The organism is Arcobacter venerupis (assembly GCF_013201665.1).
GTDB lineage: Bacteria > Campylobacterota > Campylobacteria > Campylobacterales > Arcobacteraceae > Aliarcobacter > Aliarcobacter venerupis.
Genome location: NZ_CP053840.1, coordinates 1441789 through 1672474 on the forward strand (window position 1 = coordinate 1441789; position 230686 = coordinate 1672474).

Here is a 230686-nt window from a genome sequence, read left to right on the forward strand (position 1 = left end):
CAACTTCAAGACAAAAACAACTTGATAAACTTGATATTGGTTCGATTCAAGTATCAAGCAGACGTGATCCTTCAATTATATTTAAACAAAAAAGAGAAGTTGGAAAAGAGTTATTAACAGTTAAAAATATCTCTAAATCTTATGATGATAATGTAGTTTTAAATGATATTTCATTTACAATTGAAAAAGGTGATAAAATAGCTCTTATTGGAACAAATGGTATTGGTAAAACAACTCTTTGTGAAATTTTAGAGGGTAATATAATAGCTGACAGTGGCGAAATTTTATGGGGTGCAACTATTCAAAACTCTTATTTCCCACAAAATGCTACTGATATAATTGAAGGTGATGTAACTTTATACGACTGGTTGAGAAACTGCGATAGAGATGCTGATATTTCAGAAATTAGAAATTGTCTAGGACGAATGTTATTCAATGGTCAAGAGCAAGAGAAAAAAGTTAACTCTTGTTCTGGTGGGGAAAAACATAGAATGATGCTTTCTAAAATTATGTTAGAGCAAGGGAATTTCTTAGTTTTAGATGAACCTACAAACCACTTAGACTTAGAAGCAATTATTGCACTTGGTGAGGGTCTAAATGATTATCCTGGTTCTGTAATTTGTGTATCTCACGATAGGGAACTATTAGATGCTTATGCAAATAGAATTATAGAAATCCAACCTGGTGGAACTATAGTTGATTTCAAAGGAACTTATGAAGAGTATATTGAGTCTTTAGAGGCTTAATATATTTCATTGAAATTTTAAAATAAAAAAGGGGAAGATTTTGAAATCTTCCCCTTTTTTTATGGCTAAAAATGATTATTTTGAATGTCTTGAAGACATTCTGATTTCTCTTCTTTGAATAGCATCGTTATATCTTCTTTTATCATCTTCTGTAATTAAATCTAATTTTGGAACAGGTGCTGGTTTACCTGCTTCATCAACAGCAATCATTGTAAAATAACAAACATTAGTATTTTTAATTGTGTGATCTTTAATATCTTCAGAAATTACTTTAATACCAATTTCCATAGATGTTCTTCCTGTATAATTTACAGAGGCATGAAATGTAACAAGTGAACCAATTTTAATTGGATCTTTAAATAAAACCATGTCAACTGATAATGTTACTGCATACATACCTGTATATCTAGCTGCACAAGCATATGCAACATGATCTAACATTTTTAAAATTTCACCACCGTGAACATTTTTTCCAGAAAAGTTTGCTTTATCTGGTGTCATTAACATAGTCATTGTAAGAGATTTTTCTCTTTTTATTTCTTCACTCATTTTTTTACCTTATACTTATTGAAATATGTCGTATTATAAAACAAAATAGTAGTAAGCGTGTAGCAATTTATCAAAATAGGGCAATAGTTTATGAAATAATAGAAAAAAGTAACATTTTTTAACTATCTAAATTTTCATTTAGTATTTTGAAGTATTCAACTCTACTTATTTCATAAGCTCCTAAACTTGCTAGATGGTCATTATAAACTTGACAATCTATTAGTTCTATACCATTATTTTGTGCTTGTTGGCAAAGATGGTAAAAAGCAACTTTTGAAGCATCAGTTACTTTTGCAAACATACTCTCTCCACAAAAAACATTACCTATTAAAAGTCCATAGAGTCCACCAACTAATTCATCATTTAAATAACATTCGATGCTAAAAGCGATATCTAAATTATGTAAATTTATGTAAGCTTGTATAAATTCATCACTTATCCAAGTGCTGTTTTCATGTTTTCTTTTTATTTCAGAACATGCACGAATTACTGCTTCAAAATTTTCATTTGATTTTATAATAAAACCTTTGTTTTGAATTGATTTTTTAAGACTCTTTGATACTTTCATTTCATTTGGTTTTAAAACCATTCTTTTTTGTGGGCTAAACCAATGAATATAATTGTAGTCATCTATATACCAAGGAAAAATTCCATTTTCATAGGCATTTATAACTCTTTGGGGATGAAAATCTCCACCAACTGCTACTAAATCATCTTTCATCATATTAAGTTTTGGGAAATCAAAGTTATCATCGTCCAATAAATAGACGGCATATTTTTTATCAATTAGTTTCATATTTGTATTTTATATGAAAAGATGTTAATATCCAAACTAATTTAAAAAAAAAGAGATTTTAATATATGCAAAATAGTTATAAAAGAGTTGATGCACATCTATCTAGTTTGGGATATTGCACAAGAAGTGAAGCGAAAAAATTTTTAAGAATTTATGAGCTTACTGTAAATGATAAAAGAGTTTTTGACACTTCAATAAAAGCATATCATAATGATATAAAAGTAAATAATGAGCCCATTGATCCTGAAACAATTACAATCTTATTAAATAAACCCTCAGGTTTTATCTGTTCTCATAATGATGCAGGAAGTTTGATTTATGCTTTAATTCCTCAAAGATGGAATAGAAGAAATCCTAAAATTTCAACTATTGGAAGACTTGATGTTGATACAACGGGAGCTATTATTTTAACTGATGATGGAGCTTTAAATCATAAATTATCAAGTCCAAAAAGTGATGTTTCAAAAGTTTATGAAGCAACTTTAGCCGTTCCTTTAAAAGGTGATGAAAAAGAGATTTTTGCAAGTGGAGAGTTAATGTTAAATGGTGAGAAAAAACCACTGCTTCCAGCAACTTTAGAAGTTTTAGGTGAAACACATGTAAGACTAGAAATTTGTGAGGGAAAATATCATCAAGTAAAAAGAATGTTTGCAGCAGTTGGTAATAGGGTATTAACACTTCATAGGGTTAGTTTTGGTGAATATACAATTGAAGACTTAAAAGAGGGAGAGTACAAGTTTATAGAACTTTAACACTCATCTTTTTTTGTAACACTTAGACCTTTATTAGTCATTTCATCTATTTGTTTTTGGGTTAAATCTAAATACTTCATGATTTTCCCATCCCAAACAATACAAGAAAAAGTCTCTTTTTTAAATAGTTTTTTAATTTTTTCAAACATTCATAAAATCCAGCAAAATCTTATTTGAATTTATCAAATATTCTTTTTTCTAACTCTTCAATTGTTTCAATAGCACCTTTTTCATGATTTGAAAATCCCCAATTTACAAGAACCGAATCAACACCTGCTTTTGTAGCAGCCATTATATCTTTGTGAGAATCTCCGATTAATTGGGCATTAAAATTTGAAATATTATGAATATCTAAAATTTTATGTACCATCTCTGGATGTGGTTTTGGATTTTTTACGCTGTCATAACCTAAAATAGTTTTAAAATGATGTCCAATTCCCACATGATTTAGCATTTTGTGGGCATATTGTGAATTTGCATTTGTAGCAACTGCTAAAACAAAATCATTTTTTAAATCATTAATTAGTTTTGAAATTCCATCATAAAGTACCAAATCACTTAAACAATGTTTATTATAATACTCTTCAAAAAGTTTTGTTTGTTGTGGTGTAAACTCTTTTGTTCCATAAAAAAATTCTGCTGAATTTATAGATGGGTCATTTACTTTTTCTAAAATATAGCTTTTTTCTAATTTCTCAAAACCTAGATTAACTCTCACATAATTTATTGTATTTGTTATAGCAAAACCGCTATCTATAAGTGTTCCATCCATATCAAACATTATTAAACGCATAAATTTGAATCCTTAATTTTATATATTAATTTGTATTATATTCTTTAAATTCTAAACTAAGATTAAAAAATTCAAAAAAGTAATTAAAGAGGATAGAATTTATCTTATTTTAATAATTGAATTGATAGAATTACTTCCATAGGATATTTATATTAAATCCTCCTACTACTAAATACATTTATTTGGTATCCTATACATTGAAATAGATTTGAATCGGGCTTCGTACTTCCCATGCGAAGCCTTTTTTTATGTTCAATAAACTGATATTTATATACAAATGATTATAATAACGATTCTATTTTGGAGTTTCAATGAAAAAAATCTTACCTTTTCTTACAATAATTGTAATAATAGCAATAATAATTATAATATTCTTATCTATGTCAAATGCAAAACAGATGGTTGTTTTAAAAGAGGGCAATATAAGTCAAACACCTCTTGAAATAATTCTTGGTAAATACCAAGATAGTGATTGTGGAATGACTATTGATAAAATGGATTATGTTTCACAAGTAGTTGCACCTGATGGAAAAACTTGGTTCTTTCATGATCATGGTGGAATGGCAAATTGGTTGAAGGATAAAACTTTTAAAGATAGTGCAAAAATTTGGGTTATGACAATCGATACAAAAAAATATATAGATGGAAGAATCGCTTGGTATTCAAGAACTGATGCTACTCCTATGGGTTATGGATTTGGTGCTTATGAAAATAAACAAGATGGATTTATTACTTTTGAAGAAATGACTTTAAAAATGTTAAGAAATGAGAGTCTTAAAAATCCTTATATTAAAAAAGAGTTGTTAGGAAATAATGGAAGCAATTAGTATAATAACAATAATATCAATAGCATTTTTGGGATCTTTTGGACACTGTGTTGGGATGTGTGGTGGAATTGTAATAGCATATTCAAGTACAAAAATTAAAAGTCATTGGACAAAACAAGTTCAAGCTCTTGCTCACTTACTTTATTCTTTTGGAAGAATTTCAACTTATATGATACTTGGGGCTTTGTTTGGCCTTGTTGGTGGTGTTGTATCTTTTGATAATACAACAAGTGGAATATTTCTGTTATTTACTGGTTTTATGATGATTTTAGTTGGACTTTCGCTTCTTGGAAAAATAAAGTTTTTAACTATATTAGAACACACTTGCTCAAAATCGCCACTTTATCAAAGTACATTTAAAGCCCTTTTAGGTTCTCAATCACTATTTAGTTTTTATTTTTTAGGAATGCTAAATGGTTTACTCCCTTGTGGTTTTGTATATGTTTTTGCAATAACAGCTGCTAGTACTGGAAGTGCCTTTTGGGGAGCTTTTGTAATGCTAATATTTGGTTTAAGTACAGTTCCTGCTCTTTTTTCTTTGGGATTTTTTGTGGGACTTTTCAAACAATCAAATCTTAGAGATTTATTTATAAAATTAGCTTCAATATTAGTAATAGCATTTGGATTTTACATGGGATATTTGGGATATGAATATTTAGTAGACCCAACAAAATCAATTTTAAGTTGTCACATTTAAATAAATCAGAAATAAAATTTTTAAGAAAGGAGAAACGATGAAAAATAAAACTAGAAGATACTTTAGTTTTTTTGGAATTTTAGCCGCAACTGTGAATAGAAAACTGCAATCTATTAACTGTGCAATTCATGCAATTTTAGTAAATACAATGCCAAAAATCAATAAATTATTACTATTAAAACAATTAAAACCAATCAATTTATATTCAACAAACAACATTTAACATAAAAATTAGGAAAATTAATAATGCAAAAAAAAATATCTACAAGCTTAGTTGCAAGCTTTCTTCTAGCAACAACAAACCTTTTTTCAGCCCAGAGTTTAGAACCAATTACAGTTACTTCATCACTTATTAAATCAGATGAAAAAAGTGCAACATTTGCCACTGAAATCTACACAAAGGAAGATATTCAAAACTCTAAATCAAAAGATGTATATGATTTTTTATCTTCTCAAACTTCAATAAATGTAAGTCCTAGTTATGGAAATACTTTTTCTCAAAAAATAGATTTAAGAGGTTATGGAATTGGTGATGGATATCAAAATATTGTAGTTTTGCTTAATGGAAGAAAATTAAATAATATTGATATGAGTTCACAACTATTAAGTTCTATTCCTTTAGAAAGTGTTTCAAAAATTGAAATTTTAAAAGGCACAGGTTCTGTTGTTTATGGTGACGGAGCAAATGCTGGAGTTATAAATATCATTACAAATGGAAAAAATGATAATTATGTAAAAGCTTATGTTGGAAATAATGGAACTAAAAATGGAACTGCAAGTTTAGGTTTTGTTCATGAAAAAATAATTGCAAATGCTTTAATTGATTATACTTCAACAGATGGAACTAGAGTTGATTTAAATGATGATAAAGATGAAAATTATAATAAAAATAAAAACTTTAATCTTATTTATTTTCCAACAGATGATTTGGAATTAAATTTAACAAGAAATTATTCTAATATGAATATCAATTATGCTGGTTCATTAACATTAGATGAATATAAAAATAATCCAAATAAAGCAAATAGTTTTACTGAACAATATTTTAGCTCTTATGTAACAACAGGTGGATTTAAATATAATTTTAACCCTAATTTATCATGGGAATCTACTTATAGTGATGAAGATAAAACAAGTAATTATATTACTTATTCATCAAAATCAGATTATGAATATAAATCTTTTTCTTCTAAATTAAATTACCAACAAGATAACTATAAGTTGTTATTGGGGATTGATGGTTTTGATGGTGATAGAATAGCAACTTCAAATATTACGAATAAAAGTAATAAAGCAGTTTTTGTTTCAGGGGAATACAATATAAGTGATGATTTAAAAGTATCATCTGGAATTAGAAGAGAAAATGTTGAATATAAATATGAACCAAATGGTTCTGATACTTTAAAAAATGATGATTATCTAAATGCTTATGATTTAGGATTAAATTATCAATTAGATGAGAATTCTTCTTTATTTGCAAATTATAATAAATCTTTTCAAGCTCCTGATATAGATAGATTTTTTGCTTCAAGTTGGGTAAATAATGGAGGTATTTGGACTTCAACAACTACATTTAATGGTTTTATTGAACCTGCAAAAGTAAATAATTATACCGTTGGATATAACAATATTCAAAAAAATAATAAATTTAAATTATCAATATTCAAAGCTGATTTAAAAAATGAAATTTATTATTATAATGTTGGATTTGTAAGTAGAAATACAAACATAGATAAATCATATAAATATGGTTTAGAAGTTTTTGATAAATATATTATAAATGATAATTTATATACTTCAGCAAATTATTCATATATTATTGCAAAAATTGATGAAGAAAATGAAGGAAATGGCTCTTACAATGGTAAAGATTTACCAGGAGTTTCAAAACATAATATCACAGTTAATTTAGGATATAACATAAATAATATAAATACAGTTTTATCACATATTTATAGAAGTAGCGCCTACGCAGCTAATGATTTTGGAAATGATTTTAATCAAAAACAAGAAGCTTATCATTCTACAGATTTAGGAACTTCTTATACTTATCAAAATCTTGAATTATTTGCAAAAATTCAAAATATTTTTGATGAAAAAAATGGTTTATGGATAAGAGACAATGCGATTTATCCAGTTAATTTTGAAAGAACATATTATGCTGGTATGAAAGTAAAGTTCTAAAATGAAAAAACTTTTATTTATACTAATTTTATGTATAAATTTGTTGGGGCAAGAGAGAATTGTAACTCTCTCTCCTTCAATAAATGAGATTGTATTTGCTTTAGGTGTTGGAAAAAATGTAGTTGCGAATACAAGTTATTGTGATTTTCCAGAAGAATCAAAGGCTATTCTAAAAATTGGTGGTTACAATAACATCTCTTTGGAAAAAATACTTGAAACAAAACCAACTGTTGTTATTGGGCAAGATTATGATGAAAAACTAAATTCAAATCTAAAAGCTTTGGGTATAAAAACTTTGAGTTATAAAACAAATACAATCTCATCAATAGAAAATACAATTAGTGAATTAGGAGACTTTTTCGATAAAAAAGAAAAAGCGAAAGAATTAATATCAAATATAGATAATGCTTTATCATCTGTAAATTCAATAGTTGAAAATAAAAAGATTTTAATAGTTATAAGTCCTAAAAAATCCCTTTCAAATCAGATTTATATAACTGGTAATTTTTTATATTTTGAAGATATTATAAAAGCAAGTGGAAATAAAAATGCTTATAACTCTTCAAACCAAGCCCAACCAGTTGTAAATACTGAAAAAATTATTGGTATGAATCCTGATATTATTGTTCTTTTAACTCCATTTTTAGATGGAAAAAAACAAGAACAACAAGAGATTATAAATGCTTGGAAACAATTACCAATAAATGCAGCAAAAGATGATAATATTTATACAGTTGATAAACTTTATGCTGGAATTCCAAGCCAAAGAGTAGAGTTTTTTATAAAAGATTTTAAAAAGATATTAGAAAATGTTAGAAATAAAAAATTACAATAGTTCTATTTTACATGAAATCTCATTTTCATTAAAAGAGAAAGAAAACTTAATAATATTGGGTGAAAATGGAGCGGGGAAATCAACTCTTGCAAAAGTTTTATCAAATCTTATTTCAAATGATAAAGTTAAACTTTTGGGTGAAAATATATCAAAAATAAGTGATTTAAAAAGAACTCAGCTGATAAATTATATACCTCCAAAACTCTCTATTTTTGATGAATATGTTACATTAAGGGAGTTTTTGGAACTCTCTTTTATTGAAAATGTAAATAATCAAAAAATAGATGAAGTTATAAAACTTTTAAATCTTAGAAAATTAGAAGATAAATATTGTAAATCATTTAGTTCGGGTGAAAAGCAACTTTTACTTCTTGCAAGTGCAATTATGCACAATGCAAAAATTACTATTTTTGATGAATTAACTGCAAATTTGGATATTAGCAGATTAAAAGAGGTTTATGATATTTTTAACTCAAATTTATTAAATCAAAAGATTGTAATTACACACAATCTTGATTTAGCCTATGCTTTAAAATACAAAGTTTTATTTTTAAGTGATGGAATTATTCAATTTTTTGGGGAACATGATGAGTTTTTTTCAAATCAAAATCTTAAAAAATTTTACAATAATACAATTATGAAATTAGATAACCATTTGGTGGTAAATTTATGAAAATATTATTGTACATAATTAGTTTTATAATATTAATAATTTCGCCATTTTTAGGAGAAATTTCTATCTCTTTAAAAGATATTTTTGAACCAGCTTCAACAACATATACTATATTTTGGGATTTAAGAGTTTCAAGGGCTGTATTAGCTTTTTTTGTTGGTGGAATTTTAGCCTTAGGAGGTTTGATTTTTCAAATTATTTTCAAAAATCAACTAATAACTCCATATACTTTAGGAATAGCAAGTGGAACTACACTTTTTACGGCTATTTCAATTGTATTTTTTCCTGCACTTAATATGAGTATTTCTTCTGTTTTTGGCTCAATTATTACTATTTTGATTTTATATTTTATTTCAAAACAGATAAATAAAAGCGCAATATCAGTCTCAACAAACTCAATTTTACTTATTGGAATTGCCTTATCCTATTTTTATAGTTCAGCTTTGATGTTGGTATTTTATATGAGTAATTTACAAGAAAACTATTCAATAGTTAGATTTACCCTTGGAAGTTTAGATACAGTTGGATTTTCAAATGGTTTTATTGTTATGCTCGTGAGTGTTATTTTTTATTTTGTGGTGAGTTTAAATAAAGATAAAATCAAACTCTTACTTATTTGTAATGATACAGCATTTCTAAAAGGACTAAATGTAAATAAGATAAGTTTACTTCTTTTGATTGTAGTATCTTTAAGTGTTGGAATTAGTATTAGTTTTGTAGGACCAATAGGGTTTATAGGCCTTGTTATCCCTCATATTATCAAACTAATCTACAAACAAAGTGCTGATAAACTGTTTTTCCCTGTGTTTTTTTTTGGGGGAATATTTTTGGTATTTTCAGATTTAATTTCAAGAAATCTAAACACAGATTCAAGTTTGCCAATAGGTGTTGTAACTGCGTTTATTGGAGCACCATTTTTTGTTTATTTATTGATTAGAAGAAATAAAAAAGTATAATTTATTTATACTTTTTTGGATATTTAAAAGAGATTAATTTTGAGTTTTCTTTTGAAATATTACTCCAAGAGTTAGTGTTAAAATCTATTTCCACAATTCCACAAGTTGGGATATTTTCAAATGATTCTTCGCATAAAAAGTTCGCTAAATCACAAAGTCCAGGATTGTGACCAACTAAAAACAAAATATCAAATTGTTCATTTACATTATTTATAACTTTCTTTAAATTCAAATAGGGTGCTTCATAGATACTTTTATCATAAATAATTTCATTTTTATAGTCTATTTTTTCAAGTAAAAGTTCCAGAGTAAGTTTTGTTCGAAGAGCTGGTGAACTTATTATTAAATCAGGAATAATATGTTTATCTTTTAAAAGTTTAGACATAAAAGGTGCATCTTTTAAACCTCTATTATTTAAACCTCTATCAAAATCATCAAGTAAAGGATTACTCCAATCAGATTTGGCATGTCTTATTAAAAATAGTTTTTTCATTTTATTTATTCCTTGTATGGTAAATATTTTACTACAGAACTTCTTAATTAAAATATTTACAGAAGTAAAACTAGGATAAAATCACAAAAATAAAACATCATAAAAGGATTCAAGATAAAAGCTATATGTATAAGTGCAATTGCATCAAATCAAGGAAAAACAACTTTAACTACAGCGCTTTTGTATCATTATAAAAAATCTGTTCGACCATTTAAAATAGGACCTGATTTTATAGATCCACTTTTTCATCAAAAAATCTGCCAAACTCCTAGTATAAATCTTGATACTTGTATTATGAATGAAAGCCAAGTTAAATGGCTTTTTAATAAATATAGTGATAAAAATATCTCTATTCTTGAAGGAGTTATGGGTTTTTATGATGGTATGGATAAAAATGCTTCTGCTTATGATGTTACTAAACTTTTAAATATTCCCACAATTATCATTTTAGATGGAAAAGGTTCATATATTACTTTGAGTGCTGTGATAAAAGGTCTTAAAACTTATCAAGAGGGAAATACTATAAAAGCGGTAGTTTTTAATCATATTTCATCTCCTAGCCATTTTGAATTAATCAAAAATCAAGTTGAAAAAGATTTTGATGATGTTGTGGTTTTAGGTTGGATTCAAAATAGACTGGATACTTTAGATTCAACTTATCTTGGACTTGATTTAAAAGATAATAAAATAGAAAAACTAGAACTAATGTCAAAAGAAGTTCTTAAACATATAGATTTAGAAAAATTAGAATCAATTGCAAACTTTAAAGCCCAAGAAGTAGAAGATTATCCCTTTGAAAAAGTAGAAAGTTATGATAAACATATCGCTTTAGTTAATGATGATAATTTCTCTTTTTTATACCATGATAATTTAGAGTTTTTAAAAGAGAGTTTTTCAAAAGTAACCGTTGTAAATGCTATTAATAATGAAATTATTCCATTGGATGCTGATATTGTTTTTATTGTTGGTGGATATATAGAAACAAAAGAGGCTTATGAAAAAATAGAGAACTCTAATGATTTTAAGAACTCTTTATTAACCCATGCAGAAGAAAAAAAAGCAATTTATGGCGAGTGTGCTGGATTATTATTTTTATCAAATAGAGTTGATGATAAAAAAATGATGGGATTATTACCTTTAGATTTTACTTTAGGAAAAAGATTTTATCGAATGGGATATTATGAAAATGATTTAGGAATAACTGGACATGCTTTTCATTATACAAGATTAATAGATGAAGAAAAAGTAGGGGAGTATAAACTTTATAAAAAAAACAGCAGTGATGGAACTTATGCTGCTTTTAAAAATGAAAATATTTTTGGAACATATTTGCACACAATGTTAAGAAATAATTTTAATAAAATAAAAAAGTATCTATTATAATTTCCAATGTTTTATTTTATTTTCATCTAAATCACTTTTTATTTTTGTAGTTAGTTGTGGAAAAAATTCTAAAAAATCTTTTTCAAGTTCATCTATATTTTTCACAACACTATCAAAATAACTAAGAGCTGTTTCCCTTTGTTTAAGTCTTGGAGATAATCTTCTATCCATTCTTTCAAAGGAAGTTTTTAGTTGTTCTAAATTGTGATATTTATTTAACAAATCTCGCTCAATCATATTATAAATTGGAATATTTGCATGATTTGGTAAAACTTGAGTTCGCTGATTTGCTTCGTGATAAAAAACTTTTGAAAACTCTTTTATTGGCATATGGCAAAAATCATCCCAATTTTTTGTTAAAAAGTAGTCATAAGTTAAGTCAATAATAACAGGTTTTAGTAAACCTTTTTCTCTTAACCTTCTTTTGCTACAACTTACAATTTCGTGGGAATCTGTATATGAATCTATGATTTTATGGGTAAACATACCTTTTTTCATATCAATAGTTGCATCTTCCCATAATCGACCCTTTAAAGGGTCTGCTAGAAAATTTCCTATTTGGAAATCTATTTTTTGCTCAGATAAGAACACATGCGCTAACCAGTTCATTTATTGTCCTATCTTATTTTGCAATTTCTTATTATTTTTTATTTTTTTTCTTTGCAGCTTTAGCTAGTTTTGCATTTTTTTTTCTTTTTTCTTTTTGAGCTTCTAAATTTGCAGCTTTTCTTGCATTTATTACTTGTTCTTTTTTATCAGCTGCATCTGGAGCAAAACCTGCTTTTAGAACATTTCTTTTTTCATTCATTTTCTTAGCTAATCTATCGCCTTTTGTTGTGTCAACACTTGAGTTATTTGCTCTTCCCATTATTTACCTTATTTGTTTTGATTTCGTATTGTATTGTATTTTCAATAAAGAAGGTATTACAGAAAAATATAGATAAGTTGAGAAAGAAATTTTATTATTATTTTTATAGAAATAAAAATCTTTCTATTTGTATTTTTGAAATTTTTGAATAGATATATTTCATTTTCTAAAGTAATCATTAAAGCATTTAAGAAACTTCCTTTATAAGCATAATAAAATAAAGGTTCAATAGCTCTAATAACTATAATTTTATTTAAGTACATCTTTTAAGATTCTATCTCTGCTTCTATATCAAAATTTCTTTGACACGGAATATTTAACGATCTCTAATATCATTTTGAAAATACAAATAAACTTCATCTTATTTTTGAAGTTTATTGAGCAAGTATAAAATCTTTATATTGTTTAGCAGTGTTATAACTAATTGCAGCTGTTTTAGCAACACTATAAACTGTAATATCTCTATCTTCAAATCTTAACATATTAACAGCATTTGTTATTGCATTTCTACTTTTTCTTCTTTTTGCTATATTTGCTTTATTTGTTGCTTTAATTTTCTTTGGTGTACACGATAAAATCGACTTCTTAAATTCTTCATTAAATCTATTATATAACGACATGTCATTTTGAACTAAAATTTTTTGTATTTCATTAAATTCTTCGTTTGATATTGTTATTCTCATATGTTTCCTGTTTATTTTTTTGGGTTGGAATTATACAAAAATAAGCTTAAAATTATCTCAATATGTTATAACAATTTGAAACTTTTATAATGAAATTACAAATTTTTATACCCTTTTAGATATACTTCCGCCATGCAAAATATATTAAAAAAACTAGACTTAATCGACTACATAGATGCATTCTCAAAACTTATGGCTAGAGAAAAATCTATTATCTTAGAAGGTGATATAAACCTTCATTTTAAACTAATAAATGAATTATCAAAATTTGATATTAAAGCACCAAATAAAATTGAAAATTTGGATACACCATTGATGCATATTCAAAAGCAGGGTATTTTAAAAATTGATGATATTTTTGAATTTATTAAGATAATTAATTATTTTAGATATTTAAAAAGATTTAACTTTGATGGAAAGCTTGCTGAATGGATTGATAAGATTGTTATTCCAAATGATATTATAAAAATTTCAGATTATTTTGATGATAGAGCAAATCTAAAAGATGGAATAAACGAAGACTTTGACAACATAAAACATGCCATTTCAAAAAACAAAGAAGCAATAAAACAAAGTCTTTATAAAACTATAAACTCTTCAAAAATAAGAACATATTTAGTTGATTCACAAGTTCATTACATAAATGGTGAAGAGTCTTTACTTGTACGAGGTGGATTTAACCATGTATTAAATGGTTCTGTAATTGACCGTTCTAACTCTGGATTTTTTTATGTGATTCCTCATAGTATTTCTGAACTTAAGCAAAAACAGAGTGATTTAAAAAATAGACAAGAAGAGATTTTATATAAAATTTGTAAAGAGATTTCATCATTATTTGAAAAGAATCTTCTATTCTTGAAGTTTATAAATAAAGAGTTTGATAAGTTTGACCATTATCAAGCAAGATTATTTTTTGCAAAAGCAGGGGATAAAAATTTTATTCTTCCTTCAAAAAGTGGTGTTAATAAACTTATTGATTTTTGCCATCCAGCTTTACATAATCCAAAACCAATATCTATTGACTTTACAAAATCAGTTGTAATGATAACAGGAGTAAATGCAGGAGGAAAAACAATGATGTTAAAATCAATTTTATCAGCTGTTTTTCTTTCAAAATATTTACTTCCATATAAAGCCCACCATGATACGGTTGTTAGTAATTTCAAATCAATAAATGCTGTTTTAGATGACCCCCAAAGTGTAAAAAATGATATTTCTACATTTGCTGGACGTATGGTTGAGTTCTCAAAACTTTTTGCTTCTAAAAATGCAATAGTTGGAGTTGATGAAATTGAACTTGGAACTGATTCAGATGAAGCTGCAAGTTTATTTAAAGTAATAATCGAAGATTTAATCCAAAGAGATATAAAAGTAATTATTACAACTCACCATAAAAGATTAGCAGCACTTATGGCCTCAAATGATGATGTTGAGCTAATAGCTGCAATTTATGATGAAGAGAATCAAAGACCAACTTATGAGTTCTTACAAGGAACAATTGGTCGTTCTTATGCCTTTGAAACAGCTTCTAGATATGGAATTCCCCATAGTGTTGTTAAAAGAGCAAAAGAGGTTTATGGAGATGATAAAGATAAGTTAAATGAGTTGATTGAAAGAAGTAGTTCCCTAGAGAGAGAATATAGACAAAAAATTGCAAAACTAGATGAAGAAATAACTAATATGCAAAGAATTTCAGGAAATTTAAAAGACCAAAAAGAGAAATTAGATGAGCATATCTATTCTGAAAAATCAAAACTACATAAAGAGTATAGTAATGCAAGAGATGAAGCAAAAAAAGCAATAAAAGCTAAACTTGTTGGGGAATCACATCAACATCTAAACATCGCTCATAAAATTGCAACTGAAATCAAAACTGAAAAAGTTCAAGAAGTAGTTGAGTTCAAAGCAGGAGATAGAGTTAAATATAGAAATACAAAAGGAACAATTGTTTCAATAAAAGGTGCAAAAGCTTTTATAGAAAACGATATGGGAATGAAAGTTCAAGTTCTTCTTGCAGATTTAAGTAGAAGTGGAAATCCACCTCCAAAAATTCCTACTAAAAAAGCAACTATAACTATAGAAAAACCAGAAACTGGAAGTATAAAATTAGATTTACACGGACAAAGAGCTGAAGAAGCCCTAGAAAATCTTGATAAGTTTTTATCTGATGCTTTACTTGCAGGTTTTGAAGAGGTTTTAGTTTATCATGGAATTGGAACTGGAAAATTAGCATTTGCAGTTAAAGAGTACTTAAAAAAACATCCAAAAGTTAGAGGTTTTGAAGATGCTCATCCAAGTAGTGGTGGTTTTGGAGCTAAAGTTATAAAACTTTAGCTCTTAGCTTAATAAATATAAGTCTTTAATGATTTAACAAACTCTTCCATTGTTTTATTAGCAGTTTCATTTGGTGCTTCTAAAAAATTTACAACAAATGAATCTTCTGTTTCACAAACGCCAATACTTCTTGGACGAACTGCCATTACTTCAGGAGTTGGTAACTCTTTCCCAAAACAAAATACTATATTTTTTGCAGCTTTAATATTTGGATTAATTATTCCATCTTCTAAACTAGATGTATGTTTATATTGATCAAAAATTGCAATAAATGCAATAACTGGATGGGCATCAATTTTAACTTGTAGAGCTGCTATTATTTCATCTACACTTTTGTACTTTAATTCATTTTTCTTATATGTTATCTCAAATATATGATACTTATCTTTAAAAATTTTTTGTTCCATTTTTGTTCCTTTATTTAATTTTTGAGTGATATAAATGAATTAATAACACAATTCATTCTTTCTTCTACATCATTAGCATCAATATTCATATAATCAGTTTGTATTTTATACACAAGTTTATCTTCATACTTAAATTCAAATACTAAATAACCAGCATATAGTTTTGCTTTATCATTTTTTTTACCACTATCTTCTTTGTCATTTTCATAAATATAGTAGTCAATCAAAACTTTTTTATTTGTTGATAAGTCTTTATCTATATATTTTTGAATAACTTTTTTTAGAATTTCATCACTTTGTTCTTTGCTTAGAATTTCTACTAAATGACTTTTCATAAATTTTGAAAATTTTATTTCTGAAATGATTTCATAGTTATTAGATTCTAAAGATTTTATAGCATCTTTTATATTATTTTTAATAAATATTTTTTCATAGGTAGTTGTATGCGACTGGCATTCTAATCTTTTTATTTTTGAACTTTTTGTAATTTCTTTAAATATTGAATAAGAAATTACACTTAATAAAACTATTAATATAACAGGAAATATTTTATTCATTAATATCCTAAAATTTCATTTTTAGGATATTAACACATAAAAAATTATAAGTCAATATTATCTTTTAATTATAAGTAAAAATAATATTTATTTAATTTTTGAAATATCCAAATTTATTGAAGAATTATTATTTTCAATATTATTTTCTATGATGATTTGCTTAGAATTTATACCTTTTCCTTTCACTAAATATTTATTTATATTTGATACTCTTGTTTTTGCAATTTTTTCTAATTCAGATATTTTTACATTTTCTTTTGAAATTAACGCTTCAATTTCCTCTTCTTTTAAATTTCTATCATCTTGTTTTTTAGCAAGATATTTCTCTTTTTTCAAAGCATATATTTCATCATTATTGTTGTATGAAGGTATTAGTTTTATAGCTATTTCACTTTTTGATTTTAGAATCTGAGCAATTTTATCTAAAGTCTCTTTTTGAATAGGTCCAATTTCTTTTTCTAATGGAGCAAATCGTACAGTTTTTATCTCATCAGGACTAAAGTTAAATAATGCCCCAAGAAGTGAAAATGGTGCAGTTACAGCCTTTGTCATTAGATTTACAAAGGCTCTCCAAAGAATAGAACCAATTGCAAATTGTGGGTCATCTACATTTCCAGAAACTGGAAGATTTATATCAATTACACCATTTGAATCTTTTAGTAACGTAATAGCAATATCTAAAGGCAAAGAGATAGCATCTGGACTTTCTACTTTGTTTCCAAGTTCTAATTTTGTGATAACTATATTATTTTTTGCTTCAAGATTTGATTTTTCAATATTGTATTTTAAATCTAAATCTAGTTTTCCATCTTTTATTTCTCTTCCTACAAACTTACCAGAATAAGGAGTGAAGTTTTTTATAGCAATGTTATTAAAAATCAGATTTATATCTGTTAATATTTTTATATTATTTGGATGAACTAATCCTGTGATTTTAGCAACTCCATACTCATCAACTACACCTTTTACTTCAAGATTTGAAGTGCTTGATCTTCTATTTTTAAACTCAGAAATTTTCCCATTTAGTTTTGTTACAGTTGTTTTAAAAGGAAGTGGTAAATTTTTATCTTCAAAAGTAAATATGGCATTTGTAATATTCATAGGGCCAATTTCAATTTTTGTTTTTGAAGATTTATTTGTATCTTCTTTTTTATTAGTAACTTCAGTTTTTGTCGTATTTTGTGGTTTTTCTACACTTTTTGTTGTTTCTTTTTGTGAATCTTTTTTGGCCAAAATTACTGAGATATTTGGTTTATCAAGATTTGTATTTTCAATTTTAAAACCTTTTTTAGAATTTGATAGTTTTTTTATCTCTAAGTCTAAGTTTTTTGCTTCTATTTTTGTTTTATCACTTGTATTTAAAAAATTAAGATTAGCCTGTATTAGTCTAATCGAATTTATTGATAAATCATCCTTGTTATTAAGTAGATTATTAACTTGAAGTTGAATATCTTTTGCATTTAATTCTATATTATTTGTTTTATCACTCATTTTTATTGATGGTTTATCAAGTTTAATTGCTTTTATAGAAATAGTTTCATTATCAAGTAAAAAAGCGTTTACATTAACATTTATATTTGAACCATCAATTTGCATTTTTGATGTATTATCATCAAAAACTAAAGTTGAACTTTTTAAACTCATATTATCAATAGAAGTTTTGTTATTTACAATTTTTAGTTTATTTACTAAAAGATTTAGTTTATTTGAGTCCAAATCAAAATTTGATTTTTTATCATTCAAGTTAAGTTTTTCTTTTGTTATTTCAATTTTATTTATATCTAAAATAGAATCTTTAAAAGCTAAGTTATCCAAATTTATATTTGTATTTTTAGTTGAAATAAACATATTGTTTTTATTGTCACCATATGAAAAAGTTGGAGTTTTTAAAAGTAGATTATTCAAGTTTACATCTGAATCAACTATTTTTAGAGTATCTAAGCTTATATTAAAATCTTTACTTTTTACCGTGTTATTATTTACTTTATCTAAAAAGCTAAAATCACTATTATTTACCTTTATATTCGAAAAATTAACATTCCAAGGTTTTGATACCTCTTGAGTTTTAGTTGTTGGTTCTTCTTGTTTTTTTACTTCATCTGTATTTTTTGTCTCTTTGATAAGATTTGCGAAATTTATTCCATTTTTATCTGAAATCATAGTTGCTTTTAGTGAATTAAAATCAATATCATCAAGGTTTATATCTTGTTTTTGTAAGTCAAAAGTAAACTTTTTAATATCAAGTTTTTCAAGATTTGCTATTGAAGTTTTGCTTTGGTTTAAATTTATTTTATTAAGTTCAAGTTTTTCACTTCTTAGTTGTAATTCTAAATTTTCTGTAGAATCTATATTATAATTTAGTATTAAATTTAAATTTGCTTCTTCATTTAAATCAAAATTAAAAAAATCTTTTTTATAAGTTAGCAACTCTTTTAATCTCAAATCATCAATAGTGATTTTTCCATAAGCTTTAAATGGCACTAGATTAAAAGCACCAACTATTGAAATATTTGTATGTTCGTTTAATTTAAGTTCTAAATCATTTGATGAAAGAATATTTTTATAAGTTCCCAAGTCATATAAAGTGTAATTTATATTTTCTAAATTTAAAGAGTAAGGAACTTCATCTTGATTTGTATATTTAATATTTGCATTTTCGAGTACAAGTTTTGAAACTAAAAATTCAATATTTGAAGTACTACTTGATTCTTCTTTTTTATCTTCAACTGGTGAAGGTTTTACAAGTTTTGCTAAATTTATACTTCCGTCTTTTTCTTCAATAATATTTACAAAAGCATCTTTTAAAAGAATATCTTTGAAACTAATATTTAAATTATCTATTGATTTTAAAAATGCAAAATTTATAGAAAATTCTTTAAAAGATAAAGTTGTTATTTCATTTGAATCTGATAGTTTAAAATCATGAACTACTACTTTGAAAGTAAAAGGATTGAATTCTACTCTTCCTATATCTGTTTTTTGAGTTAAATTTTCATCTAAGTTTTTGATTAATTGGTCTTTTAAAATAACTGGAACAAGTTTAAATCCTATTGTAATATAAATAGCAAGAGCGAAACAAAGCCAATAAAATGATTTTTCTAGTTTTCCCATATGAGACCTTTTGTGATTAAATAATAAAAATAAATTCTTTTTAAATCTGTTTTATTATAACAAAATAAAGTTAAGTTAGCTAAAATCTGCCCCAACTAAAAGGATATATAAATGACTATTATAGAATTATTTCAAAAATTATTAAGATTCAAATCACTAACTCCAAATGATGATGGAGCATTCGATTTTATAGAAGAGTATTTAGGCGATACTTGGACTTGTATAAAAGTAGATATGGAAGGCGTAAAAAATAGATTTTATTATAAAAAATTCAATGAAAATTCTCAACATCTATGTTTTGCAGGACACATCGATGTAGTTCCAGTTGGTGAAGGTTGGACTATTGACCCATTTGCAGCAGATGTTGTTGATGGAGTAATAACAGCACGTGGTGCCCAAGATATGAAAAGTGGCGATGCAGCATTTTTATATGCTTGTAAACACGCACAAAACTTCGATGGAACATTGTCAATTCTAATGACAAGTGATGAAGAAGGTGAGGGAACTTACGGAACAATCAAAATGCTTGAACACCTAAAAGAGATAGATATGATTCCAAACTACGCAGTTGTAGCAGAACCAACTTGTGAAGAGGTATTTGGAGATGCCATAAAAGTAGGACGACGTGGAAGTATAAATGGATATTTAACAATCCAAGGAAAACAAGGACACGCAGCATATCCAGAAAAAGGAATAAATCCAGTTCACCAAATAGCTCCAATCTTAGAAAAAATTGCTGGCTTTGACCTAGACAATGGAGATGAATATTTCGCCCCAAGTAAACTGGTAATTACAGATATAAGAGCAGGAATGCAAGTAACAAATGTAACACCAAATAAACTAGATTTGATGTTCAACGTGCGAAATTCAACAAACACAAAAAAAGAAGATGTAGAAGCCTACATAGAAAAAATCTTCGGACACCTAAACTATAGTTTAAGAACAACACAAGGCTCATATCCATTTGTAACTAATAAAGAATCAAAAGTAGTACGTGCAATGGAAACTTCAATCAAAGAAGTTCTAGGAGTTACTACAAAACACTCAACTGCTGGGGGAACAAGTGACGCTAGATATTTTGGAGCATTTGGAATAGAGGCTATTGAGTTTGGTGTTATAAATGATACTATTCATAGTATTGGAGAAAGAACTACAGTTAAAGAGGTTGAGGGATTATGTGCTGTATTTGAGGATTTGATTAAAAAATTCTAATTAAAAGTTATATATAAAAGAAAAGGAATTAAATGTTTATAATAAATTTAACATACAAAGTATCTTTAGATGAAGTTGATAAATATTTACAACAACATGTAGAGTATTTAAAAGTTCAATACGACAAGAAAAACTTTATCGCTTCAGGAAGAAAAAATCCTAGAGATGGTGGTGTAATATTATCTAAATTAGATTCAAAAGATAAGTTACAAAAAGTATTAGAAAAAGACCCATTTTATATAGAAAATTTAGCAAATTATGAAATCATAGAATTCTTTCCTACAATGATAGCAAAAGAATTTGAAAATTTAAAAGAAGAGATTTGAAAATTCAAAACAATATGAAAGAAAAAGCTTTGGATTTTCGAAAGCTTTTTTTCAAATTATAATCTTTTTTATTAACACACTTTTTTCTAGCTATAATAAATAAAAAAATTATAGGTTATCTTATGTCAAATCAACATATATCACAATTTTTAGATTATTATTGTGGTGAAAAACTGCTAAATCCACAATATGCAGTTTTACTAAAGGGTAAATGGGGAAGTGGAAAAACTCATTTTATAAATGAATATAAAGAACAATTAAAGATAAATAATCAAAAATGTATTTATGTAAGTTTGTATGGTGTTACCTCTTATGATGAAATTGAAACAAAATTTTTAGAAGCTATTCATCCAACACTTTATCATAAGAACACAATTTTTATTGGAAAAATAGTTAAACAACTTTTAAAAGGTACATTAAAAATAGATTTGGATGGTGATAAACAAGAAAATGGTGAGATGGAAGTCAAAATTCCAGATTTTAGGCCTCAAGATTTGTTAAATACAAAAGGGTATATTTTAATTTTTGATGATTTAGAAAGATGTTCTATAAATATTATTAATTTATTGGGATATATTAATTTTTTTGTTGAGCATCAATCTTATAAAGTAATATTAATTGCAAATGAAGAAGAATTTAAGAAAAATAAAAAATATACTAAAATAAAAGAAAAGATTATAGGAAAAACTTTTGAGTTTAGAACAAATCCTGTGATAGCTTATGATAATTTTTTAAAAGAATTAAAAAATATAAATAAAGTTAAAGAGAATATTTTAGAAAGAGAAAAATTAAATATATTAGAACTTTTTGAAAAATCAGAGTCTAAAAATCTAAGAGTATTAAGACAAACTTTACTCGATTTTGAACGATTTTATGATGAATTTTTAATAACACATTTAGAAAAAGAACAGTTAATAAAAGATATTTTACATTGGTTTTTTCTATTTTCTTTTGAAATTAGACAAGGAAATAATGACATTTTAGACTTACCTAAACTTCTAGAAGATTATTATTTTATAATTAATGAAAATAAAGATAAATCTGAAAAGATGCGATATAAATATTTTTATAATAAATACAAGTTTATAAATAATTACTGGGATGTAGTTATTTCTTTTGATATTTGGAAAGAGATATTACTAAATTCATATATTAAAAAAGAAGAAATAAATTCTGCATTAGAAAATAGTAAATATTATGCAACTAAAAACATTAATTCTTGGAAATTACTATATAGTTATTATGATTTAGATGATGAGATTTTTAAAAAATTAATAGATGAAGTTTATTTCAAAATTTATAACTTAGAATATAAAATATTTAAAGAAGTAAAAATGATTTCATCAATATTATTAGCATTAAAAGAAAAAAAATTGATAGATAAAATAGATTTTTGTTTAGAATATGAAATTGAAAAACAAATTGATTTTTTATTTGATAATGATTTAATAGATGATGAAATAATTTTACCAACTGATATGTCTTTATATTATCAAAATGCTGATTACTATGAAAATTATGAATTTATGAAATCATGTAAAATGAATGAAATTAATAAATATATTGATGAAAAATTAAAAATTAAATTAGAAAAAAAATTAAAAGAGGATTCAAAATTAATTATTAATGCAATTTCTGAAAATAATATAAATAAACTATATCCAATATTAGTTCAATCTAACAATAACTTTGTTCCATATTATGACAAGCCAATATTAAAATATATTGATATAGATGTTTTAGTTGCCTGTTTAAAAAATTCTAATAATGAAACAATAAGAAGATTTTCATATTTATTAGAAAAAAGATATGATTATGCAATTAGTGAGCTAATTCCTGAAGAAATTTTTTTAATAAAATTAAAAGAAAAATTAGAAATTATTAAAAATGAGAGAGTCGGAAAATTAAGTGGTTATTATTTTGATATTTTTTGTAATACATTAGATAAATGTATTCAAAAAGTTGGAAGAAATAAGAAAATAACTGAATAGTAATTTCTAAAATAAATATAAATTATATTTTACAAAAATGATAAAGTTACTTTACATTTTCCCAAAATATTTCATAAATGATAAGTAACTTTATCATTTTAGACAACATAAAAGAAAAGTGGACAAGTAACTTTTACTTACAAATCTAAACAAGAAAATAAACAAGGAATTTTAAATGAAAATATCAAAATTGTATTCAAACAATGATAATTTTAAAACCATAGAATTTGATAACGGTATAAACTTTATTCTATCAGATACAAATGGTGTAGGGAAAAGTAGTCTATTTAAACTAATAGATTTTTGTTTGTTAGGTGATAAACATTTTCTTGGGAACGAGCATTTTAAAGATTATATTTTTTATATAGAACTTCAAATTGCTGCTAATAGATATATAACGATTAAAAGACCTGTAACTAACGGTAAAAATATCGAATTAAAAATCACAAAAGAAAAATCCCTGCTTTTAGATGAAAAAGATTTTAATATAAAAGGTAGTTTAGGTATTGCTAAATCTTTTTTTGAAAATAAAGTTAATTATTCTATAAATAAATTTAGAACATATATAACATATTTTTTAAGAGATGAATCCAATCAAAATGATGTATTTATATTAAATAAACACACAACTCTTCATGAAATAGAATACAAAACTGTTGTATCAAATCTTGTAGGTATTGATGGGCGAAAAATAAGAAGAAAATATGAACTTGATGAAATAATTAAAAAAGAAGGTATTGATACAACAACTTTAAAAAATGCACAAAGTGATTTAGAAAAAGTTATTGAAGAAAATAAAACATTAATTAGTAGCCGTTTTATAGATAGATTGAAATATAGTGTTGCAAAATATGGAAGAATAATATTAGGTAAAGAGGTGACTTTTTTAATTGATTTAAACAGTTCAAATGATATAGAGTTTAGTATAAATGTGAAAAATGATGAAAACTCTAATGACAATCTAAATGATGAGGCTACTATAAAAAAACTTTTATGTTTAATCTTTGCATCTGCATTAGCTGAAACATATGCACAAAAAAGACTTATCAAATTTGTTGCTTTTGATAGCCCTTTTGATGGAGATAAAAATAGTTATGAAGATGGTATTTATTCGGCAATTCATCAGTTAAACAAAATTGGAATTCAGACAATTATTACATCAAATGAAAATGCTATTCATAATCCTAAAATTTTATTAGAAATAAAAAATGAATATATGACTGATTATTTTAGTGATAAGGATAAATTAATGGGTGATTTTTAAAGCTATAACTTATAATTTTCTTTAAAAAGTCCACCTTTAAATTCTACATTTTCTTTTAAGTTTAGTTGAAACATAACATTAGGATTAGTGTTTATATCTTTTTTCTTTATATAATATTGACAATCAACATTTGTCATACTTACTAAATATTTAGTTCCGATATTAAAATCTGATAATCTTGAATTAGTAGTTAATAAATATTTGTTATCGGTTTTTTTTATTTGGTAGTCTTTAGTTATCTCGTCCAATTGCGTTTTAAAATCTATTATGTCTTTACCAGGAATTTGTGTATCGCCAGTTTTTTTTCTTCTAAATACTAGGCTAATATCAAAGTAATTTTCTATCTCTTTTATTGGAATGAAAAGTAAATCTTTTAAAGTTAATTTATTAAACTTATTTGAAGATATAATCCATTCAACATTTTTTTCGCTATAAATTGTTTTTACCCAATTAAATAATGTAACATCAGAAATATCAACATGAATAGATGCTGTATTTGTACCTTTAAATGATGAATAATTTGAATTTAAATATTTTATTATCTCATCTGTGTATTTATTTGATTCATTTTTACTTTTATCGCAAAATCTAAACTTGCCATCAACTGGTTCTAATACTATTTGTCCAGCTTGTGTTGGACCAAATTTAGCTTCAACAGTTGTTGTAAGTTGAATTCCTTTTCTTACTGTTATGTGAGATGTGGTTGCGTCAAATCCACCTTCCATTGTAAAGTCAGCATTAAAATAATTGTTTAAAAAATCTGTTGCTTCATCTTGAAATATTTCCCACTTTTGTAATGCCATAATCTTGCCTTTAGAATAAATTAAAGTATTATAGCGCATCATTAACATATAGAAAATTTTTAAATGTAGAATTAGTAGAGTCACACTTAGAAAACTAGAATGTGGAAAGTTTGGAAGTATTTTTGTTAAAACTTTGGATATTATATTCAAGGGTTTAGATAATTACGTTAAATATTATAATTAATAAAGGTAAATAACATAATGAACATAGAAAAACTAAAAGACATTGAAACTGAATTTTTTGAAGTATATCCCAAAGGTTTTGAAGACGAAAAGTTACTTCCAATGATAAAAAAGTTTAACCCTGAAAAGCTGGAATTTTATGCAAAAGATGCTTTTTTAAAACAGAACTTTTCAAATCCACATTTCATAACAGAAGCATATTTTAAAACTATTCAAAAATCAGTTATGGTATCTTTGTTTGACAAGGCAAAGCTTCGTGATATTATCAAAGCTTTGAGTTCTTATGAAAAAGATATGTTAAGTATTGAGCTTTATGAGTTATTATATGGAAATAAGAAAAATGGCTTTGAAGGGCTTGTTGAATTTTTGGCTCAGTTTGGCATGGCAAAGTGGACTTTGGTTACTTTAGTACCTTATTGTATAAATAGACAAAAAGAGTTTTTTATTAAACCAACAACAACAAAAAATATCATTAAATATTTGGAAATACCAAACTTGATATATAAATCAAAACCATCTTATGAGTTCTATAAAGAGTATTCAAAAGAATTAAATTTTATAAAGTTAAAAGTTAATAAATCACTAGGATTTGATAATGCTGCATTTACAGGATTTTTAAGAATGGGTATGGAAATTTGTAGTGAATAGGCTTTAAAAGGTAATCTAGTCTATAAAAACTAGACTCTTTTAAAGGTTTTAGATAAGTTTACTTTCGATAACATCACCATTTGAATTAATAGAAATATTAAGTTTCTTATCTTTTTGAGTATTTTCTTCATTTTTAAAAATAATAAGCCATTTTGAATCTAAATTATCTTTTTTAACTGAAACTATTGAAGCATTAATCCAACTTGTTTCTATTTCATGTTGTGCAACTTTTTTCAAAACTTCTTGAGATGCTATATGTTTTGCTTCTAATTGCTCAATTGTAATATCACTTGCTTTTAAATCATTCTTTCCCAATGTTGACAAAGAATAAAAAATTATAACTGATAATACAGGTATGATTTTTAGTAATTTATTTTTCATAAAAAACTTCTAAACATTACTATTTTTATTATCTGTAGTTGTCTCTTTTGCAACAGGAGATAAAGTTTCTTCATCCTCTTTTAATGCTTGTTTGAAATTCTTTATTCCATTTCCTAAGCCTTTTGCTAATTCAGGTATTTTTTTACCACCAAACATCAATAAAATAACTAAAACGATAATGCCTAATTCCATTCCACTTGGTACAGAAAACATGTTGGATATCCTTATAAAAATATTTTGAAATTGTATCTAATTTTTGGAAAAAAAATGTAAGAGTTTTGTAATTATTATTTTTTCATAAAATTATTATTTTTTATTTTTTTCTATAATAACCATATCAAAAGAACTATGCTGAACTACTAAAGCCTTTGTATCTGGAACAACTGAGAGATTATTTATACTTTTTATTTTTGTTTTATAAATATGAATATCATTTTCCAAAATTTTTATTTTTTGATTTAGTTGTAAAATAATATCAACACCAGCTAAATTTACACCCAGTTCTCTAGTAAGTGTTAACACATATTTTATATGGTCTATATCTTTTTGAGAATAGAGTCTTATTTTCCCATTCGTTCTAGAGGGCTTGATTAAGCCCTCTCTTTCATATTGTCTGAGTGTTTGTGGATGAATATTCAAAATCTCTGCAACAGCAGAAATAAGATATACAGGTTCAATATAGCTATTTGTTTCCATAACTGAACCTTTAATTAGAAGGAAGTTTTTCTTCTAAGATTTTTACTAAATCTTCGTCTAAATCTTCAAGTTTTGGTAAGACAATATTTGCTTTTAAATATAAATCTCCTCTAATTCCTAATTTTCTATTTAAAACTCCAAGTTCTTTTACTCTAAATCTTTGATTTTGTTTTGTATTTTGTGGAACTTTTAATGTGATGTCTTTATGAATTGTTTTAATTTCAATTTTTCCACCAAATAGGGCAGTTTTTAAAGGTAAATCAAAAGATTTAACTAAAGTATCACCAGTTCTTTCATAATCAGGACTTGTTGCAACATTAATTTTTAAAATTAAATCGCCTCTTTGTCCTTGATATGTTTTTCCTTTTCCTTTAGCTCTTATTTTTTGTCCATCTTCAATTCCTTCTGGAATTTTTACATCAAAGGAGTCATTATTTATGTTAATAAATTGTTTTCCACCAATAACTGCAATATCAAAAGGAATAGTTATTTGAGCATTTGTATCTAAGTCAGGTTCACTAAACCCTCCAAATCCACCTTGTGAGAAACCAGATCTTCCAAATCCACCTCCACCACCAAACATTTGTCTTAAAATTTCATCTAAATCAACATTTGAGCCTTGACCACGAGCAAAGTCATGAAAATTTTGTCCACCAAACATTGAGTCACCATGTTGGTCATATTGTTGTTTTTTTTCTGGGTTACTTAAAACCTCGTATGCTGCGTTAATTTCTTTGAATTTATCTTCAGCTTTTGGATCTTTATTTACATCTGGATGATATTTTCTAGCTAATTTTCTGTAGGCTTTTTTTATTTCATCTGCTGATGCATTTTCACTTATTTCAAGTGTTTCATATAAACTTTTTGCCATTTTTCAATCCTATTATTTGAATAAAATATTTTAATATTTAAAAATTTATTATATCACAAAGGTTGAGTCAATGTCAATCAAGTATTGTTTTTTAATGATATTTGGAAAAGCGCACCCTCACACTCTTGATTTTCGAAAACAAATTTTTGATTACTAACAGATATTTTACCTTTCATACTATCTTGAATTATTTTATGAGTCATATATAGTCCTAAACCTGTACCTTGGTATTTATGTTTTGTAGTGAAATAAGGTTCATATATTTTATTTATAATTTCTTTATCTATTCCACCTGCATTATCAAGTATTTCAATTAGTACACTATCTTCTAGTTGTTTTGTAGTGATTTTTATAAGTCGTAATTCATCTTGTTCTCTTTTTGATGCAATTGCATCACTTGCATTATGTAAGATATTAATTAATGCTTGACTAAATTCATTTGTAAAATTATAAATATAAATATCTTCATCTAAATCTAGCTCAATTCTAATACGATTTTCATTTAATATTGTCTCTATTAATGAAATATTATTATTAATATTTTGAGTTAAATTAAATAGTGATTTCTCTTTATCCTCTTTTAAAAAGTCTTTAAATACATCAATTGTATTTGATAAATGCTCTGTTGTTTCCGAAATTAATTTTAAAGCATCAACTAACATTTTATCTGTTAATAAACCTATCTCTTTTTTTAGTTTTGTACTTGATGATGTAATAGATATTATATTTAAAGGTTGTCTCCATTGGTGGGCAATATTTCCTATCATTTCACCCATTGCTGCCATTTTTGTTTGTTCTGCTAAGAGATTTTCTTTTCTTTTAATTTCACTTATATCAATTATTGTTAATACTTTAAAGTTTTGAGTTTTAATCGTTGTATTTTTTATATTTACAAGGGCTTTAAATGTTGTTTTATCTTCTCTTGTAATAGTAACTTCTACAGGTTTTGTATGAACTTTTTCAAGAATATTTTGGTTTAAATTTAAATCTTTAATATCTTTGTTTATAAGAGATTCTTTTGATTTATGATTACACAGTTCAATAGCTATTTGATTACAGTTAACAATTTTATTGTCTTTAAAAACAATAATTGCTTCCATTGTAGTATCAAATAAAAGTTTTAATTCTTCATTTTTTTCTTCAACTTCTTCTTTTACTTCTTTTAATTTATAATTTATTTCAGATAAAATAGTTGTATCATAAATATAAATAATAGCTAACTCTTTTTCAAGGTCATAAGGTGTAATTGTGACACTTTGCTGCATTTCATTAAAAACTTTATCTGCAACTTTTGATAGTTCAATATTTATTAAAAATTTACTACTTTGTGGAGTATAAAAAGTTGAAGAGTTTAATTTTAAAGCAGTTGTAACTTTTCTTATTAACTTTTTATCATCAATTTGAGGATAAAAATCTTTTAAATTTTTATTAATTATATTTTTTGCACTAATGCCTGTTCTAATCTCAAGCCATCTATTCCAAAATTTTACTTCTAAGTTTTTGTTGATAAGGATTATTCCATTATCAACTGTATTGCAAATTACGTCAAATTTATCTACATTTGCAATCAAAATTCATCCAATATTTTATTAAGTTTTTCTTTTATATATAAAATTGAGTTATCAGTTGTGAAAATAAAAAGTTCTGCATTTATATCTAAATCTTCAAATTTTAGGTGAGTAGAGATTATAATAACTTTTTCATATTCTGAAATAAATAGATTTTTAAGTTGATCTATTGAAGTAAGAGTTTTTATGGTTGGAGCTGAAAAAGAGACATTTGTATCAATATCTTCTGCTAATTGACTAATTGTTGATGATGATAAAATATTTGTTATTTCTAAGACAACATCAGCAATTTCTTCTTCATTTACTTCATCTTCTTCTAAACCAAATTTATAAGCAATATTTTTTGCAGATTGTTTGTCTATTACAAACATATTTTCACCACAAAGAATTCCATTTATTTGTTGTAAAGATACTAAATGAGGAACGTCTAAATTTAATTCTTTTGATAAATAAGATTTAAGTTCATCCGCATTTATTATTTGTATTTTTGGAATAGATAATTTTGCAAAAGCGTGAAGAATTTCACTAATTGCTGCTGTTGCACTTCCATAAGCCACATTCATTAATTCTTGTAAACAATCTTTTTCATCTTCATTTAATGTTATATCTGGTTTCATTAATTATCCAATTCGTTGATTCTTTTGAGTATTTGTTGCATCTTTTCTAAATCAATAGGTTTTTTTATAAAGTTAAATGCTCCTAATTGAGAAGCTTTTTCCATAGATAATTTTTGAATATCTGCCGAAACAATTATTACTTTTGCATTTTTATCAAATTTTTTTATTTTTTCTAGTGCTTCAAACCCATCCATAATAGGCATAGTTAAATCCATAAAAACTAATTTAGGTAGATGTTCTTTGTATGTATTTAAAGCTTCTTGACCATCTTGGGCTTCAAGTATTTCTACATTATCACCTATAACATCTCTTAATGTTTTAATAACCATTTTTCTTGCCATTTTTGAATCATCTGTAACTAAAATCTTCATAAATCTTCCCTATTATTCAATTGAACAAAGATTTTATCTAAAATCTAATAAAAATAACTTTTTTTTAATAGGGAATATACTAATATAATCTTTTAGTGAAAGGAAATTATTATTTATGTTTTCTAAAGATGAATGGACACAACAAGAGTTATTAAAAAATAAAAATGAGTTAGAAAAAAAAGGCATCAAAGTTATTTTGATAGACACAATTTTAAAACCTATTGAAAATGTTGAAACTATGCTATATAATCCACCTTTAATGCAGGAACTTCCAGAAAATACAGTTTTTGTATTTTATTGTGATACTGGAAAAACTACAAAAGAAAGATTAGAATATTATAAAAAGAAATTTCCTAAACATAAATGTATTAGTTTAAAAGGGGGACGTGGTTATTTCAGACCAAATCTTCAATTTTTTGAGAAATCGGATAATAATGAATAAAAAAGAGTTTGATTATGTAATTGTTGGAGCTGGAATTGCTGGCTGTTCATTGGCACATTTTTTATCAAAATATTCACAATCAGTTTTATTAATTGATAAAAATAAAGATGTAGCTTTTGGCGCAAGTGGAGCAGCAGGTGCTTTTTTATCTCCACTTTTGGGGAAAGCAAATAAATTTAAAGATTTAATAACTAAATCTTTAAACTTTTCAATGGCTTTTTATAAAGATAATTTTCAAAAAGAAATAATAAATTGCGGAACATGTAGAATTCCAAAAAATCAAGAAGATGAAGATAAATTTCAAACATATATTCCATATATGGATTTTGAGTATGAAAAATATGAACATGGATATTTTTTTCCAATAGGAACTACTGTAAAACCATATGAACTTTGTAGAAAATTATCAAATGAAACTGAAAAACTTTTTGATTATGAAGTGAAAATAATAGAAAAAGAAGAAGATTATTGGATTATAAATGATGATTTAAAAGTTAAAAATCTTTTTTTAACAACAGGAGCTGATGTTTCTTTAATAGAAGAAAAATATTTGGATATTAGAGCAGTTTGGGGTCAAAAAATAGATGTTTATACAACAACAAAAATAGATATAAATTATCATAAAGAGTGTTCATTATCTAAATCTTCAAAAGAAAATATTGTATCAATTGGAGCAACTCATAATAGATTTGATAATGATGAGATTGATAGTAGTTATAATTTAAAGTTAAAGAATATCAATGAAATGAAACATAATGAATATACTAATAATATTATTCAAAATGATATAAAAGAGCTTTTAGAAAAAGCAAATGATATAAAAACTTTAAATAATGTAAAAGTTTTGGATGTAAAAATAGGAGCAAGAGCTTCTAGTGTTGATTATTTTCCAATGATTGGAAAGCTGGTAAATTCAGCAAAGAGTTTTGAAAAATATCCTCATTTGAAAAATGGTTTTCAAATAAAAAATGAAAACTTAGAGTTAATAGATAATCTTTACATTTTAAATGGAGTAGGTGGAAGAGGTTTTGTTTTATCACCTTATTTAGCTTACAATTTAGTTGAAAGTATTTTTAATAATAAAGAATTAGAAGAAGAAATTACAAATTTTAGACTATTTAAAAGATGGGCTAAGAAACAAAAATAATAGAATTTTAGGAAAGAAATGATAAAGAATAGTTTTAAAATTGTGATATTAGGAATTATAGGATTTGCACTTTTAGTTTATTTAACAGCACCTAAAAATCCAAATAATATAGTTGTAAATGAAAACAAAAATATTTTAAATATAGATTATATTCCAAGATATTTTGAACTTGTGGGCAATAGTCCTTATGCGAAATTTGAAACACTTTTTCAAAAAGGTGTTGAGAAATATATAATAGTTTTAAATCATGATAGTTTGGCTTTATTTAAAGATTTATATAAATATACAAATAAAAATATAGTGTTAATTGCAAATATTTCAAATACTCCTTGGATTATAAAAGAACTAGCAGTTAATGAAAAACTTCAAGAGATGTATAAAGATTCAACAATTCCTTTAATAAATGATTCTAAAGGCTCTTTTGTCAATAGTTTGGCTCTAAAAGATAATACTCAAAATAAGTATTTTGTTTATAAATTAAATAGTGATGGATCTATTATTAAAGTAAATGAAGGTTTAGTTAAATTAAATATTTTACAAGATGGTATTTCTCAAGAAGAGTCTAAAAATAGTTTAGAACAATTAGTTAAGACTTTTTAATTTTTAAATGATTAGAACTCTTTTTTATATACTTTTTTCCCAATTGTTACTTGTTGGTGCAGATTTAAAAAACTACACAATAGCTGTTTGCACAACTTCTGATTTTGAAGGTGCAATGGAGTGTAAAAGAAAAATACTAAGAGATAATAATTTGGAAGTTTTTATTGTAAAAGATAAAGATAAGAAATTCAAAACATATTATGGTTCTTTTAAAAGTTATGATAAAGCCGAGAATACATTAACAAAAGCATCTTCTTTTATTAAAAATCAAAAATCTTTAGTAAAAGAACTTTCTTACGATTTAAAAAATATGAATAATAAAAATCCTTTATTTATTGATTTAAATTCACTTAATGAAAAATCAAAAAACACAAATGAAACTACCTTTGCAATGAAATACTTGGATGAGTTAAAAAGTATCAGTCTTCCTAAAATTAGTGAAAATAAGAATAAAAGAGTTACTGATAATATTCTAAAAAATGAACCAAGCCGTAATATTACTTTATATGATCAATTAATCATCGATGTTAATTCTTCAACTAATACAATGATTTTGAAAGGTAAGCTAAATAATAAAATCAGGAATCTACAAACGTATGTCGTTTCAACTGCTAAAAAAGATATAAGAAAACCAACAGGAGAGGGAAGTGTAACTGCAATAACACTAAATCCAATTTGGTATCCAACTCAAGATACAATAGAAAGTTTTAAGAAAAGAGGAATTGATTTACCTGCTGTTGTCTTTCCTGGAAATAAATACAATTATATGGGTGCTGCAAAGATAAGTCTTAGTCATATTGTAGATGGGAAAAATACTTTTAGAATACATGGAACTTTAAGTGAAAGTACAATTGGTTCAAATGAATCAAGTGGTTGTATTCGAATGAAAAATAATGAAGTAATTGAATTAGCATCATTATTAAATAAATTTAGAGATTCAAAAAATATTGATAATATAAAGGTTTATTTGAAATAATTATTCCTTTTATTTAAAAAGAGTTATAATATGCGCAATATTTTTTTGAAAAATAATTATATTTTTTAAAAAAAACTAATCAAAATCTGGGAGCATATATGCCTATTACACTTACTGATGATATCTTCAGGACAAATCTTATTGTAATTGCTATTTTAATAGCAGTAGTTCTTTTTACTTTTTCTAGGACAAAACGAATTGATTTATTTCCTATTCCTGTTACTCAAGAGTTAAAAGGTTTAGGAATCTTAACGGTTGTTTTTGCACACTTTGCTTACATGTTAGTGACAAATGCTGATTTTCTTTTCCCTCTTTCTATAATTGCAGGAGTTGGTGTAGATTTATTTTTATTTATGTCAGGATATGGTTTAACTGTTGGAATGTTAAAAAAACCACTTCCATTAATGGATTTTTATAAAAGAAGAGCTATTAAAATCTTTATTCCATTTTGGGTTGTAACAATTCTTATTTTTGCTGCAAATGCAATATTTTTAAATATTCATTATCCTGTACCTTATATGTTACAGTCTTTAATAGGTTGGTTCCCAACTGCTAGAGGTTTTGATGATGTTAACTCACCTTTTTGGTATATAACTTGGATGATGATGTTTTATATTCTTTTCCCAATTGTATTTAGTGTTAAAAAACCTTGGTTAAGTGCTTTAATTTTGGCTGTAATCGCAACTTTGATTGGTGTATATAATCCTTTAGAATTGGGAGATAATTGGCTTCATAGACTACATACGGTTGCATTTTCTTTAGGTATGGTTTTTGCTTGGATTTTATTTGAAACAAAAGATAAAGAGAATAAATTTGTTACAGCATTTAAAAAATTTAGAGATGAATCTACATTTATGTCTTATGTTGTAATACTTTTAATGCTTGTACTTGTTGTTTATATGTCTTTACATACAACAGCTAATCATTGGCCTTTATTAACTTCAATTTTAGGACAAGGGTATTTTGTTGATCAGCTTACTTCTATAGTTATAATGTTTGCATTTATTGTTATATTTATTCTTAAAAAGTTTGATAATAAATTTTTAGCAATTTATGGAATTTATTCATTTGAGGTATATTTAATTCACTGGCCATTAATATCTCGATATGATATTTATTTTGATATTTTACCTGCTTGGGCAGCAGTTACTGCTTGGATTATTACTTTTATAGTTGTTAGTTGGTTATTACAAAAAATTACTACACCACTTGGTGCATGGATAGATAATCGTTTAGCAAAATAATAAATCTTCTTTAAAATTTAAGTGTGGAAACTTTCCACACTTAAAAAATACATTATTTCTTTTCTTATAATTCATATTAATAATATATTTATATTTTTACTTAAAAAACACTTAAAAAAATATAAAAAAAATATAAAAATAGATTTTGATACAATTTGAAACAATTATTAAAAATAAAAAGTTACAAATGGATTAAATATTGACACTATGGTCTTTGCTATGTCAATATTCACAACTTTATTTTGCTTAATTTTTCTCTTAAGTATAGAGTTGATTTTATCTACAAAGTAAAATGTATTTTAAGATAACTAAACAGATATTTTTTTACTTATAACATATGAATAATAGTGAAATAAGTTTTTAAAATATAGTAAAATATTGAAAATTTTTTAGGAGAAAAAATGGATTTAATAGAAAGAATAAAACCTTTAGTAGAAGAAATCGCATTTAAACCAGTAACTAATGAAGAAGCATTATATACTTCAAATCTGATTGATAGTATGGGAACAGTTGACTTAGCAATGATGTTAGAGGAAGAATTCAATATAAAAATTGATACAAGAGATATTATTGAAAGTAATTTTGATAGTGTTGATAAATTAGTGAATTATATTAAAAGTAGAATTTAGTGAATAAACTTTTTACAAATATTTTATCTTTTATATCTGCATCTATAGTAGTTATATTAGTGATTTATTTCGGTAAAGATATTATTTTAAATTATTATGCGAAACCTTTACAAGATTCATTACAAAAAACAGTTAGTTTACAAAGCGATTTAGAAACTGGAAAAATCGTTGTATTTGGTTCCTCTGAATTGGTACTTTATCCAAATCAAAAATTTTTACCTCAAAATTTTTTTAATAATGATTTAAATTTGCCTTTAAGAGTTCAAGGAAATGAAGGGCAACAAGATTTTGTAATAATGGCACAACTTGCTGCTTGTGATAATGATATAGTAAGACAAAATGCTAGAGTTGTAGTTCTTTTATCTCCTAGTTGGTTCACAGGTAGTAATGATAATGGACTTATAATGCCAAAATTTTTGGAATACATGTATTCAGGAATGATGAATAAGCTTTATTTTCAAAGTGAAACAGATGATAAATATAGAAATTTAGTTAGTGATTATATTCAAAAAAATATATCTCTTATAAAAGATCCAAATTTTATATATAAATTTCCATTAGATATTTTAGAAAATGATTATTTAGATAATGTAATTAAAAAAAATTTAATTGAAGCTTTTGATAGTAAAGATATTAATCCACAAATTGTAACTTATATTAATCCAAAACTTGATTATGATAGTTTAAAGATTGAGGCTAATAGTGTTGCTCTTTCAACTTCAAATAATATTTATGGAATTAATAATGAATATTATACAAAATATATTGAACCTCAAATACGAAAAAGAAACTTCCCTTTCTCAATTGTTGTTCCACCAGAATTAGATAAAAACCAAGAATATCAAGATCTTTTGACATTACTTGATTTTTTTAAAAGTTATAAGATTAAACCTCTTTTTATAATGCAAAACTTAAATCCTTATGTTTTTGAAAAAAATAGAGATGAAGCAAATGAACTTATGTTGAATATAAAATCAAAAGTTTTAGAACATGGATTTGAATATTTAGATATGTGGTCATATAAAAAAGAAGACTATCAAATAGGTAGTATGACAGATATTGTTCATATGGGTGAGTTAGGTTGGATTACAGTTGATAAAAAAATTATTGATTATTTTATGACAAAAAAAGGAAATTAAATGAAATATTTTTTTAGAAATTTCTTTATATATTTGTTATTAATTATTGGATTTTCTTTTTTTATTATTGATAAAAATATTGAAGATTTAAGTGGACAAGATCCTGAATCAACTGTTGAATTTGTTTATGAGGCCTTTTAATGGAGAATATTTTACCTTTTTCGGGAATTGTCTTTTTTATTATGTTTTTTGTTTTTGTGATATTTTTATATTTATTTAAAAATATTCTAAATAAATTTATTTCTTATAGTATGGTTTTATTTATTGCAGTTATATTGTATATAATTTTTTGTATACCTCATGCAGATAAAATCTTATTTTTTCTTTTATATGTTTATGTTATTTATTGGATATTTGTATCAAATAAGTATCAAGAAACAATATTTCCAATGATTCTTGTTGCAATACCAATGATAATACATAAGATTGATGTAGATCCTTTGTTTAAAATTCTGGGTATTTCATACATAACATTTAGAACTATTCAAGCAATAGTAGATAGTCACAATTATGGAAAATTATCTTTTGTTGAGTTTACTTCATTTTTATTATTTCCAACAACACTCTTAGCAGGTCCAATTGATAGATCATATAGATTTCAAGAAGATTTACAAAAAGGTTATGAAAACTTAACTTTAAGTAATATTGGAAAAGGTTGGGATATTTTAATAGTTGGGATTTTATTTAAGTTTATTTTTGCTGGTTTAGTTGATAACTTTTGGCTTTCAAATATTGATGAAAAAAGTACTAATTTGCTTGATATGATAAATTGTGCATACTCTTATACTGTATATTTATTTTTTGATTTTGCTGGTTATAGTGCCATGGCTGTTGGTTTAAGTATTATGATTGGAATTAATATTCCTATGAACTTTAATCATCCATATTTAGCTCCGAATCCACAAGATTTTTGGAGAAGATTTCATATTACTTTAGGTTCTTGGTTAACAGATTATTTCTTTAAACCTTTATATAAATATTTACATAATTTTAATGTTTTAAAAGGAAGAAGATTATTAATTCAAAATCTTGCAATTATAGCCACATTTTTACTTATGGGAATGTGGAATGGTTTTACTTGGTATTTTATTTTTAGTGGTTTTTTATTTGGGCTTTACTCTGCAATTCATAACATATATGTAGTTTATGTAAAAAAAGGTGGATTTGATTATTTTACGGTTTTCCCAGATATTATAGCTTTAAATTTAAAACGATTTTTAATGATAAATGGTGCAGTTTTCGCACTTTACTTTTTTAGTGGGAGAGTTCCTATATGAGATTTGATTTACAATTATTAGATTTTGTTGATTGTGACAAAAATTTTGAAAAATTAGCAATATGTGCTAGTGATAAAGATTTAACTTGGCTTGAATTTAAAAGTGAAGTTGAAAAACTAAAAATTGAAATTTTAAACTATAATCTACCAAAAGGTCATCCAGTTGTTATTTATGGACATAAAGAAGCTAAGTTTATAGTAACAATGACTGCTTGTATGAGTTTAGGTTTACCATATATTCCAGTTGATACTATTTATCCAAAAGAGAGACTTCTAAAAATTGTAAATATTGTAAGTTCTGCACTTATAATAAATACTATTGATGATACTTTAGATTTTAATAAAGATAATTTAAATACTTCATATAATCTAAATGACCCAATTATATATATTATATTTACATCAGGAAGCACTGGTGAGCCAAAAGGTGTTCAAATAACACAAAATTCAATATTAGATTTTAATGAGTGGTTAGAGTCTGATTTTAAATTTTCAAAAGATAGTGTATTTATGAATCAAGCACCTTTTAGTTTTGATTTATCAGTATATGAACTTGTTGGATTTTTATCATTTGGTGGAACTATTATTTTAAATAGTAGAGAACTACTTGAAAATCATATTGAGTATTTTGAGCGATTAAAAAAATATAGTTGTAATACTTGGGTATCAACGCCTTCGTTTATTAGTAAATATTTACTTTCATCTGAATTTGTAGCTAATGAAATAAAAAGTTTACAAACTTTCCTGTTTTGTGGAGAAGTATTGCCTGCTATGACTGCAAAAAGAATTTTGAATAGTTTTCCAAACTCAAAAGTTCTTAACACTTATGGGCCAACAGAAGCTACTGTAGCTACTACTTTAGTAGATATTACACCTGCAATAATTGAGAAGTATTCAAAAAGTTTACCAGTTGGGTATGTAAAAGAAAATACAGTAATAAATTTATTAGATATTGATAGTGAAAATGTTGGAGAAATAGAAATAGTTGGTGATAATGTTTCTATTGGGTATTTTAAAAATGAAGAGTTAAATACTCAAAAATTTGAAGCAAAATATGAAAAAAGAAGTTTTAGAACTGGAGATTTTGGATATTTTGAAGATAATATGCTTTTCTTTGCAAATAGAAAAGATGAACTAATTAAACTTCATGGTTTTAGAATAGAAATAGGGGAGATTGATAAAGAGTTCACAAATAATAAAAAGATAAATGAATCAATCACAATTCCTTTAAAAAGAGGAACAGAAGTAGTAAAACTAATTACTTTTATTATCACAAATACTCAAATCGAAATAGATGAGCTAAAAAAAGAGATTTCAGAAGTATTACCATATTACATGATTCCCTCAGACATAGTAGTTCTAGATAAATTCCCATATAATACAAATCATAAAATTGATAAAACTCAATTGATTAATATTTATAGAGGTGTTTAAAAGTAATAGAACATTTTTTACAAAAAAAAGAGTTGACTTTGAAGTTAATTATTTTTTATAATAACCTACTAAAAATATTATAATAAATACAGTAATATATAATAGACTTTCAAAAAAAGTAATTTCTTCAAAGAATTTATAAACCACAGGTATAAAAAATATAGATATTAACTTTTGTAAAAATAATATTGATTTTGCATTTGATATTAATCTCATTAAATTACTGCTAACTATATATGTATAATAGAGATATAAGCCACTCAGGAAGATAGTAAAACATGTTTAGTTTAAATAGGTGGTACCGCTAGTCGGACTCGAACCGACATACCCAAAGGGCGAGGGATTTTGAATCCCTTGTGTCTACCATTTCACCATAGCGGCATTATAAAAATAAAAAAAGGAATTCATTATTAATGAATTCCTTTAAATAAGACGAGATTATTTAGCTGCTACAGCTTCTTTTAAAGCTTTACCAACTTTAAATTTCGCAACAGTTGTAGCGGCAACATTAACAGTTTTGTCAGTTCCTGGAACTTTTGCTGTTCTTGCAGCTCTTGCTGCAGTTGTAAATGTTCCAAATCCAATAAAGCTTACAGATTCATTTTTTACTAATGATTCTGTAATCGTATCTAATACAGCATCAACTGCACCTTTTGCATCTTTTTTAGATAAACCAGCTTTTGCAGCTACTGCGTCAATAAATTCTGCTTTGTTCATGGATGAACTCCTTGTATAAAATTAAATTGGGAAAACTTTATAGTATTTAAGCTTTGAAATAGCTAAAACAAGGGGATTTCTTTAATATTTCAGTTGAAAAATAATCATAATTGATATTTTTTCATTCAAAAGAGGTTTTTATGCTCAAAAGTCGACAAGAATTTTCTAGAATAGCCATTTTTTTTACAAGGGAACTTACATCTCTATCATAGACATAAGTGCCAATTCCTTTTATTATCATTAGATTATTTTTAGACTCTTTTAAGTATTTTGTGATTTCTAAAGCATTTCTTTTATACCAAGTTGAAAAATCACCTGGATCGTATATTAATATTTCTCCAAAAGTTGTTTTTCCAAAAAAATCTTCAAAAACTATTTTATCGTGTTCAAAAGTATATGCTGTAGTGTAAATTGGCATCCCAAAAGCTATATATTTGGCTTCATGGATATTTGCATATATTGTGGCGTGAATATGAGACTCTATACTTGCAATATTCCATCTGTAATCTTGCTTATTTATATTTAAAGTACAAAGTGATTTTTCATCCATTTTATCAAAAATTGCATCACCTGTATTTATTGTAAAATTGTATTGATCTAACTTTGCAGAGATTGCACCATGATAAATACCAAAAAAGTTTTTACTAAACATTGTTAGGGATAAATCTGAAAGTAACTTTACGACATCTTTATCAATCATTTTAAAAGCCTTGAATATATTTTTAGATATTATACTGCAATTTAAATAAGGACCGTTTTAATGAATATTCCACACATACCTGTTTTATATAATGAAACATTAGAAGCTTTCATAAATATAGATACTGGTTATATAATAGATTGCACAACTGGATTTGCAGGTCATAGTAGTGGATTATTAAGTTCAAACCAAAATGTAAAATTAATTTGTAATGATCAAGATGATGAAGCTTTAGAATTTAGTAAAAATAGATTAGCTCCTTTTGAAAATAGGGTGATTTTTAATAAAGGAAATTTTGAACATGTTATTGATACTTTTAAAGATTATGAAATAAGAGGTGTTTTAGCTGATATTGGAGTTTCTTCTTTGCAACTTGATAAACTTGAGCGAGGTTTTGGGTTTGATAGTCTTACTTTAGATATGAGAATGAATCAAAATCAAGCTTTAGATGCGGCAACTGTAGTAAATACATATTCTACAAGTGAACTTGAAAGAGTTTTCAAAGAGTGTGGAGAAGTGAGAGAATATAAAAAAGTTGCCTCATTAATTGTAAATAATAGACCTTTTTCTAGTGCAAAAGAGATTTCAGAACTTTTATTAAAAAAGATGTCAAAAGGAAAAATTCATCCAGCAACTCTTCCTTTTCAAGGAATTAGAATCGAAGTAAATGATGAGCTAGGAGTTTTAGAGCGACTCTTTGATTCATTAGAAAATGCAAAATTTAAAAACTGTATAGTGGCTATCATCTCTTTTCACTCTTTAGAAGATAGAATTGTGAAAAATTACTTTAAAAAATGGACAAAATCATGTATTTGTCCAGAGGGTGTTTTTAGATGTGAATGTGGAAATAATCACGCTTTAGGGAAAATTATTACAAAAAAACCTATAATTCCAACTGCCCTTGAGATTAAACAAAATCCAAGAAGTAGAAGTTCTAAATTAAGGATTTTTAAATTTGACTAAGTTAAATTCTCGTAATTCATTAATAATGGTTTTTTCTCTGTTATTTATTGCATTATTTTTATATTTCCCAAAGATATATTTAAGAAATAATATTTATTACACAAGTAAAGATATAAATAAATTATATGCTCATTATATATCGTTACAAGAAGAAAATACATTTTTATCTCAACAACTTGAAGATATGAAGTTCAAAAATCAGATTATTGACTCTTTGTTATTTAATCCATTGGATCAGAAGAAATGATAAAAACTCTTATTGAATTTTCATTAAGAAAACCTCTTTTAAATCATTTTATTCTGTTTTTTATCTGTTTACTTGCTTTTTTCTCTTATTTTAAAATCCCAAAAGAAATTTTTCCTCCCTCAGCTTTAGATGCGGTTGTTATAAATGGTCATTATAGTGGAGCTAGTTCGGAGTTACTTGATAAAATTGCTGTTTCAGATATTGAGGATGAATTACTTGGTTTAAGTAGTGCAGATAAAATATCTTCAACCATAAAAAATGGTAGTTTTTCAATAAATGTGGATTTAAAAGATACTTATAAAGCAAAAGATATTTTAGACGATGTAAAAGATATTATTACAAAAATTAAAACAAATCTTCCCTCAGATATGGATGAACCAACTGTAAAAGCTGTTGAACATGCTTTTCCTTTAATTACAGTTGCTGTTTATTCTAAAAATAATGATTCAAAAGAGTATTTAATTGATATTGCAAAAGAGGTAAAATCAAAGGTAATGCAATTAAAAGATTTATCACAAGTTTCAGTTTTAGGAGAAAGTGATAAAGAGTTGTTAATGAGTTTTGATGATGAAAAAATAAATGCTTATGGCTTAACTAAAATCTCTGTTATTAATGCTATTTCAAATTTAAGTTCTATTTTTCCAATTGGAATGATAAAAGATACTTCAAAACACTATTATCTTTCAACTTTTAATGGTGAAAAAGATATAGAAAAAATTAAAAATACAATGATAAAAATAGATGGTAAAACCATATATTTAAAAGATGTTGCAAATATAAAATATACTTTAGGAGATGTATCAAATATTTCTCACTTTAATGGGAATACAAATATTGCTGTTGGAATAAATAAAGGTTTACAAGGCGATGCAATTGAGCTTGTAAAACAAATAAAACAAATCACAAAAGATTTTGAAGCTAAATATACAAATCTTGAATTTGATACATATATTGATACTTCTATTTGGATTAAAAATAGGCTAAATACTGTTGTTTCAAATATATTATTTGGGCTTATTTTACTTTTTATTGCTTTATATTTTTTCATAAATTTAAGAATTGCAATAGTTGTTGCAGTTGGAATTCCAACTTCTTTTATGATTGGACTTATAAGTGCTGAATATTTAGGATATAGTTTAAATATGCTCTCACTTTTAGGAGCTTTAATTGCTTTAGGAATGTTAGTTGATGAAGCTATTGTTGTGGGAGAGAATATTTATAGACATTTAGAAATGGGAAAAGATAGATTCACAGCAGCAAGGGATGGTGCTATTGAGATGTATCCAGCTGTATTAACAGCAACTGCTACAACAATATTTGCATTTTTACCAATACTTTTAATGACAGGAGAAGTTGGAAAATTTATGCAAATACTTCCAATAATGATAAGTATTTTACTTTTAAGTTCTCTATTTGAAGCTTTTTTCTTTTTACCTTTACATGCAAAAGAAATTTTAAGAGTAAATAAAGTTGAGCGAAAATCCCATAAAGTTTGGGAGTTTAATTATAATCTTTATGGAAATATTTTGGCTTTTTTATTAAAAGGGAAATATATTGCAGTTTTTTTAATGATAGGTTTAATTATAGTTTTTTCTGTAATAGTTTTTAAAACACAAAAATTTAAATTTATGCCAGCTTTTGATTCAACTCAAGTATATATAACAGGTTCTGTTGGTGTTGGTAAAAAAATAGAACAAACAGAATCTTTAGTTTTAGAACTTGAAAAAAAGATGTTAAACTCTTTGGATTTTAAAAATAGTATAAGCTCAATTAGTTCTGTGATTGGTATGAAATTAGATGGACAAAATCAACCTCATTATGAGGAGTTTTATTTTCATGTTTTTGTAAATTTAAATGAAAGAGCGGCTGATAATTTTTTTGATAAATACATAAACCCATATTTATCTCCAAAATATGATGATTCTAATATGATTAGAACTGCAAGTGCCCAGCAAATAGAAGAGGAGTTAAAAAAACTTTTAGATTCTGATATAAAATCAAATAAATTTGAAGAGTTAAAAGTGTTTGTTCCTCAAGCTGGAATTGTAAAAAATGATGTTGAAATAGCAATTTCTGGTAAAAAAGAAGAAATTTTAAATGCAGTTAAAGAGTTAAAAATTAGTCTTTCAAAAATTGAAGGTGTTTCAAATATAGCTGATGATTTAATAATTGGAAATTATGAATTAAAATTTAAAGTTAACTCATATGGAAATAATTTAGGAGTTTCTGAAGAGACAATTTTAAACCAATTAAGGCCTTTTTATTTAAAAGGAACTTATTCAAAAATGTTTGATGATAAAGGAATAGTTGATGTTATTTTTGAAAGTGCTCACAAAGATGTGATAAATAGTTTAGATACTTTTTCTATAACAACACCATCTAATCAAAAGGTATTGCTAAAAGATGTTGTAGAATTTATACAAACTCCATCTTATTCTCAGATTTTTAAAGAAAATAATGAACAAATTGTAAGTGTAACAGCCTCTTTAAATAAAATAACTTCAACAGAACTATTTGAAAAAATAAATGATGAGATTATGCAATTAAGAAAAAAAGTAACTTTAGATATAAAAGGTGAACAAAAAGAGAATGAAAAAGTTCAAAGAGAGATGGGACAAGCAGCATTAATTGCAATAGTGTTAATATTTATGGCTCTTATTTGGATGTTTGATTCTATTGTTAAACCTTTAATTATTCTAAGTACTATTCCTTTGTCGATTCTGGGCGTTTTAATAGGTCATATAGTAATGGGAATTAATATTTCAATGCCAAGTTTAATTGGAATGGTTGGGCTTGCAGGGGTTATTGTAAATGATGGAATTATTATGATGGATTTCATTAAAAAAGCAAAAAACATAAAAGAGTTACTAGAATATGCAAAAATGAGATTAAGACCAATTGTATTAACTTCAATCACAACAATTTTAGGACTTTTTACTTTGATATTTTTTGCTTCAGGTCAGGCTTTAATCCTTCAGCCAATGGCAGTTTCTTTAGGATTTGGAATTTTATGGGCTACAGTTTTAAATCTATATTTTGTTCCAATGGTTTATAGAATTATATATTTAAGAAAAGCTATAGATTAGTTATAAGCTTTAGAGTATTTAAAACTCTAAAGTTTATAAAACAACTATTCCTAAAATTTTATTTAAAATATTACTTTCTTCTGTGTAATCTTTCATACCAATTCCTGGTTCTAAAGTTGTAACAGATGTTTTTCCAATAATATGTCTATATTTTCGTCCATCACTATCTTTTAATCTCACACTCCACATATCATGTAAAACTAAAGGTTCATTTTCTTTAAGTCCAATATAAAGCATAATATGACCTTTTAAATATACTAAAGTTGAGAAAGGAACACCATTTTTTCTAATAAACTCTTTCTTCTCATCATTTGTTAATTTTGACATATCAAGATATTTTCCATTTGATATTTGTGATTTTGAGTTTCTATGTAAAAATTTCCCAAATGTTGCAAAATAATCTTGTGTGAAACTTGAACAATCTCTATTATTTAATAATCCACCCCATCCATAAGGCTCATTTATTAATTGTTCTGCAATTTTAATTCTATTTTGAGTATTAAAAGTAAGTGGCATTGCTTCAACTTCATCTGCATTTAAATCTATATATGAAATAAGAGCATTTTGATTATCATCTTTTTTTGCAATTATATATTTATTATTTTCTTTTGGGAAAATAGTAGCAACTTTTACATATTCTCTAAAAATTGGGTCATAAATTGGGAATTTCTCTTTTACAGATACAAAATAATTTGAATTTTTAAACTCTTTTATAAATTTATCATCAACAAAAGCAATACTATTTATTTCAACCCAACCTCCAACTGCACTTGATTCCATATAAGCCCAAGCTCTATCTTTTGAAAGGTGCGAAACTATTATTGGTGTATTGATTTTAATTAAAGAGTTTTGATTGTAATCAAAGGGAAAACCTTCCCCTGGTTTTGTTGGGTCATAAAACATTGGAGAGTTTGTAGGAAGAACTCTTATATTTGCATTTTTTAACATGATTGCTTTTTTAGGTGCAATATTATATTGATCAAAATTTGAATTAGCAATTTGTTTATCAAACCATTCAGGTGTTGCAATTCTGTGATTTTCTAAATATACAGTTTTGTTTTTATATGATTGTCCCCAGATAGCTTCAAGTTTAGAGTATGAAACTTTTGACGCATTCCATGGTTTGAAATATTTACTGAAATAATCATTAGCAGCTTTATTTTGATCCATAAAATCATCTTTAGCTTGTTTTGCTAAATTATTAATATCATTATTATTTGCTTGAATAATTGGCTCTTTTATTGAACAAGCAGTAAATAATATAATTGAAGCCAAAAGAAGTAGTAATTGTTTATATTTAATAATCATTTTAATCCTATAAATAAATTTTTTTGTGATTGTACCATTTTATGGGTAAAGATTTTATTCTAAAGATTATAGAACCTTTTTTTTAGTAATTTATAGTTATAGTAAATAAATTATTTAGAGGAAAATTATGTATAAACTCTCAATTAATAAAGATTTATTTGAAAATATTTTATTAAAAAAAATTAATATTTTAGAAAAAGAGAATAATAATTATTGGAAAAAAGAGCTTCTTGAACCAAAAATAATAGATGATAAATTGACATATACAATCAAACAGATAAAAAAACTTCTTATTGCAAATGGCTTAGGAAGTGATAAACCTCAAATAATAGTTGAGTGTCTAAAAGTTGATTATTCTATTGAAAAAAATGTTTTTGAGTTTTATATAGGAAAAATACTTGAACAAAAAAATATAGATATTAATGAAAATCAAAAAGATAAAATGATTGAACAGTTATTAAAAGAGAAAGAAGAGTTAGAAAATATATTAATAGAGATAAAAAATAGCAATATTTTTAATAACTAGAGGTGTCTCTAGTTATTATTTGGATTATTTAATGATTAAATCAGCAATCTCATTCATTGTAGCTTCATCCATTCCTTTTACTTGAGCAGCCATTAAACCTTTTGTAGCTCCACCGTAAGTTCCAGCTTGATAACCTTTTAATGCAGCAACAAAGTCAGCCTTTGTCATATCTTTGATAACTTTTGATTTTCCCATAGCAGCTTTTTCTCCATTTGCACCATGACAAACAACACATTTATCATAAGATCCAGCAAAAGCAACACATGCAGTTAATAACGAAGCAGCAATAACAATTTTTTTCATAGACAATCCTTTTTATTTTGTTGTTTTAATTATAATCTAAATTAGATTAGATTCTATTGACTTGTATCAATAAATTTAAAAAAAATAAGAGAAAATAATCTTTTCTCTATTTCCCCTTATTTTAAGATAAGCTCTTTTTTTAGCTCTTCTTTATTAATTCTATTTTTATCTGAAGGAATTAAAGGTAAAGATTTTTTATAAATAATTTTAGCAGGTATCATATATGAAGCTAAATGATTTTTTAATTCAAATAAAATTTCACTTGAATTTAACTCATTCTTTCCAGAATAAACTAAAACTATCTCTTCTTCAATTTCATCATTTTCTATTGAAAAAACTGCACATTTTTCTATTTCTTTAATTTCTCGCTCAACTACAGATTCTATTTCAAAAGGATTTACTCTAAAACCTCTAGTTTTAATCATATCATCATGTCTTGATACAAAATAAAAATATCCTTCTTCATCTTTATAAACATAATCTCCAGTTTTTACGACAATTTCATCGTTTAATTGACCTTCAAGATTAATTACATTTTTTAAAATATCAATAGATTTAAATCTTTGCTCAGTTACAAGTGGAGCATTCCAAAAACCTTTGTAAATATATCCACCTCTATGAATTAACTCTCCCACAACTCTTGGTGCACACTCATTTCCATTTGCATCAATAACATATAATTCAACATCAGGAATTGCTTTTCCAATAGATTCAGGTCTTATTTTTAATTGACTTGGATCTAAATAAGTTGATCTAAATGCTTCTGTTAATCCATGCATTGAGAAAAATTTAGCATTTGCAAAATATTTTTCAACATCAGCTATCATTTTAGCCGTTACATTTCCACCAGATGAAGTGATAATTCTTACATTTTTTAATAACTCTGCACTTGGAAGTCTCTCTTCATCAAACATCTCTGTAATATTTATAGGCATTAAAGGAAGAACCGTAACTTTGTCATTAATAATATGATTAAAAAAATCATTTGGTAAAACAAATCTGTGAAGTGCTATTGTTGCTCTTTTATAAAGTGAACAGAAAATTTGATTTAATCCATAATCAAGATTAAATACTAAAAGTCCAGAAAGAACATCACTCTCTTCTAATTTTAAATATTGAGATACAACACGTGCTGAATCAATTAAGTTTCTATGTGAAATAACAATACCATTTGGTTTTCCAGAAAGTCCAAAAGAGTAAGTAATAACTGCATTATCATGTCCATTTACATCACAAGAATATGGTTTATTATAATATTTATAAATCTCTTCAAATGATGGTAACTCTTTATGAGTAGTTTCATAAGAGATAATATGTCCATCAAATTTAATCTCTTCAATTGATTCAATTTTGATTTTATCAGTAATTATACATTTTATATCGCAATCACCAATTATATATTCAACTTGTTCTGGTTTAAGTAATTTTGTTAATGGAACCAATACATACTGTGTTGACAAAATTGCTAAAATAGCTACAACTTGGTCTATTCCTTTATTTGAATAAACTCCAATTCTACTACCTTTTGGTAAATCTAATTCACTTAAATAATAAGCAATTTGATTTACTTTAGTAAAAAGTTCACTGTAAGTTAATTTTTCATTTCCAAAAACTAATGCATTTTTATTTGGGTTTGAGATATTTGCATCTTCTATTAATGTTCTAATACAATTTATTGACATTGTTTTCCCCTTATTGTTGTGTAATACCAAGTGTCCAAATATCATAATTTGAATCCAAGATAATAGATGGATGAATATCTGAAGTTAAAATCTTTTTATAAAAAAATGAAATAATATCCTCAGCTTCTTCAAAACTTAATACTTTTGTAATTCCACCTGTTAATACAATTGATTTTAGTAGATTTAACTTTAATTTTATATATAAAGGATGAGCTTCACTAACTTTATATAAAACTAAGAAAATTGCTAATTGCATTAAAATTCGTAAACTTTTTGGTGAATCTTCATTGAAAATATTTTCTGTTACTTTTAAATGAGCTAATAATTCATAAACAAATTCATTGTTTTTAGCTGCAAATATTAAAGACTCTTTAGATTTAAAAACTCCAAGTTTTTTGAAAACTAATCTATCATATTCATTTTCAGTAACCATATTATCATAAGATAAATCTTTAGAGTAGTGAATATCAGTTGTTGCTCCTCCAATATCTATTAGAATAAATGGATTTACAACCGCAAATTTACTATCTATAAAAGATAGAGTTTTATTTACAATATATGGAGTTGAAAATATTTGATTTGAAGTTAAATCATATAAATGTTTTATATCTTCTTTTCCTTCAATATCAGCTTGGTAAAGGTTTGTTAAATATTGTTTTAAAGGTTCTTCAACAACATGAAGTTTATTGTTTATGATATTTTCTACAACTACTAAATTTTGGATATTACCACTTAAATACTCAGCATCTTTAGTTGTTCCTGCAAATACAATATTTGAAAATCTTAAATTTCCTAAATAGTTAAATAATTTATCATCAAAAACATTATCAACACTATTAATTCCACCAACAACAATTACCACATCAATTAAATCACTAGGAATTGAAGTGGTTTCAATATCTTGGTATAAAACTGTATTAATAATATTAATCCCAGAGTTATAAGCAATATTTGTAGCAAATTTTAGTGAAAAAGAGTTTGTGATTCCAATAATTAAAGTTGTTAATCCACCATTTGCAGATGAACAGATAAATACTTCATCTTTTTTAAATTTAGAAATCGTATCAGAACATTTTGATAATAAATCATCATAAATATCTTTATTAAAATCCCTAAAATGTTGTTCAACTTGGTTGTTTGCACAAACTTTGAAATATGTACTTCCAACATCTATTAATAATTTATTTTGGCTCATTGCATAATTCCTATATCATGGATAATATCATTTACTATTGATGAAGCATCTTTGTTTAAGTCACATTGAGCTTTTTCATATTCAAAACATCTATCAGAAATTGGAAGATTTCCTTTTTTAATGATTCTAATATTTTTGTTTTTATCTCTTACAGTTACTACTTCATTGTGGTTAATAATATGTGGAGAGTATGGAACATCGATAATTCCTGATTTTATAGAGTTAAATACTTTTCTCCATAAAGTGTCAGCTTTGTCATTAAATACAGCTTCCATAATAGACATTACTTCACTTGTTACTATCTCTTCTTCTTGTTCATCTGAGATATTTGGAATACCTTGTAACATTCTTAGTGTATATTGTGTATTTGCAACAGTTTTTGCATTTGATTCACGAGTAGGAATACCAAATGCTTCATCTCTTGTTTTTGTAATGATTTTATCAGCTCGCACCATTGAAGCAATAACAGTTGAAGTATTGATTAGTGATTCTGAGAAATCTTTATTTGATGGAAATGCGCCCATCCATTGATGATAAACAAGATTTATCATAGCATCACCACATCCAATTTGTTCAGCATAATGTTTTGCCATTTTTCTTAAAACATTTGCAGTTACAATATCTTGAATCATAGAACCTGTTTGAGAAAATGAAACAGAGAAAGATTTTACGCCTTCTTCAAGTGATAAAAGCATTTCGCAAATTTGAATAACAATAGTAATACAAGGTGGCACTAATGTTGCTGTTAATGGGCCAAATGATTCTCTATTGATTGGTTCATTTAGTTTTGAGTAGTTAGCACAAATTCTTTCTACATACTTCCAATACATAAATGCTTTATCTAATGGAAAGTTTTTAGAGTAGGGTAAAAGGTAAGTAATTGGCCCACCTTCGATTTCAAAAATACCAGAAGCCAATGCCGTTTCAATTAAAAGTCTAGCATCTGGAGTTCCATGTCTTAATGAAATTGGTTTATCAAAATGAGTCATCATTTTTCTAGATGTTCTATAACCATGATTTACAAGTGGGTAACCATTTAACATATCAACTTCATTTTCTTCTGAAAGTTTTAACATTTTTGCACTTGTTGCATAGTCATTTAATCTTGTATTTGAATCAATTGTACATGGTAGTACATCAACATTTGCATCTACGAAAAACTCATAAAGTGAAAACATTTTTTTATAAGTTGGAAATCCACCACGTGGCTGAACTAACATCTTCTTTTTGTTTTTAAAATGGTGTGAAATAAATAGATTTTTTGAAGCGCCTTTTATAAACTCTTCAATCTCTGCAAAATCAAAATTATCTGCGTATTTATTTTGAACGATTATGTTTCTTTCTTCTTGAAGTAAACTCATTTTCTCTCTCTTAAATATTTTTCTAATTCATCAAGACCAGTATTTAAGTCAACTTGGTGGAATACTAAATCAAAACCGTAGTTTTTGAATTTTGGAACAAGTACACTTGCATCTCCCTCTCCAACAGCTAAGTTTCCACCAATCATAAATACAACATCTTTTAAATTCTTATATTTTGATTTTAAAATAGCAAGCTCTCTACACCAACCCTCTGCTTCACCATTTAGTGAAGATATAAGTAATACATCAGCATTTGTTTCAATTACTGCATCAATAAACTCTTCAAGGTATGTATTAACACCAAGATTAAATACTTCAAAGCCTCTTGCTTGTAGTGATATATCAATAAGTCTATTTGCAACTACATGTATATCATTCCCAACTACGCCTGTAACTACTTTCATATTTTCAACCTAATTACTAGTTTTTATTTGCTTTCATAAAGGGCAATATTCTATCTAAAGAAGTGTTATAAATTGTTTAGGTAAATGAGTGTGATTTTTTATTTATGTTGTATTTAAAATAGATTTTTGAATTTAGAAGAAAAAGGAGTAAAAGAGAAGAAGAATCTTCTCTTTTACAGTTTGTAATTATTATCCAATAATAGCATTTAATGTAGCACTTGGTCTCATCGCAGCTGAAGTTTTAGCTTCATCTGGTAAATAATATCCACCCATATCTACAGCTTTTCCATGACCAGCAACCAATTCTGACATAATTTTATCTTCATTTTCAGTCATTGCTTTTGCAATTGGAGCAAATTCAGCAGCTAAATCAGCATCAGTTGTTTGTGCAGCTAATTTTTGTGCCCAATACATAGCTAAATAAAAGTGAGAACCTCTATTATCAACTCCACCTAATTTTCTTGATGGTGATTTGTCATTGATTAAGAAAGTTCCAGTTGCTTTATCTAAAGTATCAGCTAAAACTTTTGCTTTTGCATTATTTTGAGTATTTCCTAAGTGTTCAAATGAAGCAGCAAGTGCCATAAATTCACCTAAAGAATCCCATCTTAAATAATCTTCTTCTTGGAATTGTTGAACGTGTTTTGGAGCAGATCCACCAGCACCAGTTTCAAATAATCCTCCACCTTGCATTAATGGAACAATTGATAACATTTTTGCTGAAGTTCCTAATTCTAAAATTGGGAATAAGTCAGTGTTATAATCTCTTAAGATATTTCCAGTTACTGAAATAGTATCTTCACCTTTTCTCATTCTTTCTAAAGATTTTAAAGTTGCGTCAACAGGAGACATAATTGTAATATCTAAACCAGATGTATCATGAGTTGGTAAGTATTTATTCACTTTTGCAATCATTTGAGCATCGTGAGCTCTATTTTTATCTAACCAGAAAATAGCAGGAGTATTAGATAATTTTGATCTTGATACTGCTAATTTAATCCAGTCTTGGATTGGAGCATCTTTAGTTTGACACATTCTGAAAATATCACCATTTTCAACATCAAAAGTAAATACAGCATTTCCATCTTTATCAATAACTTTGATTTGACCATCAGCTTTAGCTTGGAAAGTTTTGTCATGTGAACCATACTCTTCAGCTTTTTGAGCCATTAAACCAACATTAGGAACTGTTCCCATTGTTTTAACATCTAATGCTCCATTTTCTTTGCAATCATCAATTACAGCTTTGAAACTAGCTGCATATGCTCTATCTGGAATCATTGCAATTGTATCTTCTTCTTTATCTTCAGCATTCCACATTTTCCCACCACCTTTAATCATAGCAGGCATAGAAGCATCAATAATAACATCTGAAGGAACATGTAAGTTTGTAATTCCTTTAGCAGAATTTACCATTGCAAGTCTTGGTTGTTTTGCATAAACTGCAGCAATATCAGCTTCAATTTCAGCTTTTACGCTTGCATTAACTTTGTCTAATTTAGAGTATAAATCACCTAAACCATTGTTAAAGTTAACACCTAATTCATCAAATAAAGCAGCATGTTTTGCAATTAAATCTTTGAAATACACTTTTACTGCAAATCCAAACATAATAGGATCAGAAACTTTCATCATTGTTGCTTTTAAGTGTAAAGATAATAATACATCTTCTTTTTTAGCTCTTTCAATAACTTGTGCATAAAATTCTTGTAATGCTTTTGCATTCATAACCGTTGCGTCAATAATTTCACCAGCAAGTACTTTTGTAGATGCTTTTAATACAGTTTCAGCACCTTTTGTATCAAAGAAAGAGATTTTTAAATCATTTGCTTCATCAAAAGTTTTTGATACTTCAGAACCATAGAAATCTCCTGAAGTCATACAAGCTACGTCAGTTTTAGAATCTTTTGCCCATTTACCCATTCTGTGAGGATTAGCTCTTGCGTAGTTTTTAACAGCACTAGGAGCACGTCTGTCTGAATTTCCTTCTCTTAATACAGGATTAACTGCTGAACCAGTAATTTTTGAATATCTAGCAGTAATTTCTTCGCTAGCATCATAATTTGGTATGTTATAACCTTTTGATTGTAATTCTGCAATTGCTGCTTTTAATTGAGGAACAGAAGCAGATACATTAGGTAATTTAACAATGTTAGCTTCTGGATCTTGAGTTAAAGCTCCAAGTTCTGCTAAATCATCACTGATTTTTTGGTCTTCTTTTAAGTTTTCAGGGAAGTTAGCTAAAATTCTTCCAGCTAATGAAATATCTTTTGTAACCATTTCTATACCAGAACTTTTTGTGAAAGCTTTGATAATTGGTAAAAAAGAGTATGTTGCTAAAGCTGGTGCTTCATCAACTTTCGTGTAAATGATTTTTGACATATTGTTTCCTAAATTTGAATTTAATGTTAGCAACATGATAGCCAGATTTGAATTTAAGGGAATTGAAAGTTCGATATATTTGGAATGTGAAAATTTGACTGTTTCAAATTTTCACAAGTTTACTAATTTACATTGTTAAATAAATCTTTGATTGATGTTGGTTTTTGTTTTGTTACATCTGTTTTCATAATTGTTTCGGCTTCAGCGTCAATTAAAGTTTCATCAGTTTTAACTTTTGTGTAAGTTTTAGCAACGCCAACATTTGCGCTAATATTTACTTGATGCTCTTCAAATGTGCTTGCAAATTTATGAAGACCAGTTCTATTGTCTCTTACAAAATAAATATAATCGCTTTTTACAGGGAAAATTGCTGCTTTAATTGCATCTAAACTTACAGCACAAATAGGATCACTAGGAAGTCCTACTACTTTATAAGTGTTATATGTAGTATTGTCATCTCTAATTCTATCAGCTGTAATTACAGTATTTGAATATATACCATAATTTAAAGTTCCATCCATTTGAAGTTTCATACCCTTTTTTAGTCTATTATGAACTACACTTGCAACAATTGGCATCTCATTTGTTGTTGCTGCTTCTTTTTGTATAACAGAGGCTAAACTTAAATAATGAAACCACTTTCTTTTGTCATAATAACCAAATATCTTTTTTGAGAACTCTTCATATTTTTTATTTGTTTGTGAAAAAAGATAAAAAATCATATAGTCTTCTTTCATTCCAAGTGGTAATGAATAAGTATCTGCTAAAATATTTCCATCTAATTTATATGAATATTGATTATATAGTTGAGTTAACTTCTCTTCTGAAAGATTAAACTCAGTAGCTAATTTTTTCAAAAAGACATATGAAGTTTCTCCAGGAATCAAAGTTATATTTTTAAGAGCAGCTTTTGATGTTATTAATTTATAAATAAAATCCATTCTTGTTAATCTATTTTGATTTATGTCAATCCAACCACTTTGTACATAACCAAATGTTTTAATAACAAATTCATCAACAACATTCATATCAAAACCATTTTTATTTAAGTATGATATAATATAACTAGTACTGCCCTTTGGAATATATAATACTTTTGTAGAATTTATTGGCATAGTTACATAAAACAATACAACAATCACACAAACAAGGACAAAATTTATAATGTTAAAAACGATTAAATTCGCTTTCCTCTTCTTTCTTTTATTAATAATATCATTATTTTCGTTTCTGTATTCTGGCATAAAAATAGACTCTTTTTCTTTTTCAAATATTTTAGTTTCGCAATTCTATATTAAAATGGATAAAAAACTTATTTTGAATGTTGAAAATATCGAATATAAATCAAATAAAGTAGAAAAAAGTAATTCTTTTTCAGAGTTAAAAAAGAATATTGAACTTCTTCCTCAGGTCTTGAAATTTTTTGAAAAAATAAAAATTGATAAATTAAAAATAGGAGATAATGAATTTGAAATAGTTTTAAATGATGAAATTTTTTATTTAGATAATAAGTATATTAATCTTGCCTCAAAAATTGACACAATCTCGAATCAAGTGGTGTTTGAACTATATTCTTTGTATTTAAAAGATGCTGATGTGATGTTTGATGGAAAAATAAAAGTCGATTATTTTAATGAAAAATTAAATTATTATGGAAAAGTATATTACCAAGATCTGCAAAGTAATATTAATGTTGAAATGACAAAAGATTTAGCAAAAATTTATTTAGTAAGTGAGCCTTTTAAAAATATAAAATTTCTAAAAAATATTATTGATTTACCTCCTATTGCTGAATCTTGGATGTATGATAATGTTGAGGGTGACTTCAAAATTCAAGAATTATATGCTGAATATGATTTGAAAAATAATGAAGTTATTGAAGATTCAATTAAAGGTAAAGCACAAATTAAAGGTGCAAAAATTCGATTTCATAAAGATCTTGATGTAATTAATACAAAAAGTTTAGATGTCTCTTTTAAAAATAATAAATTAGATTTAAATTTAATTCAACCTATATATAAAAATAAAAAACTTGATGGTAGTTATGTAAGTATTAATAATTTAACAAGTGCTGCTAATGGACAAGTTGATGTATTTATAAATGCAAATAGTAAATTGGATAAAGATATTTTAGATATTTTGAAAGCATATAAAATAAATCTTCCTTTAGTTCAAAAAACAGGAACTACTCAAGCCTCTTTATTAATGAAATTTCCATATGAAGATTCAAAAGATATGTCAATTCATGGTGATTTTTTTGTAGATGATGCTCAAATTTCTATTAATAACTTTTCTTTTTATAGTAAAAAAGCTGAAGTCATTTTAGATGATTCACTTATTAAAATAAAAGATAGTAATTTTAAGTACAAAGAGATGATAGATTCAGTTGTAAATTTGGATCTTGATACAAAAACTTTAAAATCTCAAGGTGAAGCAAATATTAAATCTTTTTTAATTAAAGAGGGAAAAGATACTGATATTTTAGATATAAAAAATAAAAAAACTGCTATTACTTTAGATTTTAATAAAGAGGTGAATATTTCATTAAAAGATTTAGCGACAAATATAAAAGTTTCTGATTTAGTACACGTAAATATTGATGATTTATCAAAAATATATCCTTATTCAAAACTTTTAAAAGATATTTCAATTAATGAAGGAAATATTAATTTACAAATTAAAGATGATAATAATTTAAGTTTTGATGCTTTTATAAAAGGCTTTAATTTTCCAATTCAGAAAAATAATAAAAATATAGATTCTCTTGATATTACGGGAAAAATTGAAAATGAAAAAGTAACTATATCTTCAAAAGATGAAGATTTGAAAATTCAAATAGATAATAAATTAAGTATATTTTTAAAAAATATTGATGTTATTTTAGATCAAAAAATAAAAGAGGCGGGACTAAATAGAGATATGAATATTAATCTTACTAATAGTAGATTAAAAATTGATAGTGATATTTATCATTTAAAAAGTGCAAAAGTGCAAATTGATAATAAAGTTATAACTTTTGAAGCAGATGTAAGAAATCTAGATTTACCAATTAGAAAAAACAATGATAAGGTTGAGAACTTAAGTCTAATTGGAAATATAAAAAATAATATCACATCAATCCAAACAAAAGAAAAAGATTTAATCTTAGAGTTAAAAAAAGACTCTATCTCCTTGGATGTTGATGGATATAATATATTTTATTCTAAAACTGATAATAACAATAGTCAAAGCCAATATAAAGATATAGACCTTAAAGGTAAAAATTCAAATATTATTTTGAATGAAAAATATAAATTTTTAGCTGATAATTTTGAAATAAAAGTTAGACCAGATAGTAAATTCATAAGTTTAAACCACAAACAAACAAATTTTACTTTTAAAGAATCAAAAGATAAAAAAATAGATATTTTTTCAAATAATATGAATGATGAATTTATAAATAGTATTTTTGATAAACAAGTGTTCAAAGGTGGTAATGTTCTTCTACATGCAAGTGGTGATATAAATAATCTAAAGGGTAAAATTATAATTACAGATGCAAATATTAGTGATTTAGCTATTTTAAATAACCTTTTATTGTTTATTCAAACATCTCCTGCACTTATAAATCCATTTCTAGCTATTCCTTCAGTTGTAGGAATGGCTACAAATTCAGGATTTAATCTATTAGCTTATAAAATTGTAAATGGAAATATCGAATTTAATTATAGTAAAGAAAAGGCTTTATTAAATATCGAAAAATTTGTTACAGTTGGAAATGGTATTGATTTTGATGGAAGTGGACAAATTGATTTAAATACTTTAGAAATAAATTCAAATATTAAACTTATATTTTTAAAAGATTATTCAAAAATTGTTGGAATGATTCCTGTTTTAAATTATGTTTTATTAGGTGACAACAACAGAGTTGAAACAGAAGTTAATTTAAAAGGAACATTGGATAACCCAGAAATATCAACAAATCTTACAAAAGATACAATTAGCGTACCTATGAATATAGGAAAAAGAATATTAACTTCACCTGCTAAACTTTTGGATTTTATAACTGGTGATTCAAAAGAAGAAGAAAAAACAAAAGGAAATGAAACAAATAAGCCTTTAAAATAAAAGCTTATTCATTTCTTAAAACATCTATCACATCAATGTGCGTAGCTTTAGAAGCTGGATAATATGATGAAACAAGTACTATTATAATAGCACCAATTACAATAGAAACAAAATCACTCATTGCTAAATCAAGTGGTAATTTTGAGCTTCCATAAACATCAGCTGGAAGTGTTACAATATCAAAATTATTTAATAACCAAAATCCGAAAAACCCTAAAATAATTCCTGTTAGAATTCCTGAAAAACCAATAATTGTTCCAACTCTTAGGAATATTGATTTTATTTCTTTACTTGTAGCACCCATTGATAAAAGTAGGGCGATTTCTTTTCTTCTACTCATTACAGTCATTAATAATGATGAAATAATGTTTAATGAAGCAACTAAAATAATTAGCATTAATACTATAAATAAAGCAGTTTTTTCCATTTTCATAGCAGCAAAAAAGTTACCATTTTGTTGCCACCATCCAATTATAGAAAATTTATTCCCAATATAAGATTTCAATTTTTCTATATCTACAAAGGCATCTTCAGAATAAACATGAATACCATCGTATGCTGTATCTTCTTTTTTTAATAAAGTTTGTAAGGCTTCTAATGAAGTATACATATAAGCTTTATCATAAGCATTAAGTCCTGAAGTAAAAGAACTTGCATAAGTAAATCTTTTCATTTTTGGCATCATAGAAAAACCAGTTGGATTAAGTTCCGTAAAATATAAAGTAGCTTTAGTCCCTGGATTTAAGAATAATTTATCAGATATTCCAGAACCAGTAATAACATCATACTTATCTAGTTTTAGATTTCCTAATGCCTCTTTATAAATAGGATTAATTTGTGCTTCTTTTTCAGGAATAATTCCGAAAATCATACCTCCACTCATTGTTTCACCATTTTGAATAATTGCTTGTGATGAAATAAACGGAGAGAATTTTAGATGAGTAAATTTCTTTTGAAGTTCTTCTAAGGTATTTTCATCTAAAGGAACACTACTGAATTTTGGCAAAATTGTTAATGGGTAATTCATAGTAAAAAGTTTTTTTTCAAACTCTTTTGCTGTTCCATTCATAATAGACATAGATAGTATTAATACCATAACCCCAATAGAAACACCTATAAATGCCAAAATAGCACTTATAGATATAAAAGGATTTTTTTTATCAAATCTTAAATATTTTTTTACAATAAAATTTACTAATTTTTTATTCAAATTAGTTTCCTGCAGCTAGACCAATTTTTGGACCACTTTTCCCACAACAATGCTTGTATTTTAATCCGCTTCCACAAGGACAATCTTCGTTTCTAGCAATTTTTCTATCACTATTTCTTACAGCTTCTTGGGCAACATTTGTTGTGATATGTTCTGTCGCTTCTTCCATTTGTTCTTTCATTCTAGCAATTACTTCTTGCTCTTTTTGTTTATCTTCATTGCTTTGTAATTGAATTGTAAATAAGATTTTAATGATTTCATTTTTGATATTTGCAATTAGTTCAATAAACATATTATAAGACTCTTTTTTATACTCAACTAAAGGATCTTTTTGGTTATACCCTCTAAGACCAATTCCAGCTTTTAATGTATCCATTGAGTATAAATGTTCTCTCCATGCATTATCTAAAATTTGTAAGTATAGGATTCTTTCAATCTCATTTTTTTGTTCAGTTGCAGCCATTTCCATTTTTCTAGTATAAACATTTTTTAAAAATGTATTTAAATTTGTTTCAAACTCTTCATAAGAATCACATTTCATATCTTCAATATCAACAAGTAATCTTAACTCTTCTTCAAGTTTAATTTTCACAAATTCATAATCAAAATCTTCACTTGGCATTCCATTTATGATATTTGCATTTGATAATAAATTTTGTACATATTCAAGTCTATTTTCATCAAGTTTTGAATCAATGTCAAAATCAGGTTTTAGTAAATCATTTCTAAATGAATAAATTACTTTTCTTTGTTGATTTGCAACATCATCATACTCTAATAGATGTTTTCTTGATTCAAAGTGCATTGATTCTACTTTTTTCTGAGCATTTTCAACAGCACGTGTTACCATCCTAGATTCGATATGTTCACCTTCTTCAATACCAAGTCTTTCCATGATTCCTTTGATTTTATCACTTCCAAAAATTCTTAAAAGATTATCTTCAAGAGATAAATAAAATTGAGAAACACCAACATCACCTTGACGACCAGCTCTTCCTCTTAATTGGTTGTCAATTCTTCTTGATTCATGTCTTTCAGTTCCTATGATTGCTAATCCACCAAGGTCAAGAATTTCTTGAGTAAGCTTAATATCAACTCCACGCCCAGCCATATTTGTAGCAATTGTAACTGCACCTTTTTGACCAGCATCTGCGATGATTTTTCCCTCTTTTTCATGTTGTTTTGCATTTAAAACTGTATGAGGGATTTTCTTTTGAACTAAAATTTCATGTAATTTTTCAGATTTTTCAATAGAAGCAGTTCCAACAAGAACAGGTTGACCTTTTTCATGGAATTGTTTGATTTTATTACAAACAGCTTCAAATTTCTCTTTTTCACTTTTGTAAATTAAGTCATTTTTATCAATTCTTTGAACTGGCACATTTGTAGGAATAGATACAACATCTAAGTTATAAATTTCAGCAAATTCTGTTGCTTCTGTTTGAGCAGTTCCTGTCATTCCAGCTAATTTTTTGTACATTCTAAAATAATTTTGGAAAGTAATATCTGCTAATGTTTGTGATTCATCTTGAATAGAAACACCTTCTTTAGCTTCTAAAGCTTGGTGTAACCCCTCACTAAATCTTCTTCCCTCACTAAGTCTTCCTGTAAATTCATCAACAATAACAACCGTGTTATCTTTTACAACATAATCTACGTCTTTTTCAAAAATGAAGTTTGCTTTTAAAGCTTGGTCTAAACTATGTGAAAGCATTGCATTTTCAATAGAATAAAGATTATCTACACCAAATAAATTTTCAGCATTTACATGACCTTGTTCTGTTAAAACTACAGCTTTATTTTTTTCATCAACAATAAAATCACCTGTAGTTGTAGGTTTTTCACTAGAGTTTTTTGGTTCAATTAATTGACCTCTTTCTAATTTTAAAGCAATTTCATTTGCTCTTACATAATTAGAATTTTTATGATTTGTAGGTCCTGAAATAATTAAAGGAGTTCTTGCTTCATCAATTAAAATAGAGTCAACTTCATCTACAATTACGAAATTGTGTTCTCTTTGAACTTTTTCATTAATATCATAATTCATATTATCTCTTAGGAAGTCAAATCCAAATTCATTATTTGTTCCATAAGTAATATCGCAAGCATAATGAGCTCGTCTCTCTTCATCATTTCTTAATCCACCAACAACAGCTCCCACACTAAAACCTAAAAAGTTATATAAAGGTTTTAATTCATTAGCATCTCTACTTGCAAGGTAGTCATTTACTGTTACAACATGTACACCTTTTCCACTTAAAGCATTTAAAGCAACTGCTAATGATCCAACTAATGTTTTACCTTCACCAGTTTTCATTTCTGCGATTCTTCCTTCATGTAGAACCATTGCTCCAATAAGCTGTACATCATAAGGTCTCATATTTAAAACTCTTTTACTAGCCTCTCTAGTAATTGCAAAAGACTCCATTAATACATCATTTAATGATTTTTCTTCTTTTTGTACAAGTTCTTTTAACTTGTTAAATTCATTTTGTAACTCTTCATCACTCAAATTTTCATATTTACTTTCAAGAGCCGTTATCTCTTGAACTTTTTTTCTATATTGTTTTACTTCTCTATCGTTTCTCGTACCAAAAATTTTTGAAAAAACATTTAACATAAAATTAGTTCCTTTTCGTTATAATCGCTAAGATTATATAAAAAAAAAGGTTAAAATATGTTTTATAAATTAATAATTGCTTCAACACTATTTTGTATTTCATGTATTGCATCAAATGACATTAGAGATTTAGATAGTTTTAAGGCAAGTTTTACTCAAGTTATTACTTCAAATTCTGAAAATAAAATTGAGTATAAAGGTGAAGTATTTATTAAAAAAAGTGGCAAAATTCTATGGAAATATAAAACACCAGTAGAAAAAAATGTGTATATAAATGATGACTTTGCTATTGTTGATGAACCAGAATTGGAACAAGCAATTTTCACTCAACTAGAAAGTGAAATAAATATTATTAAACTTTTAAATAGTTCAAAAAAGATCAATGATAATAGTTATGTTACAAAAATTGAAGATGTTGATTATTTAATTAAAACTTCAAAAGATGATGATAAAATTAATTATATAAAATATAAAGACAAACTTGAAAATGATGTTGAAATTAAATTTTCAAATGTAGTTCAAAATGGTGAAATTTCAGATACTATCTTTAAATTTACAGTACCTAGTAATTATGATGTTATAAGAAAATAGATTTTAAGAATATAAAGATATAATACGCACTAGGTAAACCAGACAATAGCTTGAGTAAAATCAAGAGGAAAGTCCGGGCTGCTGTGAAGTGTGGTTCCATTTAAATAATGGCTAGGGTAACCTAAGGGATAGTGCAACAGAGAATAGACAGCCGATTTTTCGGTGATGGTGAAACGGTAGGGTAAGAGCCTACCAGGCTTTTGAGTAATCTTAAGTGCTTTGTAAACCCAACCTGCAGCAAGAAGACTAGGTATTTACTTCACATTTTGGTCTTCGCAAGACTACTAAAGTAATTTAGTAGCTAGATAAATTATTGTCTTAAAAACAAAACGCGGCTTATTGGTTTACCTACTAACTACGCAAACACTTACAAACCCCCGCAAACAAAGCATTTGTTAACAAAAAACATTGTATAATTACGCATTAAAACACATACAATCACATATTAAACAGTATTAAAACTGTGTTATTTTTAATTAATACGTGATTTTTAACACGGTGGTAAAAATGGCATTAAATAAAACACGATATGAGGGATTATACTATAGAGTTGATAAGTATAATAGAAAAGTATATGTTGCTAGAATTTACAAAGATGGCAAAGACACTACTAAGACCTTAGGTAGAGAACCTGATATAACTCTTAAAATTGCAAATAAAATGAGATTAGATTTATTAGATAATTTGGGAAGAGGGTACTCTCTTAAAAGTATAAATAAAAAAATAGATGATCTATTTGTTGAATATTTAGATTTAAGAAGAAATAGCCTATCAAAGACTTATTTATATGCTTGTGAAAAAAACTATAATAAATATTTAAAAGAAGTTATAGGAAATTTTCATCCTAATGATATTACTACTTCAAGAGTTCAAAAAATTATAAACAATATTTTAGATAGTGGAAAAGCTCCACAAACTGCAAAACAAATAAAAGAAATAGTTACAGCTCTATATAAATTTTTACCTGAACTAGGAATACACAATATTGATAATATTGGAAAATTAATAAAAATACCTAAATTTGATAATAGTAGAAAAATTGAATTAACAGATGATGAAATGAATAAACTATTTAATGCAATATTTAATTATCCTGATATAAAAATTAGAACGATATTTATTTGGTTATTGCACGGAAGAAGAAAAGGAGAAGTATTGACTATTAAATGGGAAGATATAGACTTTTCAAATAATATCTATACTATTAAAAGTGAAAATTCAAAAATTAGTAAATCTTTAGTTTTTGCATTAACTGATACATTGATAAAAGCATTAACAGAATATGGAATTAAAAATGAGGGTTTAGTTTTTGAAAGTAATATAAATGAAAATCAAACTATTGGTAAAACTGGAATGGATTATCATTGGAAAAATATCAGAATTGAAACGGGATTGAAAAATTTAAATATGCACGATTTAAGGCACGTAGTAGGGGGATTTGGTATAAATAATGGATTCTCTTTAGAAGTAGTTGGAAAAACTCTAGGGCATACCACAGCTAACATTACACAAAGATATGCAAAAGTTCAAAGAGAGAGTGTAAAAAATGTAATAGATAGTTTATTTGAGGCTTTTAAGCCTAAAGATTAGGTATTGCCTCAATTGAATTATCTTCTAAATATTTAAGTAAGCTGCTATATTTATATTTAAAAGATTTACCGACTTTAGTGTAAGTAATTTTTCTATTTGCTCTTAATTCATCTAAAGTTCTAGAACTGCAATCTAAAAAAACTAATGTTTCCTCTTTTGATAAATATTCTTTTTTAGGTTCAATAGATTGTTTTATATAATTAAATAGTTTTGCTTCAAATTTTTTTAAATCTTCAACTGTTAAAATATTTGTAACCACATTTATCCTTTCTAATAATTAATTTTTCTTAAAATAAAGTTTGAATCATTTTCATTTTTAATTAAATCTTTTGAATGAACATTATCATCATAATAAATGATTTTTGGAGTTGATATTTGATAATCTGAAATAGGTAATATTTCGCCTTTAATCTGTTTTCTTTTTATAAGTTCATTTTTTACCAATCCATAATGTAATAAGTTAATACTATCTACATCTTTATTTTCCATAGAGATATAATCTCTATATAATTCAATATTTGAAGTATAAATAATAGGTTTTTTCTGATAAGCTGGTTCAAGAAGAGCAAATTTATTAATAGGTATTAATTCATTATAAATCAGTTTAAATGGTTTACCATCTATTATGATTTTAGGATCTTTGATTTTCTTTTTGTATTTAAGATTTATAGTTGCATTAACATCCACGGGTTTATCTTCTTTTAGAGTTCCAAACTCTTTAATAATTCTATCTTTATAATATAATTTGTATATCCCTTTTTGATATTCTAAAGTTCTGTTATATTCATCCTCTAATCTTATATAATCATCTTCCTTTGACCATTCAGAAATAAAATTAATTTTAATATCTGTTAAATAATGCCAATCTTTTTCTAATGGTGCGATTTTTCTATAAACCCATGCAGGAACTAAAGAATGACTTGTTACAACTCTTAAAATTCTATGTTTGATATACCAAGCTTGAAGATAATCTAATTCATTTTCATTTTGAACATTTAGGAATGATTTAAAAATATATTTAAGTATATATGCAGGAGCTGATTTAATTTCCCATTGAAAACCTTTTAATTGTCCATCATCTAAATTTTTATCAAGTGGTTTAACATTTTGAGGAGCAGGAAAGTATATTTTATAAAATTCTTTTAGTGTTTCTAGGTATCTAGTAGGAACATAAAGCATTAAATGTAAATGCGGAACACCATCTTTCTTATGTGGTTCACAAACTCTTATATAATGTGCTTTATATCCATCTTTTTTAATTTTTTTAAAAATGTTTGATTTTTGGAATCGGTTTAATTGAAAATTTAAAACATTGTATAAATCTTTAATAGTAAATTTTTCTTTATTAGTGATTTTATCTCTTAAAAAACCAAATCTTTCATTGTTTGGAATATCTGCTTTGTGTTTACTTTCATCGTATCTTAAAAATTTACCTTTTAAAAAATCTCTAAAAAAACCATCTAAAGTTATAGTTATAAAAATAGATTGATATTGAGTTTCTTCTGTTGCAATAATGTCATTAATAGTATTTATTTTATTAATTATTTCAGAATAGTATCTTTTAGAATGATTAGCACTAAATGAAACATCCAATAAACTTTTAACTTGACCTGTTGCAGTTGTAAAATTATGATTATCTAAATAATCTCTTTGAATCTCATGTTTCTTTTGAATTTCTTTTAAATCTTTTTCTTTTAAACCGTACATTTTTACCCCTTGTGTATAGCTCGAACAACTTTTGTTAATTTGACAAGAACTTTTTGACAATTGCTCCGCTGACGCTACGCAATTCAGTCAAAAAGTTTTTTTTAAATTCCTTATTTACCTTTTAAATTTAGAATATGTAATAAACATGATAATTCATTTTCTTTAAGTCTTAAACTACATAACATCATTTCTTTAACCATCCAATGAACAAATAATTTTTGATTAGGCAAAACAACACCACAAGAAAATAACTTATGTTTATTAGAAAAATCGATTATTTGTTTCTTTAAATCAACAATTTCTTTTGTTAAAATAGCAGCTCTTTTATAATCAATATTCATTATTTAACTCCTAGTAATGCATTAACTCTTTTTTTATGCTCTAGTGATTGATTTTGTTTTATATTATCAACTGGAACAACAACATTAAAATCATTATTTGAATAATCATCTTCACTTACTAGCTCTAATAAAATTGTTAAATTTGATGTTGTTGAATCATTAGAATCAGTTTTAAATAGCCACCCTAGAACAGGAATATCACTTAAAAAAGGTGTAGTCTGTAAATCATTATATTTTTGTGTTTGATTGATACCTGTAAGAACAAATAATTTATTTTTACTCAAAGAAAATTTTTGTTTAATAAATGATTTAGAAGTTCTTGGAGTATTTGAATTATCTAAAATAGATTCATTAGTTAAATCCAAATTTATATCAACATAATCTGCAAAGATAATAGGAGTAATTAAAATTTTTAAACCTATGTCTTTATAAGTATAAGAATTAGTTGTTTTAGTATTATTATCTTCTACTGTTGTATTTCCCGCAAGATAAGGAATATTTTTTACTAAATTAAAAGTAACTGGTTCATTATCAAATAATGTTAAAGTTGGACTAGCAACAAGCTCAGTAACTTTATTTTGATTAAGTAATTTTATAAAAGATGTAAAGCTATCTTTTTGTTTAGGATTTATATCACTTGCAACTTGAAAAGGATAAGCTAAAAGATTAAAAAAGAAATTTGATGATTGATTTATATTGCCTGTTAATTCAGTACCATAATCTTTGATTTTATTTAAATTTGTATCAAGAATAGTGATTTTTATTTTTAATTGATTTGGAACTTTATCAATATTTGATATAACAGTTTTTATTTTATTAAATTCTTCTATAGTTGATTTAATAAGTATTAATTTAGATGATGCAATATAATTAAATTCAATATCTTTATAAATACTAAAAAGGCCTTTTACATATTCAAAATCAATATGATGTAATTGAATTGTATTTACAACTAAATCCTTTTTTTCTTCTACTTTCTTTCTAACTAAATAAAATTTATCAGTTTTAACTAATTCATAGTTTTTCATTTTGACAGTATTTGTAAAAGCTTCAAGAGTAAAAGAATTATCATTACCGATTAAGATTATGTTTTCATCTTTTAAAGCATCATCAACAATTATTTCAACATCATTAATTTGACTTACAAAAGTTGCAAATTCAGCCATATTTATTTCAAGGTTTTCTGCATTTATACTATTTTGAAAGCCCAACATTAGGAAAAGAAAAAACATTATTTTGTTTATCATTTTCATTTTTTACCCCTTTATCTAAAAAATTAAATTTATTCTCATTTACAAGAACATAGATAACTAATCTATTGTGTTTTATTTCAGTAAATTTTTTATCTATATCAATGTTTAACAAATAAGTTTTTAATATATTTGATGGAATTTCAACAGTATTTTTTTTATCTAGTTTGTAATAACAAAACTTTTCAAAGCAATTAAATTTAAATAATTTCAAATTATCTTCTAATGGATCAACTGATATTGAATTATTAACTTGACTATGTAAATTAATCGGAGTTTGTTGAGTTTGATTTTCTAAAAAAGTCGCGTTTTTTGTATTATTTTGAGTTTGATTAAGTGGAACGGAATTATTTTTATTGTCCTGTTGCGTCACACTATTTGAAAAATATAATTTATAAACAAAATAAGAAAATACACAAATAAAAAACAATACAAAAAAGAAAAATAAAATAATGTATTTAATACCAACTCTTTTTTGATTAGAAGTATTTCCACTTTTATATAAATCAAAATAAGATTTATTAATAGTAATTTCAGTAGTTGAAAATTTTTGAGTCATTCTATATTCTGTATAATTAAAATATCTTAATACATTTTTAGAAATTGCTTTACTTCTTGGTTGAGCTTTTATAAATATTTCTGGAATGTTTCTATATTGAGTATTAATCAAAGATTTATTAACAGTAATTAAAAGTATTTCATGATTTAAATGTCTATGATAAGTTAGCCACCACATTTTAACTTTATCTTGATTATCAAAGAAGTTGTTAGCTTCATCAATAATGAAATAAGCATTTAAAAGGTTGTGTTGTTTACAGTAAGCTTGTAAAATATCATCTAAATTGTCTTCATCTTCATTTTGTAAAAAAAGAGCAAATAAAGATTTAAGATGAGTATAAAAATTATCAAATATAAATCTATCAAATACAACTTTATTATCTTGAAATTTATTAAAATTGAAACCTGAGATATTAGTATAAACATACTGTATTTTTTTAAATTCATCAGCTTCATTATTTGCAATTTTTATAATTTTATCAACTGCATAAAGTGTTTTACCTCCACCTGGAGGACCTACTAATAAACAAAGCATTATGCAGACCTAAAATAAGCTATAACTTGATTAGCTACATAAGAAGCAACAGAAATTGAGATTAAAACTTGTATAGCTTGAAGTACCCCAAGATAAGAGAATAAGTCAATAAATGGAATATTCAAATTAGTTTGTATAATTCCTACAAAGTAATCTAAAACTAAATATAATAAAGCTAAGAAAACTGCAAAAAGTGCAATTTTAACTATAAGATTTAAAGCCGTCATTATCGCGAACTCCTTAATAGATTCATAAATCCATAAAGATATGAAAGAGTAAGGAAAAGGCTTCTTATAACATCAACATAAGGGTTTAATATAGAAAAATCAATCAAAATATATTCATGTTCAAACAAAGTTAAAGTTATGTTATCAGGAGCACTAGCATAAGAAGAACCAAACCCTAAAACATTAGAATATTTTGAAAAAGTAGAACTAAGAGTATTTGTAACTTTTGAATTAATTTGATTAGAATAAGAGTTTTTATCTTCATCCGTTGTGGGAGTAGTTAAACTTTTTACAAAATCTGTAATAGTACCTAAATAACTTTTTCCCTCTTCATCTTGGGTATTATTTACAAGTTTATTTAAATCCTCAGTCATAACTTTATTGTAAAGCTCTGTAGCATTTGCACTATCATTAATTTTGTTTAAAGTTGTATTAGCTTCAGTTTGCTTATTAAGTTGATTTTGTGAAAGAGTCTTAATACTATCAAGTGATGTATTTGTAGCTTTAATATTTGTATTTAAAGCTGTATTATCAGTTTGATTACTTGTTTTTAAATCTTTTAAAAGTTGATTAAGAGAATTTTCAGGGGCATTTTCTGAGTTTTGTTTTTTCATCCCTGCGTTAAGTTCGCAAAGCATTTTTTCTTGTAAAGTTAAATTTGAATCATTACAGCTATTTGCTACGGGAGTATTGTCAATTGGTGTATCTATTGGGGGAGTTGTATTATTTTCGTTTGTTGTATTTCCAGAGTTACCACCTGAAGTTCCAGAACCACCACCAGTAGAACCAGTTCCACCAGTTGAAGAACCACCGTTAGAAAAATCAACTTGTTGAACTGAACTTGTACCATCAGGATAAGTTGTTGTTAATATACCGTCTGAAGTTAAACTATAATTATTGCCCCCAACTGTAAAGTTTTGAGTGCCATTATTTGATACTGAATAAGTACCATTAGCTTTAGATTCGTCTAAAGCTTTTTGCCAAGTGTTGTTTGGATTTGTATCAACACCACCAGTATTATTACCACTAGAAGGCTCACAAGTATTATTATCATTATTCTTAGCGTAACCCTCATTACATTGTAAATCATCATTGTCATCCCAAGTTCCATTTTCAGGGTTTGGCATACATGCAGGAATACCAGCACCCATACCCGTAAGAGAATGTCCAGAATTACATCTAATTCCATCATCATCAAAAGAACCATTTTCTAAAGAATTAATACAAGTAACATTATCGCCATCATTTGAATAACAAAAACTATCATTTGCAACATTAGGATAAATAGGAGAATTAGGGCATGTTAATCCATCATATTCATATTGAAGAATAGAAGTTTTATTTGAAACATAATAATGATAATTTACGTTAGTTGTTCTGCATGTAGTAGGTTCTGGAACACCTGAACGCTGTTCTAATTGTGCACAACTAAAAGAATCAACAGGACTATTACGAATAACTTTTCTTTCACATGTAATTGTGGCAAAAGAATGAGTAATAAAAATTAACAAAAATAGAAATAGAATTTTTTTCATCTAAACATCCTAATAACAGCCATTACACCTATTAAAGCAACTGTAATAATTAAAGATGTTTCCATTACAAAATTAAAGAAATACATTAGAAAGCCTTAATTAAACCATAAGAGATTAAAGAAGATAAGAAGATTCCATAAACAGCCATTAAGTAGTTAAATTCATCATAAGTTAAACCTAATAAATTAACTCTATCCATATAACAAACACCATTTGAATATGTATAACCTTGTTCTAAATTAATTGTTTGATAATCAAAGGTATTTAAAGAGTGTGAAACATTTTCTAAGTCAATATAATTAATTTGATTTTGAGAGTAAGAATAATCTTTTATGCAAGAAATCAAAGTTCCATTATTATTATTTTGTTCTAAAGTCATTAAGTATTCAGAGTTAGAAAAAGAAAAGAAAAATAATAAGAAAAAAACTGTTTTCATAATAATTAAAATATCTCTTCATCATCTTCATCATAAAAATCAAAATTAAAATTAAAAGATTCACCGTCAAAAAATTCTCTTGATTCTATTGTATTAGTATCAAAATCATCTTCATCAGAAAAGTCTTCATAATCAGGAGAAATATAATTATCGTCATAAGCTAAATAATGATTAGCCATTCTAACAATTTCATCAGATACAGAATTATCTTCATCATATAATGAGTTTAAATAATCTTCATCATTTAAAATCATTACTCCATCTACTTCATGATGAGTATTAGGATAATTATCAATAATATCTTGACTTAGTAGAGGTGAACCCCAACCATCATTTGGTCTAGCCATTTTTCACTCCTTTAGTTTCATAAATTATTCTTCCATCAATAACAGAAATAAAAATAGGTAACTCAATTTCTTCATCATGTTTTAAATTAGTTTTATCTTTTGAATAAACATTAACAATCGAATAAAATCCATCTATACTTAAAACTTGAAATTGATAAACATAGAAAGATTTTGTTTGTGATTGTTTAAAATTACTATGTAATATTTTTCCTTTAATAAAAAAAGAAGCCATGATAAAAACCTTTATTAAAAAAAATCCCTATCAAATTAATGAAAGGGATTTGTATTAAACTTTTGGATTATCTTCCAAAGAAACCGATGATTTTTCTCCAACCAAAAGAAACTAAACTAACTCCTAAAACTGCTGCACCTGCTAAAGCGATATTTGCAATAACTGTTGTTGTTGCAAAGTCTGTTGCTGCTAATTCTGCCATTTTGAACTCCTTTCATAATAAATTTGTATAGAACACGGAAGAGTGTGCTATATCAATTTATCTATGTTTTTTGCTTCGATTCGTTTTTTTATCTGTCTAATGTGCAAAGTTTTCTTTTGTTCTTAGGTATCATTTACAGCCTAACGCACTTCGTTTGTTCACACATTTTAAAAAAGTACAGTCAAACATATCAATCGAGCTTATATATCTTCTGTATTTTTTAAAATCGTGTTCTTAGTACTAGAAGCCTTATTTAACTGGAGTTTTAATCTCTTTTTCTTTATTAATATTTTCTGTTTTCATTAAATCGTGATATTTTTGCATTAATTGTTCAGGTGTATTTAAAACAGTTACTTTTAAAAATTCTGAATTATCATTTTTATTTGGTAAGTTACCATCAAGATTGATAACTACACCGTTATCTTTTAAATTTCTAAATAGTTTATTTAATTCTGCAACTTGAGCATTAGAATCACAAGGAATTCTAAATTCAACAAGTTCTTCTTTATCCACTTGTCCAAACTCTTCATTTTCATCACTAAATAGATTACTAGCTCTAAATTTTAAAGAGGCAGTATATGGACGACCTGAAAACTCACCCGCACCACCTGGCTTAATAAATCCAACTTGAAAAACCTCATATTTAACAACAAAACCTTTTTCTATAATTTCCATAATAACCCCTTTTTAAGTTTAATTTTTTTACATACCCCTTTAAACTAACGATAACAGCGGGGTAAAAGTGCTGTTACCGAGTGAGCTAACCCACTATTAAACATATTTAGTTTATATGCTTAATAGAGAGCTATTAGGCAACTTTAATTAGTCTTTCTTTTTCCCATACTAGAAGATTTAAAACTCTTTGTTTTAAGTCAATTTTATTTATGATTGAAAGTAATATTTGTCTATATTTATAGAAAGATTTTTTATTTGATTTTTTTTGTAAAAGTGTTGAGAAAGAGTTTAATTTTGTTAATCTATTAATTTGTGTTTGAGTAGCTTGAATTTGATTATCTATTGTTTGTATTTCATTTTCAATTTGTGGAGTAACTTTTATGTTTTCTAATTCATTTAATTTTGCTTTTAAAGATTGAATATGTTTAATAATTAAAGAAATTAACCTTTGATTACTTGCAATCATTAAATTATTTTCATAAGTAAATTTATTTTCATATTTTTCAATAAGAACTTTGATAAAGTTTATTTGTGTTTGATTTTGATAAAATGATGAGTTAGACTGTTTGTTTGATTGCATTTTGTTACCCCAAATAATAAATGTACTCTAATTATACAGAATATCTGAATAAAAGTCAATAGGAAATACAGAAATAATGAATAACTTTGAAAAAATCATACTTAAACTTAAAGAAGCACTAAATATAAGCTCTGATAAAGAATTGTCAATAAGATTAAATATGAAAACTAATACCTTTAGCGAGAGAAAAAGAACTAATTCTATACCTCATAATGAAATATTAGATTTATGTATTACAGAAAATCTGAATTTAAATGAAATTTATACAGATAATAAAGTTCTAAAAAATGAGATAAATTTTAAAGAAGAAATCATCAACAATTTAGAGCTACTAAATGAAAATCAAATAAAATATGTTTACCATATTACAGAAGCAGAAAAAATTAAAGGAAAAATATGAAAAGAAATTTAACAAAATTATTAGTATTAACAGCACTTGCAACATCATTAAATGCAGAAGTTCAAACAGTAAAAAATGAATTTATACTATCTAAAAATGAAATCAAAGATTGTCCTGAAAAAAATTTATTTACTACAAAAAATAATGATTCATTTACAATATGTAATAAAAATGATAAATCATATGAAATAACTTTTGAAACTGCTAAGCATAATCTTCCATTTAATAGACCAGTTAATTGTAACAATAAACAAAGTGAAGGTTATAAAATTATTGAACATTCAAACCATATAGAAAATATAGATGGATATATAAAAAATATTTATTCATGTGTAAATGAAGATAAAATTTTTATTGAAATTGAAGATAATAGATTTAAAAAATAAAATTTAAAAAAAATAAAATCTAAATTATAGAAGTAGAAATATGAATATAGAACTAGATGATAATAAATTAAAATTCTTTGATGAACTTTCAAAATTAAATAATACAACTATTGAAGAAAGTATTTCAAAATTTATTGGTGACAAATTAAATAGTATTGTTCATCTTGAAAATGGTTTTTATTACGACAAAAGCTCAAAAAGACTTTTTAACTCAGATAAACAAATAATTAAACTTACAAATTATGAAGAAGAATTTTTTGATTTATTAATAGCTAATTTAAATCAATTTGTAAGTCTAAATGAAATTTATAATCATATATGGGGTGAAGAAGTTTCTATATTTACATTAAGAAATATAGTAAAAAAGATTAGAACTAAATCATATTATGAAATTATTGTTAATAAAAGTAAAATTGGTTATAAAATAGTTTCATAATATATTAAAATATTTCCAAATAAAAAGTAAAAGATTACATTATTATTAATCTTTTAGAGAAACTAAAACAATATCTTTAATATTTGAAACTATTTTAAACAAGTTAAAACCTATTACTAATAATAATAAAATATAAATCACAGAAAAAATAAAATATATAACTAATTCAAAGTTAGATAACAATTCATCTATGTGAAAAAAAGACATTGTTAAAGAATAGAAAAAAGAGATAACCAAATATCTTGATAAATCAAATATTGTTTTTATAAACAATTCTGCATTTTTATGATTTTTAAACTCTTTTATGTAAATATTATTATTTTTTAAAGTTAATATCAAAGACAATGAAGTAATTAATAATCCAATTAGCAGAAGAGGAGTAAAAATAAATGACTTCATTAAACAAAAAGTATTAAAAATAAAGAAATTTAAATCCATGTTAACTCCTTAATGAAATTCTATCAAGAATTGTATTCAAATTACTATTATAAGCATTTAAAAAAATATAATTAGCTGATTCTAAAGAATCAAATTTAAAAGAAGCAGAAAATTTAAGTAATTCACCCATACTATTTGAATCAACAAAAGATCTAGAATTAGCTTTTTTTACTTTACATTCACTAATAAAACCAGTTTCTTTTAATAAAACAAACAATTGTGAAATTTTCTCATTATTTAAGTTATGACCTTTCTCTGAATTAACAGATATTTTAACTTCATGATTACTACTTTCTTTACCAAATAATTCAAAAATTGTTTCAAGATTTCCATTAAAACCATTTTTATTTAGTAAACTTTTTTCTGTACATTTATATGTGAAATTAAATTCTTTCATATCTGAATGATTTAATATATCTGAAAAATCGTCTTCATATACAGGATAATCTTTTAATTTTATTTTTTCTTTTATTAAAATATGAGAATTTAAATATTCTAAAATTTTTTTACAATCAAATCCATCAGTATTCTGTAAAATAGATAAAATATTAGTATTTTCAAGTTTCATAAAATTAAAATAAGTTTTATCTTTTTTTAATCTATTTAAATTATTTTCATAAAAATATAAACTAAATTTACCTAATTCATCAGACTCAATATCTATCTCCTCATTTATTAATATTTTATATATTTTATATAAACTAATTTTTGTGGATTTTAATTTTGTATTTAATTTATCATAATCTTTTAAATTACTATCAAATATTTTTTTTACTATTATTTTTTCATTATTTGTATATGTTTCTAATTCGATATTTCTTTTATTTAACTCATCAAAAGTATCAATATCTTCTAAAGGATTGGAAATTATTGCACTATTAATTTTTTTATCTGTAAATTTTGAAAAATCAAAACTTATATTTGATGGAACACACTCTTCAAAATTTTCTTCATTGATAAGATAATGTGATAATAAGGCAGAACATTTTGAACCTTTACAAAATCTTTCGCTATCTTCTAGATTTTCAATATAATTTTTCAATATAATTGAAATATCTTTATCTATAATGATATTTTTTTCAATATCATAAACATCTATTCGATAAAAATTAATAATGGCCAAATTAAAATCCTTTTAAAATAATAAAAATAATATCAGAAAAATAATTAAATAAAAGTCAGAACAAAAATTTAGTTATATTATAATAATTAAATTTATAAAAAAAATAAAAATGAGTCATTTGTGAGTCATTTCGTCGATATAATATTGCATCAAAAAATGTCAAGGTAAAAGATGTTCTCAAAAATAAAAAATATATTTAATAGTAAAAATAAAGAACTTGAATTAAAAGAAAGAGAATTAGAACTCAAAGTAAAAGAAATAGCTTTAAAAGAAAAAGAATTATTTCTTAATTATGCAGAAAAAAGAAGTGATAATTATTATAAAGAAAAATTAAATGAAAATGAAAAAGTATTTAAACAAACTTTAGAAGAAAAAGAAAATGAATTCAATCAAAAATTAGATACAGTTAAAAATGAAGAACCAATAACAAAACCTAAAAAAGAATTTAGAGAATATACAGAAGAAGAAAAAAAAGCATATGCTCTAAAGATGAAAGAAAAAAAAGAAAAAGGCAAAGAGTATGAAGAATTTGTTGCAGGATATTATAAACTAAATGGATATGAAATTTATCTACATGGAATAAAAAAGGGCAAAAAAGATAAGGGTATAGATATTATTTGCAGTAAAGATGAAGAATTGATTTTAATCCAATGTAAGAACTGGAAAGAAGATAGTAAATATAAAATCAATCACGAAAAATTAAAAGCTTTTGTTGGTTGTTGCACAGAGTATGTAAATGAGAATAAACTATTTGATAAAAATATCAAATTGAAGTTTATAACATCAAATTACATTCTTGATGAATCAGGTAAAAAGTTTTTACAAGAGAGTAAGACTTTACAGTATGAGATTTTGAAGTATTAAGAAATAAAAATATAGAACTGAAATATGTAATACAAAAAAAGTTGTGTTAGATATTTCAGTTTTAAAAGTTTTAATGAATAACTTTTATAATTGTAAATATGTTGTAGTAAATTAATAGAAACAAATCTTATTTATTAGCACTTTTTATCATTTCAATCAAAGCATCTAAAGACAATGTTTTATCTTTTCTTCTATGAATAATAGAATGACAATTTGCACATAATGGAATTAAATCATTTGATGGATCTACTTTAATCTCTTCAGCATTTTCAGATAAAGGCTTAATATGATGTATATGTATATAACCTTTCCCATATTCTCCATACATTTTTTGAAAATCAAAACCACAGGCTCTACAAATAAATCCATGAATCTTAATTGCTTTTTCTCTTAATCCTGGATCTCTCTCATAGTAAGTTACATATTTTGATTTTTTCTGACCTTCTATTGAAGATTCAAATGTATTCTCAATATCATTTATATCAGTATATTTTTTAGTTATATTGTCATTGATATTTTTAATTTCGAATGTTTTATCTATTTTAGAAACAATTGATAAATATGTATTTAAATCTATTGAACGAACGCCATTCCTCCAATAATTATTTTTCTTTTCTTCTGGAATGAACTCTAAATATTGTTCATTTTGTTTGGCCAAAATAGGTTTAGAAAATGATTTATAGTTTTCAATTATTGCAAATTTATCATTTTTAGAGCTATTTGTATCATTATATATTTCTCCAATTTCTGCTGTAGCAAAATAATGTGCTTTATCTGTTAATCTTTTATCTTTATATTTTATATTTTTTAATAAACCTTTATAATATATAACTTTGGTACCAGGTAAAAGATATTTAACATAAGAATTTGGAAAATGATATAAAATTCCTGTCTGATCTTCCCATTTAGATTCATCATTTTCAACAATAATAGTATATTGAGATAGTTTATATAAATTAGTTTCAATTTTTCTGAAAAATTTATCAGAATTAAGATGCGTAGATCTTTCAACATTTTCACAATATCGTTCAATTTGATTTCTTATTACATCATTTATATTTTTTTCTTGTGCCCCAAAATCATATAAATTATTTTCAATAATAGTGTGTTTGATTTCATCAATAGTTGAATCTTTTTTTAATAAAATGAAAGCCTCAATTATTGAATCTTTTATACTTTTTTCAACAATAGTAAATCCTAATTTATTACAAAGCTTAACAACAGTATTTTTACCACCTGAAAAGTCGTCATATAGAAGATGTTGCTCTTGTGGGAATTCATATTTAAATGAAACCCCAACTATAGCTTTTGAATCATATTCTTTACCATTATAATTAATATAATATTTTTTAGATTCTTTATAACCATAGTGCTTTAAAAATTCTTTTTTACCTAACTTATCATATTCTTTAATTGCAGCTTCAATTGAAGATCTACTTATATTATTAATTGGTGACATATATAAAAATATTCCTTTAATTTCTCTAATGAAAAGTATATAATAAAAATGTCTCATAAATGACTCATTCTAATTATTAATGAAAAAAATAAGGAAAATTTTGAAATTAATTCATTAATAGCGTGTTTAAAACCGTGTGATTTAAAATTATAAACTTTAATTAATACTAAAAAATAGGGCTTATTAAGATTTTCAAATACAGCTTATTGGTTTACCTATTAACTACTCAAATCCTTACAAAACTCAACAAATAAAAAATAATTCCCTATAATTTATAGATGGCTTTAAAAGACTAATTAAATATTTCCAAAAAGTTCACTATAAAATTAAAAAGATTGAAGTACAAATAAAAATTCATAATCAAAAAGCAGTAAATTAATATTACCATCTTTAGCTATAAGAGGGAGATTGGAGTTCTTTAAAGTATTAGAAACAGTATTATTCAAATTTAGTTACCTATAAAATTTATTTAAGACTATTAATAGTCTTAAAATTATTTAAAATAAAAAGAGATTTAATCTCTTTTTATTTTATCTCTTGAGTTATTTTTTTAACAATTTTATAAACATTTTCCACTGATTTTATAGAAACTTGTTCTTTTCGTGAGTGAGGGAAATTAATTGTAGGTCCAATTGAAGCTACTTTTATCAAAGGATATTTGTCTTTAAATATTGCACATTCTAGTCCTGCGTGGATTGCTTCGAGTGAAGCTTTTTTGTTAAACTCTTTATAGATTTCTAGAACTTTTGAAGTGAATTCATTAATATCTGGTTTCCATGCTGGATATTTTCCATTTGTTGAGACTTCAAAATTATAATCTTTTAGCATTTGAATTGTTTCATCTTTTAGATTTTTTAGATCATCATTGTCCATAGAACGACCACTTAATTCTATTTTTATCTCATCTATCCCTGTTTTAATAATTGCTAGATTTATTGATGTTTGAACTACATTTAACTCTTTATTCATAGCTCTTACACCATTTTGAAAATCATAGATGAAATCGATGATTTTATCATCATAGATATTTAAGTGTTCAGATTTTGCTGCTATTTTTTCTATCTTCATATTTTCATGACTAGAAATAGGGTTTGTTGAACTCGCAATTATTGCTTTTACATTTACAGGAATTGAGTTGATTCTTTCACCTCCATTTATATCAAGAAGTTTACCATTACATTCTTTTATGGTTTTTGCTAGTAGTTTTATACCATTTGGAATATTTTTATCAATATCAACACCACTGTGTCCACCTTGAAGTTTTCCTATTGTTATTTCGTATAAATCTAGATTATCTGTATTTGGAACTATTTTTTTATTTGAATTTGTTCCAAAAATATCAACTCCACCAGCGCAACCTATACAAATCTCACCTTCTTCTTCACTATCAAGATTTAACATATATGAAGCATTTAAAGGTAAGGCTAAATTATTTGCTCCAATTAATCCAATCTCTTCATCGCTTGTAAATAAAAATTCACCATCATAACCCTCAGACATTAAAGCAATCATATATGAACAACCAATTCCATTATCACTTCCTAAAGTTGAATCTTCGGCACTTAAAATGTCGCCATTTTGAACAATTTGAGGAACACAATTATCACTTAAACAAACAATATCATAGTGAGATTGAAAAGCTAGTAGGGCAGTTGAATTCTCTTTTTTACATAAAATATTATTTGTTTCATCAACTAAACATAAATAACCAAACTGTTTTGATACTTCTTTCATGTGATTTATAAATGGTTGGTGAGTTCCTGAACATCTTGGTATTGCTGTTATTGTTTTGAAAATTTCTATTATATTAGTACTCATAAAATTCCTTTAATTTTTTGTATTATATCTAAAATAATTTTTAGCTATTAAGAGGTAGACAAATTTCAAAAGTTGCACCTTTTTTATTGTTTTTTATAGTTAAAGTACCTTTACAATGCTCATTGATGATAGTCTTACTCATATAAAGACCTATACCTATTCCTTCTTTTGATTTCTTAGTAGAGAAGTAAGGATCAAAGATTTTATTTATTATGTCAGATGATATTCCTCCACCATTATCTTTTATTTGTATAATTGCATAACTTTCTTTCTTGAAAGTATTGATTCTAATCACTTTCTTTTCAATTTCATTTTCAACAAGAATATCTTCTGCATTTTTTAAAATTATTAATAAAACTTGTTGAATTTCATTTGTATATGAAAGAATTGTATTATTAAAACAATAGTTTTTAATTAGTTTTATATTTTTTGACTCAATTGATGTTTTTATAATTGCAATTGATTTATTAATTATGTCTTCAAGATTAGCATTTGTTTTTATTTTATCTGGTCTAAAAAAATCTCTGAAATCGTCAATTGTATGAGAAAGATGCTGCGAATAATTTATAATTAATTCCAACTCTTCTTCTAAATGAGCTGGTTCAATTTTTTCATCCATTAAATTTTTTAATAATAAATTATTTGTTGTTGCGCTTATTGCTGTTAGTGGCTGTCTCCATTGATGTGCAATCATTGAAAGCATTTCACCCATTTGTGCAAGTCTTGATTGTTGGATTAACTGTTTTGTTTTTTCTTGATTTTTCTTAATCTCTTCATTGATTTTTTCTTCCAAGTTATGAGTTAAGATTTCAAGTTTTTGTTCTAGATCTTTTCTTTTATTTATATCACGAATTACAGCATGAATTACTGAATTATTATCAATTTCTATAGATGTTAATACAACTTCAATCCATAAATGCTCATTTTGTTTGTTACAATGAACCCATTCAAAGCTACTAATTCCTTTACTTAATGCTTCATCGACTTTGTTTATAGATTTTATAGTTGAACTTTCATTGTTAGGTTGAAATTCTGGAGAAATATCACAAAAGAATTTTCCAATTAATTCATTTCTTGGATATTGTAATATTTTTATACTAGCTTCATTGCAATCAACAATCTTTTTCTCTTTTATTAATAAAACACCATCAGCTGATTTACTAAAGAGTTTCTCAAAAAGTTCTTTTTGTTTAGCAATTAATTTATTTTTATTTTCAATTTCATTATTTGCATTTTTTAATTTTTTATTGTGTTTATTTAAAATTATTTGTCTATATGCTACTATACATAAAATAATAAAAACAAAAGATAGTATTTTCCAAACAGTAGTATAATCAAAAGGCTCTTTTATGGATAAATTAGTCCATTTATTAAATATTATACTATGTTCATTTGAATCAATTTCATGGATGGTTTTATTTAATATTTCTAATAAAATTTGATTATTTTTTTCTACAGCAATGTTTATCTCAAATAACATATCTGTATATCTTGAAATAAAAATATTATTTAAAGCATATCTTGACATATAATAAGCGATTATAGGAAGTGGTTCTATTGCAAAATAGACTTTATTACTATTAACGGCTTCTAAGGTTTCATAGTTATTATTTGTTTCATAGATATTTAAATTTGGGTAGTTTTTTTTAATTATATCAGTGTAGATAGAATCTTTTTTTGTAGCCATTTTTTTATCAATTATTTCTTCAATATCTTGAATTACTGGTTTACTGTTTTGGGTAATAATTGCTAATTTATAACTAAGAAGAGGTTTAGTAAATTCTATAAATTCTCTTAAATCTGTTTCTTTTGAAATAATAGGAGAAATGTCACAAGTACCATTTTTAAGATAAGATGTAAGTTCTTCTTTATTTTTTACATCTATATATTTTATTTCAATATCTAATTTTTTTGATATTAAGGTAAATAAATCAATGTTTATACCTTGGAGTTTATTATCTTCTTTAAATTGAATAGGTACTAAATTTAAAAAGTTACATATTTTAATAGTTGGTTTGGTTTTGAGATAATCTTTTTCTAAACTTGTTAAAAACTTTTTTTTGTCTATAATATCATCAATATTAAACCATTTTCTTTTTAAATTAAGTAGCTCTTCATCTGAAATTGAGGCTTGGGCTTTATTTAAGATAGAATTTAATAAAGGTTTGTCTTTAGAAGTTGCCACACTAATATGACTTACTAATCTTTCATCATCTACATAATTAGCTGGAACAACTAATGAAATGTTTTTTGTAGAAATAATATAATCAAGTACATTCTTTTTATCAATAGTCGCATCTGCTTTTCCCAATGATAATAATTTCAAAGCCTCAACAGAATCTTTTACAAGAATTTGGTTTATTTTTGGATAGTTCTTTTCTATGAATTGTTGAGCAAAAAAGCCTTTTGGCATTACAATAGTTTTACCTTCTAGTTTTTTTAAAGAGTCTAAATCTTCATTGCCTTTTTTTACATAAATCGCATTTGCAGCTGAGTGAAATACTTTTGTAAAATTAAAAAACTTTTCTCTTTCATCATTTTTAGCAATATTAATAATTGCATCTAATTGATCATTTTTTAGCATATCTAAAAATTCATTCCATGATGGACCAGAAATGTATTTAACTTGGATATTTAGTTTTTTAGCTATTAAATTCATATAATCAATAATAAAACCTTTTGGAGTTCCATTTTCATTAAAGTTATAGGGTGGCCAGTATTGTTCATTATGTAATCTAAGAGGTTGATTGTTTTGTAAAAAAGTAATTTCTTCTTTTGTTAAATTATTTGTAAATTCATCAGCATTTAAAAAGCTCAAATATAAAAAAATAAAACAAAAAAGTATAAGTTTCATATTTCTTGCTTATATTTTAAAGAGTAACCATGGGAATAAATAGTTTCAAATAAATCACAATCTAATTTAACTCTAAGTCTTGACATTAAGTTTCTTATTTTTTTCATATCATTATCATAACAATCAAATATAAATGTCTCTATCTCTTTATAATCTTTAATTAAACTATTGCTATTTATAAATAATTTAAAAAGTCGTGATTCATTTTTGGAAAGTTTGATTTGTTCATTGTTTTTGAATAGTTGATTTGTGTTTTTATTCCAAATAAAATCATATTCTAGTTCTACATTTTCTTTTAGTAAATTCTCAAAATCATACTTTTCCATAATTTTAATCAACGTTTCACTTATTTGTTTTAAAGTATAAGGCTTTAAAATATATCCATCAATTCCTGCATTTATTGTTTTTATCAAATAGTCTGTATCATCATGTGCAGAAAGAACTATTATAGGAATTTTTTTATTGGTTTTTCTTATATATTCGATTAGAGATAATCCATCAAGCATTGGCATTTTAATATCAGTAATAATTAAATGATAAGAATCATTTTTTGAAAAAAGTTCTAAACCAATTTTTCCATTATTTGCAATACAAATATCTTTAAAAAAAGATTTCAGCATTTTTACTGTTTGAGTTTGAACTTCTATATTGTCTTCTACATACAAAACATTTAAATTTTTAGTATGTTTTATGAGGTCTCGCAATTTATCAACTTGCATCAATTTCCTAGATTATTTATTAACTATTCGTTAATTATACATTAATAAAAGTTTAGAGGAATTTAAATTTGATTAAAAGAAGTGATTTTAAGGGAACTAAATATTTAGTTCCCTTGAATTTTAGATAGCATCTTTCATATTTCTATTTCTGAATGCAAGAACTATGGTAATAACAACTAATGTTACTACATAATAAACCCACATAGGAATAGGAACAGGATCACCTGTTGCATAAGAGTGCATTCCTGATAAGTAAAAGTTTACTCCAAAATAAGTCATTAATATTGAAGAGAAAGCCAATACAGAAGCTGTTGCTAATACAAAAGGTGTAGATAAGGCTTTTACAAATCTTAAGTGTAAAACTATCGCATAAACTACAATTGATACATAAGCCCAAGTCTCTTTTGGATCCCAGCCCCAATATCTTCCCCATGATTCATTTGCCCAAACACCACCAAGAAAGTTTCCAATAGTAACAGCAGATAATCCAATAATTAATGAAATTTCAGTAATAGCTACCACTGTTTTTATTGTTTCATCAATATGTGGTCTATCTTTTCTAAAAATAAACATAATTAAAGTCATAAATCCTAAAATTGCTGCAAGTCCAAAAAATCCATAAGATGCTGTCAAAATCGAAACATGTATAGTTAACCAATATGATTTTAAAACAGGAACAAGGTTCGTAATTTGAGGGTCAATTCCTGTTAAATGAGCTGTAAACATAAAGATAGCAGCAACAATAACCGCAGCACTTAAAGCAAGAAGTGATTTTCTAAAGAAAATAACACCTGCAAATACAGCTGACCAAGAGATGTATAATAATGATTCATAAGTATCAGACCATGGTGCATGTCCTGAAATAAACCATCTGAATCCCATACCAAAAGTATGAACTGCAAATAATAAAGCTAATATTGTAAAAAATATTGTTGTAGTTTTTTTAGGTTTAATTTTTGGGTTAAATACTACAATAAATGCAACAATTAACATCACTAAACCAAGTAATAAATAAGCTAATGTAACTTTAAAGAAAATATCTAATTTATTAAATAGAATTTCATTATGAATTTTTGTTTCAGAAGGAATAATTTCACTTCCTGCTTTTTCTTGATAAATAGTCATCATAGATAAATATTTATTTGCTTCAGTCCAGTTATAATCAACAATTGAATTTATAAATCCTCTTGTCATACTTTCAACTGCTGCTTGATTTTGACCTTTGAAAATTTGCATAGCATCAAGTGGGTTATACCATTTGTTGTTATCTTTATTGTCTGCAGCATTTTCTTTTACTCTAGGATAGATATTAAATAAACTTCCATTAAATACAGAATAAATTATATTTAATCTTTCATCTAATTGAATAATGTCTTTTTCATAAGTTCCTCTATCCATAGGTTTTACTTGTAGAGCAACTTCTGCTTCACCTGCAAGTAAATATTTACCATCTTTAAATACTTCTGAAAATGCAATATATTTTTCATTTTCATCAACACCTAAGAATTTTTTTAATTTTGGAGTTTTAATTTTTATTACTTTTAAATCACTCCAAATATCAGGACGTGTAAGCATTCCTAAAACTACTTGATCTGGATTCATACCAAATAGAGTTGCTTTTCCACTTAATTTTTGAACGATTTCCAAATCTAAAGAAGATAATGGTTTCATTCTTCCACCAGTACTTTGTGTTACTAATTTTGCGAAATCTTCAGATGTTGCTTTAGATTCGTCTTTAAATTTATTTAAATAATCTAATATTTGAGTAGATTTTTGAGCTGTTTCATTAATATTAGATGAATTAGCAGCTTCTTCATTTGCTTGAAGTAAATTTGCTGAAAATAAGAATGTACAGGCAATTGCAAGTGAAGCTATATTTCTTGAACTTACAAATTTTGTTAGTTTCCAAAATCTTGATTTTTTATCAAAGAAGTTTAATAATAAACCAAGTGTTAATAAAAAGTATCCTAAATAAGTAGGCCATTTACCTGGGTCATTATTTACAGATAATACAGTTCCTGTTTCGTCAGGGAAATATGAACTTTGGAAAAATAAGAAATTACCTTCATGCATAGTTCTATTCATAAAAATTCTGTAATTATAACTTTCTTTATCTTCTTTAATAACAGTAACTTCTGATGCATAAGATGAAGGAGACATACTTCCTGGGTATCTATCTAATTGGAAGTCATTTAATTTAATTGAAAAAGGTAGATCTACGATTTTAGAACCATACTCTAACATAACTGTAACATTGTCAAATGCAAGTTCTCTTGAAATTCCTTGTTGACCTCTTAGTCCTGGAAGTTTAATTTGTTCAGATTTACCATCCATAGTTGCTTCAACAGTTAAAAGCCCCATTTTTGCAGACCCTTTTTTTGCAAACATAAAATCTTTATAATGAATATTGATTTTTTTATTATCAAAAACAATGTCATGTGAAAAGTTATTCATGCTTTTAAATAATGAGGTAAATTCTTTTTGATATTCTTGATAATAAACTTTATCACCATCTTTAATAGTAACTTGTAAGTATGGCTCCAAAGATAACATTTGATTTACTATTTTACCCTCAGGTATTTGCATAATACCTTCATAACCAGCATATCTTGTTATTCCTGCACCTATTAATATAATAACAAACGACGTATGAAAAATAAATCTTGGTTTGTTTTTCCACATTTTAAATTTGAAAATAATACCTGTTAAATTTATTGTAGTTAACACAAGTATCGTTTCATACCAAAGATTGTTATAAACTAAAACCCTCGCTGTTGATGTACCAAAATCATTCTCTATAAAGGTAGCATAACCAGCACCTATTGCTAATATAGCAAGTAAAATTAATGTTGTCTTAAAAGAGAATAAGACATTTGAAAAGTTCAATAAATATCCTTTTATTTTTTTTATTCAATGAATTATATTCATAAGAAGTTAATCCTGAGTTAATGAATGGTTGTTTCTTTGTTAATTTCTGTTAATTTAAGATGAATTTTTGACTTAAATATCTATAATTGCAAAATGAATTTAGAAATATTACAAAATAAAAAAAATGAATGTAGAACATGGAAAAATGTTGAACCTTGGTATCTACAACTTCAAACCGCTTGTAAAATAGAAAAAGAGAATTTGTCTATTGATTATGGTGATTGGTTTAGTGTAGGGATTAAAGAAAATTTAACAAAAGAAGAAGAAGAGATTATATTACAAACTGCAAAATCATTAATTCCTTGGAGAAAAGGTCCTTTTAAAATCTTTGATTTAGAAATTGATAGTGAATGGCAAAGTAATATCAAATATAATCTAATTAGACCATATTTTAATTTAAAAGATAAAATAGTTGCAGATATTGGCTGTAACAACGGTTATTATATGTTTAGAATGCTTGAAGATAAACCAAAAAGATTAGTGGGATTTGATCCGTCACCTTTGACTTTACATCAATTTGAATTTATAAATCATTTTGTAAAATCAGATATTGTTTATGAAATGTTGGGTGTTGAACATTTAGAATATTATAATCATAAATTTGATTTTATTTTTATGCTTGGAGTTTTATATCATAGACCAGATCCAGTTGGAACTTTAAAATCACTAGCTCGAGGCTTAAATAGCAAAGGTGAGATTTTAATAGATACTTTTATGATAGATGGAGATGAAGAGTTATGCTTAACTCCAAATAAAAGATATTCAAAAATCCCAAATATCTATTTTATTCCTACAATTCCTGCACTCAAAAATTGGCTTGAAAGAGCAGGGTTTGAAAATATTGAAGTAATAGCAACAACTATAACTACATCAGAAGAACAAAGAAAAACACCTTGGTCATTTGATCAAAGTTTAGAAGATTTTTTAGATGAAAATGATAAAACAAAAACAGTTGAAGGTTATCCAGCTCCCAAAAGAGTTTATGTAAAAGCTAGAAAAACTTTATAAGAATACTAAGAGATACTAAAGATTAAAATAAATCTATAGTATCTTCTGCACTTAAGTCACTGAATTTAAATAGTTGACTTCTTCCTTTATTTTTTGCTTCGTAAAGTGCAATATCAGCATTTTTAATACAGTCTGTTATTGTAGTATCTGAGTTTAATCTATAAACTTCAAATCCAATACAAATAGTTTTTTTCAAAAAATGGTTTTTTTCTTCATTTATTAAAATATTAACATCTGCGAAATCAGAAATAATTTTTTTAGCAATCTCTTCTGTTTGATATTCACTTGCATTATTTAAAACAGAAACTAAAAATTCATCTCCATTTAATCTTCCAACCATATCAAACTCGTTTATATTTGAGTGAATTACTTTTGCAAGTTCAATTAATACTTTATCTGCAATATCATAATCAAATTCATCAATTACAGCTTTAAAATGATCAATTCCAACCATTAAAAAGTAGATTTCATCTCTTGTATTATTTGAAAGTCTCAAATGAGTATTTAAATTTTCTATTAAATAATTTCTATTGTATACATTTGTTACAGAATCTAACGATGATGATTCTATAAAGTTTTTCTTTAAAATTCCACTTTGAACAATCGGAGAAACTTGAAAAAAAGCAGCTTCAATTGTTTCATATTTTACTTCTAAAATTTTAAAATGAACTTTAGAAGTAGCTCGAAATGAAACAGTAGCATTTAAACTTGTATGAGTATTTATAATAAAAAAATAAGATAAATCATCGTCTAAATAAAACTCTTCGCCTTTTTTTAAAATTATTTCTTTATAATTTTTATTTACATCAAATAAAGAAAAAGTAAGATTATCAATTTTAAATTCTTTATATAGCCAATTAAATATATCTTCTGCCATTTGCTTAATATTTGTAGCATACTGTAACTGTTCATGAAGATTAAATATACTAACTAAAGAATTATAATCGTCTTGATTTGTCGCTGATGATTTGATTAACTCTAAAATCTTATTTTTCATATATCACACCTAAAAGAAATCTATTTTATTTGTATCTTCTTCACTAAACATAAAAACTTGACTTCTTCCTCTGTTTCTTGCTTCATATAGAGCAATGTCAGATTTTTTTATGATTTCATCTATCGTAGTTGCATTATCAGGATATATTGAAATACCTCCACAGATAGTTTTCATAAGTATCTGTCTTGTTTGTTCATTTATTAAAACTTCTGTTTTGCTAAAATTATTAATCAATTTTTCTGATATGAGTATAGCATTGTTTTCATTAATTATATTTTGTAATATAACTAAAAACTCATCATCAGAAATTTTAATAACTAAATCTGACTCTCTAATACTATCTTTTAATGTAGCAGCTAGTGCTTTTAAAACTTTGTCTCCAACTTCATAATCGAATTCATCAATAACAGCTTTAAATTGATCAATTCCAATTTTTATAAAAGCAATTTTCTTTTGTTCTCTATTTGAAATACTTAATAAATTCCCAGCATAATTATCTAAATAACATCGATTATATGAACCTGTTAGGTGATCAATTAAAGACATTTCATTTAATGCTCTTTCCATGAATTTATTAAATAATGATTGAGAAAATATTAATAAAGACATTTGAATATTATCAAGATGTGTCTTTACTAATTCAAAATTAATTTGATTTTGAGATAGAAAATGAAATATAATTGTAGTGTTACAATTTTGTTTGAATTCTAAAGTATTTACTAAATAATTTTCATCTTTTTGGGCATATAAAAATAGATTTTGAATATTGTCATTTTTTTTTATGTCAATTTGTAAAAAATTTATATTATGATGTAATTTTAAATATTCAAATATATTTAAACAACTCTTATCTAAATCTGTCAATTTTAATTTTTCATTTTCATTAATTATTGTTTCACAAGAAAAATTCATGAACTAAGGCCTTTATTAAATATGTTTTTCCCATTGTTTTAGTGTCTCTATCTCACTTTTCAATGTTGTTTTGTCACCATGACCTGGATAAATATGGAAATCTTCATTCCATTGTAATATTTTATTTAAACTTCGTTTCATTAGTGTAGCATTTGAGTTTGGAAAATCAAATCTTCCAATAGTTCCTTTAAAAATGAAATCACCAGTAAAAAGATATTTGTCAATTTGCAAAGCGCTACATCCTGGTGTGTGACCTGGAAAATGATGGAATTTTATTTTTATTCCTTCAATTTCAATCTCTTCATCAGGATTTACTAAAATATCTGCATATGACGGAGGCATTCCTAATCCATAGGGATCAAGTGTTAACATAAATTCATCATCTTTTGGAGTGTACAATTTTATGTTATAACTATCTTTTACTTCTTGATTAGACCAAACGTGATCAAAATGTCCGTGGGTATTTAAAACTGCAATTGGATTTTTCACATTTCTTTTAACCCAAGCATAGGCATTTACACCTGGATCTATAATTATATCTTTATTGTCAACAGTTATAATATAACAATTCGTTTGATAATCACCCATTGGTTGAACTTTTATATCCATTTTTAACCTTACTTTGCTAAAATTCTATAGATTATATCAAAAAAGAGGTTATTTATGGATTATTTTTTATTTTTAGAGGATATTTTACAAACAAGTAAGCCAAAAGAAAAAATAGAAAAGTTTGAAGTCTTTTATAATAATTTTTTGAATGGGAACTATTTTATGAGTGATTCTTATATACCCTATGAATTTACAAATCCTTCATATCATTCATTTTTAGAAATAGTTAAACCAACAGCTTTACCTGTAATAAAAAATTTTAAATCAATAGAGGGAAAAAAATATTTAGTTCACACTATTTTACATATTGAATATTCAGCGATTGATTTAGCTTTAGATGCAGCTCTTAGGTATAAAGATATGCCAAAAAAATATTATGAAGATTGGCTAGAAGTTGCTAGTGATGAAATAAGACATTTCTTAATACTTGAAGAATTATTAAGTGAAGTTGGTGGAGTTTATGGAGAATTTCCTGTTCATAAAAATCTTTTTGAAGCAATGGAGCAAACACCTGAATTTTTAAGAAGAATGGCAGCAGTTCCAAGGTATCTTGAAGCAAATGGACTTGATCAAAATCCAAAAATAATGCAGAAATTAAATTCAAATAGAGATGAGTTTAATAATAAGTTTTTAAAAGCATTGCAGATTATTTTAGATGAAGAAGTTGACCATGTAAAAAAAGGTGATACTTGGTTTAAGTATGAGTGTGATAGATTAAACTTAGAGCCAGAATCTACATATTTACAAATAATTGAAGAAGTGTTTCCTGGAAGTACAAAAAGAAAAATGGATTTAAACTTTAATGCAAGAAAAGAAGCAGGATTTTCGTGTAATGAGTTAAAATTCTTATCTAAAAAAGAGGATTGTAACTAATGATAACTTCAAATATTGACTCTATTATGGCAAAAATTTCAAGTACAAATAATACAAGTACGGGTGCAACTTCAAATGTATTTTTAAATAATTTAGTTAGCAATTCAGATGCAACTGCTACAACACGAACAAATGCTTTAACTTATGAAAATATAAAAGGTATTTCTTTAGAAGAGATAGATAGTTTATTTGTAAATGAAGATGATAAAAGTATGGCGAAAAATCTAAGACTTGCAACACTTTTTTCAAGTGATGATTATTTATCAAAAGCTTTATTTAATACGGTTTTAGGGCAACCATTTAATATAGGATACTCATATTTAACTAATAGTTATAATGATAAAAGTATGTTTTTATCTTCATCAAACAATAGTAGTTTAGCTGATTTATTATATGAATCAATAACTCAAAAAATAGCTGATCCAAATGCCAAATCAACAGATGTAATATCTCAGGATAAATTAGATGAAATATTAACTGCTGTTAACTCTTTTAACTTTATAAGTGCTTTAACAAATACCTCAAAAAAAGGTTATGATAAATATAAAGATGAAAAAAATGATTACTCATTTTTATATAATGACTACAATTTAAAATATCAAGAGTTAGTTTATAAATACCAAGAATTGGAAAATATAAACAAAACTCTAATTAAACAATTTTAGTAAATATTAATAGTAAGCATTGCTTTTAAAATAGCATCTTCTTCTATCATTTTAAGATTAGAATTTATTTTATGAGTTGATAGTTTTCCTTCAATAGTTTGAAGTATATGCCAAAATCTCTCATTAAATGGAGTATCAAGCTCTTTTATTTTGTATTTTAGGATTATTTCAACAATAGTTTCAATGCAATGAAAATAAAAGATTTTATTTTTTGCTCTTTGAGTTTTATATTTTCTCATCAATTTTAGATTCGCAATAAAAGTATCTTTTTCAATATTTGATAAAACTGCTCTATTTCTTACTTCTGCTTCTTCATCATCTAAATGTTTTGAATAAGAGTCTATCTCTTTATTCATTACATCTTCCAAATCAGGATGGAAATTCAAAAGTACATTTAAAATTTCATCAGGTGTTAGAGCTTTTTCATTTATCTGATGAGAATATTTCTTTTTTTGTTCATATGTATGGTCAATAGCATTTAATATATCAATTGCAAAAGATAAATAAATAAATTTATCTTCTTTACCATCTTTAAATGAAACACCATGTTCACTAATAACTGGTTTTAATCCTGCATACTCTAATTTCATTTCTTTCTATTCCTTATTTGTATTTAAAATTTAGCATTTGGAATAGGGTAGTTCTCTATTACAAAATCAATATCTTTATCACCACGACCACTAAGACTTACTAAAATAGTTTTATCTTTTGGAAGTGTTCGTGCTAGTTTCATAGTAAATCCAATAGCATGAGCTGACTCAAGTGCGGGAATTATTCCCTCAAGTTGTGATAATTTATAAAAAGCATCTACTGCTTCATTATCATCACAAAGTCCAACTTTACTTCTTCCAATCTCTTTTAAATAAGCGTGTTCTGGTCCAACTGATGGATAATCAATTCCGCTTCCAATTGAATAAACAGGAGCTGGATTTCCATTTTTATCTTTTAACATTATAGAGTTAAATCCATGCATGATTCCCTCTTCTCCATAAGTTAAAGTGGCACTGTGTTCACCAATTTTATCACCTTTACCCATTGGCTCAACACCATAAAGATTTACCTCTTTATCATCAATGAATCCAGAAAATAATCCCATAGCATTACTTCCACCACCAACACAAGCTACAACATTATCAGGAAGTTTATCTTCATGCTCAAAAAATTGTTCCTTTGACTCAAATCCAATTACACTTTGGAAGTCTCTTACCATCATAGGAAATGGATGTGGACCAACAACAGAACCAATACAATAAATAGAGTTTTCAGTATCAGCTAAATATGCTTCAAAAGCTGAATCAACAGCCTCTTTTAAAGTTTTAAGACCATGAGTTGCTGGTACAACTTTTGCTCCCAAGATTTTCATTCTAACAACATTTGGATGTTCTTTTTTTATATCAACTTCACCCATGTGAATTTCACACTCTAAACCAAAATAAGCAGCCGCAGTTGCTAAAGCAACACCATGTTGACCAGCTCCAGTTTCAGCAATTACTTTTTTCTTACCTAAATATTTAGCAAGAATTACTTCAGCCATACAATGATTTAATTTATGAGCACCAGTATGATTTAAGTCTTCTCTTTTTAGATAGATTTTTGCTCCACCACAAAATTGTGTAAGGTTTTTTGCAAATGAGATTGGAGTAGGTCTTCCTTGATAGTGTTTTCTAACATATTTTAACTCTTCAATAAATTTAGGAGAGTTTTTTAATTCCAAATAAGCTTGTGTAATTTCAGCAAAAGGTTTTTCTAAAACAGGAGGAATAAATGAACCTCCAAATTTACCAAAAAAACCATTAGCATCCGGATGAGATTCTAAATAAGATTCACTCATATATTAATTCCTTCCATAAAAAATAACTATAATTTAAAAATAAAAAACATTATAATCAATTGCTTTTTAATTCATTATGAAAGAGGGATAGTTATTTTAACATTTGTGCAATTATTAAAAAAAATATCATTAAATTTGTGAGAAGTATTAGTGATTTTAATTTCCCCATTCATACTTGAAGTGATAATTTTATGAGTCATATATAATCCTAATCCTGTACCTTGACTTTTATGTTTTGTAGTAAAATATGGTTCAAATATTTTATTTAAGATAGATTCTTTTATTCCACCTGCATTATCAATTATTTCAATAATAATTTTTTCAGCTTCTTTATATGATTTAATATGAATATATCTATTGGTTTTTTCTATATCTAATAGGGCATCTTTGGCATTATTTAAAATATTTAATATAGCTTGATTTAACTCATTTTCATAACTATTTATAAATAATCCCTCACTCAAGTCTAAAATTAGATTTATATCATGGTTTTTATAAGAGCCTTTTAACATACTAAGGATTTTGTCTATACTTGAATTAACATTAAACTCTTTTTTTATCTTGTCTTCTTTTAGATAATTTTGGAAATCATCAATAGTTTGTGATAAAAACATAGTTGTATTGGTTATATTGTCTATTGTTTCATTAAAGGTTTTATCATCAAGTTGGTCAAACTCTTTTTGTAGTTTCATTCCTGAAGCAGCAGTTGATATTAAACTTAGAGGTTGTCTCCATTGGTGGGCAATATTTCCCATCATTTCACCTAAACTTGCCATTTTTGATTGTTGAATTAAAAGATTTTCTCTATTTTTTATTTCACTCATATCAATAATTGATAAAATAATTGATTGTTGATTCTCAAAAATTACCTTTTTTGATTTAATAAGAATTGGAAATTTTATTTCAAAATTTCTTAAACCAAAAATTTCATAAGTTTGTGAATCGGAATTTTTTATAATATCTTCAAAATTAATAGTTTTATCTGTTTTAAATAAATTAGAAAAAGGTCTATTTAAAAGCTCTTTATTATTAAGGTTAAATATTTTTAAAATTTCAGTATTATAATAAATAATTTCATTGTCACTAACTATTATAATTCCTTCAATAGTTAAATTTACTAAACTTCTAAAAGTTTTAAGAGTATTTTCTAATTCATTTTTAGTATTTTTTAATTTCCTTTGATAAGTAATTAATTGTCTATTTTTATAAAGAACCAAAAGTATAATTAGAATTAAAGGTAAAAAATATTTCCATAATACTGAATAATCAAAAGCTTGAGTATATTCAAGTTTTAACCATTTATTATAGATTTGACTTTTATCATTTGGACTCATTCTTTCTAAAACTTTATTTATAATTGACTGTAAAACTTCATAATCATCTCTAAGCATCATTTGTAAATTAAAATCAATTCCTGTACTTCCTGAAATTTTGACATTACTATATGCGTATTTTTGAATATTATGGGTTAACACAGGTAAATTATCAATTAGTGCATATATTTCATTATTAGATAATAAGGATAAACCTTCTTCAATATTATTTACAAAAACAAAATCCATGTTAGGATACTCTTTTTGTAGTATTTGATATGCTGTGTAATTTTTGCCAACACCGACTTTTTTCCCAAGAAGATAAGAGGGATCTGGAATATAGTTTTTATCTTGTAGTGTTGCAATTCCAATTGGAGCTTTGTAATATATATCTGAAAATATTGCATATTTTTCTCTATCTAATGTTCTTGAAGTTGCGATTATGACATCGCAACTTTTGTTTTTTATACTTTCAAGTGCAATCGAAAAAGATTTTTTAGTTTTTAGATTTGTTTTTAGATTTGCTTTATCTACTATATATTGCCAAAAATCATAACCTAAACCATATGCTTTATGGTTTTCTACAAAATTTATTGGTGCCCAATTGTCAGTAAAAGCTACATTTATAACTTTGTTTTCTATAAAATCTAACTCTTTTTGTGAAAAAGATATACTTTTTTTGTCATTAGACCATTTATTATTTAGCACTTCAAGTTCAGCAGCTGAAATTTTATTAATTGCCTTATTTATAATTTTTACAAGTAATGAAAACTCTTTTTTAACTCCTATATATAATCTATCATCAAAGTTATTAATATTTATTTTTGTTAATATTTTTAATGAATCGGCATATGTTGTATTTATAAAATAGTTTGCAACCAAAGAGTTTTGAATAGTTAATTCAGTTTCATTGTTTTTAATACTTTCAAAAACTTTATCAAGATTATCAAATTCAATAATATTTATTTTTTTATAATTCTCTTTTAAAAATTTAGTTAAGTCCCAATTTTTTACCATTGCAACTTTTTTACCTGATAAATCATCTATATTTATAAAATTAAATTTATTTATTTTTGTGATAATAGAAAATTCTTGAGTGTAGTAGGGTTTTGTATAATTTAAAAAATTTTCTCTTTCTTCGTTATATTCTAAGGCTGGCAATATATCTATTTCACCTGTAGAAAGTTTTGTTATTAGATTATCCCAACTATCACTAATAAAAATAGGTGTAATATCAATTTTAGAAAAAATAAGTTTTATGTAATCAATTGTATATCCTTTTGCTTGATTATCTTCATTATAATCAAAAGGTATCCAATCGTATTCATTTGCAACAGTAATTGTTTTATGAGTATTGATAAATGCTTGTTCTTCTTGTGTAAAATCGGTATTTGTATTAATAAAATTTTGATTTGTTAAAGTATTAGTAGTGTTAGATAAAAGTAAATTATGTAAGAAAAAAAGTAATAGAAGAAATTTATACACTGTTGATTCCTATCTCAGTATTTTCTTCTTGATTATACTGAGATAAGTATTATAAAGTATTTAGCTAAACCACTTTTTAACTTTGTCAAACATATTTTCAAAGTTTTTTTCGTGAGGTTTACTCTCTATTCCAAAACTTTCTTGAAGTTTTTCTAGAAGTTCTTTTTGTTCATCATTTAATGCTTTTGGATATTCAATTTTAATTTGTACAACTAAATTTCCTTTTCCATAACCTTGAACAGATTTAACACCTTCACCTTTGAAAGTAAATTGTTGTTTATCTTTTGCATTTTTTGGAATTTCAAGTTCAACTTCACCTCTTAATGTAGGAACTTTTATTTTTCCACCTAATGCAATTTGTGTAAAGAAAATGGGTGCTTCGTAATAGATATCATCATCATGTCTTACAAAATGAGAATCTTCTTTTACTTTTACTTGTAAATATAAATCTCCTCTTGAGCCATCTGGTGCGATATTTCCTTTATGAGAAACTCGGATTCTCATTCCATCATTTACACCCTCTGGAATATCAACTTTAAAAGAATCTTTAACTTCATCATAACCACTTCCACCACATGATTTACAAGAAGCTGCTGCTGCTTGACCTGTTCCACCACATTTTGGACAAGTTTGAGCAAATGTCATAAATCCTTGTCTTGCATGAACTTGACCTTGTCCATTACAAGTTGTACAAGTTGCTAGTTTCCCATCTTTTGCACCAGTTCCAGAACAAGATTTACAAGCTGTTTTATATTTATAACTTATATCTTTTTTGCATCCAAATACAGCTTCGTTGAATTCTAGTTTTACTTCAATAGTAACATCAAGATTGTAGTTATATGTTTTTTTCTGTTTTCTTCCACGTGAACTGCCACCAAAAGCACTTCCAAACATCTCTTCAAAAACAGAACTTAAGTCATCAAAACCACCAGAGAATCCACCACCTCTTTGTCCATGACCCTCAAGTCCAGCTTTTCCATATCTGTCATAAACAGCTCTTTTTTCTTCATCACTTAATACTTGATAAGCTTCATTTATAGCTTTGAATCTCTCTTCAGCTTCATTATCACCTGGATTTTTATCAGGATGATATTTCATAGCCATTTGTCTATAAGCTTTTTTAATTGTACTTTTATCTGAACCTTTACTAACTTCTAGTAGTTCATAATAATCTATTTCAGTCAATTCTATCCCCTTAAAAAATATTTAAATTAATAAGTCGCGATTTTATCTAAAACTTGATAAATATTGATTGAATTAATAAGTGTATAGTTTTATATAATTTATTAAAAATCTTAGATATAATCCTGCCATGAATAAAGGATTAGAAAAATTTTACGAACTTGTTGAAGCATTTGAATCTTTACCTACTATTGGAAAAAAATCAGCTCTTAGACTTGCTTATCACATTGTTATGAACGACAATTATTGTGGGATTAAAATAGCTCACAGCATTGAAAGTGCACTTAAAAATATTACTAAGTGTGTTCGTTGTGGTTCTATGAGTGAGCATGAAATTTGCGAAGTTTGTTTGGATGAATCAAGGGATAGTTCAAAACTTTGTATTGTTCAAAGTGCTAAAGATATTTTTGTTATTGAAGACTCACGTCAATTTGATGGAAAATATTTTGTAATTGAAGAGTTAGACCAAGAAGTATTGGATTCTTTGCACAAATTTATAAATGATAATGAAGTAGAAAATATTTTATTTGCAATAACTCCATCAATTGCCAATGATGCATTTATCTTATTTATTGAAGATAAATTAAAAAATCACAATATAAAATTTACAAAAATTGCCCAAGGTGTACCAACGGGTGTTAGCTTAGAAAATGTTGATATTTTATCTCTTTCTAAAGCTATACAAAGTAAAGTTGAAATTTAAATTTAAAATTAGAACAAGAACATGGAAAAAAGAATAGTTTGTCAAAAGTGTGTTTATTATTTTGTAACGTGGGAAGCAGGGCAACCTCATGGGTGTAAATCTTATGGATTTAAATCAAGATATCTTCCTTCAATTGTAGTAAAAAATTCAAGTGGTCAAGCTTGTAATTTTTTTGTAGAAAAAAATAAAACAGTAGGATAAATGCAAATAAATCATTTTATTGAGAAAATAGAAAAAGACAAAATATCAATTATTAGAACATGGATAAGTTCAGATTCGGTTATTAAATTGATAAATGACTATTCTATCGATAAAGATTTACTTATTAAAAGATACGCCTTTGGCGTTATTGATCATTATATTCAAGCTGTAAAAAATAATCAAAAAATAGAACATTGTCCAGTAATTATTGATTTTATTAAATATTTAAAAAAACAAAATATCAAAGCTAGTGAACTTTTTTTATTATGGTCATCTTTTAAAAATGCTTTAATGAATTTTGCTTTTGAATTAAATATTCAATCAAAAGAGTTAATGGAGAAAATAGTTTATTATTACGAAGAGATTTTTTCTAGTATTTTAGATATTTATTCAAAATCAATTGCTCAAGTTGAGAGTGCTTTAAATAAATCTATTGATATTGTTGATAAATATGTAATTATGTCAAGAACAGATATAAATGGCATTATAATTAGTGTATCTGCTGCTTTTTGTAAAATTTCTGGTTATGAGTCATTTGAACTAATAGGAAAATCTCATAATATTTTAAGACATCCAGATATGTCAAAAAAAGTTTTTGCAGATTTATGGAATACTATAAAATCTGGGAATATGTGGCAAGGTGAGATTATAAATCGTAAAAAAAATGGCGATTCTTATTGGATAAAAACAACAATTCATCCAAATTTTGATAATAGAGGGAATGTTATTAGTTATGATGCTGTAAATGTGGATATAAGTTCTCAAATAGAACTAAAAAATCAACAAAATTTATTAGTTGAACAATCAAAATCAGCTGCAATGGGTGAGATGATAAGTATGATAGCTCACCAATGGAGACAACCTTTACAAGCAGTTTCTATTTTGATTCAAAAATTACCTTTATTAAAAATGGTGAATGGTGATATTTCAGATGAAATGCTTGATGATGTTGTAAATCAAGTTAGTTCACAACTTGATTATATGTCAAAAACAGTAGATGATTTTAGAGATTATTTTAAACCAAATAAGAGTAAAGAAGAAGTTTTTATAAAAGATGTTATTGAAAAATCTATGGATTTTTTAGCATATTTATTTAAAATAAATTCTATTGAAGTAAAATACCAAAATAGTTCAAATTCATGTTTGAAAATATATTTAAATGAAATAGTTCAAGTTTTTATAAATCTGGCAAAAAACTCATGTGATGCAATACTTGAAAAAAGTATTGAGCATGGAAAAATAGATATTCACACTTATGAAGATAAAAATAGTTTAATTATTGAATTTGAAGATAATGCAGGTGGAATAAAGAGTAATCTTTTGGATAAAATATTTGATCCATATTTCTCAACAAAAAATAATAAAAATGGAACAGGATTAGGATTATACATGAGTAAAACTATTATTGAAGAACATAGTGGTGGAAAGATAAATGTGTATAATACAGATTTTGGAACAAAATTCATAATAAAATTACCATTAAAATAGGAGTTAGCGTTGTTATATAAAGATTTTAAAGAGAGTATTAAGTCATTAGGTTTTGGAACTATTGAAGATTTTATACAATATGCAGGTGTTACATCAGATGATATTTTGAATTGGGAAGAGAAAAATGAAGTTCCTTATTTAATTTCACTTATTATTCATCTTTTAAAGGGTGAAAAAGAGTTATTAGTTACAAATTCAGCTTTAGATAATGTAATTGAAGAGTGTTTACCTCTTGCTTCACTTCTTGAAGAAGTTTCATCTTTTCCACATAAATTAGAAGAGATGTTTTTATTACAAAAGAAATTAAATGATTCTACAAATGGTAATAATTGGGAATTAGGTGTTAACAAATTTGGAAAAGAGATAAATTGGTTAAGATGTATTCATATGGAAGTTGCTGAACTTATTGAATCAACTCCTTGGAAACATTGGAAAAATATCAATGCAGATCCAGATATGAATAATATTCATGTTGAACTTGTTGATATTTGGCATTTTTTAATGTCTTATATTTTACAAGAAACAAATGTTCCAAAAGCAGTTTCATTGGTAAATACTCATTGTATTTATGAAGCATCTCAAGATGTTGATGTAAAGCTTATGGTAAAAGAAGCTGAAAAATTATCTTATATTTCATTAGCAATTGATACAGGAAATATGCCATCATTTAGTGGAATTGAAAGATTTATTGACCAATTTTTTAGATGTTGTAAAATCTCTGGTTTATCTTTTATGTGGTTACAAAAACTTTATATTGGTAAAAACTGTTTAAATCAATTTAGACAAGATAATGGTTATAAAGAAGGTCATTACATCAAAGTATGGAATGGACATGAAGATAATGTTGTGATGGTTGATTTACTTGAAAAAATGGAAGATGTAGGTTTTGATGACTTATATGGAAAATTAAAAGAAGCATACAATAAATGTAAATAGTTTTAATTTATTTTTATAGAAAATTTATCCTAGATTTTTACTAGGATAAATATATTTGAATTAAAATTTATATCCTATTCCAAAAAGAGCAAAATTACTTTTTGCATCATAGAATTCATTATTAGCATTAAGGCTTTCTTGCCCTATTGTAAAGTTAATATAAGTATCTGTAAAGTTAAAAGGTTCTTTATATTCTATTTTTGTAAGTATTTTAAAATTATTAGATTCTATTTTCTCATTAAAAATTGGATTTGTTTTATCATATTGTTTTTTTGAAATATTTGTTAAAACTGTCAAATTAGTTTTACTATTTAAATCTTTAGAAAATCCTAATTCTAAAGCTAAACTATCATAGCTACTTGCTTTTCCATCAGCACTATAATTTTCAAAAATCATATTTGTAAGTAATAGTGTCTCTTCATCTAAAATATTTAAAGATAAAGCATGATTTAATGAAAATAAATTTCTATTTCCATTTCGCTTTAAATCTTCTATTGTATTATCTATATCATATTCTCGTTTACTATATTCGTATTTTATTATTGCTGATGAATAATCTGAAGTATTAAATTCATAAGCTAAAAATAAACCATTTTCATTTATATCTGTCTCTTTTCTATCTTGATTTAATAAAAAAGGGTTTTCCCATTCTTCTTCAAGTAATTTTGATTTTACTCCAAAATAGAAGTCTCCAATAGTCGTGTTTAGTTTTGTACCAATTTTTAAATCAGTTTGTTCTAATTGGAAATAAGCTTTAATATTTTCTGAAAGGTTCTTTCCATAATATGTATTTATATTTGGTATTGCTTTATTCTCAGATTCAGAGCTAGAAAATGATGTAATTTTTTTATTACTATTTGTAGAAAAATTATCTTTTGAGTTTATATATCCTGCCCCTAATTCAAAAAAATTTTCTTCACTTGCAAAAAGAGTACAAGTTAAAATTACGGGGAGTAGTAGTTTTTTCATATGATTCCTTTTTTTTTGATGAGAAATTATAATAAAAAAAGATGTCATAAAATGGGGATTATATTTTTTATAGGATTTTAGTATATAATCAAGTATGAAAAATTTGAAAATATTATATATAGAAGATGAAGATTTTATACGAAAAAATGCAATAGAGTATTTAAATTATTTAAGTGATTTCGTTTATGAAGCAAAAGATGGCCTTGAGGGTTATGAACAGTATTTACAAATAGAACCTGATATTATAATTTGTGACATAATTATGCCTAAAATGAACGGTTTAGAATTGATTGAAAAAATAAGACTTAACGATATAAAAACGCAAATAATTGTAGCAACAGCAAGAATAGATACTGAATTTTTGATAAAAGCTGTAGAACTAAAACTTGTAAAATATCTTACCAAACCAATTTCTGAAGATACTCTTTTATTTTCTTTACAAGAGGCTATAAAGCTTTTAGAAACGAATAGTTCTAATATTATCAACTTTAATAATGAAATAAAATTTGATGTATTAAATAAAACTTTATTAAAAAGGAATGAACTTGTAAAACTTACAAATAAAGAACTTTTATTTTTAGAAATATGTTTAAAAAATACAAATCGTGCAATAACATATAAAGAATTTGAGAATTTTATATGGGAGGGAAATATGACAGAAGATGCTTTACATTCAGTTGTAAAAAGTCTTAGAAAAAAACTTCCTGATGATACTTTGATAAATATATCAAAAATAGGTTATAAATTAAATTTAAAATGAAAATAATTATATACGTCCTTTTAATTATTAATTTACTTTATGCAAAAGATATCTCATCTATTGAAATTATTGAAAATAATAATTTCAATTTTAATACAATAAAATCAGCTGAAGGTTTTCAAAAAACTACGGATTTTATTAAATTTAATTCATCAAAAGATTATTGGTTAAAAATTACTTTTAACAACAAAGGGAATGAAAATAAAGATTATATTCTTATAATAGATTCAAAACTATCTATAAATCCTATTTTATTTGATAAAAATGAATTTTTTATAGAAAATAATGCAATAGAAATTAAAAATAGAGATATTATATTCGCAAAAATTTTTACTCCAATTGAAGAAATAAATTTAAAAATATCTACAAAAGAAAAAAATAATTATTTAATTGATTTGATGAAAAAAAAAGAATTATATAACATTAGTTATGGGATTATATTTACTGCATTCCTTTATTATTTTGCTTTTTTTATTTTTAATAAAGAAAAAAGTTTTATTTACTATTCTTTAACTCAATTTTTTATTTTATTTATGATTTATTTTTCCGATAAACAGTATTGTTTATCCTATGGTTTTTATGATTTTATTGTATTTGGATTTTTAATTTCATCAAATCTTTTTACTAAAGAATTTTTAAATACAAAAAAATATACACCATTTTTAGATAAGGTTTTAACAGTTTTATTTTTTGTTGCATTTTTAAGATTAATAATTTCATTTCCTGATTCTTTATTTTTACTAATTTATATTATTTGTGCTGTTTCTATATATATAAAAACAAAAGCTAAACCTATAATTTTTTATATTATTGGGTGGACAATTATTATTTTGACCTATATTTTTGTAGAATTTTTAACTGATTTTATTAATCAAGATATTGATCCTATATTTATTATTGATTTAATACATCTATTCGCTCCTTTAGAATCATTAATTTTTGCATTTGCTCTTTCCTATAAAATGAAAATTAATGAAGATGAAAAAGAAGAGAAACAAAAATTACTTATTCATCAAAGTAGACTCTCTTCTTTGGGAGAAATGATAAGTAATATTACTCATCAATGGAGACAATCATTAACACATTTAGGGTATATATTTATAAATATTAATGGGGCTTTTAAACATAATAAATTAGATAAAATCTATTTAGAAGATAAAATAACTGAAGCAAATAATCAACTTCAGTATATGTCTGAAACATTAGAAGATTTTAAGAATTTCTATTTTCCTAAAAAAGAAAAAAATAATTTTAGTGCTTTAACCTATATTCAAAAAGCTATAAATATTTTTTCTAGTTCATTACAAGTAAATAATATAGATACAAAAATAAGTGGCGATGATTTTTATATCTACGGTCATGAAAATGAGTTCTCTCAAGTTGTATTAAATCTTTTAGTTAACGCAAAAGATGTTTTTATTGAAAGAAATATTAAAAACCCTGAAATTCAAATAATTCTTGAAAAAGATTTAATTTTAATATCAGATAATGCAGGTGGTATTGATAAAAAAATACAAGAAAAAATTTTTGAACCTTATTTTTCAACTAAATCCAATGGTAGTGGTATAGGTCTTTACATGTCAAAGATAATAATTGAAAAAGGTTTCAATGGTAAGCTTTATTTCAAAAATAGTGGAATATATAGCATTTTTTTTATTGATTTAAAATGATTATTTATTTTTCTAAGATAGTAATCTTTATAAAATCTTGATTTTTTTTATATAATTTTGATTCTGTCTTTACAAAGTTTCTAATATAATGGACAAAATATCTCATAAAGGGAATATCACATGTCCATTTCTAATATTATTATGCTAACTATTTTAGGCATATTAACTCTAATTTTATTGATTAAATTACCAAAAGCTTGATATGAAAAATTTTTTAATTAAATACAAGCAGTATAGCTATATATTAAAAGCTTTGGGAATACTATTAATAATTACATTTATTAGTCATGTTTTTAGAAGTTCTTTAGATATTATAAATATTACTTTGATACACATAATTCCAGTTATCGTTGTGGCAATTCATGGAAATATTAAGGCCACTTTAGTTATGACTTTATTAAGTGTTATTTTTCTAAATTTTTTATATATTCCTCCTCTTTACAGTTTTTCAGTTCATAATGAACTTTATGTTTGGAGTTTTTTTATATTTGGAATTGTTGGTTGGATTATTACTATTCAAGCAAAAAATTTAAATACACAAACAAAACAAAACGAACTCAGAGAGAGTTTATTACATATTATTTCTCACGATTTGAGAACTCCACTTTCTTCGATTCACGGAAGTATAAATTTAATATTATCAAATGATAATCTTGATGAAAAAAGCAAATATAATCTTTATGAAGATATAAATTATGCTTCTTTAAGAATGAAAAGACTTATTACTAATATTTTAGATAGTACAAGATTATCAAGTGGAAATATTGATTTAAAACTAGAGTGGTGTGATTTTGAAGATATAGTAGGTGTTGCATTAAATGAGTTTTCACAAAAACAAAATGATGAAGTACTTCAAATAAAAATTGACGAACTTAGTCTATTTTGGGGAGATAATACCTTACTTACCCAGTTAATTATTAATTTACTTGATAATGCTTTTAAATACTCTAAACCTGATACAAAAATATATTTCGAAATAATAAATTTTAACAATTTTATAAAAATAAAAGTTTTTAATGAAACAGAATATATTGATAAAAAGAAAATAAAAAATATTTTTGATAAGTTTTATAGATTTGAAGATACAAATGACATTTCAGGAAGTGGAATAGGTTTAGCTATTTGTAAAAGTATTGTTAAACTTCACAATGGTGATATTAAAGCAATCCCTGAACATAATGGCATTTTGATAGAAATAGAGTTACCAATTGTAAAGAGAGCAAAATTATTATGAAACAACATTTAATACATATAATAGAAGATGATTTATCAGTTAAAAAATTATTAGAAATTACTTTTAAAGAGTATGAGTTTAATTATATTTCAAGTGAAAGTAAAAAAAATGCATTAATGATGTTTTTGAGTCACAATCCTGATTTATTAATAGTAGATTTAGGTTTAAGTGATGGAGATGGAAAGGATTTAATAAAACAAATTAGAGAAATCTCAAAACTTCCAATTATCGTTTTAACAGCAAGACATGATGAAAAAGAGATAGTTGCTGCTTTAGATGCAGGGGCTGATGATTATATTACTAAACCTTTTTCTGTAAATGAGTTATTAGCAAGAATTAGAGCAAATTTAAGAAGAAAAATCAGTGATGAAACGGAACTTAATAGTAAATTTGTTTGTAATGAATTAGAACTTGATATTACTTCAAGAAATATATTATTAAAAGGTGAAAATCTAAAATTAACTCCAATAGAGTACGAATTACTAAAATATTTTATGTTACATACAAATAAAACTTTGACACATAAACAAATACTTCAAGAAGTTTGGGGAACAGGTTATCAAAATGAAATGCAATATTTAAGAACTTATGTAAATACTTTAAGAAAAAAGATTGAAGAAAATTCTACAAGACCAAAATATATAAAAACTGAATCTGGTATTGGTTATAGATTTAGTTGCAATCAAGAATTGTAGGAAATTTTATGCAACATAAATATATAAAATCAATATTTTTGGGTTATGTTTTAATTATTTTTATTGGAGCAATAATTTTATCATCACCTATTTGCCATATTGGTGAATTAAAATTTATTGACGCTCTTTTTACATCAGCCAGTGCAACTACAGTTACTGGATTAATAGTAACAAGTACTTCAGAAAATTTCACTTTTTGGGGAGAGTTTATTATTTTAGCTCTTATTCAAATGGGTGGAATTGGGTATATGACTTTGGTAATAATCTTTTTTTTATTTATTAAACAAAAATTAAATATAGATGAAAAAAGAGCAATGAAGTTATCTTTAGATTTACCAAGTCTACATGTTATTAGTTTTGTAAAAAGAATTGTATTATTCATATTATTTATAGAATTTATTGGTGCAATTATTTTAACTGTTCAATTTCTTGATAAATATGAATTTATGGATGCCCTTTGGTTTGGGATATTTCATAGTATAAGTGCTTTTAATAATGCTGGTTTTTCTCTTTTTACTGATAGTTTAATCTCATATCAAAGTGATTCTTTTTCTTTATTGACAATCTGTTTTTTAGTAATTTTGGGAGGTTTAGGATATTTTGTATTAATTGAGATTTATGAAAATAGAAAATTTTCAAAAAGATTCACTATTCATACAAGAATTATGATTTATGGAACTATTATTTTAATAGTTTCTGGTATGTTGTTATTTTTATCAATAGAGTGGAATAATCCAAAAACTTTTGGAGAATTAAGTTTTTATGACAAAATTTTAAATGCTTTCTTTTTATCAGTAAACTTTAGAACAAGTGGGTTTAATAGTATTGATTTAGCTTCATTAAAAGAATCATCATTGTTTTTTTCTACGTTATTTATGATGATAGGTGCTGGACAAGGAGGTACAGCAGGAGGTATGAAGATTACTACTGTTGCTATTTTGATAATTACAGTTATTTATATTTTAAAAGGAAGTAATCAAGAACCAAATATTTTTAAAAGAACGATTGAACAAAAAGTTATAAATAAAGCATTGGCAATTATTATTTTTTCATCTTTTCTTGTGCTTTTTACTACTTTGGTATTAGTTGAAACACAAAATTTGCCTTTTCTAAAAATTTTATTTGAAGTAGTTTCAGCATTTGGAACAGTTGGAGTTTCAACAGGTAATGGTGATATTTTAAGTTTTTCACAACAATTTGACAGTTTTGGAAAAAGTATTATGATTATTTTAATGCTTGTAGGAAGATTAGGTGTTTTTGCTTTTGGATTAATATTACTTGGAAAAGCAAAAACAAAACATTTTAAATACCCCGTTGGAAGGATTGTTATATGAAAACGATTGCAGTTATTGGTTTAGGAAGATTTGGATTTTATATTGCAAAAAGTTTATCAAGATTAGATGTAAATGTAATTGCAGTTGATAATGATGAAAAAAGAATTCAAGAAATAAGTGAATATGTTGATGATGCTTATATTGTTGATAGTATAAATAAACAAGCTTTAGAAGAGATAGGTGTTTATAATTTAGATACAGTAATTGTAAGTATTGGGGAAAATATAGAAGCTAGTATTTTAACTGTTATGGCTTTAAAAGATTTAAATAATAAAAGAATTATTGCAAAAGCTATAAACTCTACTCATGGAGAAATCCTGACAAAAATAGGGGCTTTTAAAGTTATTTATCCTGAAAAAATTGCAGGAAGAATGTTAGTCAAAAAACTTATTGATAATATGTCAGTTGAAGAAATAGATGTTAGTAATACTATAAAAATGATAAAATTAGTTGCTAACGAAAATTTTATATATAAAAAAATCTCTGAAATTGAATCAGAATTTAAAAATTTAAAAATTATATCTTATAAAACTGATGATATTTGGAGAATGGAAATTAACCCTTCACATCAAGTAAAAAAAGATGATATATTGGTTTTTTTAGGAGAATCAAAACATATCAAAGATTTTTATAAAAAAATATAAAAAATAATAGGGTTTAAAACCTATTATTAAAAAATGAATTTTATCTATAATTATTTTTATATTCTACATAATGAGCAGCATGAGCTATTAGTTTATCAACATCTTCTTGAGTTAATTGTTTAACAACTTTTGCAGGACTTCCCATAATCATACTTCTTGGTGGAAAAACCTTGCCAGATGTTACAAGTGAATTTGCCCCAACGATACTTCCCTCACCAATTACAGCATCATCTAAAATTGTAGCACTCATTCCAATTAGACAATTATCTTCTATTTTACAACCATGAAGCATAACTTTATGTCCAATAGTTACATTATCACCAATTATTGTTTTTGTGTTTGTATCTGTGTGAATACATGATAAATCTTGAATATTTGTATTCTTACCAATTCTAACTTCATTTACATCTGATCTAATTACACAACCAAACCAAACTGAAGAATCTTCACCAATTTCAATATTACCTATCAAATCAGCACTTGGTGCAACCCAAGCACTTGCATGAATATCAGGGTAAAAGTTCTTAAATTTCAAAATCATAGCTTTTCTCCTTAGCTTATTTTATTTATTATAGCAAAGGATTTTCTATTTTGGAACATATTCTAAAATCACAGCTTGGGAATAATTTGGCACATCATCATAGGTGAATATTGCATAATATTTATCTATATCAGTTGCTCCAAAATCATCAAGTGTATACTCATCAACTCCCGCATAAAGTTTTTGTCCATCTTGAGCAGATAGAGGTTTTCTAAATGGATTTTTTATTACTTTTGCACCTTTAAAATCGGGATTTTTAGGATTTGTCCAAGAGATTTTTATTTTTCCATTTTCTAGAGATAATTTTGCATTTGTAACTTTTTCAACGGAAAATCTTCTTTTTGGAATATGTTCAAGGATAAGTTTTGGACACAAAGAGTTATTTGATACTTCCCACGAAACTGTTTTATTTTTTATGATTTTTACAGCTGATGTTGGTTTTAAAACAAATGAAATATCAGACTTACTTTTTAGTTTTTCATTTAAAATTATCTCAGAAAATGTATCAAACATAAAATATTGAGTTTGATTGTTTTTTAACTCTGTGGCACTCACATCATAACCGATATTTTGAATTACTTCTCTATTTGTAATATCTTCAAAATTTTTATTGATATTTTCATCTACAAACTCCAAGTGAAATCTAATATCATCTTTTATATAGATTTTTGTAGAGTTTAACTCAAAATAGGCTTTTGTAATCATGGTGTCATTGTATGGTGGAAGAGACGATAAATTAAACTGAAAAGTTGAATATATTTTATTTCCCTCTTCATCAAAACCAGCTGTTATAACATCATCTATAACCTCAGCTTTACTAACCGTTTTAATTGATTTTGCATAAAGAGTTGTAGTTGTTGGCTCTATTGTATAAGTTAATTCTAATCTTGGTCTATACGCTAATCCAAAACCAAATGAACCATAACCAATATCCCATTGCATCATCTGTTTTGTTCTTCCAATTCTTAGCTCTTTTGGACCTTCAACCCTTAAAACTATAGTGTCATTTTTGATTGATTTTTTTAAATCATTACACTCTAAACCTGAAAGAATCCAATTTCTCCAAATTCCTTGGGTTAGTTGATGAGACTCAGTTGGACGTCCTACATATCTTATTATTTGCATATTATCTACATCATCAAAATTTGTAATATCTCCCATGGTTTCTTGGTTTACAAGTCCTATGTTCCATTCTCCATATTTTTCAATAGTTGTTGAGACTCTATTTATTGGATATAAATTAATTGAAGCTAGTTTTATTATTGCATTTGCTGGAAGTGATTTTACATTTATTGAAATGACTGCGTACGAAATTCCCTTATTATCATCAACTCCTACAAATAGTGAGTTTACTCCAAAGTGACTAGGATTATTGTTTAGATTTTCTGCCACATATCCAGTTCCTTTTGCATTTGCAAAGTAAGTTCTACTATATTCATCATATTCTATTAAAGTACGGATTTTTATTTGTGGATAAAAGGGTGATTTTTGGTTTGTTTTTTTATTTACAACTCTGATATTGTAATAATAATCTTTATTTGAACTTAGATTTATATCATTAAATTCTAAGCTTTGAGTTTTTGTGATTAAATTTGAACTATTGCAAAATTGTTTATCTTTTGTACTTCTAAAAATTTCAAAATATATATCTTCGTTTAATTCATAATCCCATTTTAGATTTACATGATTTGAGCCAATTTCTGTTGCATTAAAAGAGTTAACCCTTCTCATAACATTGTTTTTATCGTAATTATCAACTTCTTTTAGGGCATAAATAAGTGCTGGAATATGTTCTCTAATATTTTCATTCATATCTTCCATATAATCACTTATGTTTCTAGTTCCAACCTCAACAACAGATGAAATAATGCCATTTGAATAATAAAACTCTCTACCACTTCCTGAGATTAATTTTGCTGGTGGTTTACCTTGATGTATTCCATACTCTCGACCTGATATTTTTCTAATCTCTTCAGCCATATTCGCACATAGAGTGTTCATATCTGTTGTATCAATGGTATCTTCATGTCTAAAATCGTGGGCTGGGAAAAATACATTTCCTTGGCTATGATAATCTAAAGCTATTGTAATATTTGAGTGAGCTAAAACAAAATCCCTAAGAGCTTGTGTTTCAGGTTCAGAAAATGGTTCAGGTCCTCCATAAACATTTGAAGTTGTAGCAGTTGATTTTACAAAACCTATAGGAAAGTTTCTATTTAAATCAACTCCGTAAGTTCCATCAGCATTTTGTCTTCTATTTTTTCTCCAAAAAGAGAAGTGTTTTCTTGAATACTCATAACCATCAGGATTGGCACAAGGAACCATATAAACAGTACTTTCATTTAAATAGGTTTGTAAAGTAGGGTCAGTTTCAAGATTTTTTAATACATATATTGCAAACTCAATAGCTAATTCATGACCAATCCACTCTCTTGCATGAATAGTTCCTGTATAAAACAAAGCAGGTTTTGAGTCAGCTGTTTTAATATTTTTTGAAATGGTAATTAGATTTATCTCTCTCTTTTCCCAAGTATTACCTATTGATTCAATTTTGAAATAATTAGGATATTTAGCTTCCAATTCTTTAAAAATGTTCGTTGATTCACTATATGACCTATATAATCTTTTCAAGAACTTATTCTCCTATTTTTAATCGGGATTTTAATTGGGCAAATTTGTTTTTTCCAATTCCTTCTATATTTTTTAAATCCTCTATATCTTTAAAATATCCATGTTCTTCTCTATAATCAGAGATTATTTTTGCTAATTTTTTACCAATACCTTTTATTTTTTTTAAATTATCTTTATCAATTCTATTTATGTCTACTCTCATATCATCAATATTTCTATCCCAAGATTTAAGCATTTGCTCATCAATGGCTTCAAGTTCTAATAAATCAGAACTATCAGTGATTATATTGTCTTGTAGATACTCTTGAATTTGTAAAGCTAAATCCTCTTCCATTCCATAAAGAGTCATTAAATCAGTTAGTGTTGCATTATTGAAATTTATTTTATTTATTTCAAATATTTTCTCTTTTGTATAAATCTTGTTATCTTCTAATTGCATGCAATCTTCTGGTTTTTGGGGAATATCTGATTCATCTGATAAAAGTGCCAGTTCCATTTCATAGGTATCTTTTTTATCATTGATAAAATATTCTCCATCATAACTAGCTGTATATTTACTAAAGCCAATATGTCTTAGAGTTCTTAATAAATTTGAATCAATTTTTCCTAACTCTTCCCAAGAGAATAGGGGAATATGAGGTTTGCTAAATCTTCCTTTTGAAAAATCCCACATTAAATATTGACAAATCCAATCTCTAATATATGGAAATGCTGCAAAGGCAGTTGCGCACTCTAAAATATAAGCTTTTCCAGTTTTTGCACAAATAGCAATATCACAAGCCCAATATTCAGCTTTTGCAGCTTTTGAGGCTTTTACAGCTAATTCTAGAGCATTCATTGGAACATTTTCATAAGACATTGAACCGCCTTGTGAAGTGTTTGTAATCCATTGATTTTTACCTGAATATCTCCAAAAGGCACAAATTGGTTTATGACCAATAAGCATTACTCTAATATCACCAGAATCTTTTAAATCAATAGCATTTTGAGTATATATTGGATTATATTTTTTCTCATCAAGAAGTTTTTTTGCTTCTTTGAAATTGTTTGCTTTATGCACAAAATATCCACCATAATTTGATGGTCCATAAGATCTTTTGATGATTTGTGGATAAGAGGCTTTCTCTTTTAAATATTTATAACCTTTTTCTTGGTTGTAAAATATTTTTGTTTTTGGAATTGCTAAATCAAATTTTTTACAAAATAGGGTAACATTTTCTTTAGATTTATTTGAAAATTGCGTTTCAATAGATGGAACAAATCTTACATTTGGCAACTCTTTTGATATTTCTACAAAGGTTTCATAGGCAGTTGCTGGAATATTCCCAACTAGAATTTCAATTTTTTTTCTTTTTACCTCTTCAATAAATCTTTTTTTATCATTTTTCCAATGATATGTAACAGATTCTATTTTGTCAGGCCAACCTTTGAAATTAGATTTGTTAAAGAATTGTAATACAAAATCTAAATATAAAAATCCTATTTTTGGTAATTTTTTCATTTTTCATTTTCCTTTTTAATAGTTTTCCTATCTATTAAATCAACGATTAAATCTATTTTTTTATCGTTAAAATTTAAGCCCATTTTTTCTTGGTCTGGAGTTGCAAAAGCAGGAATTCCATTTACTTCTAAAACTATATATTCCTCTTTTTTTCTATCAAAAATAATATCAACACCAGCAATATCTAATCCTAAAGTTTTAGTAGCTTTAATTGCTAGATTAACTATCTCATCATTTGCTTCTCTTAAAAATACACTTCCACCACTTGTTACATTTGTTTTCCAATGTCCAGTTGCTGCTTTTCTTCCATAACAGCCAACATATTGTCCATCAACAATATCTACTCTATAATCTGTGTTATCATAATCAACATATTTTTCCACGTAAAAATGCTTAAGATTTATTTGGCTTAAAAAAGGAATTAACATATTTAATGCTTCTTCATTCTCAATCTTTGTAACTCCAATTCCTCCCCAACCATCAACAGGTTTATATACCATTTTCTCCCATTTTTTCATGATAGTATTTAATCTATGAGTATCATTGCTGTGGCAAAGTTTATAATCAGCTGTTCTTATTCCATGTTTTCGCAAATAAAATGAAGTTTGAAATTTGTCTTCACTTAACTCAAAGGCTTCATAAGAGTTTATCATTGGAATGATTCTATTTAGGGCTTTGTACAAGTAGACTTGATACGGAGTTTGTTCTCCTGCATTGTAAGAAAAAAACAGATCTAATTTATCAAGTTTTACATTTTTATCTTTCATCTCATAAATAATATGACCATTTTTTGCAATAGCATTTTTTAAATTTACATTTGCAAGAACATCAATATCTCTTTCTTTTAACAATTTAATCATTTTTTTTTGGATTTGCTCTCCACCACTATTTTGATATAACCACATACCAATATTTCTTTTTGCCACTTTGTCCCCTTTTTATGAATTTTTTTGAAAATGATTTAAGATTTTTGTCATCAGCTCTATTCTTGACTCAAAACTACTTTTTAAAGCTCTCTCTTTTATAGTGTGATCTCCATCACCAAAAGGCCCAAAACCATCAAGTGTTGTAACTCCACAACTTGCAACTATATTTGCATCACTAACACCACCTCTTTTTTCAGTTAAGATTTTAGAGTTTGTAATAGTTTCAAGTTGAGTTATGAATTCTAATTGATTTGTATTTTCTTGCATTACATCTCTTTGGATTGAGCCAGTAAGAGTTGAAATAGTTCCACTAACATAAGAAGTATTTGTGATTTTATTTAAGGCGTTTAGAACTCTTATTTTTTCGTCATTGGTGGTGTATCTGATTTCTAAAAGTAGTTCACATTTTGGAGAGATTGTATTTGCACCAATTCCACCATTTATTTTTCCAACATTAACAGTTGTTTGAAGTTCTAAATTTGTAAGTTTTACTAACTCTTGAAGTTTATAACTAGCTTCTAAATTAGCATCAATTCCTTTATCATAATGATTTCCAGCATGAGCTGCTAAGCCATCAATAGTAATTGTAAAAGTTCCAACACCTTTTCTTTGGGTTACAACTTCCATATTAGCTCCAGCTGCTTCAAAAACAAAACAGTAGTCATAATTTGATGCAAGTAAAGCTGTTATCTCTTTTGAGTCATCACTTCCTGTTTCTTCATCAGAAACCAATAAAAAATCTATATTATATATTTTATTATTTTCTTTAAAAATATTTCGAAGAGATTGAAGTGCAACAATATTTCCACCTTTCATATCACAAGCACCAGGTCCATAAACCCATTTTTCATCTTGAAAAAATCCCTCAAAACTGTTTGGTGGGAAAACAGTATCATTGTGACCTAAGAGTAAGATTTTTTTTCCAGATTTTTTAGAGGAGGAGAATAGCAGATGATTACCTATTTGCTCTTTTTCGTACGTTGTTAATTTAAAGCCTAATTCTTCTAGCCATTTAGACATTATAGAACCAACTTCATCTACACCTTGTTTGTTTTTTGTATATGAGTTGATGTTAATGATTTTTTCTAAATCGTTTAAATAATCCATGATTCATCCATTAGTAAGGTGAACAATTCTATTTATTAAAGATTACATTTAAGAGACAATTACAGTTGAGTTACAATTAAATAAGAGTGAAAATAAGGGAAGTAAAGAGGTTTTTTAATATAAGGTGGAAAATCCACCTTAATATTAGTTTCTGTTTTGGTTTTTACCAGCGATGATAAATCTTAAAGCATTTAATCTAATAAATCCTTCTGCATCTTTTTGGTTATAAACTTCATCTTTTTCAAAAGTTGAATAAGCATCATTGTATAAAGATTTTTTAGATTCTCTTCCAATAACAGTTACATTTCCTTTATAAAGTTTAATTTTTACATTTCCTTCAACATGTTTTTGAGTTGCATCAATAGCAGCTTGTAACATTTCTCGCTCAGGAGAGAACCAATAACCTTGGTAGATTAACTTAGCATATCTTGGCATTAACTCATCTTTTAAGTGAGCAGCTTCTCTATCTAGTGTAATTGATTCAATTGCTCTGTGAGCTTTTAACATGATAGTTCCACCTGGAGTTTCATAACAACCACGAGCCTTCATACCAACATATCTATTTTCAACAATATCAGCTCTACCAATACCATTTCTATTTCCATACTCATTTAATTTTGTAAGTAATGTAGCTGGTGTCATTTCAACACCATCAATAGCAACTGGGTCACCATTTTTGTATGTTATAGTTAAATATTCAGGAACATCAGGAGCTTTTTCAGGTGCTGTTGTCCATAACCACATAGACTCTTCTGGCTCATTATTTGGATTTTCTAAATGTAAACCTTCATAAGAGATATGTAAAAGGTTAGCATCCATTGAATATGGGCTGATTTTTGGATTACCATTTTCATCAACGTGTTTTTGAGCAATTTCAATTCCATTTTTTTTAGCATACTCAAGTAAGCTTTCTCTAGAATTTAATTCCCATTCTCTCCAAGGAGCAATAACTTTAATATCAGGTCTTAATGCTAATGCACCTAATTCAAATCTAACTTGGTCATTTCCTTTTCCAGTTGCTCCGTGAGAAACAGCTTCTGCTCCTGTTTGGTTTGCAATATCAATTAATTTTTTTGCAATTAAAGGACGTGCAATTGAAGTTCCAAGTAAATACTCACCCTCATAAATTGCATTTGCTCTAAACATAGGGAAAACATAATCTTTTACAAACTCTTCTTTAATATCTAAAATGAAAACATTTTCAGGTTTAATACCACAAGCTATTGCTTTAGTTCTAGCTGGTTCTACCTCTTCACCTTGACCTAAATCAGCTGTGAAAGTGATAACTTCAGCGTTATATTCATCTTGAAGCCATTTTAAAATAATTGAAGTATCAAGACCTCCACTATACGCTAAAACTACTTTTTTAATATCTTTTTTACTCATAAATCTATCCTATGGTTACATTATTTTTAAGGGTGCTATTCTAACTAATCTTTACTATAAATAAATTTAATCTATTAAATAGTAAATAGAGTTGGTTACTAATATGTAATTTTTGATATTTTTTGTTAAAAAAATCATATTGTGTTATAATTTTCACAATATTAAAAAAGGAGTATCAAGTGTCATTTAGAATTACTGGTAAAGGTAAAGTTACAGAATCACCACTTCCTACTATAGATAAAAAGACTTTAAAAAAAATGGAAAAGAAAATAATAAATTATAATCCATTACTTGTAGGAATAAAAGATAAAAAACTTTCAATTAAAGCTATATAATTGGAACTAGAATTATCACCTTATTCCTTAGATACATTAAAAACAAATAAAAAATTTCTTTCTGCTAATCCTATAGAGTTTTATGATAAAGATTTAAAAAGGGCAAAAAAAGAAAAATTACTTCTCCAATCGACTTTCAAACAAGCATTAAATAGAAATACAAAACTTTATAGAGTAAAAGATAAATCAAAAGAAGTAACAGATAATTTAGGATTTTTTGCAATTAGTGTAGGAAATATAGATGTAAATGGTAGTAAAATTCCATCCGCTATTTTAGACTACTTAATTTTAAATAATAAATTTAGAAAATATCTTTGTGAACCAAATCAATATACTTTAGGAATAGAACTATTTAGAGAAATATTAGCAATTATCAATGATTTATCTAATACTATTGGCATAAGATATATTATATTAGAGCCATTAAATCAAGAAAAAGATTTAGTTGATTTTTATACAAAATTTGGTTTTAGTTTTATTCCTCAAAAAAATTCTACTTGGATGTATTTAGATATAAAAGAGCTTAGTTGAGTAATATTAAATAAATATAATTTAGAGAGTAAAAATGGATAATAATTTAGTTGAAATATATGCTACTACGCATTATAATAAATGTAATAAACATAATGATATTTATATACGTAAAAATTTACCTTGTCCATATCCTAATTGTGAAAATGGAATAAAAGAAGATAAGTTTATTGATTTTGAATATAAAATACAAGATAAAAAAGTTACGAAAGAAATTAAACATTTATATACTCGTAAGAAATTTAAAGGTATTGAAAATGATTACAAATACATTTGGTTAAAAGAAGATGATTTATTTCCTTCTATATCAAATATAATAGTTAATGAAGTACATGTTATTAATAAATGGAATATTATTGAATCAATTTATCATTATACTAAACTTGATAATTTATATTCAATATTAAATTCAAATGAGTTATGGCTTACTGAATATACTGCACAGACTGATTCTATAGAAATTGTTCTTGGATTTGATTTATTTAGTAAATATGATAAAAATGATATTAATATCTCAAAAAAACTTTTTTCTAAAAATTTAAGTTTTTTTCTTACATGTTTTTCTTATGAATCCGAATGTAGAACTTTATTCAATCTATACTCAGACTATTCTCAAGGAGTCTCAATTGAATTTGATTCTAATTTTAACATTGATAATAATTTTTGGTATAGTGATGATCAACTACTACAATTAATGCCAGTAATTTATGATGATCAAATACAAAGGAAAATTGTCGATTATTGTATTTATCTTTTCAACGTTTCAGAAAAATGGATTGATATGAGTAAAGATACTTTTAATAATAAAAATGAGTTAATAACAAAATATAAAAGAAAAGAAGTAATAAAGATATTCTTTAAAAATAAAATGGAAGAGTTATTATCTTTTTTTAAACATTATAGTTATAAAGATGAGAGAGAAGTAAGATGGCTGTATCGAAAAGATGATGAATTTATAAATGAGTACTACGGAGAATGTTTAAATAAAAGAAGTGATGAAAGAACAAAAAAAACATATTATACTTCAACTGATATAGCAAGAAAACTTTCTCCTTCAGAAGAAAAAATCAATTTAAAATTACCGATTAAAAGTATCACTTTAGGGACAAATATTCAAGATAAAGATAAAATTATTTGTAAAATTAAAGATTTACTTAAAAATAATTGTTATGAGAATGTTGAAATTAAAGTATCAACTTTACCTTATTAATTAAGATTTTTAAATTATTTATTGAAGTATAAAATCCAATACATATAGATTTAAAACAGCTATTTATTTAATCTTAGATATAATCTATGTTATGAGAATAGATAAATTTTTAAATGCCGTTAATATTACAAAACGAAGAGCAGTAGCTGAGGATATGCTTGAGCACAAAGTTGTTTTTATAAATGACCAAGCTGTGAAAAAAGCAAAAGAAGTTAAGGTTGGAGACACAATCGAGATTAGGTATTTAGAAAAAACTGAAAAATTCAAAGTATTACAAATACCAACTAATAAGTCAACTCCAAAATCAAAAATTGATGAATATGTGCAAAGGATCGACTAAATGTTTAATGCATCCAAATTAAAATTTGATGATATATTTGAAAATAGATTATCTCAAGAAGAAATAAGAGAATATTTATTAGAACTTTACGAAAGAGGCGAAACAGCAGCTGAAATTGCAGGAGCTGCTAGTGCTATGAGAGATCATTATATCCCTCTTCCCATTCATGAAGATTTAAGAGAAAAAGCTATTGATGTTGTAGGAACTGGTGGAGATAAAAGTTATAGTTTTAATATTTCAAGTACAGTTTCTATTTTGCTTGCAGCTTGTGGTTCTTATGTTGCAAAGCATGGGAACAGAAGTGTTACAAGTAAATCAGGAAGTGCTGATATGCTTGAATCTTTAGGAATAAATCTTAATTTAGATTTACAAAGTACTGCTAAAATGCTAGAAGACACAGGTTTTGCTTTTATGTTTGCAAACAATCATCATCCAGCAATGAAATATATAACACCAGTTAGAAAAACAATTCCACATAGAACTATTATGAATATTTTAGGCCCTTTATGTAATCCAGCAGGTGTTACAAAACAAGTAATTGGAGTATTTGATAAAGATTATATAAATAGAATTGCAGCTGCTCTTGATATGCTTGATACAAAAAGAGCGATGATTCTGTCATCAAATGATGGAATGGATGAAATCTCAGTTTCAGATATAACTTATGCAACACTTTTAATAAATGGAAAAATTACAGATATTGAAATAAACCCTGAAAACTATGGTATTCCAATCGCTTCTAAAAATGATATTATTGGTGAAGGTCCTGAGTATAATGCAAAACTAACAAGAGATATTTTATCAAAAAAAATAGTTGGTGCAAAACTCGATATTGTTCTATTAAATACAGCAGCTGCTTTAATTATTGATGAAAAAGCAAGGGATTTTAAAGATGGTATTGATATGGCAAAAGAGGCAATAATCAGTGGTGCTGCAAAAGAAAAATTAGAACAAATTATAAAAGTTTCTAATCAATTAAGCTAGGAATTTTTTTGCAAAAAGAGTTTGAATTAGGATTAAATCAACTTGATATTTTAGTAAAAGAGTTGATTAATTGTATAAATAATGAAGATAGTATAATTATTTTAAGAGGTGATTTAGCAAGTGGAAAAACTACCCTTGTTAAAAATTATGTAAAAGCTTTGGGTTTAAATGACTTAGTTACATCTCCTACTTTTTCATTACAAGCTATTTATTCAAATGATATTTTTCATTATGATGTTTATAACAAAACATTAAGTGAATTTATCTCACTTGGTATGCTTGAAGAGTTTGAAAAAAAAGGTGTTCACTTTGTAGAGTGGGGTGATGAAAAACTTGAAGAAATTCTTAATGATTATGGATATAAAGTGATTTTACTTGAAATAGAAAAAAAAGATAATAAAAGGCTATATAAAATAAATGCATAAACTACATATAAAAGATATAACAAAAACTATCAAAAAAACTCAAATACTTCATGGTATTTCACTTGAAGTGAAATCAGGGGAAATAGTAGGATTATTAGGTCCAAATGGTGCAGGAAAAACAACTACATTTTATACTGTTTGTGGTTTAGTAAAACCAACAGCTGGAAATGTTTTTTTCGATGATGAAGATATTACAGCATTACCTTTACATAAAAGAGCTTTAAGGGGAATTGGTTATTTACCACAAGAATCATCTATTTTTAAAGATTTATCTGTTGAAGATAATCTAATGTTAGCGGCTCAGATTATTACAGATGATAAAGAAGAACAAATTAGAAGAGTAGAAGAGTTACTTGAACTTTTTAATATTGAGCCAATTCGTCAAAGACAAGGAGTTTCACTTTCTGGTGGAGAGAGAAGAAGAACTGAAATTGCTCGAGCATTAGTATCTCAACCAAAATTTTTACTTCTTGATGAACCATTTGCTGGAGTTGATCCAATAGCTGTAAAAGATATTCAAGAGATAATCCATCAATTAACGAAAATAAATATTGGAGTTTTAATAACAGACCATAATGTTAGAGAAACTTTACAAATCTGTGATAGAGCATATGTTATGAAATCGGGAACTTTATTGGCTAGTGGAACAAGTGAAGAGATTAGAAATGATGTTAAAGTACGAGAGCACTATTTAGGTGAAGATTTTAACTTTTAATTATAAAATAAAGTAGTTTTTACGAAACTATTTTATTTTTTCCTGTTTTTTTTGCTTCATATAAAAGCTTGTCACATTTTGAAATGAATTTAGTTTCATCATCATCTTCTAAAAATTGAGAAACTCCAAAACTAGATGTTATATTTAAATTGTGACTTGTAAAGATATATTCACTTATTGCTATTCTAATTTTTGAAGCAACTGCAATAGCACCTTCAAGATTAGTTTGAGGTAAAAGTATTAAAAACTCTTCTCCTCCCCATCTAACATTTATATCTTGTTCTCTAACATTAGCTAATGCAACTTTTGAAAGCTCTTTTAACACTTCATCTCCAGTTTGATGTCCATAGGTATCATTTACCAATTTAAAATCATCAATATCAAACATAATTATTGATAAATCATTATTATATCTTAGTGCTCGTTTTATCTCTTTTGAATAAATTTCATCAAATCTATTTCTATTAAATAAACCTGTTAATTTATCATGGCTTGCTTGATATTCTAGTAGATTAGCTTTCTCTTTTAATTTTGTTATATCAGTTAATGAAAACACATAATAATCTTCTTTATTTTCATAATAATCAACATTAATAGCAAAGATTTTTTCTTCATTCAAAGAACTTTTTATTTTTACGATTCTATCTATTTCATGCAAATTTCTTATATAGTCAATCCAAGAATCTTGTTCAATAATTTTCTCTTTTGTAATAAATCCAAACTCTTCTTCAAAGAAATCAAAAATATTTTTTTCACCATTTACAAATTTATCAAAGTCTAATATTCCGAAAAAATCAAGAAATTTTTTGTTTACATTTGTAATTCTTTCTTTGTTTGTAACAATTATAATATTATCTTGCGCATCTAATATAGATCTTACTTTTGATATTTCTTGCTCGATTTTACTTTCTAGTGATAAATTTAATTCTATTAATTTCTTTTTTAAAATAATAGGTTCCATCGCTTTTATAATACTTTCTATTAATTGATATAAATCAATAGGTTTCATAGCATATGTACTAACACCAATTTCAATTGATTTTTTAAAAAAATTAGTATCATTGTGGGCACTTGTAATAACAAGAGGTATTTCTGTGTTTATCTTTTTTATAGCTTCACACATAGATAAACCATCCATTTTGGGCATATTTATATCTGAAACAATTAAATCAATATCGTCTTTATTTTCATTAAATATTTCAAAACCTTCAAGACCATCAGAAGCAACATAAACTTTTCTTAATAATGAACTTAATAATTTAGAAGTAAATTCTCTAACATCATTTTCATCTTCTACATATAAAACAGAGATTGTTTTTAAAATTTCTTTATTCATGATTTTTATCTCCATTTTCATTATATTCCATAACATTAGGTATTGACATTGGAGCAGAGAAAAAATACCCTTGGGAATAATCAGCTCCTAATTTTCTAACAATGTTAAAAATCTCTTCATTTTCAACAAATTCTGCAATTGTTTTTAAATTTAAATTCTTTGCAAATTCTATTATGGTTTTTGTAATTTTATAAGAATTTTCATTAATTGCAATATTTTTTATTAAAGAAGCATCAATTTTTAGATAATCAATATTCATTTTTAAAAGATGCTCAAAATTAGAATATCCACTCCCAAAGTCATCAATTGCAACTTTACAGCCTAAAGATTTAACTTCATCCACAAAAGAGATTAGTAAATTGTAGTTTTTAATACTTTCATCTTCTAAAATCTCAAAAACAGCTCTGTTTTCTACATTATATTTATTTAATAATTCTTTTATAAAATCTAAAAAATCAGGATTTTCAATATCTTCATAAGAGATATTTACAGAAAATTCAAAAGGCAAATGTTCAAATTTCTGAAAAGATTTTTCTAAAACAATTTTTGTAAGTTTTGTATATTGATTAGATTTTTTTGAAATATCTAAAAAGAAATAGGGTGCTACAACTTTTCCATCTTCATCTATTAATCTTACTAAACACTCATATTTATCAACTTTTAGTGTTCTATTATTTACAAGTGGCTGAAAATATACTTCAATATTATCATTTATAAAAGCAGATTTTAATTTTTTTGTCCAAAGCATATTATTTTCATATTCTTGGAATTTGTCAAGTTCATCATAAAAAACAAGATAATCTTTGTGATCTTTTTTTGCTGATTGTAGGGCAATATCCGCTGTTATTAGTTTATTATTTTTATTTGAAAAAGAGATTCCAGCTGTTATTCTAATATCAATTTCATATAACTCAAAAATAAATACTTTTTTATAAACTGACTCAACTATATTTTTTATTAATTCTATAAAATCTTCTTGTGAATCTTTTGTATTAGTAATACAATAGTTATCAGATGGAAATTTATATAATTTTATATGATCTCCTGATTTTTTAATCTTATCATTAATTAATTTTGCAACATCAATTAGTATTGAATCACCAACTTTATGGCCAAAAAAATCATTTACCTCTTTAAATGAATTAATATTTAAAAGACAAACAGCTTCTAAAACTAAATTATTTGTTTGTAATTCTTCAATTAATTTGGCTCTATTTGGGAATTTTGTTAAGTTATCAGTGTATAAAAGTTTATATAATTCATGTTTATGTTCGATTTCATGGCTAATATCATGTAAAATCATAATAGAAGTATTATTATGTGTAAGAAGGATTTTCTGTAAAGAGAAATATTTTTTTGTATCATTGCTTTTTATACAAACTTTAATATTTTTATTTTCACACTCTTCAAATATCTTATTATCAAAATTAGTAATACAACCATCTTCCTTTTCAAAAATATCTGTAATATTTTTGTATTTATTGTTAATTTCTTCTAAAGAAAAACAATTCAAAAGTTTAAAAAAGTGATCATTTGAAAAAATTACTTTTTCATTTGCCAATGAAAAAATAGGGTAATCAATATTATTTATTATAGAGTTAGAAAACTCTTCTTCTTTTTTTAATACACTGTTTGTATCGACTAAATTTGTATAATACTTTATTTTTAATATTAATTTATCTAAATCTAAAGGTTTATATAAAATATTTTCTTCTTTAATTATTGAGTATTTTTCGAGATGTAAATCATAATCAACTAAAAAAATAGTATGAATATTTCTTTCTAAGTAGAATTCTAAGGGATTAAAATAATTATGAACATTTATATCAATTATAAGTAAATCAGTGTATTCAAGAGCATCATTAACATCTTCACACTCAAAAGAGAGTGTGATATTTATATTTTTTATTATTTTTGAAGCATATTGTTTGAAGTTTTTAAAGTGCTCTTGTTCATCACTTATTATTAGTACATCATAACGCATTAACGACCTTAATTTAGTATATTTTATCTCTTAGTTTTACATAAAATTACTTTTAAATCACTTTATTCAATATTAAACATAAAAAAATTATTTTCCAAAGATTTTAATTGCGTTATTTAAATCTGCTTGAGTATCAATACCAAAAGATTTAGAAACAACTTTTACCATAGCAATTTTATGTCCATTATCTATTGCTCTTAATTGTTCAAGTTTTTCTATATTTTCTAATTTTGATGGATTTAATTTACAAAAAGCATTTAATGATTTTTTAGTAAATCCATAAATTCCTAAATGACCGCTATAATTTGCTAATTCATGATGATCTCTGTGATATGGTACTTTTGCACGTGAAAAGTAAATAGCATTCGAGTGTTCATCTAAAACAACTTTTACATGATTTGGATCATCAGCTAATTCTGAGCTTATCTCTTTATAACATGAAGTAATCATAATATCTTCATTGTTTTCTTTTATTTGTTTTACTCTATTTATTACAGCTTCTACAACTTCAACTTCTATAAATGGTTCATCACCTTGAACATTTACAATTATCTCATCTTCACTTAAATTTAATATATTTACAGCTTCATTTATTCTATCAGTTCCACTATTGTGTGAACTTGAAGTCATAACTGCATCAAAACCATATTGTGAAGCTAAATCAATAACTTCTTGTGAATCTGTAGCAATTACTACTTTATCCAATCTACTTACTTGTTTGGCAGTTCTAATTACCATTGGTAATCCTAAAATATCAACTAAAATTTTATTTGCAAATCTACTAGAATTTAATCTTGCAGGTATAATTATCATTTATCTTCCTTTTAAAGTAAAACCTTATTTTTAGTGACATTATTATAATATAAAATCTTTAAACAGTATATGAAAGAGAAATTTATGAAAAAAACAATTACAGTAATTGATACATTTGGATTTTTATTTAGAAGTTATTTTGCCCTTCCACCACTTAGATCAAAAGAGGGTTTCCCCACAGGTTTATTAACAGGTTTTATAAATTTTATAGCAAATATTGGAAAAGATTTCCAAACAGATTATATAGTTTTTGCATTAGATGCAAAGGGAAATACTTTTAGAAATGACCTTTATGACAATTATAAAGCTCAAAGACCTGATGTTCCAGAAGATTTATTAAAACAACTTCCAATAGCTATTTCATGGATTGAATTAATGGGATTTAAAACGGCAATTAGAACAGGTTTTGAAGCAGATGATATTGTAGCATCAATTGCACATGATGCAAAACTAAAAGGTTTGGAAGTGAGAATCGTATCTCACGATAAAGATTTATATCAATTAATTGAAGATGATACAATTTATTTATTTGACCCAACAAAAAGAGTTGTTATAAATGAAGCAAAATGTTTAGAAAAATATGGAGTTCATCCATCACAATTTACAGATTATCAATCACTTTTAGGGGATAGTGCTGATAATATTCCAGGAGTAAAAGGAATTGGAGCAAAAACAGCAGAAGCTTTAATTCAACAATTTGGGACTTTAGAAAATATCTATGCAAATTTAGAAAATATTGAGAAAAAAAGATGGAAAACTTTACTTGAAGATAGTCGTGAAATGGCATTTTTATCAAAACAGCTTGTTACTTTATCAAGAGATTGCCATATAATTGATGATTTGAGTAATTTTTTATTACCTGCCGAAAATCCAATATTGAAAATAAGCGATATTTTACATCAATATGATATGGCAAAAGTTCTTGATAGAATAAACAAAAATGGTATGTCTTTTAAAACAGAAATTCCAAAAGAGATTGAAAAAAACGATAATATTGAGTATGTTTTATTAGATGATGAAAATAAATTATCCCTAGCAATAAATACAATTCCACGAGATGCAATAGTTGCCTTTGACACTGAAACCACAGATATTGATACACAAAAAGCTCAAATTGTTGGTTTTTCATTTGCCTATGAAAAGAATAAAGCTTATTATGTTCCAATTGCCCATTTTTATTTAGGAGCACCTGAGCAAATTTCAAAAGATGCAGCACGTCAAGCAATTACTCAATTAAATAGACACAAATTAGTATTACAAAATTTTAAATATGATTATGCAGTTATTAGACACAATTTTGATATTGAGTTGAAACTATACGCAGATACTATGATTTTATCTTGGCTTTTAAATACAAATGAAAAAGTTGGACTTGATTATCAAGTTGATAAATATTTTAATCATAAAATGATTTCTTTTAAAGATGTTGTAAAAAAAGGTGAAAACTTCTCAAATGTTGATGTTTATAAAGCTTGTGAATACGCAGCTGAAGATGCCTTGATGACACTAAAACTATTTAATAAACAATTAGAAATTTTCAAAGAAAAAGAAGATGCAGATTTACTAAAACTTGCCTTTGATTTAGAATTTGAGTTTATTTATGTTTTAGCTGATATGGAAAATAATGGAATAAAAGTTGATGTTAATTTACTACAAGAGTTAAAAGGTACAAACAATAAATATATTCAAGAACTTACAGCAAATATCTATAAAGTTGCAGGTGTTGAGTTTAATATTAACTCTCCAAAACAATTAGGAGTTGTTTTATTTGAAACATTAGGTCTTGCAACATCTAAAAAAACAAAAACTGGTTATAGCACAGATGAAGCTGTTTTAAGTGGTTTGGTAAACGAACATGACGTAATTCCTCTTTTATTAAACTATAGGGAAGCTTATAAGCTTCAATCAACTTATATTGAGCCATTGTTGGAACTTGGATTAAAAAATGCAGATAATAGAATTCATACTTCATTTTTACATACAGGAACAGCAACTGGAAGATTAAGTTCAAAAAATCCAAATTTACAAAATATTCCAGTTCGAGCAGGAAGTGGTTCAAAAATTAGAGAAGCATTTATCCCAAAAGATGGATATAAACTTGTGGGAATTGATTACTCTCAAATAGAACTAAGATTGCTAGCTCACTTTAGTGGTGATGAAGCCTTAGTTGATGCTTTTAGAAATGATTTAGATATTCACTACCAAACTGCGGTTAAAATTTTTGGACAAGAGCAAGCAAAAGAAAAAAGAGGAATTGCGAAATCTATAAATTTTGGATTATTATATGGAATGGGAAGTAAAAAACTTGGAGATACTTTAGGAATTCCTTCAAAAGAAGCAAAACTTTATATTGATTCATATTTTGAAGCATTTAAAAGTGTAAAAGATTATTTGAAATCAATAGAAGATTTTGCTCATGTAAATGGCTTCATAAAAACATTATTAAATAGAAAACGATTGTTTGATTTCGATTCAGCAAATGCAATGATTAAAGCTGCATATTTAAGAGAAGCAGTAAATACACTGTTTCAAGGAAGTGCAGCTGATTTAATTAAATTATCTATGGTTAAAATATATGAAAAATATAAAAATAATAATAATATGAGAATGCTATTACAAATTCATGATGAACTTATATTTGAAGTTAAGGACGAATTTGTGGAAGAAATAACTAAAGATTTAAAAGAAATAATGGAAAATGTGTATAAATTAAATATACCTTTAAAAGTATCTGTATCTATTGGAAATTCATGGCAAGAATTAAAGTAAGTTTAAATTTATAAAAATACTTAATATTTTCAAGATATGTTTTGACAAATTTTAAAATTTTAGTTATTATTATATTTTAAACCAAAATATTATTAAAGAGAATTATTATGTTAAAAACAGTAAAAAATATTAGAAAACTTTACAATGCAAAACTACTTTTTATAAGTAGTGATGAAAAAATAAATGAATCAATTGGAAATGAATTTGATGATTATTTTAAAGAATTAAAAGTTACTTCAAATTTAAAAGATGCCTTAACACTTGCGTGTTCAAATAATTATGATATGGCTATTATAGATGCAGATACAGTAGGTATCTCTTTTTCAGAACTTTGTTCAGAACTATCAGCATTAGCTCCTTCATTACCAAAAATAGTTGTTTCAGATGCTGATAATAATGAAAACATAGTTACAGCGATTAATTCAGGTGCTTATACATTTTTGTCAAAACCTTTAAGAGCAAAAGATTTAAAACTAGCTGTTATTATGTGTCTAAATCAAACAAAAAGAGGTGATAAAATAGAATTCGAAAATGGAATCTATTTTGATGAGTATAGAGATCAATTTTTTAAATCAGGTGGAATTTTAATTGATTTTACAAGATTAGAAAAATCTTTTTTAAAATTATTAATAACTAAACGAAATGATATTACAGATTATGATATAATAAAAGATGTTGTATGGAAAGGTAAAGATATGTCTATTTATACTATGCGAAATATAGTTAATAAAATTAGACAAAAAACATATTATGAAATTATCAAAAACCACTCTAACAAGGGCTATACAATAGATATTCTTAAGTCAAATTAATTGTGTTGATTTGCAAAATCTAAATAAAAAAGTTATAATATGGAAGAACTGATTGTTTCCAAAGAAGAATTAATCCAATTATTTGAGAGTCAAGTTATAGAAGATACGGGACGAGCTTGGTTAATGGATGGTAAAGTTATTGAAATAATAGCTTTACATGATATTGAACCAAGATTTCTTCAGGATGTTACTAATGCTAAGTTCTATAAACTAATAATCAAAGGTAATAAATAATGTCGCATTGCCCTTTCTGCAAAAAAAAGATTGCTATGAGTAAGGCTTTTTGCTCTAGAAGCTGTAAAGAGAATTATTTTCAATTAATAGCAATACAAGTACCAAAACCTTTTTTAAAGAGAATTTTTGTATTTTGTACACCAGAACAAAGAGATGCTGAAATAGAGAACTTTGCAAGTAGGCATGGCTGGAGATTAGATTTATTGAGAAACAAAATTGCTGAACTTGCAGTTGATGCTGGATATACAAAAGAAATAAAAATAAGTAGTTAAGCTTAACTACTTATTTTTTTATTTTTAAATAAACTACTATACAAATCCCAAAAACTATCAATGATTGTAAAATTCCCATTGTAAGCCAATTACTATAAATAAATCCTAATTGAATATCTGGTTGTCTGAAAAATTCTGCTATTATTCTAGCTGTTGAATATAACATTCCATACATTAAAGCTAATTGTCCATCAAAAGTTTTTCTTTTTCTTAAATAAACTAAGATTACAAAAACTATTAATCCCTCAAGAATTGCTTCATATATTTGAGAAGGATGTCTTAATACTTGTCCTACATAAATTCCCCAAGGAATATCTGTTGCTCGTCCAACTAATTCTTGATTAAAGAAGTTCCCAAATCTTCCAAAAACATAGGCTGCTGAAATACCAAGTACTGCAATATCTGTTATAAACCAAAAAGAGATTTTGTTCTTTCTGCAAAATAGATACGAAGCTATAATAAAACCAAAAAATGCTCCATGATAACTCATTCCTGAAATTCCTGCATAAACTCCATCAATATATGGATTGAATATTTGCCAAGGGTGAGTTAAATAGTAGCTCGTCTGAGTATCATAAAATAAAATATAACCTAATCTTGCACCTAAAATTACTCCAATTTCTGCCCACCAAATATATGAATCAAATAATTCATTAGATATTGGTAATTTGTCATGTTTTATAAACCATTTTGCTACAAATATTGCACTAATTAAAGCAAGCGCATACATTATCCCATACCAATGAACTGCAACTGGACCTAAATTAAAAGCAATAGGATTAAAATGTGAATATATATTTTGCCAATATTCCATTAGTTCTCCAATGCTTCAGCTATTAGCTCAATTGGATTTTTAAATTGAACATCAACATCTGCCAAGAATAATGAGTTTGTAATTTGCATTCTACAGGCACTACATTCAGCACTTACAATTTGAGCTTTTGTCTCTTTTATCATTGCAGCTTTTGGCGCACCTGCTGCTTTTGCAAAACTATATTTTTCTGTTTGCATAGTAACTCCACCAAATCCACAACATCTATTTGGATCACTCATTTCAGTTAATACATAATTTTGAGATAATAAACTTCTAGGTTCTTTCCAAACACCTTGCATTTTTTTTGCATGACATGGATCATGATAAGTTACTAATTGATCGAATTTTTTACCACTGTTAGCAAGTAAATTTTTTAAATTTGTACTATTTTCTAACCATTTTGTAGCCATAAATATTTTTTCAGACAATTTAGCAGCTCTTTTTTTCCATTCTGGTTGGTTATGGAAGTAATGTTCCCAATCTTGTTTTATCATCGCACTACATGTTGCTTCTGGAATAATTACAGCATCAACTTGATCAATCCATGTTTCAAAATATTCGATATTTTTTTTAGCAAGATAATCAACTGTATCAAAGTCTCCTGTAAAATATGCAGGTGCACCACAACAAAGTTGTTTTTTTGGAATCATAATATCAAGGTCGAGTTTTTTTAGAATTTTAACTAATGAATCTCCCGTGTTAGTGTAAGTATAATTACTCATACATCCTATGAAAATTGCAACTTTATTCTTTTTAGTTTCTTCTATTTTTTTATTAGTTGCAGGAATATTTGCAGGATATTTATTTAAAAAACTTCTTGAATCTGCAAATGGTAAAACTCTTCCTTTTTTTACTATTGGAAGAGAGAATCTTGGAAGCGCCGATTGTTTTTTATCATCAAGTTTTAAAGCACATGTTTGAAATACCCATCCTAATTTTGATAAAAAATCCATAGTTCTTCTATGTCTTAATAAAAAGAAAAACAGTCTTTTATACCATGTAATACCAAATTTCTTTGCAATATCGCTTCTTACTTGCTCAATTATCATATCTGTTGGCAAATCATTAGGGCATACTTCAACACAGTTTGTGCATAAAAAACATGACTCAAATATATCTTTTGCTGTTTTGTCAAGTTCTAGCTCATCTCTTTCATAAGCTCCTAATAAATCAATAAATCCTCTAGGACTGGTTGCTTCATCTTGATTTATATTAAAAATAGTACAAACGGGTTTACATTTTCCACATTTTACACAGTCATCTGAAATAGCTGTGTAATTAAATTTATTCATTGACACCTTATCTAACCTTTTAACTTTAAAAATTTTAATATTTATAATAAAAATTTAATATACAAAAATAATAGTTAAAAGTTGTTAAATAGCTATTTTATAAGCTATGGCAATTGTGATTTTGCTTTGATTTTTTCTTCTAGATTTTTACTTGTTCTGCTTATTCCAAAATTTATTAATTCTAAATATTCTGGATCTAAAGTTAATAACTTTGCTTTATTATAGAGCTGATTTGCAACTTGAAGTTGATTATATGCTTCATTTATTAATGCTAAATTGTAAATAACTTCAAAACTTTTTCCATTGAATTCATTATCAAGTTTTTCAAGTTCAATTTTTGCTAAATCGAGATTTTTTGTTAAAATTAATTCAACAACTTTTTCAAATTTTTTTTCTTGTTCTTTTGAAAAAATTAAAGTTTCTTTATTTAATTCATCAATTATTTCAATATCATAATAGACATAATGAGGTGAAATATCGTCTAAAATATCACTTGCAATATCATTTGCTATTTGACTATTTACTCTAAACTTATCACTAGTATTTGAATAAAAAGGATAAGGATGATAATCATAACACATACTGTCAAAACTTGATTTGTCATAAGTTTTTGCATAAATTAAGTTATTTGTTATTGGTTTAATTAATTTTATATTTGTTGTGACATTATATTCTCGTTTCTCGCAAGGAATAAGTCTTGTTCTATACTCAATGCACTGTTTTGACTTACTTCTTTCATCATATCTATAATATCTACATCTTGCATAATCAACCTCGGTTCTATAATAAACTTGAATATCTAAAGATGAATTTAAAACTTCACCTGTGAGAATAGCATCTGTTCCAAAATCATTGTTTTTTAATTCAAAAACTCTTTTATTATCAATAGTTTTATTTGCGATTTTATCTACTAAACTAGCCGTTTGATTAACATCATCCCTATAAAATCTATCAACTCTTATTGTATATATCTTATCTTTTTCAATTTTTGAAGGATATAAAGACTTTATGGTTAATCTTTTTGTACTACAAGCACTAAAAAATAGAGTTAAAACGACAGCTAAAAATATATTAAAAACAATTCTCATATCAATCCTTTAAAAGAGTATTATATCTTATTTGTATAAATAAGCCAGATAGAGTTTTTTCAAATAAGAATAAATTAATACTAAAATGAGATAATAATGTATTTTATAAAAGGAATTTGATAATGGGATTTTTCACAGCAGATTTATGTGATATATTTAGTAAAAAAACAGAAGTTCTAGGTCCTGATTTTAACTCTTATGGGGGAAGTAAGAAGTTTAAAGGAGAGGCAATAACAGTAAAACTTGATAAAAATAATAGAGATTTAGCAACACTTTTAAAAGAGAATAATGGTCTTGGAAAAGTTGTTATTGTTGATGTTGATATGCAATATTATGCTGTTGTTGGTGATAATTTAATGAAATTCGCATATGAAAATAAATATGAAGGAATTATTGTAAATGGTTATGTAAGAGATACTGTAACTACAAAAGAGTTTGATATAGGATTACTTGCAAAAGGTACTTGTCCTAGAAAATATATTCCTATGCAAGATGCTCAAATTAATGTTCCAGTAATCATAGATGGTGTTGAAATAAACCCAGGAGATTATGTTTACGTTGATCCTGATGGAATAGTTATTAGTAAAGAGAAATTGGTTTAATATGTATCTTTTTGGATTTGGTTCTTTAATAAACCTAACAAGTGCACAAAAATCTTTTAAAAGAGTTTTAACTCAAGATGATTTAATACCTGTAAAAATAAAAGGTTATGAGAGAGTTTGGAATGCAATAGAATCCATACAATTTGAAGAGAAGAAAGTAAATGGAGTTTTTTTAAATATTCAAAAAAATGAAAATTCTATTTTAGATGGAGTTGTAATTGAAATTTCCCAAGAAGAGTTAGATATTTTAAAATTAAGAGAAAAAAATTATTCTTGTATAACTATACAATCAAAAGATACTCTAAACAAAGATTTTAAAAGTGATTTAATTGCTTTTATGACTACAAATGAGAAGAAATTAGCAAAAGTAGGGGATTTAAATACTTTTATTCCCGCTAAATATATTCAAATTATAAAAGAGGCTTTAAAAAATTATGACGATGATTTTGTAAAAGGATTTGAAAAATCTTTAAAAAATTATCCTTTTACTTTAAAAGAAGGCTCATATATATTCACAGATCCTATACAAAATAATGTTGCAAGAGAAGGAATAAAAAAACAAGATGAATCAAAATAATTGCTTTATACATATTTCAAAATTATGTAATACAAAAAGAAAAACTGTTGATGAGAGTTGTGTTGTTAAGAAAAATAATGAGTTACATATAACATATTGCGAAAATGATACTTTTGAAAAGTTTGAAAATGATTTGAATTCTTTGGCAGGAAGTTCTTCTTTATTTTATTTTTTTAAGAAGAAATTTTCAACTATTTTTATCTCTATAATTTCTGTTTTTGTTATTTTAATAGCATTTTTATCAGTATCTATTTATGAAGACTTCTTGAAGAAAATGATTTTTGAATCGCCTTTTTCTTGGGTTTTTAATGATTATATAGCTTTTAGTTTCGTGTTTATATTTTTTCTTGGATTGTTAGTTATGCCCTCACTTTTAGATGGTGAGGGAAGTGAATTTAAGAATCTTATATCAAGTTGGTTTAATAAAGATGTTAGAAAAGTAAAGAAATTGAAATTAAGTTTATCTAATTTTGATAAAAAAACAATTGTTCATCTTTATAACTTTGATTTAGAAGATTCAAATCATTGGCTTTGGAAAATATATGTAAATGCAGTTTTAAATAGATTTAATGATGTTCATTTTTATGTTAGAAATGATAAAGTCCAAAACGTAGCTAAAAGATTAAAAAAGCTAAACATATTAGATATAGAAATAATTAAAGATGAAATTATTTCTAAAAAGTGTGATGTAGAAATTCTACTTTCTTCAAAAGAGCAAAAATTATATTCGTTATTACAACTTTGTTCAACTACTATATTAAAACAAAGGGATAAAAAGAATTTTATATCATTAGAACTTTTTGAATATTGTGGGAAGAATTTCATAAAAGAGGAACAAGATTCTAAAAATCAACTTATTTTTGGTTTCCAAAATTTTATAAATAGAAGTTTTGATGACTTTAATTTTTTAGCTCAAGAAAAATCTTTACAATTATATTTCACTTCAAATGTAACTTTTAAAGATTTAAGTGAAGAAGAAAAAAGGTTGGCATATTATCTTAGAAATCATATTGAAGAGTGTGTTTCTACTTTTGAAAATCCAATATCATTTTTGATTTTATATTATTATGTAAAAGATATAGTTTTAAATCAAAGAAGAACTATAAAAATTTTAGAGAAATTTATAAGTTCTATGAAACACAAAGAACAATATGAATTAGTAAATTTTTATTGGTTTGAAATTGCAGGTTTTATGTTTGATTTTAATGATGTAAATACTTTTGAAAGTTCAAATAACTCTTATTATAGAAAATTATCTATTGAATCTTTGAATGATTTAATCTTTTTATTTGAAAGAAATGGTCATTTTGAACAAGCAATTTTATTAACAAACTATTTATACGAAATAAATCCAAATAAATATGCTTTAAATATCTGTTCATTATATGAAAGAATGGGGCAATTTGAACTGGCATATAACAGTTTGCCAAAAACATTAGAAATAGGAAAAAATTCAAAACCTACTGATATTGAAGTTAGATATTTTCAAAGAAAAGCAGCTTGGATTATTATTAGCCAAAGAAATGAAGAGTTAAAACATGAGGGAATTAAATCTTTAAATAAATTAGAAGAGTTACTTTTCTCTCATAGTGAAGATAATAATCCTTTATGGTTATGGCACTTTTATAATATAAAAGCTAATTTGGAAGAGTGGAATGAAAACTATGATGAAGCAATAAAATATTATAAAAAATCCCTTTCAATCCCAACACTCGGTGCTTTTGAATATGGTGGGACTTTTATAAATATGTCTATTTCTTACAGATTTAAATATATTCAAGAAGTTGAGAAAAATACAAAAACTATTGACAAATCTATAAAATTAGGAAGATTAGGGCTTGTTTTAAAACAATCTGTTGGAGATAGAGATGAAATGCCAATCGTTTTACACAATTTAGCTTTAAATATTCTATATAAAATTCTATACACTTCAATGGATACAAGTTTATGTAATGAAGTTTTAGAACTTACCAAAGAGGCTTTAGAAATATTAGATAAAACAAAATCAATAAAAAGATTAGGGATGGTTTTAATAGAAAATTATATTGCAAAATCTTTATTTAAATTAAAAACTAATGATACTGTTGAAAAACTTGAAAAACATATACCACTTTTAGGTCAAAGTGAGTTGACTCAATTATTAAATATTTATCAAGAGTTTGAAAAAATAAATAAAATTAAAAAAATAGAATTTTTAGATAAATTAATTTAGAGTTATCGTATATGTGAGGTTTAAAAGCCTTTATTGAGATTTATTGATAAAGGATTGAATTAAAAAGATTAAATTTTAGATTTGACTAAAAAACTTTCAGATATTATAGATGTGTAATTTTATAAAAATATGAAATGACTTTAAATATGTACAAGTATATATTAAATATAAATAAAATAACAAGAGAAAGAATTTGAGGTAAATATGAATTATAATTGGAAAACTATAGATTTAAATAACGGAACAGTAGAAGAAAAAAGAGAAGAGATAAAACAATACTTTTTACAAACTTATGAACTAGATGAAAAACTTTTTGATTTATTAAAAGATAAAAAACACATACTAGAACAACCAAATAGATTAAGACATCCTTTGATATTTTATTTTGGACATACAGCAACATTTTTTATGAATAAACTAAATATATCAAATATTACAACTAAAAGAGTAAATAATACTTTTGAAGCTTTATTTGCAATTGGTGTAGATGAAATGAGTTGGGATGATTTAAATGATGCAAATTATCAATGGCCTAGTTTCGAAGAGACTAAAGCTTATAGAGATGAAGTAAAGGCTTTAGTATTAGAGCTTATTGATACTATTGAGTTTTCTATTCCTATTAATTGGAATTCTCCTATGTGGATTATACTTATGGGAATTGAGCATGAAAATATTCATATTGAAACATCATCTGTATTATTAAGAGAACTTGATATTAAATATTTAAATGATAAAGAACTATTTGATTACAACAATGAAAGAAGCCAAACTTATCCTCAAAATGAATTAGTTTTTGTGGAGGGTGGCGAAGTTGTTCTTGAAAAAGACCACAAAAAGCCAGAATTTTATGGTTGGGATAATGAGTTTGCTTTTCATAAGGCATTTATAAAAGATTTTAAAGCTAGTAAATATCTTGTATCAAATGGAGAGTTTTTAGAATTTGTAAAAGATGCTGGTTACAATAAATTACATTATTTTAGTAAAGATGGATTAAAGTGGTTAGACTTTACACAAACAAAAATACCAACATTTTGGATAAAAGAGGGTGATAAATACTATTTAAGAGAAATAAATAGAGTAGTAGAATTACCACTAAATTATCCTGTTGATATAAATGTTTATGAAGCTGAAGCTTTCTGTAAATATAAAAGTGAGAAATTGGGCTTTGAAGTTAGACTTCCAAGTGAAGATGAATTTTATAGACTAAATGATTATGTAAAAGCCCAAAATTATGAATCAAATATTGGATTAAAGTACTTTAATCAAACACCAGTTGACAAATATTCTATGGGTGATTTTTATGATGTTATTGGAAATGTTTGGCAATGGAGTATAACGCCAATGTATCCACTTGATGGCTTTGAAACCCATCCTATATATGATGATTTTACAACTCCTACTTTTGATGATAGACATGCACTTATAAAAGGTGGATCGTTTATAAGTTTAGGAAACGAGACTCTAAGAAGTGCAAGATATGCCTTTAGAAAACACTTTTTTCAACATGCAGGATTTAGATATGTTAAAAGTGATAATGAATATAGAACTAAACTAAATGATAATGTATATGAAACAGATGAACAAATTTCTCAATATTGTGAATTTCATTATGGTGAAGAGATTTATGGAGTTAAAAATTTTCCAAAAAATTCTGTTGAAGTTTTATCGCCGTATTTAAAAGATATTAAAAAAGAAAAAGCCTTAGATTTGGGTTGTAGTGTTGGAAGAAGTTCATTTGAATTAGGAAAAATATTCAATGAAGTATTAGGAATTGATTTTAGTGCTAATTTTATTAGTGTTGGAATAAAACTTAAAAAATATGATAGTTTAACATATAAAGTAGCAACTGAGGGTGATTTATATGAAGAAAAAACTGTTGCATTAAAAGATTTTGACCTTGAAGAAATCAAAGAAAGAGTAACTTTTATGCAAGGTGATGCTTGTAATTTAAAAGAGATGTATACAGCTTACGATTTAATTTTCTGCTCAAATTTAATTGATAGATTGTATTATCCTCAAAAGTTCTTAGATGATATCCCAAATAGAGTAAACAAAGATGGTCTTTTAGTAATATTAAGTCCATATACTTGGCTTGAAGCATATACTCCTAAAAAGAACTGGTTAGGTGGATTTGTAAGAGATAATAAAGAAGTAAAAACTTTAGATACTTTAAAAGAGAATTTAAAAGATAGATTTGAACTACTTGATACTATTGATGTTCCTTTTGTGATAAAAGAGACAGCTAGAAAACATCAACATACAATTTCACAAATGAGTATTTGGAAAAAAAAATAGAGAATTTATTCTCTATTTTTTAGATTGATTTAAAGTAAATAATAGTTTTAATTGTTCGCTAGTACTTGCAAGTAATAATTGATTTTCTTTTAGAATTGAACCATCTTTTATACTGTTTAAATTCCCTGTAGAATTACTATTTTTTAGCTTTGATTCCTGATTTGAAGTTAAAGAATTATTTACATCATCAAAACTTATATCTTGAACAGTTCTTCCTGTAGCTTCTTGTTGAGCTAATTTTAAATCTTGTTTAAGTTGGTTAATTTGGTTTTCAATATCTGAAAGAGAATTATTTCCAGAAGAATTATTCTTTCTTAAGGCTGCTAATTTTTTTAAGATTTCTTCAATATTTTTTAACTCTTCCTCTGTATATCCAGTTTTTAGAAGTGACATTAAATCTTTAACTAAGCTTTCCGTTGATTGTTTTTCAACTTCTATTGTATTTCCTTCTTTTTTTATTAAAGAGTCAAAAGAATCTTCTTCTGTGTTTTTAGTGTTTTTTGATGAAAAATTTTCATTTGTACTACTTAATAATGACGGTGATGTTGTTTCTAATATTTGCATAAATCTTCCTTTTATAAAAAAGAAAATTGTATCATATTTATGTATAATAATTAGTATGATTATTAAGATAAAATATTATAACAAACAAGTTCTCGCAATACTTTTTTTACTTTTCATTTTTCTGATAAATCTATCCATTGAATATAATAAATATTTAGATTTGATTGATGAAGAGATTTATGAAACAAAAGTAGAAGTTTTAAATATTTATGAAAAACCAACAAAAAAGGTTTTAAGATTAAAAAGTGCTAATTTTGATTTCTTTACAGATATAAAAAAAGATGAAGATATTGTTAAATCTGATTTTTTAAACATAGCAATAATTTCTTTTAACATCACTTTTTTAGACTATTTAAAAGGTTTTTATACAAAAACTATTTATTTTGATTATCTAGAAAAACCTGCAAAATTTAGCGATAAAATCATAAAAAAAATAGATTCAAATCATGAAGATAAGATAATAAAAGAGTTATTTCAAGCTTTATTTTTAGCAATTCCAATTTCAAAAGAGTTAAGAGATATTTGTACAAATTACAGTATTAGCCATTTAATAGCACTTTCTGGCTTTCATTTAGTTGTTTTATCCTTTGTAATATATTGGATGTTTTATTTTCCTTATAATTCTTTTCATCAAAAATATTTCCCTTTTCGAAACAAGAAATATGATTTACTTTTAATTTCGATATTTTTTCTCTTTTGTTATTTGCTTTTGACAAATATAGTTCCCTCACTTTTACGAGCTTTTGTAATGTTTGTATTAATGATATTTTTACTTCGCTCAAATATAAAGATAGTTTCTTTTATGACTTTGTTATTTACTTTTTTGATAGTTATTGCATTATTTCCAAAATTTTTATTTTCTTTAGGGTTTTGGTTTTCAATTATGGCAGTTTTTTATATATTTTTATTTGTAAAATATTTTGTAGATTTAAATAAATATTTACAAATTATATTTTTTAATATTTGGATGTTTTTGATTTTTAATCCAATTGTACATTTTTATTTTCCACAAACCTCTTATGAACAGTTTTTATCAATAATAATTACAATATTTTTTACTTTATTTTATCCCATTGAAATTTTTGCTCATATTTTTGATTTTGCTAGTTATTTTGATGGATTTATAAAATATTTTTTATATCATGAAATGTATGTTTATGAAGTTTTTACACCTTTTTATTTTTTTATTGTTTACCTAGGGTCTTCCCTAGGTTCAATATTTTATAAAAAGGCATTTTATTTATTAAATATTTTGATGATTATATTTAATATTTATTTGTATGTTATATAACACCTATTTGATTTAAAAATAGTACTATTATTGCTAAAGGAACAAAATATTTAATTAATGAATACCAAATATTAAATACTAATAAGTTTGTGTGTTTAGTAAATATTTTTTCTAATAATTTTTTATCAACAAAATATCCCAAGAAAATAGATATTATAAATGCAGCTAATGGCATCATAATTGAAGATGTTACATAATCCATCCAATCAAAGGCGTTTTTATTGAAGAATGTTAACTGCGCACCATATGAACTAGACATTGAAAGTAGTGCAACTATCCCTAAAATATAAAAAATAGATCCACACATAATTGTGGCTTTTTTTCTTGACATATGAAATCTTTCTATAAAAAACATTAATACAGGTTCTATCATAGAAACAGCAGATGTAATACCCGCAAAAATTAGTGCCACAAAAAATGAAACTGCAATTACATTTCCTAATGTTCCCCAATGTTCAAAAATTACTGGTAAAGATATAAATACAAGTCCTGGTCCAGCTGCACTTTTTGCGCCTGCTTCAAATAAAAATGCAAAAATTATAACACCAGCAATTAATGCAACTATAGTATCAACAAGTGCCACTAAAATAGATGATTTTATGATATTAACATCTTTTGATAATGATGCAGAATAAGTAATAATTGTTCCAATACCTAAAGAAAGTGTAAAAAATGCTTGACCAAGTGCTGCTAAAAGAGCATCGGAATTTATCTTGCTCCAATCAGCATAAAACATAAATTCAAGTGATTTAGAAAAACTATTTAATGTTAAGGCATAAATAAATAAACCAAATAATATAATGGCTAATAAGGGCATTAAAATAAGATTTAGTTTTTCAATTCCATCTTTTATACCTTTTAATACAATCCAAATAACTGTTAATGAAACAATTGTATGAAAAAATATTTGAGAAATAATATCTTTTGAAATAAGATTGTTAAAAGTATTAGCAGCAATTTCTGAACTTGCAGGAAGATCTGAAATTGAGATAAATACATACTTTAAAATCCAGCCCAATACAACAGAATAGAATGATAAGATGATTAATCCAGCAAAAACCATAAAACTTGCATATTTCCAGTTAGGATTTTTTGATTTTGAAGTAGTTACAAAAGATGTTGCAACATTTGCTTGAGAATTTTGTCCAATTAAAGACTCCGCAATAAATACAGTTAATCCAATAAATAATATAGCTAGTAAATAGATTATTACAAATGCACCACCACCATACTCTCCTGTAATATATGGAAATTTCCATATATTTCCTAAGCCAACTGCAGAACCAGCAGCAGCTAAAATAAAACCAATTCTTGAGAATCTATTCAACGTTACCCTTTGTATAAGAAATAAGTGCAAAGTATACAAAAAATAAAATTAATAAGTAATTGAGATTAAATTAATAGGTAATTTAATCTCTAATTGTTTTTTAAAGTCTTGATAATAGTTCAGATTTTTTAGTATTAAACTCATTATCTGTTAAAATTCCAGCTTTATGTAAAGAGGCAACTTGTTCAATTAGTTCAATAATTGCTTTTGATGATTCATTTGATACAGAAATTGAAGAATTATTTATTATAGGTTGTGTAATTGGTTCATTTATAGGTTCTATAAAGTTATTTTTAACTGGTTCAATAAAATTGTTTTGAGTAGTATTGTTCGTTTGATTTGCACCTGAAACAACAGGAAGAGTTGAAACTAAAATTGTTCCATATTGACTAGAAAAAGTTAAAGAATCATTTCCTCCTTGTTGTTGTGAAATACCAGATATATTATTGTCTAAAGTATCATAAACAGTTACTTGCCCATTTATATCAACTGCTAATCTATTTTGAAATATTGCATATCTTGTACTATTTTGAGCTCCACTACTAAATGGATTTCCAAGTTCTCCTGGCCACCATTGATTACTCTCTCGTGTTCCTTTTGGCGCCAGTGGAAAGATAATTGTAGTTGCTAAGGCATTTGAAATGTCATTACAAAGATTGTCAACAGTGTTTTTTAAACCATAATTAAACATGTCTCCAACCATAGTCATTCCACCTCTCATCCATTGTCCTCCACCGCCAAGTTCTGGACAATTAAATTGAGCCATTGAACCACCACCGTTATTCACTGCTCCAATCATATAAATAATAGCATTTTGACTTAAATTGTATCTATTCGAGAGGTCATTTACTATATTTTGACCCTCTGTTGTTAGTTTTTGCATATTGATTCCTTTTACAAATCTTGTAATTTATACAGTTTGTTAAAAGGTATATTTTAGAATTTTGTAGTATTTTTTGAGTTATTTTAAAACTTTATCAAGAGTATATCTTAAATCTTCATCAAGTTCCATATTACTTCTCATCCAATTTAAGTATCCTGCATCTTCCCTTGCAACGACTTCAACATCTTTTCCTTTATATTTACCAAATTTAAAAGTTTGAATAAACACAGGAGTTTTTGTTAAATCTACAAGTTTTTCTATTGGATTATAATCAGGATAGATTTCTCTACACTTTCCTACAAGTTTAGTTAAAAATAGTTTCATTACAAGCACATCACCAATAGCATCATGAGCTTTTATAGTGATATTATGTTTAGCAGCCTCAGCCTCTTCAATTTTATAAAGTTCAAGGGCGTATCTTATATATTGAAGTCTGTGGTATGGAAGTTCTGGAAATAGATGTTTTGCGCATCTTAAAGTATCAATTAATTGATATTGATTTACAAATCCTTCTTTTTTTATCATTCCCATATCAAAAGAAATATTGTGAGCTATTAGATAATTTTCAGTTGAATTTAACTCTTCAAGTTTTTTATAAAAGTTTGTTTCAACTGCTTTTGGTTTTCCTACTAATAAATCTGGTGTAATATTGTGAACTTCCATAGCTTCAAGTTTTATTTGAACATCACTTGAACATAATTCATCAAAAGCTTCAACTTTACCTTTTTGATCAACAATCATTGCTCCAAATTGGATAACTTTGTCATCTTCTTGGTTTCCAGTTGTTTCTGTATCAAATAGTACATAATATGCCATATTAATTTATTCCTTTTTTATATAATCAACATACCATCACCATAAGAGTAGAATCTGTAGTTCTCTTTTATAGCTTCATGGTAAATTTCAAGTGTTTTTTCTAATCCTACAAATGATGCAACAAGCATAATAAGCGTAGATTTTGGTAAATGAAAGTTTGTTAGTAAATAATCAACTTTTATTGGTTTATTTACTGGATTTAAAAATAGATCACATTCACCTTGGATTTTATTTGTTCTTGAATAGTATTCAACAGTTCTTGTAACCGTAGTTCCAACTGCTAGAACTTTTGGTGCATTATCCAAAGCTTTTTTAGCTTCGATGCCAATTTCAAAATATTCACTGTGCATTGGATGGTTTAAAATATCATCAACATCAACTGGTTTAAAAGTTCCAGCTCCAACATGAAGTGTTAGATAATTTACTTCATATTTAGTATTTATTTTTTCTAAAAGTTCAGGTGTAAAGTGTAATGATGCAGTTGGAGCTGCTACTGCACCATAATTTTTAGCAAATAATGTTTGATAATCTTGTTCATCTTTTTTATCATCACTTCTATTCATATATGGAGGAAGTGGTAGATGACCAATTTTATTTAAAATATCAACCAGTTCTAAAAAATCAAGTTTTTTGTCATTTTGGAAAAATTGTACAACACGACTTCCATCTTCATTTACTTCTAAAACTTCAGCATTTAGGTTTTCATCAAAAAATAATTTTGTTCCAACTCTTACTTTTCCACCTATCATTACTAAGTATCTATCCATAAACAGTGGTTTATTAAGGAGTAGTTCTATTTTTCCACCAGTGTCTTTTGTTCCAAAAATTCTAGCTTTTATAACTTTTGTATCATTTAGAAAAATTGATAATTCATTTGGTAAAAAATTCATTAGATTTTTAAAAGTTGTGTGAATTATTGAATTTGTGGCTCTATTGTAAACTAAAAGCCTAGCAGAGTCTGCTGGGCTTACGGGATGAGTTGCTATTAACTCTTTTGGTAAATCATAATCATAACTTGAAGTTTTTAGTGGGTCAAGCAATTTTACTCTTCCTCATCTTCTTCTTTTGCAGCTGGATTAAACACTTTTGCCACATAAATAGAAACCCCATAAAGTAAAATTAATGGTCCTGCCATTAAAAATTGTGTTAAAACATCAGGTGGAGTTAGTAGTGCAGCCACAATAAAAATAATTACAACAGCATATCTAAAGAAGTCTTTTAGCATTTTATCGTCAACAAGACCGATTTTCGCAAGGAAAAAAGTAATAACAGGTAACTCAAATGCAATTCCAAAACCAACTAATAATTTTGTAAAAAAGCCTACATACTTACCAATACTTGGTAATACTGTAACAACCGCTGAACCGAAATTTACAAGAAATTCAAAACCAAATGGAACAACAACATAATAAGCAAAAGAAGCTCCAATTAAAAACATTAATGTAGCAAAAAATACAAAAGGAACTACAAGTTTTTTTTCATGGTCATAAAGTCCAGGAGCTAAAAATAGCCATAATTGCCAAAATATCACAGGTAAGGATACAACAAAACCTGCAAAAAATGCAACTTTTAATGCTGTAAAAAATGTCTCTTGAATTTCAACTGCAACCATTTGAGAGTTTTTAGGTAAAACAGCCTCAATGGGAACCATCATCCAATTTAAAATAGGTTCATAAAAAGTAAAACAAACAAAAAACATAGCAACGACAGTAAGTGTTGAAATTACTAATCTTTTTCGTAAGTCAGCTATATGGGGTTTTAAATCTTCAAACATTAAATATTATCCTCTTTTTTTTCATCTAATTTAACTTTAAACTTATCCTCTTTTTTAAAAGAAACTTTCTCTTTTGGTGTTTCTTCTTCAACTTTTTCAATTTTCTTTTCTTTAGAAGAAGTTGTATTTAAATCATCATTTATAATATCTTTTAATCCCAAATCTATTTTTGTATCCATTGATAAAGAAGTTTTTGTCTCTTCAATTTGAGATTTAAATTTACTAGCTTCTGCTTTCATTTCAGAAATATTAAGTTCATTGTCTAAAGTTGATTTTGCATCTGCAAGACCATTTTTAAATTTGTTAATAAATTTAGCGATTTGTACCATTGTACCGGGTAGTTTTTCAGGCCCCAAAGCGATAACTGCTACAATTGCAATCAATAAAATTTCCGTAAAACCCATTCCAAACATTTATGACTCCAGTATATAATTAAAGACGGAAATTTTAGCTAATTAGATTAGAAATACTACTTAAAAGGAATCTTCTTTAGAATTTCAAATATTTTAATTAAAAATGAAACTCTTAATTTTAAATTTGATAGAATCCCATAAAATTGAAACTTGTATTAAAAGGGTGTAAAAATGGAATTAATAGTTTTAGTAGTTGTAGTAGTGATTTTGTTCATAATTGGGAAAAACTATAAAACAGAAGAGTTTGTAAATATAAATTTAAAAAGAAAAGATAGATTTGATGGTGATTTATTACACCATGAAGCTGGGCTTTTAGTTGCACTTATGGCAAAAGTTTCAAAAGCAGATGGAAAAGTTAGTGAACTTGAAGCTGAAGTTTTAAAACATACTTTTACAGATATTTCAAGTCATTTTGAAAATAATGAGGAAATCAGAGAAAAACTTAAAACTATTTATGAAAATGAAAAAGAGAATTTTACTAATTTAATTGATATTTCAAATAAATTATACAATTTAACAAGTAATGATTATTCTAAACGTATTAAAATTATGGAATATTTACTAAATTTAGCTTTTATTGATAAAGAGTTTTCAAATTCTGAAAAAATGATTACAGAAGATATTTCAAATGCTTTAAAAATTAAAATAGAAGATTTTAATAATTTAATTAAAACTTTTGAATCTTTTTATGCGCAACAAGCTTCGAACAAAGCAATAAGTGTAGAAAAAGCTTATGAAATTTTAGAATCAAATCCATCAGATGATGCAGCTACTTTAAAGAAAAATTATAGAACTTTAGTAAAAAAACATCATCCAGATATTATCTCAGGGCAGGGTGCTACTCAAAATATTATTGATGAAGCAACTAGAAAACTTCAAGAGATAAATGAAGCATATGAGTTAATAAAGAAAGAAAAAGGCTTATAAAATTGCTAAATTTCGAGGAAAATTATGAAGTATGTAATTGTAAAAAAGTTACAATACGAGATATTACAAATGCAATAATAAATCAAAAAGCCTCAACACTTAGGGAAATTCAAGATTTTACAAGCGCGGGAACTGAATGTAGACATTGTATTCTTTCTGAGGGTGATTTTGGAAAAATGAAAAAAAAAAATTATTGCAAAGATATTTTAAATGAAGTAAAAAAAGGATTAGAGAATGGCTAGAAATTTTCCACACTCTTTTGAAGTTTGCACTTGTAAACATGTAACATTGGGTGAAATAATTTATGCTATAAAAGAAAAAGGTGCTAAAACACTTGAAAGTTTAGGAGATTTAACAGATGCTGGAACGTGCTGTAAATCTTGTAAAAATAAAGAAAGTGATATTGGTGTAGAAAAAATGGAATTATACTTAGAAGAGATACTAAAAAAATTTAATAAAGAACAATAATGAAACAAGAAATAATAGAAAACATTAAAAAGCTTATAAAAATAAATCCCGAAGAGACAATAGAAATAAACCCAAATTATTTAGAATATTTTGATGAAGAAGAATTACTTGAGATACAAAAACAATTAGAATTCAAAAAACAAAATATTGCAAAAATTACTAATAATTATTTGGATGAGATTTATGAAAAAACAAAAAAAGATGAGATATAATTACTTAATAAAGGATTAAAAGTGACAGAATGGGGAAAAATTAAGGAAGATTTAATTTCGTTTTTAAAAACTGAAGTTGAAAAAACTGGTCTAAATAAAGTTACTGTTGGGCTTTCAGGTGGCCTTGATTCAGCGGTTGTTGCAATTTTATGTAAAGAAGCTTTTGGAGATAATTTAAATTGTGTGTTAATGCCATCACAATTTTCTTCAAAAAGTTCAACAGAGCATGCTATAGAAGTTTGTAAGAAATTTAATATTAAATATGAAATTATTTCAATTGAACCTATGGTTAGTGGTTTCATAAAAAATATGGATGATGATAAGCTTAGAATTGGAAACTTTAGTGCCAGAATGAGAATGTCAGTTTTATATGATGTATCTTCAAGAGAAAAATCATTAGTGGTAGGAACTTCAAATAAAAGTGAACTACTTTTAGGTTATGGAACAATTTTTGGTGATATTGCATGTGCAATTAATCCAATAGGTGAAATTTATAAAAGTGATGAGTTTGAATTTGCAAGAATCTTAGGTGTTCCAGAATCTATTTTAAATAAAGCACCAAGTGCAGATTTATGGGAAGGGCAAAGTGATGAAGAAGAACTTGGATACTCTTATAAACATATGGATGAAGTTTTAAAAGTAATGGTTGATCAAAATAAATCAAAAGAAGAGTTAATAAAATTAGGTTTTGAAGAAGATTTAATTAATAGATTAGATTACAGAATAAAAGCAAATGCTTTTAAAGGTAAATTACCAACAATAGCAAAAATAAGGTGGAACTAGCTTATGGCTAAAAATATTGCAATATATAAAGCATCTATAGATAATGAAGAATTAAATCAAATTAGATCAGTTTTAGAATCAAAAAATGATTTGTCAAAAGTGATAGAGTTTGAAGAGAGTATGAAAAAATTTATTGGTGCAAAATATGCAATAGCAACAGCAACTTCAACTGCTGCTATTCATTTAGCATTAAGTGCGATTAAACTCAAAAGAGGTGATAAGATTTTAATGTCTGTTAACTCTTTTGTAAATTTACCTGAAGTTGTAAGACATTTTGATGCAGAGCCAATTTTTATTGATATTAATATGGAAGATATGAATATTGATATTGATAAATTTGAAGAAGCTTTAGCCGCTAATGATTCTAAAAAATTAAGAGGAGCAATAATCACCTTTATTGGTGGCCAAGCTCCTGATTTAGATAGAATTTATGATATTGTAGAAAAATATGGAATTATTTTAATTGAAGATTGTAGAGCCTCTTTAGGTGCAACTTATAAAGGCAAAAAGATTGGAAATTTAAGAGCAGATATGACTGTATTTTCAACTAATCATTCTCCTTCAAAATATGCAATTAGTCGTTCAGGAGTAATTGTTACAAATAATGAAGAGATAGCAAATCGTGCAAAACTTTTAAGAACACATGCACTTACTACTGCGTATGATAGTTATGGAAACTTAGATTATGTATATGATGTTGTTGACATCGGGCATAAATACGATTTATCTGAACTTGATGCAGCTTATTCACTAGCGCAATTAAATAAAATAGATAAATTCATAAAAAGAAGAAAAGAAATAGCAAAATATTATGAAACTAAATTATCAAATGTAAAACATATAACAATCTTACAACACAAAGATGAGCATATTTTCACGCAATTTATCATAAAAATCTCAAGAAATAGAGATGCCTTTGCCAGAGCTTTAAAAGAAAGAGGAGTATCTACTGGACTTAACTATATTCCTTTACATCTTTTATCTTATTATAAAACAAAATATTCTATAAAAATTACTGCCTTTCCAAATGCATTAAATAACTATCAACAAATTTTATCACTTCCTATATATGCGGGACTTACTGATGAGGATGTAAATTATGTTTGTGACCAAGTTATTGATGTCGCATCACAATGGGTTTGATTTAACTTGAAACAAAAATTACACTTATGGATTGAAGATTACCTCTTCTTTCCAAATGCGCTTCAAAAAATAATCTCTTTTTTACTTCTTCCTTTAACTTTTATTTATATGTTAATTATCTTAACAAAAAGAGCAATGGCAAAACCAATTAATTTTGGAATTCCTGTTATTTCAGTTGGAAATATAATAGTTGGTGGAAGTGGAAAGACTCCAATTACAATTAAATTAGCTTCAAAATATGAAAATGCTTGCATAATTTTAAGAGGTTATGGAAGAGCTTCAAAAGGTTTATATGTAGTTTCATTAAATGGAAAAATTCTAGAAGATGTGAAAACAAGTGGAGATGAAGCTATGCTTTTGGCAAACTCTTTACCAAAAGCCACAATAATTGTAAGTGAAAATAGAGTAAAAGCTATTTTAAAAGCAAAAGAGCTTGGATGTAAAATTATATTTTTAGATGATGGTTTTTCAAAATATCAAATATCAAAATTTAATATTCTTTTACGACCAAAAGATGAACCTACAAATATTTTTTGTCTGCCAAGTGGTGGATATAGAGAACCAAAAGGTTTTTATGCCCAAGCTGACATTGAACTACTTGAAGGAAGTGATTTTAAAAGAGTTATTTCTATCAAAAAAGATGGAGTAATTAGCGAACTTCCTGCTAAAACTCTATTAATTACAGCAATTTCAAAACCAAAAAGATTATTAGAATTTTTACCAAAAAATATTAAAATGATTAGTTTCCCTGATCATTATGATTTTACAAAAGATGATATTAGTAAAATTGAAGAAGAGTATAAAGATTATTCTTTTATAACAACTGGGAAAGATTTTGTAAAATTAGAAAAGTTCAATCTAAAGAATTTGTATTTAATGGATTTAGAGATACAAATTGATGAGAAAGTAAATTTTTCTTTAATGGATGAATATATAGAAAGTTTTAAAAAAGGAGCTCAAAAATGATGGGTATTATAATGTCATCTTTTGTAATGGTATTTGTGATTTTTACATTTATTTTATATATCTATATTTTAATAGATATTTTAAAACACGAATTTACTGGTTACAACAAAATTATTTGGATTCTTGTTCTTATATTTTTCCCAGTTTTAGGAGCACTTTTATATCTAGTTTTTGGAAGGTCTCAAAGAATAAAGTAGCATTTATAGCTACTTTATTTAGATAGTTTTAGAAAATCTTCTTTTATCTTCAGGGATTTTATTTAAATATGCATCAAAAGGCATACAAATATTTCTAATAAGCATAGTTCCTGTTTGTGAGACTTTTATTTTTTCATCACTAACTTCTATTAGTTCTGCATCTTGGAACTCTTTAAGAGCCGCTAAGGCATCTGCAAAGTACTCTTTGAAGTTTATTTTAAACTCTTGCTCAACTCTTGTAATATTTAAAGAGAAATTACTCATTAATTCCATAATTACAAACTGTCTTAATTGGTCATCATCACTAAGTCTATAACCTTTAAACACTGGTAAATTTCCATTATCTAAAGCATTTTCCCAAGGTTCTAATTCTTTAAAATTTTGTGCATAATAATCAACACCATTTCCAATTGATGTAAGTCCAATTCCAATTAAATCAGCTCCACCTTTTGTTGTATAACCTTGGAAATTTCTATGTAATTCACCTTTTTCAATTGCTTTAAATAATTCATCTTCAGGTTTTGCAAAGTGATCCATTCCTACCATTTTATAGCCATTTGATGTGAAAAAATCAATAGTATCTTTTAACATCTCAAGTTTTTCTTGGGGTGCTGGAAATGTTGATTCATCAAACTTTCTCATAGTTTTCATAAGCCAAGGAACATGGGCATAATTAAAAACTGCAAATCTATCAGTATTTAATGTAAGCATTTTTTCTAAAGTTTTTTTGAAACTTTCCCTTGTTTGATGAGGAAGACCATAAATTAAATCCGTATTTACAGAGTGAATTCCAGCATCTCTCGCAATATTTATCACATTTTGTGTTAATTCAAATGGCTGAATTCTATGAATTGTTTTTTGAACCTCTTCATCTAAATCTTGAACTCCAAAACTTAATCGATTACAACCACCAGCTTTTAAAACATTCATATGTTCAACTGTAAAATATCTAGGATCAACTTCACATGAAACTTCAGCATCAGATGCAAAATTTGGAAAAATTTCTTTTACTGCACTTATAACTTCTTGCAATTGTTCAGGAGTAAAATATGTTGGAGTTCCTCCACCAAAATGCATTTGAGTTACAACTCTTGAAGTATTCAAATGATTTTTTAAAATATTTAACTCTTTTTTTAGATACTCAATATATCTTGTTTTTTTATCTTCTTTTGAAGTAAAAATTGTGTTACATCCACAAAAATAACAAGCACTTCTACAAAATGGCATGTGAATATAAAGAGATATTGCTCTATCATCACTTTGATTTTTGTAATACTCTTTTAAATCTTCTTGGGTAAATGTTTCACTAAATTCAGGAGCAGTAGGATAAGAAGTATATCGCGGACCTGGTCGTGAATACTTCTCGAATTTTTTAAAATCTATCATTTATGCTTCGTCTCTTTTTCTATCAAGCCAAACCATAACACCTTTTTGAGCATGAAGTCTATTTTCAGCTTCTTCAAAAATTAAACTTTGTTTGCTTTCCATTACTTCTTCACTTACTTCATAACCTCTATATGCAGGTAAACAGTGTAAGAAAATTGCTTTATCTTGGGCTAATTTCATCATTTCAGCATCAACCATATATCCTGCAAAATCTTTTACTCTTTTCTCTTTTTCAGATTCTTGTCCCATAGAAACCCAAGTATCAGTTGTTACTACAGTTGCACCTTTTACAGCCTCTTTAGGGTCATTTGTTATTGTGATTTTTGCACCACTTAATTTTGCCATTTCAAGAGATTTTGCTAAAATAGAAGCATCAACTTCGTAACCTTTTGGAGTTGCAATTCTAAGTTCAAAACCTAATTTTGCAGCTAAATTAAGCCATGAATGAGCCATGTTATTTCCATCACCAACATAAGCAGCAACTAAATCTTCCGTTAATCCTGCTTCTTGAATAGTCATATAATCAGCCATAAGTTGCACAGGATGATATTCAGTTGTTAAACCATTTATTACAGGAACTTTTGAATATTTTGCAAACTCTTCAATTTTACTATGTTCAAAAGTTCTAATCATCACCATATCTACCATTCTAGAAATAACTCTTGAAGTATCACTCATTGGCTCACCTCGACCTAGTTGAATGTCATTTGATGAAAGAAATAAACCAATACCACCTAACTGATAAATCCCTGTTTCAAAAGATACTCTTGTTCGTGTAGAGCTTTTCTCAAAAATCATTCCTAATGTTTTTTTAGGCATGTAATCTTTAAAGACTCTAGCTTTAGTTTCATCTTTGATTTGTTTAGCAAGTGTTAATATTTCTAAAATTTCATCTTTAGAATAATCAGCTAATGTTAAGAAATGTCTCATTTTATTTCCTCTGTAATTAATAAAAACGAACATTCTATTTAATTTAACTTTATAACTACTTAAAAGTTACAGTTTTATAATAAAAAAACTTCTAATTTTTCTAATAAATCTAAGCAGTATATTTATAAGAAGTGCCTTTTTATGACACTTTTGTGACAAAAATACTCATTACTTATTAAGAAAATCTCTCATACAATTACAAAATGTTTAAAAAGGAAATATAAATGATAGAAAATATATTAAAAAGAAATGGTACAAAACAAGAATTTGAATCTTATAAAATAGAAGATGCAATAAAAAAAGCATTTAAAAGTGTAAATATTCAATATGATATTTCTATATTTTTTAATGTTTTATTTGAAATAAAACAAAAAAGATTAGTTGCAGTTGAAGATATACAAGATATTATCGAAAAAGAGTTATTTAAAGCTAGATATTTTGATGTAATGAAATCGTTTATTTTATATAGACATTTACATAAAATTCAAAGGGAACAAATTTTACAAATTGAAAATGATACTACTTATATAAACTCAACACAAACCATTCAAGAGTATATAAATGGTAGTGATTGGAGAATAAAAGCAAATTCAAATACAGGATATTCTCACGCAGGGCTTATTAATAATAGTGCTGGAAAAGTAATTGCTAATTATTGGCTTGACAAGGTTTATTCAAAAGAAGAGGGATATGCCCATAGAAATGCTGATTATCATATACATGATTTAGATTGTTTAAGTGGATATTGTGCTGGTTGGTCTTTGAGGGTTTTACTTGATGAGGGATTTAATAAGGTGCGAGGAAGGGTGGAAAGTTCTGCACCTAATCATTTTAGAGAAGCTTTAGGGCAAATGGCAAATTTTTTGGGAATTTTGCAAAGTGAATGGGCAGGTGCTCAAGCTTTTAGTAGTTTTGATACTTATTTAGCTCCTTATGTTTTCAAAGATAATTTATCTTATAAAGAAATCAAAAAAGCTGTTAGGTCTTTTATTTACAATTTAAATGTTCCTGCACGTTGGGGACAAAGTCCTTTTACGAATATTACTATTGATTGGACAGTTCCTGCTGATTTAAAAGATCAAATTCCAACACGAAACCAAAAACATCTTTTTAAAGATTTCCACAATGATGAATTATTAGAAAAAATCAAAGAAAAAGGTTATAAATCATTTGAAGAACTTACATACAAAGATTTCCAAAAACAGATGAATCAAATCAACAAAGCTTATTATGAAATAATGACCCAAGGTGATAAAACAGGGCAACCTTTTACTTTTCCAATTCCAACTGTTAATATCACTGAAGATTTTGATTGGTATGGTGAAAATACAGATGTTTTATTTGAAAATACAGCAAAAATAGGAAGTTCATATTTTCAAAATTTTATTGGAAGTCAATATGTAAAAGATGAAAATGGCAATCTAATAGAAAATGAAAAAGCTTATAAACCAGGCCATGTGCGTTCTATGTGTTGTAGATTACAACTTGATTTAAGAGAACTTCTAAAACGAGGTGGTGGTCTTTTTGGTTCAGCTGAAATGACAGGAAGTATTGGAGTTGTAACTATTAATATGGCAAGACTTGGATATTTATATAAAAGTAACATAAATGCCTTACTTCTTAGGATTGAAGAGTTAATGGAATTAGCAAAATCAACTCTTGAAAAGAAAAGAGTATTTGTAAAAGATATGTATGATAGAGGGCTTTATCCTTATACAAAAAGGTATTTACCTAATTTTAATAACCATTTTTCTACTATTGGTGTAAATGGAATGAATGAAATGATTAAAAACTACTTTGGAGAAAATATTGATATTTCTTCAAGTATTGGTAATGAATTTTGTTTAGAAATTTTAGATTTTATGAGAGATAAAATGATTAAGTTTCAAGAAGAAACGGGAAATTTATATAATCTTGAAGCAACACCAGCAGAGGGTACAACTTATAGATTTGCTAAAGAAGATAAAAAAAGATACAAAGATATTATCCAAGGTGGAGTTGGTAAAAACGTCTATTACACCAACTCTTCACAACTTCCTGTTGATTACACAGACGATCCTTTTGAGGCATTAACACTGCAAGATGAATTACAATGTAAATATACAGGAGGAACAGTCTTGCATTTATATATGAATGAGAGAATATCATCAATAGATGCTTGTAGAAAATTTGTAAAAAATACTATCACAAACTTTAGATTGCCATATATTACTATAACACCGCTTTTTTCAGTTTGTGAAATTCATGGTTATTTAACTGGTGAGCATGAGTATTGCCCAAAATGTGATGAAGAAATCTTAAAAAAGGAGTTAGAAAATGATAAAAAAACAAGAATTGCTTGAAAAAAACAGTGAAAAAAGAAAAAAGTGTATGGTTTATACTAGGGTTATGGGTTACCATAGACCAGTTGAGAGTTTTAATATAGGAAAAAAAGGTGAACACAATCAAAGAATTAAATTCATTGAATCAAAAGATTGTATATGATTTAACTAAATTTACAACAACAGATTATGTAGGACAACTCTCTTGCATAATTTGGTTTGTTTCTTGTAATTTTAGATGTTTGTATTGCTATAATGATAATATAGTTTATACAAAAGAGGGAAAATACTCTCAAAATGATATTTTGGATTTTTTAAAAACAAGAGTTGGATTATTAGATTCTGTAGTTTTATCAGGTGGAGAAGCGACAGTTCATAATGTTATACCAATTTGCAAAGAGATAAAAAAACTTGGGTTTAAAATAAAACTTGATACCAATGCTACTAATCTAAAACAAATTAAAGAGCTGATTAATTTAAATTTATTAGATTACATAGCTATTGATTTTAAAGCACCAAAATACAAATTTAAAGAACTTACATGTGTAAGTATCTATGATAATAGTATTAAGACTATACAATATTTAATAAATATAGGTTTTAATTTTGAACTCAGATCCACTATAAACTCAGCACTTTTAGATGAAAATGATATAAATGAGATGATAAAAATTATAAAAGAGTTAAACTATAAAAATATTTACTATCTACAAAATTTTCTCGAAACACCTTCTAATATAGGGAATATTTCCAAAGCCCAAGATATAGATAAAAGTAAAATAAATTCTTTAGATTTAATCATTCAATACAGAAATTAAATATCCTTGAGAAGATATATTTTCTATTAAATCTTTCGAGGTTTTTAATCTTAATCTTTTAATAAAAGTTCTTAATCTTTCATCATTTACTTCTTCATTCCATAAAGATTTTTTGATTGCAGAGCTTGAAACTATATTGTTTTTATTTTTTATTAGAAGATGGAAAAACTCTTTTTCTCTTTTCGTAAGAGTTATTAAAATCGTTTTTTTATATAAAGACATAGAGTTGTTATCAAAAATATACTCATCTTTTAAATTAACTTTTTTTTGTTTATTTAATTTAGGAGCAATTTTATTTATGTGTTCTAGTACTTCTTCAGGATCAAAAGGCTTTATAAAATATTTACTTATACCCAAATCAATAGCTTTTAAAAGTTTTTCCTTTTCTGAGTGGGCACTTAATACTATTATTGGTATAAACTCATCCAATTCTTTTATTTTTTGCGTCATTTGCAAACCATCACAAATGGGCATCATAATATCTGTAATTATAATATCAGGTTTAAAAATTTGAAATTTTTTTAATCCCTCATTACCATCTTTTGCAATTACAACAGAAAAAAATGAGTCAGATATTGCATCTTTTAGTAGTTGTGCTAATCTTTTTTCATCTTCTACAATTAAAATTTTTAATGTTTTTAATAAATCTTTATTCATCTGTTAACCTAATAGTAATTTTATGCTGAAAATAGAACCATCATCACAATTTTCATGACTTAATTCACCTTCTAAACTTTTTTCTATAATCATTTTAGACATAAAAAGTCCAAGACCTGTACCTTGACTTTTATATTTTGTTGTAAAGTAAGGATCAAATATTTTATCAATATTCTCTTTACTTATTCCACCTGCATTATCTTTTATTTCAAGTAAGGCATATTTTTTATCTAAAATTTGCTTTTGTTTTAGTGTAATTATAATAGTTCTATTTGTTATACCATTTTGAACAAAGGCATCTTTTGAGTTTTGAATTAGGTTTATAATCACTTGAGAAAGCTCGTTTAATACGCCAATTACTTTATAATTAATTGGAACATCTATTTGAATATGAATATTTTCTGATTCTATTACTTTTCTTAAAATTACTAAAGCTTCATTTATGGCATCTTTTATTTCAAAACTCTTTTTCTCTTTTTGTGGTTTAAAAAAATTCGTAAAATCATCTATTGTTGAAGACATACTTAGGATTAAAGTTTTACTCTCTTTATATAATTCATCTACTTTTTTTTCATTATTATTTAGAAAAGCTTTTTTCATATTAAAAAGTGTGAGATTAAGTTCAGTTAATGGCTGTCTCCATTGATGTGCAATATTTGCTAACATTTGCCCAAGACTTGCCATTCTTGATTGCCAAAATAGAAGTTTTTGTTTCTCTTCATTTTTTTTAATCTCTTCAATTACTCTTTTTTCTAGGGTTTTATTTAACTCTTTTAATTGTTTTGTCTGTTCTTTTACTTTTATTTCAAGATTTAAATTTAACTGCTCAAGCTCTTTCTCTTTTAATTCAAGTCTTTTTTTGAGTTCAACTTCAGAAGTTACATCATATCTAATTGCTATAAACTCAATAATATTTCCATTTAGATCTAAAATAGGGGTTATTGTTGTATTTAAATAGACAGTTTCTTTATTTTTTGTTAGATTTTTTACAGTTGCTTTATAAGATTTTTTTTCGAGAATTGTTTCCCAAAGGGTTTCAAAGTTAGAAGTTGGTACTTCTGGATGTCTTACGATGTTGTGATTTTGACCAATCAATTCATCATAAGAGTATCCAGAGATTTTACAAAACTCATCATTTACAAAAGTAATAATTCCATTTATATCAGTTTTTGATACGATATTTGAATTTTCAATTGCTTCTTGATAAGTATTGCTCATTTTTAATATTGTTTTCTTAAAAGTTCACAAACTTCTTTTGCATGATAAGAGATGATAATATTTGCACCAGCTCTTTTAAAAGCAATCATAGTTTCCATCATAACTCTTTCATAATCAATTAATCCAGCAATTCCTGCGTGTTTAAGCATTGCATATTCACCACTTACATTATACACACATAAAGGAAGATTAGAAGCATTTCTAATATCTCTTACAATGTCTAAAAATGCAAGAGCCGGTTTTACCATTAAAATATCTGCACCTTCTTTTTCATCTTCAAGTGATTCTTCAATAGCTTCTAGTCTATTTGCTGGATTCATTTGATAAGTTCTTCTATCTCCAAAAGATGGAGTTGATTCTGCAACATCTCTAAATGGTCCATAATAGCCACTTGCAAATTTTGTAGAATAAGCCATGATAGGAAGATTTCTAAATCCATTTTCATCTAAAGCATTTCTAAGCGTTGTAATAATTCCATCCATCATTCCAGATGGTGCAATCATATCAGCTCCTGCTCTTGCGTGAACTAATGCTTGTTGTGCTGAAATTTCTAATGTTTTATCATTATCAACACTTCCAGTTTTTGGGTCTAAAATACCACAATGTCCATGGTCTGTGTATTCACAAAAGCATAAATCAGTTACGATGAACATTTGAGGAAATTTCTCTTTAATTGCTTTTATTGTTCGTGCAATTATGCTTTCATCACATAAACACTCACTTCCAACAGAATCTTTTACATCTGGAATTGCAAATAATATAATTGATTTTAAATTAATACTTACGAGATATTCACACTCTTTTAAAATTTCATCAATACTCATTTGATAAACACCTGGCATTGAAGCAACTTCCGTTTTTATACCTTTACCTTCTCTTACAAATAATGGATAGATGAAATCATCAGCACTTACTGTAGTTTCTTGAACCAAATTTCTTAAAGTCTCATTTATTCTTAGTCTTCTAAATCGTTTAAACATTCTATTTACCTCTTTTGGTTATAATCTTCGGATTTTAACAGTTTAAGGTTTAAATACAAATGAATATAATACAATCAAATATAGCCAATTTACCAACAAAATATGGAAAATTTAAAATAAAAGCTTACAAAGACGGAACTCAAGAACATTTAGCAATAATGAGTCAAAATTTTGAAAATATTGATGCTCCATATGTTAGAATTCACTCAGAGTGCCTAACAGGCGACACACTTGGCAGTTTAAAGTGTGATTGTCAAAATCAATTAGATTTATCATTAAAATTTATTGCTCGTGAGGGTGGTTTAGTAATTTACCATAGACAAGAGGGTAGAAATATCGGTTTAGTAAATAAAGTAAATGCTTACGCACTGCAAGACCAAGGTCGAAATACAATTCAAGCAAATTTAGAATTAGGTTTTAAGGAAGATGAAAGAGATTACTCTATTGTTGGACATATCTTTAAAGATTTAGGAGTGAAAAAGTTAAAATTAATAACTAATAATCCTAAAAAAATAGACTATGTTGAATCTTTAGGAATAGAGATTGTTGAAAGAATTCCAGCAATTACACAATCAAATAAATATAACGAAGGCTATTTGCAAACGAAAAAAGAGCAAATGGGACATATGCTTTAATGATTTTAGAACAATTATTAGAAGAAAACAATCTTCATTTTGATGATAAATTTTATAAAGATTGTGAAGTTTTTATAAAACTATTACAACAATGGGGAATGGTTCATAACCTTAGTGGAAGACTCACAAGAAGTGATATAGAAGAGAATATTTTGGATTCTGTATATCCTTTGAAATTTATTAAGAGTTATACAAGTTTTGCAGATATTGGAACAGGTGCTGGTTATCCTGGTTTAATTTTAGCAATGGCTTTAAAAGATGTAAAATCTTACCTAATTGAGCCTAGAATTAAAAGAGTTTCATTTTTAAATTTTGTAAAAGCAACTTTAAAATTAGATAATTTGACAGTAATTTGTAGTAGAGTAGAGCAGGTTAAAGATTTACAAGTTGAATTAATAACTTCAAGAGCTGTTACAAATACTTCATTACTTTTAGATATTACAAAAAATATCAAAAAAGAGGATAGCTCATACCTTTTTTATAAAGGCTCTGTACTTGAAAATGAAATTGAAATAGCAAACTTAAATACTTACAAAATAGTAAATAGAAAAGATAGAAACTATCTTTATATAGAAGGTAAATAATGGTTTTAAAAATTATAATAGTTGCAATACTGGCTTTTTTAGCTTATATTTTACTATTTAAAAAAAGTAGAGAAAAAGAGATTTCTTCTAAAAAAAACGAAAAAATAACAGATGAAATGGTTGAATGCCCAACATGTAAAACCTATGTTTCTCAAAAAGAAGCAATTATTAGCAATGGAAAATTTTATTGCTCGAAAGAGTGTTTAGAAAATAAAGAAGGATAAGAAAATGATAATTATCGGTGATAATTTAATTCCTTTTGAAGATTTAAAATATATTCAAAATATTGAAAATATTCAGAATACTAAAGCAAATTCAACTGTAATGTTTAATTACAATGAAGAAGTTTTAAAATATTGTTATGAAAATGAAATCTCTTCAGCTGTTATTGTAACTTCAATAAAAGAGGCTATTTATTGTAATAGTTTAAATGTTAAATATATAATTTCAGAAAAAGATCTGGCTACTCAAATACAAAAAATTGCTGATAATTATATGTATGATTCAAAAAATTTAGCAATTATAGATTCAAATGAAGAGTTTGAAAAAATGGCAAATAATGAAATTGATGGTGTTATTTATAGAAAGTTGACTAAAGAAATATGATAAAAAAGATTATATTCATTCTTTCTATTTGTATTTACTCTTTTGCTTGTAGTGGGGATTGTATGGCTTGTCATCCAGTTCTTAAAGAGTCAATAAAAGAAAAACATCATCAAGTATTAACTACGTGTATTGCATGTCATACTAAAACTCCTGCAACTATGGTTGAGTGTGGAGGAGATTGTTTTGCTTGTCACTCTCAAAACAAATTAATAGAATCAAATAGAATTGAACATCAGAATCTTGCATCTTGCAAAGAATGTCATATAAATAAAGAGGATTTATTTAAAAACTCTTCATTAAATGGTGGTTCAACTTTAATGGATTTACTAAAGAATAAGTGATTTTTGGCTAAAATTCTGGCCTTTTAATAGATAAAACTTAGGATAAATGTGAAAGATATATTAGACACAATAATACTTATTATGTTCGTTATTATGGTTGCAATGTTTATAATCAACTTTAATAGACAACAAATAAAAAAACATACAGATAAAATTGCAGAAAATGAAAATAAGAACTCTAACAAGGATAAAATAGATGAATAAACCATTATTAATTGAGATTGGTGTAGAAGAATTACCAGCGATTCCATTTTTAAATGAATTACCAAATATTGAAAAAAAATGGCAGTGTCTATTAGAAAAAAATAGATTACTTTGTGAATTTGATTTCTTTTATACACCAAGAAGATTAGTATTATGGCACAGAGAGTTTCAAGTGGCTCAAGAAGATTCAACTGTTGAACAGTTTGGTGCTCCTGTTAAAATAGCTTATAAAGATGGCGTTCCAACAGGTGCAGCTATTAGTTTTGCTGCTAAATGTGGTGTTGATGTAGCTGCTTTAGATAAAATTGATTTAGGAAAAGGTGAAGTTCTTTATTTCAAACAAGAGGTAAAAGGAAGTGAGTCTAAAACTTTATTAAATGATATGGTTAATGAATTCGTTCATTCATTAAACTTTGGAAAATCAATGAGATGGGCAAGCCGAACTGATAGTTTTATTAGACCAATTAGAAGTTTATCTATTCTTTTAGGTGAAGAAATAGTTGATGCTGAACTTTTTGGAGTTAAATCATCTAATTTTTCATTTGCTCATAGAATGGTTTCTTATGAACCATTTACTTACTCTTTTGCAGGGGATTATTTCTGCAAACTTGATAAAAGTGGAGTTATTTTATATCCAGATGAAAGAAGAGAAAGAATTCTTTTTCAAATGAAAGATATAGAACAAAGACATAATATCAAAATAGAAATTGATACTGAGCTTTTAGAAGAAGTGGTTGCAATCACAGAGTATCCAACAGCTTTAATTGGTAAATTCGATGTTGATTTCCTTGAATTACCAGAAGAAGTAATTGTAACTTCTATGAAAGAGAATCAAAGATATTTTGCAGTTTATAAAGATGGAAAATTAACAAATAATTTTATTGTTGTTTCAAATTCTAAAACTGAAGATTTTGGTTATATAATCGCTGGAAATGAAAAAGTATTAAGACCAAGACTTGCCGATGCAATGTTCTTCTATAAAAATGACATTAAAAATGGTTTATCAAATGAGGGACTTAAAAAACTTGTATTTGTTGAGGGTTTAGGATCAATGTATGAAAAATGCGAAAGAGAAGCAAAAATAGCTTCTTATTTAGCAGATATTTTTGATGTTAAAGAAAAAGAACTTTTACAAAAAGCTGTAATGTTATCAAAAGCAGATTTAATGTCAGAAATGGTTTATGAATTTACTGAACTTCAAGGTTTGATGGGATACTACTATGCAAAAATTGCTGGAGAAGATGAATTAGTTTATACAGCTTTAAAAGAACAATATTTACCAGATGGAGAAGATTCAGAACTTCCATCAAATGTATTCTCATCTATAGTTGCTTTATCAAATAAATTAGATAATCTAATGGGATTATTTAGTGCTGGAAAAATTCCAACTGGTTCAAAAGATCCATTTGGATTAAGACGAGCTGCTGCTGGAATTGTTAAAATCGCAATGGAACATAAATTAGCAATCGATTTATCTAAAATTATTGATACTTTATCTATGAACTATAAAAATTTAGATAAAAAGATATTAATAGAATTTTTTAATGAAAGATTATTTAAAATTTTTGAAGTAAACCCAACTGTATTAAAAGCTGTTCTTGCAAGTGGAGAAACAGATATTTATAAAATTTCTCAAAAAATTTGTGCATTAAATCCAATAGTTCAAAGTGATAATTTTAAAGAGTATGCTGCTACTTTTAAAAGAGTTGCAAATATTATAAAAGATGTTGATGTAAATACAAAACTTGGGATTGATGAAGACTTGTTTGAAAATGATGAAGAAAAAGAGTTGTATACTAAATATAATGAAGTTAGATTTAAATCTTATGTGACTTATGATGAAGAGTTAGAGGCATTATTTGCACTAAAACCACAATTGGATAAATTCTTTGATAATGTATTTGTAAATCATGAAAATGAGAAAATAAAAATAAATAGAAAAAATTTAATTGGATTAGTTTATCAAGGTTTTAGAAAAATTGCTGATATTAAAGAAATTACAATCTAATTGATTTTATTTTTCGGAAAAATTCCGAAAAATAAAAAACAAAGCCAATGTTCGCACGCATTAATTTTATTGTAAAATTAGTATTTTTTTGTGTTGAGAAAAAAGATTGAATTTTAGTGGAGCTGGTGAAGGGAGTCGAACCCCCGACCTGCTGATTACAAATCAGCTGCTCTAGCCAACTGAGCTACACCAGCGCTTAAAAAAAGCATTTACATTTGCTTTAAAATGGTGTCAAGAGAGGGACTCGAACCCTCGACCTCCGGCTTATGAGACCAGCGCTCTAACCAGCTGAGCTACCTTGACCTGAACCTAAGACATCATTTTAAAACAAATGTTTATAATTTGGTTGCGGGAATAGGATTTGAACCTATGACCTTCGGGTTATGAGCCCGACGAGCTACCTAGCTGCTCTATCCCGCGATTTTATATCAAAAAACTGTAGAATTATAATTCTTTTCTATTTGGTGATTAAGTGCCGGAATTATAGTCAAATAAATACCTAATGTCAAGACTTTTTATAGGATATTTTTTGATTTTTTGATATAATAATTACATAACAAACAATTAATTATAAAGAAGAACTATGAATGCAATACAAAGAGTACAAGAAGCGATAAAAGAGATTCAAAAAGGTAATATGGTAATAATGTTGGATGATGAAGACAGAGAGAATGAGGGTGATTTAGTTTATGCAGCGCCTTTAAGTAGCGCTGATAAAGTAAATTTCATGGCTACTCATGCAAAAGGTTTAATTTGTGTATCTGTAACAAAAGAGACTGCAAATAGATTACAACTAAATCCTATGGTTAGCTCAAATACTTCATCTTATGAAACTGCATTTACTGTTTCTGTAGATGCAGCTAATGCAAGTACAGGAATTAGTGCAAAAGAGAGAGATGATACTATTAAAATACTTTCTAATCCTATTTCAAATGCACTTGAACTTGTTCGGCCAGGACATATCTTCCCTTTAATTGCAAAAGATGGCGGTGTATTAGTTAGAACAGGACATACAGAGGGAAGTGTTGATTTATGCAAATTAGCAGGCCTTAATGGTGAAGCTGTAATTTGTGAAATCATGAAAGAAGATGGAACCATGGCTAGAAGAGATGATTTAGATATATTTGCTGCTAAACATGATTTGAAACAAGTGTATATATCTGATTTAGTTGAATATAGATTATCTCATGAAAAATTAGTTGAAGAAATTTCAAGTATAAATAAAAAATTTTTCTCTTCGAATGTAATTCAAAAAGAGTTTAAAGATCATTTAGGAAATATTCATACTGCTATTATTTGTGGTGATATTAATGAAATAACTCATGTGAAATTTCATACAATAACTCCAGATATTAACCTTTTTCTAAATGATGAAAAATTACATTCTATGCTTAAAACAATTAATTTTTTACAAGCAAAAAGTGGAATATTAATATTTTTAAGTGATGAAATGAGAAAAAAAGATTCACAAAAAGATTATGGAATAGGGGCTCAAATTCTAAATTCTTTAAACATAAAAAAAATAAAGCTAATGACTAGCGGAGGAAAACACTCTTTTGTTGGATTACAGGGTTTTGGTCTTGAAATTGTTGAAGAAATTCAAATAGAGTGTTAATACACTCTATTTAATTTAATAAATTCCAGCTGCTGATTTTATTACTTCCAATGTTTTTTGAGGAATTATTAAATCTTGTGATAATTTATCTTGATTTTCTTTATAGTATTTTGATTCTAATACAGTACTAATCTTATCTTCAAATTTTTGTATTACTGTCTCTTGAGTATCTTTGTCTTCAATATCTAAAAATTGTCTAGGTTCTTGGTTTACAATTCTTGCTAATCTATAATTGAATAAATAAACATTATCATATTCTTCATCAAATAGATTACACATAGTTTTATAAACATTATCTAATTCTGTTTCATACTTTTTATAAATAATTCCTGCACTATCATTTAAGGCTTTTGTAAAATTATTATAATTTATAAATAATTCTTTTAAAATATCTTCATCAACTGAGTCATTATTGACATCATATTTTTTTGATAATAAATGATTACAACAATAGTAGACAACTTCGTTTTGATTGTTTTTTATATTTGCTAGAAAATCCGATAATTTCATATATAATCTCCATAGATTTTGCAATAAAAGTACATATAATACTTTTATTGCAATTAATTTTGTAGAAAATTATATCTTATAAAACTGGTCCTGCAGCTGTGAAATCAAATTCACTTTCTAAAGTTAAGTATTTTTTAAAGTTTTTAATATACATTGAAGCTAATTTTCTTTTTGTTTCATCATAAGATTCTTTATCTTTCCATGTATTTCTTGGATTTAAGATTTCAGTATCAACACCTTTTAGTGTTTTTGGAATATTTAAATTAAATACTGATAAAAGTTCAAATTCTGATTCATTTATTGAACCATCTAAAATACTATTTATACAAGCTCTTGTATTTTTAATACTCATTCTCGAACCAAATCCATAAGCTCCACCTGTCCAACCTGTGTTTACAAGAAAAACATTTACTTTATGTTGATCGATTTTTCTACCTAATAATTCTGCATAAACTGTAGGATTTAAAGGTAAAAATGCTTCTCCAAAACATGAAGAGAAAGTAGCAACTGGTTCTGTTATTCCTCTTTCTGTTCCTGCAACTTTCGCAGTATATCCACTTAAGAAATAGTACATTGCTTGTTGTTTATCAAGCTTTGCAACAGGAGGTAATACACCAAATGCATCTGCACATAGGAATATAATATTAGTTGGATGACCACCTCTCATATCTGGAGTATGGTTTGAAATATGAGATAAAGGATAAGAAACTCTAGTATTTTCAGTTTTTGAACCATCACTATAATCAACAACACCATTTTCATCTGCAATTACATTTTCTAAAATTGCACCTTTTCTTATTGCATTAAAAATTTCAGGTTCTGAGTTTTTATCAAGATTAATAACTTTTGCATAACACCCACCTTCAAAATTAAAAATTCCTTCATCATCCCAACCATGTTCATCATCACCAATTAAAGCTCTATTTGGATCTGTTGAAAGTGTCGTTTTTCCTGTTCCTGAAAGGCCAAAAAATAGTGCAGTATCACCGTCTTTACCAATATTTGCAGAACAGTGCATTGCTAGTTTACCTTCTAATGGAAGCCAGTAATTCATCATAGAGAATACACCTTTTTTCATTTCGCCTGCATACCAAGTCCCACCAATAATAGCAATATTATCTTCTACATTAAAAATAACATAAACTTCTGAATGTAAACCATGACTAGCATATGCCATATCAACTGTTTTACAAGAGTTATATATAGTAAAATCAGGTTTGAAATTATCTAATTCTTCTTGTGTTTGAGGTAGTATAAACATATTTTGAATAAAATGTGCTTGCCATGCAACCTCAGTAATAAATCTAACAGATTTTCTTGAATCAAGTGATGCTCCACAATATACATCTGTTACATAAAGATCTTTGTTACTTAATTGTTTTTTAGAAGTTTTAAATAAATCTTCATAAACATCTTTAGATACTTTTTTATTAATATCTCCCCATGCAATATACTTATTAGAAGGATCTTGATTTACAAAAAATTTATCTTTAGGACTTCTTCCTGTAAAAATACCTGTATCAATCATTAATGCACCTGAAGAAGATATTTTTGCTCCTTCATTTTCAACAGCATCTCTTATTAATGTGTCAACATCCAAATTTCTTCTAATAATTCCAACGTTTTCTAAACCTAATGAGTCTTTAATTTCAGACATAATTTAACTTTCCTACTTGTTAATTTTAATTATTTAAATATCGATAAAAGGACACCAGCAGCAACCGCTGAACCAATTACTCCAGCCACATTAGGACCCATCGCATGCATTAATAAAATGTTCGATTTGTCATAAAGTTGACCTTCTTTACTTACAACCCTTGCTGCCATTGGCACAGCTGATACTCCTGCTGCTCCAATCAAAGGATTGATCTGATTATCTTTTGAACTAACTAAATTCATTAATTTAGCCATTATTACACCCATTGCAGTACCTGCACTAAATGCTAAAAGACCTATTGCCATAATCCCCATTGTCTCTGCAACTAAAAATTGCTCTGATGCTAGTTTTGAACCAACACCTAATCCTAAAAATATAGTTACTATATTGATTAATGCATTTTGCATTGTATCTGAAAGTCTATCAACAACTCCTGATTCTCTTGCAAAATTTCCAAGACATAACGCTCCAATAAGTGGTGCAGCATCTGGAAGTATTAAAATTGTTAATGTTAAAACAACTAAAGGAAATACTATTTTCTCTAATTTAGATACCTTTCTTGTTGCTGGCATCTTTATTTTTCTTTCTTTCATTGTTGTTAATACTCTCATAATTGGAGGTTGAATTAATGGTACTAATGCCATATATGAATATGCAGCAACAGCAATGGCTCCAAGTAATTCAGGTGCTAATTTAGAAGCAACAAATATAGACGTTGGTCCATCAGCTCCTCCAATAATTGAAATAGCTGCTGCTTGTTCTAGGGTAAAATTAATTCCTGGAACATATTGTGATAACAATACAGCACCAACAAGTGAACCAAATATACCAAATTGTGCAGCACCACCTAAAAGTGCAGTTTTTGGATTAGCTAATAATGGACCAAAATCTGTCATAGCTCCAACACCCATAAATATTAGTAATGGAAAAAATTGATTAGTAATACCCATACTATAAATAATTCCCAACATTCCGTCATGTCCTGCCATATTAGCAATTGGAATATTTGCTAATAATCCACCAAATCCAATTGGAAGTAATAATAATGGTTCAAACCCTTTTTTAATTGCTAAATAAAATAGTAAAAAACAGATTAAAATCATAATAACTCTTCCTGCACCTTGTGCAAATAGAGTCATATCTTTTCCATGAGAATCTTTTACACCAACTTGGGGTTGAAGCAATGCTTTAATCCCAGTTGTTGCGTAAAATGATTCTACTAATTCACCCATTGTTTTTGAATGGTATGGTTGTTTCTCTTGAGTACTTACTACATCTGTTCCTGCATTTGCAAAACTAGTTGTTGTAAAAAATGCGAATAAAAGAAATAAACCTACTAATATATTTTTTTTCATTAACTACTTTACAACATTAACCAATAATGGCTAATGTTTCTCCCTCATCAACAGCTTGTGTATTATTAACTAAAATTTTAGTAATAGTTCCAGCAACTGGTGCATTAATCTCTATTTCCATTTTCATAGCTTCTAAAATCATAATTTGTTGATCAGCTTCAACATAATCACCTTCTTTTACAAGAATCTTCCAAACTGCACCATTAACAGCAGCCAGAACAGGAGTTCCTCCACTTGTAGTAGCTGGAGTTGATACTGTATTATTTATTACATTAGTATTAGTAACAGGTGTTACTTGAATATCAGCATTACCCTCAGCAATTGTTACATTAAACTTTTGACCATCTACTACAACTGTATAGTTTCCACTTGCGTTATTCATCTTTTTCTCTCCTAGTTTACAATCTTTATTCTCTTCACAAACAGCATCAGTTTTTCTTACATTTAAAGGTGATTCACCTTTTAAGAAAGCAATTCCTTTTTCATCACAAGCAGCTGCGATAAAAATATTTTCTTCAGTTGTAGGAATACCTTCCATTTCTAATCTTTGTTTCCAAACAGAGATTTTTTTCTTTTCATCTCTATCTGCAATATCTAAAGGATTTTCACTAGTTGGTTGAAGTTTTAATTTAAGAGCTGCAAGTGCAATAATTTCAGGATCTGCAGGAACTGGAGTTTTACCAAAGTATCCTAATACCATTTTCCCATAACCAGGAGCTATTTGTTTCCAAGGTCCAAACATTACATTAGCATATGCTTGTTGCCAATAAAATTGAGAAACAGGAGTTACAGACGTACCATATCCACCACGTTCTACAACTTCTCTCATAGCTTTAATAACTTCAGGGAATTTATCTAAAGTTCCATTATCTCTCATCATTTGAGTATTAGCAGTTAATGCACCACCTGGCATAGGAGAAAAAGGAATTAAAGGAGAAACTTGAGTAGCTTCAGGGGGAATAAAGTAGTCTTTTAAACAATGATTTAATGTTTCTTGGTATTTTAGAATCTTTTCAATTTCTAAACCACCTAAATCATAGTTTTTACCTTTAACAGCATGAAGCATTGTAAGAATATCAGGTTGGCTAGTTCCACCAGAAACTGGCGAAGCAGCTAAATCAATCCCATCAGCACCAGCATCTAAAGCAGCTAAATAACAAGCAACTGAAACACCAGCAGTTTCATGGGTATGAAGTCTAATATGAGTATCAGTTCCAACTAGATTTCTAGCCATTTGAATTGTTTCATAGATTTTTTGAGGAGAAGAAGTTCCCGATGCATCTTTAAAACAGATTGAATCATAAGGAAGTCCACTATCAAGAATTTGTCTTAATGTTTTTTCATAGAAAGCAACATCATGAGCACCAAAGCAACCTGGAGGTAAATCCATTAAAGTGATTACTACTTCATGGTTCAAACCATATTTTTTAATACATTCAGCAGAATATTCAAGATTTTGAACATCATTTAAAGCATCAAAATTTCTGATTGTTGTTGTTCCATGTTTTGCGAACATTTTTGCATGTAAGTCGATTAGTTCTCTTGAACCCGTATCTAGCATAACTGTATTTATACCACGAGCCAAAGTTTGTAAGTTTGCATCTGGGCCAACGATTTGCCTAAATTTATCCATCATATCAAATGCATTTTCTTGAAGATAGAAGAATAAAGATTGGAATCTAGCTCCTCCACCAAACTCAAAGTGAGTTATTCCGGCTTCTTTTGCAGCAGCTACTGCTGGAAAGAAATCATTCATTAGAACTCTTCCACCAAAGACAGATTGAAATCCATCTCTAAAAGTTGTGTCCATGATATCTATATATTTTTTAGACATATATTTTAACCCTTTAGATTTTTATGATGTTGCACTGCTGCAACTATTGCGGCTATCTTTGCAGTTTCTACATTTGTATTATTCGCTTTTACTGGTGTTGTTACTACACTTACAATTTTTTCTTTTTGTGGAAAAAATCTTGTTAGTATTGCTCCTTGTGCTTTTAATACAAATATCATTATTGTTAGGAATGCAAATACTACACCCATCCCTAAAAACATGAATTTTATTGACTCTGCTACTAAGTTTATTTCCATAATACTCTCCATGGTTACCATCTGTAATTGTCAATGTAATAATATATAAAAGTTGCTTTAGTAATATTTATATTTTGATTTGATTTTTATTAAATTTATAAATTTTAATGAGTTTTAGTTATTATAATATTTTTTCTCCAAATTCATAAATTAAATTATCTAATTTGATTAATATTTTTATTATATTTACTTTAGTTTTTAGTAATTTTAATGACATTTTGAATCCTTAGTAATAAAATATTTCAAATATTATAATAATTGTCTAAAAAACTTGAAAAATATTACATTTTGTAATATAATTAGATTAATACTAAAAAAAGGAAGACTTATGTTAATAGTTGATGAAATTATTGAAAAGTTAAAAGATATTTTAAGTGCTGATGGAAGAAACGGTAAGATATTTGATAAAGATGTTGCAAATTCATTAGATTTAAGTCAAGCAAATTTTGCAACCATGAAAAATAGGGGTAAAATTCCTTTTTCAAATATCTTAAACTTCTGTGCAAAAAAGAAAATATCTATTAATTGGCTTTTATATGATCAAAATCCAGGATCATTAGTTGATACTACTGATAAATATTGGATAAAATATTATCCATCAGTTTCAGTTAGTGCAGGTGGTGGTGCTTATGAGGCAGAAGATAATTATGAATCACTACAATTACCACCTTATTTTGTAAGTATGTTGGGGGGAAAAGAGAATTTAAAAAATATTGATGCTATAAATGTTGTAGGGGATTCAATGGAACCTACATTAAATAGTGATAATATTATATTTATTGACAAAACAAAAAAAGATTTAAGTAGAGATGGAATTTATGCATTTACTACAACACATGGCTTATTTGTAAAAAGAATTCAAAGAAGAGTTGATGGGAAGTTGGACATTATTTCTGATAATAAGGATTATCCATCCCAAATTTTAAATAAAATGGAATTAGAGATATTAGGAAAAGTCATAAGCTCTTTTGGAATGGTTTACTAATTTAAAAAAGAGTTAAACTTTTTTCACTTTTTAATAGGTATTCTTGAACTTGATTGTAGTTAAAACCCATCAAATATATGGCATTAAATTTTATTTTATTTAAAATAGGTTTTAATTCATCAAGTTCTTTTATAAGAATTTGTTCATCTTCTTTTAAATATTCAGAGTAATTAGTCGTTATAAAAATAGTTTTTGCATATTTATATTTTATTTTCATATATAAAATTTCATTTGCAAATAAACTTTGTGTATCTTGGGAAATAATAAATCTATCACTTCTTCCAAATTCAATTAAATTTAAATTTCTATCTATAAAAAGTGGTTTTAGATTATTAAACATTTTTAATTTTGAAAAATCAATATTTCCACCTAAAAAAATATGAATTCTTAAAAATTGAGCTAAATATAAACTAGGAATTTTTATTTTTGAAAAATATTGATTATTAAATGAAAAAGAGGTTTCAAATAATGAATGTTCTATTAAGTTTTCTATTTCTAGTTTTTTAGTAATTTTGCTAAAATCTTTATTGTGAGGGTAGATTTTACCTAATATCTCTTCGTTTAAAGAAATAATAATATCGTTTTGTTCAATCTCATCTATATTTTTAAATAAATTTTCTAGTTTTGTTGGTATTAATTTAATAGATTTTGAAAAATGCGAAGAATAAATTTTTAATAATTGGTAAGTAATTTTATCACAAAAGTAAGCTTCTAAATTTAAAATTGAAAGTTTATATCTTATTAATTTTATAATGCAAGTGTCAATATCTTTAACTTTTATCCAAGCTATCTCATTATCAAGAATTGCTGAATTCGTATCTAAAATAATTGCAAAAGCACCATTCGTTATAGCTATATTTATATCATTCAAATCTCTAGCAATAAATAAATCACCTTCTTTTACTTTGTTTGCATTGGTTTTAATAGAGTATATAAAAGAGATTGATGGAGAGTTTAATAAACTTCCATCAACAATATCTAAAATTGATGAGATTTGCACTAGCTTATTTTTGTTCCAGATTTTTTAGGAGTTTCAGGTTTTAGTAATGATAAACCATTTTCATCTTTAGCAGCCATTAACATTCCCTCACTTAACATTCCCATCAATTTTGCTGGTTTTAAGTTTGCAACAACACATGCCTGAGTTCCTACAAGTTCTTCAGCAGAATAATACTCTTTAATTCCAGCAAGAATTTGTCTATTTCTTCCTTCCCCTAAATCAACTTGGAGTTTTAATAATTTTGAAGATTTTGGAACTTCAACAGCTTCAACAATTGTTCCAATTTTTAATGTTGTTTGGAAAAATTGATCAATTGTAATTAAATTATCATCTTCTACAATTGCAACTTCTTCTTTTTTTGTTTCACATTCAGTTTTTGAAATGTCAGAAGATGCTGGTTGTTCTAATAAAACCTCTTCAATTCTTGGAAATAATTGGTCAACTTTTGTAATAATTGTATCTTCTAATAAATTTTTATTTTTAATTAAAGAGTTATAAGTTGCTGTATCAATTTTCATTCCTAATGACTCTGCTATTTTTGCAATTTTTTCAGGCATAACAGCATCTAAAAGTAGGGCAACTTTAGCCATGATATTTGTAATTAATGCAACTAATGCCATAGCTTCATCAGCTTTTCCATCTTTCATTAAATTCCATGGTTCGTAGTCATTTATTGCTTTATTCGCAATTGTTAATACTTTCCATAAATCTTCTAAATATCTATTTATTTGCATATTAAAAATATAAGCTTCAACATTTCCTAAAATTGCATCAATTTCTGCTAATTCTTTTGCATGGAATTTTTCAACATCTTTCGAACTTACTTTAAAATCAAAATATTTTCCACTCATACCAGAAATTCTATTTAATAAATTTCCTAAATCATTTCCTAAATCAGAATTAATTCTATCGATTAAAGCTTTTTGAGAAAAATCTCCATCTTGACCAAATGGAACTTCTCTTAACATAAAATATCTGAATGCATCTAAGCCATAAGCATCAGCAACTTGTTTTGGATCTACAACATTCCCTTTTGATTTAGACATTTTTTCGCCATCTCTTGTCCACCATCCGTGAGCTGCGATGTGTTTTGGAAGAGGTAAATCTAAAGACATTAAAAATGCTGGCCAATAAATAGCATGGAACCTTAAAATATCTTTTCCAACAAGTTGTACATTTGCAGGCCAGAATTTCATGTTAGCCTCATCAGTTCCATATCCAAGTGCAGTAATATAATTTAGTAAAGCATCTAACCAAACATACATAACATGTTTTGGTTCGTTCATTGATTCTGGTAATTTCACACCCCAATCAAATGAAGTTCTTGAAATTGATAAATCTCTTAATCCACCTTTTACAAAGTTAGAAATTTCATTTTTTTTAGCTCGAGGTAAAATACAATCTTCATTCTCTTCATACCATTTAATTAGTTTATCTTCATATTTTGATAATTTAAAGAAATAACTCTCTTCTTTTACAATAGAAGTTGGTCTTCCACAATCAGGGCAAAATTGTTCATCAACTAACTGTTTTTCAGTAAAAAATGTCTCACAAGATACACAATAAAAACCTTCGTATTCACCTTTGTAAATATCACCTTTGTCAAACATAGTTTGAAAAGCTTTTTGAACTCCAAGTTTGTGTTCTTCATCTGTTGTTCTAATAAATTTATCATAAGTAATATCAAAATCATCCCATAAAGTTCTAAATTTACCAGAAATTTCATCTGCATACTCTTTAGGTGTTTTTCCTCTTAGTTCAGCACTTTGAGAGATTTTCTGTCCATGTTCATCAGTTCCTGTTAGAAGGAAAGTATTTAAACCAGTTAATCTTGAATATCTAGCTAGCATATCAGCTATAATTGTAGTATATGCATGACCAATATGAGCTACATCATTTACATAATAAATTGGTGTTGTTATATAAACATTTTTGCAAGATTCTTCCATTGTTACCTCTTTTTCTTTTTTATAATTATATTAAAATTCAAATCCACCGCCAGCACCTTTATTCATAGATTCATAAACGGCTATTACATATCTTTTTCTTAATTCACATTCAAAAAATTTATCACAATCAGAACAAGTTTTTAAACTGTTTGATTTTTGACAAGTTTTTAATTCAACTAGCATATTGTCTAGTTTTATATCCCATTCATCAATAACTATATCTTCGTGATTAGACATTTTTACTATAAACTTCTAAAACTCTTTTTATTTCACTATTTGAACCAAAAAAACATGGTGTTGTATCGTGAATATGAGTAGTTTCTACTTCTAAAACTCTTTTAAATCCATCAACTGCACCACCACCAGCTTTTTCATAAGCTAAAGCAAAAGGGAATACTTCAAACAGTTGTCTTAACTTCCCTTTTGGTCTATCTGTAGTTCCAGGATATGAGAATAATCCACCACCTTTAAGTAAAATTTGGTGTAAATCAGGAACCATACCACCTGAATATCTTAATCTATAACCATCATTAAAAATATCGTCAATTAATTGTTTGTGAAAAGGTGCCCAACAGTTTTGTGTTGAACCTGGTGCATTTAATTTACCTTTTTCATTTAGTTTAATATTTTGGATAAATTTAAATTCATTATTTAAAAGTCTATACATTTTTACATCATCAGTTGTAACAACCATTTCAACTCTTGGACCAAATACAACATAAACAGAAGCAACTATATTAGCAGCATTAAATTCATTTTCATAAATACCAAAAATAGAACCAACAGATAAATTTACATCAACTAAAGAAGAACCATCAAGTGGATCATAAGCAATTAAATATTTTCCATTTTCATTTAAATTTACAATAGCTTCTTGTTCTTCACTAACAATTGCTTTAATTGATGGAATTTTTTTAAAAATATTTTCAATAATTTCATCACTTGCAATGTCAAGTTTTAGTTGAGTATCACCAGTTGAATTCTCATGTTCACTTTTTCCTGTATCACCTGTTTGAATTAAATCTCTTATTTTAATTGCTGATTCTTCAATGGCTTTAATAATTTCTTGCATTTTATACTCTCTTTGCATTTTTATTAATCCATAAGATTATCTCTTCTGGATTATTTAAATCTAATATGTCTAAATCATTAGGAATTTCATTATTATTTATAGTTTCATCACAAGCGATTGCATTTGAAACACTAAAATAACTCTCATCTAATCTATTTCTAAAAATAGAAATTCTAGGTAAATCAAGAGTTTTTAGACCCTCAACTAATAAATAATCAAAGTCTTGAAATAGTTCAATCATTTCATCTACATTTGATGTACTTTTTTTAAATAAAGTTGTTTTATTTGGACTTACAACAGCAACATCAGCACCCGTTTGAGAGAATTTAAAAGAATCTTTTCCTTCTCTATCAAAAACTGCTTTATCTTTTGGATCATGTTTAATAATACAAACTTTAAATCCACTGTCGTTGAGAATACTTGCTACTTTTATAATAGCAGTTGTTTTACCACTATTTGACGGACCTGAAAAGGCTACTACTAATCTTTTTTTATTCATGGATTGGATTTTATCTAAATGATTGTTAAAATTGTTTTAGTTCTTTGAATTGTAATTAAAATAAATTAGGATTAGTCATTAGTAACTTGAGTTTTTCTAAAATCTGGATAGATAAATGCACTAAATGGCACAAATAAAATCAATATTAACCATAATAATTTATTACTTTTTTCTTTAAAACTACTTTTAATTATAGATATAAAAGAATAAAGCCAAATAATGATGTAGTTTATTAAAAAAATTATAATAAATAAGAATAATCCAAAATATAATCCAATAGCAAGCAAAATAAAATTTAAAAATAATTGTATTATTAAAATAGTTGGCTTATATTTTGGTTTAAATTCTAAATATGGAGATTTCATAATATTATTGACTGTAACTTCTGGTGAATTTCGTCTTAAACTACTTTTTAAATTTCCATGTATTTTAATTCGTATATTTTTATTTTGTTTCATTATTTGCCTAATCTATGATATTTTATAAATGACTAAATTCTTATAATAGCATTTTTATTTGATAACAGTAATAAAATACTAAAGAAATCCGTTATGTTGTCTTAAAGTTGAATTAATGTACAATATATTTTATTAAAATCATGGAGAATTTATGTACAAAATATTATTTCTTTTAATTGTTTCACTTTTTTTTACATCTTGTAGTAATAAAAATAATGCATTTAAATATTTTGAAAAAGATGAAATAGAAACAAAAGGTGTTCAATATACAAAAAAAACTGATATATTAAAAAACAATGAAGTAGAAGTTATATTCTGGGCTACTTACTTAAATAAAATTGATAAAAATATTTCTAATTTAAATGAAGAGTTATTTTTAGTATCTGTATATTTTACAAATAAAGAGTCTCAAGACCTTTTTGAAAATAATTATTCATTCTCATTAAATGGAATAGATTCAACTTCAACACAAAAAGTTGAAAAAGATAATGAGAATTTCAAAAGTATAATGTTAAAAAATAGTTGGGGGAATTATTATTTGGTTAAATTTGATGCACAAAATAGCTACAATTTAATTTTAAAATTAAAAAATAAAAGTGCTAGTTCGGCGCAACTAAGCTTTGAAAAATAGTAGAAAGAGTTATTTTATTTTTACTATCTAAATAATTATTATAAATGTAATAATTAGCTAAAACTTTTTTACCATAATCTCTTGTTTCTACAAATGAGATTAATTCCATACTTAAAAAAGGTTCATATTTACCTTTATTTTTAAATAAGCCTTTGTTAAGTTGACTTTTTGCATATCCAGCGCCTCCATTGTAAGCATAAGCAATAAATAATGGGTTATTATTAAATTGCTTCATTAATGAATCTAAATGAAAACTCCCATATTTTATATTTTTATTTGGAATAAATTGTTCATAAATATTATAATCTTCATTTAACTTTTTTGATATATCAGCTGATAAAAAAGGCATTATTTGCATAACTCCTTGAGCAGATGAAGATGAAATAGATGAGGGAATAAAATGGCTCTCTTGTCTTGCTATTGAGTAAATTAATACTTGTTTATTAATATCTAGATTTTGTATTATATTTCTATATGGAGTAATAAAATACTGTTTTTTATATTTATAATATCTTTCTAGAATAAATGCATGATGAGATAAAGTATTTTCATCTGAGAATAATTTCTCATATTTAAGTAGCTTTTGTTCATCAAAATTCTTTTTTGTATCTTCTAATATTTTCATCCATTCAAATGGATCAAATACATTAAATGAAGATTTTATATTTCCTAAGGGAATTTTATATTCAATATTATCAATTTTAAAATCAAGTAACTCTTTTGCATATAAAGAATATATATTATTATCCCAACTTTGTGCTAATTCTTCAAGATAGGATTGATTTTTAGTTAATAAATAGATCCAAAATAAAGACTTGTCTTTGTGAAATCTTAAATATGCTTTATTATTTGCGTCTTTGAAAAAATTTAATGCAATGGTGATATTATTGTTATTTACAGCATTTATTCCCAAAGAAAATAAATTATCTGAAGTCATGTCTTTATGATTTTTTGCCATTAGTAAAGATTTCTGTAAATTATTTAAGCCATTCTCATAAATAACATACCGAAGAAATCTCTCAAAGTTTTTATCAGTTGAAATTTTATCAACAAGTTCTTGACTTAGTGGTTTGTTAAGGAATTTTATTCTGTAGGTTTTAGACAAATTGAAAAAAAGTCTAAAAAATCTATCTAAATCAGAATTAACTAAAGATGTAAAAGGATCAGATGAAGCAATTATTTGTAAATCATTTTTTAAAGTAGGGTAAGCATCAAGTTTACTAATAAAAAAAATCAAATCACTTTTTGAGATTTCAGTTGCCTCATCTAATGATAATCCCAAAGCAATACATTTTGAATCTTCATTTTTTAATTGTGTAATACTGGCTCTATAACATTTTAAATCTTCAGGAGGTAAAGTTTTGTATTTTTTGTTATAAATTTTTTTAACACTTGAATTTATTGGATTTGCCATATCAAAAGCAGTTTTTGCATCTTCTGCTGAAATATTATCTTCATTTAAATATTGAAGAATAAAAAAATCTCTTGCATAGGATTTTGGTTTTTGTTCAAGCCAGTCTAAAGTAACTTTGAAATCTTTTTGAAACATATCTGTAGTAGAAGCACTAACAGATACATTCAATAAAAAAGCAGTACTAAATGATAATAAAAGTTTTCTCATATCTTAGAAAAATAGATTTTTCAAAAAAGTCTCTAAGAAGATTAAAGCAAAAATTAAAATTAAAGGAGCTAAATCCATTCCACCAATTACAGTTGGAATATATCTTCTTATAAATGCATAAGCTGGTTCAGTTAATCTATAAAGCATTTGAACAATTGGATTATATGGATCTGGTCTTACCCAACTTAAAAGGGCAGAAATAATAATAACCCATTTATATAAAGAAATAATAGTTAAAACTATTGTAAAAATTGAAGTTAAAAGTGCATCTGTCATTTTATAATTTCTCCCAAATAATTTTTAATTAAAGGATAAATATCTGAGATATCTGGTCCATTATCAACACCTGTTAAAAGATATCTTAACGGTTCAGAAAGATTTTTTCCATTTAAGTTTGTTTGTTCTGCAATATACTTTTTTAATTCTTCAAAATCATTAAAAAAAGGTGCTTTTTGCATACATTCTTTTAGTTTAATAAACTCTTCTTCAAAACTTTTACATTTAGTTTTAATAGTAAAAATAGAAGAAATTTTTTCTTTTATCTCTTTGATTGTACTTGTTTCTTGTAAAAAAACTTTCCCGAGTTTTCCAATATCTATATCTGCAAATCCAAGAATTTTAGAAAGTCTCATATCATCAAGAGCTTCTACGTGTTTTTTATTTATCAATTTTAATTCATCTATATCAAATTTTGCTGGAATTTTTGAAATATTTTCGATATTAAACCACTCAATTGCTTCTTCCAAACTAAAAATCTCATTTGGTGCTTCATTTCCAATTAAAACTAAATAATTTGCAATTGCGCTTGGTAAAAAACCTTCTTCAATTAAGTATTTTACTGAACTTAGATCATCTACATCTGATATTTCTTTACCTGTTTGAGCATTTAAAATAATTGGTAAATGCACATATTTTATCTCTTTATTGTAACCTAATAGTTCTCTTACATGGATTTGTTTAAGAGTATCAAAGATATGACTTTCTTCACAAATAACAACAGAAATATCCATTAACATATCATCAATTGCACATGCATAATTATATCTAGGTGTTTTATCTTGTTTTAAAATAATAAAAGAGTCAACATCAAATGGTGTATAATCAAAATCACCTTTTAATAAATCTGTAAATTTTATATTATTCTCAGGTTTTTTAATTCTTACTGTAAATGGTGCATTTATATTCAAAACTGTTTCATCTGACAAGTTTTCACAAAAACCATCATATGAAAATTCTTTTCCATCTTTTTTTGCTATTTCTTTTAATTCATCAAGTTTTTCATCACTACAAAAACAAGAAAATGCTTTTTTTTGAGTGATTAGTTGTAAAGCCATTTTTTGATGATATTTTAAATTTGCACTTTGATAAAATAAAGATTTATACTCAATAGAAAAAAGATTCAAGATTTCTAAAATTTCTTTATCTTTTCCCTCAATATTTTTTTGTGTTTCGAAATCTTCAATTCTGATAATTAAGTCTTCTTTTAATTGTTTTGACACAATGTAATTAAAAATGGCAACTCGTAAGTCGGCAATATTCATATCTCTCGTTGAACTTGGAGCAAATCTTAGCAAAACTTATTTCCTTACTATTGAAAAAGTTAGATTATTTATTTCATTATGTGATTTAATATATTTATTTAAATCATCTAATTTCAAATTCTGAATTTTTTCTAACTCTTTTTCTGAATAATCCGGTGATAATCCTCTATAATATAGAGTAAATGCTCTATTTAATCGTTGACTTAATGTTTCATTTCTAAGTGGTTCACTACCTGTTAAGAAATTTTTAGCAGCGTCTAATTCCTCTTTAGTAACACCTTTATTAACAAATTCAGCAACAATTTGTGAAACTAATTTTTCTGCTTCACTTGCAGTTTCATTTTTAGTTTGTAAATAACCATTAAAATATGAATGAGATTTATTTATTGAGATAGAACCATAAGCACTATATGCTAAACCTCTTTTTACTCTTATCTCTTCCATTAATCTTGAACCAAAACCTGAACCACCTAAAATAAATGAAGCTACTTTTGCTTTATAGTTTTCTTCATCTTTTGAATCCACATTAAAAGAACTTCCAAAATATATATAAGCTTGTTCTGTTTGTTTTATTAAAGTTTTCTCTTCTTTTTTAGAAGTAAAATTAATTTTTTCTAATTCAATCTTTTTCCCAACATTCAACGTTTCTAAAAGAGGTTTTACTAAATTTTCAAACTCTTTTAAATCAAAATCTCCACCTGCAACAATAATCAAATTTTCTAAACATACTATTTGAGATATGAAGTTTTCTATATCTTTTAACTCTATTTTTGAAATACTTTCAATTGTTCCAGATGCGGCATTTTCAAGTGCTGTTCCTCTAAATAATAGAGATTTTAATTGATTTTGTGAAACATAATCAAAATCATTCTCTTTTCTTTTTAAAGAACCTGTTTGCATTGTTTTTAATTTATCTAAAGTATTTTGTGTAAAATTTGGTGATTTTAAAAGTGAATTCAAAAGTTCTATACCTTTTTGAGATTCTTCTTTTAAACTTGATAATTCAATAACAAATGTTTCAAAACCAGTAGAAGCTGATAAAGAAATTGCATTTTCATCTAATTTTTCAGCAAATTTGGTAGCACCTAACTCTTTAGTACCTTCATTTAACAATTTTGAAGATAATGATGCTAATCCACTTTTATTTTTGTCTTGAATATATCCTGAATTTTGAAAAACTAATTGTAAATTTAATATTGGTAAACTTTTTTGTTCTTCAAAAACTACAGGTATTTGTACACCTTTTATATCAATATGCTTTATCATTGCACCCATTAAATTTCCTTGTAATATTGCTATTATGAATAAAAAATAAAATCCTATTTTTCTCAAAGCTAGAACCTTTCTAAAATCTCATAAGCTGTATTTCTTTTTGCTGGATTTTCACCTATATCTTTTATAAGTCTAATCATCTCTTCTTGATTCATTCTATTTGCTGCACCTGCTGCTTTTACAACATTTTCTTCCATCATTGTACTTCCAAGATCATTTGCACCAAATTTAAGAGCTAATTGTCCAATATATGAACCTTGAGTTACCCAAGAACTTTGCATATTTTTGAAATTATCTAAATATAATCTTGCAACTGCTAATAATCTTAAATATCTATTTGATGATTGAGGTTTTATATCTGGGATTTCAGCTTTTAACTGAGTATTAGCTCCTTGAAAAGACCACATAATAAAGGCTCTAAATCCACCTGTTTTATCCTGTAAATTTCTAAGTAATTCCCAATGTTCAATAATTTCTTCATCAGTTTCAACTGTTCCAAACATCATAGTAGCTGTTGTTTTCATGCCAATTGAGTGAGCAAGTTCATGAACTTCAATCCATTCAAGACTATCCATTTTATTTGGAGCTATTATATCCCTTACTCTATCACTTAAAATTTCAGCTCCAGCTCCTGGAATTGAGCTTAAACCTTTTACTTGAAGTCTTTTTAAAACCTCTAAAATAGAAATTTTAGATACTTTTGCAATATATTTAATTTCAATTGCAGAAAATCCATGAATAGTAATTTGAGGATATTTTGTATGAATATGATCAACCAATTCTTCATAATAATCAATTTTTAATTTTGGATGAACTCCACCTTGAAAAAGAATCTGCGTTCCACCAATTTCTAATAATTCATCAATTTTTTGATCAATTTCATCAAATTTTAAGACATAAGAGTCTTCGTCTCGTCCATGTCTATAAAAAGCACAAAACTTACAATCAACCCAACAAACATTAGTATAATTAATATTTCTATCTACTATAAAAGATGTAGTTTTACTAGGATGAAGTTGATTTTTTCTATTTGTTGCTAATTCTCCTAATTCTAATAAAGATGCATTTTTAATTAATTCTAATGCATCTTTATTTGTTAATCTTTTGTTTATATCAATTTGCATCTTTTTAACCATTAAAAACTTGAACCTAATGAGAATTCAAATGATGAAGTATCATCACCTGCTTCTGCATCAAGAGCATGAGCAAATATTAACTGTAGTGGCCCCATTGGAGAAATCCATTCTAATAATGCACCTGTTCCAGATCTTTTTACATCATTAAATGTATCTTGACCAATCATTCCATAATCATAGAATAATCCCCATCTCATTTTTGCACTTGGAATTAATGGGAAACTCATTTCAACAGAGTTTGCCCAAAGATTTTTATATGGATCTGTTTGATATCCTGTTTCATTAGATGGGAATGCATAAGATTTATATCCTCTTAAAGTTTTAGCTCCACCAAGATATAAAGAATCCCCTTGATTTATTTGTCCATTATCTACTAGAATTTTCATTTGAGTTTTAAGTCTTAAAACCCAATCAAGTTCAGTTAAATCTTCTAAAGAGTAAAAATATTTTGCATAAGTACTTGATTTAAGATATTTAGAATCTCCACCAACTCCAGCATATTCAAGTGAAGTTCCAGCTTTTATTCCTTCTCTTGGCATATAAAAATCATCTGTATTATCAAAATTTAAATAAGGAGTGATTGAACTTGAAATATAATCTTGAGAATCATATAATTTATTTTTTTCTTTAAATGCATCATCTTTTAGTTCATATTTTGTTAGAAAATCTGAGTCGTAATCATAATCTTCGCTTACGAAATCAAGTTTATATCTAGCTCCCGCATATAAATCTCTAACTATTTGTTTTCCAACAGCAACTGAAAATCCTTGTGTTTTAATTGTTGAATCATATTTATCTCTATTAATTTCAGATTCACTATTATGTATTTCAACTTCACCATTATAATCACTATCATTAATTGCAGGATTTTTTAAACTAATTTCAAATCTACTTGTTCTTGCTGATAAATCTGCACTTAAACCTAGCCCTAATCCTGAACCAAACATATTTGCTTCATTTATTGAACCATTTACCATTAATTTATCATAAGAACCATATCCACCACCAAGCATCAGTGACCCAGTAGCAGCTTCAGTAACTTTTACAACAATATCAAGTTTTTCATCACTAATTCTTTTTTCTTCAATAACAACATTTTCAAAAAATCTTGATCTTTTTAATTTATTAGTTGAATCTTTAAAATCTGTTAAATTATACAAATCTCCAGGTGCTAAATAAACATCCCTTCTTACAACTCTGTCAAGTGTTTTTGTATTTCCTGATATTTTCACATCATTAATATAAACTTTTTTACCTGGTACTACATTATAAACAACATCAACTTTTTGATTTTTTTCATCTTTTATTAAATCAAATTTAACATCAACAAAAGCATAACCTTTATCAGCTACTTGAGTTCTTATATATTCTTGGTCAGCTCTTAATTTTTTAATATTAAAAGTATTACCAACAATCAATTTAAGTTCAGGGTAAATTGTTTCAGGATCAACAATTGAAGAATCTAAATATATTTTAATATTATTAGTTGTATATTTTGTACCTTCAGTAACAAAAAAATCTAATTTAGCTTGATCTGAAGCAAAATCGATATCTAAAAATGGCTCTTTTACTTGCGCATCTAAATAACCTTTTTCAAAATACAATTCATTAATTCTTTTTGAATCATATTTTAATTGATCAATTTTTACTTCACCATCATTTTGTCCAAACCACCAAGAAGCAAACTCTTTTTCTTTATTTGCTGTAACGTGATCAAAATCATCTTGCTCTAAAGCACTAGCTCCATGATAATTTGCTTTTTTAATGATGATTTCATCACCTTTATTTACATTAAAAGTTATCTTTATAGCTTTATCATTTATATTTTCAATTTCAGTTTCTACAACTGAATTTATAAATCCTTCGCTTTCTAACATACTTAAGAGTTTTTCTTTCGCTTCTTTAACTCTTTTTTCTGTATACATAGCACCTTTTTTTAGATTTATGGCAGTTCTAACTGCATCAAGATCTTCAGCTCTTGATTTATAACCTTTTATATCAACATTTGAAATTGATGGTTTTTCTTTGAAGACAAATTTTAAAATTCCATTTTCATTTGAAACAGTTATATCATCAAAATAACCAAATTTATAAAACTTAAGTAGTGCACTATTAAGTTTTTCATTATTAAGTTCATCACCAACTTTCATTGATAATGTTTCATTTAAAATTTCTGGAGATAACTTATTTACATCTTTGTATTCTATAGATTTTATTGTATCTGCGCTTAGTGCCGCTGCACAAGCTAAAGAAAATAGTACGACTTTATTTTTCACAACTATCCTTAATTTCATTATAGGTCAATAATATACCTAAATATAGTTTATATAAATATTAAGATATAATCTTATTTCAAATTATTAGAAGGGTTATATTTTGAATATAGGTATTATTGGTTTAGGACTGATGGGTGGTTCTTTGGCAAAAGCTGTAAAAAGATATGGTATTGCAAAGAAAGTCTATGGTTTTACAAACAGTGAAAAAAATAAAAAAGATATTTTAGATTTAAATTTAGTTGATGAATTGGTTGATTTAGAAACATTAAAAAAAGTTTCAGATGTAATTATTTTGGCAATTCCAGTTGATGCAATAATTGGAATGTTTCCAAACTTTTTAGATATTGATGAAAATACAACTATAATTGATATGGGTTCTACAAAAGGGTATATTGTAAAAAATATTCCAGCAAAAATAAGAAAAAATTTTATTGCAGCTCATCCAATGACTGGAACAGAAAAATCTGGTCCAAAAGCTGCAATTGATGATTTATATGAAGGTAAAACAGTTGTTTTTTGTGATTTAGAAGATAATGGTAATTTACATGTTAATAAAGCTTTTAAAATTTTTCAAGCAATAGGTATGAGAATAGTTGTAATGGACAGTAATCAACATGATATTCATGCCTGTTTTATGTCCCATTTACCTCATATTTTATCTTTTTCTTTAGCAAATACAGTTATGAGTCATGAAGATCCAAAATCAATTATTGCTCTTGCTGCTGGTGGATTTAAAGATATGAGTAGAATAGCAAAGTCAAGTCCTAGAATGTGGGGAGATATTTTTAAACAAAATAAAAAGAATCTTTTAGCTTCTATTGATTTGTTTGAAAGTCAACTACAAAATGCAAGAAAAATGGTTGAGGAAGATAATTATGAAGATTTAGAGAAATGGATGAAAAAAGCAAATACTCTACATGAGATACTATAAATATAGTATCTCTTTTTAATTTATATTATTTATTGCTTCATAAACTTTAATTGCTTGGAAATGCTCTTTTACATCATGGCATCTAATAATTGAAGCTCCATTTCTAATTGATTCTAAATGAATAGCTAATGTTCCTGCAAGTCTATCTTCAATAGAAGCTGGAGTTATCATATTAATCATAGATTTTCTACTCGCACCAATTAAAAGTTCATATCCAAAATGAGAAAAATGTTCTAGATTTTTTAGTAATAATAAATTATGTTCTAATGTTTTTCCAAATCCAATTCCCACATCTAAAACAATATTTTTTATTCCAAAACTTTGGGCTTTTTCAATTTGATTTTTTAAATAAGAATCTATTTCTAAAATCACATTTTCATAAAAAGGTTCTTTTTGCATTAAAGTAGGGTCATTTTGCATATGCATGATAACAACTTGAGCATTGTAACTTGAAGCAATTTTGCAAACTTCATCATTTTCTAGACCTGTAATATCATTTACAATTTTAAAACCATGATTTAAAACATAATCAATTACTTTTGGAGAATAAGAATCAATTGAGAAATCAACTTTTTCATAATATTTATTTTTATAAATCGTATCAACTATGTCTTTAATTCTCAGCAATTCGACATCTTCTTCAACTGCAATACTTCCAGGTCTACTTGAAACTGCGCCAATATCAATAATATTTGCGCCATCTTTAATCATTTTCTCGATTAGAAAAGAGGCTTGTGAATTATCAAATCTACTATTTTTAAAAAATGAGTCTTCATTTGCATTTAAAACACCCATTATTTTAGTTTTAAAATCATTTTCTCTAACATAATCTTTTAATGTTTTTGCTAACTCTTTTAAACCAAAAGGCTGGGCTAGCTCTTTTTTAGATAGAGTTTCAAAATGTTTTGTAGTTCCTATTAAAACAGCATCCACATATTTGTCTTTGGCAATTATCACTCCACATGGAACGGCTAAATCAGCACCAATAGATAAGGCATCTTGTTTTAAAATATTTGCAGCACCAACATGTAAATCTTTTATATATAAAGTATGAAGTTTTGATTTTTTAGATAAAATTGAAATTCCACCGCTATCACAACCTAAATTTTTATAAAAATTTTTAGTGTCATTGATTGATATTTTATATGTTTGCATATAAAACCTTTTTAATGTTTATTTTTTTGATTAGCCAAAGATAAAAGTAGGGTAGTTAGCACATTTATTGGTCGTGAATTTAACTCTAATAGTTTTATAGCCTTTGAAAAAAACTCTAATTGATTTCTAGAAAGCTTAATTTTTTGGTTATTAACTTTTATTAAAATTGTTTCAACAATATCTTTTGCTTCATTTTTTGAAATCTTTTGATTATCTTTTAAAAAATTGTATATATCTTTTAAATCTAATTTGTTTAAATCTAATAAAGATTCAGCTTTTAAAATAGATTTTTTTAGATATTTATATGGTAATCTTGAATAAATAGTTGGTAATAATGATGATTTTGAATTTGTAATGATTATAAAAACAACATTTTTAGGTGGTTCTTCTAAAATCTTTAATAAAGAGTTTTGAGCTTCTTTTCTAAAAGTTGTTCCACATAAAAAAATATATTTTTTTTCACTTGATGCAATATATGCTTCTTTTATTGCTAAAGTTGCTTGAAGTAACAAAAATTCTTCTTTCTCTTCATTTTTAATAACTCTAACAGAATGAAGGGGATAACATGGCAATATTTCACTTAACGTTGCATCAATATCATTAACTATTAATATAGATGAATTATCAATAAAATTCATCTATTAGTTTTCAATATTTATTTCAGCAAATAGCGTAGCACTTACTGATTTATTATATAGTCTAAACATTTGTAAAAGTTTCATATCTAAAGCTTCATCATTTGATTTTAAATTAAATGCATCTTGTTTTTCTTCATCAAATAACCATAAAAAAGAGTGTTTAGATACTTTTGGAATCACAGCTCTTACATCTTGACTTCTTCCTATATACCAAAAACAGTATCCATTAGGAAAAGAGATAGTCAACATATCTTTTATATGAGAAATATCTTCATCAGATTTTACATTATCAATATATCTATAGAAAGATTTAAAATCATAATAAGGTAAAAAAGGTCTGTTTAGTTTTACTGAATTGATATTTCCTAAAATATATTCCATAAACCACTCTCGTTCTTTATCCGTAACAATAATTATAGAGAAACCTCTCTCTAACAAATTATAGATATTTTTTGAAACTAATGGAGTCCATTCATATTTTTTCTCTTCCAACCAAGGAGATATTAACCTATCTTCCCTGATTGTATCAACAGTCCAATTTAAAAATTCTTGCACTACTATTTATCCAAGTTATAAACATCGTGTAAAGCTCGAACTGCTAATTCTGCGTATTTTAAATCAACAATCATAGAAATTTTAATTTCACTTGTTGAAATAATTCTGATATTAATATTTTCATTTGCCATTGCTGTAAATGCTTTTGATGCAACACCAGTATGAGATTTCATACCAACACCAACAACTGAAACTTTACAAATAGCTTCATTGTAATCAATATTTTTAGCTTGTTCTTTAAATTTTTCCATAACTTTTTTGCAAAGTTCAAAATCTGTAGTTGGAATTGTAAAATCTAAATCAGTTGTTCCATCTAGTCCTCTTGTTTGAACTATCATATCAACATTTATATCTGCATCTGCAAGTGAAGTAAAAATCGAAGCTGCAATTCCTGGTTTATCAGTAACTCCATACATTCCTACTCTAATTTGATTTTTATCTAAAGCAATTCCACTTACAATTGGTTTTTCCATTATATTTTCTTCCTTTGTTATTAATGTACCTTCAACTTCTGGCGTAAAGCTGCTTCTTGATACTAAATTTACATCTAATTTTTTCGCCATTTCAACTGATCTATTTTGTAAAACTTTTGCACCTAATGATGCTAATTCTAACATTTCATCGTATGAAATTTTTTCTAATTTCTTTGCTTTTGGTTCTATTCTAGGATCTGTTGTGTAAATACCATCAACATCTGTATATATTTCACAAACATCTGCTTTAATTGCACCAGCAATTGCAACAGCTGTTAAATCTGAACCACCTCGACCAAGAGTTGAAACTCTTAAAGTATCTTGTACAACACCTTGAAAACCAGCTACGATAATAATATTTCCATCTTTTATAGCTTCTTTCATTTGTGTTGTATCAATAGACTCAATTCTAGCTTTCGTGTGAGCATTATCAGTAATAATTCCAGCTTGTCTTCCACTCATTGACATAGCTTTATATCCCATTTCATTTAATGCTATTGATAATAGTGCAGAAGTAACTCTTTCACCTGAACTTAAAAGCATATCAATTTCATCAACTTTTGGAGTTTTTGAATAATATTCAGCATATTCTATTAATTTATTTGTTTCTCCACTCATAGCAGAAACTACAGCAATAACATCGTGACCTTGATCTTTTATTTTTTTAATGATATTTGCAACATTTTGTATTCTATCAAGTGTGCCAACACTTGTTCCACCAAACTTAAGTACTTTTAACATCTAATTTCTTATCCTTTTTAAATATAACCTTCGGTTTTAAAATATTTTAGAACTTGTTTGTAAACAGTTCTTTTAAAAAAAGTTATATAATCATAAATATTTTTAGTAGGTACAAATTTATATTCGCTAAATTCAGGAATTTCTGTGTTAATATTTATTTTAGCGCCTTTTTTGAGTTTAACTAAATAATATTTTTGTCTTTGGCCATCATAAGGGTACATTCTTTTTGCAATTGCAGGAGGGAATTCGTAAGAAACCCAAGTTGGATATTCAGCTATTATTTCAATATCTCTTGTTCCTATTTCCTCTTCCAATTCTCTAAATAATGCTTCTTTTGATGTTTCACCATCATCAATACCACCTTGTGGAAATTGCCAAGCATTTTCCACATCAGTTCTTGAAGCTATAAATATTTCACATTTATGAGGATATTTTGCTGATAGTACAATTGCTGCTACATTAGGTCGAAATTTTTTCTTCTCATTGTTAATTGTATTTTCATTTTTATCAGTCATAAATATATTTTCCCTTATAATTAGCCAGATATTTTACAAAAACTAGGATTAAAAATTGCTTTTATATATACATATTCCCTTTTGCGACAGTAAATGTTTTTACTGCGCTTTTAATTCATACACAGATAGATTTCATTTAAAACATGAATATATGAATGCATTAAAATTACAACTAAGAAATAATTTAGATAATTATGTAATTAAACATAATAAAAAAATAGAAACTGTTTTCATAGGAGGAGGAACTCCTTCAACAATTAAGCCAGTTGAATATGAAGAAATTTTTGAAATGATTAAACCACATTTAGAAGAATTTGCAGAAATCACAACAGAAGCAAATCCTAATTCTGCTTCCTTTGAATGGCTTCAAAGTATGAAGAATTTAGGTGTTAATCGTGTAAGCTTTGGCGTACAAAGTTTTGATAATGACAAGCTAAAATTCCTAGGTCGAGCGCATAATAGTAATAGTGCTATAAAAGCTATACAAAATGCCAATAGTATAGGTTTTAAAGGTATTAACTGCGATATAATATACGGAGTACAGAATGATACGTTAGAGAGTATGAAAAAGGATTTTGACACGGCTTTTTCTTTACCAATTACGCATCTTAGTGCTTACTCTTTAACTATAGAAGAAGGAACAAAATTCTTTGATAGATCAAGTGTAAAAATTGATGATGAAGAGTTGTCATATAAAATTTTTGATTACATAAATACAAAAGGTTTTCATCAATATGAGATTTCAAATTTTGCAAAAAATAAAGAATCTGAGTCAAAACACAACTATGGTTATTGGCAACATAAAGAGTATTTAGGAGTTGGAGCAGGAGCTGTTGGATATGTGAATCAACACAGATATTATCCATCTAAAAGTTTAGAAGAATATATCAAAAATCCATTAGCTTGTGAGTTAGAAAAAATAGATGAAAATGATATAAAAACAGAGAAAATTTTACTTGGATTTAGATGTCTAAATGGTATAGAAATCTCTTTATTTAATGAGCAAGAATTGAAAAAAATTAATGATTTAGTGAACTACGACAAAGTTTATATAGAAAATGATAAGGTTTTTAATAAAAATTTTTTACTTTCAGATGAATTAGCCTTATATATTTTGGATTAATCTATTAATCAAACTTATATTATAATCCAAGCTTTTAAAAGGTAAAAACTAAATGACGATAAAAGACACAATAAGAAAATATACAAATGAACTAAAACTTGTAACTCATATTCCAGCAAAAGAAGTTGAAATATTGATGTTACATCTTTTAGAGAAAAACACTATCTGGCTACATTTAAACTACAATGTTGAGTTTGAAAAAGAGAAAGAACTTGCAATTTTGGTAAAAAAAAGAGCTACAAATTATCCACTAGAATATATTATAAATAAGGCTTCCTTTTATGGGGAAATGTTTATAGTAAAAGAAGGTGTGTTAATTCCAAGACCTGAAACAGAAATTTTAGTTGAAAATGCTGTTGAAATTCTAAAAGATAAAAAAGAGACTATAAAAGTTTTAGAAATAGGAACTGGCAGTGGAATAATATCTGTAATGCTTGCAATGTTGATTGAAAATATAAAAATTATAGCTATAGATATAAATGAAAAAGCAATAGAGCTAGCAAAACAAAATGCTATAAAACTTGGAGTTGAAAATAAAATAGAGTTTAGATTGAGTAATTTATATGAAAATATAAATGAAAATGATATTTTCATGACAATTTCAAATCCTCCATATATTGCGAATAATTATAAACTACCAACAAATGTAAAATATGAACCATCAAATGCTCTGTTTGGTGGAGATATTGGGGATGAACTTTTAAAAGATATTATAAAACAAACAAGTGAGAAAAAGATACCATATTTACTTTGTGAAATGGGATTTGATCAAAAAGCTCCTTTGGAAAACTATTTCAAAGAGTTTAAGGTAGATTCATTTAGTTTTTATAAAGATTACGAAAGTTTTGATAGAGGATTTACTCTTAAATTTAAAATATAGAAAAAGGAAATAAAAATGTTTAAAGAATTTAATTTAGAAAATTTAGAAAACTCAAAAGAGTTGTTAGAAAACATATTAGATGAAAATAGAAAAAAAATTGCTGATTTATTAAAAATAGAAAATAAAACTTACAAAAACTTTGTTTTACCATTTCAAGAAATAGGGGAGAGTATTAATGATTTTTTAACTCCAATCTTTCATATTGACTCTGTTAAAAATTCAGAAATAACTACAAAAGTTTACGAAGAGTGTATCCCTGTAATCTCAAAATATGAAACTGATGTTTCACAAAATGAAAATATTTATATAGCTTTAAAAGATATACAGTATAAAGAAAAATGTACTTTAAATGATATACAAAATAAAGTTCTAGAAAATGAAATTAGAGATTTTAAACTATCTGGTTGTCATCTTGAAACCAATAAAAAGAAAAGATTAGAAGAGATAAGTTTAAGACTTAGTGAGCTATCTCATAAGTTTTCTCAAAACATTTTAAATGCTACAAATGCGTTTGAAATGGTTATTGATAATTTTGAAGATGTAAAAGAAATCCCAAGTTCAGATTTAGAGTTAGCAAAATTTGAAGAAGATGGAATTACTAAATATAAATTTACACTTCAAATGCCATCATATTTAGCTTATATTACGTATGGTACAAATAGAGAAAAAAGAGAAGAACTTTATAAAGGTTATTGTACAAGAGCTCCTGAAAATGGAAAAATTATTGAAGAGTTATTAGCTTTAAAAAATGAAAAGGTAAAAATTCTTGGATTTGACTCTTATGCTCAATATTCACTTGCAACAAAAATGGCTTCAAAAGAAGAAGAAGTTATCTCATTTTTAGAAGAGTTAGGTCATAAAGCTAAAAAAAGAGCAAAAGAAGAACTAGAAGAGATAAAAGCAATTGCTTTAAAAGATGGAATCACTGATTTTAGATCAAGTGATATGTCATATTATTCTGAAAAGCTAAAAAAAGCTCAATATGATTTGGATGAAGAGTACTACAGACCTTACTTTGAACAACAATCAGTATTAAATGGTTTTTTTGACTTTTTACACCAAATGTTTAATATTAAATTCACAAAAGCAAATACTCCTGCTTGGGATGAAAAAGTAAAAGTTTATGATTTAAGTGAAGATGGAAAAACAATAGCTAGAATTTATATAGATTTAGAATCAAGAAAAGATAAACGTGGTGGTGCTTGGATGAATAATTGGCATTCACATTATAGAACTTCAGAAGGTGAAATAAAACTTCCAACAGCATATATTGTAGGAAACTTCCCTCAATCTACAAAAGAAACTCCATCATTATTAAGACACTCTGATGTTGTTACACTATTTCATGAAATGGGTCATGCCCTACATCATTTATTAAGTAAAATTGAAGAACCATTTGTTAGTGGGATTTCTGGAGTTGCTTGGGATACTGTAGAATTTCCATCTCAATTTTTAGAGTATTTCTCTTATGATAAAGATGTTTTAAAGCTTTTTGCAAAACATTATAAAACTCAAGAAGTGTTAGATGATGAGGCTATTGATAAAATTATAAAAGCTAAGAATTTCCAATCATCACTTGCAACTATCAGACAAGTTGAATTTGCATTGTTTGATTTTAAAGTATATCAAAAATTATACAAAACTGAAGATGAAATACAAGATTTACTAGATACAATAAGAGATGAATTTGCAGCAATGATTCCTCCAAGATACAATAAATTCCAAAATGGTTTTTCTCATATTTTCTCAGGCGGATATGCAGCAGGATATTACTCATATAAATGGGCAGAAGTACTAAGTGCAGATGCATTTTATATGTTTATAGATTCTGGAAATATTTTTAATAAAGAACTTGGAATAAAGTATAGAGATACGATTTTAAGCCAAGGTGGTTCTTATGATATGGACAAATTGTTTTTCAATTTTACGCAAAGAGAACCAAGTGTAGATTCTTTATTAAAAATTGATGGAATTATTAGCTAAATTTTGCAATAATACCACTCTTAATAACAATACCAACAAGGATTTAATAACCATGACAAATGCAGAAACAATTTTAAAACTAAATGAAGCTTTAAGTACTCTAATTAAGGCATATGAAGAACTTCAAGAAGAAAATACTGGTTTAAAAGCTAGAATCAATGAATTAGAAGATGAAGTACTTGATCTTGAATCAGCAAAAGAAGATTTAGAAAAAAATGTTGATGAATTTAAAAATCATACTGAAAAAGACAAATCAAATATTAGCTCAATGTTAGGTAAAATAGAAAGCATTTTAAATAAAAAATCTTCAAATACTTCTAGTACTTCATCAAATACACCAGCTGAAACAGCAAAAGAAAAAGTTGAAGAGAAAAAAGATGATATTTTCAGCAATCCATCAAATCCAGCTTCAAATACTTTGTTAGATAATGTAAAAAAAGAAGAAGAAAGTAATAGTAATAAAATTGATTTAAATAGAATGGCTTCATTGTTAAACGGATTTAATCACTAAAAAGAGTTAATTAAAATGATTACTCAAGTAAATAAAAATTCTTTATTTAATATGTTTGGAGTTAAAGATTTCAACCTATTAGAAAGTGCCATAGATAGTATGGCGCCTTCTTTGGTTGAATATTATTTGTCTAGTCTTACAGATGATGATGATACGTATTTTAATAAAAGAGATATTGAAGAATCTATTTCAATAGGGGATTATAACTTATACATAGATTATAGTAAAAACATCTATTTAGAGTTAACTTCCACTTTTGAAGATACTACACAATCATTTTGGTAATAAAATAGTTTTACGAATTTGATATTATCATATCTTCAATACCTGTACATTTCCCAATATGTGGTAAAAGTGTGAATTCTATTTGAGGATATAGCTTTTTGAACTTTTTTATTTCACACGGAATATCTTCTTGTACATGTTTCCCCGCTGCTAAAAAATAGGGGAATATTTTTATTTTAGTACATTCATTTGATATAGCTTTATTTATAGCCATAAAAATTGAAGGTTCAGCAAGCTCTAAAAAAGCATGAAAAACTATTAAATTTTCATCTTTTACACTATTCTCTATTTTTAAAACAATATCTACTATTTCATCATTTGAACTTTTAAGTTTACTTCCATGTGCAACGATAATCAAAGCTTCCATTTTAATCCTTTATTATATTTATTTAAATTCTAAAAAATATCAGTAGTTTTATACAATCTGTCTTTATCAAAGTGTGTATAAATTCTAGAAGTGTTAATATCTGCATGTCCAAGTGCTTCTTGAACAAGAATTAAATCATGGTGTTTGGAATAAAGTAAAGTAGCAAAACTGTGTCTTAACATATGAGCACCATTTTTTTCTTTTCTAATTCCAGCACTTATTAAGATATTTTCAACTATTCTACTAACATAAGCCTGTGTTAATCTATCAGCTTTTTGATTACAAACTAATAAATCACTATTACAAACTCTCATATCAAGCCAATTAATTAAATCATTTTCTATAATTGAACTTTTAATCATTACAACTCTTGGTTTATTCCCTTTACCTTTTATTTGTAATAAATAAACATTATCTTCTTTGAACATATCTTTTAATCTTAAATTTAATATCTCACTAACCCTTATACCTGTGTAAATGATGATTTTTAAAATAAGTCTATTTCTATAAGCTGTATTATCAGTAAATTCAAAAGTATCAATAGCTTCTAAAAATTTATCAATCTCAATTTTATTCATATAAGAGGGAAGTTTTGTGCCACTTTTTCCACTTAATCCACCCCAATTTTTTAACTCTATTTTATATAAAAAAGAAGTTCCATCATCATTTTGATTTTGTTTATCTATGTATGAAAAGAAAGAAAGCAGGGCGATTCTATGATTCTTTTTTGAAGCATCAGATAGCGCACTTGTTTGGCTTGCTAAAAAATCACTCAACATCTCTTCATCAATCTCTTTCATTGATGCTAAACCTAAATTCATGGTAAAATTGTATAGTTTAAATAGAGGATTAAAATATGTATTAACACCACTTAAACCTATATTTCTAGCTTCTTTTACAATAACACTCAATTCATCAATAGATTTTGTACCTTTGACCAATGATTGAATTATATTTGCTAATTTATTTTTATCATTAACTTGTCTATTTGAAAGAGTTGTTAATTTATTTCTAATAAATCTTTCAATCCAAAATAAAAGAGTCTTTTCAAAACTATTTATAAAATCTAACTCATAACGCATATATATTCCTAATACTTTGTATTATCTTATTATAACAGTTTTAAAATAAAGGATTATTTTGAGTATACTTGTTCAAATTTACTTATTTCCAAGATAAATAAGAAGTTTAATTTTCTTTTCACTATTTGTCTTACTTGAACTTTCATTATCATCACAAGCACTAAAGCCTAAGGCTAGTAAACTAACTAATACTATTTTTAATATATTATTTCTTATTTGCATTTTTTATCTCTTCTATTTTGTTATAATCTTCATCATTTAAAAGTTTTTCTTCTAAGTTATCTATTTCTAGACTTATCTCTACTAAAATACCACCAACCATAAATTCCCCCAATAATTACTATCCAGGTAAAAAACATTTCTTCATCTGCTGAAGTAATTGAGTTATTATATGGAGTTGAACTACGATATTGAATGTAAGTTGCTGCATTACTTAGTTCAGTTATTATAAATAGCATAGAAATAATTATAATTAATGATTTTAAATTTTTTTGTATTTTCATTATTTCACTTGAATATCTCATTTCAATTCTAAATCTCCTTTATATCTTCTTGGAAGGCCCGGCATTGTTAGTTGTAATTCATAGCCTTTTTTTATAATATCATTTGGGATTTTCCATTCTTCTTGTAATAACTTTAGGACTAGTTCTTTTGAATATCTTATATCAATTAAAGATATATAATATGCACTTGCTTTTAAATCATCTTTCAATATATTATGATACATAATTCCAATATTTTTTGTTGAATCTAAATTCTCTCTCTATAGCCTTTTTATACCAAACTTTTGCTTTTTCATAATCTTCTAAATCTTCGTATAATACTCCTAAGTTATGTGCTGCATTATTATTACCTAATAAAAATGATTTTTTGTTATAATAAATTGCATTATCATAATCTTTTATACTTTCATATGAAGAGGCTAATCCTAATAAATTATCTGCATTTTCTTTTATTGAGTTAGAATATAAATACCATTCAATAGCTTTTTTATAATCTTTAATTTTTTTATTATATATAACTCCTATATTATAAGCCGCAATCTCATCATCAGCTAAAGAATACCATTCAATTGTATTTTTATAATTAGTAAGTCTATTTTCCCACTCAGGCTTAGGAAGTCTAACTTTCTTTTCACTATTTATCTTACTTGAACTTTCATTATCATCACAAGCACTAAAGCCTAAGGCTAGTAAACTAACTAATACTATTTTTAATATATTACTTCTTATTTGCATTTTTTATCTCTTCTATTTTGTTATAATCTTCATCATTTAAAAGTTTTTCTTCTAGTTCATCTATTTCTAGATTTATTATTGGAGAAAAACCTTCTGAAGAGTACTCTTTTTTAAAATTTACTTTATATTTAATCTGTGCATGGTCATTTGAAAGTATTATATGACAATCACTTGAAGCTAATTTTTCTATTTCACTTGCACCTTTATTTTGCCAATTATAGTCCTCATATTTAGGTTTTGTGAAGTCATAAATTGTCTCTCCTTCATAAGGAGTAACATTTACTTCTTCATAATTTCCATTTTTAGAAACTAAAAGTATATAATTTGTTCCTTCTATCAGTCCTTTATCTATCTTAACAACTGTATTAAAATTACCTTTTGGTTTATACCCATTTTTTAAAGTATATAGAGGTTTTTTGATGTTTCTATATAAGTGTTCTATTTTATATCCTAGTAGGGCTATATTCATTTGATTTATGAAGCCTCAAATACCTCTTTATGTTTATTATAGTTATCTCCTATAAAGTTTTTTATCTCTTTTATACTTGAAAAGCCTTCATCATTTAAAGCTTTTAGTTCTTTTCTCTGTGAAATAGTCTCTAATAAAATCTCTGATTTAAAACTTTTACCCCAAATAGATTTATTTTTATATGATATTTCTATAAAATGAAAAAAATGAGCATATTATAAATAAATTATCAGAATTAGAATTTCAAATACAAAACAAACAAAATGATATAAATTCAAATAGTATATTTAATAAAATACAATATAGTATTATATTTTTAATAGTTATGAATTTAATTCTAACAGTCTTTTTACTTTTTTCATATTTAAACAAAAATACTGTATCTATTTCAAATGAAAATAATAATCAAACAATTACTGAGAAGGAGATTATAAAAGCTGAGCCAATTGAAATAAAGCCAATTACTAATGAAAAAGAGGTTGATGAAAATATAGTTCTTTTTAATAATCAAGAAATAGCCGAAGAAAGTTTTCAAGAAATGAAACCAATAATTAAAAAAGATACACAATATACATGTGAAGATGATAACTTTCAAACTAAATATAAAATACCATACACAGTTGAAATAAAAGGCAAATTATATTCTGATAAGTTTATGTTTATTTTACAAAATGGATTAGATAGAAAGAATTGTAAAATAGATAAAAATGATATTTAAAATATCTGTAATTTTATATTTAGTATTGAAAACCGTAATTTTCAAACTTAACTGTATAATTCTCTTATGGAAAAAGAAGAAATATTAATAAGCACTAATTACCAACATGTTTTAATTCATGCTTCTGTAGATAATAAACTAACTGCGAACCAGTTTCGTGTATTGTTTTATATCTGTACAAACATTGAAAATGTTTATATTGAAGAGATGAAAACTAAACTAAATATTAGAACTAATAATTCTATAGCTGACTGTATTAAGGTACTTATTAAAAATCAGTATATCAAAAGAGTTAAAAATAAAAGATTAATTAAAAAAGGTGTTGCTTTTTATACTTATGAGATAAATATTGAAAAACCAATATTACCTAATAATATTAATTCATTCTTTTCTAATACATACTTTAAATCTATTGATGAGATTTTTTCTTACTTCTTCGAAAAAATTCCTACAACTAAAAAAATTGATATTTCTGTTAATAGAAAACAAATTGAATTATTAATTTATAAAGATGATTATTCAATTCAAACAATTAAAGATGTTATTGATTATGTTTCTATTTCTCATAATAGAAGCATTATTACACGCCCTATTCTATTGCGTAAACATTTTAAGGCTTTGTTTAAAGAATTAAATGAGCTTTCCAATAAGTCAAAATAATATTTGATTTATTAGTGAGTTTACTCACTCGGTAAGAGCACTATTACCCCGCTCTTATCGTTAAGTTTAATGGGGTAAAACATTTAAATTAACCAAAGGGGTTTACATGAGAAATTATTTTTTAATAGGTCAAGTTATGGGGGCAAAACCAGTAACTAGAAAAGATAAAACTACTGGTATTAATCAATCTAATACAGAAGTTACAGTGCAATATATTGATTATGATAAAAATGGCGAATTAGTTATGGATGTCGATGTTGTAAGTTATGACATTAAATTTCTTGATGAATTTAAACAAAATGTTGGCAAATTTATAGCTATACCTTATTTATATTTAAATTTACCAAAAGGTACATACTTGTTTCCAGATGAAATGATGACACATCATTTTTATAGTACAAATCCATTAGTTCCAAATGTGAACAATTCAACAGATAAAAAGACAGAAACAAAAACAGCTTAATAGGATTCTTTCCTATTAGCTAATAATTAGTTGAATTAATAGAGTGTACCTGCGTTACATTCTACAAATTTAATATAAGGTCGTAAAAATGTGTATGAAACCCTCTCAAAGTATGTTTGATTTAGCAAAACATAAAACTGCTGAATTTTTAGACTCTTGCAGAAATGTAAGTAAAAAAGGTGCTGAAATTGCAAACAATGCAAAAACTTTTGCTGTAGCTACTACTGCTACTGTTTGTGCTGTTGCTTCTCAAGCTGCTGTTACATATGATGATGCAACAAAAAAATTAACTGGTGATTTCGATTTGACTACTTATGAGTCTGCTGTACCTATGGTTATAGGTGCTGTTGTTGCGATTGGTGTAGTTGGAATTGCAATTAAATTCATTAGAAGAAATGTGGGTTAATTTTTTTTCATAAGAGGGTTAATCCCCTCTTATTAATTTTTAATCAAGAAATTATCAAATTTTTTAATTAAGGCTTATAAATGTTTACTTCTTCAACTGTTTTTGTAATTAGTTCTCTTTTTGCTATTGTTATTTCTTTTCAAATTACTTCTATTGGAATTTATAAAACAATTGATTTAATTAAAAAAATGAAAGATTTATAATGAAAACAATCTTATTAATATTTATTATCTCTTTATCTTTAAAAGCTGATTATCTTGTTTATTGGTATCAATCTAGTAATAATGTAGTTCAATTTAATTCTCTTTGCGTAGAAAGTTATTCTTTAAGTGGCTCTTATTTTACGCGTACTTTGTCAGGTACAACTACAACTGCAACTGCTAATATGTCTAATGTTTCTAACTTTACTATTTTACCTGACTATGAATATAAAAATAATTCTTGTACACCTAAAACAGCTAATTACAATAATTTAGGCCTAACAGAAAATCAATTTAATTTTCTTTCTGCTCTTACTGGTCTTTTAACTTCAATACTTTTAGTATTTGTAATATTTTTAAAGGTTTAATAATGACTTTCGCAATTATTCAATTAACAGATAATCAAGCTCTTAATTATTTCTTTAGTTTTCCAATTTATACGATGTTTATCTCATTGCCATTTATTGCAATTTTACAATTAATTAAAAAGGTTTAAAATGAAAAAAATATTATTTTTATTTTTGTTAATTTTTATTACTGATTCTTTTGCCACAATTACATGTACAAAAAAAGTAATTAAAAATGGTCCGTTAGCTCCTTATAGTTGTAACGATTTTGCATTTCGTGCAGGTATTGAAATTCCAGCTAATTGTAGAACATCTAATGTTAATTATCATTATTTTGTACAAAATAAGACTTCTCTTTTAGAGTATCAATACGATGGTTTGACATGTCCAAATGTTCCTATTTATCCTAACCCTACTGATAATGGAGTTTGTAATTCTTCAGATGGTGAAAATGTTATTTGTACTAATAACCCTGACCCTTTAGGTGGTGGACAATGTCGTGATTTATTTCAAAAAAATGGCCAAGCTTATACTTGTAATCCGAATACAAATGAAGCAACCCCTATTCCTAATAGTGATGGTGTTGAAACTGACCCAGAAAAAGGCGATATTCCAAAGTGTAATGAGGGTTATGAATATACTTCTACTCCACATTTAGGTGGTGGTGATAAATATAATGATTGGGGTTGTTCTGCAAGTTCTGGAACTGGTGACGGGGGTACTGGTTCAGGTTCAGGAACTGGTGATGGGGGTTCATCTCCTACTATTACAACTAATGCTGACGGTTCTAAATCTTGGACTTTACCAAATGGAACAAATTACAATTTAACTACTAATGGAACATTAACAACAACATATCCTGATGGTTCATCATCAGTTAAACAAGTTGGTTCGGATTATGGTGCAGGTTCTTCTGGTGGTGGTTCTGGAACTTCTACGGGTGGTGGTGCAGGAAATACAACAAATGAAAATAATACAACTCCCCCAACTGATACGCCTATAGATAATACTCCTGTGTCTAACTCTTGTAATGATTCAGGCTTAACTTTACAAGAAAAAATGTTGTGTGAACTTAATGCAGGTATGAAAAAGCAAAACTCAGAAAATGCTCCTGAAAATTCATTAAATCAACTTTTAAAAGATTTAAAAACAAGTAATCAAACTGATAATACGGCTTTGAATACTAATTTAAAAGATATTAAAGCATTAAATGAAAATCAATTAAATAAACAAACTCAATCAAATTCAACTTTAGAAAAAATAAATGATAGTGCAAATGCAACTGAGCTTTATAATAAAGTTATGAATGAAACACTTAATAAAATATCTAATCAGTTGGAAGCTGACCCTAATACTCCTGATACTGGAAATGCTCTTGAGGGTGCAGGAAATATTATTGATACTCTTGCTAATGAATATACAACTTTTAAAGACAATATGATTAATCAAGGTAATACTATTGTTTCTCTTGTTGATTCTTCAAAAGAAACTATTAATCAAGGCTTTTCTTTTACACTTTCTCAATCTGACATCACTACTTGTCCTATGGATTATAATCTTGATTTATCATCAATTGGTCAAGGTTCTTTTGCTGTTAAAATTGATTTATGTAAATATACATCTATGTTAAAACCTTTTTTATATCCTTTGTTCTTAATTTCTATGACTTTAGGTCTTGTTTTTACATCTTTTAGATTGATTGGAGTACTTTTATAATGTCAGTTTTAATTTCTTTACTAACTAATCTTATTCCTACTATTGTTACATTCTTCGCTAATATGGCGAAAAAATTAACATTAACAGCAATTATTGTTCCAATTCAAATTATGCTTTTAATTTCTATCACTTTATGTCTTGTTCTTATATTTTTTAGATTGATTGGAGCATTTTTACAATGTCAGTTTTAATTTCTTTACTAACTAATCTTATTCCTACTATTGTTACATTCTTCGCTAATATGGCGAAAAAATTAACATTAACAGCAATTATTGTTCCTATACAAATTACTCTTTTAATTGCATTATATACTGCAAAATTTGCATTTATTACAACTATTATTACTCTTATTGTTTGGATTTATAATCGTGTTGTTGTTATCTTTGGTTTAATTAGTTCTATGAATAATAATGTTTCTTTTGATATACCTTTTAAGATTCTTCAATCTCTTGGAATATTTCAAGCTCTAAATGAAACCTTTGCCCTATTCTCTTATGTTTTTGTATCACTTATGATTTTATTTATTTCTAAACTTGCAATTATGTCACTTCAGTCGATAGCTGATGAATATTTTAAAATTGGTGTTTTACTTCAATTAGGTCTTAAATAATGGCTGTTTATATTTATACGGGTGTTCCTAGAAGTGGAAAAAGTTATAAAGCTGTAGCATTAATTTATAAAACTTTTGTTTCTGTAATTATTTATTTTAAATTTACTTTTTCAAAAATAAATAATAATGATGATATTCTTTTGGAAATTTATAATTTTTTATTTTTTAAAATTTATAAATTTCAAAAAAAACCAGCTTATTTAAACTGTTATACAAATATAAATCAATTTAATTTTGATATATCAGATAAAATTTTTAAATTTGATTATGATTCTATTTTTGAAAAAATAAGTGAACTATTTGCTTACTATAATGATAAAAAAGATGATGCTTTTCTAATCGAAAAAGCAAAAGAATTAAGAGTATTTAATTCTCTTTTTGTAATTGATGAAGCTCATAATTATCTAAAATCAAAAGAAAATCCTGTTATCGTTTGGTGGTTTACTTACCACGGGCATTTATACCAAGATATTATCTTGATTACACAAGATTTAAAATTAATCAATGATGAATATAAAAGAGTTGCAGAATATTTTTATAAGGCTGTTCCTCAAAGATTAAGACTTTCAAAGAATACTTTTAAATATAGACAATATAGCTCTTATAATATGTATCAAAAAGATTACATCTCTACTATTTCTGTTAAAGCTGATAAAAAAATATTTGATTTGTATGTATCAGGTGCAAAAGTTACAACAATGCCTATATTTTATAAATATGTATTTTTTATTTTTGTATTAATGTTAATTTCTTCTTATTTTATTACTAGCTTTTATAAAGATATAAATTCTAAAATTGAACCTGAACAAATTCCAGAAATTCAAAATAATCAAACTACTCAAACTATTAATAATACAAAAAATGAAACTTCAACACCTGGGCAAATTCAAAACTTAGAAACTCCACTTATTCCAGTTCCTGAAGATACAACAAATTTAAAACTATTTAAATTTAACTGCTTTGATACATTGTGTTATTTTCAATTTGAAGATAAATCAACTTTTGAGATTCCTCAAAACATTCTAAAAGTTTATTTAATGGATGTTGACTTTGACAAAAAATTCATAGAGCTAAAAAATAATAGATTATCTATTTATGTTTTAGTTCCTGAAACAAAATTTAATTTTATAAAACAAGGGGTAAAAAATGAAAACAAAAATGAAACTGGTGCTTTTAATCTTCCTATTTCTAAATAATTTAAAAGCTGAAACTTTAGAAATGAACTTAGCTACATTTGCAACGTATGCAAGTGAAGTAAACAATGTAAATATACTAATTGATGATGCTTTAAAAAATGAAAATATCATTTTTATTATAAATGATAAAGAATCTTATATGTTAGAAGCTTTTAGGAGAGCTGTTAATCTTAAAGGCTTAGAACTTGTACAAACTGAAAAGTTTTATTTTGTAACTAAAAAAGATTTATATGTTGAGGATTTAAAATATCGTTCAATTAAATTGAATTTCGTTAAATATGAAGATATACAAAACTTTCTAAAAGTTTATGAAGATAGAATTAAATTTGAATTTATATCTACTTCAAAAACTCTCCTTATTTATTCAAAAGAAAAAGAGTTTAATTCTATAAAACAAATGATTGGTTCTATTGATACACTTCCAAAACAATTAAAATTAAAAGTTACAATCCTTGAAACAAATTTAGATAAATTAAAAGAGCTAGGTAGTGATTCAAGTTCTATTAATTTACAAAATGACGGTAACTTCTTTTTTAATCTTGTTTCTTATCCTTTTTCAGTTAATAACAATGTTGATTCATCAAAAAAAGATAACTTCTATACATTCCTTAAATATTTAAATTCAACTGGAACAAGTGACATTGTATCTAATCCAGTTCTTACACTTTCAGATGAAAAAGAAATTAAATTCAATGATGTTAGGAATGTGCCATACAATATGGGAACAACAACTATTAATGATGCTAATTTAAGAACTTCAAATACTACTGAATTTCGTGATGTAGGTTTACAAATTACAATTACATCACATATTTATGAAGATAATCAAGTTTATTTAGATTTAGAATTAAGTGTTTCAAACATTCTTTCTAATACTGATAATTTGCCTATTACTTCAAAAAAATATGTTAAACAATCTTTTCAATTACCAGTTGGTAAATTATTTGTTCTTACAGGAATTAATAAAAAAGAGTTACTTACTTCTTACAATGAAATTCCAGTTTTAGCAGATATTCCGTTTATGGGGTGGTTGTTTAAATATGACTCTAAACAAGAAACAAATAATAATTTAACTGTTGTTTTTGAGTTAATAAATGAAAAAGATTTTGACACTAAAAACTTTAATGTTTTAGTTCCTAATGCTATTCATTAGGTCTTATTATGTCTATTGGTACCAAAACAAAATGCTTGATATGTGGACATACTTTTCCAAATAAATCAAAATTTCGTCCAAAAGAATATTGTTCAGATAATTGTAAAGATTTAAGTAAATTTTTACATGCATTTGAACGTAATCTTTATAAGGTTGATTTTAATGAAGATTATTCTAACAAATTAAAATCTCAATTATTTTTGATTGCTAATCAAATTAAATGTATTTCTAAAAAGGCTAAAAAATGAAAATTATATTCTATGTTTTAAATGTTTTTTTAAAATTACTTATATTTCCAATTTCATGGTTAATTGTTGGTTTTGTTCTTTATATTTATTTTCTTTTTAAATTTCAAGATTTTAAGATTAATTTTGATGTTGAACTTACTGAATTTGATTTTGAAGATTAAAACAAAACATTATAAAAGGCTAAAAATGAAAAAGATTAAACTAAATACAGAAGATACAGTAAGAGTAAAAATCAGTCCAGATGTGTTTAAAATTGTACTTGTTACACAAGTAAATCAAACTACATTTAATAGTGTTGATGTAAATGAAAAAGAAGAGGTTTTCTTTTTACATGACATCGTAAAAGTAATTACAACACAAAAAAAATTAGATTTAAAATTTGAAAATAAAATCGTTATAACTCAACCAACACTTTTTTAATATATTAGGGGTAATATGTACGGAATTACAAAACACTTAAGAGAGTATGCTCTTAAAAAAATTGATAGACAAAAAGAATTTTTATCAAATAATTCTTTTCAAGTTGGTGCAGATATAATCCCTATGATTAAACTTTTCAAGAATGCATATATCAATCCTGATAGATATATAGCTGAAGTTAATCATAGGGCTTATTCTTTAAATACTTATGCTTTAATGCATAATTTAAAACCAATTTTTGGTACTATTACCCTGCCCTCAGAATATCATAAATCTAAAACTTTAAAAAATGGAAAGATAATATCTAATCCTAGATATTGTAATAAAAATAAAATTCCTGATATTGAGAGAGTTTATGATATTAAAACAAAAAAACATGTTTTAACAAATTTACAATTATCTTATTTTTCTCCACATGAGGGTGCTAAAAAGCTTTCAAAAATGTTTAAAGCACTTATAGATTTACCATTTTTAAAAAACATCCCTAAACAAGATAAATGTTATTTTAGAGTTTATGAGCCCCAACAAGATGGTACACCTCATATACATTTTAGTTTTTTTGTTCCAGAACATTTATTACAAGATTCATATTTTAAAATGCAACGATACTTTTCAAAAAATCATCCAAAATTGCAAGTTGATTTCCAAATTAATATTGATAATCCAGTTGCTTATTTGATGAAGTATATCTTAAAGACTTTTGACGATTTAAGACAAAACCCTGATAATATATCAGATTTAAGTCTTTGGTACATTGCCCATAAAATTACTCGTTTTTATACCTCGCGAACTTTAATGACTTTAGAAGTCTATAGGAAATTAAATGGACGATATAACCTCTTAGAGCTTACTACAATGTTTAAAAATAAAGAAATCAACTACTTTGTAGATTGTGATACTAATGCAGTTCTACAGATAGTTGATAAGTATGGCGATTTATATGTAAAGAAACCTACAACATTGCTATTAAAAGATGATTCTATCGCTAATGATTTAATTGATAGAAGATTTGATTTAAAACAAAACGGAACATTAAAAGATAGACAAAAAGATAAACCACAATTATCTTATAAAAATGTTATATCTGAGTTTGAGAGAATTTATGATATTAAAACAAAAAAACATGTTTTAACAAAACAGCAATCAAATTTTTCTTCAATACCTATTTATATAAATAATAAAAAGTATTTTATAAAAGATAATCAAGTAGTTCTCCAAGAACGACTCATGTGTGTTAATGATTTGATTGATAATAAATTAATTTCATATTATTATCATCTGGCTAATAAATTTGATAAATTAGATAATTACTCTCATTTTGCAATAGTAAAAAATGAAATGATAAAAAGGCAATTTTTAAATGAAAATAAATTGAATCCTAATGATATGTTTGATGAATTTGGCTTTTAAGCTTTATAATAATTAAAAAACAATTTCATATTATTTTCAAATGTGCATAATGAAATTTGATCATTCAAATATCTACTTTGACATAATTTATAATATTTATATTGTACTTTTGATAATTTCCAAAAAAAATTCATAAATAATTTATGAATTCTATCATGTCTTAAAATCCAGTTTTCATTGTAGTTTGCGTTTAAATTTATTAGACTTAATTTAAACATAACTTTAAATTTATCAATATTTCTTAAAGTTTTTTTATTCATAAATTCCCAAATTGTTGTTTGTCTATAAGCTTTCATTTTAGCTCCTTAAGTATATTTTGAAGCTATGGCAAGAAACAACAATCTATCAGGAAAAGAATGTTTTTTTAGCCTAAGCTTTTTAACTAAATCGCTAAGTTTTATTTTTTCTTAAAACTTTCTTAAATACCTTTAAGAAATGTTTTAAGAAAAAATAAGAAAAACTTCGATTTTTAAAAAGTGTGGTTAAAAAAAAGTTAAAAAATAAAAAAATCCTTAGGCATAAGGGGTTTAAGGGGATTATCCCCTTTAAGTTAGGGATTAGAAGTCGTTAGACCAAATATAAGGTACGTTATTTGCCCGTAGGGTTTAAGCCCGACCCCCTTGTGGGGTAACTCCCCTATTTTTAATAATAAAAACAACGTGTTTAAATATAATTAATTTTTATATTTATTTATTTTTTAGGGCGTAGCCCAATAGCAAAAGCCCTTTTTTGAGGAGTGAGGTACGAACGACGATAAAAAGGGCTCTTGACTAATTATTAAAAAGTTTCGGTTTTCTTTATTTATTTTAGTTTGAAACTAAATCTATTCTCATTCTTAAGAATTTAGGATTTTTATAATAAATTTTTCCATTTTCTTCATTTAAGAAATTTTGTATTGTTGAGTCATATTCTTTATTATTTGAGTATTTAATTATTTTAAAGTAGTATTTTCCATTTTCTATAACATTTAATTCTATTGTAGCTCTAAGATATTGATTTTTAAATTTATCTAATCTATTTCCTAAATTTTTTATTATTGTTTCGTCTACTGTATTTCCTTCTTTTACATGTTCAGGATTATTTTTATCATAAACTACTTGATATGGATTTTTAGCGTATAAATTAATAAAAATCATAAAAACTATTAAAATTAATTTCATTTTCAAACCTTTTTTAATCATTTTTTTTTAGAAATATCATAAATTCTTTTTTAAAAACCCCTATTTTAAGGCATTTAAAAGAAAATTTAATAATTTAAGCTAATTGAAAGCTATAATTTTCAAACTAAAATACATATAAGAAAGAGAAATTATTTCTTTCTTCCTCTTGAAAATTCAATTATATAATCTGCAATCTCATCTAAATGAACTATATCTTTAACTGCTCCTGCTTGAATAGCTTTCATAGGCATTCCAAAAACTACGCAACTTTCTTCATTTTGTGCAATTGTATATGCACCATTATCAAAAAGTTCTTTCATTGCAATTGTTCCATCGTCTCCCATTCCCGTCATCATAACAGCCATAGCAGCACTTCCAACTGTATTATTTACAGATCTAAATAATACATCTACACTTGGTTTATGTTGACTTACTTTTTTTGTATCTAACAATTTAGTTTTATATTGATTCCCAAATTTTTCAATTGTTAAGTGCATATTTCCAGGAGCCAAATAACCATGTCCTTTCTTTAAAATCATTCCATCTGTTGCTTCACAAACTATAACTTCAGAATGATCATTTAATCTTTGAGCAAAAGAGTTTGAAAATCCATAAGGAATATGTTGTGTAATTAAAATTGGAGGTAAATCTCCTGGTAATCTTTTAAAAACTCTTAGTAATGATTCAACACCACCTGTTGAAGAACCAATTGCTATTAATTTCATTCCAGGAAAAGTTGCAGCTCTTAAAGGAATTACTTCATCAGGATGTACTTTGTATTCAATATGCGTTGTAGGCTTAGAAGTTTTTCTTAATGCCTCTGGTTTTTTTAAAGTATATCTTTTTAATAAAAATGTTAAATTTAATAACGTATCTTTAATTCTTTCCTGAAATGATTGCATTGTTTCACCATTTTCTGGTTTTGGAATAAATCCAACTGCACCATCATCAAAAATATCATTTCCTCTAACACCTTCACCTGATACTACAACGGCTGGCATAGGATGAAGTCTCATTAAATTTCTTAAAAAAGTTACTCCATCCATTTTAGGCATATTTATATCAATAGTTACTAAATCTGGTTCATACTCTTTGATCTTTTCTCTTGCATCATATGCATCAGTTGCTACACATACAACTTCAAACTCATCAATAGAATTTATCATATCTTTGATGATTCTTCTCATAGAGGGTGAATCATCAATTACTAAAACAGTATACACTTATTTTACCACCCTACTTTATTTTTAGAAAAGTTCTATTTCCATTTGAGGTTCTGCCTCTTTATTATCAATACCAAATAATTCAACAGCTCCAGAGTATTCTTTGATAACCGGTGCTTTTGTAATTTCTTGTTGTAAGAATTTCTCTTCAGATAAGATTTTACTATCTGTTTCAGATTTTTGGGTAACTTTAATAAATGTTTCAAAATCATTAGCTAACAAGATTAATCTTCCATGCTCACCTCGAGTATGTTCACTAATTAATTTAAATCCTTCTGATTTACAAAAATCTTTTGCAAACTCCACATTTCTGAAACCAATAGATTGTGCAGATAAATTTATCTGCATAATATCAGCACCTCCTGATATTTTCGCAACCATATTCCCTTTACTACAACCTAGTTTATACATCTCGTTAAGCATTGCCTCAACAGAATAAAGACCATATTTCATATCATCATTTGTATTATTTGTTTTAGGTAATAAAAAATGGTTCATACCTTTTATTTTTGCAACTTTGTCATAAAACATAATTGCAACACAAGAACCTAACAAAGTTTTAAAAGCTATCTCTTCTACATCATTTCCAACAGCGAATTCTCCACCAATCACAGTATGAGTGGGATAACCCTTTGTTTTTTGTGTAAATCTAACAGCTGAAGTTTTTTCAATACTTCCATCTTTATGACCTATTACAATCATATGATTTCCTTTTCTTTTACAAAAATGTTTTGTCCTACTCTCTTAACATAATGTACTAAATCTTGAGGATTTTCAGAATGACCTATGTATAAAGTTCCACCTATTTTAAGATGTCTAAATAATTTTTTTAGAATTTCATTCTGATCTTCAACTGAAAAATATATTAAAACATTTCTACAAAAAATAACATCAAATTGATTTTTAGAGAATGGATATGATTTATCATTTAAATTCATAACTTGAAAAGTAATCATTTTTTTCAAATCATCATTAACTTTTATTAAAATCTCTTCACCAGCAAGGTTTTTTTGAACTCTTCTTTTAAAGAAATTTTGCGGTTTTATCCAACTTGGGAATTCTTTTGAAGATTTTGAATATCTGTAAATACCATTTGCTGCATATTGTAAAACATTTGTATCAATATCTGTTGCAATTATTGAAGCTGTTAAATTTTTATTTAATTCTTCTTTAGCTTTTAATACAGTCATTGCCATAGAATAAGGTTCTTCTCCTGTTGAAGAAGCAGAACAATACATATTTATTTTTTCTCCACTCTTCGCAAACATTGGTAGAACTCTATCTTTTAAATCAACAAAATGAAAATCTTCTCTAAAAAAATGTGTTTTATTTGTTGTAAATGAATTAATAAATTCGGTTACACTATTCCCTTGTTCAATAGAATCTAAAAGTTCCATAATATCACCAGAGAAACCACAATTTCTTTTTAATTTATCAATTCTATTTGAAATCATAATATCTTTGTTCTCTGAAAGGGTTATTCCTGTCAAAGAATAAAGAAGTTTTTTTACTTTGTTATGTACATCTTGAGTCGTATATTTCATATGTTAAGATGCTTTTTTAGCCACACTCATATCTCGCTCAGATTTAATTTGAGCATTTATAATTCCAACTACATCTAAAATTAGACCTATGCTTCCATCCCCTCTTACAGTTGCTGCTCCAATTCCTTGAACACTTCTAAAGTTTTTATCTAAAGGTTTTACAACAACTTGATGCTGATTTAAAAACTCATCAATTGATAAAGCAACTTTTGTATTACCTGATTTTACAACAATTAACATACCTTCTTCAAGTTTTCCAAAACTTTTTTCAAGTCCAAATAATTGATGTAATTTAACTACTGGAATGAATTCTTCTCTTAACATTAATAAATCTTGAGTTCCATCACCAATTTTTTTAATCATATCCGCAGTTGGCTGTAATGACTCAACAATTGAACTTAAAGGTAAAATATATTTTTGACTACCAACTTTTATATCTAATCCATCTAAAATTGCAAGAGTTAATGGCAACATAATTGTAATTGTTGTTCCAACATTTAAATGAGTATCTAATTTAATTGCACCACCAAGTTTATGGATATTTGTTTTAACAACATCCATTCCAACCCCACGACCAGAAATATCAGTAATTTGATCAGCTGTTGAAACTCCTGCACCAAATATTAACATTGCTTTTTCATTATCATTCATGGTATTAAATTGATTTTCATCAATTTGACCTTGTTCTAATGCTTTTTGCGCAACTTTTTCAAAATTAATACCTTTTCCATCATCTTCGATAGTAATAATCATTTGTCCATTCGCTTGTTCAGCAGTTATACTAATTGAACCAACTTCAGGTTTATTTGTAAGTTCTCTTTCTGCTGCTGTTTCAATACCATGATCAAGAGAGTTTCTAATAATGTGCATTAAAGGATCAGTTAATCCTTCAATCATTGCTTTATCAATTTCAACATTATCTCCATAATGTTTAAACTCAACTTTTTTACCAAGTTTTTTAGAAATATCTCTTACAACTTTTGGGAATTTAGAATATATTGATTCCATTGGAACCATTCTGATACTCATAATAGAATCTTGCATATCTCTAATATGTCTTTCAAGTAATTCTAATCTTTCAAGAACAGAGTTTCTTGTTTTTGTCTCTTCAATAGTAGATGAAAATTGAGTTAGCATTGCATTTGTAATAACTAAATCACCAACATTATTCATTAGTAAATCAATTTTATCAAGATTTACTCTAATACTATTATTGTTATTTGAAACTGATTTTTTAGCCCCACCAGCTTCTTCATCTTCTTCTTTTTGTCTAGGTTTTCTTACTACTACTTCTTTTTCTTCTTGAACTTTTAGTGCTTCAACCGGTTTTACGATTTCTTCTTGAATATCATTAGTTTCCATAACAGAATTAGAACTAATTTCAGGCATTTCATCAAAGAAACCAAAATTATCTTTATCTTCAGTTGAAATTTTAAATTCACTGTCTTTAGTATTCTCAGAAATAGTCTCTAAATCTTGATCATAAAAACCAAAATTTTTATGAACTTCATCTATTTCATCATCAGCGAATATTCCATAAGCTTTATTTTTACTATCTCTTTGATCGTTTAAATCATCATCAAAAAAACCAAAATTATCACTATCTAAAACTTCTGAAGTTTCTTTTTTAATCTCAACAACTTTTGGTGTAACAGCCTTAACAACTTCAGGTTCAGCTTTTTTAGCAACAGTACCATTTGAATATGCTCTTATTTCTTCTAATAAAGAAGTAGTCATATTTGTAAAAGTTTCTCTAGTTAAAGTATCTGATACTTCAAGGTCCAAAATTTCTTTCATAACATCAAGTCCATCTATAAGCGTTTCTGCCATTTCAGGAATATATTCAATTTTATGATTTCTTAACTTATCCATCAAATTTTCAACATCATGTGTAAATTCAGCGAAAAAAGCTAATTCAACTGAAGCGCCACTTCCTTTTAGAGTATGAACATCCCTAAAAAGTTGCCCCATTTCTTCATCTGTCAATGAGCCATTGTTTTCAGCTGCTAATAAAACATTATCAGCTGATTCAAAAAGCTCTTCAGCTTCTTCAAGAAACATTTCTCTATATTTGGAAATATCAAACGACATGAGAACTCCTTTATCTACTTAAAACTATATTAACTGCTTTTAACAATTGGTCTGGTACAAATGGTTTAACAATCCAACCTGTTGCTCCTGCAGCTTTTCCCCTTGCTTTCATTTCATCACTTCTTTCAGTAGTAAGTACTAAAATTGGTTTTTTAGAATATTGTGGTATTTTTCTTAATTCACCTATAAGCGTTAATCCATCCATATTTGGCATATTAACATCAGTAATTATTAAATCAAAATCAGCAGCCTTAGCTTTTGCTAAACCATCAACACCATCAACTGCTTCAGTTACATCTGTATAACCACCCTCGTTTAGTGCATAGTTCAGCATATCTCTTAGCATTGTAGAATCATCTACTATCAAAAGCTTAGCCATATTAAAACCCCTTAAGTTTACTTAAAAAAATTATTTTTACTATACTAACTAAAGAAATATTAATTTAGGGTTAGATTAAATAAAAAAAGGTAACTTTATGAACTATTTTAAGAATTATGAGTGAAATTATATACATTTGAGAAGTAAGTAAGGAAAAAAATCCTTACTTAATGAGAAAATTATTTTTTAATTAGAAGATAGTTCTATTCTATCTTTTTTTACCTTTAGTACTTTAACTTCAATTTCTTGTCCAACAGATAAAATATCAGAAACATTATTTACTCTCTCTTTTGAGATTTTTGAAATATGTAAAAGACCTTCTCCACCTTTTGGTAATAAAATAAATGCGCCAAAATCAACAACTCTTTCTACTTTTCCAAGTACAACTTCATCAATTGCATATAATTTTTCAAAGTCTACATTTTTTGGAGAATCTTTTCTAGCTGGTGCATTGTTTGAAATAGTTTTAATATGTTCGCAAGCATCTAAAACATTCTGTTTATTTCCGCCACTTACTTTTACAGTTCCGCTATCTCTATCTAAATCAATTGATACTGTAAATTTCTCAATAATTTCTTTTATAGTTGCCCCTGCTTTTCCAATAATTACCATAATTTTACTTGGATCTATAGCAAATTGTTCCACTAAAGGTAGTGCTTCGCTTGGAATTATGTCACTTGCAGCTTCTTCCATTAAAGATAAAATATGAATTCTTCCTTCTTTTGCTTGAAGTAATGCTTCTTTTAATACAGATAATTCAATTCCACCTAATTTAATATCCATTTGCAAAGCTGTAATTCCTTTTGTTGTTCCAGCAACTTTAAAATCCATATCACCATCATGGTCTTCTAATCCCATAATATCAGTAAGAACTGAATAATTATTACCCTCTACAACCATTCCCATAGCAACACCTGCAACTAAATCAGAAATTGGAACACCTGCAGCTTTTAATGCTAATGAACCACCACAAACAGTTGCCATTGATGAAGACCCATTTGATTCAAGTATTTCAGAAACTAATCTTACTGTTTCATTATAATCACCATCAATCGTAGGCTCTAAGGCTTTTTTACCTAAATTTCCATGACCTAATTCACGTCTTCCCACACCAAACATTGGTTTTGCTTCACCAACAGAGAAACCTGGAAAATTATAATGAACCATAAATCTATCAACTGAAGTTGATTTATCTGTTAAAACTTCATACATTTGTCCATCTTTAGGCCCAGCTATTGTACCAATAACTAAAGCTTGAGTTTCTCCTCTTGTAAATAAACAAGAAGAGTGAGTTGATGGTAAAATATTTATTTCAATATCAATTGGTCTTACATCTTTAAGACCTCTTCCATCAGCTCTAATTTTATCATTTACAATCATATTTCTTACAATTTCTCTTTTTACAACAGAAACTGCTTCATAAATTGTTGAAAATTCTAACTCATTTGTAGCACAATATTCATTTTTAGAAATCATTTTTGCAACATCTTTTAATTGAGTTGCTCTTTCACTTTTTGCTAATTTTTTTATAGCTTCTCTAATTTCATTTGAAAAATTATCTCTTACATAATTTATAACTGATTCTTCAATTGTAAATTGAACTAATTCAACTTCTACTTTTTCTTTACAAGAAGTTTCAAAGCCTTTTTCATAAGTTAAGTTAGCCTCTTTTAATGCATCTTGAGCAAAAGCAATTGCTTCCACTAAAGTATCTTCGTTCATTTCATTTGCATTATGAATTTTTGTAAATGCTTCAATATCAACTTCAACCATTTCACTTGAAGAAATAGTTTTCATTTCAATCATTAATAATTCGTCTTTTGAACCAGCTACATATAAATCTAAAGTAGAATTTGACATCTCTTCAGGAGTAGGATTAATAATATAATTACTTTCAATTCTTCCAACTCTTACACCACAAACTGATTTTTTAATAGGAATATTTGAAGTATATAAAGCAGCATTTGCAGCATTTAGAGCTAATGCTTGTAAATCAACATTTTTATCAGCACTTAAAACCATTACAGTAATTGTTGTAGGATAAACATAACCTTTTGGGAAAAGTGGTCTTAAACTTCTATCAATTACCCTTGATGTTAATGTTTCAAAATCACTTGGTTTTCCTTCTCTTTTGATAAATCCACCAGGTAATTTTGCTGCTGCATAAGTTTTTTCTATATATTGAACTGTTAATGGAGTGAAATCTTCACTTACTGGGTTATCAAATTCACTAACAACTGTAGCTAATACAACTGCATTTCCTATTTTAGCTAATACTGAACCATTAGCTTGTTTAGCTACTTTTCCAAATTCAAAAACCTCTTGTTTTCCATTTAATTCAAATTCACAAACTGTTGACATACTTTTTATCCTTTATTTATTTTCTCTATATCTTCAAAACTAACATCATCTAAACTATCATAATAAAAATCAATTTCTACAAAATGATCTAATTTTTTAATAAAATATAAATCATCTGCAATAGATTCTATTGTAGAAATACTAGCTGTTGGCAAAATTGGAGTTGCTACTGAAATAGACTTAGCTTTTAAATTGATAGCTGTTTTTATACAAGCCATCATTGTTAAACCTGTATTAATTCCTTCATCAACAATTAATACATTTTTATTCTCAAATTTTTGAATCTTTTCCCCATGTCTAAACTTACTCACAGTTTTAATAATAGATTCTTCATATACTTGTTTTGATTTCGAATATACATAATCTAAACTAATATCAAATGATTTTACTAGTTCTTCATGTATAAGTACCTCTTCATGCTCTGTTACAACAGCTATTTCACAATCTTCATTGTTAGGAGCATAAATCTTTTCTGAAAACATAATATCATATTTACTATTAAGAGCATTTGCAACAATCCTTGCAATTTCAAATCCCCCATACGAGCTAGAGATAACTGTCCAATCTTCTAATCTCATACTATCAATTGGTAAAACATCTAACAATCTATAAGCAGCGACTTCTCTATTTTTGAAATATATTCTGTCTGGATTCATTGATTATTATCTTCAATTTGATATTTTTGTTTAATTCCACCTAAGGGTTTTAATAAAATAGTCATATAAACTATTTGCTGATCTTTAGAAGAATATGTTGTTCCAGATGAAGGAATAATTTTATTTTCATATTTTAAATCAAGATTCCAACAACTATCGTCTATATTGAAACTAATACCTTGTTTACTTCTCTTATTTTCAAGTAAATCATAATTTTCATAATATGAAACTTTATAATCTTTAGCTATTTTGTAAGAAGTTGTAGCTCTATATGATTCTAAATCTTCTCTATCATTAAAAACATTATTTGTTTGTTTTGATTCATAATAACCAAGTCCTAAAGATAAATCTTTATAAGTAAATATAGTATCTGCACTATTTTCAACAAATTGCTGATCTTCTACATTATAAACAGCTTTTCCACTAATACTCCCATACTCATGGTATATTTTTACATAATTTTCTAAATCTTCTAATTTTGGATCATTTAACGAATCATATAAAATTGATTGAGAAATTTTATGATTAATTAATTGTTTTAAAGTATATTTATCATATAAAGATTGATTAGCTGATAATTTAATATTTTTTTCTTCTTGTGTAATAGGAAAAGCTTTTAATTCTTTTTCTTTTGTTGAATCTGATTCTGTCGTAATTTTGTATAAATCACCATCTTCTTTTAGATTCTTTGGAACTATATATTCTGCTTTTAAATTAAGAGTATGTAAATAATCTTCATAAGGTTTAATAAGATCACTTCCTATCCCAACAGAAGTTTTATTTTGAACTAATGTTCCATCTCTATATTTTGTATTTCCATAATTATCATAATCATATTTACTAACTGTAGTCTTATTTTCAACAAATGTATACATAAAGTCATCTAAAAAATGTTTACTATAACTTAAAGGTACACTCATTTGATAGATATTTGCAGTTATCCCCTCTTCTCTTGTATAATTCATAGCTTTTGTATCTATAGAATAAATTAAATTATCGAAAAGAAGTTCTTTATTGTATGAGTGAAATTGTACTTGAGGTAATTCTTGTAAAGTTGTTTTATTTGAATCTGTAGAACCATCAATGTAATATCTACCATAAATACCTCCATAATATGCAGAAGTATCATAAAAATAATTAACTTTTGACTCAACTTTTTTATCTGTCGAACTTAAGTTGCTATCATCTTCTAATGTAATATATTCTATATCGTTAAAATAAGTAAGTGATGTAAACAAACCATCTTGAGAATCACTTGAAGAGAATATATCCCTTCGTTTATAGTCCAAATCAAAACCATAGTGGGTCTGATTTTGTAAATCATTTTCTAAATAATAATCATCTTTTTCTTTAAAAACACCAGTTTTTATCTCTAGTAATGAATCAGGAGAGTCTGCATATCTGTAATAAGCATATCCGCCAGAACCTCTTTTAGTTCTGGTTTGAGGAATTAATTCAATATCATAATTATACGCAGGTGCAAAATATATAGGTTGAGAATAAGAAAGCCCTTCAGTTTTAGAATATCCAATTGTTGGAAGTAGTAGACCAGTTCTTCTTGTTGTATCAGTTGGAAAACCTATATAGGGACTATAAAAAACAGGAACATCTTTAACATATAATCTTGAATTATAAGCATTTATCCATTTTTTATCAATATCATAATCAGCTGAAGATGCTCGAATACTCCAGATAGGATCTAAACAATCACAAGAAGAGATAATAGTACTATCAAGTTCTACATCATTTTTTTCTCTATTTGAAGTTTTTGAATTTATCCAAATTTTATTACTTTGTTCTTGTAAAAACATTGGACTTTGATTAAAAGAATCTTTTTTTAAGTCAACAAAAGCATAGTTACTTTGTGTTTGAATATTATTATCTTTTATTACTAAAACATTATCAAAAAGTTCAAAAGTTTCTTCTTCTTTGTTATAAATTACTTTATCTGCACTTAAATAATAAGTTGGTGAATAAATTACAACATTTCCACTTGCAGTAACTATATTTTCAACAGAATTAACATTTTTAGCAACTAATTGAAACTTCTCATTTTTTAACTCTTCTGCTTGAATTAAACAAGAAGCAACCAACAATGATATTATTATTTTTTTATGCATTTACTACCAACGTTCTACCTACAATATCATGAAAAGTTTTTCTACCATCATTAAAAAATCCAATTAAGAATCCCACATAAAAGAACATTTCTGAAAATATTCTTCCAGTAGCTCTTAAAAGTGAGGAGAAGAAAGAAACTCTTCCCCAATGATTTACATCGATTACTCTAATTTTAATAATAATTTTACCAATAGTTGCACCATAATACCAAACGAAAAAAGTTTGATATATGATTTTTAATACAATTAACGGCATAGCTAATTGTGTTTCCATTAAAACCATCATTGCATCCATATCTTGACTAGCAGCAAAAATATTTTCCCAAAATATTGCCATAACAATTACTGTAACTAATAAATCATCAATCACAAAAGCTAATGCCCGTGAACGCAAAGAGGCTAATTGAAGATCTGTACTATTATTTTGCATTAATTTTTACTTTAAAGCTTGATAAGCAATATCAGATCTACATTTTTTACCTGCAAAATGTACTTGTCCACATAATGCATAGGCTCTATCTCTTGCCTCTTTTATACTCTTACCAAATCCAACACAAACTAATACTCTTCCACCTGTTGCCATTAATTTATCATCAATTTTTTCAACACCAGCATAAGAGATGTGAGAGTTATTTAATAAATCTTCATCTACAATTTTATCAACAATTATTTCAGCAGGTGTGCTTGAACCATAAGGATAATTTCCACTTGCCATTACAACACCAACACCAAACTCTTTTTTGATTTTAATATCTAGTTTATCTAATTGTTTTGTAGCACCCTTATAAAATAGTTCAGAAACAGGAGTCTCTAATAAAGGCATTAAAATTTCACACTCAGGATCACCAAATCTTACATTATATTCTAAAATAATTGGTTCACCCTTAACAACCATTACACCAATAAAAAGAACACCCTCAAATGGTGCACCTTCTTGTTTCATTCCTGCAAGTGTTGGAATTATTACTCTCTCTTCAATTTTTTTATAAATATCATCATTTACTAAAGGAGTTGGAGCATATGCGCCCATTCCACCTGTATTTGGTCCAGTATCACCGTCCCCTATTCTTTTATGATCTTGTGCAGCTGGTAAAACTTTATAATTCTCACCATCACAAATAGCAAAAACAGATAATTCATATCCATCTAAATACTCTTCTACAACGATAGAAGTTCCAGCATCACCAAATGAAGCACCTGAAAGCATATCTGAAGCTGCTGTTTTTGCTTCTTCTTTTGATTGAGCAATAATTACACCTTTACCTGCACATAACCCATCTGCTTTTACAACTATTGGTAAATTCATTGTATCAATAAAATCAAAAGCTTCTTTTTCATTTGAAGTCTCTATAAACGCTGCTGTTGGTATCTTATATTTTTTTAATATATTTTTCATATAAACTTTTGAACCTTCAAGTTGAGCTGCTGCTGCACTTGGTCCAAAAATTGTTAAATTATGTTCTTTAAATATATCAACAACACCATCTACTAATGGAGCTTCTGGTCCCACAATTGTTAAATCTATAGAATTATCTTTTGCCCAAAGAGCTAATTGATTATAATCTTTAATATTTATATTTGTTCCCAATCTGTCAGTTGCACCATTTCCTGGCATAAAAAATAGATTATGAGCATTTTCTTTGTATATTGCTAATCCAATAGAGAATTCTCTACCACCATTACCAAGTATCAATATATTCACGATAATTCCTTGTATTATAAATTAAAAATCCGAGTAGCCGTTAACCATCAAAATGGCCCTAAAAGCCACGAAATGCACATGAGCGTATATTTTAGGAGCAAAAACGCATTGAATTGCTGCACACCATACAACTGCTACCATATACAAAAATAATTTATCGGACCCACAACAATGGAAATCCCGAACTACTTAGATTGTCTTATTTTATCTAAAGATGTTTAAAATTGAGTTTAAAATAAAGTTTGCCTTGCAAGTTTTATGCACTCATCAATTGATGTCTCTGAACTTATTATATAATTTACATCTTTTGGCAAATATTTTGCAGTGGTTTTCCCAATAACTATTGCTTTATATGAATCTTTCCATAAATATTGTTTAAAGAAACACTCTACACTTGATGGTGAAGTAAAAATAAATACAGAATTTTCTTCTAAAGATACATTAGATTTTTTACATGAAGTTTTATAAACTACTATTTCTTTAACTAAAATCTTATTTTCTTTTAAAATTTCAACTAGATTTGATACTGTTTTTAAAGCTTTTGCATAGAGAACTTTTTTATCTTTTAATAACTCAATTAATTCTTGAGCGAATTCGTTTCCATGGGAAGTAATCCCTGTAAAAACTACTTTTCCTCCTAATTTTCCTATCACTTGAGAAGTTTTAGGAGCTATTACATAAGAATCAATTTTTTTCCAATCTTTATTAAAAGAATCCAAAGAATAAACTGCATTTTTTGAAGTAAAAACTAATGCATCATAACTTAATACATCGATATTTGATTTGATATATTCAATTTGAAAAACTTCCAAATTTTCCACATTTGAATATTTTTGATTACTTAAAAGGTAAATTTTAGCCATTATTTATTAACTCATATTTTTGTGTGTAGTTTATTGCATCATCTAGATTGTGATAAATTTTTATATTTTTAAATAAGTTAGCCGTATCTACTGCTAAAACTTTTTTCTTATGTCTATATTTTAAAACTAAAATTATTTCTAAATCTTTACTTTTGAACTTTTCAATTATTTCTTCTAATGTAAAAATTGCAGATATATCTAAAAAAGAGACATCTATACAATCAATAATTATCTTCTTACTTCTTTTTACTTTTTCTAATCTAATATCCAAAGCAGATGCTGTTCCAAAAAATAAAGAACCATTTACTTTTATAATTTCGATATCATGATTTTCAATATCTATATCAAAAGAGACTTTTGATCGTTTTGTTTTTATTTGAGTATTTTTAGAAACTTGATAAACAGCAATTATTGAAGAGATTGTAATACCAACACCAACCGCCATAATTAGATCAACAAATATTGTAAGTAAAAATACAGTTACCATAATAATTAGATCTTGTCTTGATACTTTATTTAAAACTTTTAAAAATTTATAATCTAAAATATCAAACCCAACTTTTATTAAAATTCCAGATAATACTGCTAGTGGAATTTTTGAAGCAAGTGGCGCTAAAAAAAGTACAATCACTAGAAGGGTAATGGAGTGAACCATACCTGATAATTTGGTCGTTGCTCCACTATTTATATTTATAACCGTTCGCATAGTTGCACCAGCACCAGGAATTGCTCCAAAAAATGAACAAACCATATTTCCAAGACCTTGACCAATTAACTCTTTTTTAGAATCATGTTTTGTTTTTGTTTTAGAATCTGCAACAACAGAAGTTAACAATGAATCAATAGTCCCTAAAAGTGCTAATGTAATAGCAAGAGTTAAAATAGTACTTAATTTTAAAAAATCAAATGAAATTGGTAGAATAAATTCAGGTAATCCCATAGGAATTTCACCAATTGTTGTAATATTAAAATCCATAAAAATAGAAAGATAAGTTACAAAAACTAAAGCAATTAGGGCAGGAGGTACAATTTTTGATATTTTTTTTGGAGTCAAAAACATTATTGCTAAGGTAATTGAAGCAATAATAATTGCTTCATAATTTAATTTTTTAATAGTATCTAAGATATGAGTTAAAGTATAAACAATAGAGCTATAACCCTCAACACCTAAAAAAGGGTTTATTTGCAGAATTATTATAATTACACCAATTCCACACATAAAACCTGAAATTACAGGATATGGAATATATTTTATCCATTTTCCAATACCAACTATTCCAAAAGATATTTGCATTATTCCTGCTAAAAAAACAACTGTCATAACTGTAGAAAAATCGTTTGGGAAAGTGGCTATTGTAGTTGCTACAATAACTGTCATAGGACCAGTTGGCCCTGAGATTTGAGTTGGAGTTCCTCCAAAAGCAGCAGCAAAAAAACCTAATATTATTGCACCATATAAACCAGCAATTGCACCTGCTCCACTAGCAACTCCAAAAGCTAAAGCCAAAGGAAGAGCAACAACAGCAGCTGTTACACCTGCAAATATATCGTTTTTTACTCTAGTCAAGGAAAACTCCTAAATTTAAGTTATTTAGTATCTCTTTCTAAATATTCTTCATCACCCATTTTATCATGTTTTCCACGAGCAATTACGTGAATTGGCGTTCCCTCAAAATTAAAATTATCTCTTAAATAATTTATTAAATATCTTTTATATGTAAAGTGTAAAAGATTTGGTTTATTCATAACTAATGCAATTCTTGGTGGTTTTGTATCAAATTGAGTTGTATAATAAATTCTCAGATATGCACCATTTGGACTTGGAAGTGAATGTCTCATAACTGCTTCTTCAATAACTCTATGTAATTTAGAAGTTGGAATTCTTTGTGTATAGTTATTAAAGATTTCTATAATTTTATCTTTTAATCTTTCAATACTTCTTCCTGTTTTTGCTGAAACTGCCATAATTGGAGCATAAGATAAAAATCTAAATCTTCTTCTAATTTCCTCTTGCATTTTTTCAAAAGTTTCCATATTCTCGTCCCATTTATTTAGAACAATAATTGTTGCAAGTCCATATTCATCAACAAGTCCAGCAATCTTTTCATCTAAATCAGAAAGTTCTTTTGAAGCATCTAAGATAACTAAAGCCATGTTAGCTTTTTCTAACATCTCTTTTGTTCTCATTAAGGCAAATTTTTCAATTCCCTCAATACTTCCTCTTCTTCTTAAACCTGCTGTATCAACAAATGTTACATTTTTATCTTGGTATTCAAAAGACTCATCAACGGGGTCAATTGTTGTTCCTGCAATTGGAGAAACTACTGATCTTTCAGCACCAACAATTGCATTAAGAATAGAAGATTTACCAACATTTACTTTTCCAATGATTGCCACTTTAATATTATTATCTATAACTTCGTCTTCAAGAGTATCTTCTAAAACTGGTTCAAAATTATCATCTTCTTCACTTGAAAAATCTTGATCATCATCATAATCAAAATCTTCTTCTCTTTGTTTTTTTAAAGCTTCAGCTTCTTCTAAAGCTACAGTTTCAAGATTAACTGGAAGGTGTTGATAAATCCAATCAAATAAGTTTTTAGTCCCTCTATTGTGTGAAACTGAAACTCCAAAAAGATTCTCTTCCCCTATTCCAAACTCAAAAAATTCCCATAATCTTTCTAATTCTTTATCATTATCAATTTTATTTACAACTAAAGCTAATTCTTTTCCTAATCTTTGAAGCTCATAAAATAATTCTTTATCCTTATCATCAGGTATATTTTTACCATCAACCATAAAAAGTATTATATCAGCCTCTTTTGCCGTCTCAATAGCTTTTCTTTTTACATTTGAAAATATAGCATCATTTGTTTCATCGATACCACCTGTATCTAACATTAATGCTTTTCTATCTAATATTTCAATTTCATGTTTTCTAATATCTCTTGTAGTTCCTGCCATATCAGATACAATTGCAATTCTTTTGTTTGCAATTCTATTAAATAATGAAGATTTTCCTACATTTGGTTGCCCAATTAGAGCAATTTTTTTTAACGTTTTATCCATAAATTTTTTTTAATCCTATTTTTTATCATAAACTAAAAAAGGTATTAGCCATTTATGCTAATACCTTTTCACTAACAAAAGCTTTTCTTAATATAATCCAAATTTACCTTGGATTGAACTTTTGTAAAGAACTCTCATAACATCATCTTTGTCATAGAATACTTTAAATTGTGCATCAGATGCTTTTAACTCTTCTAATGCTTCTTCAATATCAATTGGTTTATAAGATGTTAATCTTACAGGAGTTATTTCATCTTCAAATTTTTCTAATTCAAGAGCAATTCCATCTTGAATTTCAGACGATTCAACTTCAGTTAATTTTGTAGCTTTGTGAGCTGCAATTTTATCATGATGTCTTCTTAATACTTTAGATACTCTATCAACAGCAATATCAATTGCGGCATATAAATCTTTATCTTTTTGTTTTACAACAATTGTATCTAAATGTGCAATATTTAAAGTAAACTCAAAAGAGAAAGCTTTTTTACCATGTTTTTCTTCTTGAGAGATAATTGCATTCACAGAAATAATGTCTAAGTTATATTTTTTAAATACTTCTACTGAGCTATTAATGTAATCTTTTATTGAATCTGTTAAATCTATGTGTCTTCCTACAATTCCTGTATTCATAACATACTCCTTATATATAATTTATTTATTCTATCATAATATTGTTGAATAATACATATAGTAAAAAAAACAATACTTGTAAAGTATAGTATTATTGGAATAAATAAGATTATTATTTGATTTTTGTTTGAAAAATTTTAGATTTTATTAATATATTTTATTTTTAGAATTCAGTTATGCATTATGCATAACTGAATTTAGAAGAAGTAGATGTTGATAAGTTAGAAACATAAGTATTTAAATCACTATTATTACTTTGATTATTTACCATTTTCATAATATTTTTAAAATTACTTAAATCTAAATCTTCTGAACTATTTTGACTATTTAATTTTATAGTATTCAATAATAATTTTATACTATCTTTTGTATCTTGATTTGAAGATACTGAGGTTGATGAAGTTGTTTCATCTGTTGAAATTCCAAGTGCTGCCAGTTTTTCTTCTTCAGAAACTACACCATCTTCATTTGTATCTCGGTCATCATATTCTTCAGATGACGTACCACCACCTGCACCACTACTTTCACCACCACTAGACGTAGCAGATTGAGTTGTACTATTAGCACTTGTAACTTGTTCAAAGGCACTACTTAATTCATCACTTGAAATTGAACCATCAGAATCTGCATCTAAAGCTGAAAATTCTTCATCACTTAATACTGAAACTTCACTTGAACTAAGTAATGAATCACCATCTGAATCATATTGAGACATTATTAATGAACCAAAATCCTCTCCAGAAGCACTACTTTGTTTTGATTGAGGAGACTCAGGCATTTCAAGTCCTAAATCTGAAAACATACTTGCAAAATCTTCTTTCGATGGCATTTCACCATTATATGAAGCTAATTTACTATCTATTGCACTTGCAATTTCATCTTGAGTAACTAAGCTATCTCCATTTGAATCTAAAGTGGAGAACTGATCTTCACTAACTCCTAATTCATCAATACTTAAAGAAGAATCAGAATTTGTATCACTTTTACTAATGATGTCTTTTGAAATATTACTTACAGGTGACATCATACCCATAGAACTATACGAAGAAATTGTCACAATAACTCCTTTACTTATTTTTTAAAATACTATACTTTTAAAGTAAACATAGGGTAACATTTTAAGAATCACTGCTACTTGATCCATCAATTACTGATTTTAAAGAAGAAAAATCATTTTCCATTTGTGTAATAAGTACTGTATAACTTGCAAATTGTTCAGTCATTTGGTTATATTTTTCATCTAATTTATCTGATGCAGTTTGATAATCTGAATTTAATGTATCAAGTCTATTAGTTAATTTATCTGAATAAGTTGATAACAAACCTCCATCTAAACTATCAAGAGAATCTAAATAAGTTTTTAGTCTTGTTCCTATCCCCTCTTTTTCAGCACGTCCAACAAATAACTCTTTTAAATTTTCATAATTATTAGTTAATGCTTTAGATAATTCTGAATCATCTATTTGCATATATCCACTACTATCAAATGATATACCATATTTAAACATATTCTCTTCATTATCTAATCCATAGCTATCAAATAATATATTTTTTATATCACTCATCATAGTTTTAAGTGTACTTGAATCTGATATTACAGCTGGATTATCTGCATCACCTAAAATATATGAATTTACTAAATCAACTAAATCATTATATTTATCTGCAAGATTGTTTATTGAAGTAGTAATTGAAGAATCATCTCTCTCCATAGTAATAGTTGAAGTTCCCTCCGATACAGCTTTAATGATTAAACCATTTTGCATCGTAACTTTATTTGAAGACAAATCATAATCTATCCCATCTATTGAGGCATTCATATTTTGGGCTTTGAGTACATGATTATTTGTATCTTCTAATCCTATATCAACTCCTGTTTGAGTAATAGTTAAGGCATTAGAAAGTCCACTTTCAGCACTTTTCACAACCATTCGATAACTACTATCTCCTACTTGTTCTAATGCAGCACTTAACTCAGGATAATTATTCATTTCAGATACTAATGCTTCGTAAGTTTTTCCATCTGTTGAAAAATCATATGTATTATCTCCAATTGAAACACTAATTGTTCCACTATCCATTGTAGAAGTTTTATCAGTAATAGTATTTGATTGATAGACATCCTTTTGTGCTAATTGGGTAACATTAACACTTATTGTTCCAGGTTCCAAATTACTTGTATCAGTTGCATCAAAATTTACTGATGAACCTGAAGTTGATGCACTAATTTTATCAAAAATATTTGTTCCACTTGTAAATAAATCAAAGTCTTTAGCTAAATCTAAGAACTCAGTAACCATACTTTGTATTTTATTTACGGCGTCAATTTCTGTTTGTGTGTCTTCTTCTTCTGTTTTTATTGGATCTAGTATAGAAGTACTATCAGCTGCTTTAAGTTTTGCTATTAATTCTGAATTTAAATCTGAACTTCCTGAACTTCCTAGTCCTAATACTCCATCTGCCATTTTGTCTCCTTTTACATTGCTAATAAAGTTTGTAGCATTTCGTCTACGGCTGTTATAACTTTCGCATTTGCTTCATATGCTGACTGGTATTGAAGAAGATTTATCATTTCCTCATCTGAATCAACTTTTGTAAGATTGTTATATGTTGTTTCTAGTGAATTTACTATTGAATTTTGTGCATCAAGTTTAAAGCTATTATTTTCAACATTAGAAGATACGCTCACCAATAAATTTTGATAAAATTCACTAAAAGAAGTTTTTGAAGTCGTTCCTATAGTTAAATTTGTATCCCATTGTATTTTTGATAAGTTTTCTAAATCATTATTTGTCAATGAACTTACATTATCTGAAATAAAATCTAAAGAATCTACACTCGAACCTTTAAATAAAGGAGTTTCACTATTTGAATTTACTGTTTCAACTAATGCTTTTGCAAACTCATCTAAACTATTTTTATATGAGTATATATTAGAAGTTGAAGAGGTCAGTTCTTGTGTTATCGCTTTTAATGAACCACCTGTTAGTGATAAATCATTATTATAAACTGCCAATGAAACATTATTCTCAGCTTTAATAGATTTATCACTTTTTGATATCTCTGTTCCATTTGATGAAATAGAAATATCAAATTGTCCCTCTTCCCCCTCAGTATTCGATTTTACAACCAAATTTTTATTTGAATCTAAATATGCTGTATAATTTGAAAAATTAGAATCAGAATTTATAGTATCAACTATTTGTTGTTTTAACTCATTTTCATTTGTTCCACTAACATTTGCAGTTAAAGTAAGTGTAGTTGAGTTATTTAGTGTTATTGAAATTTCATCTCCATCACTAAAATTACTATCATTTAAATCACTTGAATTATAAATATCTTTTTGAGCAATATTTTCTTCTTTAATACTTACTTTACTCAAGTTTGTATCATTAGAAATCACATTAACTCCTGCAATTTTCAAGTTATAAGTATCACTATCTCTATTTACTTCTATATCCACATAATTTGATAACTCTTTTTCTAAAGCATCTCTTTTATCTAATAAATCATTTGAATCACCACTATTTTGCATTTGTTTATTTAAAGAAACTATTTGTTCTAAAATATTATTTACACTATCAACTTGATCTTCTAATAATTTATTTGTACTATCAAGTGTGTCATTTAACTCATCATTCAAAGATTGCAAACTATTTACCATCAATTCTGATTGTGTAGAGAAGTCATTTTGATATATTAAATTTGTAGGCTCTTCCCTTAGTGATTCTATTGAATCAAAAAAATTACTAATAGTTTTAGAAAATCCACTGCTACTTGTTTCACTAAACATCGTTTCAATATTGCTTAATATAGAATCTTCTTGTGAATAATATGATGCAGTACTACTTTGAGAAACTAATTTATCATATAAATATGCATTTGTAGTTCTTGTAACACCATCTAAAGATACACCATTTCCTATATTATTTTCAAGACCTGGTAATTCAGATGTATTAACTACTCTTTTTACATAACCAGCTGTATTTTCATTTGCTATGTTATTTGAAGTAACATCAACAGAATATCTTGAAGTATCCAGTCCACTTTTAGCTATATATAGTGCATCAATCATAATTTACTCCTAGTAAATTTTTTTGACATCAACAAAATCAATATAAGACATATTATCATCTAATATAAATCTATTTTCTATTGGATCTATTCCTAGAATTTCATAACATACTAAATATATTTTGTTATCATTTGTTGTTTGAATAGAGTTAACACTAAATTGTCTAAATTGTCTTCCATCTCTTAATCTACCATCCTCAACTACTCTATCTATGATATTTACAATATTTGTCATTGTTAATAAATTCATTGATTTTTGTAGTTTTAAAACCATTGATTCAAGGGCATCAAAATTTGTATTTTGATGATTATTCATAAAATAGCTATAACACTCAATTACTTGAGATTCTAAATTTTTCATTTCTATATTTGTTTTCAAGATAATCCTTTATTAATCTAAGTATTTAACTAAAGATAAGTTATTAACTTTATTTATTGTTGAATATAAAGCCGTATATGTATTTTCTAATGATTGTGATTCAACAGCAAGTGCTGTTAGGTCTGCTTTAGAAACTGATTCTTGTATAAGTTTAAAATTTGTTACTTTTGATTGAACAATAGATTGATAATTTTCTATTGAAGCAGTTCTTATTCCTAATTGAGAATGGGCTAAATTCACATTGTCATAAGCATTATCTATTTTCTCTGCTGAAGTTGATAATATAGTATTTGCTTCGTCTTCACTTATTGCATTACCATTTGAATCTTGTTGCTTTAGAGCATTTATTATTTCATCTAAATCATCAAATATTGAGCGTTTTGACTCTAGCGTGCTAGTTCCAGTATTTGTAGTTGTAAAAGTTCCATCACCATTATCTGTAATAGATAATGGAGTATTTGAACTATCTCCATTTAAATATAATCCATCAAAAGAACCATCATTATCTGTATCTAATAATTTATATTGATTGCCATTTTTATCTAAAACAATTTCATTTTCATTAAAAGTTAAATCTTCACCTGCTTGTGCCGTTTCATTTGTATGATATAAAAGTTCTATACCATTAACACCTTGAGTATTATAAGTGTTTGTTTCAACATTAACTGTTTTATTATCATTTGAAGATACATAAGAGACTTTTCCAGTTGTTTCATCTTTTACAAAAGGTTGAGTTGTTGTACTTTTTCCTGAAAAAAGATACTGATTATTAACAGTACTATTTGACAAAGAGTAAATAGTATCTTTTAATGATTCTAATTCATTTGCAATTGATTCTTTCCCATCACTATTTGTTGTAGCAGTTGTAGCTTTTAGTACTAAAGATTTTGCTGATTCTATAGAATCTTTTATGCTAGCAGCTGCTGTATCACTTGTGGTATTATAAGAACTAGATAATTTAATTCTATCAAGTATTGAACTATAAGAAGTTACACTATTGTTTACTGACAATATTTGATTATATTGTATAGAATCATCACTCCCATTTTGTAATGCTTTTTCACTACTTAAACCATAAGTTACTTTTTCATTTCTACTATTTAGTAAACTTAAATTGTACATAATTGTGTTAATTGAACTAACCATAATAAGCTCCTAATTATCTTTTTAAACCGATTAAAGTTTGTAAAAGTTCATCTGCTGTAGTAATTGATTTAGAGTTAGCTTCAAATGCTCTTTGAAATACCATTAAATTAACTAGACTCTCACTTAAATCAGCAGTACTTAACTCTAATGTTTGGCTTTCAACAGCTACTCCATTATTATTATTTACTGAATACATTGGGTTTCCACTATCTTTTGTTGCAGATAATAAATTATCTCCAACTGCTTCTAATCCAATATTATTTGTAAATTGTGCGACTGCAAGTTGTCCTACAACAAAATCAATACCATCTTGTTTCATAGTAATTACTCCACTATCATCAACTGAAAACTCACCTAAAGATGAATCAGTTAGACCTAAAGAGTTTAATTTTAATTGTAAAGATGATAAAGATGATGTTTGATCAACTGTTGAAATAATTTGCATGAATTCAGCATTAGCCCCAGTATTTCCACTTAAGTCAGTATTTTTTTCTTTTTTATAAGTAGTTCCACCATCATTAAATGAAATAACCCCAGAAAACTCTTCACCAGCATTTTTTGATTCAATTACTAATTTTCCATTTATTGTTTTTGCTTCAACTTGTGTTTGCAGTGTTGGATCTGCATTTATTTTTGAGATTAAATCTTCTATTGCTGTACTATAATCACTTATTGTATTATCAGTTGTTAGAGTAACACCGTTTAATGTAAAAGATACAGTATCTCCAGCATCAAAACTTAAAACATTACCATTATCATCACTTATAATATCAGCTGCTTCATATACATCTTGTTGATTTCCAGCAACGGCATTTTTTAAGGCTTCCATCGCACTTTTTACCCCCGCTTCACCACTTCCTTTTATTGCATTACTTAAAGTTGTTTTTGTTCCTGCTTGTTCTATTGATGAAGAAACTTCAGCAATATCACC

242 protein-coding genes, 4 tRNA genes, 1 other RNA gene and 1 pseudogene (2 of these 248 running past the window's edge) are annotated in these 230686 nt (G+C 26.3%); 110 read left to right on the plus strand and 138 right to left on the minus strand.

Translation table 11 applies throughout. The features are described 5' to 3' along the window. Positions 1 to 746 carry the end of an ABC-F family ATP-binding cassette domain-containing protein gene (locus AVENP_RS07115; RefSeq protein WP_128358594.1) on the plus strand. It extends 847 nt beyond the left edge of the window, so only the last 746 of its 1593 coding nucleotides appear in the window; its start codon lies off the left edge, out of view; its stop codon occupies positions 744 to 746. 75 nt (positions 747 to 821) lie between these two features. Here the strand turns inward: AVENP_RS07115 and AVENP_RS07120 are convergent, their stop codons facing one another. Further along, a complete protein-coding gene (locus tag AVENP_RS07120) occupies positions 822 to 1295 on the minus strand; it encodes an acyl-CoA thioesterase (RefSeq protein WP_128358593.1) in 474 nt (157 codons plus the stop codon). Between the two features lie 118 nt (positions 1296 to 1413). Beyond that, entirely contained in the window at positions 1414 to 2091 is a 678-nt protein-coding gene (gene aat, locus AVENP_RS07125; protein ID WP_128358592.1) for a leucyl/phenylalanyl-tRNA--protein transferase, read from the minus strand. Positions 2092 to 2156: 65 nt separating this feature from the next. Between aat and AVENP_RS07130 the strand changes: the two genes are divergently transcribed. Then, entirely contained in the window at positions 2157 to 2843 is a 687-nt protein-coding gene (locus AVENP_RS07130) for a pseudouridine synthase (protein WP_128358591.1), read from the plus strand. Here the strand turns inward: AVENP_RS07130 and AVENP_RS07135 are convergent. Beyond that, positions 2840 to 2992 (minus strand): hypothetical protein, encoded by a 153-nt coding sequence (locus AVENP_RS07135; protein WP_153802234.1) that lies wholly within the window; start codon positions 2990 to 2992, stop codon positions 2840 to 2842. The two genes, AVENP_RS07130 and AVENP_RS07135, sit on opposite strands and share 4 nt — an antisense overlap. 20 nt (positions 2993 to 3012) lie before the next feature. Next, positions 3013 to 3636, minus strand: coding sequence for an HAD family hydrolase (locus tag AVENP_RS07140; RefSeq protein ID WP_128358590.1), 624 nt, complete (start codon positions 3634 to 3636; stop codon positions 3013 to 3015). A 311-nt stretch (positions 3637 to 3947) separates the two neighbouring features. Here AVENP_RS07140 and AVENP_RS07145 point away from each other — a divergent pair, with 311 nt between their 5' ends. From AVENP_RS07145 to AVENP_RS07175, 7 genes are read left to right on the plus strand one after another with little or no spacing between them, the layout of a single operon-like run. Continuing rightward, positions 3948 to 4463 (plus strand): hypothetical protein, encoded by a 516-nt coding sequence (locus tag AVENP_RS07145; RefSeq protein ID WP_128358589.1) that lies wholly within the window; start codon positions 3948 to 3950, stop codon positions 4461 to 4463. Then, entirely contained in the window at positions 4450 to 5160 is a 711-nt protein-coding gene (locus tag AVENP_RS07150) for a sulfite exporter TauE/SafE family protein (protein ID WP_128358588.1), read from the plus strand. The genes AVENP_RS07145 and AVENP_RS07150 overlap by 14 nt, the downstream gene beginning before the upstream one ends. Positions 5161 to 5197: 37 nt before the next feature. Next, a complete protein-coding gene (locus AVENP_RS07155) occupies positions 5198 to 5383 on the plus strand; it encodes a hypothetical protein (protein WP_128358587.1) in 186 nt (61 codons plus the stop codon). 23 nt (positions 5384 to 5406) lie between these two features. Then, positions 5407 to 7344: a TonB-dependent receptor gene (locus AVENP_RS07160; RefSeq protein WP_128358586.1), complete on the plus strand. Its 1938-nt coding sequence runs from the start codon at positions 5407 to 5409 to the stop codon at positions 7342 to 7344. A gap of 1 nt (position 7345) precedes the next feature. Then, positions 7346 to 8179 carry an ABC transporter substrate-binding protein gene (locus AVENP_RS07165; RefSeq protein ID WP_128358585.1) on the plus strand — a complete coding sequence of 278 codons (834 nt, stop codon included), beginning with the start codon at positions 7346 to 7348 and terminating at the stop codon, positions 8177 to 8179. Beyond that, positions 8154 to 8852: an ATP-binding cassette domain-containing protein gene (locus tag AVENP_RS07170; protein ID WP_128358584.1), complete on the plus strand. Its 699-nt coding sequence runs from the start codon at positions 8154 to 8156 to the stop codon at positions 8850 to 8852. Before AVENP_RS07165 ends, AVENP_RS07170 begins: the two co-directional genes overlap by 26 nt. Then, positions 8849 to 9808 carry a FecCD family ABC transporter permease gene (locus tag AVENP_RS07175; RefSeq protein ID WP_128358583.1) on the plus strand — a complete coding sequence of 320 codons (960 nt, stop codon included), beginning with the start codon at positions 8849 to 8851 and terminating at the stop codon, positions 9806 to 9808. Before AVENP_RS07170 ends, AVENP_RS07175 begins: the two co-directional genes overlap by 4 nt. A 1-nt stretch (position 9809) precedes the next feature. Here AVENP_RS07175 and AVENP_RS07180 read toward each other — a convergent pair whose 3' ends face one another. Beyond that, positions 9810 to 10301, minus strand: a complete 492-nt coding sequence (locus AVENP_RS07180; RefSeq protein WP_128358582.1) for a SixA phosphatase family protein — start codon at positions 10299 to 10301, stop codon at positions 9810 to 9812. 129 nt (positions 10302 to 10430) lie between these two features. On the opposite strand from AVENP_RS07180, the gene AVENP_RS07185 reads away from it, so the two are divergent. Next, complete coding sequence (locus AVENP_RS07185) at positions 10431 to 11684, plus strand: cobyrinic acid a,c-diamide synthase CobB (protein ID WP_228721235.1); 1254 nt, start codon at positions 10431 to 10433, stop codon at positions 11682 to 11684. On the opposite strand, the gene AVENP_RS07190 is transcribed toward AVENP_RS07185, so the two are convergent. From AVENP_RS07190 to AVENP_RS07200, 3 genes are all read right to left on the minus strand, one after another. Further along, on the minus strand, positions 11679 to 12293 hold the full coding sequence (locus AVENP_RS07190; RefSeq protein WP_128358580.1) for an acyl carrier protein phosphodiesterase: 615 nt from the start codon (positions 12291 to 12293) through the stop codon (positions 11679 to 11681). The two genes, AVENP_RS07185 and AVENP_RS07190, sit on opposite strands and share 6 nt — an antisense overlap. A 31-nt stretch (positions 12294 to 12324) precedes the next feature. After that, on the minus strand, positions 12325 to 12552 hold the full coding sequence (locus AVENP_RS07195) for a hypothetical protein (protein ID WP_128358579.1): 228 nt from the start codon (positions 12550 to 12552) through the stop codon (positions 12325 to 12327). A gap of 374 nt (positions 12553 to 12926) precedes the next feature. Continuing rightward, on the minus strand, positions 12927 to 13235 hold the full coding sequence (locus AVENP_RS07200; RefSeq protein ID WP_128358577.1) for a hypothetical protein: 309 nt from the start codon (positions 13233 to 13235) through the stop codon (positions 12927 to 12929). Between the two features lie 132 nt (positions 13236 to 13367). Here AVENP_RS07200 and AVENP_RS07205 point away from each other — a divergent pair, with 132 nt between their 5' ends. Next, positions 13368 to 15569: an endonuclease MutS2 gene (locus tag AVENP_RS07205; protein WP_128358576.1), complete on the plus strand. Its 2202-nt coding sequence runs from the start codon at positions 13368 to 13370 to the stop codon at positions 15567 to 15569. 8 nt (positions 15570 to 15577) lie between these two features. Here AVENP_RS07205 and AVENP_RS07210 read toward each other — a convergent pair whose 3' ends face one another. The 3 genes from AVENP_RS07210 to AVENP_RS07220 all read right to left on the minus strand — a co-directional run bounded on the left by AVENP_RS07210 (position 15578) and on the right by AVENP_RS07220 (position 19644). Beyond that, entirely contained in the window at positions 15578 to 15976 is a 399-nt protein-coding gene (locus AVENP_RS07210; RefSeq protein WP_128358575.1) for a DUF6858 family protein, read from the minus strand. Between the two features lie 14 nt (positions 15977 to 15990). Further along, the gene (locus AVENP_RS07215) at positions 15991 to 16533 is read right to left on the minus strand and encodes a hypothetical protein (protein ID WP_128358574.1); all 543 of its coding nucleotides are present in this window, start codon (positions 16531 to 16533) and stop codon (positions 15991 to 15993) included. An 87-nt stretch (positions 16534 to 16620) separates the two neighbouring features. Further along, positions 16621 to 19644, minus strand: a complete 3024-nt coding sequence (locus tag AVENP_RS07220; protein ID WP_128358573.1) for a DUF748 domain-containing protein — start codon at positions 19642 to 19644, stop codon at positions 16621 to 16623. A 111-nt stretch (positions 19645 to 19755) separates the two neighbouring features. Here AVENP_RS07220 and dapE point away from each other — a divergent pair, with 111 nt between their 5' ends. The 4 genes from dapE (at position 19756) to AVENP_RS07240 (ending at position 24437) form a co-directional block, all read left to right on the plus strand. Then, on the plus strand, positions 19756 to 20856 hold the full coding sequence (gene dapE / locus AVENP_RS07225) for a succinyl-diaminopimelate desuccinylase (protein WP_128358572.1): 1101 nt from the start codon (positions 19756 to 19758) through the stop codon (positions 20854 to 20856). Between the two features lie 32 nt (positions 20857 to 20888). Next, positions 20889 to 21182: a YciI family protein gene (locus AVENP_RS07230; RefSeq protein ID WP_128358571.1), complete on the plus strand. Its 294-nt coding sequence runs from the start codon at positions 20889 to 20891 to the stop codon at positions 21180 to 21182. Between the two features lie 122 nt (positions 21183 to 21304). Beyond that, positions 21305 to 23173, plus strand: a complete 1869-nt coding sequence (locus AVENP_RS07235; protein ID WP_128358570.1) for a P-loop NTPase fold protein — start codon at positions 21305 to 21307, stop codon at positions 23171 to 23173. A 175-nt stretch (positions 23174 to 23348) separates the two neighbouring features. Further along, a complete protein-coding gene (locus AVENP_RS07240) occupies positions 23349 to 24437 on the plus strand; it encodes a hypothetical protein (protein WP_128358569.1) in 1089 nt (362 codons plus the stop codon). A gap of 2 nt (positions 24438 to 24439) precedes the next feature. Here AVENP_RS07240 and AVENP_RS07245 read toward each other — a convergent pair whose 3' ends face one another. Further along, positions 24440 to 25240, minus strand: coding sequence for a PDDEXK family nuclease (locus AVENP_RS07245; RefSeq protein WP_128358568.1), 801 nt, complete (start codon positions 25238 to 25240; stop codon positions 24440 to 24442). Positions 25241 to 25441: 201 nt separating this feature from the next. Between AVENP_RS07245 and AVENP_RS07250 the strand changes: the two genes are divergently transcribed. After that, entirely contained in the window at positions 25442 to 26071 is a 630-nt protein-coding gene (locus AVENP_RS07250) for a hypothetical protein (protein ID WP_128358567.1), read from the plus strand. Between the two features lie 48 nt (positions 26072 to 26119). On the opposite strand, the gene AVENP_RS07255 is transcribed toward AVENP_RS07250, so the two are convergent. The 7 genes from AVENP_RS07255 to AVENP_RS07285 all read right to left on the minus strand — a co-directional run bounded on the left by AVENP_RS07255 (position 26120) and on the right by AVENP_RS07285 (position 30575). Continuing rightward, on the minus strand, positions 26120 to 26452 hold the full coding sequence (locus tag AVENP_RS07255; protein ID WP_128358566.1) for a DUF6488 family protein: 333 nt from the start codon (positions 26450 to 26452) through the stop codon (positions 26120 to 26122). A 9-nt stretch (positions 26453 to 26461) separates the two neighbouring features. Then, entirely contained in the window at positions 26462 to 26665 is a 204-nt protein-coding gene (locus AVENP_RS07260) for a twin-arginine translocase TatA/TatE family subunit (RefSeq protein WP_128358565.1), read from the minus strand. A 93-nt stretch (positions 26666 to 26758) separates the two neighbouring features. After that, on the minus strand, positions 26759 to 27148 hold the full coding sequence (locus AVENP_RS07265) for a heat shock protein transcriptional repressor HspR (protein WP_128358564.1): 390 nt from the start codon (positions 27146 to 27148) through the stop codon (positions 26759 to 26761). A gap of 10 nt (positions 27149 to 27158) precedes the next feature. After that, entirely contained in the window at positions 27159 to 28019 is an 861-nt protein-coding gene (locus AVENP_RS07270) for a DnaJ C-terminal domain-containing protein (RefSeq protein WP_128358563.1), read from the minus strand. 77 nt (positions 28020 to 28096) lie between these two features. Continuing rightward, positions 28097 to 29590 (minus strand): sensor histidine kinase, encoded by a 1494-nt coding sequence (locus tag AVENP_RS07275; protein ID WP_128358562.1) that lies wholly within the window; start codon positions 29588 to 29590, stop codon positions 28097 to 28099. After that, positions 29587 to 30204 carry a chemotaxis protein CheX gene (locus tag AVENP_RS07280; RefSeq protein WP_128358561.1) on the minus strand — a complete coding sequence of 206 codons (618 nt, stop codon included), beginning with the start codon at positions 30202 to 30204 and terminating at the stop codon, positions 29587 to 29589. The genes AVENP_RS07275 and AVENP_RS07280 overlap by 4 nt, the downstream gene beginning before the upstream one ends. Further along, positions 30204 to 30575: a response regulator gene (locus AVENP_RS07285; RefSeq protein ID WP_128358560.1), complete on the minus strand. Its 372-nt coding sequence runs from the start codon at positions 30573 to 30575 to the stop codon at positions 30204 to 30206. Before AVENP_RS07285 ends, AVENP_RS07280 begins: the two co-directional genes overlap by 1 nt. 115 nt (positions 30576 to 30690) lie before the next feature. Between AVENP_RS07285 and AVENP_RS07290 the strand changes: the two genes are divergently transcribed. The 10 genes from AVENP_RS07290 to AVENP_RS07335 all read left to right on the plus strand — a co-directional run bounded on the left by AVENP_RS07290 (position 30691) and on the right by AVENP_RS07335 (position 39462). Further along, positions 30691 to 31017, plus strand: coding sequence for a hypothetical protein (locus tag AVENP_RS07290; RefSeq protein ID WP_128358559.1), 327 nt, complete (start codon positions 30691 to 30693; stop codon positions 31015 to 31017). After that, positions 31010 to 32164 (plus strand): FAD-dependent oxidoreductase, encoded by a 1155-nt coding sequence (locus AVENP_RS07295; protein ID WP_128358558.1) that lies wholly within the window; start codon positions 31010 to 31012, stop codon positions 32162 to 32164. The genes AVENP_RS07290 and AVENP_RS07295 overlap by 8 nt, the downstream gene beginning before the upstream one ends. Positions 32165 to 32182: 18 nt before the next feature. Further along, positions 32183 to 32764, plus strand: coding sequence for a hypothetical protein (locus AVENP_RS07300; RefSeq protein ID WP_172664251.1), 582 nt, complete (start codon positions 32183 to 32185; stop codon positions 32762 to 32764). Positions 32765 to 32771: 7 nt separating this feature from the next. Next, positions 32772 to 33740, plus strand: a complete 969-nt coding sequence (locus AVENP_RS07305; protein ID WP_172664253.1) for a L,D-transpeptidase — start codon at positions 32772 to 32774, stop codon at positions 33738 to 33740. Between the two features lie 98 nt (positions 33741 to 33838). Beyond that, positions 33839 to 34984: an acyltransferase family protein gene (locus AVENP_RS07310; RefSeq protein ID WP_128358557.1), complete on the plus strand. Its 1146-nt coding sequence runs from the start codon at positions 33839 to 33841 to the stop codon at positions 34982 to 34984. Positions 34985 to 35385: 401 nt separating this feature from the next. Then, positions 35386 to 35613: an acyl carrier protein gene (locus tag AVENP_RS07315; protein WP_128358556.1), complete on the plus strand. Its 228-nt coding sequence runs from the start codon at positions 35386 to 35388 to the stop codon at positions 35611 to 35613. Next, a complete protein-coding gene (locus tag AVENP_RS07320) occupies positions 35613 to 36752 on the plus strand; it encodes a D-alanyl-lipoteichoic acid biosynthesis protein DltD (protein WP_128358555.1) in 1140 nt (379 codons plus the stop codon). Before AVENP_RS07315 ends, AVENP_RS07320 begins: the two co-directional genes overlap by 1 nt. Then, the gene (locus AVENP_RS07325; protein WP_172664254.1) at positions 36753 to 36893 is read left to right on the plus strand and encodes a hypothetical protein; all 141 of its coding nucleotides are present in this window, start codon (positions 36753 to 36755) and stop codon (positions 36891 to 36893) included. After that, the gene (locus AVENP_RS07330; RefSeq protein WP_128358554.1) at positions 36893 to 38029 is read left to right on the plus strand and encodes an MBOAT family O-acyltransferase; all 1137 of its coding nucleotides are present in this window, start codon (positions 36893 to 36895) and stop codon (positions 38027 to 38029) included. Before AVENP_RS07325 ends, AVENP_RS07330 begins: the two co-directional genes overlap by 1 nt. Beyond that, the gene (locus tag AVENP_RS07335) at positions 38026 to 39462 is read left to right on the plus strand and encodes an AMP-binding protein (protein WP_128358553.1); all 1437 of its coding nucleotides are present in this window, start codon (positions 38026 to 38028) and stop codon (positions 39460 to 39462) included. The genes AVENP_RS07330 and AVENP_RS07335 overlap by 4 nt, the downstream gene beginning before the upstream one ends. A gap of 296 nt (positions 39463 to 39758) precedes the next feature. Here the strand turns inward: AVENP_RS07335 and AVENP_RS07340 are convergent. From AVENP_RS07340 to AVENP_RS07350, 3 genes are all read right to left on the minus strand, one after another. Next, a tRNA-Leu gene (locus tag AVENP_RS07340) sits at positions 39759 to 39843 on the minus strand. Positions 39844 to 39900: 57 nt separating this feature from the next. After that, positions 39901 to 40179, minus strand: a complete 279-nt coding sequence (locus tag AVENP_RS07345) for an HU family DNA-binding protein (RefSeq protein WP_128358552.1) — start codon at positions 40177 to 40179, stop codon at positions 39901 to 39903. 121 nt (positions 40180 to 40300) lie between these two features. After that, positions 40301 to 40879: a class II aldolase and adducin N-terminal domain-containing protein gene (locus AVENP_RS07350; protein WP_128358551.1), complete on the minus strand. Its 579-nt coding sequence runs from the start codon at positions 40877 to 40879 to the stop codon at positions 40301 to 40303. Between the two features lie 60 nt (positions 40880 to 40939). Between AVENP_RS07350 and rsmH the strand changes: the two genes are divergently transcribed. From rsmH to AVENP_RS07365, 3 genes are read left to right on the plus strand one after another with little or no spacing between them, the layout of a single operon-like run. Next, the gene (gene rsmH / locus AVENP_RS07355) at positions 40940 to 41842 is read left to right on the plus strand and encodes a 16S rRNA (cytosine(1402)-N(4))-methyltransferase RsmH (RefSeq protein WP_128358550.1); all 903 of its coding nucleotides are present in this window, start codon (positions 40940 to 40942) and stop codon (positions 41840 to 41842) included. Further along, the gene (locus AVENP_RS07360; protein ID WP_128358549.1) at positions 41835 to 42089 is read left to right on the plus strand and encodes a hypothetical protein; all 255 of its coding nucleotides are present in this window, start codon (positions 41835 to 41837) and stop codon (positions 42087 to 42089) included. Before rsmH ends, AVENP_RS07360 begins: the two co-directional genes overlap by 8 nt. After that, positions 42086 to 45175 (plus strand): efflux RND transporter permease subunit, encoded by a 3090-nt coding sequence (locus tag AVENP_RS07365; protein WP_128358548.1) that lies wholly within the window; start codon positions 42086 to 42088, stop codon positions 45173 to 45175. The genes AVENP_RS07360 and AVENP_RS07365 overlap by 4 nt, the downstream gene beginning before the upstream one ends. A 33-nt stretch (positions 45176 to 45208) precedes the next feature. Here AVENP_RS07365 and AVENP_RS07370 read toward each other — a convergent pair whose 3' ends face one another. Continuing rightward, entirely contained in the window at positions 45209 to 46483 is a 1275-nt protein-coding gene (locus AVENP_RS07370) for a C40 family peptidase (RefSeq protein WP_128358547.1), read from the minus strand. A gap of 127 nt (positions 46484 to 46610) precedes the next feature. Here AVENP_RS07370 and AVENP_RS07375 point away from each other — a divergent pair, with 127 nt between their 5' ends. Continuing rightward, on the plus strand, positions 46611 to 47009 hold the full coding sequence (locus AVENP_RS07375) for a hypothetical protein (protein ID WP_128358546.1): 399 nt from the start codon (positions 46611 to 46613) through the stop codon (positions 47007 to 47009). A gap of 24 nt (positions 47010 to 47033) precedes the next feature. Here the strand turns inward: AVENP_RS07375 and AVENP_RS07380 are convergent, their stop codons facing one another. The 7 genes from AVENP_RS07380 to mltG all read right to left on the minus strand — a co-directional run bounded on the left by AVENP_RS07380 (position 47034) and on the right by mltG (position 55580). Beyond that, positions 47034 to 47312 (minus strand): c-type cytochrome, encoded by a 279-nt coding sequence (locus AVENP_RS07380; protein WP_128358545.1) that lies wholly within the window; start codon positions 47310 to 47312, stop codon positions 47034 to 47036. 116 nt (positions 47313 to 47428) lie between these two features. Continuing rightward, positions 47429 to 48994, minus strand: coding sequence for an AMP-binding protein (locus tag AVENP_RS07385; protein ID WP_128358544.1), 1566 nt, complete (start codon positions 48992 to 48994; stop codon positions 47429 to 47431). Between the two features lie 10 nt (positions 48995 to 49004). Further along, on the minus strand, positions 49005 to 50189 hold the full coding sequence (locus tag AVENP_RS07390; RefSeq protein ID WP_128358543.1) for a glutamate mutase L: 1185 nt from the start codon (positions 50187 to 50189) through the stop codon (positions 49005 to 49007). Next, positions 50186 to 51550, minus strand: coding sequence for a methylaspartate mutase (locus AVENP_RS07395; RefSeq protein WP_118886253.1), 1365 nt, complete (start codon positions 51548 to 51550; stop codon positions 50186 to 50188). Before AVENP_RS07395 ends, AVENP_RS07390 begins: the two co-directional genes overlap by 4 nt. Next, positions 51547 to 51954 carry a methylaspartate mutase subunit S gene (glmS, locus tag AVENP_RS07400; protein WP_128358542.1) on the minus strand — a complete coding sequence of 136 codons (408 nt, stop codon included), beginning with the start codon at positions 51952 to 51954 and terminating at the stop codon, positions 51547 to 51549. The genes AVENP_RS07395 and glmS overlap by 4 nt, the downstream gene beginning before the upstream one ends. 189 nt (positions 51955 to 52143) lie before the next feature. After that, complete coding sequence (locus AVENP_RS07405) at positions 52144 to 54336, minus strand: NADP-dependent isocitrate dehydrogenase (protein ID WP_128358541.1); 2193 nt, start codon at positions 54334 to 54336, stop codon at positions 52144 to 52146. A 122-nt stretch (positions 54337 to 54458) separates the two neighbouring features. Continuing rightward, entirely contained in the window at positions 54459 to 55580 is a 1122-nt protein-coding gene (mltG, locus tag AVENP_RS07410; RefSeq protein WP_128358540.1) for an endolytic transglycosylase MltG, read from the minus strand. A 73-nt stretch (positions 55581 to 55653) separates the two neighbouring features. Here mltG and AVENP_RS07415 point away from each other — a divergent pair, with 73 nt between their 5' ends. Beyond that, positions 55654 to 58443: a YhdP family protein gene (locus AVENP_RS07415; RefSeq protein WP_228201856.1), complete on the plus strand. Its 2790-nt coding sequence runs from the start codon at positions 55654 to 55656 to the stop codon at positions 58441 to 58443. A 4-nt stretch (positions 58444 to 58447) separates the two neighbouring features. On the opposite strand, the gene AVENP_RS07420 is transcribed toward AVENP_RS07415, so the two are convergent. Together AVENP_RS07420 and secA are read right to left on the minus strand one after the other, a co-directional pair. Then, positions 58448 to 59653: an ABC transporter permease gene (locus AVENP_RS07420; RefSeq protein ID WP_128358538.1), complete on the minus strand. Its 1206-nt coding sequence runs from the start codon at positions 59651 to 59653 to the stop codon at positions 58448 to 58450. A gap of 1 nt (position 59654) precedes the next feature. Further along, the gene (secA, locus tag AVENP_RS07425; protein WP_128358537.1) at positions 59655 to 62273 is read right to left on the minus strand and encodes a preprotein translocase subunit SecA; all 2619 of its coding nucleotides are present in this window, start codon (positions 62271 to 62273) and stop codon (positions 59655 to 59657) included. 57 nt (positions 62274 to 62330) lie between these two features. Here secA and lolA point away from each other — a divergent pair, with 57 nt between their 5' ends. From lolA to AVENP_RS07440, 3 genes are all read left to right on the plus strand, one after another. Next, a complete protein-coding gene (gene lolA, locus AVENP_RS07430) occupies positions 62331 to 62864 on the plus strand; it encodes a LolA-like outer membrane lipoprotein chaperone (protein WP_128358536.1) in 534 nt (177 codons plus the stop codon). A 30-nt stretch (positions 62865 to 62894) separates the two neighbouring features. Continuing rightward, positions 62895 to 63219: RNase P RNA component class A (gene rnpB / locus AVENP_RS07435), an RNA gene on the plus strand. A 152-nt stretch (positions 63220 to 63371) separates the two neighbouring features. Then, on the plus strand, positions 63372 to 64454 hold the full coding sequence (locus AVENP_RS07440) for a site-specific integrase (RefSeq protein WP_128358535.1): 1083 nt from the start codon (positions 63372 to 63374) through the stop codon (positions 64452 to 64454). Here the strand turns inward: AVENP_RS07440 and AVENP_RS07445 are convergent. The 13 genes from AVENP_RS07445 to AVENP_RS07500 form a co-directional block, all read right to left on the minus strand. Further along, positions 64444 to 64713 (minus strand): helix-turn-helix domain-containing protein, encoded by a 270-nt coding sequence (locus AVENP_RS07445; RefSeq protein ID WP_128358534.1) that lies wholly within the window; start codon positions 64711 to 64713, stop codon positions 64444 to 64446. The two genes, AVENP_RS07440 and AVENP_RS07445, sit on opposite strands and share 11 nt — an antisense overlap. Before the next feature lie 11 nt (positions 64714 to 64724). After that, on the minus strand, positions 64725 to 66221 hold the full coding sequence (locus AVENP_RS07450) for a replication endonuclease (RefSeq protein ID WP_172664256.1): 1497 nt from the start codon (positions 66219 to 66221) through the stop codon (positions 64725 to 64727). Between the two features lie 50 nt (positions 66222 to 66271). Continuing rightward, on the minus strand, positions 66272 to 66502 hold the full coding sequence (locus tag AVENP_RS07455) for a hypothetical protein (RefSeq protein WP_128358532.1): 231 nt from the start codon (positions 66500 to 66502) through the stop codon (positions 66272 to 66274). Further along, on the minus strand, positions 66502 to 67755 hold the full coding sequence (locus AVENP_RS07460) for a type II secretion system protein GspD (RefSeq protein ID WP_128358531.1): 1254 nt from the start codon (positions 67753 to 67755) through the stop codon (positions 66502 to 66504). The genes AVENP_RS07455 and AVENP_RS07460 overlap by 1 nt, the downstream gene beginning before the upstream one ends. Further along, entirely contained in the window at positions 67697 to 68845 is a 1149-nt protein-coding gene (locus tag AVENP_RS07465; RefSeq protein ID WP_128358530.1) for a zonular occludens toxin domain-containing protein, read from the minus strand. Before AVENP_RS07465 ends, AVENP_RS07460 begins: the two co-directional genes overlap by 59 nt. Then, a complete protein-coding gene (locus AVENP_RS07470) occupies positions 68845 to 69072 on the minus strand; it encodes a hypothetical protein (RefSeq protein WP_128358529.1) in 228 nt (75 codons plus the stop codon). The genes AVENP_RS07465 and AVENP_RS07470 overlap by 1 nt, the downstream gene beginning before the upstream one ends. After that, positions 69072 to 70607, minus strand: a complete 1536-nt coding sequence (locus AVENP_RS07475) for a hypothetical protein (protein WP_128358528.1) — start codon at positions 70605 to 70607, stop codon at positions 69072 to 69074. Before AVENP_RS07475 ends, AVENP_RS07470 begins: the two co-directional genes overlap by 1 nt. Positions 70608 to 70692: 85 nt before the next feature. Beyond that, complete coding sequence (locus tag AVENP_RS07480) at positions 70693 to 71043, minus strand: hypothetical protein (RefSeq protein ID WP_128358527.1); 351 nt, start codon at positions 71041 to 71043, stop codon at positions 70693 to 70695. Positions 71044 to 71048: 5 nt separating this feature from the next. Continuing rightward, on the minus strand, positions 71049 to 71390 hold the full coding sequence (locus AVENP_RS07485) for a hypothetical protein (RefSeq protein WP_128358526.1): 342 nt from the start codon (positions 71388 to 71390) through the stop codon (positions 71049 to 71051). Beyond that, positions 71383 to 71622, minus strand: a complete 240-nt coding sequence (locus AVENP_RS07490; RefSeq protein WP_128358525.1) for a hypothetical protein — start codon at positions 71620 to 71622, stop codon at positions 71383 to 71385. The genes AVENP_RS07485 and AVENP_RS07490 overlap by 8 nt, the downstream gene beginning before the upstream one ends. A gap of 67 nt (positions 71623 to 71689) precedes the next feature. Next, complete coding sequence (locus tag AVENP_RS15975; protein ID WP_268907615.1) at positions 71690 to 71824, minus strand: hypothetical protein; 135 nt, start codon at positions 71822 to 71824, stop codon at positions 71690 to 71692. 249 nt (positions 71825 to 72073) lie between these two features. Further along, the gene (locus tag AVENP_RS07495) at positions 72074 to 72499 is read right to left on the minus strand and encodes a hypothetical protein (RefSeq protein WP_128358524.1); all 426 of its coding nucleotides are present in this window, start codon (positions 72497 to 72499) and stop codon (positions 72074 to 72076) included. A gap of 133 nt (positions 72500 to 72632) precedes the next feature. Then, a complete protein-coding gene (locus AVENP_RS07500) occupies positions 72633 to 73079 on the minus strand; it encodes a hypothetical protein (RefSeq protein ID WP_128358523.1) in 447 nt (148 codons plus the stop codon). A 76-nt stretch (positions 73080 to 73155) separates the two neighbouring features. Between AVENP_RS07500 and AVENP_RS07505 the strand changes: the two genes are divergently transcribed. The 3 genes from AVENP_RS07505 to AVENP_RS07515 are packed head-to-tail and all read left to right on the plus strand — an operon-like array spanning position 73156 to position 74301. Next, complete coding sequence (locus AVENP_RS07505) at positions 73156 to 73479, plus strand: helix-turn-helix domain-containing protein (protein WP_128358522.1); 324 nt, start codon at positions 73156 to 73158, stop codon at positions 73477 to 73479. Further along, positions 73476 to 73865 carry a hypothetical protein gene (locus AVENP_RS07510; RefSeq protein ID WP_128358521.1) on the plus strand — a complete coding sequence of 130 codons (390 nt, stop codon included), beginning with the start codon at positions 73476 to 73478 and terminating at the stop codon, positions 73863 to 73865. The genes AVENP_RS07505 and AVENP_RS07510 overlap by 4 nt, the downstream gene beginning before the upstream one ends. A gap of 40 nt (positions 73866 to 73905) precedes the next feature. Next, positions 73906 to 74301 (plus strand): helix-turn-helix domain-containing protein, encoded by a 396-nt coding sequence (locus AVENP_RS07515; RefSeq protein WP_128358520.1) that lies wholly within the window; start codon positions 73906 to 73908, stop codon positions 74299 to 74301. Positions 74302 to 74346: 45 nt separating this feature from the next. Here AVENP_RS07515 and AVENP_RS07520 read toward each other — a convergent pair whose 3' ends face one another. Both AVENP_RS07520 and AVENP_RS07525 read right to left on the minus strand, forming a co-directional pair. Beyond that, positions 74347 to 74739, minus strand: a complete 393-nt coding sequence (locus AVENP_RS07520; protein ID WP_128358519.1) for a hypothetical protein — start codon at positions 74737 to 74739, stop codon at positions 74347 to 74349. Between the two features lies 1 nt (position 74740). Continuing rightward, entirely contained in the window at positions 74741 to 75862 is a 1122-nt protein-coding gene (locus AVENP_RS07525) for a hypothetical protein (protein ID WP_128358518.1), read from the minus strand. Between the two features lie 171 nt (positions 75863 to 76033). Here AVENP_RS07525 and AVENP_RS07530 point away from each other — a divergent pair, with 171 nt between their 5' ends. Then, a complete protein-coding gene (locus AVENP_RS07530) occupies positions 76034 to 76726 on the plus strand; it encodes a restriction endonuclease (RefSeq protein ID WP_128358517.1) in 693 nt (230 codons plus the stop codon). Between the two features lie 127 nt (positions 76727 to 76853). Here the strand turns inward: AVENP_RS07530 and AVENP_RS07535 are convergent, their stop codons facing one another. From AVENP_RS07535 to ccsA, 5 genes are all read right to left on the minus strand, one after another. Continuing rightward, positions 76854 to 78185, minus strand: a complete 1332-nt coding sequence (locus AVENP_RS07535; RefSeq protein WP_128358516.1) for an HNH endonuclease — start codon at positions 78183 to 78185, stop codon at positions 76854 to 76856. Between the two features lie 525 nt (positions 78186 to 78710). Then, the gene (locus tag AVENP_RS07540; protein ID WP_128358515.1) at positions 78711 to 80003 is read right to left on the minus strand and encodes a M20/M25/M40 family metallo-hydrolase; all 1293 of its coding nucleotides are present in this window, start codon (positions 80001 to 80003) and stop codon (positions 78711 to 78713) included. Between the two features lie 40 nt (positions 80004 to 80043). Continuing rightward, positions 80044 to 82857 carry a transporter substrate-binding domain-containing protein gene (locus tag AVENP_RS07545; protein WP_128358514.1) on the minus strand — a complete coding sequence of 938 codons (2814 nt, stop codon included), beginning with the start codon at positions 82855 to 82857 and terminating at the stop codon, positions 80044 to 80046. Further along, complete coding sequence (locus AVENP_RS07550; RefSeq protein ID WP_128358513.1) at positions 82854 to 83576, minus strand: response regulator transcription factor; 723 nt, start codon at positions 83574 to 83576, stop codon at positions 82854 to 82856. The genes AVENP_RS07545 and AVENP_RS07550 overlap by 4 nt, the downstream gene beginning before the upstream one ends. 120 nt (positions 83577 to 83696) lie before the next feature. After that, positions 83697 to 86462 (minus strand): cytochrome c biogenesis protein CcsA, encoded by a 2766-nt coding sequence (gene ccsA, locus AVENP_RS07555; RefSeq protein ID WP_128358512.1) that lies wholly within the window; start codon positions 86460 to 86462, stop codon positions 83697 to 83699. 135 nt (positions 86463 to 86597) lie between these two features. Between ccsA and cmoB the strand changes: the two genes are divergently transcribed. After that, positions 86598 to 87512: a tRNA 5-methoxyuridine(34)/uridine 5-oxyacetic acid(34) synthase CmoB gene (gene cmoB / locus AVENP_RS07560; protein ID WP_128358511.1), complete on the plus strand. Its 915-nt coding sequence runs from the start codon at positions 86598 to 86600 to the stop codon at positions 87510 to 87512. A gap of 22 nt (positions 87513 to 87534) precedes the next feature. Here the strand turns inward: cmoB and AVENP_RS07565 are convergent, their stop codons facing one another. From AVENP_RS07565 to AVENP_RS07575, 3 genes are read right to left on the minus strand one after another with little or no spacing between them, the layout of a single operon-like run. Next, the gene (locus AVENP_RS07565; protein ID WP_128358510.1) at positions 87535 to 88509 is read right to left on the minus strand and encodes a GGDEF domain-containing protein; all 975 of its coding nucleotides are present in this window, start codon (positions 88507 to 88509) and stop codon (positions 87535 to 87537) included. A gap of 9 nt (positions 88510 to 88518) precedes the next feature. Next, positions 88519 to 89421 (minus strand): GGDEF domain-containing protein, encoded by a 903-nt coding sequence (locus AVENP_RS07570; RefSeq protein WP_128358509.1) that lies wholly within the window; start codon positions 89419 to 89421, stop codon positions 88519 to 88521. 15 nt (positions 89422 to 89436) lie between these two features. Further along, complete coding sequence (locus AVENP_RS07575) at positions 89437 to 90030, minus strand: MBL fold metallo-hydrolase (protein ID WP_128358508.1); 594 nt, start codon at positions 90028 to 90030, stop codon at positions 89437 to 89439. Positions 90031 to 90084: 54 nt separating this feature from the next. Between AVENP_RS07575 and AVENP_RS07580 the strand changes: the two genes are divergently transcribed. Together AVENP_RS07580 and AVENP_RS07585 are read left to right on the plus strand one after the other, a co-directional pair. After that, positions 90085 to 90903 carry a ferritin-like domain-containing protein gene (locus tag AVENP_RS07580; protein WP_128358507.1) on the plus strand — a complete coding sequence of 273 codons (819 nt, stop codon included), beginning with the start codon at positions 90085 to 90087 and terminating at the stop codon, positions 90901 to 90903. Further along, on the plus strand, positions 90903 to 91568 hold the full coding sequence (locus tag AVENP_RS07585) for a hypothetical protein (RefSeq protein WP_128358506.1): 666 nt from the start codon (positions 90903 to 90905) through the stop codon (positions 91566 to 91568). Before AVENP_RS07580 ends, AVENP_RS07585 begins: the two co-directional genes overlap by 1 nt. Here the strand turns inward: AVENP_RS07585 and AVENP_RS07590 are convergent. From AVENP_RS07590 to dnaJ, 4 genes are all read right to left on the minus strand, one after another. Beyond that, positions 91565 to 92158, minus strand: a complete 594-nt coding sequence (locus AVENP_RS07590; protein ID WP_128358505.1) for a hypothetical protein — start codon at positions 92156 to 92158, stop codon at positions 91565 to 91567. The two genes, AVENP_RS07585 and AVENP_RS07590, sit on opposite strands and share 4 nt — an antisense overlap. 23 nt (positions 92159 to 92181) lie before the next feature. Then, positions 92182 to 93399 carry a tryptophan synthase subunit beta gene (gene trpB / locus AVENP_RS07595; RefSeq protein WP_128358504.1) on the minus strand — a complete coding sequence of 406 codons (1218 nt, stop codon included), beginning with the start codon at positions 93397 to 93399 and terminating at the stop codon, positions 92182 to 92184. A gap of 74 nt (positions 93400 to 93473) precedes the next feature. Then, positions 93474 to 96197 carry a transporter substrate-binding domain-containing protein gene (locus AVENP_RS07600; protein ID WP_128358503.1) on the minus strand — a complete coding sequence of 908 codons (2724 nt, stop codon included), beginning with the start codon at positions 96195 to 96197 and terminating at the stop codon, positions 93474 to 93476. Positions 96198 to 96257: 60 nt separating this feature from the next. Next, entirely contained in the window at positions 96258 to 97382 is a 1125-nt protein-coding gene (dnaJ, locus tag AVENP_RS07605) for a molecular chaperone DnaJ (protein ID WP_128358502.1), read from the minus strand. 127 nt (positions 97383 to 97509) lie between these two features. On the opposite strand from dnaJ, the gene recR reads away from it, so the two are divergent. The 4 genes from recR to AVENP_RS07625 are packed head-to-tail and all read left to right on the plus strand — an operon-like array spanning position 97510 to position 100707. Next, positions 97510 to 98082 carry a recombination mediator RecR gene (gene recR / locus AVENP_RS07610; RefSeq protein ID WP_128358501.1) on the plus strand — a complete coding sequence of 191 codons (573 nt, stop codon included), beginning with the start codon at positions 97510 to 97512 and terminating at the stop codon, positions 98080 to 98082. A 21-nt stretch (positions 98083 to 98103) separates the two neighbouring features. Continuing rightward, positions 98104 to 98283, plus strand: a complete 180-nt coding sequence (locus tag AVENP_RS07615) for a uracil-DNA glycosylase (RefSeq protein WP_128358500.1) — start codon at positions 98104 to 98106, stop codon at positions 98281 to 98283. Next, on the plus strand, positions 98284 to 99771 hold the full coding sequence (locus AVENP_RS07620; RefSeq protein WP_128358499.1) for a PAS domain-containing sensor histidine kinase: 1488 nt from the start codon (positions 98284 to 98286) through the stop codon (positions 99769 to 99771). Between the two features lie 9 nt (positions 99772 to 99780). Next, positions 99781 to 100707 carry a dUTP diphosphatase gene (locus tag AVENP_RS07625; protein ID WP_128358498.1) on the plus strand — a complete coding sequence of 309 codons (927 nt, stop codon included), beginning with the start codon at positions 99781 to 99783 and terminating at the stop codon, positions 100705 to 100707. Between the two features lie 60 nt (positions 100708 to 100767). Here AVENP_RS07625 and AVENP_RS07630 read toward each other — a convergent pair whose 3' ends face one another. Then, on the minus strand, positions 100768 to 101676 hold the full coding sequence (locus tag AVENP_RS07630) for a DUF2860 family protein (protein WP_172664257.1): 909 nt from the start codon (positions 101674 to 101676) through the stop codon (positions 100768 to 100770). Positions 101677 to 101779: 103 nt separating this feature from the next. Between AVENP_RS07630 and AVENP_RS07635 the strand changes: the two genes are divergently transcribed. From AVENP_RS07635 to AVENP_RS07660, 6 genes are all read left to right on the plus strand, one after another. Then, a complete protein-coding gene (locus AVENP_RS07635) occupies positions 101780 to 102436 on the plus strand; it encodes a response regulator transcription factor (protein WP_172664259.1) in 657 nt (218 codons plus the stop codon). Beyond that, positions 102433 to 104106: a sensor histidine kinase gene (locus AVENP_RS07640; RefSeq protein WP_128358495.1), complete on the plus strand. Its 1674-nt coding sequence runs from the start codon at positions 102433 to 102435 to the stop codon at positions 104104 to 104106. The genes AVENP_RS07635 and AVENP_RS07640 overlap by 4 nt, the downstream gene beginning before the upstream one ends. Before the next feature lie 202 nt (positions 104107 to 104308). Further along, complete coding sequence (locus tag AVENP_RS07645; RefSeq protein WP_128358494.1) at positions 104309 to 105340, plus strand: sensor histidine kinase; 1032 nt, start codon at positions 104309 to 104311, stop codon at positions 105338 to 105340. Then, complete coding sequence (locus tag AVENP_RS07650) at positions 105337 to 106035, plus strand: winged helix-turn-helix domain-containing protein (RefSeq protein ID WP_128358493.1); 699 nt, start codon at positions 105337 to 105339, stop codon at positions 106033 to 106035. Before AVENP_RS07645 ends, AVENP_RS07650 begins: the two co-directional genes overlap by 4 nt. 8 nt (positions 106036 to 106043) lie before the next feature. After that, entirely contained in the window at positions 106044 to 107369 is a 1326-nt protein-coding gene (locus AVENP_RS07655; RefSeq protein WP_128358492.1) for a TrkH family potassium uptake protein, read from the plus strand. After that, a complete protein-coding gene (locus AVENP_RS07660) occupies positions 107366 to 108013 on the plus strand; it encodes a potassium channel family protein (protein ID WP_128358491.1) in 648 nt (215 codons plus the stop codon). The genes AVENP_RS07655 and AVENP_RS07660 overlap by 4 nt, the downstream gene beginning before the upstream one ends. A 40-nt stretch (positions 108014 to 108053) precedes the next feature. Here AVENP_RS07660 and AVENP_RS07665 read toward each other — a convergent pair whose 3' ends face one another. From AVENP_RS07665 to AVENP_RS07690, 6 genes are all read right to left on the minus strand, one after another. Beyond that, positions 108054 to 108554, minus strand: coding sequence for a gamma carbonic anhydrase family protein (locus tag AVENP_RS07665; protein ID WP_128358490.1), 501 nt, complete (start codon positions 108552 to 108554; stop codon positions 108054 to 108056). Between the two features lie 45 nt (positions 108555 to 108599). Next, positions 108600 to 111185, minus strand: a complete 2586-nt coding sequence (locus AVENP_RS07670; protein WP_128358489.1) for a M14 family zinc carboxypeptidase — start codon at positions 111183 to 111185, stop codon at positions 108600 to 108602. Positions 111186 to 111189: 4 nt separating this feature from the next. After that, positions 111190 to 112686, minus strand: coding sequence for a helix-hairpin-helix domain-containing protein (locus AVENP_RS07675; RefSeq protein ID WP_128358488.1), 1497 nt, complete (start codon positions 112684 to 112686; stop codon positions 111190 to 111192). Beyond that, on the minus strand, positions 112683 to 113612 hold the full coding sequence (locus AVENP_RS07680; RefSeq protein WP_128358487.1) for an ATP-grasp domain-containing protein: 930 nt from the start codon (positions 113610 to 113612) through the stop codon (positions 112683 to 112685). The genes AVENP_RS07675 and AVENP_RS07680 overlap by 4 nt, the downstream gene beginning before the upstream one ends. Before the next feature lie 12 nt (positions 113613 to 113624). Continuing rightward, positions 113625 to 114719, minus strand: coding sequence for a M20 family metallopeptidase (locus tag AVENP_RS07685; RefSeq protein WP_128358486.1), 1095 nt, complete (start codon positions 114717 to 114719; stop codon positions 113625 to 113627). 144 nt (positions 114720 to 114863) lie between these two features. Continuing rightward, entirely contained in the window at positions 114864 to 116105 is a 1242-nt protein-coding gene (locus AVENP_RS07690) for an argininosuccinate synthase (protein ID WP_128358485.1), read from the minus strand. A gap of 179 nt (positions 116106 to 116284) precedes the next feature. Between AVENP_RS07690 and AVENP_RS07695 the strand changes: the two genes are divergently transcribed. From AVENP_RS07695 to lptB, 7 genes are all read left to right on the plus strand, one after another. Continuing rightward, complete coding sequence (locus AVENP_RS07695) at positions 116285 to 116440, plus strand: hypothetical protein (protein WP_153802233.1); 156 nt, start codon at positions 116285 to 116287, stop codon at positions 116438 to 116440. After that, the gene (locus AVENP_RS07700) at positions 116441 to 116971 is read left to right on the plus strand and encodes a hypothetical protein (RefSeq protein ID WP_128358484.1); all 531 of its coding nucleotides are present in this window, start codon (positions 116441 to 116443) and stop codon (positions 116969 to 116971) included. 34 nt (positions 116972 to 117005) lie between these two features. Continuing rightward, positions 117006 to 118181 carry a DUF2971 domain-containing protein gene (locus AVENP_RS07705; RefSeq protein ID WP_128358483.1) on the plus strand — a complete coding sequence of 392 codons (1176 nt, stop codon included), beginning with the start codon at positions 117006 to 117008 and terminating at the stop codon, positions 118179 to 118181. 91 nt (positions 118182 to 118272) lie between these two features. Continuing rightward, positions 118273 to 118521 (plus strand): S4 domain-containing protein, encoded by a 249-nt coding sequence (locus AVENP_RS07710; protein ID WP_128358482.1) that lies wholly within the window; start codon positions 118273 to 118275, stop codon positions 118519 to 118521. Then, complete coding sequence (trpD, locus tag AVENP_RS07715) at positions 118522 to 119505, plus strand: anthranilate phosphoribosyltransferase (RefSeq protein ID WP_128358481.1); 984 nt, start codon at positions 118522 to 118524, stop codon at positions 119503 to 119505. Between the two features lie 8 nt (positions 119506 to 119513). Further along, positions 119514 to 119930, plus strand: coding sequence for a tRNA (adenosine(37)-N6)-threonylcarbamoyltransferase complex ATPase subunit type 1 TsaE (tsaE, locus tag AVENP_RS07720; protein WP_128358480.1), 417 nt, complete (start codon positions 119514 to 119516; stop codon positions 119928 to 119930). Then, entirely contained in the window at positions 119923 to 120645 is a 723-nt protein-coding gene (gene lptB / locus AVENP_RS07725) for an LPS export ABC transporter ATP-binding protein (RefSeq protein ID WP_128358479.1), read from the plus strand. The genes tsaE and lptB overlap by 8 nt, the downstream gene beginning before the upstream one ends. Positions 120646 to 120664: 19 nt before the next feature. Here lptB and AVENP_RS07730 read toward each other — a convergent pair whose 3' ends face one another. The 3 genes from AVENP_RS07730 to kdsB all read right to left on the minus strand — a co-directional run bounded on the left by AVENP_RS07730 (position 120665) and on the right by kdsB (position 124778). After that, positions 120665 to 121981, minus strand: coding sequence for a GGDEF domain-containing response regulator (locus tag AVENP_RS07730; RefSeq protein ID WP_172664261.1), 1317 nt, complete (start codon positions 121979 to 121981; stop codon positions 120665 to 120667). Further along, on the minus strand, positions 121974 to 123965 hold the full coding sequence (locus AVENP_RS07735) for an EAL domain-containing protein (RefSeq protein WP_128358477.1): 1992 nt from the start codon (positions 123963 to 123965) through the stop codon (positions 121974 to 121976). Before AVENP_RS07735 ends, AVENP_RS07730 begins: the two co-directional genes overlap by 8 nt. An 87-nt stretch (positions 123966 to 124052) precedes the next feature. Then, positions 124053 to 124778, minus strand: a complete 726-nt coding sequence (gene kdsB / locus AVENP_RS07740) for a 3-deoxy-manno-octulosonate cytidylyltransferase (RefSeq protein WP_128358476.1) — start codon at positions 124776 to 124778, stop codon at positions 124053 to 124055. Between the two features lie 84 nt (positions 124779 to 124862). Here kdsB and polA point away from each other — a divergent pair, with 84 nt between their 5' ends. From polA to AVENP_RS07760, 4 genes are all read left to right on the plus strand, one after another. Then, complete coding sequence (polA, locus tag AVENP_RS07745; RefSeq protein ID WP_128358475.1) at positions 124863 to 127547, plus strand: DNA polymerase I; 2685 nt, start codon at positions 124863 to 124865, stop codon at positions 127545 to 127547. Between the two features lie 107 nt (positions 127548 to 127654). Further along, entirely contained in the window at positions 127655 to 128359 is a 705-nt protein-coding gene (locus AVENP_RS07750; RefSeq protein ID WP_128358474.1) for a response regulator transcription factor, read from the plus strand. 39 nt (positions 128360 to 128398) lie between these two features. Then, a complete protein-coding gene (locus tag AVENP_RS07755; RefSeq protein ID WP_128358473.1) occupies positions 128399 to 128593 on the plus strand; it encodes a hypothetical protein in 195 nt (64 codons plus the stop codon). A gap of 35 nt (positions 128594 to 128628) precedes the next feature. Further along, a complete protein-coding gene (locus AVENP_RS07760) occupies positions 128629 to 128865 on the plus strand; it encodes a hypothetical protein (RefSeq protein WP_235663723.1) in 237 nt (78 codons plus the stop codon). A 10-nt stretch (positions 128866 to 128875) separates the two neighbouring features. Here the strand turns inward: AVENP_RS07760 and lgt are convergent, their stop codons facing one another. From lgt to AVENP_RS07775, 3 genes are all read right to left on the minus strand, one after another. Then, complete coding sequence (gene lgt, locus AVENP_RS07765) at positions 128876 to 129679, minus strand: prolipoprotein diacylglyceryl transferase (RefSeq protein WP_128358471.1); 804 nt, start codon at positions 129677 to 129679, stop codon at positions 128876 to 128878. Then, positions 129679 to 130971: a (Fe-S)-binding protein gene (locus tag AVENP_RS07770; RefSeq protein ID WP_430385357.1), complete on the minus strand. Its 1293-nt coding sequence runs from the start codon at positions 130969 to 130971 to the stop codon at positions 129679 to 129681. Before AVENP_RS07770 ends, lgt begins: the two co-directional genes overlap by 1 nt. Positions 130972 to 131075: 104 nt before the next feature. Further along, positions 131076 to 132059, minus strand: coding sequence for a hypothetical protein (locus tag AVENP_RS07775; protein WP_128358469.1), 984 nt, complete (start codon positions 132057 to 132059; stop codon positions 131076 to 131078). Positions 132060 to 132181: 122 nt separating this feature from the next. On the opposite strand from AVENP_RS07775, the gene rraA reads away from it, so the two are divergent. The 4 genes from rraA to ovoA all read left to right on the plus strand — a co-directional run bounded on the left by rraA (position 132182) and on the right by ovoA (position 137745). Then, entirely contained in the window at positions 132182 to 132661 is a 480-nt protein-coding gene (gene rraA / locus AVENP_RS07780) for a ribonuclease E activity regulator RraA (RefSeq protein ID WP_128358468.1), read from the plus strand. Position 132662: 1 nt separating this feature from the next. Further along, positions 132663 to 133238: a gamma-glutamylcyclotransferase gene (locus AVENP_RS07785; protein WP_128358467.1), complete on the plus strand. Its 576-nt coding sequence runs from the start codon at positions 132663 to 132665 to the stop codon at positions 133236 to 133238. Continuing rightward, positions 133225 to 135450, plus strand: coding sequence for a tetratricopeptide repeat protein (locus AVENP_RS07790; protein ID WP_128358466.1), 2226 nt, complete (start codon positions 133225 to 133227; stop codon positions 135448 to 135450). The genes AVENP_RS07785 and AVENP_RS07790 overlap by 14 nt, the downstream gene beginning before the upstream one ends. A gap of 204 nt (positions 135451 to 135654) precedes the next feature. Continuing rightward, positions 135655 to 137745 carry a 5-histidylcysteine sulfoxide synthase gene (ovoA, locus tag AVENP_RS07795; RefSeq protein WP_128358465.1) on the plus strand — a complete coding sequence of 697 codons (2091 nt, stop codon included), beginning with the start codon at positions 135655 to 135657 and terminating at the stop codon, positions 137743 to 137745. A gap of 12 nt (positions 137746 to 137757) precedes the next feature. Here the strand turns inward: ovoA and AVENP_RS07800 are convergent, their stop codons facing one another. After that, positions 137758 to 138309, minus strand: coding sequence for a hypothetical protein (locus AVENP_RS07800; RefSeq protein WP_128358464.1), 552 nt, complete (start codon positions 138307 to 138309; stop codon positions 137758 to 137760). 55 nt (positions 138310 to 138364) lie between these two features. Here AVENP_RS07800 and AVENP_RS07805 point away from each other — a divergent pair, with 55 nt between their 5' ends. Further along, the gene (locus AVENP_RS07805; protein ID WP_128358463.1) at positions 138365 to 139600 is read left to right on the plus strand and encodes a ComEC/Rec2 family competence protein; all 1236 of its coding nucleotides are present in this window, start codon (positions 138365 to 138367) and stop codon (positions 139598 to 139600) included. Here AVENP_RS07805 and AVENP_RS07810 read toward each other — a convergent pair. From AVENP_RS07810 to AVENP_RS07835, 6 genes are all read right to left on the minus strand, one after another. Continuing rightward, positions 139593 to 140927, minus strand: a complete 1335-nt coding sequence (locus AVENP_RS07810; RefSeq protein ID WP_128358462.1) for a sodium-dependent transporter — start codon at positions 140925 to 140927, stop codon at positions 139593 to 139595. The two genes, AVENP_RS07805 and AVENP_RS07810, sit on opposite strands and share 8 nt — an antisense overlap. 100 nt (positions 140928 to 141027) lie before the next feature. Next, entirely contained in the window at positions 141028 to 141810 is a 783-nt protein-coding gene (locus AVENP_RS07815; protein ID WP_128358461.1) for an SHOCT domain-containing protein, read from the minus strand. A 78-nt stretch (positions 141811 to 141888) separates the two neighbouring features. After that, positions 141889 to 142626, minus strand: a complete 738-nt coding sequence (locus tag AVENP_RS07820; protein WP_128358460.1) for a 3'-5' exonuclease — start codon at positions 142624 to 142626, stop codon at positions 141889 to 141891. Positions 142627 to 142643: 17 nt separating this feature from the next. Then, positions 142644 to 143666 (minus strand): tRNA preQ1(34) S-adenosylmethionine ribosyltransferase-isomerase QueA, encoded by a 1023-nt coding sequence (gene queA / locus AVENP_RS07825; RefSeq protein WP_128358459.1) that lies wholly within the window; start codon positions 143664 to 143666, stop codon positions 142644 to 142646. Between the two features lie 2 nt (positions 143667 to 143668). Further along, positions 143669 to 144400, minus strand: a complete 732-nt coding sequence (tatC, locus tag AVENP_RS07830; RefSeq protein ID WP_128358458.1) for a twin-arginine translocase subunit TatC — start codon at positions 144398 to 144400, stop codon at positions 143669 to 143671. Next, complete coding sequence (locus AVENP_RS07835; RefSeq protein ID WP_235663722.1) at positions 144400 to 144783, minus strand: twin-arginine translocase TatA/TatE family subunit; 384 nt, start codon at positions 144781 to 144783, stop codon at positions 144400 to 144402. Before AVENP_RS07835 ends, tatC begins: the two co-directional genes overlap by 1 nt. Before the next feature lie 201 nt (positions 144784 to 144984). Here AVENP_RS07835 and AVENP_RS07840 point away from each other — a divergent pair, with 201 nt between their 5' ends. The 8 genes from AVENP_RS07840 to AVENP_RS07875 are packed head-to-tail and all read left to right on the plus strand — an operon-like array spanning position 144985 to position 149509. Beyond that, positions 144985 to 145740, plus strand: a complete 756-nt coding sequence (locus AVENP_RS07840) for a TerB family tellurite resistance protein (RefSeq protein ID WP_128358456.1) — start codon at positions 144985 to 144987, stop codon at positions 145738 to 145740. A gap of 2 nt (positions 145741 to 145742) precedes the next feature. After that, a complete protein-coding gene (locus tag AVENP_RS07845; protein WP_128358455.1) occupies positions 145743 to 145982 on the plus strand; it encodes a (2Fe-2S)-binding protein in 240 nt (79 codons plus the stop codon). Further along, positions 145975 to 146208: a (2Fe-2S)-binding protein gene (locus tag AVENP_RS07850; protein WP_128358454.1), complete on the plus strand. Its 234-nt coding sequence runs from the start codon at positions 145975 to 145977 to the stop codon at positions 146206 to 146208. The genes AVENP_RS07845 and AVENP_RS07850 overlap by 8 nt, the downstream gene beginning before the upstream one ends. After that, positions 146208 to 146420, plus strand: a complete 213-nt coding sequence (locus AVENP_RS07855; protein ID WP_128358453.1) for a hypothetical protein — start codon at positions 146208 to 146210, stop codon at positions 146418 to 146420. Before AVENP_RS07850 ends, AVENP_RS07855 begins: the two co-directional genes overlap by 1 nt. A 21-nt stretch (positions 146421 to 146441) precedes the next feature. Continuing rightward, entirely contained in the window at positions 146442 to 147203 is a 762-nt protein-coding gene (locus AVENP_RS07860) for an NAD+ synthase (RefSeq protein ID WP_128358452.1), read from the plus strand. Positions 147204 to 147206: 3 nt separating this feature from the next. Continuing rightward, entirely contained in the window at positions 147207 to 148346 is a 1140-nt protein-coding gene (locus tag AVENP_RS07865) for a DegT/DnrJ/EryC1/StrS family aminotransferase (protein WP_128358451.1), read from the plus strand. Between the two features lie 6 nt (positions 148347 to 148352). After that, positions 148353 to 149312, plus strand: coding sequence for a tetraacyldisaccharide 4'-kinase (locus AVENP_RS07870; RefSeq protein ID WP_128358450.1), 960 nt, complete (start codon positions 148353 to 148355; stop codon positions 149310 to 149312). Further along, positions 149309 to 149509, plus strand: a complete 201-nt coding sequence (locus AVENP_RS07875) for a PLDc N-terminal domain-containing protein (protein WP_128358449.1) — start codon at positions 149309 to 149311, stop codon at positions 149507 to 149509. Before AVENP_RS07870 ends, AVENP_RS07875 begins: the two co-directional genes overlap by 4 nt. An 18-nt stretch (positions 149510 to 149527) precedes the next feature. Here AVENP_RS07875 and hemN read toward each other — a convergent pair whose 3' ends face one another. Beyond that, positions 149528 to 150895 carry an oxygen-independent coproporphyrinogen III oxidase gene (gene hemN, locus AVENP_RS07880; RefSeq protein ID WP_128358448.1) on the minus strand — a complete coding sequence of 456 codons (1368 nt, stop codon included), beginning with the start codon at positions 150893 to 150895 and terminating at the stop codon, positions 149528 to 149530. Beyond that, positions 150896 to 151825, minus strand: coding sequence for an ornithine carbamoyltransferase (argF, locus tag AVENP_RS07885; protein ID WP_128358447.1), 930 nt, complete (start codon positions 151823 to 151825; stop codon positions 150896 to 150898). It lies immediately after the preceding gene. 224 nt (positions 151826 to 152049) lie between these two features. Between argF and AVENP_RS07890 the strand changes: the two genes are divergently transcribed. The 3 genes from AVENP_RS07890 to AVENP_RS07900 are packed head-to-tail and all read left to right on the plus strand — an operon-like array spanning position 152050 to position 154964. Further along, positions 152050 to 154167, plus strand: a complete 2118-nt coding sequence (locus AVENP_RS07890; RefSeq protein ID WP_128358446.1) for a ribonucleoside triphosphate reductase — start codon at positions 152050 to 152052, stop codon at positions 154165 to 154167. Then, positions 154142 to 154309 carry an anaerobic ribonucleoside-triphosphate reductase gene (gene nrdD / locus AVENP_RS15980; protein WP_153802232.1) on the plus strand — a complete coding sequence of 56 codons (168 nt, stop codon included), beginning with the start codon at positions 154142 to 154144 and terminating at the stop codon, positions 154307 to 154309. Before AVENP_RS07890 ends, nrdD begins: the two co-directional genes overlap by 26 nt. Next, positions 154260 to 154964, plus strand: coding sequence for an anaerobic ribonucleoside-triphosphate reductase activating protein (locus tag AVENP_RS07900; RefSeq protein WP_235663721.1), 705 nt, complete (start codon positions 154260 to 154262; stop codon positions 154962 to 154964). Before nrdD ends, AVENP_RS07900 begins: the two co-directional genes overlap by 50 nt. On the opposite strand, the gene AVENP_RS07905 is transcribed toward AVENP_RS07900, so the two are convergent. The 3 genes from AVENP_RS07905 to hemB are packed head-to-tail and all read right to left on the minus strand — an operon-like array spanning position 154941 to position 157819. Next, positions 154941 to 155621, minus strand: a complete 681-nt coding sequence (locus tag AVENP_RS07905; protein WP_172664262.1) for a response regulator transcription factor — start codon at positions 155619 to 155621, stop codon at positions 154941 to 154943. The two genes, AVENP_RS07900 and AVENP_RS07905, sit on opposite strands and share 24 nt — an antisense overlap. Positions 155622 to 155624: 3 nt before the next feature. After that, on the minus strand, positions 155625 to 156839 hold the full coding sequence (locus AVENP_RS07910) for a PAS domain-containing sensor histidine kinase (protein WP_128358444.1): 1215 nt from the start codon (positions 156837 to 156839) through the stop codon (positions 155625 to 155627). A 2-nt stretch (positions 156840 to 156841) separates the two neighbouring features. Beyond that, positions 156842 to 157819: a porphobilinogen synthase gene (gene hemB, locus AVENP_RS07915; RefSeq protein WP_128358443.1), complete on the minus strand. Its 978-nt coding sequence runs from the start codon at positions 157817 to 157819 to the stop codon at positions 156842 to 156844. 59 nt (positions 157820 to 157878) lie between these two features. Between hemB and ribA the strand changes: the two genes are divergently transcribed. Genes ribA through glyS form a run of 7 tightly spaced genes read left to right on the plus strand, consistent with a single transcriptional unit; the run spans position 157879 to position 162197 of the window. Continuing rightward, on the plus strand, positions 157879 to 158454 hold the full coding sequence (gene ribA / locus AVENP_RS07920) for a GTP cyclohydrolase II (RefSeq protein WP_128358442.1): 576 nt from the start codon (positions 157879 to 157881) through the stop codon (positions 158452 to 158454). After that, on the plus strand, positions 158454 to 159038 hold the full coding sequence (rsmG, locus tag AVENP_RS07925) for a 16S rRNA (guanine(527)-N(7))-methyltransferase RsmG (protein ID WP_228201855.1): 585 nt from the start codon (positions 158454 to 158456) through the stop codon (positions 159036 to 159038). Before ribA ends, rsmG begins: the two co-directional genes overlap by 1 nt. Continuing rightward, the gene (locus AVENP_RS07930) at positions 159038 to 159262 is read left to right on the plus strand and encodes a PP0621 family protein (protein ID WP_128358441.1); all 225 of its coding nucleotides are present in this window, start codon (positions 159038 to 159040) and stop codon (positions 159260 to 159262) included. The genes rsmG and AVENP_RS07930 overlap by 1 nt, the downstream gene beginning before the upstream one ends. 4 nt (positions 159263 to 159266) lie before the next feature. Continuing rightward, the gene (locus AVENP_RS07935) at positions 159267 to 159644 is read left to right on the plus strand and encodes a hypothetical protein (RefSeq protein WP_128358440.1); all 378 of its coding nucleotides are present in this window, start codon (positions 159267 to 159269) and stop codon (positions 159642 to 159644) included. Continuing rightward, entirely contained in the window at positions 159641 to 159985 is a 345-nt protein-coding gene (locus tag AVENP_RS07940) for a hypothetical protein (protein WP_128358439.1), read from the plus strand. Before AVENP_RS07935 ends, AVENP_RS07940 begins: the two co-directional genes overlap by 4 nt. A 48-nt stretch (positions 159986 to 160033) precedes the next feature. Beyond that, positions 160034 to 160189: a hypothetical protein gene (locus tag AVENP_RS07945; protein WP_172664264.1), complete on the plus strand. Its 156-nt coding sequence runs from the start codon at positions 160034 to 160036 to the stop codon at positions 160187 to 160189. Next, positions 160182 to 162197, plus strand: a complete 2016-nt coding sequence (gene glyS, locus AVENP_RS07950) for a glycine--tRNA ligase subunit beta (RefSeq protein ID WP_128358438.1) — start codon at positions 160182 to 160184, stop codon at positions 162195 to 162197. The genes AVENP_RS07945 and glyS overlap by 8 nt, the downstream gene beginning before the upstream one ends. 117 nt (positions 162198 to 162314) lie before the next feature. On the opposite strand, the gene AVENP_RS07955 is transcribed toward glyS, so the two are convergent. From AVENP_RS07955 to AVENP_RS07965, 3 genes are all read right to left on the minus strand, one after another. After that, a tRNA-Thr gene (locus AVENP_RS07955) sits at positions 162315 to 162391 on the minus strand. Between the two features lie 32 nt (positions 162392 to 162423). Next, positions 162424 to 162500, minus strand: a tRNA-Met gene (locus AVENP_RS07960). 40 nt (positions 162501 to 162540) lie between these two features. Further along, positions 162541 to 162617 (minus strand) — tRNA-Met (locus AVENP_RS07965). Positions 162618 to 162780: 163 nt separating this feature from the next. Between AVENP_RS07965 and AVENP_RS07970 the strand changes: the two genes are divergently transcribed. Then, entirely contained in the window at positions 162781 to 163812 is a 1032-nt protein-coding gene (locus AVENP_RS07970; protein ID WP_128358437.1) for a bifunctional 3,4-dihydroxy-2-butanone 4-phosphate synthase/GTP cyclohydrolase II, read from the plus strand. A 15-nt stretch (positions 163813 to 163827) separates the two neighbouring features. On the opposite strand, the gene AVENP_RS07975 is transcribed toward AVENP_RS07970, so the two are convergent. From AVENP_RS07975 to AVENP_RS07995, 5 genes are all read right to left on the minus strand, one after another. Continuing rightward, positions 163828 to 164322, minus strand: coding sequence for a hypothetical protein (locus AVENP_RS07975; protein WP_128358436.1), 495 nt, complete (start codon positions 164320 to 164322; stop codon positions 163828 to 163830). Positions 164323 to 164398: 76 nt separating this feature from the next. After that, positions 164399 to 165979, minus strand: a complete 1581-nt coding sequence (gene pckA, locus AVENP_RS07980) for a phosphoenolpyruvate carboxykinase (ATP) (protein WP_128358435.1) — start codon at positions 165977 to 165979, stop codon at positions 164399 to 164401. A 29-nt stretch (positions 165980 to 166008) separates the two neighbouring features. Next, positions 166009 to 167334, minus strand: coding sequence for a sodium ion-translocating decarboxylase subunit beta (locus tag AVENP_RS07985; RefSeq protein ID WP_153802263.1), 1326 nt, complete (start codon positions 167332 to 167334; stop codon positions 166009 to 166011). A gap of 16 nt (positions 167335 to 167350) precedes the next feature. Next, positions 167351 to 169168 (minus strand): biotin/lipoyl-containing protein, encoded by a 1818-nt coding sequence (locus AVENP_RS07990; RefSeq protein WP_128360376.1) that lies wholly within the window; start codon positions 169166 to 169168, stop codon positions 167351 to 167353. Positions 169169 to 169173: 5 nt separating this feature from the next. Beyond that, positions 169174 to 169425, minus strand: coding sequence for an OadG family protein (locus tag AVENP_RS07995; RefSeq protein ID WP_128360377.1), 252 nt, complete (start codon positions 169423 to 169425; stop codon positions 169174 to 169176). A 328-nt stretch (positions 169426 to 169753) separates the two neighbouring features. Between AVENP_RS07995 and AVENP_RS08000 the strand changes: the two genes are divergently transcribed. After that, positions 169754 to 170410: a S24 family peptidase gene (locus AVENP_RS08000; protein ID WP_128360083.1), complete on the plus strand. Its 657-nt coding sequence runs from the start codon at positions 169754 to 169756 to the stop codon at positions 170408 to 170410. A 1-nt stretch (position 170411) separates the two neighbouring features. On the opposite strand, the gene AVENP_RS08005 is transcribed toward AVENP_RS08000, so the two are convergent. From AVENP_RS08005 to AVENP_RS08030, 6 genes and pseudogenes are all read right to left on the minus strand, one after another. Continuing rightward, a complete protein-coding gene (locus AVENP_RS08005; protein ID WP_128360084.1) occupies positions 170412 to 171410 on the minus strand; it encodes a peptidoglycan synthetase in 999 nt (332 codons plus the stop codon). After that, positions 171410 to 173368, minus strand: a pseudogene (gene metG / locus AVENP_RS08010) (methionine--tRNA ligase); the annotation flags it as partial. The pseudogene metG and the gene AVENP_RS08005, both read right to left, overlap by 1 nt. A 21-nt stretch (positions 173369 to 173389) precedes the next feature. Then, positions 173390 to 173596: a hypothetical protein gene (locus AVENP_RS08015; protein ID WP_128360086.1), complete on the minus strand. Its 207-nt coding sequence runs from the start codon at positions 173594 to 173596 to the stop codon at positions 173390 to 173392. After that, positions 173589 to 174431, minus strand: coding sequence for a class 1 fructose-bisphosphatase (locus AVENP_RS08020; protein WP_128360087.1), 843 nt, complete (start codon positions 174429 to 174431; stop codon positions 173589 to 173591). The genes AVENP_RS08015 and AVENP_RS08020 overlap by 8 nt, the downstream gene beginning before the upstream one ends. Before the next feature lies 1 nt (position 174432). Further along, positions 174433 to 174930, minus strand: a complete 498-nt coding sequence (gene mobB, locus AVENP_RS08025) for a molybdopterin-guanine dinucleotide biosynthesis protein B (protein WP_128360088.1) — start codon at positions 174928 to 174930, stop codon at positions 174433 to 174435. A 71-nt stretch (positions 174931 to 175001) separates the two neighbouring features. Further along, a complete protein-coding gene (locus tag AVENP_RS08030; RefSeq protein WP_128360089.1) occupies positions 175002 to 175388 on the minus strand; it encodes a PLDc N-terminal domain-containing protein in 387 nt (128 codons plus the stop codon). A 151-nt stretch (positions 175389 to 175539) separates the two neighbouring features. Between AVENP_RS08030 and AVENP_RS08035 the strand changes: the two genes are divergently transcribed. Further along, positions 175540 to 176019, plus strand: a complete 480-nt coding sequence (locus AVENP_RS08035) for a hypothetical protein (protein WP_128360090.1) — start codon at positions 175540 to 175542, stop codon at positions 176017 to 176019. On the opposite strand, the gene AVENP_RS08040 is transcribed toward AVENP_RS08035, so the two are convergent. Genes AVENP_RS08040 through bamA form a run of 6 tightly spaced genes read right to left on the minus strand, consistent with a single transcriptional unit; the run spans position 175988 to position 183865 of the window. Continuing rightward, positions 175988 to 177640 carry a lytic transglycosylase domain-containing protein gene (locus AVENP_RS08040; RefSeq protein WP_128360091.1) on the minus strand — a complete coding sequence of 551 codons (1653 nt, stop codon included), beginning with the start codon at positions 177638 to 177640 and terminating at the stop codon, positions 175988 to 175990. The genes AVENP_RS08035 and AVENP_RS08040 overlap by 32 nt on opposite strands. 3 nt (positions 177641 to 177643) lie before the next feature. After that, positions 177644 to 177916: a YggT family protein gene (locus AVENP_RS08045; RefSeq protein WP_128360092.1), complete on the minus strand. Its 273-nt coding sequence runs from the start codon at positions 177914 to 177916 to the stop codon at positions 177644 to 177646. Continuing rightward, a complete protein-coding gene (gene gltX / locus AVENP_RS08050; RefSeq protein WP_128360093.1) occupies positions 177913 to 179214 on the minus strand; it encodes a glutamate--tRNA ligase in 1302 nt (433 codons plus the stop codon). Before gltX ends, AVENP_RS08045 begins: the two co-directional genes overlap by 4 nt. 3 nt (positions 179215 to 179217) lie before the next feature. Further along, positions 179218 to 180456, minus strand: coding sequence for a M16 family metallopeptidase (locus tag AVENP_RS08055; RefSeq protein WP_128360094.1), 1239 nt, complete (start codon positions 180454 to 180456; stop codon positions 179218 to 179220). A gap of 59 nt (positions 180457 to 180515) precedes the next feature. Then, the gene (locus AVENP_RS08060) at positions 180516 to 181589 is read right to left on the minus strand and encodes a dehypoxanthine futalosine cyclase (RefSeq protein WP_128360095.1); all 1074 of its coding nucleotides are present in this window, start codon (positions 181587 to 181589) and stop codon (positions 180516 to 180518) included. Beyond that, positions 181589 to 183865, minus strand: a complete 2277-nt coding sequence (gene bamA / locus AVENP_RS08065; RefSeq protein ID WP_228201912.1) for an outer membrane protein assembly factor BamA — start codon at positions 183863 to 183865, stop codon at positions 181589 to 181591. The genes AVENP_RS08060 and bamA overlap by 1 nt, the downstream gene beginning before the upstream one ends. A 100-nt stretch (positions 183866 to 183965) precedes the next feature. On the opposite strand from bamA, the gene AVENP_RS08070 reads away from it, so the two are divergent. Beyond that, entirely contained in the window at positions 183966 to 184796 is an 831-nt protein-coding gene (locus AVENP_RS08070; protein WP_128360097.1) for a prephenate dehydrogenase, read from the plus strand. Positions 184797 to 184811: 15 nt separating this feature from the next. On the opposite strand, the gene folP is transcribed toward AVENP_RS08070, so the two are convergent. From folP to AVENP_RS08095, 5 genes are read right to left on the minus strand one after another with little or no spacing between them, the layout of a single operon-like run. Beyond that, positions 184812 to 185951, minus strand: a complete 1140-nt coding sequence (folP, locus tag AVENP_RS08075) for a dihydropteroate synthase (RefSeq protein ID WP_128360098.1) — start codon at positions 185949 to 185951, stop codon at positions 184812 to 184814. A gap of 11 nt (positions 185952 to 185962) precedes the next feature. Beyond that, positions 185963 to 186589, minus strand: a complete 627-nt coding sequence (locus AVENP_RS08080) for a DNA polymerase III subunit delta' (protein WP_128360099.1) — start codon at positions 186587 to 186589, stop codon at positions 185963 to 185965. 3 nt (positions 186590 to 186592) lie between these two features. Continuing rightward, positions 186593 to 187144: a HobA family DNA replication regulator gene (locus tag AVENP_RS08085; RefSeq protein ID WP_128360100.1), complete on the minus strand. Its 552-nt coding sequence runs from the start codon at positions 187142 to 187144 to the stop codon at positions 186593 to 186595. A 2-nt stretch (positions 187145 to 187146) separates the two neighbouring features. Beyond that, positions 187147 to 188358, minus strand: a complete 1212-nt coding sequence (locus tag AVENP_RS08090; protein ID WP_128360101.1) for an aspartate kinase — start codon at positions 188356 to 188358, stop codon at positions 187147 to 187149. Between the two features lie 17 nt (positions 188359 to 188375). Continuing rightward, positions 188376 to 188873 carry an RNA pyrophosphohydrolase gene (locus AVENP_RS08095; RefSeq protein WP_128360102.1) on the minus strand — a complete coding sequence of 166 codons (498 nt, stop codon included), beginning with the start codon at positions 188871 to 188873 and terminating at the stop codon, positions 188376 to 188378. 55 nt (positions 188874 to 188928) lie between these two features. Here AVENP_RS08095 and hemW point away from each other — a divergent pair, with 55 nt between their 5' ends. Genes hemW through AVENP_RS08120 form a run of 5 tightly spaced genes read left to right on the plus strand, consistent with a single transcriptional unit; the run spans position 188929 to position 193655 of the window. Further along, positions 188929 to 189996: a radical SAM family heme chaperone HemW gene (gene hemW / locus AVENP_RS08100; RefSeq protein WP_128360103.1), complete on the plus strand. Its 1068-nt coding sequence runs from the start codon at positions 188929 to 188931 to the stop codon at positions 189994 to 189996. Positions 189997 to 190048: 52 nt separating this feature from the next. Continuing rightward, positions 190049 to 190876 carry a peptide chain release factor N(5)-glutamine methyltransferase gene (gene prmC, locus AVENP_RS08105; RefSeq protein WP_128360104.1) on the plus strand — a complete coding sequence of 276 codons (828 nt, stop codon included), beginning with the start codon at positions 190049 to 190051 and terminating at the stop codon, positions 190874 to 190876. 15 nt (positions 190877 to 190891) lie between these two features. Further along, complete coding sequence (locus tag AVENP_RS08110) at positions 190892 to 192859, plus strand: M3 family metallopeptidase (protein ID WP_128360105.1); 1968 nt, start codon at positions 190892 to 190894, stop codon at positions 192857 to 192859. A 52-nt stretch (positions 192860 to 192911) separates the two neighbouring features. Continuing rightward, a complete protein-coding gene (locus tag AVENP_RS08115; protein ID WP_128360106.1) occupies positions 192912 to 193370 on the plus strand; it encodes a hypothetical protein in 459 nt (152 codons plus the stop codon). A 15-nt stretch (positions 193371 to 193385) separates the two neighbouring features. Next, complete coding sequence (locus tag AVENP_RS08120; protein WP_128360107.1) at positions 193386 to 193655, plus strand: hypothetical protein; 270 nt, start codon at positions 193386 to 193388, stop codon at positions 193653 to 193655. 10 nt (positions 193656 to 193665) lie between these two features. On the opposite strand, the gene AVENP_RS08125 is transcribed toward AVENP_RS08120, so the two are convergent. The 7 genes from AVENP_RS08125 to AVENP_RS08155 form a co-directional block, all read right to left on the minus strand. Beyond that, complete coding sequence (locus AVENP_RS08125) at positions 193666 to 194022, minus strand: sirohydrochlorin chelatase (protein ID WP_128360108.1); 357 nt, start codon at positions 194020 to 194022, stop codon at positions 193666 to 193668. Between the two features lie 29 nt (positions 194023 to 194051). Next, a complete protein-coding gene (locus tag AVENP_RS08130; RefSeq protein ID WP_128360109.1) occupies positions 194052 to 195104 on the minus strand; it encodes a tyrosine-type recombinase/integrase in 1053 nt (350 codons plus the stop codon). A gap of 78 nt (positions 195105 to 195182) precedes the next feature. Continuing rightward, positions 195183 to 195326 carry a hypothetical protein gene (locus AVENP_RS08135; protein WP_153802250.1) on the minus strand — a complete coding sequence of 48 codons (144 nt, stop codon included), beginning with the start codon at positions 195324 to 195326 and terminating at the stop codon, positions 195183 to 195185. Positions 195327 to 195382: 56 nt separating this feature from the next. Beyond that, positions 195383 to 195628 carry a hypothetical protein gene (locus tag AVENP_RS08140; RefSeq protein ID WP_128360110.1) on the minus strand — a complete coding sequence of 82 codons (246 nt, stop codon included), beginning with the start codon at positions 195626 to 195628 and terminating at the stop codon, positions 195383 to 195385. Further along, on the minus strand, positions 195625 to 195831 hold the full coding sequence (locus AVENP_RS08145; protein WP_128360111.1) for a hypothetical protein: 207 nt from the start codon (positions 195829 to 195831) through the stop codon (positions 195625 to 195627). Before AVENP_RS08145 ends, AVENP_RS08140 begins: the two co-directional genes overlap by 4 nt. Continuing rightward, positions 195821 to 196342 carry a tetratricopeptide repeat protein gene (locus AVENP_RS08150; RefSeq protein WP_128360112.1) on the minus strand — a complete coding sequence of 174 codons (522 nt, stop codon included), beginning with the start codon at positions 196340 to 196342 and terminating at the stop codon, positions 195821 to 195823. The genes AVENP_RS08145 and AVENP_RS08150 overlap by 11 nt, the downstream gene beginning before the upstream one ends. Further along, entirely contained in the window at positions 196326 to 196811 is a 486-nt protein-coding gene (locus tag AVENP_RS08155; protein ID WP_128360113.1) for a hypothetical protein, read from the minus strand. The genes AVENP_RS08150 and AVENP_RS08155 overlap by 17 nt, the downstream gene beginning before the upstream one ends. A gap of 325 nt (positions 196812 to 197136) precedes the next feature. Between AVENP_RS08155 and AVENP_RS08160 the strand changes: the two genes are divergently transcribed. The 16 genes from AVENP_RS08160 (at position 197137) to AVENP_RS08225 (ending at position 206358) form a co-directional block, all read left to right on the plus strand. Continuing rightward, positions 197137 to 197529 (plus strand): hypothetical protein, encoded by a 393-nt coding sequence (locus AVENP_RS08160; protein ID WP_128360114.1) that lies wholly within the window; start codon positions 197137 to 197139, stop codon positions 197527 to 197529. A 66-nt stretch (positions 197530 to 197595) separates the two neighbouring features. Beyond that, positions 197596 to 198189 (plus strand): hypothetical protein, encoded by a 594-nt coding sequence (locus AVENP_RS08165; RefSeq protein ID WP_128360115.1) that lies wholly within the window; start codon positions 197596 to 197598, stop codon positions 198187 to 198189. A 106-nt stretch (positions 198190 to 198295) separates the two neighbouring features. Next, positions 198296 to 198652, plus strand: a complete 357-nt coding sequence (locus tag AVENP_RS08170; protein WP_128360116.1) for a hypothetical protein — start codon at positions 198296 to 198298, stop codon at positions 198650 to 198652. A 94-nt stretch (positions 198653 to 198746) separates the two neighbouring features. Then, positions 198747 to 199058, plus strand: coding sequence for a hypothetical protein (locus AVENP_RS08175; protein WP_172664265.1), 312 nt, complete (start codon positions 198747 to 198749; stop codon positions 199056 to 199058). An 80-nt stretch (positions 199059 to 199138) separates the two neighbouring features. Beyond that, the gene (locus AVENP_RS15985) at positions 199139 to 199261 is read left to right on the plus strand and encodes a hypothetical protein (protein WP_268907632.1); all 123 of its coding nucleotides are present in this window, start codon (positions 199139 to 199141) and stop codon (positions 199259 to 199261) included. After that, positions 199261 to 199626, plus strand: a complete 366-nt coding sequence (locus AVENP_RS08180; RefSeq protein ID WP_128360118.1) for a hypothetical protein — start codon at positions 199261 to 199263, stop codon at positions 199624 to 199626. Before AVENP_RS15985 ends, AVENP_RS08180 begins: the two co-directional genes overlap by 1 nt. 2 nt (positions 199627 to 199628) lie before the next feature. Continuing rightward, complete coding sequence (locus AVENP_RS15990; RefSeq protein WP_268907633.1) at positions 199629 to 199754, plus strand: hypothetical protein; 126 nt, start codon at positions 199629 to 199631, stop codon at positions 199752 to 199754. A 1-nt stretch (position 199755) separates the two neighbouring features. Beyond that, a complete protein-coding gene (locus tag AVENP_RS08185; RefSeq protein ID WP_128360119.1) occupies positions 199756 to 201321 on the plus strand; it encodes a hypothetical protein in 1566 nt (521 codons plus the stop codon). Continuing rightward, positions 201321 to 201512, plus strand: coding sequence for a hypothetical protein (locus tag AVENP_RS08190; protein WP_128360120.1), 192 nt, complete (start codon positions 201321 to 201323; stop codon positions 201510 to 201512). The genes AVENP_RS08185 and AVENP_RS08190 overlap by 1 nt, the downstream gene beginning before the upstream one ends. Beyond that, entirely contained in the window at positions 201500 to 201931 is a 432-nt protein-coding gene (locus AVENP_RS08195; RefSeq protein ID WP_128360121.1) for a hypothetical protein, read from the plus strand. Before AVENP_RS08190 ends, AVENP_RS08195 begins: the two co-directional genes overlap by 13 nt. Then, positions 201931 to 203127, plus strand: coding sequence for a zonular occludens toxin domain-containing protein (locus AVENP_RS08200; RefSeq protein WP_128360122.1), 1197 nt, complete (start codon positions 201931 to 201933; stop codon positions 203125 to 203127). Before AVENP_RS08195 ends, AVENP_RS08200 begins: the two co-directional genes overlap by 1 nt. Further along, a complete protein-coding gene (locus AVENP_RS08205) occupies positions 203078 to 204280 on the plus strand; it encodes a type II secretion system protein GspD (RefSeq protein WP_128360123.1) in 1203 nt (400 codons plus the stop codon). The genes AVENP_RS08200 and AVENP_RS08205 overlap by 50 nt, the downstream gene beginning before the upstream one ends. Positions 204281 to 204288: 8 nt before the next feature. Continuing rightward, positions 204289 to 204528, plus strand: a complete 240-nt coding sequence (locus tag AVENP_RS08210; protein WP_128360124.1) for a hypothetical protein — start codon at positions 204289 to 204291, stop codon at positions 204526 to 204528. After that, the gene (locus AVENP_RS08215; RefSeq protein WP_153802251.1) at positions 204525 to 204689 is read left to right on the plus strand and encodes a hypothetical protein; all 165 of its coding nucleotides are present in this window, start codon (positions 204525 to 204527) and stop codon (positions 204687 to 204689) included. Before AVENP_RS08210 ends, AVENP_RS08215 begins: the two co-directional genes overlap by 4 nt. A 25-nt stretch (positions 204690 to 204714) precedes the next feature. Continuing rightward, positions 204715 to 204948, plus strand: coding sequence for a hypothetical protein (locus AVENP_RS08220; RefSeq protein WP_128360125.1), 234 nt, complete (start codon positions 204715 to 204717; stop codon positions 204946 to 204948). A gap of 15 nt (positions 204949 to 204963) precedes the next feature. Next, a complete protein-coding gene (locus tag AVENP_RS08225; protein ID WP_128360126.1) occupies positions 204964 to 206358 on the plus strand; it encodes a rolling circle replication-associated protein in 1395 nt (464 codons plus the stop codon). On the opposite strand, the gene AVENP_RS08230 is transcribed toward AVENP_RS08225, so the two are convergent. The 22 genes from AVENP_RS08230 to AVENP_RS08335 all read right to left on the minus strand — a co-directional run. Further along, positions 206355 to 206654 (minus strand): hypothetical protein, encoded by a 300-nt coding sequence (locus AVENP_RS08230; RefSeq protein ID WP_128360127.1) that lies wholly within the window; start codon positions 206652 to 206654, stop codon positions 206355 to 206357. The two genes, AVENP_RS08225 and AVENP_RS08230, sit on opposite strands and share 4 nt — an antisense overlap. 510 nt (positions 206655 to 207164) lie before the next feature. Beyond that, complete coding sequence (locus AVENP_RS08235; RefSeq protein ID WP_128360128.1) at positions 207165 to 207518, minus strand: hypothetical protein; 354 nt, start codon at positions 207516 to 207518, stop codon at positions 207165 to 207167. A gap of 149 nt (positions 207519 to 207667) precedes the next feature. After that, positions 207668 to 208741, minus strand: coding sequence for a protein-glutamate methylesterase/protein-glutamine glutaminase (locus tag AVENP_RS08240; protein ID WP_128360129.1), 1074 nt, complete (start codon positions 208739 to 208741; stop codon positions 207668 to 207670). A gap of 24 nt (positions 208742 to 208765) precedes the next feature. Continuing rightward, complete coding sequence (locus tag AVENP_RS08245) at positions 208766 to 209443, minus strand: chemotaxis protein CheD (RefSeq protein WP_128360130.1); 678 nt, start codon at positions 209441 to 209443, stop codon at positions 208766 to 208768. Next, positions 209440 to 210285 (minus strand): CheR family methyltransferase, encoded by an 846-nt coding sequence (locus AVENP_RS08250; RefSeq protein ID WP_128360131.1) that lies wholly within the window; start codon positions 210283 to 210285, stop codon positions 209440 to 209442. Before AVENP_RS08250 ends, AVENP_RS08245 begins: the two co-directional genes overlap by 4 nt. Before the next feature lie 3 nt (positions 210286 to 210288). Next, positions 210289 to 212376, minus strand: a complete 2088-nt coding sequence (locus tag AVENP_RS08255; protein ID WP_128360132.1) for a chemotaxis protein CheA — start codon at positions 212374 to 212376, stop codon at positions 210289 to 210291. A 10-nt stretch (positions 212377 to 212386) separates the two neighbouring features. After that, a complete protein-coding gene (locus tag AVENP_RS08260; RefSeq protein ID WP_128360133.1) occupies positions 212387 to 212755 on the minus strand; it encodes a response regulator in 369 nt (122 codons plus the stop codon). A gap of 186 nt (positions 212756 to 212941) precedes the next feature. Then, positions 212942 to 215116, minus strand: a complete 2175-nt coding sequence (locus AVENP_RS08265; protein ID WP_128360134.1) for a polyribonucleotide nucleotidyltransferase — start codon at positions 215114 to 215116, stop codon at positions 212942 to 212944. A 5-nt stretch (positions 215117 to 215121) separates the two neighbouring features. Further along, the gene (locus AVENP_RS08270; protein WP_128360135.1) at positions 215122 to 215772 is read right to left on the minus strand and encodes a phosphoribosyltransferase; all 651 of its coding nucleotides are present in this window, start codon (positions 215770 to 215772) and stop codon (positions 215122 to 215124) included. Then, entirely contained in the window at positions 215769 to 217892 is a 2124-nt protein-coding gene (locus AVENP_RS08275) for an LPS-assembly protein LptD (RefSeq protein ID WP_128360136.1), read from the minus strand. Before AVENP_RS08275 ends, AVENP_RS08270 begins: the two co-directional genes overlap by 4 nt. After that, entirely contained in the window at positions 217885 to 218322 is a 438-nt protein-coding gene (locus tag AVENP_RS08280) for an RDD family protein (protein ID WP_128360137.1), read from the minus strand. The genes AVENP_RS08275 and AVENP_RS08280 overlap by 8 nt, the downstream gene beginning before the upstream one ends. Before the next feature lie 6 nt (positions 218323 to 218328). After that, a complete protein-coding gene (gene purD / locus AVENP_RS08285) occupies positions 218329 to 219594 on the minus strand; it encodes a phosphoribosylamine--glycine ligase (protein ID WP_128360138.1) in 1266 nt (421 codons plus the stop codon). Positions 219595 to 219824: 230 nt separating this feature from the next. Next, positions 219825 to 220457: a uroporphyrinogen-III synthase gene (locus AVENP_RS08290; protein ID WP_128360139.1), complete on the minus strand. Its 633-nt coding sequence runs from the start codon at positions 220455 to 220457 to the stop codon at positions 219825 to 219827. Then, positions 220450 to 222024 (minus strand): SulP family inorganic anion transporter, encoded by a 1575-nt coding sequence (locus AVENP_RS08295; RefSeq protein WP_128360140.1) that lies wholly within the window; start codon positions 222022 to 222024, stop codon positions 220450 to 220452. The genes AVENP_RS08290 and AVENP_RS08295 overlap by 8 nt, the downstream gene beginning before the upstream one ends. Before the next feature lie 20 nt (positions 222025 to 222044). Then, complete coding sequence (gene der / locus AVENP_RS08300; RefSeq protein ID WP_128360141.1) at positions 222045 to 223526, minus strand: ribosome biogenesis GTPase Der; 1482 nt, start codon at positions 223524 to 223526, stop codon at positions 222045 to 222047. Between the two features lie 87 nt (positions 223527 to 223613). Next, entirely contained in the window at positions 223614 to 224156 is a 543-nt protein-coding gene (gene hpf, locus AVENP_RS08305) for a ribosome hibernation-promoting factor, HPF/YfiA family (protein WP_128360142.1), read from the minus strand. Between the two features lie 181 nt (positions 224157 to 224337). Next, positions 224338 to 225213 (minus strand): EF-hand domain-containing protein, encoded by an 876-nt coding sequence (locus AVENP_RS08310; RefSeq protein ID WP_128360143.1) that lies wholly within the window; start codon positions 225211 to 225213, stop codon positions 224338 to 224340. Between the two features lie 61 nt (positions 225214 to 225274). Continuing rightward, positions 225275 to 226621, minus strand: a complete 1347-nt coding sequence (fliD, locus tag AVENP_RS08315; RefSeq protein ID WP_128360144.1) for a flagellar filament capping protein FliD — start codon at positions 226619 to 226621, stop codon at positions 225275 to 225277. Positions 226622 to 226632: 11 nt separating this feature from the next. Continuing rightward, complete coding sequence (locus tag AVENP_RS08320; protein ID WP_128360145.1) at positions 226633 to 228231, minus strand: flagellar hook-associated protein FlgK; 1599 nt, start codon at positions 228229 to 228231, stop codon at positions 226633 to 226635. Positions 228232 to 228240: 9 nt separating this feature from the next. Further along, positions 228241 to 228609 carry a hypothetical protein gene (locus tag AVENP_RS08325; protein ID WP_128360146.1) on the minus strand — a complete coding sequence of 123 codons (369 nt, stop codon included), beginning with the start codon at positions 228607 to 228609 and terminating at the stop codon, positions 228241 to 228243. 12 nt (positions 228610 to 228621) lie between these two features. Beyond that, entirely contained in the window at positions 228622 to 229755 is a 1134-nt protein-coding gene (locus AVENP_RS08330; protein ID WP_128360147.1) for a flagellin N-terminal helical domain-containing protein, read from the minus strand. Between the two features lie 13 nt (positions 229756 to 229768). Next, positions 229769 to 230686: the end of a flagellar hook-basal body complex protein gene (locus AVENP_RS08335; RefSeq protein WP_128360148.1), read on the minus strand. The gene runs 1044 nt beyond the window's last position; only the last 918 of its 1962 coding nucleotides appear in the window; its start codon lies beyond the right edge, outside the window — the gene reads right to left on this strand; the stop codon is at positions 229769 to 229771.

What these genes read in the sequence shown, in the direction of transcription:
- AVENP_RS07120 (WP_128358593.1), bottom strand. Translation starts at nt 1,295, where the DNA reads ATGAGTGAAGAAATAAAAAGAGAAAAATCTCTTACAATGACTATGTTA.
- aat (WP_128358592.1), bottom strand. Translation starts at nt 2,091, where the DNA reads ATGAAACTAATTGATAAAAAATATGCCGTCTATTTATTGGACGATGAT.
- AVENP_RS07130 (WP_128358591.1), top strand. Translation starts at nt 2,157, where the DNA reads ATGCAAAATAGTTATAAAAGAGTTGATGCACATCTATCTAGTTTGGGA.
- AVENP_RS07135 (WP_153802234.1), bottom strand. Translation starts at nt 2,992, where the DNA reads ATGTTTGAAAAAATTAAAAAACTATTTAAAAAAGAGACTTTTTCTTGT.
- AVENP_RS07140 (WP_128358590.1), bottom strand. Translation starts at nt 3,636, where the DNA reads ATGCGTTTAATAATGTTTGATATGGATGGAACACTTATAGATAGCGGT.
- AVENP_RS07145 (WP_128358589.1), top strand. Translation starts at nt 3,948, where the DNA reads ATGAAAAAAATCTTACCTTTTCTTACAATAATTGTAATAATAGCAATA.
- AVENP_RS07150 (WP_128358588.1), top strand. Translation starts at nt 4,450, where the DNA reads ATGGAAGCAATTAGTATAATAACAATAATATCAATAGCATTTTTGGGA.
- AVENP_RS07155 (WP_128358587.1), top strand. Translation starts at nt 5,198, where the DNA reads ATGAAAAATAAAACTAGAAGATACTTTAGTTTTTTTGGAATTTTAGCC.
- AVENP_RS07160 (WP_128358586.1), top strand. Translation starts at nt 5,407, where the DNA reads ATGCAAAAAAAAATATCTACAAGCTTAGTTGCAAGCTTTCTTCTAGCA.
- AVENP_RS07165 (WP_128358585.1), top strand. Translation starts at nt 7,346, where the DNA reads ATGAAAAAACTTTTATTTATACTAATTTTATGTATAAATTTGTTGGGG.
- AVENP_RS07170 (WP_128358584.1), top strand. Translation starts at nt 8,154, where the DNA reads ATGTTAGAAATAAAAAATTACAATAGTTCTATTTTACATGAAATCTCA.
- AVENP_RS07175 (WP_128358583.1), top strand. Translation starts at nt 8,849, where the DNA reads ATGAAAATATTATTGTACATAATTAGTTTTATAATATTAATAATTTCG.
- AVENP_RS07180 (WP_128358582.1), bottom strand. Translation starts at nt 10,301, where the DNA reads ATGAAAAAACTATTTTTAATAAGACATGCCAAATCTGATTGGAGTAAT.
- AVENP_RS07190 (WP_128358580.1), bottom strand. Translation starts at nt 12,293, where the DNA reads ATGAACTGGTTAGCGCATGTGTTCTTATCTGAGCAAAAAATAGATTTC.
- AVENP_RS07195 (WP_128358579.1), bottom strand. Translation starts at nt 12,552, where the DNA reads ATGGGAAGAGCAAATAACTCAAGTGTTGACACAACAAAAGGCGATAGA.
- AVENP_RS07200 (WP_128358577.1), bottom strand. Translation starts at nt 13,235, where the DNA reads ATGAGAATAACAATATCAAACGAAGAATTTAATGAAATACAAAAAATT.
- AVENP_RS07205 (WP_128358576.1), top strand. Translation starts at nt 13,368, where the DNA reads ATGCAAAATATATTAAAAAAACTAGACTTAATCGACTACATAGATGCA.
- AVENP_RS07210 (WP_128358575.1), bottom strand. Translation starts at nt 15,976, where the DNA reads ATGGAACAAAAAATTTTTAAAGATAAGTATCATATATTTGAGATAACA.
- AVENP_RS07215 (WP_128358574.1), bottom strand. Translation starts at nt 16,533, where the DNA reads ATGAATAAAATATTTCCTGTTATATTAATAGTTTTATTAAGTGTAATT.
- AVENP_RS07220 (WP_128358573.1), bottom strand. Translation starts at nt 19,644, where the DNA reads ATGGGAAAACTAGAAAAATCATTTTATTGGCTTTGTTTCGCTCTTGCT.
- dapE (WP_128358572.1), top strand. Translation starts at nt 19,756, where the DNA reads ATGACTATTATAGAATTATTTCAAAAATTATTAAGATTCAAATCACTA.
- AVENP_RS07230 (WP_128358571.1), top strand. Translation starts at nt 20,889, where the DNA reads ATGTTTATAATAAATTTAACATACAAAGTATCTTTAGATGAAGTTGAT.
- AVENP_RS07235 (WP_128358570.1), top strand. Translation starts at nt 21,305, where the DNA reads ATGTCAAATCAACATATATCACAATTTTTAGATTATTATTGTGGTGAA.
- AVENP_RS07240 (WP_128358569.1), top strand. Translation starts at nt 23,349, where the DNA reads ATGAAAATATCAAAATTGTATTCAAACAATGATAATTTTAAAACCATA.
- AVENP_RS07245 (WP_128358568.1), bottom strand. Translation starts at nt 25,240, where the DNA reads ATGGCATTACAAAAGTGGGAAATATTTCAAGATGAAGCAACAGATTTT.
- AVENP_RS07250 (WP_128358567.1), top strand. Translation starts at nt 25,442, where the DNA reads ATGAACATAGAAAAACTAAAAGACATTGAAACTGAATTTTTTGAAGTA.
- AVENP_RS07255 (WP_128358566.1), bottom strand. Translation starts at nt 26,452, where the DNA reads ATGAAAAATAAATTACTAAAAATCATACCTGTATTATCAGTTATAATT.
- AVENP_RS07260 (WP_128358565.1), bottom strand. Translation starts at nt 26,665, where the DNA reads ATGTTTTCTGTACCAAGTGGAATGGAATTAGGCATTATCGTTTTAGTT.
- AVENP_RS07265 (WP_128358564.1), bottom strand. Translation starts at nt 27,148, where the DNA reads ATGGAAACAAATAGCTATATTGAACCTGTATATCTTATTTCTGCTGTT.
- AVENP_RS07270 (WP_128358563.1), bottom strand. Translation starts at nt 28,019, where the DNA reads ATGGCAAAAAGTTTATATGAAACACTTGAAATAAGTGAAAATGCATCA.
- AVENP_RS07280 (WP_128358561.1), bottom strand. Translation starts at nt 30,204, where the DNA reads ATGAAACCAGATATAACATTAAATGAAGATGAAAAAGATTGTTTACAA.
- AVENP_RS07285 (WP_128358560.1), bottom strand. Translation starts at nt 30,575, where the DNA reads ATGAAGATTTTAGTTACAGATGATTCAAAAATGGCAAGAAAAATGGTT.
- AVENP_RS07290 (WP_128358559.1), top strand. Translation starts at nt 30,691, where the DNA reads ATGTTTTCTAAAGATGAATGGACACAACAAGAGTTATTAAAAAATAAA.
- AVENP_RS07295 (WP_128358558.1), top strand. Translation starts at nt 31,010, where the DNA reads ATGAATAAAAAAGAGTTTGATTATGTAATTGTTGGAGCTGGAATTGCT.
- AVENP_RS07300 (WP_172664251.1), top strand. Translation starts at nt 32,183, where the DNA reads ATGATAAAGAATAGTTTTAAAATTGTGATATTAGGAATTATAGGATTT.
- AVENP_RS07305 (WP_172664253.1), top strand. Translation starts at nt 32,772, where the DNA reads ATGATTAGAACTCTTTTTTATATACTTTTTTCCCAATTGTTACTTGTT.
- AVENP_RS07310 (WP_128358557.1), top strand. Translation starts at nt 33,839, where the DNA reads ATGCCTATTACACTTACTGATGATATCTTCAGGACAAATCTTATTGTA.
- AVENP_RS07315 (WP_128358556.1), top strand. Translation starts at nt 35,386, where the DNA reads ATGGATTTAATAGAAAGAATAAAACCTTTAGTAGAAGAAATCGCATTT.
- AVENP_RS07325 (WP_172664254.1), top strand. Translation starts at nt 36,753, where the DNA reads ATGAAATATTTTTTTAGAAATTTCTTTATATATTTGTTATTAATTATT.
- AVENP_RS07330 (WP_128358554.1), top strand. Translation starts at nt 36,893, where the DNA reads ATGGAGAATATTTTACCTTTTTCGGGAATTGTCTTTTTTATTATGTTT.
- AVENP_RS07335 (WP_128358553.1), top strand. Translation starts at nt 38,026, where the DNA reads ATGAGATTTGATTTACAATTATTAGATTTTGTTGATTGTGACAAAAAT.
- AVENP_RS07345 (WP_128358552.1), bottom strand. Translation starts at nt 40,179, where the DNA reads ATGAACAAAGCAGAATTTATTGACGCAGTAGCTGCAAAAGCTGGTTTA.
- AVENP_RS07350 (WP_128358551.1), bottom strand. Translation starts at nt 40,879, where the DNA reads ATGATTGATAAAGATGTCGTAAAGTTACTTTCAGATTTATCCCTAACA.
- rsmH (WP_128358550.1), top strand. Translation starts at nt 40,940, where the DNA reads ATGAATATTCCACACATACCTGTTTTATATAATGAAACATTAGAAGCT.
- AVENP_RS07365 (WP_128358548.1), top strand. Translation starts at nt 42,086, where the DNA reads ATGATAAAAACTCTTATTGAATTTTCATTAAGAAAACCTCTTTTAAAT.
- AVENP_RS07370 (WP_128358547.1), bottom strand. Translation starts at nt 46,483, where the DNA reads ATGATTATTAAATATAAACAATTACTACTTCTTTTGGCTTCAATTATA.
- AVENP_RS07375 (WP_128358546.1), top strand. Translation starts at nt 46,611, where the DNA reads ATGTATAAACTCTCAATTAATAAAGATTTATTTGAAAATATTTTATTA.
- AVENP_RS07380 (WP_128358545.1), bottom strand. Translation starts at nt 47,312, where the DNA reads ATGAAAAAAATTGTTATTGCTGCTTCGTTATTAACTGCATGTGTTGCT.
- AVENP_RS07385 (WP_128358544.1), bottom strand. Translation starts at nt 48,994, where the DNA reads ATGTCAATAAATTGTATTAGAACATTAATAGAAGATGCAAATATCTCA.
- AVENP_RS07390 (WP_128358543.1), bottom strand. Translation starts at nt 50,189, where the DNA reads ATGAGCCAAAATAAATTATTAATAGATGTTGGAAGTACATATTTCAAA.
- AVENP_RS07395 (WP_118886253.1), bottom strand. Translation starts at nt 51,550, where the DNA reads ATGAGTTTACTTCAAGAAGAAAGAAACATAATCGTTCAAAATAAATAC.
- glmS (WP_128358542.1), bottom strand. Translation starts at nt 51,954, where the DNA reads ATGAAAGTAGTTACAGGCGTAGTTGGGAATGATATACATGTAGTTGCA.
- AVENP_RS07405 (WP_128358541.1), bottom strand. Translation starts at nt 54,336, where the DNA reads ATGTCAAAAATCATTTACACGAAAGTTGATGAAGCACCAGCTTTAGCA.
- mltG (WP_128358540.1), bottom strand. Translation starts at nt 55,580, where the DNA reads ATGCCAGAATACAGAAACGAAAATAATGATATTATTAATAAAAGAAAG.
- secA (WP_128358537.1), bottom strand. Translation starts at nt 62,273, where the DNA reads ATGTTAAATGTTTTTTCAAAAATTTTTGGTACGAGAAACGATAGAGAA.
- lolA (WP_128358536.1), top strand. Translation starts at nt 62,331, where the DNA reads ATGTTTTATAAATTAATAATTGCTTCAACACTATTTTGTATTTCATGT.
- AVENP_RS07440 (WP_128358535.1), top strand. Translation starts at nt 63,372, where the DNA reads ATGGCATTAAATAAAACACGATATGAGGGATTATACTATAGAGTTGAT.
- AVENP_RS07455 (WP_128358532.1), bottom strand. Translation starts at nt 66,502, where the DNA reads ATGAATATTGATTATAAAAGAGCTGCTATTTTAACAAAAGAAATTGTT.
- AVENP_RS07460 (WP_128358531.1), bottom strand. Translation starts at nt 67,755, where the DNA reads ATGAAAATGATAAACAAAATAATGTTTTTTCTTTTCCTAATGTTGGGC.
- AVENP_RS07465 (WP_128358530.1), bottom strand. Translation starts at nt 68,845, where the DNA reads ATGCTTTGTTTATTAGTAGGTCCTCCAGGTGGAGGTAAAACACTTTAT.
- AVENP_RS07470 (WP_128358529.1), bottom strand. Translation starts at nt 69,072, where the DNA reads ATGACGGCTTTAAATCTTATAGTTAAAATTGCACTTTTTGCAGTTTTC.
- AVENP_RS07475 (WP_128358528.1), bottom strand. Translation starts at nt 70,607, where the DNA reads ATGAAAAAAATTCTATTTCTATTTTTGTTAATTTTTATTACTCATTCT.
- AVENP_RS07480 (WP_128358527.1), bottom strand. Translation starts at nt 71,043, where the DNA reads ATGAAAACAGTTTTTTTCTTATTATTTTTCTTTTCTTTTTCTAACTCT.
- AVENP_RS07485 (WP_128358526.1), bottom strand. Translation starts at nt 71,390, where the DNA reads ATGGCTAGACCAAATGATGGTTGGGGTTCACCTCTACTAAGTCAAGAT.
- AVENP_RS07490 (WP_128358525.1), bottom strand. Translation starts at nt 71,622, where the DNA reads ATGGCTTCTTTTTTTATTAAAGGAAAAATATTACATAGTAATTTTAAA.
- AVENP_RS15975 (WP_268907615.1), bottom strand. Translation starts at nt 71,824, where the DNA reads ATGGCAGAATTAGCAGCAACAGACTTTGCAACAACAACAGTTATTGCA.
- AVENP_RS07495 (WP_128358524.1), bottom strand. Translation starts at nt 72,499, where the DNA reads ATGGAAATTATAGAAAAAGGTTTTGTTGTTAAATATGAGGTTTTTCAA.
- AVENP_RS07500 (WP_128358523.1), bottom strand. Translation starts at nt 73,079, where the DNA reads ATGCAATCAAACAAACAGTCTAACTCATCATTTTATCAAAATCAAACA.
- AVENP_RS07505 (WP_128358522.1), top strand. Translation starts at nt 73,156, where the DNA reads ATGAATAACTTTGAAAAAATCATACTTAAACTTAAAGAAGCACTAAAT.
- AVENP_RS07510 (WP_128358521.1), top strand. Translation starts at nt 73,476, where the DNA reads ATGAAAAGAAATTTAACAAAATTATTAGTATTAACAGCACTTGCAACA.
- AVENP_RS07515 (WP_128358520.1), top strand. Translation starts at nt 73,906, where the DNA reads ATGAATATAGAACTAGATGATAATAAATTAAAATTCTTTGATGAACTT.
- AVENP_RS07520 (WP_128358519.1), bottom strand. Translation starts at nt 74,739, where the DNA reads ATGGATTTAAATTTCTTTATTTTTAATACTTTTTGTTTAATGAAGTCA.
- AVENP_RS07530 (WP_128358517.1), top strand. Translation starts at nt 76,034, where the DNA reads ATGTTCTCAAAAATAAAAAATATATTTAATAGTAAAAATAAAGAACTT.
- AVENP_RS07535 (WP_128358516.1), bottom strand. Translation starts at nt 78,185, where the DNA reads ATGTCACCAATTAATAATATAAGTAGATCTTCAATTGAAGCTGCAATT.
- AVENP_RS07540 (WP_128358515.1), bottom strand. Translation starts at nt 80,003, where the DNA reads ATGAGTACTAATATAATAGAAATTTTCAAAACAATAACAGCAATACCA.
- AVENP_RS07545 (WP_128358514.1), bottom strand. Translation starts at nt 82,857, where the DNA reads ATGAAACTTATACTTTTTTGTTTTATTTTTTTATATTTGAGCTTTTTA.
- AVENP_RS07550 (WP_128358513.1), bottom strand. Translation starts at nt 83,576, where the DNA reads ATGCAAGTTGATAAATTGCGAGACCTCATAAAACATACTAAAAATTTA.
- cmoB (WP_128358511.1), top strand. Translation starts at nt 86,598, where the DNA reads ATGAATTTAGAAATATTACAAAATAAAAAAAATGAATGTAGAACATGG.
- AVENP_RS07565 (WP_128358510.1), bottom strand. Translation starts at nt 88,509, where the DNA reads ATGAAAAATAAGATTTTAGAGTTAATCAAATCATCAGCGACAAATCAA.
- AVENP_RS07570 (WP_128358509.1), bottom strand. Translation starts at nt 89,421, where the DNA reads ATGAATTTTTCTTGTGAAACAATAATTAATGAAAATGAAAAATTAAAA.
- AVENP_RS07575 (WP_128358508.1), bottom strand. Translation starts at nt 90,030, where the DNA reads ATGGATATAAAAGTTCAACCAATGGGTGATTATCAAACGAATTGTTAT.
- AVENP_RS07580 (WP_128358507.1), top strand. Translation starts at nt 90,085, where the DNA reads ATGGATTATTTTTTATTTTTAGAGGATATTTTACAAACAAGTAAGCCA.
- AVENP_RS07585 (WP_128358506.1), top strand. Translation starts at nt 90,903, where the DNA reads ATGATAACTTCAAATATTGACTCTATTATGGCAAAAATTTCAAGTACA.
- AVENP_RS07590 (WP_128358505.1), bottom strand. Translation starts at nt 92,158, where the DNA reads ATGAAATTAGAGTATGCAGGATTAAAACCAGTTATTAGTGAACATGGT.
- trpB (WP_128358504.1), bottom strand. Translation starts at nt 93,399, where the DNA reads ATGAGTGAATCTTATTTAGAATCTCATCCGGATGCTAATGGTTTTTTT.
- recR (WP_128358501.1), top strand. Translation starts at nt 97,510, where the DNA reads ATGAATAAAGGATTAGAAAAATTTTACGAACTTGTTGAAGCATTTGAA.
- AVENP_RS07615 (WP_128358500.1), top strand. Translation starts at nt 98,104, where the DNA reads ATGGAAAAAAGAATAGTTTGTCAAAAGTGTGTTTATTATTTTGTAACG.
- AVENP_RS07620 (WP_128358499.1), top strand. Translation starts at nt 98,284, where the DNA reads ATGCAAATAAATCATTTTATTGAGAAAATAGAAAAAGACAAAATATCA.
- AVENP_RS07630 (WP_172664257.1), bottom strand. Translation starts at nt 101,676, where the DNA reads ATGAAAAAACTACTACTCCCCGTAATTTTAACTTGTACTCTTTTTGCA.
- AVENP_RS07640 (WP_128358495.1), top strand. Translation starts at nt 102,433, where the DNA reads ATGAAAATAATTATATACGTCCTTTTAATTATTAATTTACTTTATGCA.
- AVENP_RS07645 (WP_128358494.1), top strand. Translation starts at nt 104,309, where the DNA reads ATGAAAAATTTTTTAATTAAATACAAGCAGTATAGCTATATATTAAAA.
- AVENP_RS07650 (WP_128358493.1), top strand. Translation starts at nt 105,337, where the DNA reads ATGAAACAACATTTAATACATATAATAGAAGATGATTTATCAGTTAAA.
- AVENP_RS07655 (WP_128358492.1), top strand. Translation starts at nt 106,044, where the DNA reads ATGCAACATAAATATATAAAATCAATATTTTTGGGTTATGTTTTAATT.
- AVENP_RS07660 (WP_128358491.1), top strand. Translation starts at nt 107,366, where the DNA reads ATGAAAACGATTGCAGTTATTGGTTTAGGAAGATTTGGATTTTATATT.
- AVENP_RS07665 (WP_128358490.1), bottom strand. Translation starts at nt 108,554, where the DNA reads ATGATTTTGAAATTTAAGAACTTTTACCCTGATATTCATGCAAGTGCT.
- AVENP_RS07675 (WP_128358488.1), bottom strand. Translation starts at nt 112,686, where the DNA reads ATGAAAAAATTACCAAAAATAGGATTTTTATATTTAGATTTTGTATTA.
- AVENP_RS07685 (WP_128358486.1), bottom strand. Translation starts at nt 114,719, where the DNA reads ATGGATTATTTAAACGATTTAGAAAAAATCATTAACATCAACTCATAT.
- AVENP_RS07690 (WP_128358485.1), bottom strand. Translation starts at nt 116,105, where the DNA reads ATGAGTAAAAAAGATATTAAAAAAGTAGTTTTAGCGTATAGTGGAGGT.
- AVENP_RS07705 (WP_128358483.1), top strand. Translation starts at nt 117,006, where the DNA reads ATGGATAATAATTTAGTTGAAATATATGCTACTACGCATTATAATAAA.
- AVENP_RS07710 (WP_128358482.1), top strand. Translation starts at nt 118,273, where the DNA reads ATGAGAATAGATAAATTTTTAAATGCCGTTAATATTACAAAACGAAGA.
- trpD (WP_128358481.1), top strand. Translation starts at nt 118,522, where the DNA reads ATGTTTAATGCATCCAAATTAAAATTTGATGATATATTTGAAAATAGA.
- lptB (WP_128358479.1), top strand. Translation starts at nt 119,923, where the DNA reads ATGCATAAACTACATATAAAAGATATAACAAAAACTATCAAAAAAACT.
- AVENP_RS07730 (WP_172664261.1), bottom strand. Translation starts at nt 121,981, where the DNA reads ATGAATAAAGAAATTTTAAAAACAATCTCTGTTTTATATGTAGAAGAT.
- AVENP_RS07735 (WP_128358477.1), bottom strand. Translation starts at nt 123,965, where the DNA reads ATGCGTTATGATGTACTAATAATAAGTGATGAACAAGAGCACTTTAAA.
- kdsB (WP_128358476.1), bottom strand. Translation starts at nt 124,778, where the DNA reads ATGATAATTATACCTGCAAGATTAAATTCTAGTAGATTTGCAAATAAA.
- polA (WP_128358475.1), top strand. Translation starts at nt 124,863, where the DNA reads ATGAAAAAAACAATTACAGTAATTGATACATTTGGATTTTTATTTAGA.
- AVENP_RS07750 (WP_128358474.1), top strand. Translation starts at nt 127,655, where the DNA reads ATGTTAAAAACAGTAAAAAATATTAGAAAACTTTACAATGCAAAACTA.
- AVENP_RS07755 (WP_128358473.1), top strand. Translation starts at nt 128,399, where the DNA reads ATGGAAGAACTGATTGTTTCCAAAGAAGAATTAATCCAATTATTTGAG.
- AVENP_RS07760 (WP_235663723.1), top strand. Translation starts at nt 128,629, where the DNA reads ATGAGTAAGGCTTTTTGCTCTAGAAGCTGTAAAGAGAATTATTTTCAA.
- lgt (WP_128358471.1), bottom strand. Translation starts at nt 129,679, where the DNA reads ATGGAATATTGGCAAAATATATATTCACATTTTAATCCTATTGCTTTT.
- AVENP_RS07770 (WP_430385357.1), bottom strand. Translation starts at nt 130,971, where the DNA reads ATGAATAAATTTAATTACACAGCTATTTCAGATGACTGTGTAAAATGT.
- AVENP_RS07775 (WP_128358469.1), bottom strand. Translation starts at nt 132,059, where the DNA reads ATGAGAATTGTTTTTAATATATTTTTAGCTGTCGTTTTAACTCTATTT.
- rraA (WP_128358468.1), top strand. Translation starts at nt 132,182, where the DNA reads ATGGGATTTTTCACAGCAGATTTATGTGATATATTTAGTAAAAAAACA.
- AVENP_RS07785 (WP_128358467.1), top strand. Translation starts at nt 132,663, where the DNA reads ATGTATCTTTTTGGATTTGGTTCTTTAATAAACCTAACAAGTGCACAA.
- AVENP_RS07790 (WP_128358466.1), top strand. Translation starts at nt 133,225, where the DNA reads ATGAATCAAAATAATTGCTTTATACATATTTCAAAATTATGTAATACA.
- ovoA (WP_128358465.1), top strand. Translation starts at nt 135,655, where the DNA reads ATGAATTATAATTGGAAAACTATAGATTTAAATAACGGAACAGTAGAA.
- AVENP_RS07800 (WP_128358464.1), bottom strand. Translation starts at nt 138,309, where the DNA reads ATGCAAATATTAGAAACAACATCACCGTCATTATTAAGTAGTACAAAT.
- AVENP_RS07805 (WP_128358463.1), top strand. Translation starts at nt 138,365, where the DNA reads ATGATTATTAAGATAAAATATTATAACAAACAAGTTCTCGCAATACTT.
- AVENP_RS07815 (WP_128358461.1), bottom strand. Translation starts at nt 141,810, where the DNA reads ATGCAAAAACTAACAACAGAGGGTCAAAATATAGTAAATGACCTCTCG.
- AVENP_RS07820 (WP_128358460.1), bottom strand. Translation starts at nt 142,626, where the DNA reads ATGGCATATTATGTACTATTTGATACAGAAACAACTGGAAACCAAGAA.
- tatC (WP_128358458.1), bottom strand. Translation starts at nt 144,400, where the DNA reads ATGTTTGAAGATTTAAAACCCCATATAGCTGACTTACGAAAAAGATTA.
- AVENP_RS07840 (WP_128358456.1), top strand. Translation starts at nt 144,985, where the DNA reads ATGGAATTAATAGTTTTAGTAGTTGTAGTAGTGATTTTGTTCATAATT.
- AVENP_RS07850 (WP_128358454.1), top strand. Translation starts at nt 145,975, where the DNA reads ATGGCTAGAAATTTTCCACACTCTTTTGAAGTTTGCACTTGTAAACAT.
- AVENP_RS07855 (WP_128358453.1), top strand. Translation starts at nt 146,208, where the DNA reads ATGAAACAAGAAATAATAGAAAACATTAAAAAGCTTATAAAAATAAAT.
- AVENP_RS07865 (WP_128358451.1), top strand. Translation starts at nt 147,207, where the DNA reads ATGGCTAAAAATATTGCAATATATAAAGCATCTATAGATAATGAAGAA.
- AVENP_RS07875 (WP_128358449.1), top strand. Translation starts at nt 149,309, where the DNA reads ATGATGGGTATTATAATGTCATCTTTTGTAATGGTATTTGTGATTTTT.
- hemN (WP_128358448.1), bottom strand. Translation starts at nt 150,895, where the DNA reads ATGATAGATTTTAAAAAATTCGAGAAGTATTCACGACCAGGTCCGCGA.
- argF (WP_128358447.1), bottom strand. Translation starts at nt 151,825, where the DNA reads ATGAGACATTTCTTAACATTAGCTGATTATTCTAAAGATGAAATTTTA.
- AVENP_RS07890 (WP_128358446.1), top strand. Translation starts at nt 152,050, where the DNA reads ATGATAGAAAATATATTAAAAAGAAATGGTACAAAACAAGAATTTGAA.
- nrdD (WP_153802232.1), top strand. Translation starts at nt 154,142, where the DNA reads ATGATAAAAAAACAAGAATTGCTTGAAAAAAACAGTGAAAAAAGAAAA.
- AVENP_RS07905 (WP_172664262.1), bottom strand. Translation starts at nt 155,621, where the DNA reads ATGAATAAAGATTTATTAAAAACATTAAAAATTTTAATTGTAGAAGAT.
- AVENP_RS07910 (WP_128358444.1), bottom strand. Translation starts at nt 156,839, where the DNA reads ATGAGCAATACTTATCAAGAAGCAATTGAAAATTCAAATATCGTATCA.
- hemB (WP_128358443.1), bottom strand. Translation starts at nt 157,819, where the DNA reads ATGTTTAAACGATTTAGAAGACTAAGAATAAATGAGACTTTAAGAAAT.
- ribA (WP_128358442.1), top strand. Translation starts at nt 157,879, where the DNA reads ATGAATATAATACAATCAAATATAGCCAATTTACCAACAAAATATGGA.
- rsmG (WP_228201855.1), top strand. Translation starts at nt 158,454, where the DNA reads ATGATTTTAGAACAATTATTAGAAGAAAACAATCTTCATTTTGATGAT.
- AVENP_RS07930 (WP_128358441.1), top strand. Translation starts at nt 159,038, where the DNA reads ATGGTTTTAAAAATTATAATAGTTGCAATACTGGCTTTTTTAGCTTAT.
- AVENP_RS07935 (WP_128358440.1), top strand. Translation starts at nt 159,267, where the DNA reads ATGATAATTATCGGTGATAATTTAATTCCTTTTGAAGATTTAAAATAT.
- AVENP_RS07940 (WP_128358439.1), top strand. Translation starts at nt 159,641, where the DNA reads ATGATAAAAAAGATTATATTCATTCTTTCTATTTGTATTTACTCTTTT.
- glyS (WP_128358438.1), top strand. Translation starts at nt 160,182, where the DNA reads ATGAATAAACCATTATTAATTGAGATTGGTGTAGAAGAATTACCAGCG.
- AVENP_RS07970 (WP_128358437.1), top strand. Translation starts at nt 162,781, where the DNA reads ATGAATGCAATACAAAGAGTACAAGAAGCGATAAAAGAGATTCAAAAA.
- AVENP_RS07975 (WP_128358436.1), bottom strand. Translation starts at nt 164,322, where the DNA reads ATGAAATTATCGGATTTTCTAGCAAATATAAAAAACAATCAAAACGAA.
- pckA (WP_128358435.1), bottom strand. Translation starts at nt 165,979, where the DNA reads ATGTCTGAAATTAAAGACTCATTAGGTTTAGAAAACGTTGGAATTATT.
- AVENP_RS07985 (WP_153802263.1), bottom strand. Translation starts at nt 167,334, where the DNA reads ATGAAAAAAAATATATTAGTAGGTTTATTTCTTTTATTCGCATTTTTT.
- AVENP_RS07990 (WP_128360376.1), bottom strand. Translation starts at nt 169,168, where the DNA reads ATGTCTAAAAAATATATAGATATCATGGACACAACTTTTAGAGATGGA.
- AVENP_RS07995 (WP_128360377.1), bottom strand. Translation starts at nt 169,425, where the DNA reads ATGGAAATAAACTTAGTAGCAGAGTCAATAAAATTCATGTTTTTAGGG.
- AVENP_RS08000 (WP_128360083.1), top strand. Translation starts at nt 169,754, where the DNA reads ATGTTAATAGTTGATGAAATTATTGAAAAGTTAAAAGATATTTTAAGT.
- AVENP_RS08015 (WP_128360086.1), bottom strand. Translation starts at nt 173,596, where the DNA reads ATGTCTAATCACGAAGATATAGTTATTGATGAATGGGATATAAAACTA.
- AVENP_RS08020 (WP_128360087.1), bottom strand. Translation starts at nt 174,431, where the DNA reads ATGCAAGAAATTATTAAAGCCATTGAAGAATCAGCAATTAAAATAAGA.
- mobB (WP_128360088.1), bottom strand. Translation starts at nt 174,930, where the DNA reads ATGAATAAAAAAAGATTAGTAGTAGCCTTTTCAGGTCCGTCAAATAGT.
- AVENP_RS08030 (WP_128360089.1), bottom strand. Translation starts at nt 175,388, where the DNA reads ATGAAACAAAATAAAAATATACGAATTAAAATACATGGAAATTTAAAA.
- AVENP_RS08035 (WP_128360090.1), top strand. Translation starts at nt 175,540, where the DNA reads ATGTACAAAATATTATTTCTTTTAATTGTTTCACTTTTTTTTACATCT.
- AVENP_RS08040 (WP_128360091.1), bottom strand. Translation starts at nt 177,640, where the DNA reads ATGAGAAAACTTTTATTATCATTTAGTACTGCTTTTTTATTGAATGTA.
- AVENP_RS08045 (WP_128360092.1), bottom strand. Translation starts at nt 177,916, where the DNA reads ATGACAGATGCACTTTTAACTTCAATTTTTACAATAGTTTTAACTATT.
- AVENP_RS08055 (WP_128360094.1), bottom strand. Translation starts at nt 180,456, where the DNA reads ATGGGTGCAATGATAAAGCATATTGATATAAAAGGTGTACAAATACCT.
- AVENP_RS08060 (WP_128360095.1), bottom strand. Translation starts at nt 181,589, where the DNA reads ATGGTTAAAAAGATGCAAATTGATATAAACAAAAGATTAACAAATAAA.
- folP (WP_128360098.1), bottom strand. Translation starts at nt 185,951, where the DNA reads ATGCAAACATATAAAATATCAATCAATGACACTAAAAATTTTTATAAA.
- AVENP_RS08080 (WP_128360099.1), bottom strand. Translation starts at nt 186,589, where the DNA reads ATGAATTTTATTGATAATTCATCTATATTAATAGTTAATGATATTGAT.
- AVENP_RS08090 (WP_128360101.1), bottom strand. Translation starts at nt 188,358, where the DNA reads ATGTTAAAAGTACTTAAGTTTGGTGGAACAAGTGTTGGCACACTTGAT.
- AVENP_RS08095 (WP_128360102.1), bottom strand. Translation starts at nt 188,873, where the DNA reads ATGACTGATAAAAATGAAAATACAATTAACAATGAGAAGAAAAAATTT.
- prmC (WP_128360104.1), top strand. Translation starts at nt 190,049, where the DNA reads ATGACGATAAAAGACACAATAAGAAAATATACAAATGAACTAAAACTT.
- AVENP_RS08110 (WP_128360105.1), top strand. Translation starts at nt 190,892, where the DNA reads ATGTTTAAAGAATTTAATTTAGAAAATTTAGAAAACTCAAAAGAGTTG.
- AVENP_RS08115 (WP_128360106.1), top strand. Translation starts at nt 192,912, where the DNA reads ATGACAAATGCAGAAACAATTTTAAAACTAAATGAAGCTTTAAGTACT.
- AVENP_RS08120 (WP_128360107.1), top strand. Translation starts at nt 193,386, where the DNA reads ATGATTACTCAAGTAAATAAAAATTCTTTATTTAATATGTTTGGAGTT.
- AVENP_RS08125 (WP_128360108.1), bottom strand. Translation starts at nt 194,022, where the DNA reads ATGGAAGCTTTGATTATCGTTGCACATGGAAGTAAACTTAAAAGTTCA.
- AVENP_RS08130 (WP_128360109.1), bottom strand. Translation starts at nt 195,104, where the DNA reads ATGCGTTATGAGTTAGATTTTATAAATAGTTTTGAAAAGACTCTTTTA.
- AVENP_RS08135 (WP_153802250.1), bottom strand. Translation starts at nt 195,326, where the DNA reads ATGCAAATAAGAAATAATATATTAAAAATAGTATTAGTTAGTTTACTA.
- AVENP_RS08140 (WP_128360110.1), bottom strand. Translation starts at nt 195,628, where the DNA reads ATGAGATATTCAAGTGAAATAATGAAAATACAAAAAAATTTAAAATCA.
- AVENP_RS08145 (WP_128360111.1), bottom strand. Translation starts at nt 195,831, where the DNA reads ATGTATCATAATATATTGAAAGATGATTTAAAAGCAAGTGCATATTAT.
- AVENP_RS08150 (WP_128360112.1), bottom strand. Translation starts at nt 196,342, where the DNA reads ATGCAAATAAGAAGTAATATATTAAAAATAGTATTAGTTAGTTTACTA.
- AVENP_RS08155 (WP_128360113.1), bottom strand. Translation starts at nt 196,811, where the DNA reads ATGAATATAGCCCTACTAGGATATAAAATAGAACACTTATATAGAAAC.
- AVENP_RS08160 (WP_128360114.1), top strand. Translation starts at nt 197,137, where the DNA reads ATGAATTTAATTCTAACAGTCTTTTTACTTTTTTCATATTTAAACAAA.
- AVENP_RS08165 (WP_128360115.1), top strand. Translation starts at nt 197,596, where the DNA reads ATGGAAAAAGAAGAAATATTAATAAGCACTAATTACCAACATGTTTTA.
- AVENP_RS08170 (WP_128360116.1), top strand. Translation starts at nt 198,296, where the DNA reads ATGAGAAATTATTTTTTAATAGGTCAAGTTATGGGGGCAAAACCAGTA.
- AVENP_RS08175 (WP_172664265.1), top strand. Translation starts at nt 198,747, where the DNA reads ATGAAACCCTCTCAAAGTATGTTTGATTTAGCAAAACATAAAACTGCT.
- AVENP_RS15985 (WP_268907632.1), top strand. Translation starts at nt 199,139, where the DNA reads ATGTTTACTTCTTCAACTGTTTTTGTAATTAGTTCTCTTTTTGCTATT.
- AVENP_RS08180 (WP_128360118.1), top strand. Translation starts at nt 199,261, where the DNA reads ATGAAAACAATCTTATTAATATTTATTATCTCTTTATCTTTAAAAGCT.
- AVENP_RS15990 (WP_268907633.1), top strand. Translation starts at nt 199,629, where the DNA reads ATGACTTTCGCAATTATTCAATTAACAGATAATCAAGCTCTTAATTAT.
- AVENP_RS08185 (WP_128360119.1), top strand. Translation starts at nt 199,756, where the DNA reads ATGAAAAAAATATTATTTTTATTTTTGTTAATTTTTATTACTGATTCT.
- AVENP_RS08190 (WP_128360120.1), top strand. Translation starts at nt 201,321, where the DNA reads ATGTCAGTTTTAATTTCTTTACTAACTAATCTTATTCCTACTATTGTT.
- AVENP_RS08195 (WP_128360121.1), top strand. Translation starts at nt 201,500, where the DNA reads ATGTCAGTTTTAATTTCTTTACTAACTAATCTTATTCCTACTATTGTT.
- AVENP_RS08200 (WP_128360122.1), top strand. Translation starts at nt 201,931, where the DNA reads ATGGCTGTTTATATTTATACGGGTGTTCCTAGAAGTGGAAAAAGTTAT.
- AVENP_RS08205 (WP_128360123.1), top strand. Translation starts at nt 203,078, where the DNA reads ATGAAAACAAAAATGAAACTGGTGCTTTTAATCTTCCTATTTCTAAAT.
- AVENP_RS08210 (WP_128360124.1), top strand. Translation starts at nt 204,289, where the DNA reads ATGTCTATTGGTACCAAAACAAAATGCTTGATATGTGGACATACTTTT.
- AVENP_RS08215 (WP_153802251.1), top strand. Translation starts at nt 204,525, where the DNA reads ATGAAAATTATATTCTATGTTTTAAATGTTTTTTTAAAATTACTTATA.
- AVENP_RS08220 (WP_128360125.1), top strand. Translation starts at nt 204,715, where the DNA reads ATGAAAAAGATTAAACTAAATACAGAAGATACAGTAAGAGTAAAAATC.
- AVENP_RS08225 (WP_128360126.1), top strand. Translation starts at nt 204,964, where the DNA reads ATGTACGGAATTACAAAACACTTAAGAGAGTATGCTCTTAAAAAAATT.
- AVENP_RS08230 (WP_128360127.1), bottom strand. Translation starts at nt 206,654, where the DNA reads ATGAAAGCTTATAGACAAACAACAATTTGGGAATTTATGAATAAAAAA.
- AVENP_RS08235 (WP_128360128.1), bottom strand. Translation starts at nt 207,518, where the DNA reads ATGAAATTAATTTTAATAGTTTTTATGATTTTTATTAATTTATACGCT.
- AVENP_RS08245 (WP_128360130.1), bottom strand. Translation starts at nt 209,443, where the DNA reads ATGATTGTAATAGGTCATAAAGATGGAAGTATTGAAAAAACTTCAGCT.
- AVENP_RS08250 (WP_128360131.1), bottom strand. Translation starts at nt 210,285, where the DNA reads ATGAAATATACGACTCAAGATGTACATAACAAAGTAAAAAAACTTCTT.
- AVENP_RS08255 (WP_128360132.1), bottom strand. Translation starts at nt 212,376, where the DNA reads ATGTCGTTTGATATTTCCAAATATAGAGAAATGTTTCTTGAAGAAGCT.
- AVENP_RS08260 (WP_128360133.1), bottom strand. Translation starts at nt 212,755, where the DNA reads ATGGCTAAGCTTTTGATAGTAGATGATTCTACAATGCTAAGAGATATG.
- AVENP_RS08265 (WP_128360134.1), bottom strand. Translation starts at nt 215,116, where the DNA reads ATGTCAACAGTTTGTGAATTTGAATTAAATGGAAAACAAGAGGTTTTT.
- AVENP_RS08270 (WP_128360135.1), bottom strand. Translation starts at nt 215,772, where the DNA reads ATGAATCCAGACAGAATATATTTCAAAAATAGAGAAGTCGCTGCTTAT.
- AVENP_RS08275 (WP_128360136.1), bottom strand. Translation starts at nt 217,892, where the DNA reads ATGCATAAAAAAATAATAATATCATTGTTGGTTGCTTCTTGTTTAATT.
- AVENP_RS08280 (WP_128360137.1), bottom strand. Translation starts at nt 218,322, where the DNA reads ATGCAAAATAATAGTACAGATCTTCAATTAGCCTCTTTGCGTTCACGG.
- AVENP_RS08290 (WP_128360139.1), bottom strand. Translation starts at nt 220,457, where the DNA reads ATGGCTAAAATTTACCTTTTAAGTAATCAAAAATATTCAAATGTGGAA.
- der (WP_128360141.1), bottom strand. Translation starts at nt 223,526, where the DNA reads ATGGATAAAACGTTAAAAAAAATTGCTCTAATTGGGCAACCAAATGTA.
- hpf (WP_128360142.1), bottom strand. Translation starts at nt 224,156, where the DNA reads ATGAATACAGGAATTGTAGGAAGACACATAGATTTAACAGATTCAATA.
- fliD (WP_128360144.1), bottom strand. Translation starts at nt 226,621, where the DNA reads ATGGCAGATGGAGTATTAGGACTAGGAAGTTCAGGAAGTTCAGATTTA.
- AVENP_RS08320 (WP_128360145.1), bottom strand. Translation starts at nt 228,231, where the DNA reads ATGATTGATGCACTATATATAGCTAAAAGTGGACTGGATACTTCAAGA.
- AVENP_RS08330 (WP_128360147.1), bottom strand. Translation starts at nt 229,755, where the DNA reads ATGGTTAGTTCAATTAACACAATTATGTACAATTTAAGTTTACTAAAT.